The sequence below is a fragment of the Paenibacillus sp. FSL R5-0519 genome, from assembly GCF_037974275.1.
Lineage (GTDB): Bacteria > Bacillota > Bacilli > Paenibacillales > Paenibacillaceae > Paenibacillus.
This window is the reverse complement of sequence record NZ_CP150234.1, coordinates 2,997,159-3,227,844: the sequence shown is the minus strand read 5'-3', so window position 1 is coordinate 3,227,844 and position 230,686 is coordinate 2,997,159. Positions and strand designations below refer to the sequence as shown.

The 230,686-nt window shown below is 43.9% G+C and carries 182 protein-coding genes and 5 pseudogenes (2 of these 187 only partly in view); 144 read left to right on the top strand and 43 right to left on the bottom strand.

Translation table 11 applies throughout. The annotated features are described in order from the left end of the window. Nucleotides 1–704 carry the 5' portion of an AraC family transcriptional regulator gene (locus tag MKY73_RS14655; protein ID WP_339308383.1) on the bottom strand. Its footprint begins 124 nt before the window's first position, so 704 of the gene's 828 nt are visible here — the first part of the coding sequence; its start codon is at nucleotides 702–704; the stop codon falls past the left edge of the window. 161 nt (nucleotides 705–865) lie between these two features. Here MKY73_RS14655 and MKY73_RS14650 point away from each other — a divergent pair, with 161 nt between their 5' ends. Further along, nucleotides 866–1,579, top strand: coding sequence for a DUF421 domain-containing protein (locus MKY73_RS14650; RefSeq protein ID WP_339308381.1), 714 nt, complete (start codon nucleotides 866–868; stop codon nucleotides 1,577–1,579). Nucleotides 1,580–1,660: 81 nt separating this feature from the next. Here the strand turns inward: MKY73_RS14650 and MKY73_RS14645 are convergent, their stop codons facing one another. Next, nucleotides 1,661–3,022 (bottom strand): alkaline phosphatase, encoded by a 1,362-nt coding sequence (locus tag MKY73_RS14645; RefSeq protein WP_339308603.1) that lies wholly within the window; start codon nucleotides 3,020–3,022, stop codon nucleotides 1,661–1,663. A 363-nt stretch (nucleotides 3,023–3,385) separates the two neighbouring features. On the opposite strand from MKY73_RS14645, the gene MKY73_RS14640 reads away from it, so the two are divergent. From MKY73_RS14640 to MKY73_RS14610, 7 genes are all read left to right on the top strand, one after another. Beyond that, complete coding sequence (locus tag MKY73_RS14640) at nucleotides 3,386–5,200, top strand: family 43 glycosylhydrolase (protein ID WP_339308379.1); 1,815 nt, start codon at nucleotides 3,386–3,388, stop codon at nucleotides 5,198–5,200. 264 nt (nucleotides 5,201–5,464) lie between these two features. After that, a complete protein-coding gene (locus MKY73_RS14635) occupies nucleotides 5,465–5,791 on the top strand; it encodes a metalloregulator ArsR/SmtB family transcription factor (protein WP_339233570.1) in 327 nt (108 codons plus the stop codon). A gap of 75 nt (nucleotides 5,792–5,866) precedes the next feature. Beyond that, nucleotides 5,867–7,162 (top strand): arsenic transporter, encoded by a 1,296-nt coding sequence (locus MKY73_RS14630; RefSeq protein ID WP_339308377.1) that lies wholly within the window; start codon nucleotides 5,867–5,869, stop codon nucleotides 7,160–7,162. A 25-nt stretch (nucleotides 7,163–7,187) separates the two neighbouring features. Continuing rightward, nucleotides 7,188–7,607, top strand: coding sequence for an arsenate reductase (thioredoxin) (gene arsC / locus MKY73_RS14625; protein ID WP_339308375.1), 420 nt, complete (start codon nucleotides 7,188–7,190; stop codon nucleotides 7,605–7,607). A gap of 259 nt (nucleotides 7,608–7,866) precedes the next feature. Further along, nucleotides 7,867–8,685 (top strand): helix-turn-helix domain-containing protein, encoded by an 819-nt coding sequence (locus MKY73_RS14620; RefSeq protein WP_339308602.1) that lies wholly within the window; start codon nucleotides 7,867–7,869, stop codon nucleotides 8,683–8,685. Nucleotides 8,686–8,709: 24 nt separating this feature from the next. Further along, entirely contained in the window at nucleotides 8,710–9,882 is a 1,173-nt protein-coding gene (locus tag MKY73_RS14615; RefSeq protein ID WP_339308374.1) for an MFS transporter, read from the top strand. Nucleotides 9,883–10,018: 136 nt separating this feature from the next. Beyond that, nucleotides 10,019–10,987, top strand: a complete 969-nt coding sequence (locus MKY73_RS14610; RefSeq protein WP_339308373.1) for an ROK family protein — start codon at nucleotides 10,019–10,021, stop codon at nucleotides 10,985–10,987. A gap of 184 nt (nucleotides 10,988–11,171) precedes the next feature. Here the strand turns inward: MKY73_RS14610 and MKY73_RS14605 are convergent, their stop codons facing one another. After that, nucleotides 11,172–11,960: an AraC family transcriptional regulator gene (locus tag MKY73_RS14605; protein ID WP_339308372.1), complete on the bottom strand. Its 789-nt coding sequence runs from the start codon at nucleotides 11,958–11,960 to the stop codon at nucleotides 11,172–11,174. A 135-nt stretch (nucleotides 11,961–12,095) separates the two neighbouring features. Between MKY73_RS14605 and MKY73_RS14600 the strand changes: the two genes are divergently transcribed. Continuing rightward, nucleotides 12,096–13,517: a family 43 glycosylhydrolase gene (locus tag MKY73_RS14600; RefSeq protein WP_339308371.1), complete on the top strand. Its 1,422-nt coding sequence runs from the start codon at nucleotides 12,096–12,098 to the stop codon at nucleotides 13,515–13,517. A 96-nt stretch (nucleotides 13,518–13,613) separates the two neighbouring features. On the opposite strand, the gene MKY73_RS14595 is transcribed toward MKY73_RS14600, so the two are convergent. Continuing rightward, nucleotides 13,614–14,534, bottom strand: a complete 921-nt coding sequence (locus MKY73_RS14595; protein WP_339308369.1) for an AraC family transcriptional regulator — start codon at nucleotides 14,532–14,534, stop codon at nucleotides 13,614–13,616. Nucleotides 14,535–14,704: 170 nt separating this feature from the next. Between MKY73_RS14595 and MKY73_RS14590 the strand changes: the two genes are divergently transcribed. The 5 genes from MKY73_RS14590 (at nucleotide 14,705) to MKY73_RS14570 (ending at nucleotide 21,311) form a co-directional block, all read left to right on the top strand. After that, complete coding sequence (locus MKY73_RS14590) at nucleotides 14,705–15,580, top strand: fumarylacetoacetate hydrolase family protein (protein WP_339308367.1); 876 nt, start codon at nucleotides 14,705–14,707, stop codon at nucleotides 15,578–15,580. 20 nt (nucleotides 15,581–15,600) lie between these two features. Continuing rightward, on the top strand, nucleotides 15,601–17,067 hold the full coding sequence (gucD, locus tag MKY73_RS14585; RefSeq protein WP_339308366.1) for an alpha-ketoglutaric semialdehyde dehydrogenase GucD: 1,467 nt from the start codon (nucleotides 15,601–15,603) through the stop codon (nucleotides 17,065–17,067). A gap of 16 nt (nucleotides 17,068–17,083) precedes the next feature. Beyond that, a complete protein-coding gene (locus MKY73_RS14580; RefSeq protein WP_339308364.1) occupies nucleotides 17,084–19,060 on the top strand; it encodes a YjhG/YagF family D-xylonate dehydratase in 1,977 nt (658 codons plus the stop codon). A gap of 62 nt (nucleotides 19,061–19,122) precedes the next feature. Next, nucleotides 19,123–20,778: a glycoside hydrolase family 43 protein gene (locus MKY73_RS14575; protein WP_339308362.1), complete on the top strand. Its 1,656-nt coding sequence runs from the start codon at nucleotides 19,123–19,125 to the stop codon at nucleotides 20,776–20,778. 182 nt (nucleotides 20,779–20,960) lie between these two features. After that, nucleotides 20,961–21,311, top strand: a complete 351-nt coding sequence (locus MKY73_RS14570; protein ID WP_339308360.1) for an SH3 domain-containing protein — start codon at nucleotides 20,961–20,963, stop codon at nucleotides 21,309–21,311. A gap of 255 nt (nucleotides 21,312–21,566) precedes the next feature. Here MKY73_RS14570 and MKY73_RS14565 read toward each other — a convergent pair whose 3' ends face one another. After that, nucleotides 21,567–22,181 (bottom strand): TetR/AcrR family transcriptional regulator, encoded by a 615-nt coding sequence (locus MKY73_RS14565; RefSeq protein ID WP_339308358.1) that lies wholly within the window; start codon nucleotides 22,179–22,181, stop codon nucleotides 21,567–21,569. A 176-nt stretch (nucleotides 22,182–22,357) separates the two neighbouring features. On the opposite strand from MKY73_RS14565, the gene MKY73_RS14560 reads away from it, so the two are divergent. Further along, the gene (locus MKY73_RS14560) at nucleotides 22,358–23,095 is read left to right on the top strand and encodes an SDR family NAD(P)-dependent oxidoreductase (protein ID WP_339308356.1); all 738 of its coding nucleotides are present in this window, start codon (nucleotides 22,358–22,360) and stop codon (nucleotides 23,093–23,095) included. Nucleotides 23,096–23,297: 202 nt separating this feature from the next. Here MKY73_RS14560 and MKY73_RS14555 read toward each other — a convergent pair whose 3' ends face one another. After that, nucleotides 23,298–24,170 carry an AraC family transcriptional regulator gene (locus tag MKY73_RS14555; RefSeq protein WP_339308354.1) on the bottom strand — a complete coding sequence of 291 codons (873 nt, stop codon included), beginning with the start codon at nucleotides 24,168–24,170 and terminating at the stop codon, nucleotides 23,298–23,300. Between the two features lie 208 nt (nucleotides 24,171–24,378). On the opposite strand from MKY73_RS14555, the gene MKY73_RS14550 reads away from it, so the two are divergent. From MKY73_RS14550 to MKY73_RS14510, 9 genes are all read left to right on the top strand, one after another. Next, nucleotides 24,379–30,765, top strand: a complete 6,387-nt coding sequence (locus MKY73_RS14550; RefSeq protein WP_339308352.1) for a GDSL-type esterase/lipase family protein — start codon at nucleotides 24,379–24,381, stop codon at nucleotides 30,763–30,765. 156 nt (nucleotides 30,766–30,921) lie between these two features. Further along, nucleotides 30,922–31,419 carry an SMI1/KNR4 family protein gene (locus MKY73_RS14545; RefSeq protein WP_339308350.1) on the top strand — a complete coding sequence of 166 codons (498 nt, stop codon included), beginning with the start codon at nucleotides 30,922–30,924 and terminating at the stop codon, nucleotides 31,417–31,419. 180 nt (nucleotides 31,420–31,599) lie between these two features. Further along, the gene (locus tag MKY73_RS14540) at nucleotides 31,600–33,312 is read left to right on the top strand and encodes a histidine kinase (RefSeq protein WP_339308348.1); all 1,713 of its coding nucleotides are present in this window, start codon (nucleotides 31,600–31,602) and stop codon (nucleotides 33,310–33,312) included. Beyond that, nucleotides 33,309–34,715, top strand: a complete 1,407-nt coding sequence (locus MKY73_RS14535) for a response regulator (RefSeq protein ID WP_339308346.1) — start codon at nucleotides 33,309–33,311, stop codon at nucleotides 34,713–34,715. Before MKY73_RS14540 ends, MKY73_RS14535 begins: the two co-directional genes overlap by 4 nt. A gap of 252 nt (nucleotides 34,716–34,967) precedes the next feature. After that, complete coding sequence (locus tag MKY73_RS14530) at nucleotides 34,968–36,704, top strand: sugar ABC transporter substrate-binding protein (RefSeq protein ID WP_339308344.1); 1,737 nt, start codon at nucleotides 34,968–34,970, stop codon at nucleotides 36,702–36,704. A gap of 61 nt (nucleotides 36,705–36,765) precedes the next feature. Beyond that, nucleotides 36,766–37,680: an ABC transporter permease subunit gene (locus MKY73_RS14525; RefSeq protein ID WP_339308343.1), complete on the top strand. Its 915-nt coding sequence runs from the start codon at nucleotides 36,766–36,768 to the stop codon at nucleotides 37,678–37,680. Nucleotides 37,681–37,756: 76 nt separating this feature from the next. Then, the gene (locus tag MKY73_RS14520) at nucleotides 37,757–38,587 is read left to right on the top strand and encodes a carbohydrate ABC transporter permease (RefSeq protein ID WP_339261438.1); all 831 of its coding nucleotides are present in this window, start codon (nucleotides 37,757–37,759) and stop codon (nucleotides 38,585–38,587) included. Nucleotides 38,588–38,608: 21 nt separating this feature from the next. Then, nucleotides 38,609–40,237: an alpha-glucosidase gene (locus tag MKY73_RS14515; RefSeq protein ID WP_339308341.1), complete on the top strand. Its 1,629-nt coding sequence runs from the start codon at nucleotides 38,609–38,611 to the stop codon at nucleotides 40,235–40,237. 59 nt (nucleotides 40,238–40,296) lie between these two features. Next, complete coding sequence (locus MKY73_RS14510; protein ID WP_339308338.1) at nucleotides 40,297–41,964, top strand: alpha-glucosidase; 1,668 nt, start codon at nucleotides 40,297–40,299, stop codon at nucleotides 41,962–41,964. Nucleotides 41,965–42,107: 143 nt separating this feature from the next. Here the strand turns inward: MKY73_RS14510 and MKY73_RS14505 are convergent, their stop codons facing one another. Continuing rightward, nucleotides 42,108–42,389: a GNAT family N-acetyltransferase gene (locus tag MKY73_RS14505; RefSeq protein ID WP_339308336.1), complete on the bottom strand. Its 282-nt coding sequence runs from the start codon at nucleotides 42,387–42,389 to the stop codon at nucleotides 42,108–42,110. Further along, on the bottom strand, nucleotides 42,382–42,633 hold the full coding sequence (locus tag MKY73_RS14500; RefSeq protein WP_339308334.1) for a (4Fe-4S)-binding protein: 252 nt from the start codon (nucleotides 42,631–42,633) through the stop codon (nucleotides 42,382–42,384). Before MKY73_RS14500 ends, MKY73_RS14505 begins: the two co-directional genes overlap by 8 nt. 390 nt (nucleotides 42,634–43,023) lie before the next feature. Between MKY73_RS14500 and MKY73_RS14495 the strand changes: the two genes are divergently transcribed. Then, nucleotides 43,024–44,763 carry an ATP-binding cassette domain-containing protein gene (locus MKY73_RS14495; RefSeq protein ID WP_339308600.1) on the top strand — a complete coding sequence of 580 codons (1,740 nt, stop codon included), beginning with the start codon at nucleotides 43,024–43,026 and terminating at the stop codon, nucleotides 44,761–44,763. A 67-nt stretch (nucleotides 44,764–44,830) separates the two neighbouring features. Here MKY73_RS14495 and MKY73_RS14490 read toward each other — a convergent pair whose 3' ends face one another. Together MKY73_RS14490 and MKY73_RS14485 are read right to left on the bottom strand one after the other, a co-directional pair. Then, the gene (locus tag MKY73_RS14490) at nucleotides 44,831–45,205 is read right to left on the bottom strand and encodes a collagen-like protein (protein ID WP_339308332.1); all 375 of its coding nucleotides are present in this window, start codon (nucleotides 45,203–45,205) and stop codon (nucleotides 44,831–44,833) included. Between the two features lie 129 nt (nucleotides 45,206–45,334). Then, nucleotides 45,335–46,216, bottom strand: a complete 882-nt coding sequence (locus tag MKY73_RS14485; RefSeq protein ID WP_339308331.1) for an alpha/beta hydrolase — start codon at nucleotides 46,214–46,216, stop codon at nucleotides 45,335–45,337. 102 nt (nucleotides 46,217–46,318) lie between these two features. Between MKY73_RS14485 and MKY73_RS14480 the strand changes: the two genes are divergently transcribed. The 14 genes from MKY73_RS14480 (at nucleotide 46,319) to MKY73_RS14415 (ending at nucleotide 55,747) form a co-directional block, all read left to right on the top strand. Then, nucleotides 46,319–47,233 (top strand): LysR family transcriptional regulator, encoded by a 915-nt coding sequence (locus tag MKY73_RS14480; RefSeq protein WP_339308329.1) that lies wholly within the window; start codon nucleotides 46,319–46,321, stop codon nucleotides 47,231–47,233. A 152-nt stretch (nucleotides 47,234–47,385) separates the two neighbouring features. Then, the gene (locus tag MKY73_RS14475) at nucleotides 47,386–48,237 is read left to right on the top strand and encodes a DegV family protein (RefSeq protein ID WP_339308327.1); all 852 of its coding nucleotides are present in this window, start codon (nucleotides 47,386–47,388) and stop codon (nucleotides 48,235–48,237) included. A 252-nt stretch (nucleotides 48,238–48,489) separates the two neighbouring features. After that, entirely contained in the window at nucleotides 48,490–49,101 is a 612-nt protein-coding gene (locus MKY73_RS14470) for a sulfurtransferase TusA family protein (RefSeq protein WP_339308325.1), read from the top strand. Between the two features lie 29 nt (nucleotides 49,102–49,130). Next, nucleotides 49,131–49,526 carry a DsrE/DsrF/DrsH-like family protein gene (locus MKY73_RS14465; protein WP_339233646.1) on the top strand — a complete coding sequence of 132 codons (396 nt, stop codon included), beginning with the start codon at nucleotides 49,131–49,133 and terminating at the stop codon, nucleotides 49,524–49,526. Between the two features lie 31 nt (nucleotides 49,527–49,557). Then, a complete protein-coding gene (locus MKY73_RS14460; protein WP_339308323.1) occupies nucleotides 49,558–50,694 on the top strand; it encodes an MBL fold metallo-hydrolase in 1,137 nt (378 codons plus the stop codon). 15 nt (nucleotides 50,695–50,709) lie between these two features. Further along, entirely contained in the window at nucleotides 50,710–50,937 is a 228-nt protein-coding gene (locus MKY73_RS14455) for a sulfurtransferase TusA family protein (protein WP_339233650.1), read from the top strand. Between the two features lie 99 nt (nucleotides 50,938–51,036). Then, nucleotides 51,037–51,831, top strand: a complete 795-nt coding sequence (locus tag MKY73_RS14450; protein ID WP_339308321.1) for a sulfite exporter TauE/SafE family protein — start codon at nucleotides 51,037–51,039, stop codon at nucleotides 51,829–51,831. A 64-nt stretch (nucleotides 51,832–51,895) separates the two neighbouring features. Continuing rightward, the gene (locus tag MKY73_RS14445) at nucleotides 51,896–52,369 is read left to right on the top strand and encodes a DsrE/DsrF/DrsH-like family protein (RefSeq protein WP_339233654.1); all 474 of its coding nucleotides are present in this window, start codon (nucleotides 51,896–51,898) and stop codon (nucleotides 52,367–52,369) included. A 71-nt stretch (nucleotides 52,370–52,440) separates the two neighbouring features. Beyond that, a complete protein-coding gene (locus MKY73_RS14440) occupies nucleotides 52,441–52,710 on the top strand; it encodes a metal-sensitive transcriptional regulator (RefSeq protein ID WP_339233656.1) in 270 nt (89 codons plus the stop codon). A gap of 199 nt (nucleotides 52,711–52,909) precedes the next feature. Then, a complete protein-coding gene (locus tag MKY73_RS14435) occupies nucleotides 52,910–53,230 on the top strand; it encodes a rhodanese-like domain-containing protein (RefSeq protein ID WP_339308320.1) in 321 nt (106 codons plus the stop codon). A 49-nt stretch (nucleotides 53,231–53,279) separates the two neighbouring features. Next, nucleotides 53,280–53,678: a rhodanese-like domain-containing protein gene (locus tag MKY73_RS14430; RefSeq protein WP_339308319.1), complete on the top strand. Its 399-nt coding sequence runs from the start codon at nucleotides 53,280–53,282 to the stop codon at nucleotides 53,676–53,678. Further along, nucleotides 53,656–54,048 (top strand): rhodanese-like domain-containing protein, encoded by a 393-nt coding sequence (locus MKY73_RS14425; protein ID WP_339308317.1) that lies wholly within the window; start codon nucleotides 53,656–53,658, stop codon nucleotides 54,046–54,048. The genes MKY73_RS14430 and MKY73_RS14425 overlap by 23 nt, the downstream gene beginning before the upstream one ends. A 158-nt stretch (nucleotides 54,049–54,206) precedes the next feature. Next, nucleotides 54,207–54,827 carry a DUF2239 family protein gene (locus MKY73_RS14420; RefSeq protein WP_339233664.1) on the top strand — a complete coding sequence of 207 codons (621 nt, stop codon included), beginning with the start codon at nucleotides 54,207–54,209 and terminating at the stop codon, nucleotides 54,825–54,827. Between the two features lie 20 nt (nucleotides 54,828–54,847). Then, nucleotides 54,848–55,747, top strand: a complete 900-nt coding sequence (locus MKY73_RS14415) for an alpha/beta hydrolase (RefSeq protein WP_339308316.1) — start codon at nucleotides 54,848–54,850, stop codon at nucleotides 55,745–55,747. Nucleotides 55,748–55,812: 65 nt separating this feature from the next. Here the strand turns inward: MKY73_RS14415 and MKY73_RS14410 are convergent, their stop codons facing one another. Both MKY73_RS14410 and MKY73_RS14405 read right to left on the bottom strand, forming a co-directional pair. Continuing rightward, on the bottom strand, nucleotides 55,813–56,154 hold the full coding sequence (locus tag MKY73_RS14410) for a nuclear transport factor 2 family protein (RefSeq protein ID WP_339308314.1): 342 nt from the start codon (nucleotides 56,152–56,154) through the stop codon (nucleotides 55,813–55,815). 26 nt (nucleotides 56,155–56,180) lie between these two features. Beyond that, the gene (locus MKY73_RS14405; RefSeq protein WP_339308312.1) at nucleotides 56,181–56,975 is read right to left on the bottom strand and encodes an SDR family oxidoreductase; all 795 of its coding nucleotides are present in this window, start codon (nucleotides 56,973–56,975) and stop codon (nucleotides 56,181–56,183) included. A gap of 167 nt (nucleotides 56,976–57,142) precedes the next feature. On the opposite strand from MKY73_RS14405, the gene MKY73_RS14400 reads away from it, so the two are divergent. The 3 genes and pseudogenes from MKY73_RS14400 to MKY73_RS14390 all read left to right on the top strand — a co-directional run bounded on the left by MKY73_RS14400 (nucleotide 57,143) and on the right by MKY73_RS14390 (nucleotide 59,151). Continuing rightward, nucleotides 57,143–58,024, top strand: a complete 882-nt coding sequence (locus MKY73_RS14400) for a LysR family transcriptional regulator (protein ID WP_339308310.1) — start codon at nucleotides 57,143–57,145, stop codon at nucleotides 58,022–58,024. 211 nt (nucleotides 58,025–58,235) lie between these two features. Continuing rightward, a pseudogene (locus MKY73_RS14395) lies at nucleotides 58,236–58,700 on the top strand (pentapeptide repeat-containing protein); the annotation flags it as partial. 289 nt (nucleotides 58,701–58,989) lie between these two features. Further along, nucleotides 58,990–59,151: a hypothetical protein gene (locus MKY73_RS14390; protein ID WP_339233675.1), complete on the top strand. Its 162-nt coding sequence runs from the start codon at nucleotides 58,990–58,992 to the stop codon at nucleotides 59,149–59,151. 170 nt (nucleotides 59,152–59,321) lie between these two features. On the opposite strand, the gene MKY73_RS14385 is transcribed toward MKY73_RS14390, so the two are convergent. Continuing rightward, complete coding sequence (locus tag MKY73_RS14385; RefSeq protein ID WP_339233677.1) at nucleotides 59,322–60,878, bottom strand: BCCT family transporter; 1,557 nt, start codon at nucleotides 60,876–60,878, stop codon at nucleotides 59,322–59,324. Nucleotides 60,879–61,065: 187 nt separating this feature from the next. On the opposite strand from MKY73_RS14385, the gene MKY73_RS14380 reads away from it, so the two are divergent. The 6 genes from MKY73_RS14380 to MKY73_RS14355 all read left to right on the top strand — a co-directional run bounded on the left by MKY73_RS14380 (nucleotide 61,066) and on the right by MKY73_RS14355 (nucleotide 67,029). Then, the gene (locus MKY73_RS14380) at nucleotides 61,066–61,695 is read left to right on the top strand and encodes a histidine phosphatase family protein (RefSeq protein ID WP_339308308.1); all 630 of its coding nucleotides are present in this window, start codon (nucleotides 61,066–61,068) and stop codon (nucleotides 61,693–61,695) included. A gap of 243 nt (nucleotides 61,696–61,938) precedes the next feature. Next, the gene (locus MKY73_RS14375; protein ID WP_339255343.1) at nucleotides 61,939–62,097 is read left to right on the top strand and encodes a hypothetical protein; all 159 of its coding nucleotides are present in this window, start codon (nucleotides 61,939–61,941) and stop codon (nucleotides 62,095–62,097) included. Then, a complete protein-coding gene (locus MKY73_RS14370; RefSeq protein ID WP_339308306.1) occupies nucleotides 62,057–62,839 on the top strand; it encodes an ABC transporter ATP-binding protein in 783 nt (260 codons plus the stop codon). Before MKY73_RS14375 ends, MKY73_RS14370 begins: the two co-directional genes overlap by 41 nt. Then, complete coding sequence (locus tag MKY73_RS14365; RefSeq protein WP_339308304.1) at nucleotides 62,823–64,451, top strand: hypothetical protein; 1,629 nt, start codon at nucleotides 62,823–62,825, stop codon at nucleotides 64,449–64,451. Before MKY73_RS14370 ends, MKY73_RS14365 begins: the two co-directional genes overlap by 17 nt. Before the next feature lie 154 nt (nucleotides 64,452–64,605). Beyond that, the gene (locus tag MKY73_RS14360; RefSeq protein WP_339233681.1) at nucleotides 64,606–65,010 is read left to right on the top strand and encodes a VOC family protein; all 405 of its coding nucleotides are present in this window, start codon (nucleotides 64,606–64,608) and stop codon (nucleotides 65,008–65,010) included. A gap of 87 nt (nucleotides 65,011–65,097) precedes the next feature. Next, on the top strand, nucleotides 65,098–67,029 hold the full coding sequence (locus MKY73_RS14355) for a fructose-1,6-bisphosphatase (protein WP_339255349.1): 1,932 nt from the start codon (nucleotides 65,098–65,100) through the stop codon (nucleotides 67,027–67,029). Between the two features lie 321 nt (nucleotides 67,030–67,350). On the opposite strand, the gene MKY73_RS14350 is transcribed toward MKY73_RS14355, so the two are convergent. Beyond that, nucleotides 67,351–67,752: a TetR/AcrR family transcriptional regulator gene (locus MKY73_RS14350; protein WP_339308302.1), complete on the bottom strand. Its 402-nt coding sequence runs from the start codon at nucleotides 67,750–67,752 to the stop codon at nucleotides 67,351–67,353. A gap of 147 nt (nucleotides 67,753–67,899) precedes the next feature. Between MKY73_RS14350 and MKY73_RS14345 the strand changes: the two genes are divergently transcribed. Next, nucleotides 67,900–68,817: a 2-dehydropantoate 2-reductase N-terminal domain-containing protein gene (locus MKY73_RS14345; RefSeq protein WP_339308300.1), complete on the top strand. Its 918-nt coding sequence runs from the start codon at nucleotides 67,900–67,902 to the stop codon at nucleotides 68,815–68,817. Between the two features lie 173 nt (nucleotides 68,818–68,990). Here MKY73_RS14345 and MKY73_RS14340 read toward each other — a convergent pair whose 3' ends face one another. Then, nucleotides 68,991–70,556, bottom strand: coding sequence for an FAD-dependent monooxygenase (locus MKY73_RS14340; protein WP_339308298.1), 1,566 nt, complete (start codon nucleotides 70,554–70,556; stop codon nucleotides 68,991–68,993). Between the two features lie 128 nt (nucleotides 70,557–70,684). On the opposite strand from MKY73_RS14340, the gene MKY73_RS14335 reads away from it, so the two are divergent. Continuing rightward, entirely contained in the window at nucleotides 70,685–71,356 is a 672-nt protein-coding gene (locus MKY73_RS14335; protein WP_339308296.1) for a TetR/AcrR family transcriptional regulator, read from the top strand. A 243-nt stretch (nucleotides 71,357–71,599) separates the two neighbouring features. Here the strand turns inward: MKY73_RS14335 and MKY73_RS14330 are convergent, their stop codons facing one another. Next, nucleotides 71,600–72,463 (bottom strand): cupredoxin domain-containing protein, encoded by an 864-nt coding sequence (locus MKY73_RS14330; RefSeq protein WP_339308294.1) that lies wholly within the window; start codon nucleotides 72,461–72,463, stop codon nucleotides 71,600–71,602. A 289-nt stretch (nucleotides 72,464–72,752) separates the two neighbouring features. Between MKY73_RS14330 and MKY73_RS14325 the strand changes: the two genes are divergently transcribed. The 17 genes and pseudogenes from MKY73_RS14325 (at nucleotide 72,753) to MKY73_RS14245 (ending at nucleotide 101,255) form a co-directional block, all read left to right on the top strand. After that, nucleotides 72,753–73,715, top strand: a complete 963-nt coding sequence (locus tag MKY73_RS14325) for an ABC transporter permease subunit (protein WP_339308292.1) — start codon at nucleotides 72,753–72,755, stop codon at nucleotides 73,713–73,715. Nucleotides 73,716–73,746: 31 nt separating this feature from the next. Beyond that, nucleotides 73,747–74,631: a carbohydrate ABC transporter permease gene (locus MKY73_RS14320; RefSeq protein ID WP_339308290.1), complete on the top strand. Its 885-nt coding sequence runs from the start codon at nucleotides 73,747–73,749 to the stop codon at nucleotides 74,629–74,631. A gap of 110 nt (nucleotides 74,632–74,741) precedes the next feature. Continuing rightward, complete coding sequence (locus MKY73_RS14315; protein WP_339308288.1) at nucleotides 74,742–76,340, top strand: extracellular solute-binding protein; 1,599 nt, start codon at nucleotides 74,742–74,744, stop codon at nucleotides 76,338–76,340. Nucleotides 76,341–76,538: 198 nt separating this feature from the next. Further along, nucleotides 76,539–78,326 carry a sensor histidine kinase gene (locus MKY73_RS14310; RefSeq protein ID WP_339308286.1) on the top strand — a complete coding sequence of 596 codons (1,788 nt, stop codon included), beginning with the start codon at nucleotides 76,539–76,541 and terminating at the stop codon, nucleotides 78,324–78,326. Beyond that, nucleotides 78,298–79,905, top strand: coding sequence for a response regulator (locus MKY73_RS14305; RefSeq protein WP_339308285.1), 1,608 nt, complete (start codon nucleotides 78,298–78,300; stop codon nucleotides 79,903–79,905). The genes MKY73_RS14310 and MKY73_RS14305 overlap by 29 nt, the downstream gene beginning before the upstream one ends. After that, a complete protein-coding gene (locus tag MKY73_RS14300) occupies nucleotides 79,898–81,241 on the top strand; it encodes an ABC transporter substrate-binding protein (RefSeq protein ID WP_339308283.1) in 1,344 nt (447 codons plus the stop codon). The genes MKY73_RS14305 and MKY73_RS14300 overlap by 8 nt, the downstream gene beginning before the upstream one ends. A 220-nt stretch (nucleotides 81,242–81,461) precedes the next feature. Beyond that, nucleotides 81,462–82,919, top strand: a complete 1,458-nt coding sequence (locus MKY73_RS14295) for a glycosyl hydrolase family 28 protein (RefSeq protein ID WP_339308281.1) — start codon at nucleotides 81,462–81,464, stop codon at nucleotides 82,917–82,919. Between the two features lie 181 nt (nucleotides 82,920–83,100). Next, a complete protein-coding gene (locus tag MKY73_RS14290; RefSeq protein WP_339308279.1) occupies nucleotides 83,101–86,475 on the top strand; it encodes a hypothetical protein in 3,375 nt (1,124 codons plus the stop codon). After that, nucleotides 86,472–87,311: an alpha/beta hydrolase gene (locus tag MKY73_RS14285; protein WP_339308277.1), complete on the top strand. Its 840-nt coding sequence runs from the start codon at nucleotides 86,472–86,474 to the stop codon at nucleotides 87,309–87,311. The genes MKY73_RS14290 and MKY73_RS14285 overlap by 4 nt, the downstream gene beginning before the upstream one ends. Next, nucleotides 87,280–88,866, top strand: coding sequence for a glycoside hydrolase family 43 protein (locus MKY73_RS14280; RefSeq protein ID WP_339308274.1), 1,587 nt, complete (start codon nucleotides 87,280–87,282; stop codon nucleotides 88,864–88,866). The genes MKY73_RS14285 and MKY73_RS14280 overlap by 32 nt, the downstream gene beginning before the upstream one ends. Nucleotides 88,867–88,931: 65 nt before the next feature. After that, nucleotides 88,932–90,089 carry a glycoside hydrolase family 88 protein gene (locus MKY73_RS14275; protein WP_339308272.1) on the top strand — a complete coding sequence of 386 codons (1,158 nt, stop codon included), beginning with the start codon at nucleotides 88,932–88,934 and terminating at the stop codon, nucleotides 90,087–90,089. Nucleotides 90,090–90,530: 441 nt separating this feature from the next. Continuing rightward, the gene (locus MKY73_RS14270; protein ID WP_339308270.1) at nucleotides 90,531–97,946 is read left to right on the top strand and encodes an S-layer homology domain-containing protein; all 7,416 of its coding nucleotides are present in this window, start codon (nucleotides 90,531–90,533) and stop codon (nucleotides 97,944–97,946) included. A gap of 35 nt (nucleotides 97,947–97,981) precedes the next feature. After that, complete coding sequence (locus tag MKY73_RS14265) at nucleotides 97,982–98,503, top strand: glycoside hydrolase family 95 protein (protein ID WP_339308268.1); 522 nt, start codon at nucleotides 97,982–97,984, stop codon at nucleotides 98,501–98,503. Nucleotides 98,504–98,505: 2 nt separating this feature from the next. Continuing rightward, a complete protein-coding gene (locus MKY73_RS14260; protein WP_339308266.1) occupies nucleotides 98,506–98,937 on the top strand; it encodes a hypothetical protein in 432 nt (143 codons plus the stop codon). Between the two features lie 528 nt (nucleotides 98,938–99,465). Then, a complete protein-coding gene (locus tag MKY73_RS14255) occupies nucleotides 99,466–100,029 on the top strand; it encodes a GNAT family N-acetyltransferase (RefSeq protein ID WP_339308264.1) in 564 nt (187 codons plus the stop codon). 165 nt (nucleotides 100,030–100,194) lie between these two features. Beyond that, entirely contained in the window at nucleotides 100,195–100,356 is a 162-nt protein-coding gene (locus MKY73_RS14250) for a hypothetical protein (protein ID WP_339308262.1), read from the top strand. A gap of 136 nt (nucleotides 100,357–100,492) precedes the next feature. After that, nucleotides 100,493–101,255: pseudogene (locus MKY73_RS14245) on the top strand (chromosome condensation regulator). On the opposite strand, the pseudogene MKY73_RS14240 reads toward MKY73_RS14245, so the two are convergent. Both MKY73_RS14240 and MKY73_RS14235 read right to left on the bottom strand, forming a co-directional pair. Further along, nucleotides 101,238–102,400, bottom strand: a pseudogene (locus MKY73_RS14240) (BCCT family transporter); the annotation flags it as partial. The pseudogenes MKY73_RS14245 and MKY73_RS14240 overlap by 18 nt on opposite strands. 678 nt (nucleotides 102,401–103,078) lie before the next feature. After that, entirely contained in the window at nucleotides 103,079–103,825 is a 747-nt protein-coding gene (locus MKY73_RS14235) for a MerR family transcriptional regulator (RefSeq protein ID WP_339308260.1), read from the bottom strand. A 215-nt stretch (nucleotides 103,826–104,040) separates the two neighbouring features. Here MKY73_RS14235 and MKY73_RS14230 point away from each other — a divergent pair, with 215 nt between their 5' ends. From MKY73_RS14230 to MKY73_RS14210, 5 genes and pseudogenes are all read left to right on the top strand, one after another. Continuing rightward, nucleotides 104,041–105,717, top strand: coding sequence for a CotH kinase family protein (locus MKY73_RS14230; RefSeq protein ID WP_339308258.1), 1,677 nt, complete (start codon nucleotides 104,041–104,043; stop codon nucleotides 105,715–105,717). Between the two features lie 265 nt (nucleotides 105,718–105,982). Next, nucleotides 105,983–107,449 carry a spore germination protein gene (locus tag MKY73_RS14225; RefSeq protein ID WP_339308256.1) on the top strand — a complete coding sequence of 489 codons (1,467 nt, stop codon included), beginning with the start codon at nucleotides 105,983–105,985 and terminating at the stop codon, nucleotides 107,447–107,449. Further along, nucleotides 107,446–108,567, top strand: a complete 1,122-nt coding sequence (locus tag MKY73_RS14220; RefSeq protein WP_339308254.1) for a GerAB/ArcD/ProY family transporter — start codon at nucleotides 107,446–107,448, stop codon at nucleotides 108,565–108,567. Before MKY73_RS14225 ends, MKY73_RS14220 begins: the two co-directional genes overlap by 4 nt. Beyond that, nucleotides 108,564–109,652 (top strand): Ger(x)C family spore germination protein, encoded by a 1,089-nt coding sequence (locus MKY73_RS14215; RefSeq protein WP_339308252.1) that lies wholly within the window; start codon nucleotides 108,564–108,566, stop codon nucleotides 109,650–109,652. The genes MKY73_RS14220 and MKY73_RS14215 overlap by 4 nt, the downstream gene beginning before the upstream one ends. A 160-nt stretch (nucleotides 109,653–109,812) precedes the next feature. After that, nucleotides 109,813–110,892: pseudogene (locus tag MKY73_RS14210) on the top strand (fructose-bisphosphatase class III); the annotation flags it as partial. A gap of 251 nt (nucleotides 110,893–111,143) precedes the next feature. Here MKY73_RS14210 and MKY73_RS14205 read toward each other — a convergent pair. Next, entirely contained in the window at nucleotides 111,144–112,094 is a 951-nt protein-coding gene (locus tag MKY73_RS14205) for an NAD(P)-dependent oxidoreductase (RefSeq protein ID WP_339308251.1), read from the bottom strand. A gap of 102 nt (nucleotides 112,095–112,196) precedes the next feature. On the opposite strand from MKY73_RS14205, the gene MKY73_RS14200 reads away from it, so the two are divergent. The 4 genes from MKY73_RS14200 to MKY73_RS14185 all read left to right on the top strand — a co-directional run bounded on the left by MKY73_RS14200 (nucleotide 112,197) and on the right by MKY73_RS14185 (nucleotide 115,730). After that, the gene (locus MKY73_RS14200; protein WP_339308249.1) at nucleotides 112,197–112,757 is read left to right on the top strand and encodes an XRE family transcriptional regulator; all 561 of its coding nucleotides are present in this window, start codon (nucleotides 112,197–112,199) and stop codon (nucleotides 112,755–112,757) included. A 171-nt stretch (nucleotides 112,758–112,928) separates the two neighbouring features. Beyond that, nucleotides 112,929–114,161, top strand: coding sequence for an MFS transporter (locus MKY73_RS14195; protein WP_339308247.1), 1,233 nt, complete (start codon nucleotides 112,929–112,931; stop codon nucleotides 114,159–114,161). Nucleotides 114,162–114,166: 5 nt separating this feature from the next. Then, nucleotides 114,167–114,598, top strand: coding sequence for a universal stress protein (locus MKY73_RS14190; protein ID WP_339308245.1), 432 nt, complete (start codon nucleotides 114,167–114,169; stop codon nucleotides 114,596–114,598). A 190-nt stretch (nucleotides 114,599–114,788) separates the two neighbouring features. Beyond that, the gene (locus tag MKY73_RS14185; protein ID WP_339308243.1) at nucleotides 114,789–115,730 is read left to right on the top strand and encodes a VanZ family protein; all 942 of its coding nucleotides are present in this window, start codon (nucleotides 114,789–114,791) and stop codon (nucleotides 115,728–115,730) included. Between the two features lie 145 nt (nucleotides 115,731–115,875). On the opposite strand, the gene MKY73_RS14180 is transcribed toward MKY73_RS14185, so the two are convergent. Beyond that, nucleotides 115,876–116,133 (bottom strand): GlsB/YeaQ/YmgE family stress response membrane protein, encoded by a 258-nt coding sequence (locus MKY73_RS14180; protein WP_339308241.1) that lies wholly within the window; start codon nucleotides 116,131–116,133, stop codon nucleotides 115,876–115,878. A 157-nt stretch (nucleotides 116,134–116,290) separates the two neighbouring features. On the opposite strand from MKY73_RS14180, the gene MKY73_RS14175 reads away from it, so the two are divergent. The 3 genes from MKY73_RS14175 to MKY73_RS14165 all read left to right on the top strand — a co-directional run bounded on the left by MKY73_RS14175 (nucleotide 116,291) and on the right by MKY73_RS14165 (nucleotide 119,253). After that, nucleotides 116,291–116,998: a response regulator transcription factor gene (locus MKY73_RS14175; RefSeq protein WP_339308239.1), complete on the top strand. Its 708-nt coding sequence runs from the start codon at nucleotides 116,291–116,293 to the stop codon at nucleotides 116,996–116,998. Between the two features lie 71 nt (nucleotides 116,999–117,069). Beyond that, nucleotides 117,070–118,422, top strand: a complete 1,353-nt coding sequence (locus MKY73_RS14170; protein WP_339308237.1) for a HAMP domain-containing sensor histidine kinase — start codon at nucleotides 117,070–117,072, stop codon at nucleotides 118,420–118,422. 126 nt (nucleotides 118,423–118,548) lie between these two features. Further along, on the top strand, nucleotides 118,549–119,253 hold the full coding sequence (locus MKY73_RS14165; RefSeq protein WP_339308235.1) for a hypothetical protein: 705 nt from the start codon (nucleotides 118,549–118,551) through the stop codon (nucleotides 119,251–119,253). Nucleotides 119,254–119,322: 69 nt separating this feature from the next. On the opposite strand, the gene MKY73_RS14160 is transcribed toward MKY73_RS14165, so the two are convergent. The 3 genes from MKY73_RS14160 to MKY73_RS14150 are packed head-to-tail and all read right to left on the bottom strand — an operon-like array spanning nucleotide 119,323 to nucleotide 122,261. Beyond that, nucleotides 119,323–120,639, bottom strand: a complete 1,317-nt coding sequence (locus MKY73_RS14160; protein WP_339308234.1) for a HAMP domain-containing sensor histidine kinase — start codon at nucleotides 120,637–120,639, stop codon at nucleotides 119,323–119,325. Beyond that, complete coding sequence (locus MKY73_RS14155) at nucleotides 120,614–121,312, bottom strand: response regulator transcription factor (protein ID WP_339308232.1); 699 nt, start codon at nucleotides 121,310–121,312, stop codon at nucleotides 120,614–120,616. Before MKY73_RS14155 ends, MKY73_RS14160 begins: the two co-directional genes overlap by 26 nt. Next, complete coding sequence (locus tag MKY73_RS14150) at nucleotides 121,299–122,261, bottom strand: phosphatidylinositol-specific phospholipase C/glycerophosphodiester phosphodiesterase family protein (protein WP_339308230.1); 963 nt, start codon at nucleotides 122,259–122,261, stop codon at nucleotides 121,299–121,301. The genes MKY73_RS14155 and MKY73_RS14150 overlap by 14 nt, the downstream gene beginning before the upstream one ends. A gap of 136 nt (nucleotides 122,262–122,397) precedes the next feature. Here MKY73_RS14150 and MKY73_RS14145 point away from each other — a divergent pair, with 136 nt between their 5' ends. The 10 genes from MKY73_RS14145 (at nucleotide 122,398) to MKY73_RS14100 (ending at nucleotide 133,897) form a co-directional block, all read left to right on the top strand. Continuing rightward, nucleotides 122,398–122,676, top strand: coding sequence for a hypothetical protein (locus MKY73_RS14145; RefSeq protein WP_339308228.1), 279 nt, complete (start codon nucleotides 122,398–122,400; stop codon nucleotides 122,674–122,676). A gap of 299 nt (nucleotides 122,677–122,975) precedes the next feature. Continuing rightward, a complete protein-coding gene (locus tag MKY73_RS14140) occupies nucleotides 122,976–124,061 on the top strand; it encodes an L-dopachrome tautomerase-related protein (RefSeq protein ID WP_339308226.1) in 1,086 nt (361 codons plus the stop codon). Between the two features lie 128 nt (nucleotides 124,062–124,189). Continuing rightward, complete coding sequence (locus MKY73_RS14135) at nucleotides 124,190–124,765, top strand: TetR/AcrR family transcriptional regulator (RefSeq protein WP_339308224.1); 576 nt, start codon at nucleotides 124,190–124,192, stop codon at nucleotides 124,763–124,765. A 359-nt stretch (nucleotides 124,766–125,124) separates the two neighbouring features. Continuing rightward, a complete protein-coding gene (locus MKY73_RS14130; RefSeq protein ID WP_339308222.1) occupies nucleotides 125,125–125,976 on the top strand; it encodes an SDR family oxidoreductase in 852 nt (283 codons plus the stop codon). A gap of 67 nt (nucleotides 125,977–126,043) precedes the next feature. After that, nucleotides 126,044–126,367, top strand: a complete 324-nt coding sequence (locus MKY73_RS14125) for a putative quinol monooxygenase (protein WP_339308221.1) — start codon at nucleotides 126,044–126,046, stop codon at nucleotides 126,365–126,367. A 25-nt stretch (nucleotides 126,368–126,392) separates the two neighbouring features. Continuing rightward, nucleotides 126,393–126,725 (top strand): chaperone CsaA, encoded by a 333-nt coding sequence (gene csaA / locus MKY73_RS14120; RefSeq protein WP_339308219.1) that lies wholly within the window; start codon nucleotides 126,393–126,395, stop codon nucleotides 126,723–126,725. Nucleotides 126,726–127,402: 677 nt separating this feature from the next. Then, a complete protein-coding gene (locus MKY73_RS14115; RefSeq protein ID WP_339308217.1) occupies nucleotides 127,403–130,069 on the top strand; it encodes an endo-1,4-beta-xylanase in 2,667 nt (888 codons plus the stop codon). 342 nt (nucleotides 130,070–130,411) lie between these two features. Further along, complete coding sequence (locus MKY73_RS14110) at nucleotides 130,412–131,269, top strand: ABC transporter permease subunit (RefSeq protein ID WP_339308598.1); 858 nt, start codon at nucleotides 130,412–130,414, stop codon at nucleotides 131,267–131,269. A gap of 17 nt (nucleotides 131,270–131,286) precedes the next feature. Further along, the gene (locus tag MKY73_RS14105; RefSeq protein WP_339308215.1) at nucleotides 131,287–132,165 is read left to right on the top strand and encodes a carbohydrate ABC transporter permease; all 879 of its coding nucleotides are present in this window, start codon (nucleotides 131,287–131,289) and stop codon (nucleotides 132,163–132,165) included. A 46-nt stretch (nucleotides 132,166–132,211) separates the two neighbouring features. Next, nucleotides 132,212–133,897 carry an extracellular solute-binding protein gene (locus MKY73_RS14100; protein WP_339308213.1) on the top strand — a complete coding sequence of 562 codons (1,686 nt, stop codon included), beginning with the start codon at nucleotides 132,212–132,214 and terminating at the stop codon, nucleotides 133,895–133,897. Nucleotides 133,898–134,016: 119 nt separating this feature from the next. On the opposite strand, the gene MKY73_RS14095 is transcribed toward MKY73_RS14100, so the two are convergent. The 6 genes from MKY73_RS14095 to lpdA form a co-directional block, all read right to left on the bottom strand. Further along, nucleotides 134,017–135,654, bottom strand: coding sequence for a response regulator (locus MKY73_RS14095; protein ID WP_339308211.1), 1,638 nt, complete (start codon nucleotides 135,652–135,654; stop codon nucleotides 134,017–134,019). After that, entirely contained in the window at nucleotides 135,632–137,362 is a 1,731-nt protein-coding gene (locus MKY73_RS14090; RefSeq protein WP_339308209.1) for a histidine kinase, read from the bottom strand. Before MKY73_RS14090 ends, MKY73_RS14095 begins: the two co-directional genes overlap by 23 nt. Before the next feature lie 46 nt (nucleotides 137,363–137,408). Next, nucleotides 137,409–137,966: a GNAT family protein gene (locus MKY73_RS14085; protein WP_339308207.1), complete on the bottom strand. Its 558-nt coding sequence runs from the start codon at nucleotides 137,964–137,966 to the stop codon at nucleotides 137,409–137,411. Between the two features lie 128 nt (nucleotides 137,967–138,094). After that, a complete protein-coding gene (locus MKY73_RS14080; RefSeq protein ID WP_339308205.1) occupies nucleotides 138,095–139,243 on the bottom strand; it encodes an ABC transporter permease in 1,149 nt (382 codons plus the stop codon). Continuing rightward, nucleotides 139,227–139,649, bottom strand: coding sequence for an HlyD family efflux transporter periplasmic adaptor subunit (locus tag MKY73_RS14075; protein WP_339308204.1), 423 nt, complete (start codon nucleotides 139,647–139,649; stop codon nucleotides 139,227–139,229). The genes MKY73_RS14080 and MKY73_RS14075 overlap by 17 nt, the downstream gene beginning before the upstream one ends. A 71-nt stretch (nucleotides 139,650–139,720) precedes the next feature. Then, entirely contained in the window at nucleotides 139,721–141,121 is a 1,401-nt protein-coding gene (gene lpdA, locus MKY73_RS14070) for a dihydrolipoyl dehydrogenase (protein ID WP_339308202.1), read from the bottom strand. Between the two features lie 200 nt (nucleotides 141,122–141,321). Between lpdA and MKY73_RS14065 the strand changes: the two genes are divergently transcribed. The 8 genes from MKY73_RS14065 to MKY73_RS14030 all read left to right on the top strand — a co-directional run bounded on the left by MKY73_RS14065 (nucleotide 141,322) and on the right by MKY73_RS14030 (nucleotide 147,417). After that, complete coding sequence (locus tag MKY73_RS14065; protein WP_339308200.1) at nucleotides 141,322–141,903, top strand: TetR/AcrR family transcriptional regulator; 582 nt, start codon at nucleotides 141,322–141,324, stop codon at nucleotides 141,901–141,903. A gap of 41 nt (nucleotides 141,904–141,944) precedes the next feature. Next, nucleotides 141,945–142,313 carry a DUF4180 domain-containing protein gene (locus tag MKY73_RS14060; protein WP_339308198.1) on the top strand — a complete coding sequence of 123 codons (369 nt, stop codon included), beginning with the start codon at nucleotides 141,945–141,947 and terminating at the stop codon, nucleotides 142,311–142,313. Nucleotides 142,314–142,349: 36 nt separating this feature from the next. Beyond that, nucleotides 142,350–142,790, top strand: coding sequence for an acetyltransferase (locus MKY73_RS14055; RefSeq protein ID WP_339308196.1), 441 nt, complete (start codon nucleotides 142,350–142,352; stop codon nucleotides 142,788–142,790). A gap of 210 nt (nucleotides 142,791–143,000) precedes the next feature. Beyond that, nucleotides 143,001–144,218: a DNA polymerase IV gene (locus MKY73_RS14050; RefSeq protein ID WP_339308596.1), complete on the top strand. Its 1,218-nt coding sequence runs from the start codon at nucleotides 143,001–143,003 to the stop codon at nucleotides 144,216–144,218. Beyond that, nucleotides 144,215–144,583: a YolD-like family protein gene (locus MKY73_RS14045; protein ID WP_339255430.1), complete on the top strand. Its 369-nt coding sequence runs from the start codon at nucleotides 144,215–144,217 to the stop codon at nucleotides 144,581–144,583. The genes MKY73_RS14050 and MKY73_RS14045 overlap by 4 nt, the downstream gene beginning before the upstream one ends. Next, nucleotides 144,567–144,935 (top strand): hypothetical protein, encoded by a 369-nt coding sequence (locus tag MKY73_RS14040; RefSeq protein ID WP_339233825.1) that lies wholly within the window; start codon nucleotides 144,567–144,569, stop codon nucleotides 144,933–144,935. The genes MKY73_RS14045 and MKY73_RS14040 overlap by 17 nt, the downstream gene beginning before the upstream one ends. Nucleotides 144,936–145,457: 522 nt before the next feature. Continuing rightward, complete coding sequence (locus MKY73_RS14035; protein WP_339308194.1) at nucleotides 145,458–146,252, top strand: SDR family oxidoreductase; 795 nt, start codon at nucleotides 145,458–145,460, stop codon at nucleotides 146,250–146,252. 190 nt (nucleotides 146,253–146,442) lie between these two features. Beyond that, nucleotides 146,443–147,417, top strand: a complete 975-nt coding sequence (locus tag MKY73_RS14030; RefSeq protein WP_339308192.1) for a phosphotransferase — start codon at nucleotides 146,443–146,445, stop codon at nucleotides 147,415–147,417. Nucleotides 147,418–147,587: 170 nt separating this feature from the next. Here MKY73_RS14030 and MKY73_RS14025 read toward each other — a convergent pair whose 3' ends face one another. After that, complete coding sequence (locus MKY73_RS14025; RefSeq protein WP_074095306.1) at nucleotides 147,588–147,845, bottom strand: GlsB/YeaQ/YmgE family stress response membrane protein; 258 nt, start codon at nucleotides 147,843–147,845, stop codon at nucleotides 147,588–147,590. 194 nt (nucleotides 147,846–148,039) lie between these two features. Here MKY73_RS14025 and MKY73_RS14020 point away from each other — a divergent pair, with 194 nt between their 5' ends. The 8 genes from MKY73_RS14020 to MKY73_RS13985 all read left to right on the top strand — a co-directional run bounded on the left by MKY73_RS14020 (nucleotide 148,040) and on the right by MKY73_RS13985 (nucleotide 160,310). After that, a complete protein-coding gene (locus MKY73_RS14020) occupies nucleotides 148,040–149,698 on the top strand; it encodes an extracellular solute-binding protein (RefSeq protein ID WP_339308190.1) in 1,659 nt (552 codons plus the stop codon). A gap of 75 nt (nucleotides 149,699–149,773) precedes the next feature. Beyond that, a complete protein-coding gene (locus tag MKY73_RS14015; RefSeq protein WP_339308188.1) occupies nucleotides 149,774–151,612 on the top strand; it encodes a histidine kinase in 1,839 nt (612 codons plus the stop codon). Nucleotides 151,613–151,615: 3 nt separating this feature from the next. Beyond that, the gene (locus MKY73_RS14010; protein ID WP_339308186.1) at nucleotides 151,616–153,157 is read left to right on the top strand and encodes a response regulator; all 1,542 of its coding nucleotides are present in this window, start codon (nucleotides 151,616–151,618) and stop codon (nucleotides 153,155–153,157) included. A 151-nt stretch (nucleotides 153,158–153,308) separates the two neighbouring features. Beyond that, nucleotides 153,309–155,357, top strand: coding sequence for a glycoside hydrolase family 16 protein (locus MKY73_RS14005; protein ID WP_339308184.1), 2,049 nt, complete (start codon nucleotides 153,309–153,311; stop codon nucleotides 155,355–155,357). A gap of 306 nt (nucleotides 155,358–155,663) precedes the next feature. After that, a complete protein-coding gene (locus tag MKY73_RS14000) occupies nucleotides 155,664–156,668 on the top strand; it encodes an ABC transporter substrate-binding protein (RefSeq protein ID WP_339308182.1) in 1,005 nt (334 codons plus the stop codon). Nucleotides 156,669–156,776: 108 nt separating this feature from the next. Further along, nucleotides 156,777–158,375 carry an AraC family transcriptional regulator gene (locus MKY73_RS13995; RefSeq protein ID WP_339308180.1) on the top strand — a complete coding sequence of 533 codons (1,599 nt, stop codon included), beginning with the start codon at nucleotides 156,777–156,779 and terminating at the stop codon, nucleotides 158,373–158,375. 156 nt (nucleotides 158,376–158,531) lie between these two features. Continuing rightward, the gene (locus tag MKY73_RS13990) at nucleotides 158,532–159,569 is read left to right on the top strand and encodes an NAD(P)/FAD-dependent oxidoreductase (protein WP_339308178.1); all 1,038 of its coding nucleotides are present in this window, start codon (nucleotides 158,532–158,534) and stop codon (nucleotides 159,567–159,569) included. A 378-nt stretch (nucleotides 159,570–159,947) separates the two neighbouring features. After that, on the top strand, nucleotides 159,948–160,310 hold the full coding sequence (locus MKY73_RS13985; protein WP_339308176.1) for a VOC family protein: 363 nt from the start codon (nucleotides 159,948–159,950) through the stop codon (nucleotides 160,308–160,310). Between the two features lie 54 nt (nucleotides 160,311–160,364). Here MKY73_RS13985 and MKY73_RS13980 read toward each other — a convergent pair whose 3' ends face one another. After that, on the bottom strand, nucleotides 160,365–160,799 hold the full coding sequence (locus MKY73_RS13980) for an Rrf2 family transcriptional regulator (RefSeq protein ID WP_339308174.1): 435 nt from the start codon (nucleotides 160,797–160,799) through the stop codon (nucleotides 160,365–160,367). A gap of 344 nt (nucleotides 160,800–161,143) precedes the next feature. Between MKY73_RS13980 and MKY73_RS13975 the strand changes: the two genes are divergently transcribed. From MKY73_RS13975 to MKY73_RS13960, 4 genes are all read left to right on the top strand, one after another. Beyond that, nucleotides 161,144–161,641 (top strand): MarR family transcriptional regulator, encoded by a 498-nt coding sequence (locus MKY73_RS13975; RefSeq protein WP_339308173.1) that lies wholly within the window; start codon nucleotides 161,144–161,146, stop codon nucleotides 161,639–161,641. 5 nt (nucleotides 161,642–161,646) lie between these two features. Beyond that, nucleotides 161,647–162,222, top strand: coding sequence for a nitroreductase (locus MKY73_RS13970; RefSeq protein WP_339308171.1), 576 nt, complete (start codon nucleotides 161,647–161,649; stop codon nucleotides 162,220–162,222). 19 nt (nucleotides 162,223–162,241) lie between these two features. Further along, nucleotides 162,242–162,736: a nitroreductase family protein gene (locus tag MKY73_RS13965; RefSeq protein WP_339308169.1), complete on the top strand. Its 495-nt coding sequence runs from the start codon at nucleotides 162,242–162,244 to the stop codon at nucleotides 162,734–162,736. A 194-nt stretch (nucleotides 162,737–162,930) separates the two neighbouring features. Next, entirely contained in the window at nucleotides 162,931–163,395 is a 465-nt protein-coding gene (locus MKY73_RS13960) for a hypothetical protein (RefSeq protein ID WP_339308167.1), read from the top strand. Nucleotides 163,396–163,501: 106 nt separating this feature from the next. Here the strand turns inward: MKY73_RS13960 and MKY73_RS13955 are convergent, their stop codons facing one another. After that, on the bottom strand, nucleotides 163,502–163,813 hold the full coding sequence (locus MKY73_RS13955; protein WP_339308165.1) for a hypothetical protein: 312 nt from the start codon (nucleotides 163,811–163,813) through the stop codon (nucleotides 163,502–163,504). Here MKY73_RS13955 and MKY73_RS13950 point away from each other — a divergent pair. The 4 genes from MKY73_RS13950 (at nucleotide 163,803) to MKY73_RS13935 (ending at nucleotide 169,597) form a co-directional block, all read left to right on the top strand. Next, complete coding sequence (locus MKY73_RS13950) at nucleotides 163,803–164,165, top strand: hypothetical protein (protein WP_339308163.1); 363 nt, start codon at nucleotides 163,803–163,805, stop codon at nucleotides 164,163–164,165. The genes MKY73_RS13955 and MKY73_RS13950 overlap by 11 nt on opposite strands. A gap of 362 nt (nucleotides 164,166–164,527) precedes the next feature. Beyond that, the gene (locus MKY73_RS13945) at nucleotides 164,528–166,903 is read left to right on the top strand and encodes a glycoside hydrolase family 95 protein (RefSeq protein ID WP_339308161.1); all 2,376 of its coding nucleotides are present in this window, start codon (nucleotides 164,528–164,530) and stop codon (nucleotides 166,901–166,903) included. A gap of 506 nt (nucleotides 166,904–167,409) precedes the next feature. Continuing rightward, nucleotides 167,410–168,600 (top strand): glycine C-acetyltransferase, encoded by a 1,191-nt coding sequence (locus MKY73_RS13940; RefSeq protein ID WP_339308160.1) that lies wholly within the window; start codon nucleotides 167,410–167,412, stop codon nucleotides 168,598–168,600. A gap of 37 nt (nucleotides 168,601–168,637) precedes the next feature. Next, nucleotides 168,638–169,597 (top strand): NAD-dependent epimerase/dehydratase family protein, encoded by a 960-nt coding sequence (locus MKY73_RS13935; protein ID WP_339308158.1) that lies wholly within the window; start codon nucleotides 168,638–168,640, stop codon nucleotides 169,595–169,597. Nucleotides 169,598–169,701: 104 nt separating this feature from the next. Here the strand turns inward: MKY73_RS13935 and MKY73_RS13930 are convergent, their stop codons facing one another. Then, nucleotides 169,702–170,298 carry a TetR/AcrR family transcriptional regulator gene (locus MKY73_RS13930; RefSeq protein ID WP_339308156.1) on the bottom strand — a complete coding sequence of 199 codons (597 nt, stop codon included), beginning with the start codon at nucleotides 170,296–170,298 and terminating at the stop codon, nucleotides 169,702–169,704. A 197-nt stretch (nucleotides 170,299–170,495) separates the two neighbouring features. Here MKY73_RS13930 and MKY73_RS13925 point away from each other — a divergent pair, with 197 nt between their 5' ends. The 6 genes from MKY73_RS13925 to MKY73_RS13900 all read left to right on the top strand — a co-directional run bounded on the left by MKY73_RS13925 (nucleotide 170,496) and on the right by MKY73_RS13900 (nucleotide 176,448). Then, a complete protein-coding gene (locus MKY73_RS13925; protein ID WP_339308154.1) occupies nucleotides 170,496–171,155 on the top strand; it encodes an SDR family oxidoreductase in 660 nt (219 codons plus the stop codon). A 38-nt stretch (nucleotides 171,156–171,193) separates the two neighbouring features. Beyond that, nucleotides 171,194–171,838, top strand: coding sequence for an NAD(P)H-binding protein (locus tag MKY73_RS13920; protein ID WP_339308152.1), 645 nt, complete (start codon nucleotides 171,194–171,196; stop codon nucleotides 171,836–171,838). Nucleotides 171,839–171,962: 124 nt separating this feature from the next. Next, nucleotides 171,963–172,523: a DsbA family oxidoreductase gene (locus MKY73_RS13915; RefSeq protein ID WP_339308594.1), complete on the top strand. Its 561-nt coding sequence runs from the start codon at nucleotides 171,963–171,965 to the stop codon at nucleotides 172,521–172,523. A 238-nt stretch (nucleotides 172,524–172,761) separates the two neighbouring features. Next, the gene (locus MKY73_RS13910) at nucleotides 172,762–173,427 is read left to right on the top strand and encodes a GntR family transcriptional regulator (RefSeq protein WP_339308150.1); all 666 of its coding nucleotides are present in this window, start codon (nucleotides 172,762–172,764) and stop codon (nucleotides 173,425–173,427) included. Between the two features lie 17 nt (nucleotides 173,428–173,444). Further along, nucleotides 173,445–175,136 (top strand): dihydroxy-acid dehydratase, encoded by a 1,692-nt coding sequence (gene ilvD / locus MKY73_RS13905; RefSeq protein WP_339308148.1) that lies wholly within the window; start codon nucleotides 173,445–173,447, stop codon nucleotides 175,134–175,136. 316 nt (nucleotides 175,137–175,452) lie between these two features. Beyond that, nucleotides 175,453–176,448, top strand: coding sequence for a glycoside hydrolase family 43 protein (locus MKY73_RS13900; protein WP_339308146.1), 996 nt, complete (start codon nucleotides 175,453–175,455; stop codon nucleotides 176,446–176,448). 421 nt (nucleotides 176,449–176,869) lie between these two features. Here MKY73_RS13900 and MKY73_RS13895 read toward each other — a convergent pair whose 3' ends face one another. The 4 genes from MKY73_RS13895 to MKY73_RS13880 all read right to left on the bottom strand — a co-directional run bounded on the left by MKY73_RS13895 (nucleotide 176,870) and on the right by MKY73_RS13880 (nucleotide 179,548). After that, nucleotides 176,870–177,340, bottom strand: a complete 471-nt coding sequence (locus MKY73_RS13895; protein WP_339308145.1) for a DinB family protein — start codon at nucleotides 177,338–177,340, stop codon at nucleotides 176,870–176,872. 31 nt (nucleotides 177,341–177,371) lie between these two features. After that, complete coding sequence (locus tag MKY73_RS13890) at nucleotides 177,372–177,953, bottom strand: TetR/AcrR family transcriptional regulator (RefSeq protein WP_339308144.1); 582 nt, start codon at nucleotides 177,951–177,953, stop codon at nucleotides 177,372–177,374. Beyond that, complete coding sequence (locus MKY73_RS13885; RefSeq protein WP_339308142.1) at nucleotides 177,950–178,411, bottom strand: nuclear transport factor 2 family protein; 462 nt, start codon at nucleotides 178,409–178,411, stop codon at nucleotides 177,950–177,952. Before MKY73_RS13885 ends, MKY73_RS13890 begins: the two co-directional genes overlap by 4 nt. Nucleotides 178,412–178,711: 300 nt before the next feature. Beyond that, a complete protein-coding gene (locus MKY73_RS13880) occupies nucleotides 178,712–179,548 on the bottom strand; it encodes an alpha/beta hydrolase (RefSeq protein ID WP_339308140.1) in 837 nt (278 codons plus the stop codon). Between the two features lie 328 nt (nucleotides 179,549–179,876). Between MKY73_RS13880 and MKY73_RS13875 the strand changes: the two are divergent. Continuing rightward, nucleotides 179,877–179,981 (top strand): annotated as a pseudogene (locus tag MKY73_RS13875) (2-oxoglutarate dehydrogenase E1); the annotation flags it as partial. Between the two features lie 284 nt (nucleotides 179,982–180,265). Here MKY73_RS13875 and MKY73_RS13870 read toward each other — a convergent pair. Next, entirely contained in the window at nucleotides 180,266–180,490 is a 225-nt protein-coding gene (locus MKY73_RS13870) for a helix-turn-helix domain-containing protein (protein WP_339308138.1), read from the bottom strand. 551 nt (nucleotides 180,491–181,041) lie between these two features. Next, nucleotides 181,042–181,584 carry a hypothetical protein gene (locus MKY73_RS13865; protein ID WP_339308137.1) on the bottom strand — a complete coding sequence of 181 codons (543 nt, stop codon included), beginning with the start codon at nucleotides 181,582–181,584 and terminating at the stop codon, nucleotides 181,042–181,044. 147 nt (nucleotides 181,585–181,731) lie between these two features. On the opposite strand from MKY73_RS13865, the gene MKY73_RS13860 reads away from it, so the two are divergent. Both MKY73_RS13860 and MKY73_RS13855 read left to right on the top strand, forming a co-directional pair. Then, the gene (locus MKY73_RS13860; RefSeq protein WP_339308135.1) at nucleotides 181,732–182,676 is read left to right on the top strand and encodes a metallophosphoesterase; all 945 of its coding nucleotides are present in this window, start codon (nucleotides 181,732–181,734) and stop codon (nucleotides 182,674–182,676) included. Nucleotides 182,677–182,791: 115 nt separating this feature from the next. After that, the gene (locus MKY73_RS13855; protein WP_339308133.1) at nucleotides 182,792–183,055 is read left to right on the top strand and encodes a hypothetical protein; all 264 of its coding nucleotides are present in this window, start codon (nucleotides 182,792–182,794) and stop codon (nucleotides 183,053–183,055) included. A gap of 527 nt (nucleotides 183,056–183,582) precedes the next feature. Here MKY73_RS13855 and MKY73_RS13850 read toward each other — a convergent pair. After that, nucleotides 183,583–184,485, bottom strand: coding sequence for an AraC family transcriptional regulator (locus MKY73_RS13850; protein ID WP_339308131.1), 903 nt, complete (start codon nucleotides 184,483–184,485; stop codon nucleotides 183,583–183,585). A 198-nt stretch (nucleotides 184,486–184,683) separates the two neighbouring features. On the opposite strand from MKY73_RS13850, the gene MKY73_RS13845 reads away from it, so the two are divergent. Both MKY73_RS13845 and MKY73_RS13840 read left to right on the top strand, forming a co-directional pair. Next, nucleotides 184,684–185,523, top strand: a complete 840-nt coding sequence (locus MKY73_RS13845; RefSeq protein ID WP_339308129.1) for an SDR family NAD(P)-dependent oxidoreductase — start codon at nucleotides 184,684–184,686, stop codon at nucleotides 185,521–185,523. Nucleotides 185,524–187,908: 2,385 nt separating this feature from the next. Next, on the top strand, nucleotides 187,909–190,374 hold the full coding sequence (locus tag MKY73_RS13840; protein ID WP_339308127.1) for a glycoside hydrolase family 2 TIM barrel-domain containing protein: 2,466 nt from the start codon (nucleotides 187,909–187,911) through the stop codon (nucleotides 190,372–190,374). A 37-nt stretch (nucleotides 190,375–190,411) separates the two neighbouring features. Here the strand turns inward: MKY73_RS13840 and MKY73_RS13835 are convergent, their stop codons facing one another. Further along, nucleotides 190,412–191,251 carry a helix-turn-helix domain-containing protein gene (locus MKY73_RS13835; protein ID WP_339308125.1) on the bottom strand — a complete coding sequence of 280 codons (840 nt, stop codon included), beginning with the start codon at nucleotides 191,249–191,251 and terminating at the stop codon, nucleotides 190,412–190,414. Nucleotides 191,252–191,346: 95 nt separating this feature from the next. On the opposite strand from MKY73_RS13835, the gene MKY73_RS13830 reads away from it, so the two are divergent. From MKY73_RS13830 to MKY73_RS13805, 6 genes are all read left to right on the top strand, one after another. Beyond that, nucleotides 191,347–193,752 (top strand): glycoside hydrolase family 95 protein, encoded by a 2,406-nt coding sequence (locus MKY73_RS13830; protein ID WP_339308124.1) that lies wholly within the window; start codon nucleotides 191,347–191,349, stop codon nucleotides 193,750–193,752. A gap of 1,278 nt (nucleotides 193,753–195,030) precedes the next feature. Further along, entirely contained in the window at nucleotides 195,031–195,636 is a 606-nt protein-coding gene (locus MKY73_RS13825) for an N-acetyltransferase (RefSeq protein ID WP_339308122.1), read from the top strand. Between the two features lie 35 nt (nucleotides 195,637–195,671). Next, on the top strand, nucleotides 195,672–196,133 hold the full coding sequence (locus MKY73_RS13820) for a TetR/AcrR family transcriptional regulator (protein WP_339308120.1): 462 nt from the start codon (nucleotides 195,672–195,674) through the stop codon (nucleotides 196,131–196,133). Nucleotides 196,134–196,512: 379 nt separating this feature from the next. After that, entirely contained in the window at nucleotides 196,513–197,268 is a 756-nt protein-coding gene (locus MKY73_RS13815) for a DEAD/DEAH box helicase family protein (protein ID WP_339308118.1), read from the top strand. Nucleotides 197,269–197,349: 81 nt separating this feature from the next. Then, a complete protein-coding gene (locus MKY73_RS13810; protein ID WP_339308117.1) occupies nucleotides 197,350–198,051 on the top strand; it encodes a helicase C-terminal domain-containing protein in 702 nt (233 codons plus the stop codon). Between the two features lie 424 nt (nucleotides 198,052–198,475). Further along, complete coding sequence (locus MKY73_RS13805) at nucleotides 198,476–199,339, top strand: hypothetical protein (RefSeq protein ID WP_339308116.1); 864 nt, start codon at nucleotides 198,476–198,478, stop codon at nucleotides 199,337–199,339. Between the two features lie 837 nt (nucleotides 199,340–200,176). Here MKY73_RS13805 and MKY73_RS13800 read toward each other — a convergent pair. Beyond that, nucleotides 200,177–200,968 (bottom strand): carbohydrate-binding protein, encoded by a 792-nt coding sequence (locus tag MKY73_RS13800; protein ID WP_339308115.1) that lies wholly within the window; start codon nucleotides 200,966–200,968, stop codon nucleotides 200,177–200,179. A 300-nt stretch (nucleotides 200,969–201,268) separates the two neighbouring features. Here MKY73_RS13800 and MKY73_RS13795 point away from each other — a divergent pair, with 300 nt between their 5' ends. From MKY73_RS13795 to MKY73_RS13785, 3 genes are all read left to right on the top strand, one after another. Further along, nucleotides 201,269–206,617, top strand: a complete 5,349-nt coding sequence (locus tag MKY73_RS13795) for a carbohydrate-binding protein (protein WP_339308114.1) — start codon at nucleotides 201,269–201,271, stop codon at nucleotides 206,615–206,617. A 71-nt stretch (nucleotides 206,618–206,688) separates the two neighbouring features. Further along, nucleotides 206,689–207,735, top strand: a complete 1,047-nt coding sequence (locus MKY73_RS13790) for an S-layer homology domain-containing protein (RefSeq protein ID WP_339308112.1) — start codon at nucleotides 206,689–206,691, stop codon at nucleotides 207,733–207,735. 72 nt (nucleotides 207,736–207,807) lie between these two features. Further along, nucleotides 207,808–209,784 carry an alginate lyase family protein gene (locus MKY73_RS13785; RefSeq protein WP_339308111.1) on the top strand — a complete coding sequence of 659 codons (1,977 nt, stop codon included), beginning with the start codon at nucleotides 207,808–207,810 and terminating at the stop codon, nucleotides 209,782–209,784. Between the two features lie 197 nt (nucleotides 209,785–209,981). On the opposite strand, the gene MKY73_RS13780 is transcribed toward MKY73_RS13785, so the two are convergent. After that, on the bottom strand, nucleotides 209,982–210,857 hold the full coding sequence (locus MKY73_RS13780) for an AraC family transcriptional regulator (RefSeq protein WP_339308110.1): 876 nt from the start codon (nucleotides 210,855–210,857) through the stop codon (nucleotides 209,982–209,984). Between the two features lie 179 nt (nucleotides 210,858–211,036). Between MKY73_RS13780 and MKY73_RS13775 the strand changes: the two genes are divergently transcribed. From MKY73_RS13775 to MKY73_RS13725, 11 genes are all read left to right on the top strand, one after another. Beyond that, on the top strand, nucleotides 211,037–212,194 hold the full coding sequence (locus MKY73_RS13775) for a glycoside hydrolase family 88 protein (RefSeq protein ID WP_339308109.1): 1,158 nt from the start codon (nucleotides 211,037–211,039) through the stop codon (nucleotides 212,192–212,194). A 188-nt stretch (nucleotides 212,195–212,382) separates the two neighbouring features. Beyond that, entirely contained in the window at nucleotides 212,383–213,339 is a 957-nt protein-coding gene (locus tag MKY73_RS13770) for an ABC transporter permease subunit (protein ID WP_339308107.1), read from the top strand. Nucleotides 213,340–213,349: 10 nt separating this feature from the next. Then, nucleotides 213,350–214,213 carry a carbohydrate ABC transporter permease gene (locus tag MKY73_RS13765; protein WP_339308105.1) on the top strand — a complete coding sequence of 288 codons (864 nt, stop codon included), beginning with the start codon at nucleotides 213,350–213,352 and terminating at the stop codon, nucleotides 214,211–214,213. Between the two features lie 73 nt (nucleotides 214,214–214,286). Continuing rightward, nucleotides 214,287–215,843, top strand: a complete 1,557-nt coding sequence (locus tag MKY73_RS13760) for an extracellular solute-binding protein (protein ID WP_339308103.1) — start codon at nucleotides 214,287–214,289, stop codon at nucleotides 215,841–215,843. Nucleotides 215,844–215,956: 113 nt separating this feature from the next. Beyond that, nucleotides 215,957–217,717 carry a histidine kinase gene (locus tag MKY73_RS13755; protein WP_339308101.1) on the top strand — a complete coding sequence of 587 codons (1,761 nt, stop codon included), beginning with the start codon at nucleotides 215,957–215,959 and terminating at the stop codon, nucleotides 217,715–217,717. 1 nt (nucleotide 217,718) lies between these two features. Next, nucleotides 217,719–219,323: a response regulator gene (locus MKY73_RS13750; protein WP_339308099.1), complete on the top strand. Its 1,605-nt coding sequence runs from the start codon at nucleotides 217,719–217,721 to the stop codon at nucleotides 219,321–219,323. Nucleotides 219,324–219,611: 288 nt separating this feature from the next. Next, nucleotides 219,612–222,656: a glycoside hydrolase family 2 TIM barrel-domain containing protein gene (locus tag MKY73_RS13745; protein ID WP_339308097.1), complete on the top strand. Its 3,045-nt coding sequence runs from the start codon at nucleotides 219,612–219,614 to the stop codon at nucleotides 222,654–222,656. Between the two features lie 37 nt (nucleotides 222,657–222,693). Next, a complete protein-coding gene (locus tag MKY73_RS13740) occupies nucleotides 222,694–225,042 on the top strand; it encodes a glycoside hydrolase family 95 protein (RefSeq protein WP_339308095.1) in 2,349 nt (782 codons plus the stop codon). Nucleotides 225,043–225,102: 60 nt separating this feature from the next. After that, nucleotides 225,103–226,671: a hypothetical protein gene (locus MKY73_RS13735; protein ID WP_339308093.1), complete on the top strand. Its 1,569-nt coding sequence runs from the start codon at nucleotides 225,103–225,105 to the stop codon at nucleotides 226,669–226,671. A 33-nt stretch (nucleotides 226,672–226,704) separates the two neighbouring features. Next, a complete protein-coding gene (locus MKY73_RS13730; RefSeq protein ID WP_339308092.1) occupies nucleotides 226,705–230,625 on the top strand; it encodes a heparinase II/III family protein in 3,921 nt (1,306 codons plus the stop codon). After that, nucleotides 230,573–230,686: the 5' end (the start) of a glycoside hydrolase 43 family protein gene (locus MKY73_RS13725; RefSeq protein ID WP_339308091.1), read on the top strand. 1,884 nt of this gene lie beyond the right edge of the window; 114 of the gene's 1,998 nt are visible here — the first part of the coding sequence; the start codon lies at nucleotides 230,573–230,575; the stop codon falls past the right edge of the window. Before MKY73_RS13730 ends, MKY73_RS13725 begins: the two co-directional genes overlap by 53 nt.

The window sequence follows — 230,686 nt, the reverse complement described above, 5'->3', positions numbered from 1 at the left end:
TTCATTAAGTGTTCCTTGGCTTTCTGGATTCGCAGTTGGATCAGATATTGATAAGGGCTCATTCCAGTCGTCATACGAAATAAATAATTAAGCCGCTGTGAGCTTAAGCCTGCATATTCCGACAGATCAGCCAAGCCGATTGAGGCATCATGAAAATGCTCCTCCATGAATCGAATCAAGGGTGTCAGTCGCGAGGATTGTTGGGAATAAGAGCGTTGGTTATCCACTTGTCCATAACGTTTCAGATCCATCAGAAATCGATACACAAACATGGAACTGTCCATTCCGCTGAATTCAGACTGCCGCCTCGCCAATCGGCTGGTCGTGTTATGAATTCTCGATAGCCTGGAATCGCCTTCCCAACGAATGACCTTGGATGTTGCCAATCCCAAGGAAGAGATGATCGTTGTGGCTAAATCACCACTAAATGTGATGTACCAAGTAGACCAGGGATGTGACGATGTGTAATAACGGTGCGGAACATGAGGTGGCAATAGAATTCCCTGATTAGGCCCGAGTGTCATCGTGTTTCCCACACATTCAAATTGCCCTTCACCGCCTGTCGTATGCAGCCAGTGATAACAATGATAGCCGGCAGGTCTATCAAATTCTTCTTGCCATTCGTTATAACCGGTTTGTTCCAAATAGATCGGCAGTGTACGGTCCAGATTCGTGACAAGCATCTGCTTCATGTAATGCTTCATGGTTTATCAACCGCTTTCAATTTTTATATCATTTTTTCTAATTATAACGGATCATGTTGTTTTGTTTCATTAGTTATACATAAGACAACATATTTAAGAATGATTGGGTGAATACTCAGAAGAGTTCCATAATGAACTAAACGAACGAAAGGGTGCTTGTATTGTACGAACATCTTATCATCTTCATCAGAAGTATCTTTGCCTTTATGCTTCTATTGGGAATTGCTCGCATTCTGGGAAAACAAACGCTGTCTGATATGAACTTCCATGAATTTGTCACCGCAGTCATTATGGGAGCCATAGCTGCCAATCTAGCTTTTAACGAGAAAATAGAAGTCACACATCTGATTATTTCTCTAATTGTTTTTACCGGAACCTCTTATCTGTTATCTAAATTAAATCTGAAAAGCAGAAAAATCCGCCTACTGGCAGAAGGTTCACCTACCGTATTGATTGAAGGTGGCAAAATCCTTGAAAATAATCTCGCCAAGAATAAACTGACATTGGATTCCTTAAACCAAATGCTAAGACAGAAAGACATTTTCAATATGGAGGAAGTAGAATACGCCTTACTCGAAGTGAATGGACAAGTTTCAGTTATGAAAAAAAACAAATATAGAACGGCTACGGTTGAGGATGTTCAAAGGAAGGTAGAGTCCAAACCTGAACGCATGCCTGTGGAGTTAATTATGGACGGAACGATGTTAAGCAAGAATCTAGAACTAAATGGCATATCAGATAAGCAATTAATGCAACAGCTTGAATCGAAAAGCAAGAACATAAACGATGTATTTTATGCTGTAAAAGGAAGTGACGGCAGGATCTATATCGATTATTATGAGGATCAAATCAAGCATCCCATTGATGTCGAGTGACACCATCAGAAATAAAAAAATTCCCTTCTCTTCAGATGAAAGAAGAGAAGGGATGATCACAACTACCAAATTGTTTTCAAATTATTGGTGCTTGCTGAGAATATCAAATATGATCTTGGCATTATCTGTGTTGTCGATCAAACCGGCGAAGCGATGACTTGCCGGGCCGTAGGCATATACAGGAACATCCTCCCCTGTGTGTCCACCTGTGGTCCAGCCCGTAAACGAACGGCTATTAATAATGGCTTCAATGGCATTATCAATCTTCGTTACATCTGCACTTTTGGCTGCTTCTTTCACCGATTCAATCTCTTCCGCTTTCAACTCGAGTTTCAGATAACTTTTCAGTGTTTCTTCAACTGAAGCACCTTTTGCAATTTGTGCTGCCATGAAGTCTGGAGTCCGCAGTGCAGCTTTGATCGGGTCTACGAAGAAGTTGTATTCTCCGTCTTTTCCAAGTGTAAGTCCGCCCGTGGAGTGGTCCGCAGTAGCTACGACAAGGGTTTCACCATCTTTTTTGGCAAAATCAATAGCTGCCTGAAATGCTGCTGCGAAATCTTCCATTTCACTCATCGCGCCAACGATATCATTATCATGTCCTGCCCAGTCGATCTGGCTGCCTTCAACCATCAGGAAGAACCCTTTGTCGTTCGAACTGAGGCGATCAATCGCTGTATTGGTCATCTCAGCCAATGATGGCGTTGCAGCAGTACGATCGATCATCTTGTCCAATCCTCCATCGGCAAACAGTCCAAGAACTTGTTGATTCTTATCAGCGAGGAGAGAGGAACGATCCGTCACATAGCTGAATCCGGCTTTCTGGAACTCCTTCGTCAGGTCACGACCCTCGCGTACAAAATTGGATTTCCCTCCACCCAGAAGTACATCCACCTTATGCTTGCCATTAATCAACTCATCATAATAATCGTCCGCAATGGCATCCATATTTTTTCGACTGATATCATGGGCACCAAATGCAGCTGGTGTGGCATGAGTGATCTCCGACGTAGCCACGAGTCCGGTGGACTTACCGTTTTCTTTGGCCTGCTCAAGTACGGTTTTGACTTCCTTCTGCTCAGGGTCAACCGCAATGGCCGCATTGTATGTTTTAACACCCGCCGACATGGCCGTTGCTGCGGAAGCGGAATCCGTCACATTTTGTTTATCATCATCCGGATAGGTCATTTGTACCCCAACCAGATAAGGGTCAAATACGGTTTTATCCATGCCCTTCGTTGAAGGATCATCCTTCATATAACGGTAGGCCGAAGTATAAGAGGTCCCCATGCCATCCCCAATGAGGAAGATGATGTTCTTGATTTGTTTTTTCTCCACACTTACAGCTTGAACGGCACTTGCTTGTCCGGCAGACATGAGAGTAGAAGCCGATACAGCCAGAGTCAGCGCTACCGCTGGTATTACTTTTTTGGATAATTTCACAATGATTCCTCCTCATCATATCTCGAAAACAAAAATGAATGCATGAATCTATATTCATTTGTTCATCATTAAAAAGGTTAGCATTCATTTGTAAATGAACACCAAGAATTTTGTATACCTGAGGTAAAATAAACAAAATAAAGCGATGGGATAATTCTTTGCATGAGGGGCTAGTCAAATTAGTCGAACTCCCATTCAGGACAATAGGGTTCCGACGAAGGATTCACATGATCTGCAACAGACGAGATTATAAAAATATACTCATACCCCTATTTTTGAAGTATGATACAACATAAGTAGAACGCTTTCATTTTTCTGTTTAAAGTAAATCATTTAAATTCAATCTCATTTCAGGAGGCTTTTCCATTGACCACATCATCTTCAAATTATAATGGGTATCTATTTGTACATTTTATTGGCGAACAACCAGATGGAGAGCAGGTTTATTTCTCCTATAGCGAGGATGGTCTTCACTGGAAGGATCTTAATGGCGGATCACCTGTGCTGTTTTCTGACCTTGGAGAAAAAGGGGTACGGGACCCGTTTCTGATTCGTTCAGTCAAGGAAAATAAATTCTATCTGATTGCTACAGATCTGCGCATCGCAAGCGGCAAAGGATGGTCTCATGCCGTTAATGCCGGGAGCCGGGACGTAATTATATGGGAATCCAGCAATCTCGTGAATTGGTCATCCCCATGGAACGTTACACTGGGTGTTGAGGGGGCTGGATGTGTCTGGGCACCCGAAGCGGTGTATGATGAAACAACAGATGAGTTTCTCGTATTTTGGGCTTCTGCAACGCAAGAGCCTCAGGAGCAAGAACGAAAGCAAAAAATATACAGCGCTCGCACAAAAGACTTTCGTACGTTCTCCGCATCGGAAAAATACATTGAGCGGGATAATCATATTATTGATACAACGATTCTTCCTTCGGGTGGTTGTTACTATCGATACTCCAAGGATGAAACAACCAAAAACATACGGGTAGAAAAAGGAGACTCTCTCGACAAAGAAGCGTTTGTTCCGCTGCAAGCCCCGATTCTGGAGGCTGTGGCAGGTGTGGAGGGACCTCAGATATTTAAATTCAATGACCGGGAAGAATGGTGCCTGATTGTTGATCGATTTGCTGAAGGCAAGGCTTATCTTCCTCTGCTGACTACAGACCTGGGAAGCGGAGAGTTCCGAATCGTTCCTGATGATGATTTTGATATGGGAACGAATCAAAAGCGTCATGGAAGTGTCCTGCCCATCACAACTGAGGAGTGCAGCCGGCTTTTGGCTGCTTTCGGGGATGGTCATCAGGTGCTTCCTGGACAATATGCCGATCCAGATGTCGCACAGTTTGAGGATCGTTACTATATGTATCCGACAACAGATGGCTTCGAGGGGTGGTCGGGAACACAGTTCAAGGTGTTTTCTTCTTCAGATCTGAAGCATTGGCAAGACGAAGGTGTGATCCTTGATCTGGGGACAGAGGATGTCACCTGGGCAACCGGTAATGCCTGGGCACCAGCCATTGCAACCCGCAACGGAAAGTTCTATTTTTATTTCTGTGGCAAAATGCTGAATGGGGAGAGTGCTATCGGCGTTGCTGTAGCGGATACACCGATTGGGCCATTCCTGGCCGAGTCGCAGCCTTTGATCACAATGCAGCAGTTAAGACGTCTGGGTATCACCATGGGGCAAGCTATCGACCCTTCTATCTATACTGAAACGGATGGAAAATCGTATTTGCTATTCGGCAATGGACATGCTGCCATTGTGGAGCTTGGTGACGACATGACAAGTGTCTTAGAGGACACCATGAGCAATCTCTCAGGGCTCCATGATTTTCGTGAGGCGGTAACGGTGTTGAAGCGGGGCGGACTATACCACTTTACGTGGTCCTGTGATGATACGGGCAGTGAGAACTATCATGTGAATTACGGTACGTCAGAGCAATTATACGGTCCAATTACCTATCAATACCCGATTCTGAGCAAAAATGTGGAGAAAGGCATGCTGGGCACAGGTCATCACTGTATATTTAATGAGCCCGAAACTGATCAGTACCGGATAGCCTATCACCGTTTTGTCACGCCACTCTCCAGATTTTCCTCTGGAAAGGGTTATCACCGTGAAATATGTATTGATCTGCTTCCTTTCGGCAAGGACGGATTGATTCAGCCTGTTATACTCTAACATAAGACATTCATTTGAATCGTTATTTCATAATTGATCCAATATAAACGCCTGTCAAAAACTCGCTTTTAGCAGTATTGACAGGCGTTTTTGACAATCATATCAATAAATCATATTTTGGAGGACATATACAGGAGTTGACAGAGCTCGAACTGAGTTACGCGCCTTATTTTTCATGTCAAAGATCCCATGAATATGTTGACTTCAAATTTTTAATATTATAATATAAGCATGCACTTATGTTTAACGGAAGGAGGAAGTGACATGGATTCCATTCAAAATGCAGCAGAAAAGATTAAATTGTTGGGCGATAAAACACGTCTTACGATCCTTACACTCCTCAAAGAACGTGAATGGTGTGTGTGTGAATTTGTAGAGATTTTAGACATGTCACAACCTGGAATTAGTCAGCATTTACGCAAGCTGAAGGATCAAGGCTTGGTTAAGGAGAATAAGCGTGGCCAGTGGGTATACTACTCTTTAAATGTAGAGAATACACCTTATATTAAATCTGTCTTGGAACTGATGCCGGACACGGCAACGATTCTTAAGTCTTTGAATAAAGAGAACTTTACATCCGTATGTAATTAATTTTTAATCAATATATAAGTATATTGTTATATACAAATATAAATTCAGATGGAGGAACTGAAAGGGGGGAATATATTGTTTTCTACGCTGCTAGCGTGCATGATCTTTTTAATTACGCTAATCCTTGTCATCTGGCAGCCTAAGAACCTGTCCATTGGTTGGTCTGCTTGCGGCGGAGCAATTCTTGCTTTACTTGTAGGTGTGGTCGATCTTCATGACGTCTGGGATGTAACGCAAATCGTTTGGAATGCTACGCTTGCATTTGTCGCAATCATTCTGATTTCGTTAATTCTGGATCGTATCGGCTTTTTTGAATGGGCTGCCTTACATATGGCCAAAGCCGCTCATGGCAATGGTGTACGAATGTTTGTTTACGTCTCCATCCTGGGAGCAGTGGTTTCTGCTTTCTTTGCCAATGATGGAGGTGCACTGATTCTGACACCAATTGTTCTAGCCATGGTACGTGCACTGAATTTTGATGAAAAGAGAGTATTTCCATTTATTATCGCCAGCGGATTTATTGCGGATACGACTTCCTTGCCGCTGGTTGTGAGTAACCTGGTCAACATTGTGTCTGCCGATTTCTTTGGTATTACGTTTATGGAGTACGCAGGAAGAATGTTTGTTCCGAATCTGTTCTCACTGGTGGCGAGTATTGGTGTACTGTATCTCTTTTTCCGCAAGAGTATTCCCAAACGATTTGATGCGAGTGAATTGAAACCTCCGGTAACTGCCATTAAGGATATGAAGATGTTTCGGTTGTCGTGGGTGGTATTAGCGGTTCTTCTCATTGGATACTTTACCAGTGAATTTCTCGGAATCCCCGTATCCTTTGTGGCAGGTATTGTCGCGATATTCTTCCTGATCATGGCTTCCCGGAATTCTGCTGTACCGACTGCACTGGTTGTCAAAGAAGCACCTTGGGCCATCGTATTTTTCTCCATCGGCATGTATGTCGTGATTTATGGTCTACGTAATGTAGGCTTGATGGATCTGTTGGCCGTAGTCATTCAGGCTGTAGCAGATCAAGGATTGTTTGCTGCAACAATGGGTATGGGCTTTATCGCGGCAATTATTTCATCCCTGATGAACAATATGCCTACCGTGTTGATTGATGCACTTGCCATTGATGCAACGACAGCAACAGGGACTGTTCGAGAGGCACTTATCTATGCCAATATTATTGGCTCGGACTTAGGTCCCAAGATTACCCCGATTGGTTCACTCGCGACCCTGCTCTGGCTTCATGTACTTAGCACCAAAGGTGTCAAAATATCATGGGGCACTTACTTCAAGACAGGTATCATAATCACCATTCCGACTCTGACTATTACCCTAGTGGGTCTGTATCTGTGGTTAATCATTTTATAACTTTAAATAACGAGGAGAGATGAACATGAGTAAAAAAACACTGTACTTCCTATGCACCGGTAATTCCTGCCGGAGTCAAATGGCCGAAGGCTGGGCCAAGAAATATCTGAGTGAAGACTGGGACATCTATAGCGCAGGAATAGAGGCCCACGGTCTGAATCCAAAAGCGGTTAAAGCCATGAACGAAGTTGATCTGGATATTTCGACTCAAACCTCGGACATCATTGATTCAGAGTTGTTGAACAACGCTGATTTCGTAGTCACATTGTGTGGAGATGCCGCAGATAAATGTCCAATGACGCCTCCTCATGTGAAGCGGGAACACTGGGGATTTGATGATCCTGCCAAAGCGCAAGGTACAGATGAAGAGAAATGGTCCGTATTCCAAAGGGTCCGTGACCAGATCGGGGAACGTATTAAAGCATTTGCTGAAACCGGAAAATAATACAACCCTGCCTGAGCAGGATAATTGAATGAATACCGAGAGAATGCCACGATAAGTGGCATTTTTTTGTTCAAAAAAAATGAACGTTTCATTCAGAAACGGTTCTTTGACTTCCCCATAAGCCCAACATAGAGTGATGACAAGGATGATGGTTGATTTAGTTGATTTAACTATAAAAAAAAGAAGCATATTCCCCTTGACTTTCCCCTGCACGGGAAACTATATACTCGCATTATATTAATAGATTGGAGATGATATGTTGTTCAAAATCAGTGCATTTTCCAGGCTAAGTAGGGTTTCGTTAAAAACCCTGCGTTATTATGACCAGATTGGCATACTTAAACCGAGAAAGGTAGATCACGAAACGGGTTACCGTTACTATTCCGCAGATCAGCTTCTGGAACTCAACCGAATCCTCATTTATAAAGAATTGGGGTTTACGTTGCCACAAATCACACAATTGCTACAGGAACATATTACATTGGAGAATATTCAAGGCATGTTTCAACTGAAAAAAAGCGAAATTCAGCAGATTATCGATACAGAACAAGCCAAACTCGTCCGAATTGAGGAACGCTTGCAGCTTATGGAGGAAGAGGGGCACGTCGAAACTGGGCAAGAAATCCGAATCAAAGAGGAAAGTGCTCGGCAGTTTCTTTTTCAGACTGGGTACGGGGGGGATGAGGATATTCCGAGTTTATTTCGTCAGTTTGATCGCTCATTAACCAAAGAAATACGTCAAATGACCCAGGGGCCACAGGTTGTTTTGTGGAGAGAAATCCCTGGACAAGAGGAAAAGTTTGAATTGGAAATAGGTTATTTCTTAACTTGTGAGCTGCAATTACCTCCATATCCATTTCAACTCCGGACTCTTCCTGCTGAGCCCATGATGGCCACTATAGCTTATCGTTCCAATGCCATCTTTGCTTGCAAAGCCTGTGTTCATTTAGCTACATGGATTGAAAAGAATAACTATCAGATCAAGGAAAACGAAGCGGGTAGGGAACTATATTTACCCTTATCCCAAGAACAAGATGCACAATTCATAGAGATACAGATCCCAATACTAAATAGATAACTGAAGAAGACGGAGTGGAGTAAAGTGAAAAATAAATGGATCATATATATCTTGGCGTTAGTTGTTTTTCTGATCGGAACGCTTGAGTACATCATTACGGGAGTCATTGAAATGATCGCCTCAGACTTGAGCGTGTCTACTTCCCAAGTGGGGTTACTGGTGACTGTATTCGCTCTGTCAGCCGCCATTATTGCCCCGATTCTCATTGCAATTACAATAAATATGGATCGCAAGAAGTTACTGTTATCCACCCTCAGTGTGTTTATTGCCAGTAACGGACTCGTGCTTTTTAACCTTTCTTACGAAACTTTACTATGGGTACGAATGGTACAAGGGGCTAGCGGAGGCATCGCTACTGTAGTAGCGATGGCCGTAGCTACACGACTGGTTGAAAAAGAAAAGCGGGGCAATGCCATCGGCATCATTTTGATGGGGCTGAGCAGTTCGTTAGTGCTGGGTGTCCCATTGGGTACATTTTTTAGTGAAAGGTTTGGATGGAGAGTTCTATTTGTATTGATTGGATTGTTAATTGTTCTTCCATCACTTATTATCAACAAAAAGGTTCCGGTAATCAAAGAGGAAGAAAAGATCACCCTCAGAATGCAGCTCTCCACTTTAAAAAATCCACTCATTCTGACGGCCTTACTTATTACGTTATTGTATATCGGCGGCTATTCGACACTGTTCACGTATATTACGCCTTTCTTGCAAGCTTCATCCACTCTTACCATGACCGAGATCAGCGGTGTTCTGTTTCTCGCGGGAATTTGCAGCTTTGTCGGATCAAAAGTGGGCGGACAATTGGCAGATGCAAAGGGATCGAAGTTTACAATGTGTCTAGGCCTTCTGTTACAAGGGGTGACTCTTCTTTTGTTCGCTCTAGCTGGAGTTAATCTTGTGATGTTAATCTTGGTTTTAATGATTTTTATGTTAGCCACGTGGAGCATATCTCCCGCCCAGCAACTATATCTGGTTACACTGGCACCTTGTAATCCTGATATTGCCCTTAGCGTCAATACGTCGTTTATCCAATTTGGTTTTGCATTGGGATCCGGATTAGGCGGGATTGTGATCAGTCGTACATCAGTCCTGCACTTAAATTGGTTGGGTTTTGGAGCTGTAGGCATTGCTTTACTTCTTGTCATTATACTATTTAAGAACTTGAGAAGCAGGACGGGAACAACAGATCCATTGTAATTTCAGGATGGTAATTGTTGCTTCTAAAGTACTTGGCTTTGTTGAGATGCAATCATCATGGCAGAATAGAGCATAAGTCCATTAACAAATTGATGTTTGTTCATCAATATCAAATTAAATGAGAGCGGAGATTATTATGCGAGAATACATCATCGGAATTGACTTGGGTGGAACCAATATTAAGTCCTCCATTTTCACTCTGGAGTTTCAAAAAATTCACGAAAGAAGCGACCCTACAGAGGCGGTAAAAGGACCGTTCCATGTATTAAACCGAATTGTACACATTATCCAAGAAATGCTGTCTTCTGAGGGGATTGAGCCAGCTTCTATTCTGTGCATGGGTATGGGCATTCCTGGATTATTAGATCCGGAGCAGGGACTATCCATATTTTCACCTAATTTTCCAGACTGGGAAAACATTCATGTCGTGAACTATATGAAAAATCATTTTGAATTTCCTGTTTACATCGACAATGATGTTCGGGTAAATCTGTATGGTGAATGGCAGTTTGGCGCAGGCACAGACTATAAAAACCTGATACTGATAACGTTAGGCACAGGTCTGGGATCTGGTATTGTCAATGACGGAAAGGTTATTTACGGTACTACATCGAGTGCCGGTGAAATAGGTCATATGAATATGTACCGGGAGGGTCGGCCTTGTCGTTGTGGAAGCTCGGGCTGTCTGGGGAGATACGTGTCTGCGGTAGGAATCGTCAAAACCTTTACAGACAAGCTTGAGGAAGGGCGATCAAGTATGATTCTGGAATGGGTAGGAGAGGATTGGACGACAATGACTGCACGTATGATCTCGGAAGCATATGATCTTGGCGATTCACTTGCTATTGAAGTTATGCATGAGACCGGTAAGATTCTCGGATTTGGTCTTTCCAATGTAATCAATCTGTTCAATCCGGAAGTGATTATTATTGGTGGTGGAATGTCGGCAGCCGGTGATCGATTGCTGAATACGGTGCGTGACACTGTTGAGAAACATGCGTTAAAGCTTTCATCCCATGCATGTAAAATAGTGCAAGCGAAATTAGGAGGGCAAGCAGGAATGATCGGCGCGGCTGCATTTGCCAAAAACAAGATGTCATTATAAAGTATCTCGATATGATAATAGATCAATAATGCTTGAGAATATGTCATTGCAATATCCAGGCTAAAACCTTAACTTAAAATGACAGTAGAGAACGCTAACAAACTCGTTGACGTATACCTTTTGGATGGCTAAGAAGTTATGTGTAAATGCCCATTGGACAGAGCGAGAGAGTGAGATTTATCTCTCATTCTGTTATGTCAGCCGGGTTCTTTATGTCGTCGTTTATGAATCGCTTGGGTGATGCACCCGTCATTTGTTTGAATTGCCTGCAAAAATGCTCGACATTACGATACCCGCACCTGTCGGCGATCTCTGCAACCGTATATTGACGATGTCTGAGGTGCTCTTTAGCTAACCGAATTCGGCTATGAATTACATCTTCCATACACGACACCCCAAAGGAGTTCTTATATACAAGCTGTAAGTATCCCGGACTAATATTCATGATTTTGGCCATGGCAGCAACTGTCCATGGGTGACTCGGATTATTGTGAATCTCTGTTCGAAGCTTCATCAGAGGATAATGCTGCGGGCCAATACTCTCTTGAACGCAAGACTCCAACAGCTTGTTGAACAGCGTTCGTAGTAAATAATCTATCGTTGATTCTCGGTAGTTTTTCTGGAAAGAATGCTCAGCAACAAGTAATTGAAACAGCTTGTGACAAAATTCAGGATCATCTAATGGAAATGGTTCGCCCTTCGGTAGGGAAGTTTCGGTTACATACATCTCATCACTTTCGAAACGAATCCAATCATTCACATATTGCTCCGTACAAGAGCGATAATATATTTTCTGATGAGGTGGATAGAGAACGGCACAATGAGGTGGATAATCTATCAATTTCCCGCCCACCCAGAACTGTGCAGGAGTCTGAGTAACAACTAACAGCCAGCAATCATGTCCTTCTGGAATATCAAACACAAACGGATGGTTATGGGCAGCATCATATTCGACGTAAAAAATCGTATTCATTGTTCTTCACCTTTACCATGCAGGTTATGGAATAAATAGAAACACTTATGGAACATTGTAGTTGTTCTCTATTATACGAAAGTAATCGTAAGTGTAATAGATGGTCTATCAATTTATACAAGGAGTGTGCATTGAATGAATAAACAAGGTTTGAATCCATACCTACCATCCTGGGAATATATCCCCGACGGCGAGCCTTATGTATTCAATGATCGAGTGTATGTGTATGGTTCACATGACCGTTTTAACGGACATGCCTTCTGTCTGAACGATTATGTATGCTGGTCTGCACCCGTGAATAACCTTGGGGATTGGCGAAATGAAGGGGTAATCTACCAAAAAACTGATGACCCCCTTAATCCAAATGGTCATATGTGCCTGTATGCGCCAGATGTTACGCGGGGTCCCGACGGACGGTATTATCTGTATTATGTGTTGGATAAGGTACCCGTTGTTTCGGTGGCTGTATGTGATACACCTGCTGGCAAATATGAATTCTATGGGTATGTACAATATGCTGACGGCACTCGTCTCGGCGAAAGAGATGGGGATGAGCCGCAGTTCGATCCCGGCGTGATGACTGAAGGACCGCATACCTATCTGTATACCGGTTTTTGTGCACCTGGAGACCCATCAAGACATGGCGCGATGGCCACGATGTTAGGTTCAGATATGCTGACGATTGTGGAAGAACCCGTATTCGTAGCACCGAGCGAACCTTACAGTAAGGGCAGCGGTTATGAGGGCCATGAATTTTTTGAAGCGCCTTCCATCCGCAAGAGAGGGGATACCTACTACCTCGTATATTCCTCTATCGTTATGCATGAATTATGTTATGCCACCAGCCTGTTTCCAAATAGAGGATTTACATATCAGGGCGTCATCGTAAGCAACTGTGATCTCCATATCGACTCCTACAAACCTGCTGACAAACCCATGTATTATGGAGGCAATAACCATGGCAGCATTGTAGAGATCAACGGAGACTGGTATGTTTTCTATCACCGTCATACCAATGGTGACGCATTCAACCGCCAGGGCTGTATTGAGAAGATATCATTTGAAGAGGACGGCAGCATTCCTCAGGTGGAAATGACCTCCTGCGGCTCAAACGGTAGACCGTTGGAGGGAAGAGGCGAGTACCCTGCGTATCTTGCATGCAATCTTTTTACCCAAGAGGATCAAAGGTATACTGGCGGTTTCGGGGCAGGAGCCTGGCTTGACAGCCGATTTCCCAAGATCACCCAGGATGGAAGAGATGGTGATGAAGAGATCGGTTATATTGCCAACATGGTTGAATCCGCAACGGCAGGGTTTAAGTATTTTGATTGCAAAGGGATTCGCCAAATCTCGATCAAGGTGCGTGGATATTGTAACGGGGTATTTGAGGTCAAAACCGCATGGGACGGTCCTGCACTGGGTACAATACCGGTACATTTCACTAATCATTGGAAACCCTACACAGCCGAGATTAATATTCCGGATGGTATACAGGCGTTGTATTTTACATATCGGGGTTCGGGAAGTGCGAGCCTCGCTGCATTTATTTTAGCGTGAAAGTTGCATCAGAACATCGAATACCTGAGAAAGATAGAGCAGCTTCTGGACATCCAGCAGCTGCTTTTTGTTTTGGTTAGCTTCCTGCGGCTCAGATTAAGTATAGTCATCCGAATGTGTGGCTTCACTATTCTGCTGCGAATGACTGCGAAATTCACTTGGCGCGATGCCTGTCCACCGCTTGAACTGGCGGCTGAAATGCGCATTGGTCTTATACCCCAACATCATCGCAATATGGTCTATGTTCAGGTCGGTTTGTTTTAACAAGCGCTGTGCTTCGTTCAGAAGGGTTTCCGATAGAAACTTACGCGGAGCGATGCCGTATACCTGCCGAAATATACGATTAACCTGTGACGGGCTAATGCTCAGCGACTTGGCAATATCCTGAATCCAGGTTCGCTCGCTCTCCTGGATTTCCCCATGAAGATGGATATATCTCACCGATTCCTCAATGTGCTCAGCAATCTGATGGGCAATGGTTTCTTTTCTCGACAACGTAACGGATGCTTGCTGAGATAACTGTCCAACCAGGGAACCGAGCAGTTCGAACACAGCAGCATGCACCTTCATCTGTTTGGAAGAGGATAGCGAACTCGACAAATGCTCTGTGGCCAGATTATACAAGGTAGACAGGGAAGAGGACAGCCCCAGAGCCAAATTAGAATTTGCCGGATAATAGATGTCTTTGCAACGGTTGAGTTCTCTGCAAAAGGACGTATCCTGTACACTGAAATGCACGGAAAAGTATGTGAACCCCTCCGGTCCGGCACCCGTACAGGAATGCGTCATACCAGGGCGAATGAACAGAAGATCGCCTATAGTCTGACTGTATAACTCTCCGTTAACAACCATATTCATCTGGCCGTCCATCATCCAGTGCACTTCATACATTGAATGCTCATGAGATGGATACGTCCAGGTTGAATCGACTTTTCTTGCATGTAGCCCCAATAATTGAAAAGACATGCGAACATCAGGCAGACGACCTAAATACACGGCTTCCGAAAGCTTGGCCACAGCACCCAACCTCCTTATCCTTCTATATACCAACATCTCTAGATTTATCTTAACAGAAAAAAAATGCGTGAAAAGGGTAATTCGTTGGAGTGATTAGAACATCGTCACGAAACCTGGCTGGTGCTAAGGTAATATTATCAACCCAATAGGGAGAATGGGGGCAAGCTTGAATGCGAATTATTCGATTTCTGGACGGGCAACAAAAGTGGCTGGCAGCCGTTACGGATGATGAAAAAGCCTATCGTTTGCCGCAAGCCGATTTTATGACTTTGATCCATCAAGCAAAAGAACAAGGGATATCACCTATTCAACTTGTTGAAAGCGCTTTTAAACCATTAAACAAGCTGACGGATGATTGGACTACCTTGCACCTGATCACACCAGTGGATGCCCCGGAAGTATGGGCGGCAGGTGTTACGTATCAACGAAGCAGGGAAGCGAGAAATTATGAAGCGACGGATGGAAAAATGGATGCAACGACCTTTTACGATAAGGTATACGATGCGGAAAGACCCGAAATCTTCTTTAAATCCACGGCAGCGCGAACGGTAGGTCCGAATGATGCCGTCACGCTCCGAAGCGACTCCACGTGGCAGATCCCGGAGCCTGAGCTTGGATTGGTGCTTGCGGGTGACGGAAGTATTGTAGGATACATTGCCGGTAATGACATGAGCTGCCGTGATATTGAAGGGGAGAATCCGCTGTATCTGCCACAAGCCAAAATGTGGCGCAACTCCTGCTCCATCGGTCCGGCTATCCGATTGGCAGAAACGGTGCAGAATCCGTACGCATTCAGCATTGTCTGCGAAATTTATCGCGCAGGTAAACTGGTTGTTAAAAGCGAGGCAAACACAAGTGAATTAAACCGTAAGCTGGATGAATTGGTCTCTTTTTTAGCAAGGGACAATGATTTGTTTGACGGTACGGTTCTTTTGACAGGTACAAGTATCGTTCCCCCTAATGAATTCACACTTGAACCCGGAGACCGCATTGAAATATCCATTAGTGATATCGGGACACTCGTAAATTCTGTTATTTCAAACTAATCTATAAGGAGGATAAGGCTATGACCGCATTTCAAGTGGATCAGACGTACAACAATTATATTAATGGAGAATGGGTGAAGGCCACGTCTGGTGAGACCGAACCGAGCATCAATCCTGCGAATCGGAAGGAAGTTGTCGGCTATGTACCCACTTCCGGCGTAGAGGATTTGAACCGGGCTGTCGCAGCGGCGAAGGAAGCAGCAAAAAAATGGCGGAGATTATCGGGTGCAGAACGTGGCAACTATCTATTTCAGGCAGCAAATGTGCTGGAACGTCGGGCCGATGAAGTTGCAGAGGCGATGACCAGGGAAATGGGCAAAACACTTCCTGAAGCCAAGGGAGAGACGATGCGCGGTGTCGCGATCTTAAGGTATTACGCCGGAGAAGGCATGCGAAAAACAGGAGACGTTATCCCCTCGACAGACAGCGAAGCGCTGATGTTTACGACTCGTGTACCCCTTGGCGTAGTAGGAGTTATTGCCCCTTGGAATTTCCCTGTAGCCATTCCGATTTGGAAAATGGCTCCGGCCTTAATCTATGGCAATACAGTTGTGTTGAAGCCGGCTCAGGAAACTGCGGTCACTGCGGCTAAAGTCATGGAATGTTTTGAAGAGGCGGGCATCCCGGCAGGCGTTCTTAATCTGATCTGCGGCAGAGGCTCAGTGATCGGTTCAGCACTTGCCGAGCATCCTGATGTGGGCGGAATAACATTTACGGGTTCCAATGAAGTGGGGAAACGGGTTGGCGCTGCAGCGCTGGCGCGCGGGGCCAAATATCAACTTGAGATGGGTGGTAAAAACCCGATCATCATTGCAGCTGACGCTGACCTGGATTTGGCTGTCGAAGCCACCATCAGCGGTGGATTGAAATCAACAGGGCAAAAATGTACAGCTACCAGTAAGGTCATCATTGAACGAAACGTATACGATGCCTTTAAAGAAAAACTGCTCTCGCAAATCCAGGAAATTCGGCTGGGTGACGGCATGTCTGCTGGAAGCTGGATGGGTCCATGTGCGAGTGAAGGACAACTCAATACGGTGTTGAGTTATATCCAAAAAGGTCAGGATGAAGGTGCCGTTCTGCTTGCTGGCGGAAAAAGAGGAGACGGTCCCGGACTGGAAGAGGGATTCTATGTGCAACCGACCGTATTTGAAGGGGTCGAATCCCATATGTCCATTGCCCGGGAAGAAATCTTCGGTCCGGTTCTGGCCTTGATTGCAGTAGATTCCCTGGAGGAAGCGATTGAAGCGGCGAATGACAGCGACTACGGCTTAAGTGCTTCCATCTATACTCAGAACGTAGGGGCGATGCTGTCCTTCATCCGGGACATGGACGCAGGACTCGTCAGAATTAATGCAGAAACGGCCGGCGTAGAGCTGCAAGCTCCGTTCGGTGGAATGAAGATGTCAAGTTCACATTCCAGAGAACAGGGGCAAGCGGCTATCGAGTTTTTCACCGCCATCAAAACGGTCTTCGTGAAGTCATAAACTGTGGGAGGCTATCATGTACGAACAGATTACGTCGATTATGGGGGAGAAGGCATCCAACTGCTTTGATATCATAGCACATGCTCCAGGGGCTGCCGGACGTCTGCCTTTAACGGATGATTTACTACGAAATGCTCCAAGCGGCGACTTGTTCGGCATGTCCCAGAATGTTGGAATGGGATGGAAACCTGGGGAATTGAACGGAAAACAATTTCTGATCTTAAGTACACAAGGCGGCATTCGCAACGAGGATGGTAGTCCCACAGCTCTCGGTTACCATACGGGTCATTGGGAGGTCGGTCTACTGATGAAAGCTGCCGCAGAAGAACTGTCAAGCCGGGGAGGAATCCCGTTTGCCGGCTATGTCAGTGATCCGTGTGACGGCAGATCACAGGGAACGACCGGCATGTTCGACTCGCTTCCTTACCGGAACGATGCTGCCATGGTATTTCGCAGACTGATTCGCTCGCTGCCGACACGTAAAGGGGTGCTGGGTGTCGCTACTTGTGACAAAGGTCTACCGGCAATGATGCTCGCGCTTGCCGGTATGCCGCAATTGCCTGGTGTAATTGTTCCCGGTGGCGTCACGCTTCCACCTACCGATGGAGAGGACGCCGGTAAAATTCAGACCATCGGTGCACGATACGTCAGCGGGGAACTTTCGCTCGAAATGGCGTCGGATTTGGGATGCCGCGCGTGCGCTACACCGGGAGGAGGCTGCCAGTTTCTAGGTACCGCCGCAACAGCCCAGGTCGTAGCAGAGGCCATGGGCATGACAGTACCACATGCCGCGCTCGCACCTTCCGGGCAGCCCGTCTGGATTGAAATGGCGCGCCAATCGTCACGCGCACTCATCCATATGGAGTCTCAGGGAATGAGGATGGCAGAGATCGTCACGGATGCATCCATTCGCAATGCCATGACCGTGCATGCTGCGTTTGGGGGATCGACCAATCTGCTTCTTCACATACCGGCGATAGCCCATGCGGCTGGTTTAACCGTGCCTACGGTACAGGACTGGATACAGGTCAACAAGAATGTTCCAAGACTGGTTAGTGCCCTGCCTAACGGTCCGATCTTTTACCCGACCATTCGCGTCTTTCAGGCCGGAGGTGTACCAGAGGTTATGCTTCACCTCAGACAGCTTGGTCTGTTGGATGAGTCTGTACCAACGGTTACAGGTACGTCATTGGGGCAGGTGCTGGATTGGTGGGAATCGTCGGAACGCCGTCATCTCATGCGGAAGCAGTTGAAAGAGCAGGACGGCATCGATCCGGACAGTGTCATCATGAGTGTAGAACACGCCCAGCAGCTTGGCATCTCTTCGACCGTAACATTTCCAACCGGAAACATCGCTCCGGAAGGTTCTGTCATCAAATCCACCTCTATTGATCCTGCTGTGCTGGATGAGAATGGCGTGTACCGTCATCGTGGCAGAGCCAAGGTATTTACCACCGAACGCGAGGCGATCCGTGCGATTAAGACCGGAGGTATCTCGGCTGGGGATGTGGTCGTGCTTCTCGGACGAGGTCCATCCGGAACCGGAATGGAGGAGACGTACCAGCTAACCTCTGCGCTTAAGCATCTGTCTTTTGGCAAATACGTGTCACTGATTACGGATGCCCGGTTCTCCGGTGTTTCCACCGGTGCGTGTATTGGTCATGTTGGCCCCGAAGCGCTGGCAGGCGGACCAATTGGCAAGCTGCGGAACGGAGACCTGATTGACATCGTGGTGGATCGGAGCACGCTGGAGGGCAGCATTAACTTTGTCGGAGAAGGAGAAATCGAGGTTTCGCCGGAAGAAGGTGCTTTCATCCTGGCACAAAGGTCCTTCCATCCGGATATGCGGCCTGATGAAGCTTTACCGGACGATACAAAGCTCTGGGCTGCGCTGCAATCTGTCAGCGGCGGAACATGGAGAGGCAATGTATACGATGTAGAGCGAATTATAACTGCTCTGGAAGCCGGCAAAAAAACGCTGGGCTGGTACTGATTTCTACCTTTCGTGTATTTGCTGTTGTACAGATCATCACTTTCATACCGGAGGTTTCTTCCATGAACAGTATCAAGAAAATGATCACCAATCCCATCCTCCCCGGATTTCATCCAGATCCGTCCATATGCCGGGCGGGAAAAGATTATTATATCGCCACGTCCACCTTCGAATGGTTCCCCGGTGTACGCATACACCATTCGCGAGATCTGGTTCATTGGCGACCAATCGCTTCACCGCTGACTCGTGCAAGGCAGTTGAACATGGAGGGCAACATTAACTCCGGAGGTGTATGGGCACCATGTCTCAGTTATGACAACGGCGTGTTTTACCTGATCTACACCGATGTCAAAAGCCGGGTAGGCGCCTTTAAAGACACTCACAATTACCTTGTGACAGCAACCGATATTGAAGGGCCTTGGTCCGAACCGATATATCTCAACAGTAGCGGTTTTGATCCTTCCCTGTTTCATGATGGGGACGGACGGAAGTGGCTGGTCAATATGATATGGGATCACCGCAAGGGCAAAAACCGGTTTGCAGGCATCGTTCTGCAGGAGTATTCGGTTGGGGAGCAAAAGCTGGTCGGGCCAGCCAAGAACATTTTTGAAGGAACCGCTTTAGGATTAACCGAAGCACCTCATCTGTATAAACACAAGGACTATTATTATCTCATTACGGCTGAAGGGGGAACCGGTTATGAGCATGCGGTTACAGTAGCACGTTCCCGTACATTACAAGGCCCTTACGAGGTTGATCCTGCCAATCCGATCCTTACTTCATATGGCAGAACGGATTTGGCTCTGCAGAAGGCAGGCCACGGCAGTCTTGTTGAAACACATACCGGCGAATGGTACATGGCTCATCTGGTTGGACGACCTGTTCATCAAAAATATTGCATTCTTGGACGTGAGACCGCACTTCAGCCGTGTACGTGGAGCGAAGACGGCTGGCTGAGGCTTGCGAGCGGTAACCGGTATCCCGAGGTCCAGGTCATTGCACCGAAGATTACGGCACATCCGTTTGAACCGTTAGCTGAAATGGATCATTTTGATCAATCCGAGCTTCGGAATGACTGGAATACTCTTCGCATTCCACCCGACCCGACTTGGCTCAGCTTGTCGGAACGTCCCGGTTACTTGCGCTTGCACGGTATGGAGTCAATGAGTTCAACACATAGGCAAAGCATGATCGCGCGAAGATTGCAAACGTTTGAGTGTGAAGCCGAAACAGCTCTGGAATTTGCGCCGGATCATCCACAGCAGATGGCAGGATTGATTTTGTACTACGATACCAAGGACTATCTCTATTTACGTATAACTTATCATGAAGAAAAGGGGCTGTGCTTGGGAATTATTCAGTCCAAGTACGGGGTGTATGACGAACTGTTGGAGGATATTCCGCTAGAGTCGGTGAATACGCTTCGCTTAAAAGCAGTGGTTGATCATGATCGCGCCCGCTTTTACTATGCGTTAAATAAGAATTCATCCTGGAATCATGTAGGCGAGTGGGTTGATATCACACATCTGTGCGATGAATCTCCGGAGTATATTCGGTTTACGGGAACCTACATCGGACTTTGTGTGCAGGATCTCGGTGGAACTCGAAAACATGCCGATTTTGATTACTTTGTGTATAGAGAAGCAAAGCATGAAGTGAATGCATTAAGCCATATAGATTCTGCGGATGGTGTGTCTGGAGAGTTATCAAGAAATTAGAAGATTGTGTGATATTGCTCAAATGTTATAAGGTGGACTCGTGATAAAATATTTCTATTCGGATAAAGCAGCGCTCCCTTGTGAAGGGGGCGCTGCTTTATCAAATAGGGATAAATAACTACATAATAATATGATATTATGTTTGTCGGTAACAGGTCGAATATAATAGTTGGAGGCATATTATGAAATTATATAAAGTTGTTCAACCCCATAATTCAAACTATCCTGATCCCATCGTTTTAGCTAAAGGAGATACAGTCCTATATGGGAGAGAAGATACTGAATTCCCCAACTGGATTTTCTGTGAATCCGTGCATTCTAAAAAAAGCGGCTGGGTACCGAAGCAAATATTAAGCACTCCCAATGAAGAACAGATCGCGACTGCATTATCAGATTATTCAGCACACGAATTAACCGTAAAACCCGGTATCATCGTTACAAAAGAATTTGAACTAAATGAATGGAGTTTTGTTCATACCGCAGAGGGTGAAAAGGGCTGGTTACCAAATAAGGTATTGACTCCATCGGAATAATAATGGAAGGCATAGAGAAACTTACTCTAGATCATAAATGGGGATAATTCGCAGTTGTAATGGTCTAGTTCGTGATTAGGCATGCATTTACCTTGAGGATTTTATTCCTCTCGTGTAATGCATGCCCGTTTTTTATTTGTGCTGTAAATCCCTTGTGATTTTGCGTCCCGTTGGTGTCTGGGCGAGGCCCACGCCGGCTGTCCAAGCTGCGGAGGCACTACATATTCATATCAATGAACTAGCTCGTTCACGAGATCATGTATCAAACGTCTCACCCACATAATGAAACGAGTGAATATGCGTTTTGGTCAGTTCGATCACATTGTTGATAAAAACATCACGTGATTCATGATATCCGCTTAATATCCAATTGTTCAATAGTCCAAAAAAACCGTAGGCGGTATAGTACTTGAAGTAGTCCATGTTCACCGGGGAGTTATTGATGGTCTCAAAGACAAACTGTTCCTGATAGATTTTGAGTATAGTTTGGGGGAAACCTGTATGTAGACCGGGTAACGTGTCATCGTATTGAATCAGTTCGAAGAAGTCTCGGTTTTCATAGATATAATCCACGATTTGAAAAGATTCGGCATCCAGCTTGTTAGTTGAAACCTTTTGACCGTGCCAATAGGGCCTACCTACCGCCCCCCTTAATCCTTGAAGTGTTGTACTCAGTAATTCTTCAGCGAGAAGATATTTGTCCTGGTAGTGTAAATAAAACGTGCTGCGATTGTAACCCGCCTGATCAACGATATCCTTGACAGACACACCATGGAATCCTTTTTTCTTGATGAGCTGAATCAGAGCAGTTTTTAGGTGCTCCTTGGTTCGATTACGATGTTGAGCTGTCACAATAAGTTCATTATTCATTCAAAAAAACTCCTATAAATATAGACATATTTTTATGAAGTGTCTACGAGGTAGACACTTGGTCATATCTTAATGATTGGAATGTTACAATTTTAAGCATAGAATTAGTTTTGTAAACATCATATAGCACTATTTATATAGGCACTATTCAAAATATTATACTGGGGGATTTATTCATGGGCAAACTACAGGATAAAGTAGCAATTATTACAGGAGGAGCATCCGGAATCGGTGCAGCAACAGCTCGCCTGTTCGTTTCCGAGGGAGCCAAAGTGGTTTTGGTCGATCTGAATGAAGAAAAAGGCAAGGCGTTCGAACAGGAACTGAAAACGCTTAATACGGAAGCTCTCTTTATCAAAGCAAACATCACGAGTGAAGAAGAGGTTGCCGAGATGTTCAAACAAACCGTCCAAGCCTTCGGTCAAGTGGATATCGTATTCAACAATGCGGGAATCGGACGAGTTCATCCAACGCATGAGCTTGACTACGCCGAATGGCGTAATACGGTCAATGTTGATCTGGACGGCGTTTTCTTGGTTGCGCGGGAATCAATTCGCGAGATGCTGAAAATTGGCGGCGGCACAATCGTCAACACGGCATCCATGTATGGATGGGTTGGTTCTCCTGGTTCAGCGGCTTACAATGCAGCTAAAGGTGGCGTTGTGAATCTGACTCGTTCCCTCGCGCTGGAGTATGCTGAGCAGAATATTCGGGTGAACTCCCTTTGCCCAGGCTTCATCGATACACCGATTATCCCGGAAGAGAGCAAACAAGCACTTGCTGCATTAACACCGATGAAACGTCTGGGTCAGGCAGAAGAGATGGCGAAAGCTGTTCTGTTCCTGGCTAGCGACGATTCTTCATACATGACAGGTAATAGCCTGATCATAGATGGAGGATACACTGCGCAATAAGGGCAGCAGTTGTCACGAGACAAAAGTTCGGTTCCATTAAAAGTCGCTTTTATAGCGGCTTTTTTTATTTTATCAGTTACCGTGCCGTACAAGTTCACAGTCAAGCAAAAGGACATGTTCCAAATGCCAAATGTATACTTCTGTGGGAAGACAAAGATTGAACGTTGAAGAGCTTGACGGTTGACGAGCACACAGCAGTTAGCTATTCATAATAGATGGCCTCATAAGGAAACTCCAACTTATTCAAGCGATATTCTTTGGGTGACATGGACATATATTGCCGAAACACTTTGCCGAAATAGCTTGGGCTCTCAAAGCCGCATTGTTGACCAATTTGGGAAATCGGAAGTTCCGTTGTGCGGAGAAGTCTAACCGCCACCTCAATGCGTCTGTCTTTGAGATAGGCGAGCGGTGATGTTTTCTCCGATCTCTGAAATAACCTGCACAAGTAGTGTTTATTGATATCGCAATGGCTTGCGAGCAGATCCAGCGTCAATGGGGAAGCATAATTCTCCCGGATGAACTTTTTACATTTCTCAATCGTTGTTATGGAAAGGGCACCAATATCCCTCTCCGCATCCCGACTCGTCTGTACCAAGATTAGCAACCAACGATAGATTTGCATAGACAAACGATACTTGTCGGTGACTTTCTCCTGATGAATCAAATGGATGATTTGCCATAACTCTTGAATCAAGGGAGAATCTGCGTTTCGTCGAATGACATGTCCCTCATTATCATGAATCATATCCCAAATTCGGTTGGCTTCATCCCCGCGAATGTTAATCCATATAAATTCCCATGGTTCGTTGTTCTCTTGTTTATAGTAATAGCAATGTTCTCCGGAGATTTTAACAAGCAGGGCATGTCCCTTGGGTAAAGGAATCGTTTGATTATCAATATCCAGATAACCCTGACCATTAAGTGTGTATTGAAAAACAACGTGTCCCGGGTCAGGTCTATCATCACTGGGACAACGATATTCCTCGCTCGAAACGATCTGCCATCCAATAGAGTCCAGTGTCATGATTGATGTATCGTCATTACGAAAAGCGTAAGATACCGTATGAACCATACGTGAATCTCCTTCCTGAAAAAGTCAATTATTTTATATAATACGTCACATTTTTTAGATTGTCTGTCTTTTTTAAGACCTGTAAGATAAATGTAAGCGGTAACATAAAGAGGAGGTGGCTGTAAATTGTATTCATATGACAACAAGCAGGGCAGGATCGAACTGATGATTCTAAAAACGAATTTTTAGATAAGGAGGCGTTAATCGAATGATCCGAAGAACTGTTTCCATCCAGAAATCGATGTTTGTATCTTTTTTAGCACTCCTTATGGTTATTTCTCTGGCTGTTCCTCCAGCACCGATGCGTGCAGAGTCTTCTTCAAACAACATGCCGGGTCGCCAAGCAGAATACCTGAACCGGGGGTTGGTTGCGGTTCTTGTAGACAACGGTATTTTTCTGAGCTGGAGGTATTTAAACAACGACCCAGATGATATCGCTTTCAATATATATAAAAACGGAACCAAAGTGAATACGTCGCCCATAAGCGACGTGACAAACTATGTCGACACCACGGGTTTCGACAGCTCGCAATATCAGATTTCCACTGTTGTTTCAGGTAAGGAGCAGATGCAGCCGGAGGTTGTATCGGTCTGGCATAACAATTATCTGCCTATTCCGCTGGAGAAACCGGCCGACGGACGGACCAAGGACGGCGGAACCTACAGCTATTATGCAGGTGATGCTTCGGTAGCTGACTTGGACGGGGATGGCGAATATGAAATTGTCTTCTTGTGGAGTCCGAGTAACTCCAAGGACAATTCGCAGGCCGGTTATACGGGCAACGTCTATATCGATGCCATCAAACTGGATGGCACGAAGCTGTGGCGAATTGACCTGGGCGTAAACATCCGTGCCGGAGCGCACTACACACAGTTAATGGTGTATGACCTGGATGGCAACGGAAAGGCCGAGGTTGTTGTTAAGACAGCGGACGGCACGAAGGACGGCCAAGGCACAGTTATTGGTGACGGGACGAAGGATTATCGTAATGAGGGCGGATACATACTGTCAGGGCCGGAATATCTCACGCTGTTTGACGGTGAGACTGGCGCAGCCGTATCCACGGTGAATTATGATCCGCCAAGAGGCAACGTAAGTGATTGGGGGGACGGGTATGGCAACCGTGTAGACCGTTTTCTTGGCGCGATTGGTTATCTGGACGGTACGAAACCAAGCGTCGTGATGAGCCGGGGTTACTATACCCGCACTGTGCTTGTTGCTTATGATTATGTTGGTGGAGAACTCGTCAAACGCTGGGCGTTCGACACCAACGAAGCAGGATCACAATATCAAGCACAGGGCAACCACAATCTGAGTGTACTGGATGCAGACCATGACGGCAAGGACGAGATTATGTTTGGCGCCCTAGCTATAGACGATGACGGCAGCTTGATGTACAGCACCGGACTTGGACACGGTGATGCCATGCACGCCGGTCAGCTTGACCCGAATCGGGATGGCTATCAGGTCGTCAGTGTTCACGAGCATTCAGATGCGGCGTATGGACTGGAGATGCGCGATGCGTCCACAGGTGAAATCCTCTGGGGTGAGAAAACAGGTTTTGACACCGGTCGCGGGATGTCGGCGGACATCGATCCGAACTATCCGGGCTACGAATCATGGGCCACGACCGTTACCAACGGGCAAAGTGTGCCTGTAACCAATACCTACTCTGCTGCAGGAGATGCGATCTACACGGTGGACGAAGGGCCCAAAACTGCCAACTTCGCCATCTGGTGGGACGGAGATCTTCAGCGGGAGCTGTTTGACCATCAGTGGGATAATAGTACTGCCAAAGGAATTCCACTCATTTACAAATGGGATTACGAAAATAAAAAGCTGAATGAAATCTTCCGGGCAACCGGTACGTTAACAAACAATCATACCAAAGGTAATCCGGCGCTTCAGGCGGACATTCTGGGCGACTGGCGTGAAGAAATTCTGCTGCGGAGCGAAGATAGCTCGGAATATCGTCTCTACACAACGACCATTCCTTCGGACTATCGCATCCCTACGCTGATGCAGGACCCTGTGTATCGACTTGGCGTAGCATGGCAAAATGTATCTTACAATCAGCCGCCTCACACCGGCTTTTATCTCGGAGCAGAAGCTACAGCATTCCCGAAAGCCGATCTGGCGCTGACCCGCGAAGCAGAAATGCCTCAGCAGGTTTACCGTTTTGATTTTGGTACAGAAACAGCGTCAGGAAGTACGGCTATACAGGACACATTATATACACAAGAGAATGGATACGGCTTCAAGGATGCAAGCGGGGTTACCGTAGGTACAAACGAGGTTTCGGTTGTGACAGGTACGACATTTGCTATTGACCTGCCAAATGCCAACTATAAGGTGACGTTGCGATTGGGCAGTGATGCGCATAACTCCAACGTGGGGGTCAAATCCGAATTCGTTCAGAAGCTCACCGTAACAAATGTGACAGCGGGAGCACCGCTCGAGTATTCCTATGATGTTGCATTGGTGGATGGACAGCTCGATTTCTTGTTCACTGGTACAGCCATAGACATCCAGGATATCCTGATCGAAAAATATCCAGAGAAAGTGGCCGGTGCGGCAACAACGATCTATATGGCCGGTGATTCAACCATGCAAACGTACAGTGAAATGCAGGCTCCTCAAGAAGGATGGGGCCAGCAATTCGGACGTTATTTCTCTAACGGTGCAGTTATCGTGAACGATGCGATCGGTGGCCGAAGCAGCAAATCATTTATGGTAGATGGTCGTCTGGATACGATCCTGCAACGAATCAAGCCTGGGGATTTCTTCTTCATTTCCTTTGGTCATAATGACGCCAGTGCAGGGATACCGGATCGGTATGCTTCACCGGAGGACTATAAGATCTACTTGGCTCGTTATATAAACGGTGCTAAACAGCGCGGTGCTACACCGGTATTGCTCACACCGGTTGGACGCCGGGATTTCAATACGGTGACTCAGGAATTCAATGTCAGCTTCCCGGCATATGTGCAGGCAGCGAAAGAAGTGGCGGAGGAACTTGACGTGCCGCTGATTGATCTTAGCAAGTTAAGTATTGCGTACTACGACAAAATTGGTAATACAGCTACAGAAAAAGTATTCCTATATGCTAATCCGGGTGAATATCCAAAATACCCGAATGGAATCAACGATAATACTCATTTTAGCAGTTATGGTGCACAGAAAATTGCCGGTCTCGTTGCTGGTGCGGTCAAAGACATGGAGCTGAGTATCTCATCGCTGGTCATTGACCCTGATATTTCCGAACCCGAACCAGAGCCGGAAACCCAGCTTTATGAGGAGGATTTTGAAGGCGACTCTTCGGGCTACCAGTATGCGATGGTCAATGCCACGGGTATTGCAGGAACCATGGCGGGAACGGTGGTTGAACAGTCCGGGAATAAGGTACTGTCTGTCACAGGGTCTGGATCAGGCAATCGGGCCAAGGTGTTCCGTCTGTTTGATGCCGTAAACGGCGATCAGGTAAAGGTAAACTTTGACTGGCAATCCGGTAATGTGAGTGCCTATCCGTCAGAAGGTCACCTCACGGTCCAGGATTCCAACGAAAATGCCCTGTTCACACTGTACACCAAAACCGGAAGTACCAAAATTCATTATTATATCGGTGCATATAATCCGGACTACGGCACAGGAGATACAGCTATACCCGAAGGGGGAACGGCTACCGAGATTTCCAAGAACCAGTGGGTCACTGTGGATGCAACCGTTAATTTTGCAAAGAAAACGTTGGATCTCACATTAACAGATGTGGCGAATCCGACCGTTACACAAACGATTAAAGATATCCCTATGAGTTCCATCGCATATGCCGACAACGTCAGAGCGATTCGATTCCTCGGAACAAGAAAAGGCGGTGGAGGCACGTTGAACTGGACTACCCAGATCGACAACGTGCGGATTGAAGGCACGCAGCTTCCTTCGGAGGGTGGCGATCAGACGGCATTAATCGCTCTGTACGATGAGATTAAAGCACTGGATCTGTCGGATTATACAGATGCATCAAAGGCTGTGGTGAACCGGGCTTTGACAGCAGTGGAAGCGATATTTAATACGGAAGCCACTCAGGCTCAAGTTGACCATGCGTTTAACATGTTAACTGTGGCAAAGGATTCATTGACAAGTGAACCAAGCGAAGAGATAAGTGAATACCGATTTGATTTTGGTTCCGGCGGTGCTGCCGAAGGATACATCAAGGTAGATGCCAAGAGAGCGTACATCGAAGGCAACGGTTACGGTTTTGCCGATACTGCACTGACCAAAGATGAGAACCGGGAGACCGGGGATGCGCTCAAAGAGGATTTCACACGAGTAAATGGCACCTCTTTCCTGGCGGAATTGGAGCCGGCCAATTATCGGGTAACGATGACCATCGGGGATGCAGAGGAATCAACTAGCGCAAATGTTGTTGTGGAGCAAATGACCAAGTTGCCACTCACAACCGTTGCCAAGGGCGAATTCAAAGAAATTACGTACGATATCGCTCTGATTGATGGGGTATTTAACTTCAACTTCACCGGAAATGCACCGAAGATCAATGCGCTGAAGCTGGAGCGTCTGCCAGATCACAGCGAAAGCGATAAACCTGTTATATATTTGGCGAGCGATTCAACTGTGGCTAATTACGCGGAGAGCTACCGTCCGCAAGCAGGTTGGGGCGAAACGTTGGGTGAATATTTTGATGCAAATGAAGTCAGCATTGATAACCGGGCAGTTGGAGGTTTGAGCAGCAAAACCTTCCTGGTCGGCGGATATCTGAACGATATTCTGCTCGACATTCACGAAGGCGATTATCTGTTCATGCAGTGGTCTCATAACGATTCCACACCTTCACGTCCGGAGCGATATCTTACGCCCGAGCAGTTTAAGGTATATCTGAAAGAATACATTAACGGTGCACTCCAGAGAGGTGCTATTCCGGTTCTGGTCACACCAGTGAATCGTCGTGATTTTACCGGAGAAGTGCTGAACAAAAGCTTCCCGGAATACGTACAGGCGATGAAAGAAACGGCGCAGGAAACGGAAACCCTCATCATCGATCTGAATCAGGCTAGTTGGGAGCATTTTCAGGAACTTGGCACTGAAGGAACCAAATCGATATTCATGTGGGTAGGTACAACCGAAGACAACACACATTTGCAGATGAACGGTGCAATCAAGGTGTCTGAACTCGTGGCACGCCTTGTCAAAGATTTAAATATCCCTTTATCTGATTCTGTCACGCTGGAAGGGGAATCACCGGAGCAGCAAGCCCCACATACTGCGGCAACTGTGGAAGGAGAATCGCAGAACGACTGGTATACTTCTCCTGTACAAGTGACCTTTACAACAACCGATGAAGACTCCGAAATCGAAGGGACCTATTATCAAATCAATGGTGGCGAAACGGTGAGTGGCACGCAGTTGACCCTAGCTGAAGAAGGTACACATACGATCACCTACTGGAGCGTCGATGTTGACGGTAACAAAGAGAGCAAACAATTGTTGTCCATATCCATTGATCTCGTACCACCAACCATTGAAATTCATGGTCAAACCGAGTACACCATTGATCAGCACGTGGAAATTGGCTATATCGCTTCTGATACGGCATCCGGTGTGGCTGAACCGGAGGGTGTGCTTCTGGACACTCCGGCGTATACACTGGAACCCGGCCTAAATCAGGTTACGGCAACCGTCTCCGATGTGGCTGGGTGGGAACAGACGGTAGAATATCGTTTTGCGGTTATTGCTACATTCGACAGCCTGATCAATCTGACCAATGCCTTTGCTGATGAATCGACTGATGCGAATGCCAACGTTCTTGCTGATCAGCTCTCAAACACGTTACAGCTGGCCAAACAGGCGGCAAACAATCGTGAAGGAGCTAAAGCGCGTCAACTGCTCGCATCCTACGGTACTGACGTTCAAGCAGCTAGAGGAACTATATTTACAGATGAGCAGGCAAGTGTGCTGATGAAGTGGGAGGAATGGCTCCATCAGGCAACGCCACTCGCAAACGGGGCCCCTGGCACTCCAGTGTTATCTGATAATAATGGTTATGACACGGGGCTCAAAGACGGGGATTATACCGTCACGATGAATCTGTGGTGGGGAAATAACGGCAATCAGTTCAAGCTGTATGAGAATGGTGAACTGATTAAGGACATTTCACTGGGGGATCAATCCCCCTCCGCCCAATCCGTTCAAGTTGATATTACCGGCAAGAAAAATGGTACCTATATCTATACCGGGGAATTAATCAATGCACTCGGTACGACCATGAGTGTTCCGCTGACAGTTGTCGTCACGGACGCTTCCCCGGGGCAAGCCGTTCTGTCGCATGACAATTGGGACGGTGACGGCAACTATAATGTCACCATGAATCTATGGTGGGGAACCAACGCAACTGAATACGAACTTTACGAAAATGGTGTATCGATTGACACACAATCGCTGCAATCACATTCACCTGGTGCTCAGTCTGCGGCTACCGCAATCTCTGGAAGGGCACCTGGAATCTATGAATATGAAGCTGTGCTTCGTAATCCTTCAGGGGAAACCAGATCAACCAAATTAAATGTGACGGTGCGCGAGTAGCTGAGAGGTTTGAGGCATTCCATTATCCACAATGAAATAAAGTAGGTTAGGTATATAAAAAAAGTGCTATTCCTCATCCATTCGAGGAGTAGCACTTTCTACTTATTTTGCGATAAAATTGTAAAGAGAGTCCATTTTGAGGGAAGAAGGTGCACTTTGAGCAGCAAAATCCATGAATTTATGATTTGGGCTGAGTCAAACGGTTGGACCATAACTCAGAAATCGAATTGTCATTTAGATTTAGATGTTAGTTTCATAACTAGATACAAAGTTATTCCTGAAGAATATTTAGATTTTTTACATGTTATGGAACAATGCATTACACCTGATGAAAAGACATGGTTCCTTTGTGAGAGTGAATACAAAAATAGCTCAGATGCTGATTTTCAATGGAATGAATTTGAACTGCTCAGCTTGGAAGCAGCAAACGAAGACGATCAATGGAGATCAGAAATAACGACATGGTGGAATCATTATCTACCAATCATGATTTCTGTTAACAGTGTTTATTCCTTCTATGCTATTGACTTATCCAATGAAATAGGAGCGATCGTATATGGAGAAGAACCAGAATTTGAAGAAATTAAAAAAGTGGCTAATCATCTGAATGAGTTTATGGAACTCATTATGTCGAAATCGATAGCACTTTATTGAGCAAATTTCGATCTCTTTTAGAGAACTTCATTTATTAATCTCTTAGATCTTACCATCCACTATGAAAGCGTTTGACTTATTTGAATATCAATCTATAATGATGAAAGGAAATTGGACTTGGAGCAAGCTTCCATACACAGGAAGCTTGCTGTTTCATTTTCAGAAGGAGAATAGGACCCCATGACTCTTAAAAAAAGAATATTTTTACTGTTCTTTCTCAGTGCGTTTATCCCTTTCATCAGCATATTTGCAATCTCTTATTATACTATTGACTCCATCTTCGCCAATAAAATTGATGATGGCATCCGTAGCAATTTACAGCAGGTCACGTCCTCATTGGAGAATTCAATCACCAATATGAATCACGTTACCCAGCAATTGTCCTACAGGGGAACTTTGGGCAAAAGCATGGATGAATTCTTGAATCCGTCCTCTGATATCTTTCAATTGATTGAGGCCAGGGACGAATTAAAGAGCGAGTTAAGTGTAGTCACATTTACCAATCCCAACATCGGACTGACGCTATATTACTTTGATAAAGAAGGTACAACGCAGTTTAGCAACTTTCCAATCAAGGATCGTTTATCTTTTGACTCTTTACCTGTGCTCTTCCAAACCTATGGCATTAAATACTATGGCCCTCATATCAGTATGAACCGATTCGATGACCAACTCGTTCTGTCCGCTATGCGAAAAGTACAACTCTCCACAAGGGACGATGTGTACATTTACGTGGAGTCCGGCTTTCGGCTTACACAGGATATCTTGGGTTACAATCAATACAACGGCGCATTATCTCACCTCATCCTGGATGGTACAGGAAACATTGTGTACAGTGAGATACCGGAGGCCATGAAGGTCGGCGAGAATTTCTCCAGCTTAACAGCCGATCCTGCGAAGGACGGAATATCCCGAGGGTATCACTGGTTCAAGGAGGATTCCTCACAGAAGTGGAGTGTCGTATCGATCATTTCGCAGGCTCAATATCAACAGGAGAAAAACCAGTGGTTGCTTCAAATTTTGCTGGTCGCTTTATTTTTCCTCGGCTTTACCGTGTTTCTCGCTTGGCTCCTGTGGAAGATGGTATACAAACCACTCGGGCTGTTCCATTCGGAAATCGATGGGATGTCCAAGAATCCTCAAACGACCGGGAGCCGAGCTCGTACTCAGATTCCCGAATTTGATTTTCTGCTCGGTGAATTTTCGAATATGCAGCATCAGATTGGTGACCTCTTCAAGGAAGTTCAGCAGAAAGAGAAGATTCGTGCAGACCTGGAAGTGGAAAAACTGCTCTATCAGATCAACCCGCACTTTCTGATGAATACACTGGATACGGTGCACTGGTTGGCCGTCATGAATGGTCAAGGGGAGATCGACAAGCTGGTGCAATCATTGAACAAGCTGCTTTATTACAATTTGGGCAAATTAGGGCAAGTATCCACGATGGAAGAGGAGATTGATGCGTTAAGACAATATCTGATCTTGCAGCAAATTCGCTATGACTTTGAATTTGACGTCCGCATTACTGCAGATGAACAAGTGCTTCAAATTCCTGTGCCCCGCTTTATTCTGCAACCGCTGGTTGAAAATTCGTTATATCATGGATTGAGTGACGAAGGTTTTATTCAGATTGAAGTGACATGCACTGCAACGCTGAACATTATGATACAAGATAATGGTGCAGGCATGACTGAAGAAACCATTCATAATCTGCTAAACAATCGTGTAGCTGAACAACAAAAAGTAGGGATGGGCATCGGGCTCAATTACGTTCACCGCATGTTGAAGGCACAGTACGGGGACCAAGCACAACTGGTGATCGAGAGTGAATTGGGGACAGGGACAAGCATCCTGCTCGTACTGCCTATTAAAGGAGAAGATATCTCGGCATGATTAAGGTATTAATTGTAGATGATGATAAGTTGGTACGCAAAGGCATTAGCTCTGCGATGCCATGGAACGAGTTCAGCATGGAGGTTGTAGGAGAGGCAAGTAACGGGGCGAAAGCACTGGATTTCCTGAAAACCCAACCGGTCGATCTGATGCTGACCGATCTTGCGATGCCCGTTATGTCAGGGATTGAACTGATGCGAGCTGCGAGGCAGCTTTATCCGGAACTTCATATCGTTGTGTTAACCCTGCATCAGGATTTCGATTATATCCAGGAAGCACTTAGACTCGGAGCCATTGACTATATAGCCAAAGTCCAGCTGGAGAAAGAACAATTCGAGCATGTTTTGCAACGGATACATACCCGAATCAACGGGTTGACGAACACGATCAGAAAGATGCCTTCGCAGAATGAAATCAACGTCCATTATCAACATGTGTATGCACTGGTTTCACAGGATCGCAAATCAGAGCCTAAGTGGCCAATGGAGATAACTGCACATGAATATGAGATTAGGTGGGAGGTTGAGCGTAATAGCTGCATGTGGGCTGTTCGTCCATCGGAAGAGGATCAACTCTTTCATCAATTGAAAGAATTGTTGCATCATGATGCCCATAGTACGTTGTTGGTTTTGTCTGATGTACAAGAGCGCACATGGTCACAGATCAAAAACTGGATTATGAATTATACAGATACGTCATTTTTCTATGCGTACAACCCCAATAACCAAGTCATTACCGTTTCGATGAATGAGGACAACACAAGTTTAAAAGAACCGCATGATGAAGATATCGATCGAATTAAGCAAAGTTGGTTCCAGACACCATGGACCCACAACGACAGTTACTACAATCAACTCATTGACCAGTTTATATCATTACGATTACATAAAGGTCAGTTGATGGGATTGCTGTACTCGATCGTTATGGAATGGAACCACCTTTTTGCCCAAACTACGCTTGGAAGAATCGCCATGATTCATTCTTTTGAGTCCTGGTACGAGGTTGAAGCATGGATCAAGCAGACAGCTGCAAGCATTCAAAAAGCAGATGCCCAGACTTCCTATTCGCAGGAAATCATCGATGCCGTTAAGAAAGCAGTGAGGATCATGCAAAATGATATGGAGCAGGCCTATACAGCTTCAGGTCTGTCGCAACAACTCAACATCAGCCGAAGTTATTTCAGTCAATGTTTCAAAGATCTGATGGGTAGAACCTTTAATGAGTACTCCCGATATATCCGGGTAGAGAAGTCCAAAGAGTATTTGCTCAATACAAATAATACGATTTTCTGGATTGCGGAGCGAGTGGGATATACGGATGAAAAGTATTTCAGCCGCATTTTCCGCGAACTGACAGGTCTTCTGCCAAGCGAATATCGGCAGCTGGGTAGAGGAAATAAATAGCCGACAGCCTCCTGTTTTAGGAGCTGCCGGCTTTTGTTTTTGATTAAAAGTAAGGGTGGTTAGACGAATGTAGATCCGTAAGTAGGGTAAATGCTCACAAGTTAACCATACTTCATAATGCGGACTGAAAAATTGTAATCATATCTCTATCCAAACGGACGTGTATTCCCTATCACGATGGGACTTCACTCCATTTTATAATGAAAGCGCAAACACAAATATTAAACATCAGAAAAAGGGGAATCGAACTAGATGAGAACAAAATGGTCCATGAAAAGCAATCGGTTGACAAAACGTCTGGCCGTGCTGTCCATGTCTGCCTTAATGGTTGCTGCCTTGGCGGCATGTGGAGACTCTTCCACTCCTCCTACTGCAGAAGAAGCAGGCAAATATGAGGTAACGCCGGGAGATTCGTTCAGTGCCTATAAAGACGAAATTACCGTTACCATAGGACGGGTAACCACAGCCAACCCGAAACTGCCAGCCGGTGATACCTATGAGAATAACGCGTATACTCGGCTGGTCAAAGACACGTTTAACGCTCAGATTTCAGATCAATTTGAAGCCAATGGCGAAGATTATAGCCGTCAGGTTTCGCTCGCCATCGCATCTGGGGAATTGCCAGACATGATGCGTGTTGATTCCAAAGATGAATTAAAAGAGCTGGTGGATAATGATCTGATTGAGGATCTGACAACCATATATGATCAATATGCTACGGATAATATCAAGCAGATATACGATTCCTATGATGGCCGTGCATTAGAAAATGCGACGATTGACGGACGTTTGATGGGACTTCCGGCGACTTCTCTGGATTCTGCACCCACGATGGTTTGGGTTCGTCAGGATTGGTTGGATCTGCTCGGGATTCAACTTGATGCAGACGGAGACGGTGCCATCTCGCTCGATGAAGTAGAGAAAACGGCACAGGAATTCCTGGAAAGAGACCCTGGCCAATCCGGAAACCCGGTAGGTATCCCCTTTGTGAACACGATGAATACAACAGATTACAATGGCTCTGCATATACGATGCTGGGTGTGGCCTCAACTGAAGGAGCCTTCCCACAATATTGGATGAATGGTGAAGACGGCAAAATCGTGTATGGTTCCACGACAGAAGCAACGAAGAAGATGCTCGGTATCATGGCGGATTGGTTCAAGAATGGGATCATTGACCCGCAATTTGGAACCCGCACGTTTGACGATATTACCGCACTCTACGCCAATGGCCAAAGCGGTATTGCTTTTGGACCGTGGCATATCCCTGACTGGGGACTGATCAGTGCGAAACAGATGGATAAAAATGCGAAATTCTCGGCTTATACGCTGGAGGACGCAAATGGCAAAGTTAACGTGGCGCATGCCAATCCATCCAATCAGTTCATCGTGGTGAGAAAGGGATATGAACACCCTGAACTGGCCGTTAAGATTCTTAACCTGTTCTACGATAAACTGGCCAATGATAAAGATGCCGCTACAACCATGCCGGAAGCTGCCAAGTACCAGGAGACCGGGGTAGACGGATCTACAAGACCTTTTAATATCGAAGTCAACTCGGCTACATCGCTGCTGGATGATTACTCTGACGTTGTTCGTGGGATCAAAGGTGAGATTGGTTTGGATGAGGTTCGCACAACCGAATCGAAAAACAATATCGGCAGCATCAAAACTTATTTGAGCGACATGGATACGGATGATGTGACTGCTTGGTCCAAATATCATTCACGGATCAACGGTGTTGGACTAATCGACAAATTGACACAGGAAAAGAAATTCGAATGGATGACACCTGCTTTCTCTGGAACCACAGCAAGCATGAAACAGACGTGGGCCAATCTGACGAAGCTCGAACAGGAATCGTTTATCAAAATTATAACGGGTTCAGAACCTTTGGATTACTTCGATACATTCGTGAATAACTGGAAAAAACAAGGCGGTGATCAAGTCATTCAGGAAATTGAGGACGAGATCGCATCCAAACAATAACATCTATGAACAGTAGCGGGGCTGCGATACGCAGCCTTTCTTCAACGAAAGGGGTTCATTCATGAAACAGGGAAATATGAAAGCGAGAGGCCGGCTTGGCCCAGGAGCCATGTACCATATGATGATGCTGCCAGGCATTTTGTTTTTGCTGGTATTCAGCTATGTTCCAATGGTCGGCATCATTACGGCTTTTCAGGACTATATACCAGCCAAAGGCATGTTTGGCTCTGAATTTGTAGGGCTGAAACATTTTACTTATATGTTCAAGCTGCCGGATATCGCGCAAGTCGTCAGCAATACATTGGTGATAGCGGTTGGCAAGATTTTGCTGGGAACGATGATGGCCATCATTTTTTCCGTGTTGTTAAATGAAATTCGTGTCAAATACGTTAAAAAATCGGTGCAGACGATCGTTTATCTACCCCACTTTCTATCCTGGGTTGTACTGGCATCGGTCGTTGTCAACATGTTCAGTTTGGATGGCATTGTGAATCAAATGCTCGCGTTCTTTGGCCTAGAAAATATTAATTTTCTTGGCAGCAACACCTGGTTCCAGCCACTGATTATCGGTACAGATGTATGGAAAGAGTTTGGTTACAGTTCCATCGTCTATTTGGCTGCGATCACGTCGATTGATCCCGGTCTGTATGAAGCGGCAGGTATGGATGGAGCCAGTTGGTGGAGAAAAGTATGGCATATCACCTTACCAGGCATGCTGCCTATTATTCTGCTCATGGGCGTAATGAGCCTGACCAACATTTTGAGCGCCGGTTTCGATCAAGTTTATAATCTGTATAATCCGGTTGTCTATGAGTCGGGCGATATTCTGGACACCTATGTCTATCGAATTGGTCTCGTAGGGCGACAGTATAGCTTCGGTACGGCTGTTGGCTTGTTTAAGTCCGTAATCGGTATTGTTTTGCTGATGTCTGCCAACCAGTTGGCTAAAAAATATACGGATCGAAAAATATTCTAAGGAGGCCAAACCTGTGTCCTATTCAGCAAGCTTCAAAGAACGAACTGGCCGGTTTGTCATCTATGCCATTGTGATTATGCTGGCATTGATCTGCCTTCTTCCGTTATGGAATATCGTTGCCATATCATTCAGCAGTAGCGAGGCGGTATCTGCCAATGCAGTAGGTCTCGTTCCGGTCAATTTTACAACAGCAGCGTATACCAAAATTATCGATGATGCTCAGTTTTGGCGTTCCTTTGGCATATCTGTTCTACGTGTCGCACTTGCCCTTGTGCTTAATATGATTCTGATTATTTTGATGGCTTATCCGTTATCCAAATCGAAGCGGGAATTCAAAGGCAGAAACATTTATATGAATATCATGATTTTTGCCATGTTGTTCAGTGGAGGTATGATTCCGACTTACCTGCTGATCAAAAACCTGGATATGCTAAATACGATATGGGCACTTGTTCTGCCAGGCGCTGTTCCGATTTTCAGTGTCATCCTCGTGATGAACTTCTTCTCTGCTGTACCTAAAGCGCTTGAAGAAGCAGCGTTCATTGATGGGGCCAATCCGCTTCAAGTCTTGTTCAAAGTGTATGTTCCCGTGTCCATTCCAGCGCTGGCGACAGTTGCCTTGTTCAGTATTGTGGGGACATGGAATGACTTCTTCAGCGGTCTGATCTATATGACCAAAGTCAGCAATTATCCGCTAATGACCTATATTCAATCCCTTAACGTGAATATTGCCGATTTGCTTCAAGCCGGTACGAATTCCAGCGAGCTCAGCAACCTGACTGAAATTTCTAACAAAAACCTGAACGCAGCCAAAATCGTTGTCGCTGTTATCCCGCTGTTGCTGATTTATCCGTTACTGCAAAAATACTTTGTGACGGGCATTGTCGTCGGATCGGTCAAAGAATAACGTTAAGGAGGTTCAATGAACATGGAAAATAAAAAATGGTGGAAAGAAACCGTTGTGTATCAAATATATCCGCGGAGCTTTCAAGATAGTAACGGAGATGGCATCGGCGACTTGAAGGGCATTGTATCCCGATTGAATTATTTGCAGGAACTCGGCATTGGTGCGATCTGGTTATCACCTGTGTGCAAGTCCCCTCAGGATGATTACGGTTATGATATTTCAGATTATCAGGATATCGATCCGATGTTTGGGTCTTTGGAAGATATGGAAACGTTAATTCTTGAAGCGAAGAAACGAGATATTCGGATAATCATGGATCTGGTATTGAACCATACATCGGATGAACACCCCTGGTTTCAAGAGGCCAAAAAAGGCAAAGACAATCCATACCATGACTACTACGTCTGGAGAGATGGTGTTGAAGGAACCCCTCCGAACGACTTGGGGTCCACCTTCGGTGGTTCAGCTTGGGAATGGGTGCCTGAGATCGGGCAATATTATTTACATCTATTTTCCGTCAAACAGCCAGATCTCAACTGGGAAAACCCGAAAGTCCGGCAGGAGATATACAACATGATCAATTGGTGGATCGACAAGGGTGTTGGTGGTTTCAGACTTGACGTTATCGACTTAATTGGCAAAGAACCGGATGCAAAGATTACGGGCAACGGACCAAATCTGCATAAATATATCAGGGAACTAAGCAAGGAGACGTTCCAAAACGCGGAAGACCTTCTGACCGTAGGTGAGACATGGGGCGCCACTCCGGAAATCGCCAAACTGTACAGCAACCCGGACGGCAGCGAGTTTTCAATGGTATTCCAATTTGAACACATCAGTCTGGATGAACAAGAAGGCAAAGGAAAGTGGGCTCTTAAACCTTTGGATGTGTTGGAATTGAAAAAAGTGCTGTCCAAATGGCAGACGGAGCTAGGGGGCGAAGCCTGGAACAGTTTGTTCTGGAACAACCACGATCTGCCCCGAATTGTCTCTCGTTGGGGGAACGATGGCGAATTCAGAATCGAATCGGCTAAAATGTTGGCTACCCTTCTTCATGGCATGCAGGGCACGCCTTATATTTATCAGGGTGAAGAATTGGGTATGACGAATGTACAATATGCGATTGAGGATTATCGAGATATTGAATTGTTGAACTTTTATAAGGAAAGAATGGGGAAAGGTTATCCTGAAAGCAGCGTGATGGAGTCGATCTACGCCAAGGGTCGCGATAACGCACGAACACCTATGCAGTGGGATACTTCTGATAACTCAGGTTTTACACGAGGGGAACCTTGGATTAAGGTAAATCCGAATTATAAGCATATCCATGCCGAGCAAAGTTTGAATAACCCCGAATCCATATTCCATTATTACCGGAAGTTGATTCAACTTAGAAAAGACCATGAAGTCATTGTATATGGTGATTATGAGCTGATCTTTCCAGAAAACCCAGACGTGTTTGCCTATACCCGCACGTTGAATGGTACTACGATTCTGGTGGTGTGCAATTTCCAGGGGGATACAACCGAACTTTCGCTTCAGGAGCATTTAACAAAGTCCAATCAGCTTTTGATATCCAATTATACAGGTGAGCTCTCCGAGAGCATATTACGTCCATATGAAGCAAGAATGTACCTTATTCATAATTAAAGCATACTACGTAATATGTTATATAATTGTCAGTTCTCAAGAAAGAAGGATTATATTCAATGAAAAGAGTATGGTGGAAAGAAGCAGTAGCCTATCAAATCTATCCGAGAAGTTTTATGGATTCCAACGGAGATGGTGTTGGTGACATTCAGGGGATCATATCCAAGCTGGATTATATCCAAGATCTCGGTATTGATCTGATCTGGATCTGCCCAATGTATAAGTCACCCAACGATGATAATGGTTATGATATCAGTGATTATTGTTCCATTATGGATGAATTCGGCACGATGGCAGACTTTGACCAATTACTGCATGAAGTGCATCACCGCGGCATGAAACTTATTATGGACTTGGTGATTAATCATACAAGTGACGAACACCCGTGGTTTATTGAATCCAGAGCTTCGCTGGATAACCCCAAACGAGACTGGTACATCTGGAGAGATGGGAAGAACGGAGAGGAACCGAATAACTGGGAGAGCATCTTTGGCGGTTCTGCCTGGGAATATGATGAAGTCTCCGGACAGCACTATCTCCATCTGTTCTCCAAAAAACAACCGGATTTGAATTGGGCGAATAAAGATGTTCGTAAATCCATATATGAAATGATGAATTGGTGGCTGGATAAAGGGATTGATGGGTTCCGTGTGGATGCCATTAGCCATATTCACAAGGAAGAGGGCCTCTTGGACATGCCTGTTAAAGAAGGCTTCAAATACATCTCTTCTTTTGAAAAACATATGAATGTGAAGGGAATCCAGAGTTATCTGCAAGAAATGAAAGAGAATACATTGTCCAGATATGACGTCGTGGCTGTTGGGGAAGCGAACGGAGTAAGGGTCGAAGACCAGGAAGATCTGCTGGATTGGATCTGTGAAGTCAGAGGGAAATTTAATATGGTTTTCCAATTCGAACATCTAGACCTTTGGAAAAACAGTACGGACAGAGAACTGGATATCCCCAAATTGAAAAACGTCTTGACCAAGTGGCAGAAATCCCTGGAAAACGTCGGTTGGAATGCTTTGTTTATTGAAAATCATGATCAGCCCCGCAAAGTTTCATCTTGGGGAAATGACAGTGCGTATTGGTATGAAAGTGCCACTGCGCTTGGTGCCATGTACTTCTTCATGCAAGGCACACCTTTCATATATCAAGGGCAAGAAATAGGCATGACCAACGTGGCTTACCCTTCCATAGAAGATTATAACGACATCGCCGATCGGAATATGTATCAGATCAAAAGTGAAGAGGGGATGTCTCACGAAGAGATCATGAACATCATCTGGGCTTCAAGTCGTGATAATTCCAGAACGCCGATGCAGTGGTCTTCGTCCAAAGAGGCCGGGTTTACCACCGGTACGCCATGGTTAAAAGTGAATGATAACTACGTCAATATTAATGTAGAGAAACAACTTCAGGAACCACGTTCCATCCTTCACTTTTATAAACGAATGATTCAGCTGCGAAAAAAACACGATACGTTGACTTACGGTATCTATGAACTTCTTATGCCGGATCATCCGAGTGTATATGCATATACACGTACACTGGCAGACCAACAGGTGCTGGTTGTCATCAATCTAACCGAACATATCGTGGAGCTTGAGGAAGATGAGCTTGGCCTCAACTTCTCGGAGATCTGGCTTACCAACTATGAGAGTGGCATGCTGCCACTGGTGTTGCGACCGTTCGAAACAATCGTTGGTTTAAGCGATAACGTATAAGCAGGAAACGTAAAAAAGCGTCTATATCATGTTCTGAATGATATAGACGCTTTTTAATTGTTGTGTGGCGGGAGTATCGGAATTCGCCAATAATTAACCATTACACTGGTTAGCCACATGAAATTCAGCGCAGAAAGTTAGTTTTATTGATGGAGAACATCCGCATATTCAGAGATACGTTCGAAACGTCCCTTGGCAAAAGGGCATAAAGGTAAAATCTTAATACCGTTTTCCCGCACATATTCAACCATAGCTTTGATAAGTTCATCCCCAAGCCCTTGTCCCCGGTATGCATTTTCAACCAATGTGTGATCAATAATGTATAGTTCTGGACTTGAAATTACATACGTCATTACCGCAGCAATGTCGCCGTTATCATGAATAAGAAATCTCTTATTGGCAACTTCATGTTCTACATTATGCATGTTCATCCTCTTTCTTTGTTGAGTCTTCATCGTTCAAAAGCTTGTACGTCAATGCTCCGCTTGGACACGTGTCGATATGACGGGCAATGGCCTCCGAAGTCTCACCATCAGGATCAACCCAAGGACGCTTGCTCAAATCAAACACAGCAGGGAGGCCCATTACGCATATACCGGAATGAATGCAGACATCCGAATTAAACATGACCTCGATATCCTTACCGTAGTATACCTTTTGTTTACTCATAATTACTCACATCTTTCACGGTTGAGTTTTGTTTACATATCTATAGTTCAGTCTTACCTGGCAAGCAGTATTCTGCCTGCCTTTCGATGTCCGAATTATAAATGAGGAATCCTTAATTAGTCAACGTGACAAAACTCCTATTACGTTGGTGGATTTGATTTAGTGACCTCAATCTGAAATTGATCGGAATAGGATTTGAGGTTGCCAGCAAGGCCAGCGAGCTGCCCGGAGATGTTCGACAGTTCACTCGCCGATCGCTGCCCCTGTATTAAAGCCTGTAAGTGCTACAAATGGATTGTGCTTGGTGGTAAACAGTGTTACTCTAAAAGTCTGTGTTCGACAAATTATTTAATGATGATCACCAATTTAGGTATAAAGAAAGGTAACATGATGATAAAAGTTGATAACCTGTCCTTCTCATTCCCGCAAAAGGAACTATATCAAGATATTTCATTTACGCTTGAAGAGGCACAACATTGTGCTTTCATAGGAACAAGTGGCAGTGGGAAAAGTACACTGATCGATATATTGATGGATCCGGAAAGATATTTGTTCGATGGCAAGTTAGAGATAGACCCCGATTGCAAAATCGGGTATGTGAGTCAGTTCTCGCAAGTAGATAACACGAAAGAAATGACCGTTTTTGAATATATCGGAGAAGAATTCATCAAGATACAAGATGAAATCACAGCCCTTTATGCGGAAATGGCAACGACATCGGATATGGATTCGCTGATGGATAAAGTTCAATTGGCTTTGGATGCCTTCCAGGCCATGGACGGGGATAATTTCGAAAACACCATTAATAAACAGCTAAATCTGGCTAACCTCATGAAGCTAAAAGACCTTGATGTATCCGAATTAAGCGGCGGGGAATTCAAACTTATTCAAGTGATGAAGGAAATGCTGAATCGTCCAGACTTAATGATCATGGACGAACCCGATGTATTTTTAGACTTTGAAAACTTGAATGCACTTAAAAAATTGATTAATACCCACAAAGGTATGCTGCTCGTTGTTACGCACAATCGCTATTTATTGAATCATTGTTTCAATAAAATAATACACCTTGAAAACACGGAGATCCAAGAGTTTGATGGGCGATACATCGACTATAACTTCTCGCTGCTTCAGACGAAGATCGAGTTACAAGAAATTGCAGTTGCTGAAGCTGAAGAAATTGAGAGATACGATCACATCATCGACAATCTTAGAGAGATCGCCACTTATAATTCGGAAGCCTCGAGAGGCAGAGCGTTAAAAGCCAGAGTCAGGTTTCAAGAGCGCTTGGAAGCACGTCGAATTAAAGAACCCTTTGTCGATATCAAGCAGCCGAATATCCGTTTTGATATTGATAAGGAAATGCAAGATACCGTTGTTGTTAACGTCAATAACTATAGCGTTTCCTTTGACGAGTTGCTTTTGGACCATGTGAACTTTGAGATCAAATCGACAGATAAAGTAGCCCTGATCGGTCCAAACGGTACCGGAAAAACGACCTTACTCCGTGAAATCTTCCAAAACAATCAGGATTCTATTGAAATAAATGCTGATGCTACAGTGGCTTATTTATCTCAGTTTCAAGGTGAAATGCTTAAGGATTCGAATACCATACTAAATGACTTTATTGATGCCGGTTTTCAAACGTATGATGAGATTAGATCGCATCTTGTGCACTATGGCTTCGAAGGAGAAATCCTTGATCAGAAGATAGAGTCTTTATCTGGTGGTGAAAAAAACATGCTCCAATTGGCTAAAGTTGCTGCCAGTCAAGCGAGCGTATTGCTTCTTGACGAACCGACAAGCCATTTGGACATCTATAGCCAAATCGCATTGGAGAAAGCTATTGAGGACTACAAAGGTGCGATTCTCATGATTTCTCACGACTTCTATTCGGTTGTAAATGGTATGGATTATGTTTTGATTATCGAGGACAAGACGATTACTAAAATGAGTATTCAAGAATTTAGAGAGATGATATATACGAGTCATTTTAATGAAGACTATCTTGAAACGGAACAAAAGAAAAAGTCTGTTGAACTGAAAATCGAAATGGCTCTAAAAGATACTAACTTTGAACTTGCAAAAAGTCTGGTAGATGAGCTGGAAAAGCTGATTAAGTTGCTTTAGACAGCTAATTAGTTCATAAATTAAATCCCCCTGTATGCGGATTAATCCGTATACAGGGGGATTTCTTCTAGAAACAGCTAAACGAGCTGATTCGCTGCAGATCAATGCCGGTGTATAGCCAGAAGAAGCCATTCCAGCGGAACCCAGCCACCGAATTTCTACCTACAAATACCGGGTACATCCAGAAGCCGGGACCACGATCCGGCCAAATATATGTGTAACGAAACAGACAGCCAGATATGGCTCTTGGATCAACTGCAAATAACGATGCGGGTTGCTGTGGAATGAATGATGGTGGCGGCCCGGTAGGTGCTTGCACGCCTTGTGGTCCACCGCCTCCACCACCGGGGAACGATGGCGGACCAGGCATTCCACCGGGTCCTCCTGGTCCCCCAGGTCCACCAAACCCTCCGCCAGGTCCAAAAGGAGGTAAAAATGTCATATCACATCACTCCTGTTCATTAGTCTAATGTATTGTATGTAGGCAATTGAGCAGGGGAATGGGTGGGAGCCTATAGAAGGCCGCTAATTATAATGAAACGATCACAGCCGAAATGCTATTCCAGCAGTTCTAACTTTTAATAATATCTATAATTTGTTTTAGCGCCTTTTTGGCTTCAGGGATGGGGAATACCGGGAATACGTGATTCATTTTTGGATACTCGATATAATTGATATCTACAGATTGCCGGGCAGCTTTTTCTTTGAATTTACGTGCATCCGGAAGGAAAAATTCATGGGTCCCGATAAACAGGGAGATTTTACCCAGGTCTTTGATCTCACCATGAAGCGGGCTGACCAAGTAGTGAGAGAGTGGCAGTTCACCTGCATATAATTTACCAGCTTCAACAAGCATGTCCCAGTTTAGCATTGGCTCATCATCAATCATTGTAATGACTTCGGGACTGCTCAATGTAATGTCAAGCCATGGAGATAACAGAATGATATCCTTGGGCTGAGGTAACCCTTGTTCTGCCAAATATTGCGCAAAGGCCAGCGTAAGGCCACCGCCCGCAGAATCACCCATAATGGTGATATTTTGCGGTTTGGTTATTTTCAAGATATGCTGATAGATGCTCAACACACATGCAATTGCATCCATACACGGATAGTTTGGCGCTTTTGGATACACTGATGCATATACCGTACAATTTAATTGCTCCGTCAATTGATTCAGGAAATGCCAGTGCCATGTCAGTGGCTGCTCAACGAATCCTCCGCCAGGCAAATATAGAACAATCCGTTCATCAGATTGAGTGTTGGATTTCAAAATATAAGTATCTACGGGGAGGCTCTGATCCTTGGTAATGTTGTATTTGTGCTTAAGCTTCACAGGGACTTCATAGGGAACGCTATTACTCTTTCTACGTTCTTCCATAAATTCATGTACATTCATTTTTCTTTTCGTCATTTTGAGCAACAATTCTACAAGAAAACTTCGAATACTACGCATACTATCGACCTCCTTAGACAAATCATACTTGATTATAATTATAAAATATATTTAATAATATTTTAGTATCATAAACAATTAATTAAGGATAGGAAGAATGAGATGAATATTTCCCAGCTTCAATATCTAATATCTGCTGCACAATTCGGTTCATTTACCAAGGCAGCAAGTGTACATCATCTAACCGTGCCAACAATTAGCCAATCCATCAAACAGCTTGAAGAAGAGATGGATACCATCATTTTTCACCGCACCAAAAAGGGCGTTTCTCCGACAACAGAAGGGGAGTTGATCCTGAAACATGCAGCAGCTATTCTAAAAAATATAGACAGTATGCACCAAGAATTGCTCATGTTAAAGGAAGATCATATGGAGAGCATTACGATTGCAACCATTCCCGGTTTTGTTCCGCAAGTCGTTCAGGCAACGTTAGAGCTAATGCAAAGTTATCCAACGCTTAAGGTGCAGATGATTGAAGGAGATACTCAGACCGTCATGAAGCAAGTACAGGAAGGTTACGCGAACATGGGTTTATTATCCTACAGTAAAAGTCAACAAAATTCTACGTTTGAATGGGTCCCGATTGTAGAGGGCAGTGCTGTAATCATTATGAATACAAGCTCACCACTGCGTTATTTCAAAATGATATCTCCAGAAACCTTGGAGAACGAAGTGTTTGTTCTATATAAAGATGAACATATCGAAAATATTGCCCATGATCTGATGTCTGCAAGTGCTGGCAATCGAATATCTCTAATTACGAATAATACTGATGCGTTGGGTCAGATGGTTGTTAAGGGCAATGCAATTACAATTGCTCCCGATTTTATCGTTAATGCTTTGGCCTCCACCTATAAGGAACAATTGGTCACGGTTCCAATCCAACAGCTCGGCTCCGATAACAAACCCATACTGGGTAGAATTACAAAAGCGAATGAGCCAATCCCTATAATGGTTGAAGAATTTACAGCCAGACTTACGGATCTGGGTAATCATATTAGTCCCCAGATGAATTGAAGGACATACGGAGATATCGGCATCAACTTTTCTGTGCTTCTCACAGGAAAGTTGACTCACACCATAAAGTGATATACTTTTATATCAAATGATAATTTAAGTTTTTATATTTTCACAAAATACGAAGAGATTGGACGGATGCAGCTATGGTAATGCCTTCGAACATTAAATTAATGGTGGATAGCACTTCAGATTTATCAAAGGAACTGCTCGATCAGTACGATATCAGCGTTGTACCTTTATATGTCGTTATGGGCGCTCAATCGTACAAAGATAATATAGATATCATGACTGGAGAATTGTATCGTCGCTCAGATGAAGAGGGCATCATTCCCAAAACAGCTGCGCCATCTCCAGCCGATTTCATTCATTATTTTGAAAAATCACTCAAAGAAGGCAAACAAATCTTATATATCAGCATGTCATCCAAGGTGTCTTCCACTAACCAGAATGCACATATTGCAGCATCCGAGCTACCGCATGGGCAGGTTCATATCGTGGATTCCATGCATCTGTCTGCAAGCTATGCCATGCTGGTGGTACGTGCGGCAAGGGCACTTGAAGAGGGTTGTTCGCTTGAACATGTGATCAAGGATATTGAGAATGTACGAGAGAAGGTTAATATTGAGGTATTCGTGGACCGTCTGGATTATCTGTATAAGGGTGGACGGGTGAGCAGTTTACAGCATTTGATCGGGAATGTCCTTAAAGTCCGTCCTGTGCTGAATATTATTCAGGGAGAAGTGCGCTCTATTCGGAAGTATCGCGGGAAAATGGGAAAGGCTCTGGACGGAGTTGTACAAAAAATTGTTAGCCGTAAAGATGAGATTTGTCCAAACGTACTTATTATTGCTCAAACCTTTGCAGAGAAAATGACGGATAAACTGTATGCATCTCTGATGCAAACGAATCACTTTAAAGATATTATTCTTATTGAGGGCGGGTGTGTTATTGGCTCGCACACAGGTCCTGGTTCAATTGCTGTCAGTTATATCGATTTGTAAAACTCCATGTGACAGCTTTTTTCAAAATATCGGAGTAGAGAGTAGCCAACCACCTAAGTGGTTGGTTTTTTATATATTCAGAACCTTTATTCCAGAATTTAAGTGATATCTCCTATCTAGTGAAGTGTTGACAAAAACATATGATCTTTGTATTATACCTATAGGGGTATACGTATTAGAGTTAATCTCCTGTTTATAACTGAGTGCAGAGCCACTTCTAAAGAAAAACATATCATTCTTTGCTCTGTTCTAATGCTTGTCTTATTCATAATCATATTGGAGGAGGTTGTTACAGTGTCCGAAATTAAAGTAGATCAAACCATTGATTGCAAGGGGCTTGCGTGTCCTATGCCAATCGTAAGAACGAAAAAGGCTATCGATCAACTTGATGCTGGTCAAGTTATTGAAATACAAGCTACAGATAAGGGTTCTCTCGCGGACATCCAAGGCTGGGCCAAAAATACAGGTCATCATTATCTGGGAACACTAGAGGATAATGACGTTCTTAAACATTATGTTCGCAAAGCGAGTGCGACCGAAGCCAAAGAAGAGAAGAAACATCCATATGTCATTTCAACTGATGAATTGCAGAAAAAACTTGCAGATCATGAGAAGGTGACTGTACTGGATGTACGTGAACCTGCTGAATATGCATTTAATCGAATTGCGGGAGCCATTTCTATTCCGCTTGGTGAACTCGAGAACCGAATCCAGGAGCTTAATCAGGAAGATGATATTTATGTTGTATGCCGAACCGGCAACCGTAGTGATCTGGCTTGTCAATTTCTTACCGAAAAAGGATTCAAAAAAGTAAATAATGTAGAGCCAGGCATGACTGGCTGGACAGGGCCAACAGAAAAATAAATAACAATTAAAAATCGGAGGTAATAACAATGAGTACAAAAGTGGCTATTATTGCAAGCAATGGTGGGATGTTCGATGCATACAAAGTGTTTAATATTGCTACCGCTTCAGCAGCAACTGAAGCAGAGGTTGCCATTTTCTTCACATTTGAAGGATTAAACTTGATTCATAAGCAAGCCCATCACCAGCTGCCTCTCCCGGCAGGAGCTGAACATATTGCTGAAGGCTTTACAAATGCAAATGTTCCATCTATTCCGCAGCTCGTAGAAATGGCTCAGGAGTTGGGAGTCAAGATTATAGCTTGTCAAATGACGATGGATGTAATGAACCTGACCAAAGAAGACTTTATCGATGGGATTGAAGTCGGCGGAGCAGTCACTTTTCTAGATTTTGCGAAGGATGCCAATGTTACATTGTCGTTCTAATGAGCTTGCAGGATGAAAGGGGAAACTAGCAATGGAATTAAGAACAATGACGGCAAAGGAACTAACTACTATTGTCTTGGCTAAAGAAGAGATATTTATCCTTGATGTTCGGAATGAAACAGATTTCAACGATTGGAAGATTGAAGGATACGGTGTAGATATCGTGAACATTCCTTATTTTGATCTGTTAGACGGCGTTGATGATGCACTCGACAAGATTCCTGATGGGAAAAAATTGCTTGTTGTATGCGCAAAGGAAGGATCTTCCAAATTTGTGGCAGAACAAATTGTTGAAGCCGGCAGAAGCAACGTCTATTACCTTGAAGGCGGCATGAAATCATGGAGTGAACATCTGGAACCCGTCAAAGTTGGCGAATTGAAGGATGGAGGTGCATTGTATCAGTTCGTAAGAGTTGGGAAAGGCTGTTTGTCTTATATGGTTATTTCGGGGGGAGAAGCCGCAGTGATTGACACCCTGCGGATGACGGAAGTATTTGAACAGTTCGCAAGAGAGCAAGGAGTACAAATTAAACACACACTGGATACACACCTGCATGCCGATCACATTTCAGGCGGACGAAAATTAGCTGAGCATACGGGTGCCACTTATTGGCTGCCTCCAAAAGATGCAACGGAAGTTACTTTTAATTATGAGAGACTTGAAGAAGGGCGTGACATCACGGTCGGCAGCACAACGATCCAAATTCAGCCCATTTACTCTCCCGGACACACCATTGGAAGCACATCCTTTATTATAGATAACCAATATCTGTTGACCGGCGATATCCTGTTCATTGAATCGATTGGTCGTCCTGATCTGGCGGGTCTTGCAGAGGATTGGGTAGGTGATCTTCGTGAAACACTTTATACACGATATAAAGAACTTTCTTCAGAGCTTATCGTCCTGCCTGCACACTTTGGAAAAGTAACGGAGCTCGGGGAAGGCGGCCGGGTTATGGCGAAACTCTCTGATTTGTATCAAAAAAATCCGGGCCTTAACATTGGTGATGAGCAAGATTTCCGTCGCACGGTGACCAAGAATCTTCCACCTCAACCGAATGCGTATCAGGAGATCCGGCAGACAAACATGGGTAAAATTACACCCGATGAAGATAAACAACGTGAGATGGAAATTGGTCCCAACCGCTGTGCCGTGCATGACAATTAAAAGGAGGAACATGAGATGAAAACAGATATGACTGTGGATACGAAAGGATTGGCATGTCCTATGCCGATTGTTAAAGCAAAGAAAGCACTGGATAGTCTGGAAGCCGGACAGATCATGGAAGTCCTGTCTACGGATAAAGGTTCCCTTAATGATTTTCAGGCTTGGGTGAAGCAAACGAAACATGAATTGATTTCTCATGAGGAAAAGGATGGAGTGTATACATTTTACGTTCGAAAAATCTAAATTACTACAATAAGCGAACACGCAGTAGGAAGCAGGGCAAATGTTCACGTTGTTTAAAACTGGCTTAATTCAGATTAAGCCAGGGAAAGGAGGAGAACTATGGATTTCCTCATGTTGATCATTATGATCACTCTTGGCTTAATCGGGTCTTTTTTCTCAGGGTTGTTAGGGATCGGTGGGGCCATTATTAACTATCCGCTATTGCTGTATGTACCTCCACTATTCGGGGCAGCTCATTTCACAGCTCATGAAGTTTCTTCAATTAGCATGTTCCAGGTTTTCTTTGCTTCGCTTGCAGGCGTTCTGGCATTTCAGAAAAACAGCAAAGGAAAGCTGGAGCCACCCGTCATTCATAAGGGACTCGTTGTTTATATGGGAAGCGGGATTCTGGCAGGAAGCCTGATCGGAGGATATATATCGGGATTGCTTCAAGGAGATGTTATTAACCTGATCTACGGCATTCTTGCTTTGTTGGCAGTTATACTGATGCTGATTCCTCGCAGGGGCTCGGATAATATACAAGATCATCTTCAATTTAATAAAATCATCGCGGTTGTGTCAGCGTTTATCGTGGGTATTGTCTCGGGAATTGTCGGTGCGGGCGGGGCGTTCATTCTCATTCCCATCATGCTCACCATTCTTAAAATACCGACACGTACGACCATCGCTTCTTCACTTGCCATCGTCTTTATCTCAGCCATCGGCGGGGTAATTGGAAAGCTTACTGGCGGACATATTCCTTTATGGCCAACTTTATTTACAGTCGTAGGAAGTTTGATCGGTGCTCCTCTAGGATCCAAAATCAGTTCCAAAATCAATGTCAAGGTGCTTCAATATGGACTCGTTGTATTGATTGCGCTGACAGCCGTGAAAGTCTGGTCAACAATTCTTTAAAGGAGCGAAACATGTTCTCAAGATATTGTAATTTATGTATTCAAGAAAGCGGGGATTAAGATTAATGGCAGATAAATCAACGATCGTCTTATTCAGCGGGGAGCTGGATAAAGCAATCGCGGCGTTCATTATTGCAAATGGAGCAGCGGCATATGATCACGAAGTAACGATATTTTTCACGTTCTGGGGGCTGAATGCTCTTCGGAAAGACGAGGTTATCCAGACCAAAAAAGGTTTTCTGGAAAAGGCCTTTGGATGGATGATGCCACGAGGAGCCAACAAACTTGGTCTTTCCAAAATGAATTTTGGCGGTTTGGGTCCGCAAATGATTAAACATGTTATGAAAAAACACAACGCCTTATCCCTGCCTCAATTGATGGAATTGGCACAAGAACAAGGAGTGAAGCTGGTTGCTTGTACCATGACCATGGATCTTCTAGGTTTAAAACAGGAAGAGTTACTGGATGGTTTGCAATATGCAGGTGTTGCTGCTTATCTAGGTGATGCATCGAACGGAAAGGTGAACTTATTTATTTAAAGGTGTAAGCTAACCTTTTTTGCTCTATAATATACCTATACTGGTATGCTATAAAGGAGAGTAGATTGGATATGGAATATCATTATTCAGATAGCTTAAAAACACGTTTGCGCAAAATTGAAGGACAGGTCCGTGGTGTGCTTCGTCTAATGGAAGAAGATAAACCTTGTAAAGAGGTTGTTGCTCAGTTGTCTGCTGTCCGTAATGCTTCTGACCGGGCTCTAGCACAAATTGTGGCAGATAATCTCCAACAATGTATTAAGGCTGAACAAGAAGCTGGCAATAATGATACGAGTAAGTTAGTGAAGGAAGCGGTGGAGCTTCTTGTGAAAAGCCGATAGGCAAGGTACAAGAATCAGAATTAAAATGGAGAGTCTGGCTAGACTTGAGAAAGTTCTAGTCTGTTGTCATAATACCTATAGGGGTATATGTTTAAAATGATAATAGACGGCACATGGATACATTCAGTATATGTTCGGTTTGAAGATAAATAAAAGCATCGTGAAAATCATATTTTTTTTATTAAAGGAGCGGATGTAGATGGCATTTCAAATTCCAAAAGTAATCACCCCTCAAGAGGTATCATCGCAGTTGAAACAAGGGGAGCAGCTATACCTGCTGGATGTTCGGGAGGATGCTGAGTGGGAAGAAGGACATGTCCAGGGGGCAAAACATATTCCGCTAGGCCAGTTGATGGAACGAGTTGAGGAGCTGCCAGTCTCACAAGAGATCATTGTGATCTGCCGAAGCGGGAACCGCAGCGGCTTGGCCTGTGAACTTTTACATGAGAAAGGGCTCCAGATTGTGAATATGACAGGTGGTCTTAGCAACTGGACAGATTACGATCAATTGGTTAGATAAGACCTGTTCACTGCAGGAATGAAAGCACGTGGAAGAAAGGATGTCATGAATGACACTGGTGTATATTGCAGCTACAGTTGGTATCCTATGGCTAATCATTCAGCTGTGGCCGGTCTCCTCCCTAACCTATGTGAACAGCAAGGAATGGGACCCGTCACAGAAACGGTGGTCTAACGTCAGAATGCTGGATATCAGAGACTCAAGCGAGTACTGGCAAGATCATATCCCGGGTTCAATTAATATATCCATTGGCCGATTGTCTGCAGTCTGGATGAAGGAGCTGTCACCCGATCAGGAGGTCATGATCTTTTCACGGAATTGGCTATCCCGCCAAAAAGCAGCCCGCATACTGGCACGCCGTGGATTCAGACAGTTGTATGCAGTGAAGGGTTGTTATTTTGCCATGAATAGAAAGGGAGAGTCCAGTGAACACAAACACTGTTATTAATATCGCCATTTTGCTTCTGATTGTATGGTTCCTCTATACTCGACTGAAGCCGGTCACCGGCCTGACCAACCTAAAACCGGATGAATTCCGGCAGGCCATCAAAACAAACCCTCCAGGCATGGTGGTGGATGTGCGCGAGCCTGCTGAATATAAAAGAGGGTATATCCCGGGAGCAATCAACATCCCCTTGTCGCAACTGCAGCAGCGACTAAGCGAGATTCCACAGGACAAGCGTGTTTTTCTATACTGCCAGAGTGGCATGCGCAGCAAGAGTGCAGCCAAAATATTAAGCAAGCAAGGCTACGCTCAGATCTCTAATCTTCAAGGCGGCGTAAGTGCATGGAGAGAAAAATTGATTTCCAAAAAATAAATTCCACACCTATATGCTGTATAACAGCAGTCCATCCATCGGGCTGCTGTTTTTTGACGTTTTTCAAAACAAATAATTAAACCCGGGTAATATTGACTTTATATTTTTACCCGGGTAATATAAAAGAGTCAAGGTAAGATCAGAGAAGGAGGAGTCATATGCAAGCTTCATCACACCCAATTAGCTACACCGCTTTTGTGGATCGAGCCTGCTTCGCGAAGGGCTCATTACAACATGTTGTTGGCATTGCCAAAGATAATCTGGAGGACAGTCAACTTGCACAAATCCTTATTTTCCATGATGGGACAGGTAAACCGGTTGACGTTGATTTTCGCGGGAGCACAGTTGAAGTGCTTGACCGATTACACGGCGAGGGTATGGAAGGGCCTACTTCGGATACAACAGAAAAAGAAAATGAACAGCCTGCTCGCAAGGTTGGTCGTCCCAAGCTGGGCGTAGTATCTGGGGAAGTTACGCTGCTTCCCAGGCAATGGGAATGGTTGAAAGCTCAACCCGGAGGCGCTTCTGTCACATTGAGGAAACTGATTGATGAAGCCCGCCGTGTGGGTGAGAGTGAAAGTAAAGTTCGTGCCGCTCAAGAAGCGACGTATCATTTCATGACTGCAATGGCAGGCGACTTTGACCAGTATGAAGAGGCTCTGAGAGCACTGTATGCCGGCAATGAAGCTCTTTTTTACGAATGGATTGATGACTGGACGCCAGATATCAGAGACTATGTTAAGGATTTGGCCAAAGGTGCGTTCATGCAACAAATATAAATTTGAAGGAGAATATTTTAATGAATAGATTAAACGTTAATGGTATTGATCTGGCTTATGACAGTTATGGCGATGAAAAGCATGAAACCATTCTCTTGATCGCCGGGCTGGGAACACAAATGATCCGATGGACGGCCCCCTTTTGTGAAATGCTGGCAGCCAGAGGATACAGGGTAATTCGTTTTGACAATAGAGACACCGGGTTATCTACTCATTTTAGTCAGCACGATCCTCTGGATTTTGAAACACTCGCCAGAACGCTTATGTCAGGACAACGCCCCCATATACCTTACACGCTTGAGGATATGTCTGATGATACGATTGGATTGTTAGATGCACTGGACATCGCGAAAGCACATATTGTTGGACGTTCCATGGGTGGTATGATAGCCCAACTCACTGCCAGCCGTTATCCCGAGAGAGTGATCTCGCTGACTTCAATCATGTCCACTACAGGCAATCCAGAACTTCCGCAGACTTCACCAGAGGTCATGGCGTTAATGACTCGCCCAGCTCCGAACCCGAGAGAGGATGAGGCAGGATATCTGGCTCAAAGTACGGCTTTTGCCAGACAGATTGCAGGTACGGGTTATGCGTTTAACGAGGAAGAGTATCATTCCATTATTCGTGAAGAACTGCGGCGAGCGTATGATCCGGGCAGTATCGGAAGACAAATTGCAGCTATTGCCGTATCCGGAGACCGGCGTCCGCAACTTGCAAAAATAGATGTGCCCACGTTAGTCATCCATGGAGCGGAAGACTCCATGTTTGTGCCAGCATGCGGAGAAGACACGGCGAAAGCCATCCCGGACTCCGAATATATGGTACTTGAAGGCATGGGACATGATTTGCCGGAACAGCTGTTTGGATCGGTCATTGACGGAATTGTTCGAACAACTCAGCGTAACAAACCGAATTGAAATGATGAATCATAGACATCCAAAGTGGCCTTAGAAAACAATTTCTAAGGCCTTTGTGTTTATCTTTAGATAATAGATAATCTGACGATTTTATCGTCAACAAGTACAAAATGATAATTCAATAATAGTGGATCGGGCAGACCAGTCTTGTCGTAGGTACCATCGAGCTTGCATGTTAGCACAATTTCATCACCTATTTTTTTTGCTTTTGTTGGCTTTAAGGTTACATTCGCCGCGAAATGGTTTTGATCACTCCATTCCCGAATCGCCTGTTTACCATCTCGCTTTTTTCCTTCATCTAATACAACGGCATTTTCTGAAAAACAATCTACAAATACTGCTGGGTCTGGTTTATTAGATGCATGAATGTATTTGCTAATTACAAACGGTAAATGATTGAGATCCATATTGTTCCTCCTCTTATTAAATCGCTTTAGACGGTAGGGATAGTTCCCCCATCAATGACATATTCACTACCTGTAATAGATGCTGCTCGGTCTGATACCAGAAATGCGGCCAGCTCAGCGACTTCTTCAGGAAACCCTGGCCGTCCAATGGGAATACCTCCGAGTGAAGTCATGAGTTGTTCGAGAGCACTTTCTCGACTTCCAGTTTCCGCTGCGATTCGATCAATTAATGCGTCAGCCGCTTCTGTCTGGATAAACCCTGGAGACAATGTATTTATGCGAATTCCTTGAGGGGAAAATTCATTTGATAGTCCCTTGCTATAATTAGCCAGCGCGGCTTTTGCAGATGCATAAGCCAGTGTAGTTTCATATAAAGGCAAACGTCTTTGGATAGAAGTGAAATGAAGAATAACACCTGAATTATTTTCTAACATAAGTGGAATTAAGCCACGATCAAGTCGAACTGCTGCGAGTAAATTCCAATTTAATGCATGAAGCCAATCTTCATCATTCAATACAAGTGCGCCTCCAGGTGGTGTGGTTGATCCACCTACGCAATGGACAATAATATCGATGCCTCCAAGTTGTTCTTTTACTGCTGTAATTATTTGATCTGTACCTTCAGGTGTGGCGACATCTGCTTGAACAAATTTCACTGAATTGGGCAAGTCAGTGGATACTGAACGGGCAGTAGTAAGGACTGTGGCTCCGGCGTTTGCAAGTCTTTTTACAACAGCTTGTCCCATTCCCTTTGTTCCTCCAGTTACCAACACCTTTTTGCCTTTAAATTCAGATAGAGAGTACTCAAATTCTTTATGCATAATTATTCCTCCTAGTAATGATATTCAATGATTAAAAATTGCTTTGTCTCTTAACATTGTGTTATGAGAGAGGAGCTAGAACTAATACTACACTTGCCACTTTCATAACGTCCAATTTATTATAATAATGAAAATGATGAATAATATTAATATAGGAGGTTGTCCTAATGGAACTTACACAATTAGAATACTTTATGACCGTTGCACGGCTTGAACATATGACATTAGCCTCCAAAAAACTCGGTATTACTCAGCCAGCGTTAAGTCATGCAATTGCCAAGCTTGAAAATGAAATAGGAGCTCCATTATTTGAGCGTAATGGACGCAATATAAAGCTGAACCGAAACGGTACCATGTTCTCTAAATGGATTGGTAGAGCCCTACAAAATATTGATAATGGGCTCAGGGAAATCGAAGAGTGGTCCAATCCTGATACGGGTGTAATTACGTTGTCTTATCTAAACATTCTCGGTGTTGAATTGATTCCTAACCTAATCCGGAGTTATCAATTGAAGTACCCTAAAGTTCGGTTCGAATTGACACAAGGAAACTTAGGGGATATCGATGAACATCTAGAACAAGGATTTTCGGATGTTATGATTACATCGAGGGAATCTACTTTGGACAATCATCACTGGAAAACGGTTCAAAATGTTCCTTTATATATCGTTGTTCCCTCCCAACACCGTTATGCAAATTGTAATGCTCTTAGTTTGGCAGAGCTATCTGGCGAGCCGTTTATTGGATTGAAAAACAACTGCGGATTAAAAGAAACGATTATGTCCCGTTTCCAACATACCGGTTTTGTTCTTGCTTCGGCTTATGAAGCGGAGGACCTGATCACTGTAGCCGGTTTTATCAAATCAGGTCTGGGTGTATCAGTATTGCCAAAGACATTGGGGTTAATGTTAGATGAATTGGTCTGGATCCCTATCCTTGATGAAGGATGGTACTGGGAAATCGGGTTGAAGTGGAGAGAAGATCATCATATTTCTCCAGCAGCCAATAGGTTTATTGCATTTGTTGAAACTTTACATCCAAAAGAATGACCGCCAAAATTTACGATTGAAGAAGTCATGGCAATATGCAAGAACATCTATCGATTAAAGTCGCTTTTTAAGCAACTTTTTTATATTATGGGTACAAGATCATGGTCAATTAACTAGAAGTTATCCAAACGGGTCCGCAAGGGATTTTTTTTCTAGCACGGAAGATTATTTCAAAGAAATGATAGGGTGATAGGGATGATGCGAATTTTCCTCCTGCGATCTGAGAGGCATGACATTGGAGAATGCAACGTTTATCGACTGTACTTTTTTTAAATGCCGATTTAATGACCGGATTCTACAAGCGGCGAATATCGTCAATTGTTCCTTTACCGGCAAGCTGGTGGATATTACGTTTGAAGGGGATGGCACACAAAAGTTAATCGCCAATTTTGAAAACTGCATCCTTGACGGAGTTCGTTTTGTAGGCTGTGACCTAACCCAATGTATTCCGCCAAAATCAAAAAACCATGTGTATGTTGAACAGGTATCCTCACGTGTGAAAAAGGCTATGAAGAAGATAGACGATGACCCCAACCTATCTGACGATGATCGGAAAGTACTCGTCCGCAATCTGCGCAAGCTTGAGCATATGGAACAATATATTTTTAACACGGCGCATATGAAGAAAATATATGGTGATGTATTTGTTGGACGTTTTTTCAGCAGTCTGGAATAATGCGTAAACAACTCGGCCGCGGAAAAATGTCAAAGGACACGAACATATTTTCATTAAATCGCTATTTCAACGGCTTATTTTTTTGTACAAGTTTATGTTGTATCTCCAACTAAATCTTTTACAATCATTGTCAGTAAGCTATAATAAAATAATCGATGGGAATACCCAATATAAAAGTGAAATAATGTAATTGGTTGAGACCATGTATAAGTAGAAATTGATTACGGGATCGGCACGGCACATTGTGTTGAGTGACGTGAATCCATATAAAAAAATCGGAGGTATTGTTATGATCAAGAAGAAACTTTGCACAGCCGTTAGCGCAGCTTTAATCGTTTCTATGCTGGCTACTGGCGGAATCGTCGTTTTCCAAGGTAAAACAACATTAGAGGTAGCGAAGTCAGCAGGAGATAAAAAGGTTGAAGTGATTAAAGCTATCCAAAGCACCTGATGCGAAAGTCAACAGGAATCAAAAAACTTCAAATGTTACATAAAAAAACCAAAGTTCCGATCGGAACTTTGGTTTTTTTATGTACTTGCGTGTAATAGAAGGAGACGCTTGTACTACATTCTTGAGGAACAAAAGACAGGGACACTTTCTAACGAGATCAACAAGATACATTACGTGCCCGGAACTTCAGGCTGCAAGTTTTCTTGTTCCTCCAGCAGTCGTTTCAGCTTCTGGCGCTGCCGTTTTTCCTTCTGACGTCGCTCTTTGTCCTCAGCCTGCAGTGCCTTGAGCAGGGAGAAACACATCCCGATAAGGACTACAGCGAACGGCAGTGCAGACACGATGGAGGCCGTCTGGAGGCCGTTCAATCCCCCACTAATCAGCAACACTACCGCAATAGCGGACTGCATGATTCCCCAAGTTAATTTCACTCTTGTACTTGGGTTTAACTTGCCATCTGAAGACAGCATGCCTAACACAAAGGTAGCCGAATCAGCCGACGTAATAAAGAAGGTCATGATGAGGAGTGTAGCGATGAATGCTACGATCGAGCCCAAAGGCAACTGCTCCAACATAAGGAACAGGGCGGTTGTCGCATCTTCCTTGACGGCTTCCGCCAGATGAGCGGCATTGAACAATTCCATGTGAAGTCCGGTTCCGCCGAAGACTGAGAACCATATAAATCCGAAAAGGCTTGGAATAACCATGACGTAAATTACAAATTCCTTTATGGTTCTGCCTCTGGATACTCTTGCGATAAAAGTGCCGACAAAAGGAGCCCATGCGATCCACCAAGCCCAGTAAAATAACGTCCATGCTCCAATCCAGGTTTCTCTTGAGAACGGCGTCAATCTCAAACTCATGTTAATAATATTCTGCATATAACTGCCCAAGGTTGTCGTGAATGTGTCAAATATGAAAGAGGTCGGTCCAGTTGCTAATACAAACACCATCAATAGCACAGCTATAACGAGGTTGGTGTTGCTTAGAATCTTAATCCCTTTATCCAGACCGGAGGTTGCCGAGATTAGAAACAGTACGGTTACAATTGAGATAATGACAATCTGGGACAACGTCGAGTTAGGAATACCGAATAAGTAATTCAGTCCCCCACCAATCTGAAGTGCACCCAATCCAAGAGAGGTTGCAACACCAAAGATGGTGGCAATAACAGCCAGAATATCAATGATCTTGCCAAGCCAGCCAGCCGCAAGACGCTCACCGATCAGAGGAATAAAGGTAGAACTGATCAACCCTTTATAACCTTTCCGGAACTGGAAGTAAGCGAGCGCCAAACCGATAACGGTATAAATCGCCCAAGGATGAAGCCCCCAGTGAAAGAAGGAATAACGCATGGAAAGTCTTGCTGCCTGCGCAGTTCCGGCTTCTGCTCCTTCCGGTGCAGATAAATAGTGGGACAGGGGCTCGGCAACTCCCCAGAAAACCAGTCCGATTCCCATACCAGCGCTAAACAGCATGGACAGCCAGGATATCGTAGAATATTCCGGTTCATCATCGTCATCCCCCAGCCTGATCCCGCCAAATCGGCTGAATGCCAGATAAAAAGCAAAGATCAGGAAGAACAGTGTCGCTAACAAATAAAACCAGCCAAAATTCTGAATAGAGAAGTTGTAGGCAACGTTTGCTGCATCCGCCAGCTGATCAGGAGCGACGCCCCCCCATATTGCAAACAGTGCAACGATGATAATTGTGATGGTAAATACCATGATGAGACCTCCATTATGTAATCTTCATCCAAATTTTCCTTAGTATGTGCTAGTCTGGCTAGTTATCATTCTAAAAGCCAGATGTTGATAACATAAAACAATTCGACGTGTATTGAAACAGGTGAGGAAATGTTGAATAAAAAATGATAAGAAGGGGGAGAGTAGGGAGAAAAAAGGGGGGGAATCCATGTACCGTTTAACCGTTCTAGCCATTAGTCTGTTTCTGTTCTTTGGAGCATATCATACTGCCGAAGCATCAGAAATATCCACATCTTCTCTCATTAGTGATCTACAAAAAGGGGGTTACATCCTTTATGTCCGACATGGAGATGCAACAGTTGGAGTAGATCAACCAGATTTTAGTCTGACAGATTGCTCCACACAGAGGAATTTAAGTGCGCTTGGAAAGGAACAGGCAGAAAAGTATGGTCATGCTATTCGGAAACTAAATATCCCCGTCCATTTCCCCGTGGAAGCAAGTCCCCTTTGTCGAACTCTCCAAACTGCTCAGATTGCTTTTGGTGCACAAAATGTAAAAGAAAATACATTTTGGTTAAACATATATAAACTCAGTCAAAATCTGGACACAGAAAATATAAACAGTACAATTCAAGCATTTACAAATGAAGTGGAGCAAACCTCTCCAACGAATTCGAACAGGCTTATTGTAGCTCACTCTTTTCCTAGCGGTCTGGGATTAGGAGAACTCTCGAGTATGGAGACAGTCATTATTAAACCACTGGGAGACCATAAAGGGTATCAAGTTGTTGGAAAATTGAAATTAGAAGATGTTTTACAGCAAGCTGGAATGTCTTAGATGTCCAGGGACAAGAAGAACATATGCTCATTCAAGTCGCTATTTTGGCGGCTTTTTTATCGTCTCCTGACGGAAAAATAAGAATCTAGAAATTAATAAAATCATATACTTTATATAAAGTGGTTCAAAGAGAGGGATTCTACGTTCAAAATAGAATACATTTATGAGGGATTGTCTATTTTACCAATATTGGCTATATCGATCAAGAAAGACGATTCTCAAAATAATGAGAGGACTGATTATATGAAAACGACACAACTTTTAAATATGTTTGCAAACGAGAACAGTAACTTTGTTGTATCTATGAATGAAGATTCAGGTAAACGACTAACTAATTATGGTGAATGTGAGGAGAAAATAAATGAAATTGGTACTTCAGAATGTAAGGAAGAGTTTTGGTGATCAACACGTATTAAACGATCTCAGTTTTCAATTTGAAAAAGGAAAGATATATGGCCTTTTGGGACGAAATGGTGCTGGAAAAACAACATTATTTAATTGTTTAGGTGGCGAGATACAGGCAGATGGTGGCACTATAAAAGTCGTAGACGAATCCACATCACGTAACATCGAGATAGATGATGTTGGATATGTATATTCCATGCCATTGTTACCGGAATTTCTAACGGGATATGAGTTTGTACGTTTTTTCATTGATGTTAATTTTGAAGTGATTGAAGGTCGAGGAGACGATATTGACACTCTCTTTGATATGATGCATATGACACAGGAAGACCGGCATAAACTCATTAAGCACTACTCACATGGAATGAAAAACAAAGTGCAAATGATGTTATTTTTACTCACTAAACCAACAGTAATCTTGCTGGACGAACCTCTCACTTCCTTTGATGTCATCGTTGCGAGCGAGATGAAACAATTGCTGCATAATATGAAAAAGGATCATGTACTCATTTTCTCAACTCATATATTACAATTGGCAACCGATCTATGTGATGAATTAATTATTCTAAATGATGGCAGTTTGACGCAGATTTCGCCCGATATCCTCACCCAGCCCGATTTTGAAGAGAAGGTCATTACATTATTGCGAAATGAAAGCGAGATTGCTCCTACAGAAAAAGAACGGAAACAGATGGAAAATAGAGTTGAGAAGGAGAATGCCGATGCAGGAAATGTTTAGTACGATTTCTCGCATGCGGCAGCTGCAGATTATTACTCTCGTAAACCGCCTCATATATTTCATGCAGAGGATACCCGTTGTAGGCCGTCTAATTAGTGAACAAACCTATGCTGCTTTTCGGACGAAACGTATCATTGGCGCGATCGCAGTGATTTTGATGTTTGTCGCTGGTCTGTTAGAAAGTTTATTCTATATCGGGGGCATGCTTGCATTGCCCATATTCTTATGGACAGAGGGATATAACACGACAGAGCGGTTTGCACTTCTTCTTCACATGTATTTTTGCATTAGTGGAGTCATGGCCGGGATGACGAGTGCAAAAGTTTTGGAATCAAACAAGATGAAGTATACTGCTGTTCGACTTATGCGAATTGTGCCTACCAAATTTATGCGAGCTGGGCTGTTTTACCGATATACTACATTCTTTCTGTATCAAGGGATTGCCTTTTCTTTGGTTACATGGTTCTTTGATTTTTCAATATCTCATGCACTTCTGATCGTTGGAGTTATGACGATTTGGCGCGTAATGAGCGAAGTTATACATTTGGCCGTTTTTCGATGGAAAGGGACTATTCTTATACAGAAAACATGGATTATGGGCGTGGTCATGATACTCACACTAACTGCTGCGTACCTTCCATTGACGTCACTGAGCATTCCTCTTGGGGGAGCGGTGATATTGAATCAACGGTGGCTTGTGACACTCATATTGTTATCGGGGACTGTGGCTGGTTATGTCTTACTCAAACATACCGATTACACAGCAGCATTACGCGCAGTTACGAACCAAGCTGATCCTTTGTTAAATACGGAAATCATGATGGCTAATCTTCAACAGAAAATGGTTCAGTCAAAAGATCATGAGCATAGCAGCGATTCCTCGGCTAACCTGCATGATCGCGTGCAAACTTCATTGGATAAAAGGGGATACGAGCAAATTCACAACCTCCTGGTTACTCGGCATGATCATCTCGTCCAATTGCCTTTTCGAAGACGTTTAACAGCTATTATGATCATCGGATTATTACTATCTTTCTTGGCACTCATTTTCAGAGATCATGTCTCTCTAAACGCGGTGGAACGATTTACGCCTATACTCATTATGGCTATGCTAAGCCTGACAATAGGTCGAGAGGTTTGTAAGGGGCTATTTTACCATTGTGATATGCAGCTTATGCGCTACTCCTTTTATCGCAAGCATGCGAAGCAACATTTTCGTCTAAGATTTAGAAGTTTATTATTCTTAAATCTAAAATTAGGTGCGTGTCTAGCAGCCGTACTAAGTGTCTCTATACTTGTTTTGTCTGAAGGAAAGGATATAAGTACATTGCTTGCCATCTGGCTTATGACGATGACACTGTCCATATTTTTCTCAGTACATCATCTATTGGTATATTATGTATTCCAACCCTATACAACGGAGTTGGACACCAATAGTCCTCTTTTTACATTAGTGAACAGTCTTATTTCATTAGGCTTTGTTATAACGATGTTTTTAGGTCCAACTCTGTGGGTGCTCACTGTTGTCTTAATTGTATTGACTGTAGGCTATCTGTTCAGTGCGGTACCTGTCGTATCCAAATATGCTCAAAATAACTTTAGAGTGAAGTGAAAGAAAGCCCCAATCATTTTAAAACGCTACTGACATAACGTTGTCAGTAGCGTTTTTTTATCATTGGATATGTAAAAGTAAAAGATATGGATAAGTAACATGTCTGTTTTACAAAAAAATAGGACACAGTTAGATTTAGAAAGGATGATATATTGTGAATTTTTCTTCTGTACGCATCATTACTGACGATGTGGATCGTCTCGTTGAGTTCTACGAAAAAGTCTTGGAGGTTACGGCAGAACGACCTGCACCGGTATTTGCCGAACTCGTTGTGCCATCATGTACCCTTGCAATAGGACATACCCAGACGGCACAGTTATTCGGTACGGATGCTGTACTGAGCGCTCATAACCGTACTGTCATTATTGAGTTTCGAGTCGATGATGTGGAAGCCGAATATGAGCGCTTAAAGTCATTTGTCGATCATTGGGTAAAAGAACCGACCATGATGCCGTGGGGAAACCGTTCCATGCTGTTCCGCGATCCCGATGGTAACCTACTTAACCTTTTTGAGCCCGTGACCGAGGATGCGATTAAACGGTTTAAAGATAGACATTAACGTACGGTTTCAATGAAATTTGTTCATCTACGACGAATTGGAGTATGATTGGGGAAGACATTACTTCTTTGGAGGGGGACATCTGTTTTGGATGAGCAGTTTCTAGATTTATTGGCCGAAAAATATGATACGGAAGAAAAGATCGTAACCGAGATCATCAACCTTGAAGCGATCTCCAATCTCCCGAAGGGAACCGAGCATTTTGTCAGTGATTTGCATGGGGAGTTCCAGGCATTTCAACATGTACTAAGAAACGGTTCGGGTACCGTCAGAGAGAAAATCAAAGAATTATTCCGGGAATCTTGGACAGATCAAGAAATCAATGATTTTGCCGCTTTGGTTTATTATCCTGAAGAAAAAATACAGCTGGTCATAGGTGAACTGAGCAATAAACAGGCTCTGAACCAGTGGTACAGACGAACGATTGAACACATGCTTAAGCTTATCTCTTATGCCTCTTCCAAGTATACGCGCTCGAAATTGCGTAAAGCTCTGCCGGAGCAGTATGTATATATTGTAGAAGAGCTTCTATATAAGACGGACTCGACCAACAATAAGGACCCTTATTACGAGGAAATATATCGACAAATTATATCCTTGGGACAGGCGGACAAGCTCATCATCGGCCTTGCTTATACGACCCAACGCCTGGTAGTTGACCATCTTCATGTGGTAGGAGATATCTACGACCGGGGACCGGACCCTGATAAAATTATGGACACGCTAATCAACTACCATTCTGTAGACATTCAGTGGGGGAACCATGATGTCCTCTGGATCGGTGCTTATGCGGGTTCTCTGGTCTGCCTTGCGAATATTATCCGGATCTGTGCCAGGTACGATAATCTGGACATCATTGAAGATGTGTACGGAATTAATCTACGCCCACTGCTAAATCTGGCGGAGAAATATTACGAAGACAATCTGCCCTTTAGACCTAAACTTCAAGCTGGTCATAACGTATCGGAGCAGGAAATTCTGCAGATCACCAAAATTCACCAGGCCATTGCCATGATCCAGTTTAAACTCGAAATCCCGATTATTAAGAGACGCCCCTACTTCAATATGTCTGAAAGACTTTTGCTGGAGAAGATTGATTACGACAACAATGAAATTAATATCTGCGGAAAAACGTACACATTGGAAAACACCTGTTTTAGCACCGTAAATCCGCAGCAGCCTGAGCAATTGTTGGAAGAAGAACGTCAGGTAATGGAAAAGCTCCTGTTCTCCGTTCAACATTCCGAAAAGCTGGCCAGACATATGAACTTTCTGATGAAGAAGGGTAGTCTTTATTTAAAATACAACGGGAATTTGTTAATCCACGGCTGTATTCCTTTGGATGAAGAAGGAAATATGGAAGAAATGCAGATTGAAGACAAGACATATGCGGGTCGTCAATTGCTTGATGTTTTTGAAGATTATCTACGCTACGCCTTCGCGCATCCGGAGGAGACAGAAGATCTGGCGACGGATATGGTATGGTACATCTGGACAGGGGAGTGTTCCTCGCTCTTTGGAAAGAGAGAAATGACTACGTTTGAACGGTATTTTATCCAGGATAAAGAAGCACATAAGGAGAACAAGAATCCCTACTACCATTTACGTGAGAATGAAGAGGTGTGCCGGAAAATCCTGCAGGAGTTTGATTTGAATCCGGATCATGGACATGTCATTAACGGCCACACGCCAGTCAAAGAAATTCGTGGAGAGAGCCCTGTTAAAGCAAACGGTAAAATGATCGTGATTGACGGCGGTTTTTCCAAAGCCTATCAATCCACAACGGGCATTGCCGGATATACGTTGCTGTTTAATTCCTTTGGCATGCAGCTCGTCGCCCATCAGAAATTTAATTCAAAAGAAGATGTGTTATGCAACGGAACGGACGTATTGTCTGTAAAAAGACTGGTGGATAAGGAACTGGAACGAAAACTGGTGAAGGAAACCAATGTTGGAGAGAAGCTACTGCAGAAAATCTCAAATTTGAAGGACCTTCTGGAATATCACTATATGAATTAAAACGTTTGCTAAAAACATCCGGATTAAATGTTGAAGTGTAATTAAACACAGACGCTCGTACAGGCAGGGAAGTATATACCCGGCCTGTACGAGTTTTTCTTTTTTTAAAGGGAGCGATGTGACAGAAGGCAGGAGCCTATGAGATGCCACCGCCACAGGAATCAATTATCCCTTATTATTGATCAAGATGGGTTATTCCTCTTGAGTATAGGTTCTGCACTAAATTGAGAAATTCTTCTGATGATAAATCCTTTTCACGCTGGAGCCAAAGACGAAATAAAGCAAGGGAAGTTGTCAGGTAAAACTCAATTAAGTATGGCGTTAAAGCATGTTTTGCGGAATGTTTGATACGAATTGATCCATAGCGACTTCATTTTTTAAGCGCTTTAAAAAGTGAAAACTCCCGTAATCACCCAAAAGAGCATTCAGAACCAGGAGATGTTCTCTTTTGTCCATACAATGGAGCGATTCTTGGACCGTATGCATTGATAGCTCTTTATTTGCCAATTCTTTTTTTATGTCATTCAACAGATCATTTTCAACAGCGTCTAACAATGCGTAAATGTCCGTAAAGTATTGATAAAAGGTGCTGCGGTTATATCCTGAGTTATTTGCAATTTCCTGAACCGAAATTTTTTCGATCGGCTTTTGACTATATAGCCCACAGAAAACTTCTATAAACTTTTGTCTTGTTTTCTCCGTTATTTGAGGTTGCTTTTTCATGTTTTCCTCCTGTTATGGAATACGAGTATTATCCGACAAATATTAAAAAACTGCTGGTTGATCAAGGCATAATGAAGATTTATAATCGCATCATACAACATGCTGTCTGATAATCAAAAGGAAATATTATTACCTAGGGGGTGGATCATGTCAACCACACAAGAAAGAATTTTAATTTTTGGTGCAGGTGTTATCGGGAGCATGTACGCAATTAAGTTTATTGAAGCAGGATTTGATGTCACCGTGTTTGCACATTCGAATAGATATAAATCATTGAGAAAAAATGGCCTGCAATATGTAGAAAAAGGGGCCGTTAGATCGATTGAAGTGAATGTCATTGATACACTCGAACATGACGATGTATATGATTTTATTTTCGTTACCGTTCGTTATGATCGATCCGAATCAGCGTTGTTCGCGCTAAAAGATAATCAAAGCAAAAATATAATTACGATGACTAGTAACTCCATTGGATTTTCCTCGTGGCTGGATATCGTAGGAGATAGACTTTTACCAGCTTTTCCAGGCTTCGGAGGACAGATTAAAGATGAAGTATTACATGCTCGATTTTTACCAAGGTTTATAGCTGCAACTGTATTTGGAGAAATTAATGGTGTGGTGACAGAGCGTATAGAGAACCTTGCAAAATTATTTAAGACAGCCAAGCTTCCCTACGTTATTAAAAAGGATATGCAATCGTATCTCATCACACATTCCGTATCAGACATTGCCATGTTGAGCTTTTTGCATTCTGAACATAAGATCATTGATCTCAAAACAGCCAGCACCAGAACGACGGCACACCGAATAACAGTCACTTTGAAAACGTATCTAAGGGCAATACAACAAGCTGGCGTTTCACTCGATCCGCCCATTTTTAAAATGGTGCTTAAATTTCCGAACTTATTGTTGGATCTATTTTTTATGACATGGCTGCGAACTAAAATGGTTAGGGATATGATGTTGCCGGATTATGCAAATAATGCGAACAATGAGATTTTACAATTGAACAATGATTTGAGGAGATTTTTAAGTCAAAATGATATTACATCGAGAACGAACTAGATGGATAACCCAAAAAATGTGAAATGAAGCGATCATTTGTATCTCTCAGTTACCCTCGGTCCGTCATATTTCTTGAGCCGCTACATCATGTTGAAAACGTTTAACAGCATTTTTTGATCGGAATATGTTCTTGTCCCAAAGAGAAGACAAGACCCATATTCCGATTGTGAAAATCAGTTTGCGCGATAGATGGAATCCAAGTAATTCGAAATCACTGTGGGTTCATCCATGGATGTACGCAATGCGATGTAACCGTCGGGACGAATCAATATGAGTTCTTCACTTGCTACATCGTAAATTCGATAGGCATTGCCTGCTGTGTCTGTTATGCCTTCCGCTCCCAAGACGTTGGATGGCAAGATATAATGCACATGCAGTTCGTCGTTAGTGAAGATATTCAGTGAAGGATGGATGCCATTTGCAAAAACCAAGAGCGTCCAGTGTGGGCCACGCAACAGGTCGAAGATGCTTCCTGTAAACCCGGTGCCTTGCAGGCCAGTAGCATTAGGAGCACGATCGCCAGGATATAAACAGGTAGCATGTGTAAGAGCAGACGGTCGGCTTAGAGAACTTGACCGATAGGATATGAGAAGCCCGGTCGTCAGATCGTCGGATATATTGCTCAAAGTTTGGGACAATCCACCGCCTTCAGTCGCCGTTCCTATGACCACGCCCATCTTCTTCGTGCTGTCTTCCAGCACCGCTTGAGCTACAGGGCGACGTTCCTCATCGTACGTGTCGAGTAAAGCGGTGTCCGCTCCACGTAGCACAGCAGCCAACTTCCAGCCGAGGTTGTACGCATCCTGCATTCCCGTATTCATGCCTTGACCGCCGGCAGGCGAATGAACATGAGCAGCATCGCCGGCAAGGAATATCCGGTCATTGCGGTAACGTTCAACCATCCGAATGTTGACCCGGTAGATGGAGAGCCAGGAAGCATCCGTGAACTGAACATGTTCTGCCCCGGCCCTGCGGTCAAACATGGCTTGATATGATTCCAGCGACGGCTGCTCTGGCTCTTCAATGTCTTCCGGAATTGTAGCCTGCAGCTGCCAAATATCGGATTTTGGTAGAGGTGTCACTCCGACCATGCCCTCTGGAGATGTCCAGATATGGATATGGTCACGATCCAACCCTTCCAAGCGTACATCGCCTAGATACCAGCGCTCATGATCATGTGTTTTCCCAACCAGCGGCAAATGAATAAACTTGCGGATATTGCTTTTTCCCCCGTCAGCGCCGACGACATAACGAGCGCGAATGTGTTCTTCTCCCTGTGGTGAATTCACGGTTACCGTTACACCATCCACATCCTGAACCAGACCCACAGCTTCCATGCCTAATTCAACTTGACCGCCAAGCTCTGCATACCGATCACGCAGTGCTTTTTCCACATCAAATTGAGCAATCCAGACCGGATCACGATAGGGCGTTTCCAGTTCGGCGCTGGCTGCCACAGTAATTGTCGGCTTTTCCACACTTCGGCCATCTGCGGTATAATAACGAACAGGCAAATCTGCAACACCAGTGTCAGTGATGTAGTGAACCGCGTCCAAATCATCGACGACTTCAAGAGAACGAGGCTGGATTGCTTTCGCGCGAGAAGCAACGTTATATACGGAGCTTCGTTCAATAATCCGATGGGCAACGTTTCGACGGGCTAGATCGCAGGCAAGTGTAAGTCCAGTAGGACCAGCCCCGACAATGAGAACATCAACAACAGACCGCTTGATATTCATGGTTGAAACCTCCTTGTTCATTGATTTAATGTGTTACATTTGCTATACTACACCGTGCAGTGTAGTTTGTAAACAAAGCTTTAACTCTAATTCATTTCAGACGTAAACCTGTGGGAGGCAAAATAAAAATGGACATGACGGAAAATAAGAAAATCCGCAAAGGCTCTGCTGACAAACGAGCCAAAATTATAGTGGCAGCACGAGACCTGTTTCTTTCAGATGGATTTGATCGGTCCAGCGTCGATGCGGTCGCAGCCAAAGCTGGGGTCTCCAAACGGACAGTGTATGATTATTATGGCGACAAGCAGAACCTGCTGCTTGCTGTTGTGGATGAATCCAGTTTGGCCGTTCTGGAGATGATTGAGCAAGGGATTGCAGACCATCTCTTGGAATTCGAGGATCTGCAGCAGGCACTCATCTTATTCTGCGAACAGATTGTAGCTTCCGCGAACGGTTCGGCCGACTACAAGGCATTGATCCGGTTGGTCATGGTGGAAGAAGCCAACCTGCCGGACTCGTTTCTTGAAAAGCTGGACAAGGCAACAGAAGAGGGCATTATGAGGAAATTTACAGAGTTTGCTCAAAAGGGATTAATTGATGTGCCAGATCCTAAAATGGCTACCAAACACTTCGCTGCATTAACAATTCTATTGGTATTCAATCAACCTAGAAGAACAGGGAGTATGGATGCGGAACAAACCAGACGTATCATTGCAGAGGGCGTGCGTGTTTTTCTTAGCGCTTATGCACCACGTACCACTCAAATCGATAATCACAATCTTATCGAGAAAAAATTATAAAGTCGATATTATCCCTTTAGATAGATACGGTAAAAAAATGGACAAAAAAGAAACGTTTAGGAAGCCGTGCTTCATTCAGATTAGGGCTTCCAGTATACGTCTCAGGCGAACAATTCTTGATTAGAAACATTCGGCGTGAACCCATGATAATTTGAAAGAAACGCGGGTTACTGATGTCTAGTAGCCCGCGTTTCTTTCAATTCCCGTTCATCTTCTATCTCGATCGGACGATAGAATATCGAATTATACGACCGTAATTGTTCCGTAATACATATACATGCCGCAATTAAAATGATATGTTCCCGGTTTCAGATCTTTAAGCGTAACTACGTTATCGCCCTTTTCAAGGTAGATATCAAACCTGTCCTCTGCAGATTGCACACTTCGTATGCAAGTATAGCCCGTATGTTTGACAAAATTCAGTTGAGTAGGGACGCCAGCTTTGACTACAATATTAGGTTGACTGAATCCGTCTGAAGCAACATCCACTGAAATCATGTGAACATCGCCTTTTTTCTGTACAGTATGTTGTTCAATATGTTCTGAGGAAGCGGCAGAAACTCGATGATCTTGAAACTGATCAAACAACAATAGCCCGACAGAAACGGTTCCTAAAGCAACTGTCACAATACCTGCAATAAAGACAGCACTGATACCACTACTACCGGATGAGGCTGGTTGATCGTTTTTGATCTGATTTGCTTTGAATAACTGGACAACAACACAGAAAACGAAAATAAATAAAACATCCACAAACAAGGTCATCAGATAAGAAAAACCAACCATAGACCCTAGCATGGCACCCATCATTCCACCCATAATGCCAGCCAGCATGCCTTCCAGCGAAGCAAGGACACTGATTGGTTTTCCGGTGAAATAACCGGCTCCCAGGCCAAACAATATCGCGATGATCGAGGAGACCTGCAAATCCCGGTTAAACACGATCCCCAGTTGAAACCCCAGTGCAAGACTGGACATCATGCCTGTACTCATAGCAATCATCATGCCTGACATACCTGCAAGGCTCTCTTTCTTTTGATGTGTTTTCAATAGAAGGTAACCGGATAAGAGAACAGTCATGATGATACTGATAATGGAAAGCCACATGAGGAAACCTCCGATATATAAAATTTTATATAAATGACACTACACATTGTAGTGTAAAAAGCATTTTGTTGATAGTCTGATTCCAAAATATTCAGTAATTATTCATAATTATAGCGTTAAAAGAACATGTTCTGAGGTAGATAGAATCTGGATTACTTTTGATCCAAAAAAACATACATATTGCTCATGAAAATCTGCATTTATCAAAGTTTAACCCAATGCTATATTTAATTTGCTTACGGAGGAACGCAAAAATAGAGAAAGAGAACTCGATAGGAGGTTGTCATCAATGAAAAGTCACGTTGCTCTTCGAACCAGTAAGTTCGAACGAGAAAAAAAGACAGGTTTTCTGGCTGAGATGAAAAAAAACTACTTGTTGTACTTGCTGGCTTTGCCCGGAATGGCTGTCATTTTTATTTTTTCCTATCTGCCGATGGGCGGAATCGTTATTGCCTTCCAGGATTTTAATCCGATTAAAGGGATCACCGGAAGTGAATTTGTAGGTTTGAAAAATTTCAGTTTTTTCCTTGAATCCACAGATACATTAAAGGTGATTGCCAACACACTGTTTTTGAATACGTTGTTTATTCTCTGTGGAACATTGGGATCAGTCGCAATTGCCATTATGTTTTCTGAACTAACGGGAAAGGTGTTCAAACGAGTTACACAGACGTTGGTTACACTGCCGAATTTCTTATCATGGACAGTCATTGCCATGTTCTCGGTTTCGATGCTCTCTACGGACACAGGCATGATTAACCAGATGCTTGGTTTATTCGGGGCAGAGCCCATTTCTTTCTATAATGAACCGGGGCACTGGCCTTGGATCCTGGTCATTATGAAAATCTGGCAGGGAGCCGGTTTCGGTTCCATTGTATATTTGGCTACCATTACGGGAATTAATCCGGATGTATATGAATCCGCTTCCATAGATGGAGCAAGCCGCTGGCACAAAATTCGATTTATCACATTACCTTTGCTGAAACCAACGATCATCTTAATGTTGCTATTAGCGATGGGGGGCATATTTTATGGTGATTTCGGAATGATCTATGCACTGGTCGGTCGAAACGTAGCTTTATACCCGACGACAGACGTCATAGATACCTATGTATACCGTGCTCTGATGGACTTGGGTGATATGAGTATGGCTGCTGCTGTTGGTTTTTTCCAATCATTGATTGGCTTCATACTCGTTGTTATCGTAAATAGCTTGGCTAAGAAGTTCAGTCCAGAGTCCGCACTTTTCTAATCTAACCGAAGTAAAAGGCAGGTGAAGTGATATGGTAATTAAAGAAAACTGGCAGGACCGATCTGTAAAAATCGTTTTTCATGTGCTGTTGATAATATTCGCAATCTTTTGTCTATTCCCGTTCATCTCGGTGATCAGCAGCTCTCTATCAACCGAATCCAGCATTCTCAAATATGGTTATTCTCTCTGGCCGCGTGAATTTTCACTGGAAGCCTACAAACTAATCTTTAAAGATGCCACAATCTATAGATCTTATGGTGTCACGATTTTTGTCACAGTGGTAGGGACGGCACTTGCTATGCTTGTTACTTGTGCACTAGCTTATCCTTTGTCCTTACGTCATCTCAAGTACCGAAACACCATCAATTTTTATGTCTATTTCACCATGTTGTTTCACGGTGGTCTGGTAGCAAACTATCTGCTCATCAGCAAATATCTGGACATGAAAGACACGATCTGGGTGCTGATCATCCCGGCACTGGTTAGTCCATGGAACATGTTTCTGATGCGTAACTTCTTTAGATCCATTGATGAATCGCTTGCAGAGTCAGCCAAAATTGATGGAGCTAACGATATCTACATCCTGTTCCGCATCATTTTGCCTATCTCCATGCCGGCCATAGCTACCGTCGGATTATTCTACGCATTGGCCTTTTGGAACAAGTGGTTTGAAGCCATGTTATATATCTCGAAAGAGGATCTATGGCCACTGCAATATTTAATTATGCGGATTATGAGCAATACCCAATTTGCCTCAGAGCTGTCTGCCAAAGTTTCCTTACCTAATTATGTCGTGCCCACCCTGACCACTCGTCTGGCAACTACCGTAGTAACGATTGGTCCGATTATTTTCTTGTACCCGTTTCTGCAAAAGTACTTCGTAAAAGGATTAATGGTAGGCGCAGTCAAAGGATAATTCATCCAATGCATACTGTACCTTTCATTCATAAAGAAATGGAATATCTTCTGGCATGCTGTCAATGAAGATATTCATCAGACAAACATTATAAGGGAGGTTCATGTATCATGAAAAAAATGTCCAAAATTCTCGCACCCCTTGTTGTCACCGCATTATTGGGCGGATTGCTGAGCGCCTGTTCTTCTTCATCCGGAAGTACAGATAGTGCGAGCCCTTCATCAACAGATCCTGTTACCTTAAAGGTGATGCTGTTCGGAGATAAGCCCGTAGATATGGACAAAGTACTGGCAGAATTCAGCAATCGAAGTAAAGACACACTGAATACCACGCTTGATATCGAATTCAATCCGGCAGCTGACCATAAACAAAAAACCAAGCTAAAGCTGGCAGCCGGTGAAGCAGTAGACTTAATGTTTGACGCGCCATGGATGAATCTGAACCAAAATATTTCACAGGGATTTTACCAGGAACTGGATCAATATTTTAATAATGATGAATACCCAGGCTTGAAAAAAGCATTTTCACAAGAGTTTCTCGATGCAAATAAAGTGAATGGTCATATCTACGCAATCCCTATCACAAATATGTTCTATGATTCCGAAGTGATTTACATTCGGAAGGATCTGAGAGAAAAATATGGATTGGCTCCGATCCAGTCTTACGATGAACTTAAAACTTATCTTGATAAGGTGAAGGAAAATGAACCTGAGATGATTCCGTTTGCTTTGATGGGAGATCGCGGATTCTTTAAAATGTTTGGGAATGAAGAACCTCAAACCCAGGTTCGTACTGAACCTTATGCGATCTCGGGGACAGGTACAACATTTAATCTGATTTTATCCGAGGATCAAAAGACAGTACTTGGAGCCACAACACTTGGTGATCCGGAAGAGGAGTACGCCAAATATCCTGCACCTTTCAACAACTCGGACTACTTCTACGGAAATAATGATACAAAAGTTGAATGGAACCGTTATGTACAGAAGGATGTCCTGAATGAAAAAGATCCTGGTGCTTTGTTTACCAGCGGCAAATCAGCTGCTAATGAAGGAACCATCAACGGTTATGCCAGCATGAGAGACCGACTGAAAACAGCAGTACCTGAAGCTGAACTGGAGTTCTTCGTTTATAACTCAAAAATCCGTAACTTGGAAAAGGGAGCTATCGGGACTGAATACAAAGCATGGAACGATCTCGTTATACCTGCAACCTCTAAAAACGCAGATCGAACGATGAAATTTTTGGATTGGTTATTTGCAAATCAGGAGAACCATGACTTGTTTGAGCTCGGTATAGAAGGTACGCATTGGAGTACATCAGGTGAAAAAGAATATAAATCAACTGATAATACACAGAATTATGCATTTCCCGGCTATGAGTTGACCTGGAATCCAACGCTGTCCCGGATCAGTGCCGATAACTCTGAAGATGCCATGAAACTTATCACCTATCAAACGCAAAACGATACCTATTATAAACTGCCGCTTTCTGGTTTTGTGTTCAATACTGAACCTGTCAAGACAGAAATCGCTAAAATCCAGCCAAAAGCAGCTACTCTTGACCCAATTATTAAAAACGGACTTGATGCCAACTGGCGTGAAAGTGCTGCTGGCATGAACAAAGAGCTGCGTAATCTCGGTTTGGAGAAAATTCGTGAGGAACTGGTGAAGCAGGCTCAAGCATTTCTGGATCAGAGTCAAAGCTAATAACTTCACTTCCTGTTGATCTACACTGCAATGAACACCCGTGCCACGAGGCGGGTGTTCTCTGTATATTTTGAAATGATTGCCCTGTAAATAGGCCATGTGCTCACCCTGTGAACCTTCAAACAGAAAAATCTTTCATGCCATGTTATTTCGGTTTATGATTGAACCAAAACCATTGTCATAGCGGGAGCGAGCATCATGAAAATTCGACCTAATTTCACGCACAGTCTGTTTTTCAAATTTTCCGTAGCATTTTTGATTGCAGGACTGCTTCCGATTTTTGTGCTAACCTTACTCTCTCTCTATCAGTTTACGGGGCAAATTGAGAGGCACACAGTTAATAACATTCAACAAATGATGGTTTACATGCGTAACAACGTGAATGATATGTTCAAAAGGTATGATGATATTACCAATCTAATGTACACCAAGGCACAACCAGATCGTATTTTTTCCAATGAATCATCCGACCTGTATGCAGATGGACTGAACTCGCCTGTTATGGATGATTTCATCAAAACCGTTCTCTTCAGCGATCCCAATATCCAAAATGTGTTGTTTGTACGTGCAAGCGAAGAAACGCTCTACCAGCAATCCCGGGGAAGCAAGCAAATGGATCCTTTTGTGACTTACCCGCCAATTGAGTGGGATTACACGATTACAATGAATTCCAAAAAGCTTTCTGTGTTTCCGTATCACATGGAGACTTATTATAATTCACAGGATTTGGTTATGACTTTTGCAAGGAATTGGATTGATATCTCGAGAGGTGTGCAAACCCCGCCTCGAAGTTACGGAACGTTGTTTCTGGATATCGATGTTAGTGTGTTTGACGCTTTGCTTCAACAATCGAGACTTGGCAAAAAAGATGAGATCTTCATTGTGAATGAGAACGATATTATTTTATATTCGAATCATCGGGACCGTATAGGTTCACGCTTTGATGAATTCAGGCTAAAATCACGCGGGGATATGATTATCTTTAGTGAGCCGCTTCCATATATTCAGGGTAAAGTTGTCGGTTTAATGTCGAAAGAAGACATTTATTCCCCGATTACCCGGACCAAAAACAGTGTCTGGATAGCTGCTTTTGCAAGTTTTGCTGCACTCTTCTTAATGGGATTAATATTTTCAAGGATGTTCACCAAACCCATTTTGCAGTTAATACGTCAGATGATCAAAGTGGAGTCAGGCAATCTGGACATTGAACTGAAAACGAGCCGACAGGATGAGATGGGCAGGCTGGCAAATGGGTTTATTCGAATGGTAGAACGACTCAAAGATCACATAAATACGGCGTATGTCAATGAAATTAAACGAAAACAGACGGAACTGAATGCTCTGAAAAGCCAGATCAGACCACACTATTTATATAACACACTAGAAGTCATTCGTATGAGTGCTGTAGCTAATGGAGATCGAAAGGTAGCTGATATGATTCATGCACTTTCTGACCAACTACAATATGTCATTGATTACGGGGATGAGTCGGTAACTTTAGGCCAGGAACTGGAGCATCTTCAGCACTATTTTCATTTAATTGAAGTTCGCTTTGACCATCGTATTTCTTTACAAATCGACCTGCAGTCACGTGAGTTGACCTCAGCCCGCGTGCTTAAGCTTATCCTTCAGCCTATCGTTGAAAATGCTGTTCATCATGGTATCCGCCCCAAGGGAGGGAAAGGCCGTGTCCTAATTACAATTGAACAATTGGAACAAAGCAATCTGATTATAACGATATATGATGATGGAACAGGGATGGAACAAGAACAATTAGAGTGCTTACGAAAGCATCTGAATCATCAGGACTCACAACTCGGAAAGAGCATTGGACTAAAAAATGTACACGAACGCATTAAGGCAGCGTATGGGAACGAATATGGACTAGATCTGGAGAGCAGACCTCACATTGGAACTTCGGTGCGAATTCTGCTCCCTCTGAACCTGGAGGTGCAACATGAAAACAATTCGCATGATTCTGGCTGACGATGAACCGGTGATCCTAAGAGGTTTGAAAATGCTCATTGACTGGCAGGAGCTCGGGATTGAAATTGTAGGTGAGGCTTACGATGGAAATGAACTGATTGAATTGATTGATCGCTGTAATCCTGAACTGATTGTGAGTGACATTTGCATGCCAGGCCAATCCGGCATAGATGTAATAAAGCATGTTCAGACATCACGCCGAGCACCGAAGGTTGTCTTTATAAGTGCTCATAAAGAGTTTGAATATGCTCAGGAAGCATTAAAGTATGGAGCCTTGGATTACTTGGTTAAGCCAGTGAACACGCAACAGTTGGAACTGGTGATTGAAAAGGCAATATCTCTAATTCGGGCAGAAACAGAAGAGGAACGGAAACGTGAGAAACTTCAGCACCTTGAGCGTGATAATGAGGACAGAACGTTTGAAGAATTACTGGAGCGTTTGACTGATGGTGATCATCACGCCATTCAAATCCTTCAAAACTCCCTAACGCTGGAAGATGGAATGCTTGCAACAATATGTGCGTGTGACTACAGCAGGAGTGTACAAGATCAACTGAGGTGGCAGAAAAGAGAACGGAAGTTGATCGATTTTGCCATAACCAATGTCATGCGTGAGAGCTTGAGAACCATCCCACTAAGCTTATTCTTCCGCAAAGGAGAGATGTTTTGTTATCTCATACTAAGTGAAGATCGCAGATTACCGGTTCAAGTGTCAACAACGGTTCGGGATCAGATAAAAAGTTATCTGAAACTGGATATGACCATCGGAGTGGGAGGTGCCGTGAGTTCTCTTCAGGAAACGTTCTTTTCCTTCAATCAAGCTTTGGAAGCCTTAGACTGGGCATACTTTCTAGGCCCCGGACATGTTAACTCATACACTCTCTCTTCAGATACCTCTGCTGCGCAGTTGCATGTAGAGGAGTTGAAATCCCGATTTTTCGAACAACTCATTCAGGCCGTCGATGCTGAAGCTTTACATGAGCCTTTGTCCGAACTGCTGCTAGCGATCAAGCAAGCTGCAACAGGCAATAAACATGCTGCGGTGTCAGGGGTATATGACATGTTGATTTCCCTGCGTCAGTATTTGCAAGCATTAGATGTATCTCTGGAGTTTCTTAATGAGGACTTCAAAATGCTGCTTCAACGACTTAACGAATATAATACCTTTCAGGAAGTTGAGTCTTTTCTGACTGAATTTATAGCGGATATTTATTCTACGGTGAAGAACAATCTTGGCAATAAGGAGCACGTGCAGATCAAACGGGTAAAAGATTATATTGAAACTCATTATGCCGAGAACATTACACTGGATTCGATAGCGGCACTTATATTTATGAACCCTTCTTATTTCAGCACTTTCTTCAAAAAACATACTGGCCAGAATTATAAACAATATTTAACCGAGATTCGAATGAAGCATGCTCGACGGATGTTACTTTACTCCGATCTGATGGTGTATGAAATTGCAGAAAGGGTAGGATATAATAGTGCTCGGCTGTTCAGCGACATGTTTCGAAAATACTATGGTCAGATTCCACAGGAATTCAGAAATTCGAAGGGAACAACGATACATGGCTAATTCAACTCAACCTCATCCACCGTACCTTCGAGCGTTTAAACTTATCTATTTGAAGAAGATCAGCCTTGTATTGATGCTACTCGTTATTACAGGTTGCGAGATGATTCCAAAGGACTCTTTCGCTTCATCTGTTACTGAGATTGAACCGGTTCACATCAATATCACTTACGCTATGGGAGACGGGGCACACCATAAAGGAATTCAAACCATTATTAATGATTTTAAAAAATCCCATCTCAATGTACAAATCACTGTACTTGAACATACGCAGCAAGCCAAAGGGTATGGTGATGAGCTGTCCTTGCTGGATGCAATGGGCCAGTTTCCAGATCTCATGGAAATGAGGGATACCCAGCTGTTTGCCGATGCTGGCTTATTAGCAGAGTTGCCGAAGAGCATAGTCGGATTGTTTGACAACATTCCCTCCGTCGATGGAACCATCTATACGGCACCGCTCAAAGCGGAAGTACCTCAAGGTATTGTATACAATAAAAAAATGTTTAGAGACTGGGGACTGAATGAACCTGCCACATATCAGGAATTTCTTGAACTTTGTAAGGTAATTCGAAACAAAGGTGTGTATCCATTGGTGGTCGGAGGCAAGGATTTATGGCATATGGGTTTCTGGACCAATCAGTTGATGTTGAATAATATCTATGCTAAAGACCAGAAATGGAACCGTAAACGAACCGCAGGTCAGGTTAGCTGGACGGATGCTGGTCCGAAACGCGTCTTACAGGATTTAAAAATGTTGTGGGATAACGACTATGTCGTTTCCGGATTCATGAACATTGCGGATCACCAGACCATTGATTATATGGTTAGTGGCAAAGCGGTGATGATGATGTCGGGGCCGTGGATGTTTAACCAATTGAAACAGGCCGATCCGGAGTTCGAGATAGGTTTCTTTCCAGTCCCTGATCGCCAGGGACATATTTATATTTTGGGACTTCCCCAGCCATCAGGTTGGGCCATGTCATCGCAGGCTGCTGTTGATTCAAATAAAGCGAAGGTCATTGAACAGTTTTTGCATTTTTTCTATAGCAATGAAGAGTACCCAAAGTATTTACAGGCTGTGAGTGGTACTCCGGCGACCAGAGAGCATGAACCTTTTGAATCTACATCACTTATGCTGAAGGTGCAACGATGGCTTAGCAATCCAAACATGGTGAAGTTGCGGGGAATGGAACATTACTGGGGAAAAGACGAGATTCCTCCTGGTTTCCGTAACGCATTCTTTCAGGTTATACAAGAGATGATCGCAGGAAATATTTCAACGGATGAAGCCTTAACCAGAGCAGACCAAATATGGGATCAATTAAAAGTACGTCCGTAAGTCTCTTTAAACAACAGTTACCATTAAGGTAATACAACAACACTCATAAAATTCAAGTTATGGTTCCCCTGTAAAAGTAGGTATTTGAACACTTACTTTCACAGGGGATTTTTGATTGAAAAGCTAAAAAACTATACATATGACGCCAAAAAAAGCATCATTTCAGCCATGCGCCAACGGGATACAATGGAAAGAGACTTGGGAAGCAAGGGGGCAGAATATGAATCAATTGACGGTTTATCCGCAGCCTGAGGGTGCCAGAGAATGCCGAGATTTCAAGGTACAAGTGCGTCAGGCAGATGAGGAATGGAAAGAACTTTTTAGCTATGAGGCGAAGGTAGATATGCATCAGGTCCGATCCGCTTCAATGGCTTATTTCGATATGTCAGGAACCGTTGAAGTTCGAATAGAATGTCTGAATACCATTCCGAAACAGGTTGTTATTCGTCCGTTGTCTCAGGCCATCCCTTTTACTGTGGAAGCAGGGTGCATACAATTTACGCTCAACCAACCCTGCAAGTTGTCTATCGAAGTGAATGGCGATCGTTTTGGCAATCTGCATCTGTTTGCCAATCCGCTGGAAGTATCACCACCTCAACCTCATGATGCTGGCGTTCATCTCATTCAACCTGCCATTCACCGGAGTGAAGATATCTACCAGATGACCGGCACCCCAGATGGGGGAGATGGACAACATCCACACATCCTGTATTTCGCACCCGGCATGCACTATATAGAAGAAACGTTAATTCGCATTCCCTCCAATGTTACGGTTTATGTTGCAGGTGGTGCTGTAATTATGGGTTCATTGGTCTGCGATAAAGTGGAGAACGTTACTATTCGTGGTCGAGGAATCATCGATCTGTCTGAATTTCATCGATACTCGGCTTTTCGGGGGATTCGTATCCTGTTTAGTGCCAACGTTTCAGTAGAAGGCCTTATCGTACTTGATCCGCCTCATTACAGCATATACATTGGCCAGTCGAAAGACGTGCATATATCTAACTTTAAAGCATTCAGTACCCGGGGCTGGTGTGATGGTATTGACATGATGGCAAGTTCAGATATTGAAATTCAGGATGTATTTCTGCGTACCTCAGACGATTGCATTGCCGTTTATGGTTCCAGATGGAAATATTGTGGAGATACACGAAGAGTCACGGTTCGAAATTCGATTCTTTGGGCAGACGTTGCACATCCGCTAATGATGGGTACACATGGCAATCATCACTGCAACGGGGATGTTATTGAGGATATCCTTTTTGAAAATATAGATATTCTTGAGCATCATGAACTTCAGGAGAACTACTGGGGAGCTATGGCCATTAATGCCGGTGATAAAAATATAATACGCCACGTCACGTATGAGAACATCCGCGTGGAGGAATTTGAACGTGGACAACTGGTCGATATTCGAGTAATCAAAAATCAGGATTACAATCCAGAGCCTGGACACACCATAGAAAACATTTTGTTCCGTAATATTACGTACTTCGGACGCAATACCCATCCTAATCGTATTTACGGATACGATGACTATCGAACAGTCAAAAATGTAGTCTTTGAAAACTTGCACATTCATGATGAACTAGTGTGCAAGCCCGAACAAGGGAATTTTATGATCAATCCATTCACACAGAATATCACTTTCACGATAAGCAATCAGAGCATGGAATGAGGGGAAGATAATGCATACCAGCGAGAGCAATATAAATCTTTTAACATGGGATCGCGAGTGTTCGTGTAAGGTTGAGCCAGCTTATGCATCTGGGGAGTCACTGATTTTGACGCAGGGTGAAACCATAACTTTTTGTTTTCCCGGAGTGAACCTGAATAATCATTGGACCCGGAAAGGCTTCTTGAGTCAGAACCAATACAGTGTTGATCTGCGAGATTGGTACGGTCTTGAACTGGAAGCTGAATTGCCACTTAGGGAACCGATGGATCTTACACTCGAAGTCGGATTGTTGCGTGACAAAGGCGTTTTGCCAGAAGAAATCGAGTATGTTCGTTATCGATGCAATCGGATTAGCTCAGCATCCGGAGCCAGCAAAATGATTGTTCCATTTGACCAATTTGATGACATGAAGGTATTGGCTGGAAAATGGAAATTCGTTCGTTCCGTACGCTTAACAGCAGAGTTTCCGGATCAACACAACATACCTCAGCGAAAAGCATTTATGTCGATTCGCCGATTGGAGATAAAGCGTAGTCTTGGAATTCATGTTCAAACTTCTGTGAGGTCACGGTCAGCAGAAGCCGAGCAAGTAGCAAGCTACACGCTCGAACTAACCAATTATACGCAAGAAATTCAATCTATAACATTGAACCAGACACGTTACGGGTGGGAAACCATGAAGGTGTCTGTTCAACCCGAGACTGTTTTATTGGAACCAAGTGACTCCTGTAAAGTGACCATCCAGGTGGAGGTATCCAAACGTGTCCCACCAGGCGGATATGAAGTACAAAAGCTGGCGATTGTTCCAGGAGGCCGGGGAGATTTGACAGAACACATAGAACTAATTACGCTGCGAACACTTCCGCACCCCTACATCAAACTGGTGGAGCAGGAATGGACAAATGTGGAAACCAAGGTGCAAGAGAATTCATGGGCAAGCGATCTGCTTGATATGTATGTGGAGCGTGCACAGCAATGGATATTGCCACCTCCAGGAACCGGAGAATTTCTGTATGAGAGTTATCACGCCCATGAGGCTGAAAACGCTATTATTGCCTGGAAACTCACTGGAAGACAAGATTTCGCAGAAAAACTGGTTTCATTCCTCCGTGGGGTTACTGACCCAGACTATGGGTATCCTCGAACACGAAAAGCGTGTCACCAGGAGCTTGTGCACGAAGGTGAATTTTTCAAACATGTAGCGGTGGTGTATGATCTGCTTTTTGATTCCGGCTTGCTAAGTTCAACCGATCATCAAAATGTAGAATATACCTTTCGGTTATTTATGGATTTGATTGATTGGGCACTAAGCGTCGGAGGAATATCCAACTGGACTCTTGCAGAGATGATTGGGGCGCTTTACTGCAGTCAGGCCTTGCAAGATATGGAGCGGATGAACCGTTTTCTATACGGCAACGGCGGATACATCGATCATCTGTCGAAAGGAACACTGGATGACGGCTGGTGGTATGAGTGCTCGGTCGGTTATAACCTGATGGCTGCTGGGCTCTTCTCGGAAATTACGCAAAGCTGTCGCCCGTGGGGCATCAACCTTGCTGAAATGTGGGTTCCTGCGCAATACCACAGTCAGATAACACCCGGAAAAAAACCGGATATTGATGGACTGAGTGTGGATATATGGGGACCATCACAATTGAACTATCGTTCCATAACACAGCTCTGGGACAGCCTTCTGCCCTTTGCTGATTACCGCGGTGTTCTTTTTGGCATTAATGATTCGGCGGAGACGAAACTGCCGGGCATCTCGCCGAGAGGTTACATGGATGCTCGATATGATCTGGCGTATTATTTGTTTCGCAAGCCCGAGTATGCAGATATTCTGCTGAACTGTGAGCTTGCGGACCGGGATTTATTATATGCCGTTCCGGAACTTACACCCAGTACGTCTAAACCTTATCTTCGTTCTGCACATGCAGACAATTCCGGTATAGCCATCCTTCGCTCACAGACCGAAGGCCGGGAAGCCAGGGAACAGATTCAAGCTGTAGTCAAGTATGGCTCTCACGGAGGAGCTCACGGACATTACGACAGGGTCAGCCTGCTATCTGTCATGCGCTACGGGCGCAGCTTCTACAATCCGGAGAACATATGGTATAACTATCACACGTTTATGTACAAATTCTATGTGCAGACCTCGATAACTCACAATATGGTTGTAGTAGACCGGAAGCAGCAAGATCCCAATGAGGGCAAGCTCACCCTGTTTCACAGTGGCACACTTTTTCAGGCTTGTATTGTCGAAAATGAAGCAAAGTGGTCTTATCCCCCCTATGGTGGCTGGCGAGTAGACGGAGACACGACATTCGAGGAGAGAGCCTGGAACGAAGGGCGATATGTTCCAATACCGGAAAACGCGCCTGCATATTCTAAACGTACCGATTTTACAGAACCTATATTTCAGCGGCGATTGACTGTCGTTACCGATGACTACGTTGTGCTGTTTGATTACGTCTCGGGAGAAACGGAACATGATTATGAAAATCTTTTCCATTGTAAAGGTCTGACCTCCCTTGAAGCAGCAGAAGGGTTAAAGCTTATCGCTCAAACGGAACAACTTGATGCTGACCCGCTGGGTAGTGCCCAGTTTATTACGGAATGTGAGTGGTATGAGGCAGCTAGTCCTGTCAAAGCACAATTCAAAACCGGATTCGGTCCCGAATACGATCATCGGGGAAATCGGACATACCATAATGAGGATGGCCCGCTGAATATTAATCATTACTCACTCTGGCCACCACAGATCAATCTTATTATAGGCAATGATCCAGAGTATTGGGAAGTGGACAAAAGATTGTTTTATCAGATTCGCGGAGACGGCCGAGTCTTGACTCAAGGCCAATTCGGAGCTTGGTTGTTAGGGCGTGACGATCTGGACGTGTCTGTGGAAGGCATTCAAATGCTAGAACTTGCCGTAAACGTGGAAGAAGGAATTGGAGAACATGGGATAAGCAAAACCTTCGAAAAAACAGTTTTCTGGGGAGACCCATATATTATAAACCAAGATGGCAAGCGGTTTTATCTGTCTGACTTGCCATTGATACGTGAAAATACGGACAACGGTCATGGAATTGGCGTGGACTATTACGGAGGCCCGGTCAAGATCAGAGCGAAATCGTTCCCGCAAGCATTGCCTGCAGAGCCATTGCTAAAGGATCAAGAGGGTTTGATCCGTGTTGATCTGACAGGTCTTCAGGCAGTTCGTCTGGTCACTTCCATCGGTGGGGATTATCCGCTGGGAGATGAGTCCTCCAGACGTAAATTGCTGAATTCTCGGGTCCGAGGCAGAGCTGCACGATTTGTAAGTGTTATTGAACCCTATGAAAATGAAGCTATGATTCTTTCCGCTACAGCCCAATCTGCAGACGAAATCCAGGTGAGATTGGCAGACGGCAGAATTCAATACATTCGCGTTCAAGACATGCAGCAACGCGGGCAGGCTTCTGACCTGAAGGTAGAGATTATCGAAACCGATATGGAAGGTAAATTTCTTCGAAAAGAACATACAGGTTTGCTCGGAAATGAGGTTATAGAATGAAGCAAACGAATTTGCTTTTGGGCTGTCTAGAAGTTGAGCCGGGGATTAGTCTGAAATACCAATATCATATTCAGGAAGCAGCTCACGAGACATTGGTATTTATTCATGCACACTCGGCCGACCAACGCATGTGGGAACCGCAGATTAATCATTTTACATCCCGTTATTCGGTGCTTACCTATGATCTGAGAGGTTATGGTGAAAGTTCCTTACCTTTCGAGGGAAAACACTTCCTTCACGCGGCTGACCTGCGGGTGCTTTTAGATCAACTGCATATTGATACCGCTCACATAATCGGTCTATCCTTGGGATCATTTGTAACACTCGATTTTTGGTCAATGTACCCAGATCGTGTGCGGTCCGTGACTGTAGCAAGCGGCGCCATCCCGGATCCCAAACCTGATGATCCACCGCCGCGAGTGATCGACCTGCCTCGCTTCAAGCAGGAATGGTTTGCACGCTTGCAGGAAGGTTGCGGGGAAGACCGCAATGGGTATCAGGACAGACTATGGACGATGATTGCAGACTGGACAGGGTGGCAACGCACACACGATGAACCGGATTGCATTTTGGGTGAAGGTGTTCTGAACAAACTGGGTGCAATCCAAAATCCAGGTCCCGTATGCATTATCAATGGGGGAAAAGATTTCAAGGGAGCTCATCACTCTGCGAATCGGCTCCTGCAATGCATGCCACATGCGGTTACTGTTTTCTTGTCTGAAGCAGGCCACTTTTCTAACATGGAGACACCCGACGAGTTCAATGTTGCATTGGGGATATTTCTGAATAAGGGAGGATCTCACCATGATTCAAAATCCGATCTTGCACGGCTTTAACCCGGATGCTTCTATTATCCGTACAGGAGACGACTATTATATTGCTACTTCCACTTTCGAGTGGTATCCTGGCGTACTGATTTATCATTCCCAGGATCTGATCCACTGGCAACCTGTAGCCAGACCGCTTGACCGTCCTGACTTGCTTGATCTGAAAGGCATTCCAAGTTCAGGAGGCGTATGGGCACCTTCGCTGAGTTATGACAATGGACTGTATTATCTGTGTTATACCAATGTAGTCGGGCGCCGCGGTGTATTCAAGGATCTTCATAACTATGTTGTCACTGCTCCGGCCATTGAGGGCCCTTGGTCAGAGCCTATTCATTTAAATTCAAGCGGATTTGACCACTTTCTCTTTCACGATACGGATGGGCGCAAATGGTTATTCAATATGCAATGGGACTTCCGTAAAAACCACAATCGATTTTCCGGCATCATCATGCAGGAATTCGATCTGAAGCAACGTAAGCTAGTCGGTCCTATCAAGCAGGTAACACAAGGAACAGCTCTCGGGGTAACTGAAGGTCCAATGGTATATCAAAAAAACGGCTATTATTACCTCCTTGTAGCAGAGGGGGGAACCGGAATAAATCATGCGGCTACTTTGCTGCGTTCCCGAACGATCGACGGTCCATATGAAGTTGATCCAGAATACCCTTTCATGACTTCGGCGGAGTTACCCAATTATCCACTTCAAAAAGCAGGACACGGGAGCCTCGTTGAAACCCAGCATGGGGAATGGTATATGGCGCATATAAGCAGCCGTCCGCTTCAGGATGGGAGCCGGCTTAGCCCCTTGGGACGTGAAACCTCTCTGCAACGAGTCATCTGGACCGAAGATGACTGGCTCCGCCTGGCAGATGGAGGACGTCTTCCAAGCTTGAGCGTAGAGCCGCCAAAGCTGGCGCCCTATCCATTTCCGGCAGAGCCTGAGAGAGAAGATTTTAATACAGAACAACTCTCTATCCATTGGAATTCATTACGTATTCCGGTAGAGAAATCGTGGTTATCTCTTTCGGAGCGTCCAGGGTACCTTCGTCTGTATGGCCAGGAATCGCTTTATTCCTGGCATCGTCAGAGCTTGTTAGCAAGGCGTTTGCAGAGCTTGGAATGTGAGATATCGATCTGCGTTGAATTTGAGCCGGAATCCTTCACACAAATGGCCGGATTGGTGTTGTTTTACGACGAAACAGATCATTTTTATCTGCGAATTTCACATGACGAGCATCATGGAAAACATGCAGCAGTCATCATGAATCAAGGAGGTATATATGACGAATCTGAGGATATTGCCGTCATTAATGGTTGGGTGCGCTGTTATCTAAAAGCCGTTATCTGTCAAGAAAAGATCCAATTTTACTATTCTCCTGATGGCGAGCGTTGGAACGTCATTGGGCCTGAATTATACAGTGGTGTACTTGCAGATGAATACATGAACAAATTATCTTTTACGGGTGCCTTCGCAGGTGTCTGCGTGCAGGATTTGCAGGGAACGAATCGCCATGCGGATTTTGATTATTTTGAGTACAGAATATTTGAGAAGGACTTGATCTGAAAGAGATCAGTTCCAATAACTCCTTATATGGACAAACAAATTTGAGAGAGAAGGCAGGGAGACACATGCTGGTGCTAGATCAAACCCACGCTTGGATAGACCAAGCCGTTCAGAACATTACGGATAAGATGCACTGGGTCAGCGACAAATCAAAGCTCAAGATTCCATATACAACGTTGCAAGGTGAACATGATGACCGGGCAACCAATAACCCGAGTGGTGATGAAGCAGATGGTATTAACTGGTGGACTAACGGCTTTTGGGGCGGTATGCTCTGGCAAATGTATCATCTGACAGGAGAGGAAAAATACAGAGACTATGCCAATCTTGCTGAGGATAAGCTGGATCAAAGTTTTGAGAAATTTTATGGATTGCATCATGATGTTGGTTTTATGTGGTTGCCAACGAGTGTGGCCAATTACCTGTTAACCCGGAATCCCGATTCACGCAAAAGAGCGCTGCATGCAGCCCATCTGCTTGCTGGCCGTTATAACCCTGTGGGCCAATTTATTCGTGCCTGGAATGATATACCCGATACAGATACACGCGGCTGGGCAATCATTGACTGTATGTTTAATATTCCTTTGTTATACTGGGCAACGGAGGAGACAGGTGATCCCCGTTTCAGACATATTGCAGAACGCCATGCAGATACGGTTATGCAAAGCTTTGTGCGGCCGGATGGCTCCGTTCATCACATTGTCGAATTCGATCCGTATCTTGGCGGCGTAGTTCAAACTTACGGGGGACAGGGATATGAGAATGGCTCTTCCTGGACACGAGGTCAAGCTTGGGGATTGTATGGTTTCATGATGAGTTATCGTCATACAGGAAAGGATGAATATCTCCAGACGGCCAAGCGGATTGCACATTATTTCATTGCCAATATAGGTGAGAGCGGTATTATTCCTGTAGACTTCAGGCAGCCAGAAGAACCAAAATACGAGGACTCCACAGCTTCTGCAATTGCAGCTTGTGGACTTATCGAGCTGGCCAAAGCGGTAGGAGAATGCGAAAAGAATCTCTATCTGAATTCCGCTCTAAAATTGTTGCGCACTTTGTTTGAAGAGCGAACAGACTGGAGCAAAGATTGTGATTGCATATTACAAAATGGATCTGCAGCTTATCACAGTGCTACGCATCATCAGTCCATTATTTATGGCGATTATTATTTTATTGAAGCCATTTTGAAGCTGAAAGGGAAGGATCTATATTTTTGGTGAATAAAATCCCTACTCCAGTCGGCTATCCTTCATAAATTATACATCTAACTTCAAATTATTGAGAAACCCGGTCTTTTAAAGATACGGGTTTCTTTACTTAAACAGCTAACCAATTTACTTCATCAGTATCTTCTGCTGCCTTGCCTATTAATGAGATTTCTATCCAAAATAAACCACATATTCCGCTAAAAAAAGTGGCATGTTCAGTTCAGAATAAGGCTACTACAATAAAAAGGAACATTAATATTGTTTTATATCATGAGGTGGTTATGATCATGGAACCTTAAAGGAGGGATAACACCAATCCAAAAATTTAGATTATTCTTACCGAGAGTGGTTACTACTTGGAGTAAAGAGTTTTGAAAGCGCATACGGAAATAGTTCATGTATTTTTCTTGATAGGAATCGTAAACCATTCCCTTGCAGAAAGGGATGAAACTTATGAAATTTAAGTTATGTTCACTACTTATCGCAGTGGTCGTTGTCTCTCAGCTAAGTTGGATTAAAACTGAGACGGCTCTGGCGGAAACCAGCTCCATTTTTACGGACTATCTACCGGAGATAACGCAAATTACAGATGATGCCGGTTTTACCCATCCAGGCGTTGGTCTCACCAAAGAGCTTCTTGAGAATGTACGAACAAAGGTAAGGGCGGGTGCGCAGCCCTGGACGTACTACTTTAACTCGATGCTGCTGGATTCTCCAGAAGCTTCCAAAGCGATTACATCCAGTAATAGCAGTGACGGTAAAACACCGTCTGCAGATTATTTTAATAGCCAAGGGATTCAATCGCGATTCATTGCCGATGGGCTAAAGGCGTATACCCAGGCATTTATGTATTTCATGACCGGCGATGAAGTATACCGCACCAATGCCATGATGATTATCCGTATATGGGAACAGATGGACCCTGCCAAATACGAATACTATACGGATGCGCATATTCACTCCGGGGTTCCGTTAAACCGGATGGTTATGGCAGCTGAGATCTTAAGATACACGAGTACCCAAACGCCGTCTCTGGCATGGACAGACCAAGATACAACGAAGTTTACGAATAACTTGATTATTCCAATTACAGAAACCTTGCTGCACAATCAAAACCACTTTATGAACCAGCACAATTATCCGATACTCGGAGCCATGTCCGGTTACATTTTTACAGGCAATAAAGATCGATACAACGAGGCCGTAGAATGGTTTACCGTCAATCGTACCGCTAATGACCAAGGATTCAACGGATCACTGAAGGCTTTGTTTCGACTAGTTGAAGAGGAACAAAAACCCGGTATCAAAGTCGGGGAAGGAACAGCTATTACGCAACCTTATGTCCAGCACATGGAGATGGGCAGAGACCAGGCACATGGCGGCGGCGATCTCACCAATGCAGCGATGATCAGCCGCTTAATCCATGCTCAAGGCACGAAAATAGACCCTACAACCGGTACACCGTCTACTGCGAGTGATGCTGTTGATGTCATGGAGTTTCTGAATAATCGAATATTAAGAGCAGCGGACTATTTCTGGCATTACATGCTCGGTTATGATACCGTTTGGACGCCGCAAGCCTATGCCATAACCGGTGGCGATCCGGATCAGGTTGGAATGGGCGGAACTATTCGAGATACGTACAACGTCATTTCGAACGCATATAAAGGAAGATTTGCAACAGCCAACTTCTGGGATCTTTATTCGTATTACACTTATGTAAAAAATGAAGATTTATCCAAACTTGCACCCTATTATAACGAAGCTTTCTCCAAAAAACTCCCAGCAAGTTCAAACGGATGGCGCAATGCGGATGCAGGGAATGATTTCTGGCTCTATTTGCCCGAGGAAGCCGAAGCCGATGCGGCTAAGTTCATCCCTCAAGATAACTCAGCCGGAACGATCTACGAGGTTGAGGATCGTTACACGAACTTAACCAAATTGGACGACAATAAACCTGCTACTAAAGATAACGATAATGAGGATGCCATTCAAGATATCAGTAATATCGACAACGCTGCAGTGAAAACAATGACGGAAGGCAACACGTCATTTATTCGGATGCAGGCAAAAGAGAAAGGTACGAAGATCGTTTATTTAAGTTCAATGCTGTATACGGATGCAACCTATGGATTAAAAATACGAACCAATGGCGTGGCTACTCTAAACTCTATGGGGCAAACCCTATCCCTCCCAGATACCAAAGGGGAATGGACATATTTCCCTGTAAAAGGAGCACCTGGCGACTCCTACGAAATAACCATATATGGAGCATCCAATATTAATGTAGATATTGATCATATCAATTCTGCGGCTTTGCCAGTACCTGCATTTCATGCGGGAAACGGAGACTTGAAGCTTTATACTTATGTAGGTGCATCCGTTAACATCGATTTTTCTGTAACGGACTCTAGTACCTCCGATACGATCGTTTATGGGCTACAGAACAATCCCGCTGGTTCAGCAATCGATACCAAAATGGGCGCATTTTCTTGGAAACCGGATGAGAGCGGAAATTTCTCGTTTGTTGTTACTGCGACTAACGGCCAAGTAATGACAACAAAGAGAGTTAACATTGTTGTATTAAGCGACCGTGCTACGGCCATTGAAGCCATTACAGAGACCTACGATTTGAATCAAACTTATGAGAAACAATCGCTTGCACAATATCAAACCGTATATCAGAACACCGTTAATCAGATTGGGTCCGCTTCCGATCAAGATTTCGATCAATTGCTTCAGCAACTGCGAACTGCAACCGAAAATCTTAAGCTGATGACACCATTGACACCGCTTGGCAGCATGTACTGGACAAAAGTAGCACAGTGGAGTTCTTGGGGGAAAGATGCAGCCGGTTTGGACATCGCGGATGATGGCGGAGGTTCATATCAACTGGCGCTCGGGTCACCGCCGCACCTATACCATATTATTGATTTCGGTCCTGATTATAAGATTTCGGCTTCTCGTTTCGGATTTAAAGCTAGTATTTTTGCAGACCGCATCGCAAACTCCACGGTATATGCTTCAAACGACAGAATCAACTGGGTTCGTATCACCCCTGGCGTTGCAGCGTATACACAGGAATACAACACCATTGATGTATCTTCTGAATATCAACAGGAGAAATATCGTTATATAAAACTGGAAATGGTACAACCTCTTCCTGACGTTTTGTATGGCGTCGTTCGAAATTTCCTGGAACCGAGAGGATTCACCATTTACGGAACCCGTTATGATATCGACAACAAAATCCAGTCTGTATCATTAAGCGCTGATCAGGAGATCAATGGAAAGGTTGAATTGGGCGAAAAAGTAAACGTATCCATCACAGCAAAGGAAGCTATTAAAAATGTGAAGGTGATGATTCAAGGAATTGAAGCCACAATTCGAACCACAGACCAGGTTAACTGGACTGCTGAAGCCATAATGAACCAAAGTGTACCGACAGGTTCAGTTCAAATAACAGTCGATTATGACCAAACGGATGGAACGAATGGAGATACGATTTATGAAACGACAGATGGAACAACATTGTTCCTTGTCGATGGATCCAAGTTTATTCCTGTCTCCGAACTTTCAAAAGTAACAGCCTCCGCAAAACAATGGCCAGGCAGTGGCTTATCAGAAACCGAGGTAGGTTATCTGTTGTTTGACGGAAACATATCTACGTTTGGAGATTTAAATACGCAGTCCGGTTCTTATTACACCATTGATTTTGGAACTGGTGCAACCGTGAAGCTGGATGAAGTTCTGCTTATGCCAAGAGATGCTTTTCCCGCAAGATTAAATGGAATGATTGTACAAGGTTCCAACGATAATAACCATTGGACCCCCTTGACAAAGCCTGTTTCGGGCACAATCGCCGGCAAGTGGTACAAAATGGATAAAGATCAAATTATCGATCAACAAGCGTATCGATATTTGAGACTGTACAATAGCTCTGCATGGAGCGGGAATATTTCAGAAGTCGAATTCTATGGAGATTTTGACTATGATTCGACCTATCTTGAATCGAAAGTGTTAGCTCCAGATGGATACACAAAAGGCAGTTACTATGTATATGAACAAGAAATAGCACGAATCAGGAAAGCTATCGCGGAACCTGGAGCAAACAAGTCCATTCTGCTGCAGGAATTGTTGCAGGCTGGAAAGCAACTCGTTTCGAAGAACACGATTGTGGGAGAGAAAATTGCCGTATCAGAGCCGATGGTTACGGCCTCCACGGTTCCATGGCCTGATAAAAGCGCTGGGACAGCCCAGCAAAATGGTTGGCGTGCCTTCGATGGCAATCTGAGCACGGCAACGGACACGATTAGCAATCCTTCCTGGATCCATATCGATTTAGGAGAAGATAACGCTCAATCACTAGGTATTTTCAAATTTTATCCGAGAAACGGCAATATAAGCAGAATCAACGGTGCAATCCTTCAAGGTTCCAACGATGGCAAGAATTATGTTAACTTGTACACGATAAGCGGAATCAGTAAGTTGGATTGGTATTCTGGGGTCATCAATGACAATACGGCATTCCGGTATCTAAGATATTATGCGACAAGTGGTAATGCCAATGTCGCTGAGCTTGAGTTTTATACTAAGGCAATTGACAAAACACTGCTTCAATACGTTTTAAATCAACTAAATGCACTTCAACTCGAGAATTATACCGAGAAAAGCGTCGAGAGGGTTATAGCAGCCAAGTCTGCTGCAGAAGCCTTAACAACAACATCAGATGTTACCCAAGTCCGTGTTGACGAGGCTGCTGTAGAACTTCAAACGGCCATTGAACAATTAGTTTATGGGGATAATGTTCCCTTGCTGAAGCCGATCGGAAACCAGGTGGTTGAAGCAGATACTACATTAACCATTGTGATTCAAACGTCCAACGATATCGACGATACTGTATTTACCGCTGAACCACTACCGGAGGGCGCAACGTTCGATTCCGTCACAAGGACTTTTTCTTGGACGCCTTCCCAGACCCAGGGCGGCAATTACAATGTAACCTTTAAAGCAGAAGTTAATGGAAAATCAACCAGTCAGACCATCCAGATCACGGTAAAGGGTCTGCCTACCATTGGGGAAGGGGAGATTCAGCAGTTGACTGCTTTGCAGCCGGGTACCTATCAAGTAACTTCAACAGAACCATCCGGCTCAAAACTAAGTTATCTTGCAGCCAATTTACCTGAGGGAGCTTCAATTCAGGCAGAGACCGGTCTCTTTAGCTGGACACCTCGTCAAGCGGATTACGGAAGTCATTTCATTACCTTTTATGTAAGCAACGGGACGTTCACTTCCGAACAGACCGTTCAATTCAATGTGGGTCTACATGTTCTTCAACCATCAACGTATACCAAAGGCAGCTATTACCTGTACCACAACGAAGTAGAGAGAATTCAAACCGAGATGGATAAGTCGAATGCTAACAGAGAGCAATTAGTTAACCAACTAGCTCAAGCGGAGAATTCTTTGGTGTTAACAAGTACACTTCAGGCAGAGAAGTTCATCGTTGAACCACAGATGGTAACGGCTTCTACAGTACCTTGGCCAAATGCAAGCGCAGGAACCGAAGAGGACAATGGGTGGCGAGCTTTTGACGACAATTTGAGCACCGCAACCGACACCATTTCCAATCCTGCCTGGATTTTAGTTGATTTTGGAGAGGGCACCGCCAATACCATTGGCAGCTTTAAATATTATCCAAGAAGTGGTGATGCAACGCAGATCAGCCGTATGAACGGAGCCATTCTTCAAGGCTCTAATGACGGTACAATATTCACGGATTTATATACAATCGATGGAGTTAGCGCCGCGCAGTGGTATGTGACTCCGATTGGCAACGATACGTCTTTTAGATACCTGAGGTTTTATTCACCAAACGGCTTTGCAAACGTAGCCGAGCTGGCATTTTATCCAAAACCACTTGATGAAACCTTACTCGAATTGCAATTGGAAAAAGCGAAAAGTCTCGATGAGGACAAATATAAGCCTGAAGACTTTGAAGTGCTCCAAGCTGTGATAACCCTCGTGGAGACATTGAAAGAAGACACTGGCCGTACACAGCAGCAGATCGATTCGATGTCCGATCAGTTAGGGGCGGCGATACAGGCATTGGTTCAAGAAGCAACAATCCAAAATATTGACTCTGTTGAGGTCATGACTTCAGTCGGCATTGCTCCCACGCTGCCTTCAACCGTCAATGCCGTTTACAGTGATCAAACGCAAAAAAATGTTTCTGTCACATGGGATGAAGTGAATTCGGATCAGTATAATACCGTTGGCATTTTTAACGTGACAGGTACCGTTCATGGAACATCGCTAAAAGCAATGGCTACAGTGAAAGTGTTGGATAAAGGTGCGCCTTCCCCACCACATAGTCTACATGCAACATCCATTTCAGCTAATTCCCTGTTACTGAATTGGACTGCTCCTAGTGATGATATCGAATTAACAGGCTACGAGGTATTCAAAAATGGCCAGTTAGAGGCCGCTGTCTCCGGCAAGACCAATAGCTATCTGTTTACGGGTCTTTCCGCTGATACGCCATATACTTTCAAGGTAGTCGCTATTGACGAAGCCGGGAGCCGTACTGCAAGTTCAGACTACGAAGTGAGAACAAGTAAAGTGGAGAGTAACTATACGAATCCTCCCCTCGAAAATAGCAATACCAATACGGAGAGCACACCATCGGCGCCAAAAACCGAGTATGAGATTGCGGGCTCTCAACTAAAAGTAAAGGGGATCGTGAAGGAAGGCATGCTGCAAGCATCTCTGGATGTCGGGGCAGTAATCAAATCAATAGATCGTTCTTCTCAGGATCGTTCCGACAGGCTTGATATTGTATTAAATGCAGATGATGAAGTGAATGCCATTTCGGTTGAGTTTCCAACGGATGCATGGCTTAAAGCGATTGAATCCGGCATTAACACGATTACCTTTCAATCAGAGCTGGCAACACTGTCTTTTCCAACCGATGCCATTGAGGAACTCAAGCAGGGAGAAAATTTGACGTTATCTGTCGATAAGGTTGACTTGAGTAAGTTGTCTGATTTTTTGTCTTCTGCACTCGAGAACATGCCAGTCAGAGATTTTAACCTGTCGTTAAATAATCAGCGCATTAATACATTTAAAACAGGAAGAGAAGTTCAAGTTCGCATACCGTATCTTTCTGCTGTAGACACCTCAAACAAAACACTTGTTGCTGCCTACATCAACGATAAGCAGGATCTTGAAGTTCTTAAACAGTCAAAGTATGACCCGAAAACAAGTGAAATGGTATTCAACGTTGAGCATTTCAGCAAATATGCGGTCGTAGCAAAGAGTTCAACTTTTGAAGATATCCAAACGTTTCTTTGGGCCAGGAGAGGTATTCTTGAACTTGCTGCACGCGGAATTGTCAATGGCACGGATAACGAACATTTTAATCCTCAAAAAGAGGTTACCCGGGCAGAGTATTTGAAAATACTTGTAGAAGCCTTTGATCTCGTCGAAGGAGAGCATATCAGTACATTCACGGATGTACAAGCGGACAAATGGTACTCCGATGCGATCGCTACGGCTCAAGCGTTGAATTTGGTAACAGGTTATCCTGATGGCACTTTTGGGTTAAACCAGGCGATCTCTCGGGAAGAAATGGCCGTGATGACATCACGAATCCTGAAGCAAGCCGGTGCAGCTTTACCAAACGGAAATTCGGAAAAGGCATTTTCAGATGCTTCTCAAATCTCCGGTTTCGCTATGGATGCCGTTCAGGCGATGAACACAGCAGGCTGGATGAAAGGTGATACTTCGGGCAGGTTTCTCCCAAAAGAGCAGGCCAACCGGGCGGAAACTGCTGTACTGATATCCAGAATCCTGGGTCTTGATTCCTGAATCATATCATCTTCTTAAAACAGGAGGCTTATTTAATGCGTCTTTACTATAATAAACCCGCCAGAGCGTGGACTGAAGCGTTACCAATCGGGAATGGCCGGTTAGGGGCCATGATTTTCGGCGACGCAGAAAAGGAACTTCTTCAGCTGAATGAAGATACACTATGGTCTGGCTTTCCCAGGAACGGTAACAACCCTGAAGCGAAGGAGATACTTCCTGCATTACGGGACTTGCTAAGAGAAGGGGAGTTTCTGGAAGCTGATCGGATCAGCCGTTCCATGTTGGGTAGTTATTCGCAGTCTTATTTGCCGTTTGGCAACCTGCAACTGCAATTCGAACATGGAAAAATAGATGGGAATTACACACGCAGTCTGAATCTGCAAAACGGCGACGTACAGATAGAATATCGCATCGGCAATGTTCACTATAAGCGTCAGATCTTCGCGTCACATCCGGATCAGGCCATTGTCATCAGGCTAACTGCGAGCCAACCGGGCATGCTGAACCTGCACGCCTCGCTAAGCAGTCCGCTTCGGAGCGCATTTTCGGAGCCGTAATCTTGGAGCAATGGTGGCTTGTCACACTCATATCGTTATCTGGGACTGTTGCCGGATATATTTTATTAAAACATACGGATTTCACAGCAGCCGTACGCGCAGTAACGAACCAAGCTGATCCATTGTTGAATAGGGAAATCATGATGGCTAATATCCAACAACAAATGATGCAGGCAACAGATAATGATGCTGCGCAATATACCTCTTCCAACCTACATGCTCGCAGGCAAACTTCATTAGGTGAACAGGGATACGAACAAATGCATAACCTCCTGCTTAGCAGGTACCGACATCTCACCCAGGTGCCGTTCCGCAGACGTTTAGCGGCTATTGTAATCATCGGAATAGTACTATCTTTCTCGGCATTCATTAGATCATGTCTCTCTAAACGCAGTGGAACGATATTCACCTATACTTATCATGGCTATGCTTAGTCTGACAATCGGAAGAGAGGTATGCAAGGGGATATTTCTCCATTGTGATATGCAGCTTATGCGCTATTCATTTTATCGAAAGCATGCGAAGCAATATTTTCGTTTGAGGTTTAGGAGTTTGTTAGTCTTGAATCTAAAATTAGGTGTGTGTTTAGCAACTGCACTAAGTGCGCCTTTACTTGTTTTGTCAGAAGGACGCGATATACGTACATTGCTTCTCATCTGGGTTATGACGATGGCACTGTCTGTATTTTTCTCTGTACATCATCTATTGGTATATTATGTGTTCCAGCCCTACACAACATCGTTGGACACCAACAATCCTCCTTTCACATTCGTGAACAGTCTAATTTCATTAGGCTTTGTTATGGCAATGTTTGTTGGCCCTGCACTGTGGGTACTTACCATTGTCTTAATCGTGTTGACTTTAGGATATCTGTTCAGTGCTGTACCTCCTGTAAGCAAGTACGCCCCAAACACTTTTAGAGTCCAATAATAAAATGAGAGGCAGCATGTGGGGGTGAAAAAGTGCTGGAATTAGAGTTTACGACGATAGACGCGTGGGATGAAGTATTGTGGGCGCGGATGGAGCGGATCTATCATGAAGCTTTTCCAAGCGGAGCCAAGACAAAAGCAATTCTTCGCAGTATGCTGGATCGGCGCATTGGTTATTTACACACAGGTGTGCATCATGGAGAAGTGGTCGCGATGGCTGTTACTGGACTGGTGGGGAAGGGGACAGACCGCATCCTGATTATCGATTACCTTGCGGTTGAACAGACGCTGCGCGGGTCGGGTATCGGAACATGGATGCTGAAGCAACTCAGAGATTGGGCATTAAGGGAACATGGGATCAAAGGCATCATCATCGAGGCGGAGTCAGGGACAACAAAGGCCCATCATGAACGTATTCAGTTTTGGCAACACAACGGGTTTGTTCTAACCTCCTATGTTCATCAGTATCGAATGGTACCTGAACCGTATCAGGCGATGATGTTGCCACTGGATGGAAGCACGCGGGTGTCGGATGAGGGTGAGAAACTTTTTCGTTATATCGAAGACTTTCATAAGGTTGCTTACCGAAAAAGTTAGTCTCTCAGCAAAAAGCCTTTTACAATCATTGTCAATACGCTATACTACAATCACCAGGTGGATTAACCCACAAAAAAGTGAAATATTGTAATTCGCCCGTGAAGCTGAATCATAACTGATATTGGTTTACGAAAACAATATCATGAACTATGGGAGGTCTATTTTATGCTCAAGAAGAAAATTTCCAAGTCTCTCAGCGCAACTTTAATCGTTTCTATGCTGGCTTCTGGCGTGATCGTTGCTATCCAAGGCAGTACCACGACAGAGGTAGCAAAGACAGCAGGGGATAAAAAGGTTGAAGTTATTAAAGGTATTGAAAACAACTGAGTGATTGTAAGATGAATCATGTATCTCAAAAAACGCTCAGAAAACTCTCAAATGTTACAAGAAAAACAGCATAATGATGAACCTCAGAATGGCTATCTCATCTGAGGTTTTTTTATTATTGCTATGGAGGAAAGATATGGACTACGATTCTCGGAAGAAAACGTTGTTGGATACGAGACGGCTCCGTAACGGTACCATAGCGGCGGGTCGTCGCCATACCGTTGCTCTCCAATCCGACGGAACAGTGACAGCCGTGGGTGATAATAAATGCGGGCAATGTGAGGTAAGTGATTGGTCCCATATAGTCGCAGTTGGAGTGGGTAATGTTCATATGGCTACGAACACCGGTAATGCCCACACAGCTGGTCTTCGATCGGATGGTACAGTAACAGCTATAGGTTGGAATAAGCATGATCAATGCAATGTAAGCCAGTGGCGCGATATAGTAACCATTTCGGCAGGTTGGTGCCGTACGGTTGGAGTTAAATCAGATGGCACGGTGGTTGCAGTGGGCCGAAATAATGAAGGGGAATGCAACGTAAGCAGTTGGCATGATATTGTAGCGGTCACGACGGGTGACTGGCACACAGTCGGTTTGAAATTAGACGGTACAGTGACAGCTGTCGGTAACAATAAGTATAACCAATGTAGCGTAAACGACTGGAGCAATATAATGGCTGTTTCGGCGGGGTGTCTTCATACGGTTGGACTTAAAACAGATGGAACGGTAGCGGCTGTGGGTAGAAATATCGAAGGGGAATGCAACGTAAGCGGCTGGTCCGACATTGTAGCCGTCGCAGCCGGGAGTTATCATACGGTTGGTCTTAAGTCTGACGGTACAATGGTTGCTGCGGGTTCCCAATAAACATCACCAATGCGATGTCCAGCATAAGGAATAGGGCGGTTGTCGTATCTGCCTGGACAGCCTCCGCCAGATGGGAGCCATTGAACAATTCCATATAAATTCCTGTACCACCAAAGACGGAGAACCAGACAAATCCGAAAAGGCTCGGAATAAGCAAGACGTAAATTACAAATTCCTTAATGGTTCTACCTTTGGATACCCTGGCGATAAAAGTACCGACAAAGGGAGCCCACGCGATCCACCATGCCCAGTAAAATAATGTCCATGCCCCAATCCAGGTTTCTTTTGAGAATGGTGTCAATCTCAAACTCATATTAATGATGTTTTGCATGTAACTGCCCAAGGTTGTTGTAAATGTGTCAAAGATAAACGTAGTCGGACCAGTCACCAATACAAACAGCATTAATAGCACAGCGATAACAAGGTTGGTGTTACTTAAAATCTTAATCCCTCTATCCAGACCGAAAGTGGCTGAGATTAAAAATAGTACGGTCACAACGGTGATAATGATTACTTGGACTATTGTCGAGTTAGGGATACCGAATAAGTGATTCAGCCCGCCACCGATCTGAAGTGCACCCAATCCAAGTGATGTCGCAACACCGAAAATGGTGGAGATGACCGCCAGAATATCAATGGCCTTACCGAGCCACCCTTCAGCAAGCCGCTCACCGATTAAAGGTATGAAGGTGGAACTAATCAATCCTTTATAACCTTTCCGGAACTGGAAGTAAGCAAGAGCCAGGCCGATGACGGTATAGATCGCCCAAGGATGCAGTCCCCAGTGGAAAAAGGAATAACGGATTGAAAGTCTTGCTGCCTGGGTTGTTCCTGGTTCTGCTCCCTCCGGCGCAGATAAATAGTGGGACAACGGCTCAGCAACTCCCCAGAAAACCAGTCCAATACCCATACCAGCACTAAACAGCATGGACAGCCAAGAGACTGTAGAATATTCGGGTTCATCACATCATCGTCCCCGAGTCTGATATTACCAAATCGGCTGAACGCCAGATAAAAAGCAAAGATCAGGAAGAACAATGTAGCTAACAGATAAAACCAGCCAAAATTCTAAATAGAGAAATTGTAGGCAACGTTTGCCACATCTGCCAGCTGATCGGGAGCGACAGCACCCCAAATTGCAAATAGTGCTACGATGATAATTGTGATTGTAAATACCATGAAGAGACCTCCATTATGTAAGCTTCATCCAACTTTTCCTTAGTATGTACTCGTGTAACTTGTAATATTTCGGAAAGCCGCTGTTGATTAAATAAAACAAATCCCGATGCCTAGATTATAAATAGCATGAGCAATCATGGAAGCAATTAAGGAATTCGTATAATAAAACAACAGGGCAAGTATTAATCCATTAATAAATACTAATCCGTAGGCTAAATATACCTTCTTATATTGTGGTATGTGAATAAGCCAAAACAAAAACGTGCTCATGCAGATCACCATTCCATCTACATAATGGTTATAACCTAGAAATAATCCTATTAGTACTCCCCCAAAGAAAAACTCTTCAAAAAACTCCCCGCTAGTGAACTGACGGCAATACCACTTGTAGTTTTCATGATATGAAGAATTAATTCTCCACCTTTCGATTGAGGAAGCTTTGTTTTTGTTTTTATATTAAGAGCAATAGAAACAAATGCCACAATCGCACCCAAGATGAAACCGAGTAGGGTCACATCAAGAAAAGACATCTCATTGGGAAGAAACAATGAACGGATAAGGGGATTATTTTACCCCACTTAAAAATTGCAATAAGCGCTAAACCTAAAAATGAGAACGGCATTAAGCCCAATATCATTTGAAGCAATAATCTATTATGCTGTCGAGCACTTAATTCACTCATACTTGTTCCCCGTTTTCTTCGCACTGGTTTTGATATAACACTTGAATCGCTTCCCCGATAAATTCGATCATACCAACAGGCAACAAAGCTTTAAAGACCTCCAATTGTTTGACCATGCCCAAATCAGACTCAGTCAACCCTTGAATAGATTCAGGAACCATGGCTAACAGTTCTGTTAATTCTCGTTGTACTTCTGGACTATCGGGACAAAGTTCACGATGAATTGTCGTTTGAAAAAAAGATAATAATCTCCTGTTTAATAGATCCAATGTGATTTGTTGATGTTTATTTATGGGCATGATTTTTCCTACCGTGTCTAGAGAGAAATGCTGTTCTAGAATCGTCCTTTGATCTTCCTCTAGACGTATAGTATTCATGAGCAACATCAGATCTTCGTTATTGATATCACCCGTTTCATTCATTACCTTCTTCATTCGTCTCATCATGTCCAGGGAAAGGTTTATTTTATTTCTGTGATTGAGAAGAACAGCTTCTCGCATTTCTAACATGTCTCTAAAAGAATATTCCGTCTCTTCTAGCATTTGTTTGATTTCATTTAATGACCAGCCCATGCTCTTGAGCAATTGTATATTATAAAACTTCTTGATTTCCTCTCTAACGTAAACTTTCTGATTAAGATCATTTTTATTTTTGGGTACAAGGAGTCCGATTTTCTCATAATACCTAAGAGTCCTTACCGTTGTATTCACCATGCTAGCGAAATTCCCCACTGTAAATTCCACCTTATCACCTCCAGCTATATTACTGTTTTAGACTTATAGTCACCATGCTTTTATTATAAGCTGTGACGTAACGTCCTGCTCAATACCCATTTTTGATTGTATGGAAGTGCCGCAGTCTGAAATCTGCGATGTATCTCATTCAGATTCATTTAAGGAGTGCTATCTATGATGTTTACATACAACAACAACTACAATAATAATGAGGTGTGATAGCAATGAGTATATACAAATGGACTAAATTTATGGGGGTGGCGGTACTATGTACTGCAATGTTGACAGCATGTAGCTCGACGAATCAAGGAAATGTGGACTCAGAAAGCAATACCACTGAAACGGAACAAACAAATACGGATAATCAGAGTAAAACGGAAACAGCAGCATATGCCGATCAAATCAACAAGTCGGAGGTTATGTCCATTTCAATTGATGTGGATGAAGAGGCCTGGAAAGAAATGCTGGATAATGCAAGCGAGGAGCAGTACATCTCAGCAAACATTACCATTAACGGAACGACAATTGAGAACGTCGGAATCCGTCCAAAGGGCAACTCCAGCCTTCGGCAGGTCGCTAGTGATGATACAACGGATCGATATAGTTTCAAAATCAAGTTTGATGAATATGTTAAGGATCAGACGTGGATGGGATTGGACAAACTCGTCGTTAACAACATGATTAGTGACAGTAGCTATATGAAGGAATATTTAAGTTATGACATTATGAGTTACATTGGCGTGGACGCACCTCTATTTGCATTTTCCAATATTAGTGTCAATGGAGAGACTTGGGGCTTATACCTGGCTGTTGAGGATATAGACAGCGGATATCTCGCTCGTGCCAAGAATGATGAGGGTGAACTGTACAAGCCAAACAATGATGACAACATGGGAGCAGGAGGTATGGGAGGCCCAGATGGCAATCCTTTTGCTCAAGGATATGGAGGAGATATGCAGGCTCCCAAAGAAGGTATGGCGCCACCGGATGGAGCAAGCCCTCCGGATATGAATGGCGGAACAGGGGAAGAGAGGACCAATACACAAGCCGAAGCTGGCGGGAGAGGCAACCGTGGTCCAGGTGGTATGGACGGAAGCGGCAATGGTGTTTCGTTGATGTACACCGATGATGAAACGTCCAGCTACTCTGCCATTTTCGACAATGCTGAGACCAAAACAACCGAGGAAGATCATCAGCGTGTCATCGAAGCACTCAAAAACCTGAGCACAGGCACCGATCTGGAGAAATATGTGGATGTGGACGAAGTACTGAGGTATTTTGCGGCCCACACGGTGGTTGTTAATATGGACAGTTACACGTCCAACATGGGACATAACTATTATCTGTATGAGAACGACGGTCAGATCAGCATGTTGCCTTGGGATTACAACATGGCCTTCGGTGGATTCCAAGCGGGTACTGCATCCGATGTCGTAAATCTGGCGATTGATACGCCTCTATCAGGGGTCAGCCTGGAGGAACGCCCCATTTTGGGCAAACTCCTTGAAGTGCCTGAGTATAAGGCCAAGTATCATGAATATTTACAGGAGATCGTAGATGGATACTTCGCAGACGGAAAGTTTGAAGAAAAAGTACAAAGTCTGAACGACATGATTGCGGAATATGTGAAGCAGGACCCTACGGCCTTTGTTACGTATGATAAGTACGAGACAGCTGTTACAGAATTGACCAAACTCGGGACGCTGCGTGCGGAAAGTATACAAGGGCAATTGGACGGAGATATCCCTTCCACGACCGAGAAACAAAAAGAAAACGCTGATTCACTGATTGATGCTTCTTCCATCGATCTGTCCAAACTGGGTGAGAATAATGCTCGAGGAGGCATGGGCGGTGGCGGTCGTAGAGCTGTAGAAGGGGATCAGTCTCAGGATGCAAAATAAGAAGAATTTCAGTAAAGCGAGCCAATAATGAACGTTAGTTCAGCATCATATAAGACATTGAGGCTTATGAATAATGCTTCATTTAAACTAACCAATGCGTACCGACATGTTGTCGGGCGCGTTGGTTTTTTGTTCATTTTCCCCACATTAATTCTCTACCAAGCTTCCGATCCAGGACCAGTCGTATGATTTTTCGATTACAGGACAACATACTAACCATATGATCATATTAATTAATTAGAATAAAGGAGGAGAAGAGCAGACCATGGCTGAAAAGCACGAACCTCAGATGGAAAATCCTCAGATGTCCATGTCCATATGGCTTGATGAATTGAAACAGAAATTAAACCATATGGATGATGCCGAAATCCTTGAGCACAGAATGGGCACCGGATCTTCAGTTTATCTCTTATACATAAACACGTTAATTGATTCAGAGCGTTTAAACGAGGTCATTATTCAGCCGCTTCATCGATCTACTGACGATACGGTTTCTTCAGGCATCATTAATTCCGAGTTTTCGGAAATTATATCGATTGAAGATGCGGAGCAAAAAATAATGCAAGGATTTATTCTTCTCTACGATTCCGTCAACGATCAATGGCTAGGCGTTCAATTGGAAAATCCTCTTGGCCGGGCAGTTGAACCTTCCCAAACAGAAACGGTCATATATGGAGCGAAAGACAGTTTCAGTGAGCAAATCGATAAAAACATCACAATGTTGCGCAGACGTTTGCCTATAACGACATTAAAAACAGAAAGCTTTACGATCGGATCACTAAGTAAAACGAAGGTTGTGTTAATGTACATAGACGGAATCATTAATCCGGAATTTGTTTCCATTGCAAGAAAGAAAATTGAAAGTGTGGATTTCGATCAGTTTTTAGATTCCGCACAGCTTGCAGCTTTTATTGAAGATCATAACCATACGGTCTTTCCGCAATTTCTGCAAACGGATCGCCCGGATGCCTGCGCCTATGCCTTAGGTGAGGGTAAGCTGACTTTATTGGTCTCCAATTCACCATTTGCTTTAATTTGTCCCATTACATTATTTCATCTGTTCCAATCACCCGAAGACTATTTCCTGCGTTGGCCGGTCGCCAGTTTCTTGCGTTTAATGAGGTATGGAAGTTTTATTATTTCTTTGACGATGATTCCTTTTTATGTAGCGTTAACGACATTTCATTACCAAATGGTTCCGCTGCCGATTCTCTTCGTATTATTGGAATCGAGAAGCAAATTGCCTTTTACTCCGTTTGTGGAAGGACTTTTCATGATCGTAACGCTGGAAATCATCAAAGAAGCCAGTTTGCGAATGCCGACCAAAACGAGTCAAACTTTAGGGGTTATCGGCGGTATTGTCATAGGACAAGCGGCTGTGGAAGCAGGCTTTGCAAGTAAAGTATTAATTGTTCTGATGGGTATATCCGCTATTGCTTTCTTTTTGGTCCCCAACTATCAAATGACCAAATCCATGGTTCTGTTGCAAGTATTTCTTCTTATCCTTGCATCGGTTCTTGGATTGCCAGGAATCGTGGTTGGATTGATCGGAATTCTTGCGCATCTCCATGCATTAACGTCACTAGGTCAACCTTATCTGGCACCGCTTTCTCCTTTTTACGGGAAGGATTGGATTGACCTCTTTATTCGCGGTCCCTTGATTTGGATGAAAACGCGTCCGAGTAATCTAAAACCATTACAGAAATGGCGACAGGAGAAGATGAAGAAATGAAAACTCTATCCTTATTCAAACAAACCTCCACCCTTGGCAGCATCCATTTCCTTTTGTTGGTTAATCGTACGCAAATGCATTATTTTGTTCTAATCATGCCCGTTTATTTGATCCATTCCTATATGGTTTGGGGAATAATCGCCTTGGGGCTGCTGTCTCAACTTAATTTGATGATGCTGTCCAGATGGTTTGCTTCCAGTTATGCAGCCAAAGGCTATCAAGGATTTGTACAGCTTTTTGGAAAACGGATAGTTCACATTTTCGCAATACTTGGTTTTTTGATAATCCTGTTGAAAATTTCAATCATCACTCTGGGTTACGCTGAAATGCTCCATAGTTTTATTTATCCATCAATGAATAAAACGTGGCTGATCCTCGTTATTCTATCGATCAGTTTATTTGTGGCTTCACATGGCATGGAAAAAACATTGCGTTTTGTCGTAATCGCCTTTCTATGCGGGGCGTGGATCTTAATCATGTTTGTTCCTTTTTTCTTTTCGTCGATTTCAAATTACCGCGATTTGTATCCTCTAATTCCCACCGAATGGTCAGGGCAATCATGGCAGGGTTTGCTGTTTCTATGGTCGGCATTTTCCGGTCCAGTGTATTTGGCCTTTATGGTTCCATGGTTAAGCTCCAACACAAAAATAACCAAATATCTTGTCATGGGCAACATGCTGACGATTTTGGAATATTCATTATTGTTCATAGCTTCCGTATTGTTTTACGGTTCCAACTTCTTAAGCAGGATCAACTTTCCGGTTGCATATATGGGAAGCTATCTTCAAACGAGCGCTTTAGAACGAATCGAGTACATTCTAATCTCTTTCCATATGTTTAATTATGTATTTGACATTTCAATTCTTTTGTTATGTTTTTATGGAGCTACAAGAGTTTTCATGAAAAAAATGAATTCAAGTACAACGCTGACCGGATTATTGTCGAGTTGGTTCGTCATTTTGATAAGTATCATCATCATGGATCGATGGTTATGGCAAACGGTTCCGGGTCAAACGATGTTACTGAACCTTCAAATCTGGATGGGCGCTTTGATTTATTTGCTTGTTCCTACGATCCTTTTCACTGTGGTTAAACGAAAGGAGAGTATGCAGGCATGATACCCTACAAGTACTATGGTTTATTGGCGATTGTAAGCCTTATGTGCATAACCGGCTGCTCTGCTCCATATGTAGAAAACAATCTGATCGAAGAGATTGCTCCTGTAGTTTTCTGGTCGGTTGACAAGGGGACGGAGGGAAAGTTTAAAATCAGCACTTTAGTACCCCCACTCATCAAAGAAGAAAAACGATTTCTATCCAAGGAAGTGGATCTGATAAAGCAGGGAGGCAAGGAGTTTAATTTAATTTATTATCGGGAACTGAAACAGGGACAGCTGCGAATATTATTAATCAATGAGAAACTGGCAAAAGAAGAAGGTATTGAAAAGCTGATCAATACGATATTGGTAGATCCCGATATTTCAATGCGTGTCTATTTGGTGATTGTTAGAGGTGATTTTGATGAATACATAAAAAATCAATTGACGAAGCAAGAAAACCAAGATTATTTCCTTTATCGGATGTTAAAACATTACGAGAAGCATAACCAAGGTGAGATGAGCATTGTCAATATTCATCAATTTATGAAGAAGTTATATTCTCCGCTTAAGGATCCAATTCTGCCCGTTTTTCATGCGGATAAGAACAATTTCAATTACGTTGGAACAGCCTTGTTCCGAAATGACAAAGAAGCAATGGTCACTCAAGACATAAACGATGAGATTTTTCAACTTCTGGATAACGATCATTTCTTAAAAGTCTTGGCCATTCCAAAGTTATCGATCAGTTTAGGACGAATTCGATCCAAAATTCACATGAAGCTATCGAGTGACTATTCATCCTTGACTTTACATGCGGGACTGAAAGGAAGAATTGAGGAATATCAGGGAGAAAAGAATATTCAAAACCAGGAACAATTGGAACATTTAATTCATGAGATTGAGGTATACCTTGAGGAACAAACATCAGTATTATTAAAAAGCATGCAACGGTTGAAAGTAGATCCCTTAGAAGTCGGATCACATTCTCTTAAGCCGTTTTCCAAAGAACTAACGGAAGAGCAATGGTTGAAATATTGGGAGAATATGAAAATTAATATTAACTTCGACATTAAAATACAGACTTTGAATAACGTTGATCGATAAGTCATACATTCAAAACGCATCAATTTTAAATTTGTTCATAGTTGATGAACTGGAGTATGATTAGGGAGGACAATGCTGATAGTCACCATATAAGTTAATGTCCCTTGGAAACTTACTTAGTATCAATATCACATAACTTCTTTGAAGGGGGACATCTGTTTTGGATGAGCAGTTTCTAGATTTATTGGCCCAAAAATATGATACGGAAGAAAAAATCATTACAGAGATTATCAACCTTGAGGCGATCTCCAATCTCCCGAAGGGAACCGAGCATTTTGTGAGTGATTTGCATGGGGAGTTCCATGCTTTTCAGCATGTACTCCGAAACGGTTCAGGTACCGTCAAAGAGAAAATTAAAGAATTATTCCGGGAGGTATGGTCGGAGCAGGAAATCAATGATTTTGCAGCGTTGGTTTATTATCCGGAAGATAAAATACAACTGGTTATAGGCGAACTGAGCAATAAAGATGCTTTGAACCAGTGGTATAGACAAACGATTGAACACATGCTTAAGCTTATTGCTTACGCCTCTTCCAAGTACACGCGCTCGAAATTGCGTAAAGCTCTGCCGGAACAATATGTATATATTGTAGAGGAGCTTCTATACAAGACGTATTCGACCAACAATAAGGATCCTTATTATGAGGAAATATATCGGCAGATTATATCCTTGGGCCAAGCGGACAAGCTCATTATTGGTCTTGCTTATACGACCCAGCACCTGGTGGTTGACCATCTTCATGTGGTTGGAGATATCTATGACAGGGGACCGGACCCCAATAAAATCATGGATACACTAATCAACTACCATTCTGTAGACATTCAGTGGGGGAACCATGATGTCCTCTGGATCGGTGCCTACGCGGGTTCTCTGGTCTGCCTTGCAAATATTATCCGGATCTGCGCCAGATACGACAAAAATGAAATCAACATTTGCGGAAAAACGTACCAACTGGAAAACACCTGTTTTACCACCGTAAATCCGCAGAAACCTGAAGAATTGCTAGAGGAAGAACGCCAGGTGATGGAGAAACTGCTGTTCTCCGTTCAGCATTCCGAAAAGCTGGCCAGACATATGAATTTCCTCATGAAAAAGGGGAGCCTTTATTTAAAATACAACGGGAATTTGTTAATTCACGGCTGTATTCCTTTAGATGAAGAAGGAAATATGGAAGAAATGCAGATTGAAGACAAGACATATGCGGGCCGTCAATTGCTTGATGTTTTTGAAGATTATTTAAGCAACAGTTGTTGTTAACGGTTAAGGACGTTCATAATTACGTTACACGATGGATAGAGCCGGAGGAACTTAAGCAGTTAAAAGTAATTTTAGAAAAACTGTACATGAATGTGCAAGAGGATTAACCGAATTGAAATGATAGAATTTAAAGCCCCTAAAAACATGCTATAGCATATATTTTTGGGGGCTTTAAGCGATTCCGCTTTCCTGCAATTTGCAAAGCAGGTACAGTGAAAATGAACAGGCGAATGTTAGGTGAGTAACTGATTGAGCCCGCTTTCGGGCTCTTCACCATTTTCTACACGCTTTATATTGCTTATAAAGAAATCATATCTTATTTTATGAAATTTCCGACCATCAGGCATGCCTGCTGTATGGGGAGTAAGTATCACATTAGCCAGATTCCGAAGCTCACTGTCCATAGGAAGTGGTTCAGATTCAAACACATCCAGGCATGCGCCTGAAATATCCCTGTTTTTCAATGAATCAATCAAGTCTCTTTCGTTGACAATCCCGCCGCGGGCTGTATTGATAAACAGAGTTGTGCTCTTCATTTTTTTGAATGCCGCTTTGTTGATGAGCTGCTTGGTTTGCTGATTCAAGGGAATATGTACACTGACGATGTCCGATGTGCTTATAAGCGTATCAAAATCCACCATTTTCACCGAGTCGTCAGATTGTACAACAGCTTTTCTTGCATAAGCCTGCACATTCATATCAAAAACCCTGCAAAACGCAGCTACTTTTTTTCCGATCGCGCCCAAACCGATAATCCCAATCGTTTTACCCTTTAACTCACTCCCGGTATAGTCCAATTGATTTTCATCCATCTTATTTTTCATGAAGTTATCAAGAAAAGGTATGTTTTTATAATAAGACAATATCAATGCGAGAACATGCTCGGCTACTGCCTGTGCATTCACTCCGGCAGCATTGGCCACCCAAATACCTCGCTCTGTACAGGCAGGGATATCGACATTATCAAACCCGGCACCCGTCTGTACCAATTTTAATTTTTTGGCGTTCGCAAGCAGGCTGTGATCCACTTTAATATGTTCAGGGATGAGTACCTGGCAATCTTCAATATGATGCAGCATTTCTTGTCCGGGCGGGACAATGACCACGTTCCAGTCTTGCGGAAAATACGTTGTAATATTTGATTTTGCAGTTTCGTTAAAATGACCAACGATGAGAATTTTCATATCTATACCACCTTTCACAATCTATCCCATGCTAATCGTATGGAAAAGATTCTAGAATAACAATATACTAACTATAACAGTTTAGTTGAGGTGAGTTATGAAATGGACGACGTGAATGAATCAAAACAAATGGTACTACTAATGGGCAGTGCCTTGAAAAAGTACAGAAAAGAAAACAATATGAGCTTAGATGACTTAGCGGAATTAACGGGCGTAAGCAAACTTACTCTGGGCAAAATCGAACGTGGCGAAACAAATCCCACTTTGGCGATGATATGGAAAATTTCAAAAGGCATATCTTTACCGCTATTGGCTTTGTTCCAAACAGAAGACCCTGTTAGTGTGTATCGAGCAGGCGAAGGGCTGCGATTTTCTAATGACAAAAAAAACTGGATCATTGAACCCGTCTTTAAAAGCAACGGTATTGAAATGTGTCGGGCTTACTTGCAGCCCCATAGCTCGTATCACCCTGAAGGTCATCATGTGAATACCACTGAAATTGCAACAGTAATGACGGGTTCCATTGAAATTCAAGTGAATGAAGAGATGTACACATTGAATCAATATGATACGATCAGTTTTCGTGCAGATTGTCCTCACTCGTATACCAATCATACGAATAGCGAAACCGTGCTCCATATCTCCTTAAAGTATGGTTTCTAAAAATCAAAAGTGCTCCTTATCATACAACTTCGAATTCCATGACGGGAATTTGAGTTGTATTTTTTTCTCCACAATTTAAGTATATCATAAAATACTTATTGTAAATATTAATATATTATAATATACTTTCGTTGTCCGCGCGGATATGAATTCAAAAAGGAGAATGGAAGAATGCCGAACAAACAAAATAAAAAAGCCGCAGCATCCTCTATAGGATTTATGATTCTCGGCATTATTGTTATTGCAGCCAATTTACGTACTCCCTTAACCTCAGTTGGTCCTTTAGTGAGCCTTATCAGGGATGACGTTCATATTTCCAATACATTAGCAGGCCTGATCACAACGGTACCCTTGCTTGCCTTTGCTTTATTATCGCCTCTAGTACCCAAATTAGGACGAAGATATGGGGTTGAACGTATCATATGGATTGCCCTCATGTTGCTGACTGTTGGTATTGTAATACGATCTTTATCTGGTGCAGTTAATCTGTTTATTGGGACAGCAGTTCTTGGATTCGCAATTGCCGTTTGTAATGTATTATTGCCCAGTATCATCAAACGGGATTTCCCAAATAAAATTGGCTCCATGACAGGAGTTTACTCCATTTCAATGAATTTATCTGGGGCAATCGCTTCGGGAATCAGTGTACCGCTGGCCATAAACGGAGGGCTAAAATGGCAGGGAGCACTGGCAGTATGGGGGATACTAAGCTTTGTATCAATCCTCTGTTGGTTACCTCAATTAAGAAATCGAACCAAACAAACAGCCACGACGAGTCATCAAATGGCTAGCAACCATGTGAATGTATGGCGTTCCCGGCTGGCCTGGCAAGTAACCATGTTTATGGGGATACAGTCCATGGTTTTCTATGTGTTGATTGCCTGGTTGCCTGAAATTTTAAAGCAGCAAGGAATTGAGTCCAACCAATCTGGATGGTACCTCTCGATCATGCAGTTAGCTATGCTCCCATTTACCTTTATCGTCCCCGTTATTGCGGGGCGCATGTCTAGCCAACGTTCATTAGTAGTCATCACAACCATTTTGCTAATGACGGGCACGCTCGGACTTCTTTACGGCAGTTCCAATATCATTCTGTTGTGGATCATCATACTCGGAATTGGTGGAGGTTTCGCCTTTAGTTTGGCTATGATGTTTTTCGGATTACGTACCGAAAATGCGCACCAAGCAGCGGAGCTGTCTGGCATGGCGCAATCGATCGGATATCTTCTTGCCGCAATGGGTCCTGCTCTTATAGGATATCTGCATGATGCAACAAATAGCTGGAACCTGCCACTTTTCATTCTTCTAGGGGCTTCGATCTTACTTTTTTTAGTGGGTATAGGAGCTGCAAACAACCGCTTTGTGGGTAGTCAAAATAGTTACGAAATGTCACGGAAAGGATGATAACTATGTTTGACAAAATTATGGTCGCCATTGATAAAGGTGAAATAACGAACAAACTCCTTGATGCAACCGCTGAAATAGCACAAAATAAACAAGCTCAAGTTACCTTGGTTCATGTTAGCCAGAGTTATGTGCCGATCGGCATGACGTTTCTACCAGAGAATTTTCTGGAAGACATAATGAACGAACTGGAGAAAGCGAGCTTGGAACAGCTGCATCAAGCCAAATCTAAATTAAAGTCTGCTGGAATTAACCCGGAAACTATTCATCTTAAGGGAGATCCTGGGCATGAACTATTGAATTATGCAAGGGATACGGAGCAGCAACTTATTATTATCGGGAACCGTGGGCTAAGAGGCATAAAAGAAATGATGCTTGGAAGTGTCAGTCACAAGGTTTCACAGCTAGCAAGTTGCCCAGTCCTCATTGTACATTAACTCCTCTATACAGCGGCATTTCAGGATAATGTGTCCTACAAATGCCGCTGTTTTTCTATCCTTTAGTTGCCGAAAATGATAAAGGATCAGCGGTTCCATAACACTAATAAGCAGCTTAATTATAATATGTGGTAAAATAGACGGGGCAATAAGCCTAGATAAGAACATGCATCTGGCAAAGGAGTTAACCATGATCAAACAACGTAAAATCATTTTAACCTTAACCATATTCTATACATTGTTTATTCTTTATTTTATGTTCCTCGCCTTCGGTAGAAGAGATGCTTCAGAGACAACGACTGGCTATACCTTTCTTTTCTCCCCAGATAGTTTTTTTAAACTGCCGGCTCTATCTGAACTCCTGCATCCCAGTCTCATGACTTTAGTTGATTTTGGTAACATTGCCGCCTTTATCCCTTTTGGTATCCTGATGCCATGGTTGTACAGGATTACCTTTGCCCGGTTCTTTACCTTATTTGTTATAGCGATTCTTGTGCTGGAAACCATTCAGGCCCTTACCTTACTTGGTAGTTTCGATATAAACGATGCCATTCAGAATACGATAGGAGCAACCATTGGTTATGGGGCGTACAAACTTGGTTTCCGCTCCCGGAACCTTTGGCGCAATCTGGCGAGAACGGCTATTTCCGGTATGATTCTTTTATTAGTCGTATGGGGATTATTCGGAGCGTTAGATAACGCAGCAACTAAAGTAGAAGGCCCTTTTGTGGCAATCAACGAATGGATGGACAGTTCGGGGAATTCATCATCTGCAGACAAACCGGACAGCATCAAAATAAGCGATCAGAATGTAAAGATTCTCTATAATATGTACGGCGCTGAAGACGGAGATCCTAGAACGTTTACATACAAGTCTGAGGGAGAGACGATTTTCTCTTTTTATTACGGAATCCCTGAACCAACAGATTATTCAGGAAAAATTCGTGTTACTCTCAATGGAAACGAGATAATGACCGGCTCTGGAGAAGATCAGCGGAGTGATCCTGAACTATTCCCGTTGATATTCAAGATTCCTCTCGAACCGGGAAGCGAACTGAAGATTACCATCGAAGGGAACGAAAAAGTATGGGATGTAGGCTATAAACGGATGCAATATTTTTGGAGCAGATAAAAGTTTGATCTTCCATGCCTTTTTAGGCTTGAAAGAATGGATAAAGCAGTACAAAAAAAAGGACCGTAAGTGTTCATCTTTCATCGATGAATGCTTTCGGTCCTTTTATCTAATAAACGTCGGGATCGGTTTCCGCCTCTCTTGTTTAACGTCTTCGGAAGGCTCCGCCACGTGCGAGAGCGAAGAAGATGAGCAGGGCAATAATGGAGCCAACGATGGCTGGAATAATGTGAAATCCGCCAATCACCGGTCCCCTTGGTCCCAGCAATTCCGTTCCTAACCAGGAACCAATAAAACCCACAATAATGTTCCCAAGTACACCGCCCGGTACGTCCCGCCCAATCAAGTTGCCGCTTAACCAACCAATAAGTCCACCAACAATGAGTACCCAGAGCAGATCCATGGATTGTTCTCCTTTCTTCGGGTTTATTACAAGTTATGTTGGGTTCGTTGGAATATACCTCATCTCGCAGTTGGTGGAGGAATCTAAAGCGCCTGTGCTAAGATGGGTTAATAATTGATTATAGCTGGTGAAAACAAGGCTAGATAGGGGTGTACAGTTGAAGAAAATCCTAGTCATTGATGATGAAATCGCAATTCGAGATTTAATTGAGCTGGTGCTAAGGCGAGAAAACTACGATGTGCAGACCGCAGAGGACGGCAAAACGGGCTTGCAGCTACTCGACTCTTTTCAACCCGATATAGTGGTACTTGATCTGATGCTGCCAGATTGCTCCGGATATGACTTGTGCAAGGAAATTACCGGAAAACGCGCCATTCCTGTGATCATGCTCTCAGCCAAAAATGAGGTAATCGACAAGGTGCTTGGACTAGAACTAGGCGCGGAAGATTATATGACCAAACCCTTTGATAATCGTGAATTGCTCGCTCGCATCAAGGTGATTCTGAGAAGAAACGAGAGTAGGGAGGGCACAAGTGAAGGGACAGAAGTGCAATCGAAACGGATCATTCATGAAGAGCTGACTTTTGACCTAGAGAGCCGAAGAGTGCTGAAAAACGATGTAGCTGTGTCTTTAACGGCCAAAGAGTTTAAAATTCTGGAAACGCTACTCAAAAGACCGGACAAAATCTTTACCCGGGATGAACTGCTACAGATCGGATGGGGATATGACTTCATGGGGGACAGTCGCAGTGTGGATATGACCATCATGCGATTACGGAAAAAGCTGGAGGATAATGCGGACGAACCGAAATACATCAGGACAATCTATGGATTTGGCTATCAGCTTGGAGGTGGCGAGGCCTGAAGTATGCAACCCGGCTACTGCTGAATTATTTATTTTTCTCCGTGCTTTCTTTTGGCATCATCATATTTGCGGTGAACAAAGCCATTGATTACTATAGCTTCATTACGATTGAGAAACAGATGATGGAGAAGGCGGATCTGTCCGAGCTGTCCTTCCGAGAGGTGTTAGCCCAGCATAGGTCATCCTCAGGAGAGCCGCAGACGGAGGAAATCGTCAGACTTGCTCTGGAAAAGCTGAAAGCTTCAGGTAAGGAAGTACGTATCTATGACAGCTCCAAGCAATTGCTGGGCTTGGCTGTGGATGGCATCATTATTAATGATGGCAAACCGCTTATTTTCGACCAAAATATTGAGAAAGCCCTGAGCGGCAGTTATGCCTACACCGTAACGAAAGATCATCTGCTTTATTTTGCAACTCCCATTCAGAATCAATTTTACGAAAATGCTTATGTGTATGAGTTCGTGGACGACATTTCGTACTTTTATGCAATTATGGATCAAATCCGTTATATCCTGTTTGCGGGTGCAGGCGGTTTCATTGTGCTGATTACGTTAGCCAGTCTGTGGATTGCACGCAACACAACCAAGCCGATTAAGGTGCTGCTTGGCGCTGCGCAAAGCTTCTCTAGACAGGAGTTTCGGAGAGTTCAACTGAACCGGAAGGATGAGCTGGGCATGCTGGCAGAAGGGCTGGATTCCATGGGGCGACAGCTTCATGATTACATTCAGTACCAGAAACAATTTGTCTCCAACGTATCTCACGAGTTAAAAACACCCTTGGCAGCCATTCGTGGGTTCTCTCAATACTTGGTTGAAGGTGAGACTGAGAACAAGGAGCTGCAGAAAATCTATGCTCATCTGTTGCAGGAATCGGATCGACTCACCCGCTTGATTAATGAACTGTTATTATTATCCCGATTCGATAAGGCGGGTTCTAATGATTTGGAAGCAAAGAAGACGGAAATGAACGAACTGATTCAGCAAGTTGCAATGAATATGGGAGCCAAGGCTAAGGATAGAGGGATCGAGATCAGAGTTAGTCAGGCGGAGCAAGAACCGGAAGATGACGGTACGACAAGAGTGCAAGCCAACGTGAATCCAATGCTGATGTCCCATGCCATCGCCAATCTTGTGGACAATGCCATCAAATATTCAGGCAGTCCATCGCTGATCGAATTGAAGTTGGAACATACGACAAGCGAGGTCGTTATACGGATACGTGATCAAGGCATAGGCATCGCGGGCGATGAGCTGGAGCGAGTGCAGGAACGCTTTTACCGAGCGAAAAATGCAAGTACAGCAAATGGGTCGGGTCTTGGACTTTCCATTTGCAAAGAGATTGTAGAGCGGTTTAATGGATATATCGACATTGAAAGTCAACTGGGAAAAGGGACAACCGTTACAATTGTTTTACCTCGTGCGTAGCCCTGCATTTCAAACCCAAGCCTAAAGAGGTAACGTTACAAGATTGGTACATTTCTGTTATAAGACTAACAAATCTTTTATTTATAATCACTTCATAAGAACAAATCACACATTTATGGAGGGATCATGATGAAATTAACAAAGAAAGCTGCAAGTTTTATCGTACTAGGTGCATTACTAACGGCGGCATTAACGGGCTGTCAATCCAGTGATGCTACATCTCCAGCAACCGGACAGAACACAGCAAACGAACAGAACACAGGCGAAGATACGACAAATGCTAATACGCCTGCTTCCGAAAGTACTGAAGAAAAGGGAACTGAAGCTATTAAGGAAGGTTCGATGGAGAAGGAAGGTAATGTGGTACTGAAGGAGCTTGCTTTTGTCTATAATGAGCATACCATTGCGATTTCGGATACAGCGAATGAAGAACAGATGGAACAGATGCTGGGCAAACCGGATAACCTGAAATCTCATACGTACACTGCCGACGATGGAACCAACATGGATACGTTAATCGGTTTTACCGAAAAAGTGTACACGTATCCTGGTCTGGAGATTAAAACAATCAGTATACCAGAGGGGAAACAAGACTCCATCTTTCATATTGAAATCACAGATCCCAAGTACACCACAGTTCGAAACATTAAAGCAGGAGACAGTCTGGACACACTCAAAAACGCTTACCCTGAGGGGAAACTCGTTGGTGATGGAGCTCCAGATGAGGAGGATGACTTCCGTTATGAGCCATCCAATTATGTGGATGTGATGTCATTCCATATCAAGGATGCCAAGGTCGAGAGCATTCAGATCTACAGTCTTCTGGACTAGAATAAAATGAAAAAGTTAACCCTCAACCATCCTGTAAAGGAGCATTGAGGGTTAACTTCGTTTTGGCCTTTAGATTAAGCGCTGCTTGGGCAAATGCAGAATAACGTTGAATTGATCGCCGTGAATTTCGATGTTAATCTCCCCGCCGTGCAGCTCAACGATGCTTTTCACAATGGACAGCCCCAAGCCGGAGCCTTCAGTCTGACGGGATTCATCTGCTCTTTTGAAACGTTCGAACAACTCTTCCGCAGCAAAATCAATCTCATACGCAGCCGTATTTTGAATTTTGAATAGTACCTGATCATTAGACTCGTCCAGATAAATATAGATTCTGGTTCCTGGAAGCGAATATTTCTGCGCGTTGCCAATCAAATTTTCGAATACACGCCAAATTTTATTGCCGTCCAAATGGGCATGGATGGGGAATTTTGCAATCCTCTCCCGAATCTCAGGCGACGTTTGTCCCATACTGGTGTTGGACTCGGCAATCGCCTGTGTCAACAAGGTTGAGACATCGACGTACTCCATATCCAGCTCTACTGTACCGCTGGCCATCTTGGAGATTTCGAACAGGTCTTCAATCAACAGCTTCATCCGTAGCGCCTTCCGGTCCAGGATTTCAATATAGGCTCGGTTGCTCTCCGTAGACAGATCTTCTTTTTTTAATAAATCAACATAGTTGATAATGGAAGTGAGCGGGGTCTTCAAATCATGTGATACGTTGGTAATCAGCTCTGTTTTTAACCGTTCGCTCTTCATTTGATTCTCCAGCGCACTTTGATACCCGGCTTTCATATTGTTAATATAGCCAGCAAGCTTGGATAGGTCATCCTTGCCGGTAACCTGAATCGTATTCTGAATATTGCCTTCGGCAATTTCTTTGCTCCCGTTGATGATGGCGATGAAGCGACCAAGCTTGGAAAGGATATACGGTACCAGGAACAGCACATACAGCAATACATAAAGTAAGGGTGAGCCCTGTTGATATATGCTGTAATATGTGGCTGCCTGCCAAATACATATTCTGGCTATAGCGGTTAGCAAAAACATCATGATGAGGCCAAACGTTAGTCTCCAGTTTTGCAAACTGGCTTTAAGACCGGTTCTCCAGCTATGAAAGTAATCCATCAGCAGACTGCCATGCCAGAAGGAACGCCTACCACGGGGTGCCTTAAAATAAAGAAACAATCTACTTGCCAGTAAGCAAAGAATAATAAAGGCAAGCAGGGCCTGGATGTAACTTGAAGTTGAGTAGCCAATACTCAACCCCGTGTATGAATACGAGTTAATGAGTAAGAGGATCCATAAGATCGCGGCGACAATGATGACAATAAGGTCGATGGGAACCTTCCGATCGGCTTTATTTTTTCTCGATTTTGTATCCAATTCCCCATACCACCTTTAAATATTTTGGGTCTTTAGGATTGATTTCAATTTTTTCACGGATGTTTCTCACATGTACGGCAACCGTATTCTCTGAAGTGAAGATCAGTTCATTCCACACGCGCTCATATATCTCTTCGATCGAGAAGACTCTGCCCTTGTTCTCCATCAGCAACTCCAAAATTTTGTATTCCTTCGGGGTTAGTCTGACATCCTCACCATCTATCTCAACAGTCTTCGAGCTTTTGTTCAGCACGAGTCCTCTTACTTGAATGAGCTCATCCCCGTTTGACTGGAAGGAACCCAAATTCGTAAAGCGGCGCAGCTGAGATCGGACTCTGGCGATTAACTCAAGAGGATTGAACGGCTTCGTAATATAGTCATCAGCCCCAACGTTGAGTCCCAAAATCTTGTCGCTATCTTCTGACTTGGCGGAAAGCATAATGATCGGTATATTTTTATTTTCACGAATTTTAAATGTTGTTTTAATTCCATCGAGCTGTGGCATCATGTTGTCCATAATAATAAGATGAATGGTTTCTTGTTCAAGAATCTCCAGCGCCTCCAATCCGTTAGAGGCAGTGAATACATCCACATCTTCGCTTTTCAAATAGATAACGAGCGCTTCTAGAATTTCCGGTTCATCGTCTACAACAAGAATGTTATTGATAGCCATTATGTCTCACCTTCATCACGATATTTCTTATACTTGCTAATCCGGAACTCATGTATCCCGAAAATTTAACATGGCCGGGGGGAGCGTCTGCAAGCATCAGCTCCTCTGGTGATTCTTCTTGATCCGTGTAAAATCCATGCACCCCAAACCTGGACAGCATCTGCATAACCGGTCTGCTGTTGACGGTGTGAACATAACTTTTTACCCCCAACTTATTCAGTGCTGGAACTAAATTTGGGTTGAGATACACCCGGTATACAGGCATGGCAACCGCAGTCAGTTGTTTGTCCCTTACGAATTCTACAATACTTTCAGCGGAGGCGCCAGTTTTGTAAAGTGAATATATTTTGTTTGGAAAGGGGTGGATTCCCATAACCGTGTCATACATTTCCGGGCTGAAGATTTCAGGTATAACCCGGTTGAGCAGTACAGGATCCGTACGTCGAACCTCATTAACTAGATGCACAAACTGCTGATGAATTTGCGCTTTGCTGCCTGCTTTCGTGTCCACAATTAAGTCAAAATCAGGATATTGCTGCATCAGCTGCAGGATGTCCGGCAGGGTAAGAGGGTGGAATCTGCCCATAATAAGCGAGTTTGCAAACTGAAACTTGGTTACGTTTCGTCCGCGATGAGCGGCCAAGTCCGGCTGTAGCTTCTGCGACCAATCATGTCTGGCTACAAGCTTCCCGTCCGTCGTCTGCACAAGATCAACCTCGAACAAACGATACCCTCGATTGTAATTGGTTATAAATGCCTCATAAGAATTGGTGTAGCTGGCACCGTCAACTCCACCAAATGCATGTGCAATAAGCCTGTTTTCCTGCCAGCCGCTGGTACCAGCTATAGAGTCCGGTTGATTCTGACCTGTCCTAACAAGCCCCCAGTTGCACCAGATCATTCCTGCCATAATGACTATGAGTAAGCTTAACATCATCGTTTTCTTCATTCGTTCTGCTCCTTCGTTAACCCGATGTAAGTCATACTACAGGACGCAAATGAAGAAGGAGTGGTATAAAAACGAAGGAATTTATGAAGTTTGTATACATTTTTAAATGATCTTAAAATAGGGAGGAGGACTCACCGTGCCCAATAAAAACAGAATTGATCTAGCCACCGAAAATGCAAGAAAACCGGCAGAAGGTGCACTTGATTCGAGTCAAAATGCACTGGAGCAGCATGCATCTAACGCGGTTTCTGAAGTGCAGACGGCTTTAAATCAGGCAATAAGCTCGCTAAATGAATCTAATGCAACAGATTCAGAAGCGTTGGAGATTGTAAGGCAGCAATTGACCCGAGCAGATGAATTTTTAGATCAAGCGCAAACTTCAGCAAACGCATTACGCCTGCCAGACCAACAATAAAATGGTTCTGGTGCTGACAATCTTAGAAGGGATTTTCTTTGTCCTCCTTTTCTCCGATACCTAATGCATGGGAATTACCTGCGTTGACGATCGGAGGAAGCATTTTTCCTTAGAACACATAGAGTCACTGTTGTAACATGCTTCGGCTTACGCCGAAGTTTTTTTGTTTTTAGATGTCTCAAACATTTTCAAAATTTAAGTAGAAAAAGAATAAACCAGGGCCAGGCATTAGAAAAAGTCTTGAACATAATTATAGGTAGTATCTATCCAACTATGTTGAGGAGGACATCATACAGCCTATGTTACCTATGGAAGAATATTTTGGTAAATTAGAACTCGTTCATTCCTTTTACGGAGCTATGCCTACAGGTGTTAGTGTTTCCGAAACCGGGCGTATCTTTGTTTGCTTTCCGAAATGGGGAGATGACGTTAAATTTACCGTAGCGGAAATTGTTGAGGGTCAGTTGCTGCCCTATCCTAACTTAGAAACGAACTTGAGTAACCCATCGAATAACGCTATGTCTTTCATCAGTGTGCAAAGTGTTGTTACGGATGGAAGAGGAACCCTGTGGGTACTGGATACGGCTGCACCTAATTTTTCTGAGCCAATTATAGGAGGGGCAAAATTAGTCGCGGTAGATTTAGAAACAAATACAATAAGAAAAGTATATATATTTGCAGATGATGTTGTCTTACCAACAACATATCTGAATGATGTCCGATTTGACTTTCGTGTAGGTAACGCAGGTTACGCATATATAACAGATTCTTCTTCCAATGGTCCAGGCGCTATTATCGTCGTGAATCTAGAAAACGGCAATGCGTATAGACGGTTGCATGGAGCAAGCTCAACCTCACCAGACCCGTATTTTGTACCGAAAGTGGAAGGTAAAATTTTGATGAATCGAAACGCGGATGGTTCGACATCTCCCTTTCGCTTGGCCTCTGATGGGATAGCCATTTCCCCTGATGGGAAAATGCTATTCTATTGTCCATTAACCAGTCGCCAACTATACTCGATCTCAACCGAATCGTTAAGAGACAGAACGATACCGGATTTCAAATTAAATGATCTTGTGCAGTATTGGGGAGAAAAGGGAGCATCGGATGGGATGATCACGGACGCAATAGGAAACGTGTATGCTGGAGATTATGAGAATGATAGCATTCGCAAGATATTGCCGAATGGAATTATGGAAACCATCGCCCATGATCCCCGAATTTTATGGCCAGATACGTTTTCTATTGGTCCGGATCAATACTTATATGTAATTGTAAATCAATTACATAGGCAGGCAAGATTTCATTATGGAAAAGATCTGCGACAAAAACCGTATAGTTTACTCCGTATGAAAATTGATGAATTACCTGCACCTAGCTTTTGATCAATAGATTCGATTAAAACTTAAAGAGGCAGAGTTTCACCCTGTTGTGATTTCAAAAGGGATTCATAGTCTCAGAAGTACATCATGCGTCATGGACATATATATATAGCACTGCTATAATAGAATTTATGAGCACATATGACAAAATATTAGCAGCTGCTCTTAAGGTACTGGAAGAAGAGGGCGGAGCCCAATTTTCGACGCGAGCTGTCACTTCGATCGCGCAGGTTACGGCTCCTACACTCTACCACCATTTCGGTAATGCCGATGGACTCCTGAGTGCAGCTATAGTGGAAGCGTTCAAACAGTTATTCGAAAGCAAAATTGCCGCAGTGGAGTCCCCTATTCCAGAGATGGCGCTTCGTCAGGGGTGGGATGACTATGTCCGCTTCGCGGCAGCCCGTCCTCGGATATATGCGGCAATGATGGGGCGGCTGCTTGAGGGCGCCCATATCGAGGCGGCAGATCAGTCGCACCAAGCACTGGTGCAAAATGTTCAAAGAGTTGCTGCCGCAGGAAAACTGGCTGTTTCAGCCGAAACTGCGGCAGATCTGGTCTGGGCTTCTGCCAATACGGCCTCATGGCTGTATGTGACGTCCCAAATTCGCAAGGCACCCCCACCCCAGCCCGACATCGTTGATCTCATTCGAGAAAGCGTGATGCAGATTATCTTGATCCCAATGCCGGATTCTGCTTCAAAATGAGGGATCGATGAAAGAGCTTGGAGACTCCAGACAAAGCCCCTATGTGGGCTTTGTTTTGTTTCATGGTAAAGATGAAGAACCACAAATGGTAGCACATAAGAGAGATCGCCTATCCAAGCAGGATGGCGATCTTTTTCATTTTCAGAGGGTGTCGATGAGCTCATTCCTCACGCTACGGTATATCGTGAACGTCAAAGTATATCACGCTGTGCCCGTCATTAATGATGTCAGATCGCAGGAGGATTACAACATGAAAAATATATAGCACCGCTATAGACATCTCTATATAGCGGTGCTATAATGACCGTATAACAGTGCTATACAGTGATTCATAACTTATCAAACTCGGGAGGTTTACAATGCGATATAAAACTCAAGAAATGGTTGTCGTCACAGGTACTTCAAGTGGAATCGGCAGGGCTACCGCGGAGCAGCTTGCCGCTGAAGGATTCCACGTTTTAGCTGGGGTTCGCCGTCAGGAAGATGCCGACAAAATCAAACAAAAAAATATCGAACCGGTCATTCTCGATATTACTGCTATCGACACACTAAGGGCGCTGGCCGAACGAGTGGAGCAAGATCCGCTTGGTCGCCCGTTGCGCGCCGTGGTCAACAATGCTGGCATTGCCGTTAATGCACCTCTTGAGATGGTTCCGCTGGATGAATTACGCCGTCAGATCGAAGTCAGCGTGATTGGGCAAGTTGCGGTTATTCAGGCGCTTACTCCCGCCTTGCTGAAGAGCGGCGGACGCGTAGTGAATATCGGATCCGTTGGCGGCAAAATTTCAATGCCCGGTTTCGGAATTTATTCAGCTGCAAAATACGCGATGGAAGCGATCAATGACAGCCTCCGCAGAGAGATGTCCTCGTTCGGACTCAAAGTTATCATGATTACTCCGGGTGGTGTCAGCACCAGCCTGTCGGAGAAAGGGGTTACGACAGCCAATCGGCTGTCCAAGTTGATGACGCCCGATCAGCACAGACGACATGACCGCCTTTTTGACGCCGTGAAGGCGCAGGCTGAATCGTGGGCAACGAGCGGTATTCCTCCTGAGAAAGTGGCAGAAGTGGTTTCACGAGCCATCCACGCAAGTAATCCGCGCACCCGCTATACGGCTGGCCGAGATTCGGCACTGCTGACCCGACTTGTTCGTATTCTCCCGGATAAACTTCTCGACCGGATGCTCCGCAGCCAGATGAAGCTGCAGTAACGTGAGTATGACTGATGTCACAACAACCGTTTGAACATGCATTATTGATAACATAGGAGGAATCAACATGAACGATACCAATAACCGTTACGTTACTGTACTCTGGGAGGCGAGAGCCAAGGCAGGGAGAGAAGCCGAGATGAAGGCGTTTATGACTGCAGCTGTCACCCCGTCACGGAACGACCAGGGTAACATTGACTATGAGGCTCACGAGGTAGAAGGCCAGCCTGGTACATTCATCATCTACGAGCGCTGGGAAAACCGGGATGCTCTCGATCGACACCTGAACGCCCCGCGGATGCAAGAACTGGTGCCTCAGCTCTTAGAACTGATGGAGGGATCCATTGAGAAAGGGATTCGAATCCTGAAACCGTTTCGTCCAGCGCATTAAACTAGAACATTGGGGAGGTCAAACATTGGCAACGATCGATGATTTTACAGCACTAGATATTCGTGTGGGAACGATTAAGGAAGCGGAGTTTTTTGAAGAAGCAAAGATCCCTGCGATTAAGCTTAAGATTGATTTTGGACCGGAGATCGGGATGAAATCCTCAAGTGCACAAATAACGAAGCGTTACAAGGCTGAGGACATTATAGGAAGACAAATTGTAGGAATCATCAATTTTCCTCCTCGGCGCATTGCTGGATTCAAATCGGAGGTATTAGTTTTGGGCGGAGTCCCGGAAAAAGGAGATGTTATTCTGTTAACGCCGGATACTGAAATCCCTAACGGTACTCCTATTGCATAAGTTATACACCATCTAACAGATCGGAGGTGCAGTTTTTTTGCCAAAAAATTAATATGGACTCACTCCATTCCTTTAATCTTTGGAGTAATCATGAATTCGTTTATGAAGCAGAAATAAGGTTAGCACTTACGGAGTTCACACATTATAAATAAGATATTATTTTTCCAAAAAGGAAACCATTTTACCATATATTTAGGATCATTTGCTCTACTCTAAGGCAGATATGTACATCAAATCAGGGTATCTGAAACAAGATAAGGTATTTGGGCATAAAACGATCACATGGTTTGCGGAGATTGAAGCAGGAGGCGCTACTGCGGTTGCAGCAATGAAGGAACACAAAGAGTGAATTAGAGGTCAGAATATCGCACTTGTGTTAAGCGGTGGCAATATAAATGGGGATGTTCTCCTGAACATTTTGTCCAAATATTAATCTTCTAACTGCATGAGTGATCATCTTATTCGTTCATATATAACCGTTGATCTACAATGATCAACGGTTCTTCGCATTCTGATGCAGAATCGTTTATTACGCTCTACATACCAGATGATAAGATTTTGTTATCTTTATTAGATATTTGTTATATGTAAGCGATAACAAAAGAAATATAATCCACTTATCTGGATGTTTGTTAAATCATCTAGAAATTGGATAAAAAAACGAAAAGGAGGATCACATGAAACAATTACGTCAATGGAACATTGGATTTTTAGTTTTACTGCTCGTTTTAACTACCCTTCCATTTTCAAATGTTTCACACGCAGCCAATGAAGTCACAGGTACCGAAGCAGGACAGTTCAGCACCAATTTTGAAGATGGTACACTTCAGGGATGGACCGCGCGGATTGGTACGGAAAACCTCACAGTAACAGAAAAGGAAGCACATGAAGGGAAGTCAAGCATGTTGGTTACCAATCGTGAACGCTCCTATCATGGACCCATGTTCTCGATGAAAGAGCTGCTTCAGCGTAATCAATTATATGTAATTTCTGCATATGTCAAGCTTACACAAGAGCCAGCCACCGATCAAACGTTACAGCTCACCACATATAAAAAAACGAATGCCGAAAGCTGGAATGCGATCGGCAGCGTGGAGATTGCCAAAGATCAATGGAATACTTGGCATAAGGTCACTGGAACATTCCAGTACAGCGATGATCCTGCTGAACTGAATCTATTCATTGAAACACCTTACATCTCTGAGGATAGCGTAGATACGTTATCGTTCTATGTGGATGATGTATCCTTTGTCCCATCCGAGCAACCGAAGATTGAAGAAGATATTTTATCTCTGAAAGATTTGTATGCAGATGATTTCCCCATTGGCGCAGCGGCATATCGCTGGCAATTGGATGGCGCATATGGACAACTGCTCTCGAAACACTTTAACAGCCTGACAGCAACCTATGAAATGAAACCAAAATACATGTCCCCATCCGAAGGCGTATATGAATTCGAGGCGGCCGATCAATATGTGAAGTTCGCCGAGGAACATGATATGGGTGTACGCGGACATGCGCTGCTGTGGCATATTGATGCTGCGGAATGGATGCTGAAAGATGCTCAGGGTAGACCTGCAAGCCGGGAGTTATTACTTGCCCGGATTCAGGATTACGTCGAAACCGTCATGACCCGGTATAAAGGAAAAATTGATGCCTGGGATGTGGTAAATGAGGCGATTGCTGATAGTAATGGGGATGCCAATGGTTTGCGTAAAAGTCCTTTTTATGAACTCATCGGACCGGATTATATTGAGAAAACCTATGAATTCGCTCGTGCAGCCGATCCGGACGCCAAACTATATTATAACGAATACTTCACAGAAGTCCCTGAGAAAAGAGAGCATATGGTTCAGTTGGTCAAACGACTGAAAGAAAAGGGACTGATCGATGGCGTGGGTTTGCAATCCCACTATAATCTGGCTTCCCCGCCCGTAGAGGAAATCGAGAAAACCATCAACCTGTTCGCTGGACTTGGACTGGATATTCAGATCACGGAACTGGATGTGGATAGCGGAATCCCGTTTGGTGAAGAGATGCCCGTTGAAGTTGCTGTACAACAGGCTTATCGCTACAAGGAATTAATGGATCTGTATCAAAAACACAAAGATCAGATCTCTTCCGTAACCCTGTGGGGACTTCAGGATGAGAAGTCTTACAACAACCAGGCGATGTTGTTTGATTCAGAACTGAAAGCCAAAAAAGCTTACTGGGGACTTGTGGATGCGTCCAGCTTGCCTGTTTTGACACAGAGAGCCATCTCGCTTTCGGGTAAACCCGATAACAAAAAAAAGCTTCATGACCCACTATGGAATAAAGCCGTATCTACATCATTGAAGGGAGAATCATCCGGTACAGCCAGCTTCCGTACCTTATGGGACCCCAAAAACCTCTATCTTCTGGTCGATGTACAAGATTCGAAAGTCGATGAGAATGACCGTGTAGACATCTTTGTTGATTTTAATAATGGCAAGACCTCCTCCTACGAAGAAGATGACCGACATATTGTGATTAAACGTAAAGGCAAATATCAGGGTAAGGATGTACGTTCTTCTCGTGTCAGAGAAACGAAAGGCGGGTATCAGGTAGAATTGTCCATTCCTTGGAGTCATGTAAAGGTGGGGTCTGGCTCTGAAATCGGCTTCGACATTCGTGTGACGGACGGCAGTGCAGGTGTAGAGCAACCGAATCAAGCACTGTATTGGAACGACCGCACACAATCTCAGGACATAGATACCAGCAAATACGGCGTGATTCAACTTGACCCTATGCCAAAATCTGTAGAAGCAATGCAAGCTCAAGTTCAGATTGACGGGATTAAAGAGGCGGTGTGGAATAAGGCCGTTCCTTTTGAAGTAAAACGGTTGAATAAGGAGGCAGGCGCTGAGGCTGTGGCTCGTGCGCTGTGGTCAGGTGAGTATCTGTATCTGCTAATCGATGTTACAGACCCAAACATCATTACGGATAGTATTAACCCATGGGATCAGGATTCGGTTGAGATTTTCCTGGACGAAAATCACCAGCGCACACCGTATTTCCAATATGATGACGCCCAATTCAGAGTCAGCGCAGACAACGTGGGGACCTTCGCAGGCAGCGCCTCGCCTGGACGGTTCACAAGTGCTGTGAAGAAAACCAAAAAAGGATATCTGGTCGAAGCCAGAATCAAGTTACAGTCCCTGACGCCCAAAGCAGGAGATGTGATCGGTTTCGAGCTTCAAATTAATGATAACCAGGGGGAGGGCAAGCAAAACGTAGCGAAGTGGAATGATAAAACCAATGAAAGCTGGAGAAATACGTCCCAGTATGGCATTCTCTCTTTTGCAGGAAAAGACAAACATTAAATCTTCGTTAGGTATCACTGTAAAGTCAGAACCCTCGTACTTGTGGAGAGAACACTCCATAGGTATGGGGGTTCTTTTCGTGCACAAGACAAGTCATATTAACAATTTGTTATCGAAGCTATGGTTTTATCATGTTGACTTGGAGGGAGCCACTCTATACTTAAACCTACAGAGATCATACAGAACCTTGGCTGATGTCTCTGAAACCAATAGAGAAAGAGGGGGAGCACACGAATGAGTAATGCAAAAGCCAATACACCGCCCCAAGCCGATGTGATTCGTCCGAGTCCCCGGCGTAACAAACGCAACAAAGGCTCCAGGCGAACGCTGGCACTGGATCTGATGTTATTGCCAGCAGTTATCCTCACGTTCATATTTGCGTACATACCGATGGGTGGATTGGTCATTGCTTTTCAGGATTACAAGCCCTGGCTCGGGTTTGCCAAGTCTTCCTGGATCGGATTGGAGCATTTCCAATTCCTGTTCAGTATGCCGGAGAATGTGCAGGTGATCTGGAACACCCTGATTATTGCGGGGTTGAAACTGATTGGAGGTCTGATTGCACCGCTGATCTTTGCCTTACTCCTTAATGAAGTACGAAAGGAAGCCTTCAAGAAGAGTATACAAACGTTCGTTTATCTGCCGCACTTTCTGTCATGGGTCATACTAGGCGGAATATTGCTGGACATGCTTGCAACAAAAGGTATGATCAATCAGTTTCTTGGGGCGGTTTTTGGTCTTGAACCAATCTTTTTCCTTGGAGATGGTACATGGTTCAGAATCGTCGTTGTTACAAGTGATATCTGGAAGGAATTCGGGTTCGGTGCCATTATCTTTCTTGCCTCGCTCGCAGGCATTAATCCAGCACTGTACGAGGCAGCCGAAGTGGATGGAGCAAGTCGCTGGCAGCAAACCTGGTCCATTACGATTCCGGCTCTCATTCCCATCATGATTGTGGTAGGAACGTTGTCCCTTGGGAATATCCTGAACGGAGGATTCGATCAGATTTTCAATCTGTATAACCCGCTCGTTTACGATAAGGGTGATATCATCGACACCTTTGTTTATCGGGTAGGTCTCATCGATGGCAAGTTTGGATTCTCGGCTGCAGTCGGACTTTTCAAATCGGTAGTCGGATTCGTGTTGATCGTAATCGCATACCGTGCAGCTTATAAATTTGCGAACTACCGTATTTTCTAGAAAGGAGACCTCACCGCATGTATCATAAAACCAAGCCTTACAAAGTATTCACCGTGTTTAACTATACGTTCTTAATTCTATTATCACTACTCTGTATAATCCCGTTGATTCACATTCTCGCGGTCTCCTTCAGCGGTAAAGCAGCTGCCAATGCGAATCTGGTTGGACTCTTTCCAGTGGAATTTACGCTTGATGCTTATGAGAAAACATTGGCCAATGAGAACTTCCTTCGTTCCCTATGGATTGCTGTACAACGAACTGTGCTGGGTACAATCCTGAGTATGGTTATTGTCACGCTGGCGGCCTACCCTTTATCCCGGGAGAATCGCAGCTTCAAACGGCGCAACATCTACACCTGGTATTTTGTATTTACGATGCTGTTCAGCGGAGGATTAATTCCATTCTACATTCTTATCCAGAAACTCAATTTACTTAACACCATGTGGGTGCTTATTCTTCCTGGAGCGGTATCTGTCTGGAATATGATTCTTTTATTGAATTTCTTCCGCAACGTTCCCAAAGAGCTGGAGGAGGCTGCCTTCATCGATGGGGCGGGTTACTTTCGAACATTGGTCTCTGTCTTTTTGCCTGTGTCGATGCCAGCCATCGCTACACTATCCCTGTTCTCCATGGTAGGGCACTGGAACGCCTGGTTCGATGGGTTGATTTTCCTGACGGATCACGAAAAGTATCCATTAGCCACCTTCCTCCAAACGATTATCGTACAGCAAGACTTTAGTAAAGTTTCCGTGCGGCCCGAAGATCTGGAGAATATCTCACAACGGACGATCAAGGCGGCTCAGATTTTCATTGGCATGGCACCGATTTTGGTTGTGTACCCCTTACTGCAACGCTTTTTTGTTAAAGGGATTGTACTTGGTGCTGTTAAAGAGTAAGAGAAATTCAGACTTAACCAAATTAGAATGATATGGGGGAGACAACATGTTTAAAACATGGCAAAAACCGCTTCGCATATTGATGGCTGCTACAATGTTATCTGGTGTGCTCGCAGCGTGCAGCAATGAATCGTCATCAGAGAAAACGCCTAGCGACAGTAATGAATTTTATTCCGCTCCATTTGAAAATGGTAAATATGTTGAACCGGTTACCATCTCGACTGTATTTCCGATCACCAGCAGCTTGAAGTTCAAAAATGGGGAAAACATTGAAAATAACGTTCATACGAAGTGGGCTCACGATACACTGGGGATCGATATTAAATACTTATGGACGGTGAGTGAACAAAATAATGCGTACCAGACCAAACTTCGTCTAATGTTAACTTCGGGTCAGAAAATGCCGGATATTATCTCTTTCCGTGGTGACTCTACGCTCATCAGTGATTTGATCGAATCGGGTCAATTCACGGATGCGGGGGAATTATTTGATACATATGCCTCCGATGTTTACAAAAAAGCGATGGCGGAAGATCCAAACGTATGGAACCCGTATGTCCGTGATGGTAAACGAATGGCTATTCCCATTCTGGAGAACGCTTACAATAATGACCCCGTCATGTACATTCGCGAAGATTGGCTCAAGAAATTAAACTTGAAAGCACCAACCACCTTAGCTGAGTTGGAGACGGTCATGGATGCCTTCGTCAATCAGGATCCGGATGGCAACGGCAAGAAGGATACCATTGCTTTGTCTGTAGGTTTCAAGAATGACCTGAACACCTGGATGTCGGAATCCGGCTGGATCTTTGGCATGTTTGGAGCGATGCCGAATCAGTGGAACAAAGCTGCAGACGGTTCACTTGCCTACGGCTCCATCCAGCCAGAGATGAAGCCCGCACTGACGAAAATGAAAGAATGGATGGAAAAAGGATACATTGATAAGGAAGCGGGGCTCTATGATGAGCCAAAAGCAACGGAGGCATTCACTGCGGGCAAGTCCGGTATAATCGTTGGCCCGTACTGGATGACAGGCTGGCCGCTCCCGGATCTGCAGAAAAACGTGCCTGATGCCGAGTATAAAGCCTATCCGCTTCCGGCCGGCCCTGACGGGAAGATGGGACGACATGGAACCCCTATTAGTACAGGAGCCGTCCTGATCAATAAGGATATGGAACATAAAGATGCATTCTTTGTATATCAGAACTATTTGTTTGATAACTGGGCTAACCCGGACAGCACAACGTTCGTGCACGGATTTGCTAAAGGTTATGATTATGACATCGCTCCAGACGGAACCGTCTATAAAGAATTGCAAAGCGACAAAATTCCTGGTGGCTGGATTGATGCGATCCGTTATACGTTGACTTTTGACGGCGCAATTATCCCTAACCTGATGATGAATACCCTGGCAGAACTTGCAGGAGGTAAAGAACCAACCACCCAGTATGAGAAAAACCTAGCAGACCGCATCCCTGAGCAGATTAAGGCCGCCAAGATTGTCATAGACCAGAAAGATATTGTCATGCCTGAGATGTTCACGGGTGTACCGACGAAAACACAGGTTTCCCGAGGCGATATGCTAAGCAAGCTGGAAAAGGAAGTGTTGAATAAAATCATTTACGGCCAAGCACCTGTTGATGATTTTGATGCATTCGTGCAACAGTACATGTCTTCTGGTGGGGAACAGATCACGGAAGAAGTAAACGCATGGTATGACACGATAAAATAAAAAAAACGAACCGCTCTCCATGTAATCGGGCTTTAATAGCCAGTGTGCGTGAAGGGCGGTTTTTTACAGTGTTCTACGCTTGCTTTGTTTTACGCTTACTTTCTTCATGATACTTCGATTTACTGCTCCCGGTAATCCTGAGGCGTCATACCAAATTTATCGCGAAACACCTTGATGAAATATTGGGAGTTGGCGTAGCCCAGTTTATCCGAAATCTCGTAAACCTTATCCTGCGAATGGTTAAGCAGGTAGAGGGCCAGTTCCATTTTGACACTTAAAATGTACTCACTCAAGCTGATGCCTTGAAATTGCTTGAACAGCTTGGAGACGTAAACCGGATGCAAGCATACATGATCTGCAATCGATTGAAGGCTGAGGCAGTGCAGATTGGCGGAAACAAACGTCTTGATCTGATGAATGACGTCATGCTGTTCATCTAGAGACTGTTCTTCCAGCTTCATGCGCAGTCGATCAAGCATGTTCTCAGCCCAGTCTGTAAGCTGGGATACAGACCGAAAAGGCCCACGCGGAACCCGTTCGTTTCCGACCAGATCGGACAACAGCGCATGATTTTTGTGGGCAATGTAATGAAAGGCCGATAACAATATAATCTGAATCTCGTCCAGATGTTCTTCGGTTTGTTCAGGCAGCGTACCATACCCTGCCTCAATTCGGTGCAGACGTTCTTTGAATACTTTCCATTGTCCTGTTTCAAGCAAATGATTGAAGGTTGGTGGTTCATATAAAATATGCAAGGAACGAATGGATAAGGGACGATAGCTTTCCTGAAGGGAAAGGAAGTACCCTGTACCGTTACCTACCTGCTTTTTGAGAGCGGATAGGGCTTGCTCATACATGTCACGGATATCATGCTGGAGTGTACCCTTTTGGCTCAGGATGACGGAAATGCCACCTTTCAGATATTCATTGACGTTATGATGCAGCTGCAGGGAAAGATGGGTGAGACCCTGATTTTGCTTCATGGGCTGCTCGCTGCGATTCGATTCTGGTGAAGCATCAACGTTGGCACCAGGTCCAGCAGGCTTTAACAAGAAAACCAGATAATCATAACGATCTCGACAATGCCAGGTATGAGAAGCGGTATTGAATAACTCACATGCGATGTTGGTCACGGCGTATTCAAACAATTGCAGGCTGCTCGTCGTATGTCTGGTGAAATGTTCTTCCAGCCGTACCAGAACGAGTTGAACTTCACCTTCGGCATGGAAGGGCAGATGATAGTGTTGCAACTTGTCATTCAGGGCATCTTCAGCATAACGATTACCTTCAATCAACTGATTCAGTAGCCTGTCCTTCAACGAAGGCAGATGCTCGCGAAACGAGTTCATCGCCTGTTCATAGGACAAGGCTCTGCGGATTTGCTCCTCAATGGAAAGTACCGTTTTTTCCAGACATGCCGCCAGTTTTTCGACATCAAGTGGTTTTAATAAATACTCAACAACTCCATGTTTCGTCGCTTGTTTGGCATACTCAAATTCGGCATAACCGGTAAGCAAAATACAGGGCAGGTTGGGTCTAGCAGCCTTGATCTGCCGAATCAGCTCAAGTCCGTTCATCACCGGCATTGAAATATCGGTAATCACGATATCTACGGTCTGTCCATCCAGAATGGATAAGGCCTGCATTCCCGAATATGCTTTGTGAATACGCTCAATCCGATATTCATCCCATGGAAATGAGATCTCAAGATCATCAATCACATAGGATTCATCGTCAACCAATAGAATCTGATGCATCTGCAATATCCTCCTTATGTATCGTAATCATGCACAGTGTACCTTCATATAAGCCGGATTGAATGGACAAGCCCGATCGTTTGCCATATGTGAGCCGGATTCGCTGATTGACATTTCGAACTCCCGTTCCGATCTGTTCCTCTGGGCGGGTTAGTTCATCCATATGTTTGCAGATCAGTGACAGCCGCTCTTCCGGCATGCCTACACCATTATCAGCAACGATGATACGGATGACCTCTTGGTCCTGCTCCGCGCGAATCGTCATTTGCCCGGAACCCATGGAGGGTTCAATCCCATGTTTGACCCCATTTTCAACGAGTGGCTGTAAAATCATACGAGGGATCCGTACCGAGAGAAGCTCTTTGGGTACATCGATATCAAAAGTAATCGTTTTTTTTCGCATATGAATAATCGACATGTAATGATTCACAAAACGAAGCTCTTCACCCAGCGTCGAATCCATATCTTCAATACGATGAATATAACGGCAGTAGGAGGCCAGCTCCAAGGTCATGGCTGTGACTGACTCATAATCCTTTACACTCGATTTGCTCTGAATATAGTTGAGACAGTTGTATAGGAAATGGGGATTGATCTGAGCCTGATACTGCTTGAGTCTGGCCTCTTTGACAGAAAGCTCTCCAAGAAGGACCTGCTCAATCAAGGTCTGCGTATTCTCAGCCATTCGGTTGAATGATCGACCCAGGATTTTGAATTCCAGAATCTGAGTTTCGTCGACACGGCTGGAGAAATCTCCCCGGTCAAACCGGTCGATCGCTTTACGCAACCGAATAATGGGTTGTTGAATCTGATTACGCAGAGCCAAGATGTACAGAAGCGAAAGAAGCAGCAGGGCTACAAGTGCCAGCACAAACAACGTATTGTTACGTGAAATCGATTGCTGAAGCTGATTGGTTGGATGATAATCGATAAAGTACAAATCCAGAATACTTGCTTTCATATACGTGATAAAGTAATTCCTGTCCTGAAAGGCGATTTCAAAGAAACCACTGTCCTTTCTGAGCTGTGGAACAACCTGAGCATCCGCCTGGGCAAGTTGAAGGGAGCCTGAACCGCGAATGGCTGTTTGAAAATGGGAATCATACAGCATCGGTGTTCCGGATGTATAATCAGACATCATTTTCTGCAATACGTCTAATGAGATCCGGATCTCGATATACATCGGCCCTCGATGTCCCTTGGTGAGATGTGAATAATAACCTGTACCATCCTTGTTCATATGTAATATCCATTGATTGAGCGGATCTTGAGACATGGAGAATGATCGAAATGAAAACTGGGGATCAGAAGATACCGTATCCTTTTGATCCGGATAATACAAAATAATGGTATTGTTCCATGAGGTGGAAGCACTGTTTAAAGCCAGCTTCTCAATGAGCTCCAGCTTGGCCTTGTATTTAGCAAAATCATTTCCGTAATGCAAAACATATGTATAACCTCTGACGGATTGATCCTCTGATAATGTTAGCGCATTCATTAATACCTGCTCAAATTGATTCGATAGCTGGGAGGACATGAATCGCACTTCGCCCAATTTATTCTTTTCTAACTCTCGTTGAATATCTTCGACATTTAATCGATAGATCCACCAGAAGATCAGTACGATCAGTACAAACATCAAAATGAGACCGAGTGCCAGCTTTCGAAAAATAGAGCCGTTCTCTTTGGCATACTTTTCCTTCAACATGTTATTTCCTCCTGTAGAAAAAGAACGATCCTCTCTAGCTATATTGTTATTTGTTCAACCACTCCGATTGCAACATTGCATATTGAAACTCATCTATCCAGAAACCTTTGGACATGTAATTTTCGAGCAGGTGTCCTTCACGTCTCATGCCCAATCGCTCTAACACTTGAATTGATTTGGTGTTCCTTACATCGGCAAAAGCGATGATCTTATGTTTATTTAGAGTGCCAAATACATAGTCCATCAGGGCACAAAGTGCCTCATTCATGTATCCTTTTCCTTGAAATTCAGGTGCAAGAGTGAATCCGAGCTCGACAATCCGAAGTTCATCTGCACGTGTATGAATGGCACAATCGCCGATTAGTTGATCCGACTCCGTTAGGGCAATGGCGTATTGATACCAGCTCCCGGGCTGGTTAGGAGAATGTACGATTTGTTTGCTGACAAATGCTTCAGCATCTTGGAGCGTATAGTTTTCCCAGGATTGAAAACGGGCAACATCTGGATTAGCCCGGTACTGATAGAACGAATGCACATCCTGCAAATCGAACTTTCGAATAACGAGACGCTCGGACACGCAATATACCTCGTTTGATTTCTTCATATCATATACCTCACTTATTCTGTGTAATGTTCTCTTGCTGGTGCTGGTGGCTTCATTTCTCTGGTATTGATTCTAACATAAATCGCCGCAGCCTATCACGCTCACAGGCTTACGGCGATTGTCCATTCTTAAACTGCTTTTGCTTCAAGTGTTGACGTTGTCACCTGTGATTCTCTTCGCAGGAATAATCCTATACCTAATGAAGCCAAACCGATAATCAGTATACAGGCTCCTAGCTCTACACCATAAAAAGTCAACTCACCGTGTCTAAAGGCCATTCCACGAATCATACGATTGAGCCAATTCATAGGCAGAGCCCATGCTGTAACCTGAAAAAATGTTGGAAATGCAAGTGGCGTCAGTTGAATACCTGTTACTAGAAATGATGGATATAGGATCAAGCTCATTCTCACACCAACCCTGGACACGTTTTGAACAGAATAACCAAGTAACATCGCGAGCAGACATAATGCCATCGAATACAGCAATAAAGGAATGATAAAGACATACGGTGCCGCTTCAAATCGCATATGTCCCACTTGTTTTAACATCCCATAACTGAGCAGAGAAGAGCAGGTGCTTAATATCACATAGGGCAAGACACGAATCCAGAGCTGGAAGGGGGAATTCCCCTCAGATATAAGCTTACCCTCTTGCCGAAGACGGGGAGCGATCGCGCCAGCCGCACCCGTCGTGAGCATCAGTATGATGATATTTACAAATCCAATCACCATGGTACCGATATAACTTGAATTTGGATTATATAACATGCGCTGCACTTGAGATAGCGGGGACACCAGAGCTTTTGCTGATTCGATGTCAATGCCGGTTTGAGTAATACGTGATACGGCAAGCGTCATATTTTCGGTTGTTATTATTTCTTGAATTGCAGGCCGAATACCACTCAGGCTGGAAGGCATCGTGTTGTCCATCCATATCCCGATACTTGAGGGCAATCCTTTGTCTTTACGTTGCTCTAATCCATCCGGCAAGAAAATGACTGCCACTGCCTTCTCGTTCGCCAGGAGCGTATCCGGAGAGAGGCGATTGGCAAACACATTCGTGACTTTCATATATTGAGAAACATTGATTTCTTCAATGAGTTGCCTTGAATAGGAAGAGTGATCCTCATCCACAACGACAACCGGTGTTTCGCTCAACTGATTCTGGGAGAACATAAGTCCAAAAAATACAGCGGCAATGAGAGGGGCAGCAAAAATAATAATGATCCACTTACTCCCGCGTATGTGCTTCCATTCATCAGCCAGTGATTTCATCAAGCTGCACCTCCGCAGTCATCCCCGGAAGCAAATCTGTACTTGTTGGAATAGAAATCCGGATCAGAAACATACTTAGATCTGATTGCCCCTTTTCCCGCGTCATGCGCAGATTGGCGAATTGAGGGGAGGGGGATATCGACGTAACCACCCCTTCCTTTACAAGAAGATTCTCCAGATATGGAAAACGAACGTTTACCTTTTGATCTGCCTGAATCTGGTTAATCTGCGATTCCGGAATATACAGATCAACATAAAACCCTTCGGAGTTAGGTTCCGTATTCAATATTCCCTGCTTTTTACTTTCAGCCTGACTCACGGCGTCTGTCCCATTTGCGATCAACAAACCGCCGGCCAAAATAATGATCAAAGTTATGACGATATACAAACTCCATTTAGACTTCAAGATGATCTCTCCCTAATCTTATTACTCTCTATTATGATAAGAGTTGGTTCACACACATTTTCCAAGCGTAATCAAACGACCTCCGGTTTCCTTTGTTCCATTCTCTGATGGGCCTGATCTGCGGCCTCCATGATGATTTCGCCCAGGGTTGGATGCGGATGAATGGTCATGGCTACATCTTCTACTGTTGCTCCCATCTCAATCGCAAGGGAAAGCTCAGATATAAGAGTAGATGCTTCAGCCCCGACAATCTGTGCACCCAATACAAGGCCAGACTCCGCGTGAGCAACGATTTTGACAAATCCTTCGGTTTCCTTCAGAGCCAGTGCACGGCCGTTAATGGAGAATACAGATTTACCAACGACAACAGGAATTGATTTTTGCTTACACGCCGTTTCGCTAAGACCAACGCTCGTAATCTCCGGGTGAGAGAACACAACGAGCGGAATAGCTTTGTAGTCGATGACAGAGGGTTTGCCTGCGATCGCTTCTGCTGCAATTTTTGCTTCATAGGAAGCTTTATGAGCCAAAGCAGGACCTTGAACAATATCTCCAATGGCATAAATATGCGGGATGGATGTTCTGCACTGTTCGTCAATCTCGATCAAGCCTTGTGGAGTAGGGGACAGACCTATATGTTCAAGACCCAAGGCTCCATCTGTGTTCGGTTTTCTGCCTACCGTAATTAATGCATAGTCAGCTTGAACAACATGGTGTTCATGCTGACGCATATAGTGGAGATCGATGTGACTCGTATATTGATCTGCTCCTATAACCTTAGCTTCGGTTAAGATCGTTATCCCGTCCTTTTTCAGTTGACGAACGACAGGTGCAACAAGCTCTGCTTCGAATCCGGGCAAAATCTGTTCACCGCCCTCAAGTATCGTAACGTTAGTTCCAAATCTCGCAAACATCTGACCCAGTTCCACGCCAATATAACCGCCGCCAACCACAACGAGACTCTTTGGAATGTCGGGCAGCGATAGCGCCTCAGTGGAAGAGAGAATTCGTCCACCGTAAGGAAGAGAGTTTATTTCAATCGGACGGGAACCGGTTGCCAGGATGAGATGCTTAAAGCCTATTCGACGTGCATTCTGTTCAGCGTGATATATTTCAGCGGTATGTGCATCAATCAAGCTTGCTTCTCCTTCGATAACAGTCACACCCGCCGTTTTGAGTAAAAACCGAACCCCTCCAGACTGCTTATCCACCACAGCTTGCTTGAACACCTGAGCCTCCTGATAAGAAGAAGCTCCGTCAACAGCTCCCCATTGTCTGCGCATATGAAGACGCTCCGCTTCAGCAATGAGCGCTTTGGAAGGAATACAGCCTACATGCGTACAGACACCTCCGATCTGTTGGCGCTCTACAATGGCTGTTTTCATGCCTAGTTGTGACGAACGTAAAGCAGCCACATAACCGCCAGGCCCTGATCCAATGACCAGCGTATCTACGACTTCTAATGAATTCATGATTGGTACCTCCAAATTTAAAATATGATGATCGTAATATATTATAGTCATCATATTTTAAGGGAGTCAATACTCCATTTGCAGTCACTCAACCTTTGCTGAAGATACGGATAGTATGAATTGACATTAAATAATATGATAACTATAATATTTTAAAACACACTCACAGATACAGACTTATATAAGGGGGAGAAGTAGGGATGCCTTATCCAAAAGGGCACAAGCTCAAAGTTCGGAACCATATTATTACCAGTGCGGCCAAAGCATTTCGAACCCATGGCGTGCGGAATATTAGTCTTCCACATATTATGAAAGGTGCTGGACTGACACATGGGGGATTTTACTCCCATTTTGAAAATAAAGATCAGCTTGTGATGGAGACCTGTCATTTCGCCATTAGTGATACCATTGCAATGCTGCAGAGCATTGCAGACAAAAACAAAAACGAAGATCAGACGCCGATTGAAGCCGTCATTGATTTTTATTTAAGTTCCCTGCATCGAGATCAGACGGAAGTCGGTTGTATCTTACCCGCTTTATCGGGAGAGATATCCCAATTATCGGAGGATATTCGACAAGCTTACACGCAGGAGTTGCAACGTTTTATCGCGTTTATTACAACTATAGCTGGGATCAATACAACTGATGGTTATGCATTGGTTAGCAGTATGGTGGGTACCGTTGCACTGGCACGGGCAGTTAGTGATGCGAAGTTCAGTGATGATCTGTTACAGGCAGGTCGTGTGCAGGCCAAACAAATGGTAAAGGTTGGCTCCAGGTAACAACGACATTGATGAAACAGAGGAATGAGGGAGAAGAAGACATGAATATCAGAAAAATAAACGAAAATGGAGTATCTATTGCTTACGTTACAAGTGATGAACAATTAATTACCGATGTTCAATCCGCTATCGATCTTATGGCTACGGTTCGATATGAGGCCGATTGTCACCGTATTATAGTTAACAAATCTGCTGTCAGTGAAGTGTTTTTTGATCTGAAAACACGGCTGGCAGGTGAAGTGTTGCAAAAATTCATCAATTACCATACCAAAATTGCGATCATCGGTGATTTTTCCGGTTATACCAGCAAAAGTCTTCGAGATTTTATCTATGAAAGCAACATGGGGAACGATATATTCTTCGTAACAGAGGAAGAACTGGCTATTGAAAAGCTAAGCAAGAAACAGTGATCCAAGTTAACTAAAGAAGAGACTGGAGAGATTTAGATGCATATCGTGCCATACCGGGAACAAGATCAGGAACGACTGATTCAGATTTGGGAGAGAGCTGTTCGAGCAACACATACATTTTTGGAGGAACAACACATTCAATTCTATCGGGATGTGGTAAGCAAAGTATTACAGGAACGGCAAGTCGAAGTGTGGGAAACTCTAGATAAAGAACATCAGCCTGTCGGTTTTATCGGGTTGCAAGATAACTTTATTGAGATGTTATTCGTCGATCCAAGTCAGCATGGACAGGGAGTTGGTCGTCTGCTGATCGAACATACCATCAAGATCAAAGGACGCCACCTAAAGGTGGATGTCAACGAACAGAATCCTGGAGCTGCACAATTCTATAGCAAAATGGGGTTTGTACAGATCGGACGCTCCGAATTCGATGGTTCTGGTAATCCGTTCCCGCTGTTGCATCTGGAAATTTCATAAAGGATAAGAATGTTCCCATTGAAGTCGCTAATTTAGCGACTTTTTTTTGCGGGTGTAACCTAGTATGATCTGAATCCTTCACTTGGTCCTATGCCAAATATAAATATTTACCTCTTGCATAAAGAACACATGTTCGGTTTATAATATATACAAACATACGTTCTTAAATGTACAGGAGTGATTTCAGTGTGGACTAAGCAGCGAACCATCATGCTCATTGATATGCAGAGTTTTTATGCTTCAGTCGAAAAGGCAAAAATGCCCCAATACAAAAATAGACCTCTCGCCGTTGCAGGCGATCCAGCAAGACGTTCTGGCATTATTCTTGCCGCTTGTCCATTAGCCAAAGCTAAGGGGGTATCTACCGCAGAACCACTCTGGCAGTCTCTTCAGAAGTGCCCTGAACTGATCATTGTCAGACCTCACATGCAAGAATATATTGAAGTTTCCACCCAAATTATGTCCATTATTGAGGAATTCACCGATCTGGTTGAGCCATACAGTATAGACGAATTATTTGCTGATGTTACAGGGTCTATGCATTTATTTGGTAATGATCCAATCGATCTGGCCAAACAAATTCAAGACAAAATCTATAACGAAACAGGGGTTTACGCCAGAGCGGGCATTGGCGAGAACAAAATTATCAGTAAATTATGCTGCGATATGATTGCCAAAAAAGCGGAGGGCGGCATTTTTCACTTAAAGAAAGAGGAGTTACATCTTCACATTGGAGATAAACCCATCCGCGATATGTGGGGGATTGGCTCAAGAATGGAAAAACATCTGTGGAAGATGGGCATCCGAACCATTAAAGACCTGGCGAATACGCCTCTCTCCAAATTAAGAAGCAAATGGGGTGTTAATGGAGAAGTCATCTGGAGGGTTGCCAATGGACTCGACAATTCGCCGGTAACGGTCAACACACACAATACACAAAAGGATATCGGAAACGGAATGACCCTGCCCAGAGATTTCACAGAAGCATGGGAGATTGAAGTGGTTATTCTCGATATCTGTACAGAAGTGTGCAGAAGAGCCCGTAAAAAGGGGCTGATGGGTAGTGTCATATCTGTGAGTGTATCGGGAGCAGATTTTGATCACCCAACGGGTTTTCACAGGCAGGTTAAACTGTCTGATCCTACAAACATAACCGTTGATGTGTGCAAAATAGCCAAACGCATATTCCATCAACATTGGGATGGGCAACCTGTGCGTCGTGTAGGCGTTTCCCTGTCTCAATTATCCAACGCGGATACATATCAACTATCTTTCTTCAATGATCAAGAGCAGAAACGAGCCATTGATCAGGTGATGGACAACATCAAGGATCGATATGGCGACATTGCCATTCTTCGAGCGAGCTCCATTACGGCTGCGGGCCAAGCGATCGATCGAGCATCTAAAATTGGGGGGCATTACAAATGAGCAAAAAACTGGAGGCCAATGGATTATGGGAATCGAGCCGCATGATGCTTCCACAACATAAAGAACGAATTATACAGCATCGTACTCAAATTCATGTTCAAGCGAAACCTCTGATTCATGAAGATGAGTGGGAGATTATTGCTCAACATATAGATATGTCCCTCAACTATACGTTGCAAGCCACCTTTGAAGTATTTCATGAGTCAGGCAATCGGTATATACACGGGATCGTCACTTCAGTCAGTGCCTTTGGAAAAAAAATAAAAATTGAAATGGATAATGGATTTGAATGGGTCGATTTTGATCAACTGGTCACTGTAAAGTTTGAAGAAGGAGGAGGTGTGTACGGTGAGACAAACTTCTGAGGAACTTGCACTCGTCAAGAGGCTGGTAGAGCTTCCGTATCTTTTAGGTGCTCTGGAGGTAGATAAGCATAAAATATACGCTTCAAACTTTAAGATGAAATCGGTGTATATTGATTACCTGGACGGTACCCAAAAGAAAATTGCTTTAGAGATGTACAAGTCAAAACAAAGTTTAAAGGAACATCATATAAAAATCATTGAAGAGGAGAGATCCGAACTGAGTTTAACAGTAAATTATTCGGTAAGAGGTTACCTTCACAAAATGACTCTATTGTGGAGCAAAGTGAAAGTGGATGTGACCTTAATGCTTACTGAACATATGAGCGTTGATATTACTGATATGCCAAGATAAACATAGAGTTAGAGCAGAATACGGTATATAACGGCATAGGGTGGATATAATACAGCTATAACCATTGTTTTCTTCTCCCGATTTGGGTAAACCGACCTTTGAAATTGAAGGGTCGGTATTTTTTGTCTCAAATTTTGTGATTGGCATATTAACCATATAAAATGAGAGAAATCAGGTTAGTTCAATAAGAATTGCGTTTTTTGGCACCTAACCTGTATTTATCTTGACAGTAATTGAGTCTGACTCGTAATATTTGAAGTGGAGATGTAGGAAAGGGGACTCGCTGGACAATGTGGACTTCCTTGTAATGATTATCTAAACTGGATCGCTCGACTTGGTGTTTTGGTTATAACCACACGCCTCGTTTGTGATGCCGATCTGCAATCATTCAAGGGACGCGAGGAACCGTTTGATCAAACCCGGGCGCGGATACTTGATGTATCCGTTTTTTTGTTTTACCCAGGAATTCCATCTCCAACGAAAAATGGATTTCTCCCTCCCTTATTAAACGGAGGAAATAAAATGAGCAAACTATATGGAAAAACGGCTATCGTGACAGGCACAAGCCGCCCTGGTGGGATCGGAACCGCCGTCTGCCGCACGTTGGCGCAAGAAGGCGCTAATGTGTTCTATACCCATCTGTACGATTACGATAAGACAGAGAATCCGGGAGATGCCGACAAGAACTGGCCGGATCTCTTCGCTGAAGAACTTCGCTCGTATGGCATTAAGGCAGCGCATATGGAGGTCGATCTTACCGATCCTGCTTCTCCGGCGCGAGTGCTTGATGCTTGCCGGTCGGCTGTCGGGCTGCCGACCATTCTCGTCAACAACGCTACGTACAGCGTATCAGCTGATTTCCGTCAATTGAATGCATCACTGATCGATGCACACTGCGCTATGAACATTCGAGGCACGTTCATGCTATCGGCCGAATTTGCGCGTATGCTGGAGGATGAACTGGCTGGCCGGCAGGTCCTTTGCGGTGGCCGGATCATCAACCTTACATCCGGTCAGGGTAAGGGGCCGATGCCTGGCAATCTCGCTTATGCCGCAACAAAAGGCGCTGTCTCCACCTTTACCGAATGTCTGTCTGCTGAGCTGGCTCCGTTTCACATTACTGTGAATGCGGTTGATCCCGGTCCTACTGATACGGGTTGGATGTCAGAAGAAGTGAAAAAAGCCTTGCTACCGGGATTTCCGATGGGCAGGATCGGTCTTCCTGAAGATGTATCCCGCCTGATTGCTTTTCTGGCAAGCGATGACTCCCAATGGATCACCGGACAAATCATCCATTCTCGAGGTGGGTTTAATTAGGCAGACGGTTCATTAACTCAAGGGAAACAACAGTTCCATAAAACCAAATAAGGCCGCCGATCAACAGAATCGGCGGCTTTATTCAATTACTGAGCAGTAAAGTTTAGTTATAATCAATTTTTATCACCAGAAAATAAAGTCTACTTGGTAGAATTGTGGAGTAAAAATCACATTAACTGGAGTGGATACTATGCTTTCTGAGGAAGATTATGCGAAGGTAGCGAAAGAAGCTTTACTTCAATACCCAATCATTTGGGAAAAACTTGTGTATCTCGGAAAGAATGATAATGTTACATTTCAAGTTCAGACCAACGATGATAATCAAAAGTATCTTATCAAAATCCATATCTCAACGATTTCCATTCATCCAAAAGGGAATGTTGCATCAGAGCTTATTTGGCTTGAAGCTTTGGTTAAAGATACAAATCTCGTCGTACCTGCCCCTGTCAGAAATTTTCAAGGTAATCTGGTAACAGAAATATCAACGGATCTTAGCGAAAATACAATCATGGTGACGATTCATCATTGGATTCATGGAAGTGTGCTTAGAAGAGAGCCAACAAGTAATGAAACTGAAAATTTGGCTCTCTTAATGGCGGCTCTCCATAAACATTCTATGCAGTGGAATCCACCTGAAGGCTTTAATAGACCAATATACAATTCTGATCATTTATATTCATCACTTGATCAATTAAAACAGTTAGTAAATTTGGAGCTTATCTCAAGTGAGGTATTTGTTTATGTGGAAGAGTCAGCCCATAAAATAGCAAATGTGATACAAAATCATAAACATTTGCCAAGTAACTGGGGAATTATTCATTCTGACCTTCATGAGAGTAACTATGTTTTTTATGAGGATACTCCTCGACCCATAGATTTTTCCAATTGTGGCTATGGCTTTTATTTATTTGATATGGCTGAAACATTTATGCACCTTTCATCTGAGAATAGGAAAGTATTTATTTCAACGTATAGCAAAGTACATCAACTACAAGAGAATTATTTCGAGTTATTAGAAGCATTTTTTATATGGTCAATAATTAGAACTTTTGCATTCCACTCTCTAAATTCAAATGAACAACCATCCTTAGCGGAAAATTTTCCATCAGTTATTCAGAACTATTTTAAGAAATATCTTAAAGGAGAAGATTTTTTATTGAACTGAGAAGATATTTCTCAAGTCAGCTATAACGATGGAAGGATTATCATTGATGTTGGCCCGAATCGGTAATCATTCTAAGATTATCGGTTCGGGCCTTTTTGATGAAAGTCGCTGATGTCGCAGCATCTCTGATCAGGATTATCCAATATACAACAGGTTTACGTCTCCGCCTGTTAACGTCTTCGGAACGCTCCACCACGGGCCAGAGCATAGAAAATCAAGAGAGCAATGATTGAGCCAACGATCGCGGGTATGATATGAAATCCACCCACCACCGGCCCCCTCGGTCCCAACAGTTCATACCCTAACCAAGATCCCACAAAACCAGCAATGATATTCCCGAGTACGCCTCCCGGCACGTCCCGTCCAATCAGATTTCCACTTAACCAGCCAATTAACCCACCGACAATAAGTATCCAGATTAGATACACGCATTGGTCTCCCTTCCATTGAATTATTACAAGTTATGTTTCGTTAGAGGGAATGTTGCGGATGATCCGAGAATCGATCATGAAATTATTTCCATTTTAATCCAATGATAGTAAAATCGATTGTACCACCACTAGGTATGAATGCTGGTGCAGATAGGGATTGAAGATGACCAGTACAGAAAGGAGGCAGTTAGGTGTTCTTATTTCGAATTCCTTTTATTATAGCCTTGTTGATGATGTGTCTGATGTCAAGCTTGGCTGCTTGTTCTGAGCCAGAGCAAGCGGAAGATAAGGGTGTTACGACAAAGGCTGACTTCACAGAGCAGAGCCAGCATTTTAATCTGAATGTGCAAGAACCGTCATGGAAGCTGGATACCACCCCCGTCAATCTAAAGTGGTTCGTTGGAGCCGAATGGTATGGGCACACATGGGGTGAGAGCCTAACTTCCAAATATGTCACCGAAAAAACAGGGGTTCATATCGAATTTGAAGTACCCACTGTTGAACCAAGCGAGATGTTATCACGGATGTTGACGACCGGTAGTCTGCCGGATCTGATAACCATCGGCTCCTGGGAGAGTGCCGTTAACAAACTCCGGGAGAGTAATCTCATCTATGCCCTGGATGAGCTCGCCAACCAGTATGATCCTTACTTTTTCAAGGTAGCAGATGATGGTGCTCTACAATGGTATCGACAGGAAGACGGCCACACCTATGTCATTCCCAATGATGCTTACAGTCCCGAACAGATGCGTTCAACCGGCTTGACGGGAGCAAACCAAACCTTTCTCGTACGTAAAGATCTGTATGAGTCAATGGGCAAACCGGACCTTAGCACACCGAAAGGTTTTCTGGATGCACTGCACTTGCTGAAGAATCAATATTCGGTTTATAAAGGCCAACTAATCAGTCCGTTTTGGGCACAGGGAAATGCATCCTATGGAATGACCGAATACTTGCAAAATTTGCTTGCGATCCCCCATGAACAGAACGGAAAGGTATACGACCGAATGACAGATCCCGATTATATCGAGTGGCTGAAAACATTTCGTACTGCATACGAGCAGGGTTTGATTAATGTTGATTTTCTGGTCGACTCCAGTGCACAGGTGCAGGAAAAAACCAGCCATGCCCAATATTTTATGATGATTCGGGAATGGACAGACATATCGGACCTCAATTCGAAATTGGAAGTCCTTACGAATCAAAATTCAACCTATATTGCTGTAGATGGACCCCGGAACAGCAGGGGAGAATCCGCCAAACTGTTCCCTGGCAGCATGGATGGCTGGATGGTTACGATGATTAGCAAATCCACGAAAAACCCTGAACGAGCCATCCGTTTTTTGACCTATCTGGCCAGCGAAGAAGGCCAAAGAGATTTATTTTTGGGCAAAGAAGGTGAAACTTGGACGATGGAGAACGGCAAACCGCAGCTGACGGCGGCAATGGTCCAGTTGTATGACACAGATCGGGAGCGGCTGGAAAAGGAATATGGCATTATGGATACCTACTGGATGCTTCGAAACCCTGCTTTCGTCAACCCGTGGAGACCAGAACATACTCCGTCCATTAAGCAAATGGAGGCGTTCGCTAACCAACACGCCGATCTGGACAGCGGCATCTATAAGGGACTCGATCCTGTGGGTGATTCCGATATAGCGTTAGCCTGGTCACGTATTTCGCAGAATTGGGAAGAGGTGCTGCCAGAACTGATTACAGCGAAGGATGAAGCTGCTTTTGACAGAATTTTCGAGAATTTTCTGATCCGTCGTGTGAACTATGGCTTTAACCAGGTGATGGAATATCGCCAGGCTGAACTGGAACTGCGGAAAGCCAAGATCGGCAGATAACCATTCCCTAATAAAAATCTAAAATCTCAGCTAACTAGCAATATGTGGTATAACCAAGGTGGTGAATACATCCGAATGAAATACTTACTGACGAGATTGAGGAAGCTTTATCGCAATGCCCGTATATCCCAAAAGCTGTTTCTGGCATTTAGTCTGATGATTGCCATACCTGTTATTTTGATATCCTTTGTGTATATCCGCATGCAAGAAAACCAGCTATATAAGGACGCTATGGCAACGGGCAACAGTCACGTTTCATGGCTGAATGAACAATTGCGCAGAAGAATGGACATGATTGAGACCGTTTCCAATACAGCCCTCACTCAAAAGTCATTTGTGGATTTTATTCATTCCAATATGATTGTGGATGGACTGCGACTGGTAAAGTTTAAACAAAACCAGTATGAGCAAATGCTCAATATCATTCAAAGCAATGCGATGATCAGTGAGCTTAGCTTTTACGTCGATAACCCAAACTTGTACGAAATCTGGCCTGAAATTTATCATTACAAGAAATTTTCACCTCAGGATTATTGGGTAAAGCTTCGGGATGAAGGTGGTGCGGGTTACCGCTTATTTTCATTTAGGGATGGTGAACACACATTATCCTACTATCGTCTGGTTCGCCTTCAAGGGCAGGAACAAAAACGCCCCAGTATTATGGAAGTGCGCGTCCCGCACAGCATGTTTTTCAGCGATCTGCTCCAGGAGAGCAAGGGGGACTTCTTTTCAGTGTTGATGAACGCAAGTGATCCTCCCCAGTATGTTTACAATCCCCAGCATGAGTTTTCTGAGAGGTACGGGCAGGGGCTGAAGGAGATCCTTGGGAATATTCATCGCCAGTTGGATATATCGCCGCAGGAAAGCCCGCTTCAGGTTAAGGTAGGAAATGAAAGCTATTATGCATTGTATCGATACATCGCTCCATTGAACACTTATGTGGTCGATATTGCTTCTCATCAGACATTGATGAAAGGGCCGCGCAGTTGGTACGCATTTGTGGTAATGATTACTTTATGTGTATTGCTGCTGATGATGTTACTCGTATCCCAAACGACGCGGCGTATTTTCCGGCGGTTGGACAGTGTACTGGTATCCATGCGTCAGGTTCGGAAAGGCGAGCTGGATGCCATGATAGATACAGGCCTTGATGAGAACGAAAGAGGAGATGAAATCGATGAGGTGGCGGTGAATTATAATAAAATGTTACATGAAGTCAAACGCCTGATGACACAGGTCGTGGATAAGCAGTTAATTGCCAAAAACGCACAGTTACACTCTCTGCATTCGCAGATCAATTCCCATTTTTTATATAATGCGCTGGAATCCATTCGAATGGTGGCAGAGGTACAGCGGCAACCTGCTATAGCCAATTCATTGGTGTCGCTCGGCTCCCAGCTACGTTACAGCATGCAGTGGCGCAGCGATACTGTTGCATTTCGTGACGAGCTTGCCAACATCCAAAGTTATATTGAATTTATCAACTTCATGGAAGGCGGCAATATCATTATGACGGCAGATCTTCCGCAGGAGATCCTTCGCTACGCCATTCCCAAGATGTGTATGCAGCCCATTGTTGAAAATGCGGTTCATCACGGAGCACCTTCAGGCGGTAGCGTATCTATAGAAATTACGTTTTCTGTGGAGAATGACTGTCTGCTATTCATTAACATAAAAGATGACGGAGAAGGGTTAGAGCCTGCGATGTTACACCGTCTTCAGGCAGTACTGCGAAGCGAATCGGATACGCCGATGGTTACCCGCAGGAGCGGACTTGGTTTGGAAAACGTGAATAAGCGGTTGCAGCTTCATTATGGCAAGAATTGCGGTCTTTGGATTGATAGTGTGCAAGGCGAATATACCTGTGTAACGATACGCTTGCCTTGGGAAAATGAAAATCTTGGAGGGTGGTAGAGCATGATGAATATCCTGATTGTGGACGATCAAAAACACATTCGTGACGGGCTGCAGGCCATGCTGCATCAATTTCCTCTGAAGCTGAACAACATATACTGTGCCGCGAGCGGGATGGAGGCGCTGTGCCTATTGCGGCAGCATTGCATTCACATCGTTATTACCGATATCAGGATGCCGGATATGGATGGGTTGGCACTCATGGCTCAAAGCAAAGAGGAATCCATGGATGTGGAATACCTCATTATCAGCGGTTATAGTGATTTTACATATGCTCAAAAAGCGATCGGACTTGGGGCAAAGGGCTACTTGCTAAAACCTTTGAAACGAGAGGATCTGCACAATTCCCTGGAGCATATATGGCAAGAGATCGAGACACGGCAGGCACTTACGCATAATATGCAGCATGTATCCCGTCTCGCCCAAGAGACCGAGAGTAAAGAATTAAGAATGTTTATGCAAGGTGCGTTAAGTGATGATACATGGATTCTTCAGATTGAGGAACAAAATGATGTATTATGGCGTAATTATCGCCTAGCCCTGCTGAAGGAAGAAGTTGGCATTAAGCAGCCCGGAGCCAGCAGCGTCCATAGCATGGAAGCCATTGCTTATCGTGTGTTTGGCAGACAAGGTTGTATTTGCCTGCAACATCGCCCATACCTGATCCTTGCGGTGGATGCGTCCATAGATCCAAATGTTCTGCCTGCAGCACTCAAGGAAGGAAAGATCGATGCCATAACAGCCATGACTAACCCGATTCAGGGGTTAAAAGAACTACCACACAGCTATACCCAAGTGCTTGAGCTCTATCGCCACAGTTACCTGTTTCCTGATCAGTATAGTATCTTCCCAGCACATATTGAGCATATGGAGCAGCAGTGGCAACTTCCCTATGAAGACTTATATGAACTCTTCCAGTCAATCGGAACAGATAACAGTGGAATAATGACTCAGGGTATTTCTGCACTATTTCACAAAAAGGTATTGCAGCGCTATCCTATTCGCTATACCCAGCAGCTCTGCGCCGCCACCATTCAAATGATGGAGGAATACGAACGAGTTATCCGCCCTTATATGGGGGAAGAAGCGCTGGACCTTGAATCATTGCGTAATCTCTTTGATTATCCAGGGATGCGTGATTATCTACAAGCACTGCAACAGCAGCTGCTTCGGCTGAATCAGTTCTATTATGACTATAAATGCAGCTATCGCCATTCGAATGATCTTAATGAAGCCATTCGTTTTATACACGAGAGTTACCATAAACCGCTGGATCTTGCGATGGTATCCAATCATGTATCGCTTAATTATGCTTATTTTTCAAATCTGTTTAAGAAGAATATGGGTAAAGGTTTTGCTGAATACCTACGGGATGTACGTCTGGATAAAGCGCGGCGGCTTCTCGCCGAAACTGATCATAAAATTGTTGAGGTGGCTGCTATGGTTGGATATGAAAGCTATAAAAGCTTTACACGTGCGTTCCGACATGTGATGCAGATCCAACCCACTGAGTACCGACAGATGATGCGGCAGAAGGCAGATTGAATCAAAAGCCAAAAAAATGGGATACCACAAAAACAATTGTACCTTTTCAGCAAATTAACCTATTCGTAGAATAAAGATATCCCTTATGTAAGCGATTACCTTAATACGTATGGATTGGGAGAAGCTATTATTCTATTAAAGGAGGGCAATTATGAATCCATCTCACTTTAGGGAGAAACGGTTTATGAAAAAGGTACTCGGTATGTTGCTTGTGGTTGTGATGCTGGCTAGTATTGGCATACTTCCGGCTTCAAAGGTTCAGGCAGCGGGAACTACCGTAACCTCAATGGAGTACTTCTCACCAGCAGACGGGCCTGTTATTTCAAAATCAGGTGTTGGCAAGGCCAGCTACGGATTTGTTATGCCTAAGTTCAATGGTGGCTCCGCGACATGGAATGATGTTTACAGTGATGTAGGCGTTAATGTGAAAGTGGGCAACAACTGGGTTGATATCGACCAGGCAGGCGGATATATCTATAACCAAAACTGGGGGCACTGGAGCGATGGCGGCTTCAATGGCTATTGGTTCACCCTCTCCGCAACAACCGAGATTCAGCTGTACTCCAAAGCGAATGGTGTGAAGCTGGAGTATCAGCTTGTATTCCAAAACATCAACAAAACAACCATCACAGCGATGAATGCGACACAAGGTCCACAGATCACAGCGAGCTTCACAGGCGGTGCGGGCTTTACATATCCAACGTTCAACAATAATCCTGCGGTCACTTATGAAGCTGTTGCGGATGATTTGAAGGTATATGTCAAACCTGTTAACAGCAGCACCTGGATCGATATTGACAATAACGCAGCCAGCGGCTGGATTTACGATCAAAATTTTGGCCAATTCACGGATGGCGGCGGTGGGTATTGGTTTAACGTAACGGAGTCGATCAATGTCAAATTGGAATCAAAGACTTCTTCGGCTAATCTTGTTTATACCATTACGTTTAATGAACCTACAAGAAATTCATATGTCATTACGCCATACGAAGGAACAACCTTCACAGCAGATGCAAATGGTTCCATCGGGGTTCCGCTTCCGAAAATTGATGGGGGAGCGCCCATCGCCAAGGAACTCGGTAATTTTGTATATCAAATTAACATCAATGGGCAATGGGTTGATTTGAGTAACTCCAGCCAGAGCAAATTTGCATACTCCGGTAATGGGTACAACAATATGTCTGATGCCAACCAGTGGGGATACTGGGCCGATTACGTTTATGGCCTGTGGTTCCAGCCGATCCAGGAAAATATGCAGATTCGTATCGGCTATCCACTGAACGGTCAGGCGGGCGGAAGTATTGGCAACAACTTCGTCAACTATACCTTTATCGGCAATCCCAATGCTCCGCGTCCGGATATATCTGACCAAGAGGATATCTCTATCGGAACGCCAACCAACCCGGCTATCGCGGGCATGAACCTCATCTGGCAGGATGAGTTTAACGGAACTACGCTGGATACAAGTAAATGGAACTATGAAACAGGATATTATCTCAACAACGATCCCGGTACATGGGGGTGGGGTAATGCAGAGCTGCAGCACTACACGAACAGCACCCAAAATGTATATGTACAGGACGGAAAGCTGAATATCAAAGCTATGAACGACAGCAAGTCTTTCCCGCAAGACCCGAATCGATATGCACAGTATTCTTCAGGAAAGATCAACACCAAGGATAAACTGTCATTGAAGTACGGCAGAGTCGATTTCCGTGCCAAACTTCCTACAGGTGATGGTGTATGGCCTGCACTGTGGATGCTTCCACAAGACTCGGTATATGGTACTTGGGCTGCATCAGGTGAAATTGATGTGATGGAAGCGAGAGGCCGTCTGCCTGGATCCGTAAGTGGTACCATTCACTTTGGTGGACAATGGCCCGCGAACCAGTATTCGGGCGGCGATTATCACTTCCCGGCAGGGCAAACTTTTGCCAATGATTATCATGTATACTCGGTAGTCTGGGAAGAGGACAACATTAAATGGTATGTTGACGGCAAGTTTTACTATAAAGTCACTAACGAGCAGTGGTATTCCGCAGCCGCACCGAATAATCCGAATGCACCTTTCGATGAGCCGTTCTACCTCATTATGAACCTGGCAATCGGCGGAAACTTTGACGGTGGCCGCACTCCGAACGCATCTGATATCCCGGCGACGATGCAAGTGGATTATGTACGTGTGTATAAAGAACAGTAATAAAACAGCAATTTCCACAATGAACAAGCCGTTGATCTGATGATGATCAACGGCTTGTTTTGTTCCATCGAATTTTCAGTTCAATTTTCTATTTCAACTATGGTTGAACAATTTTAGGATTAGTTGATCTTGTATCTGAATAGTGAAATGATGAGTTTGTATAAAGCCGATTTTATAGAATGTATATTGAGCATGCAATCCGATATGAGGTAAAATCTACTCAAGCAAATGATAATGATAATGATTATCATTATAAATGAATTATTTTTGCTACAATACATAAAACTTACGGGAGTGAAGGCAGACATGGCAAGATCAGTATTTATGAAAATTAGGTGGATATCGCTTATAACGGCAGCCATGATTACGGTGACAGGTTGCGCATCGGCAAGCGAACAAGGTGCAGCTACTGTGCCTACCGATCAAGCTGGGCAGGCAACCGCAGCGACCAGCGAAGCTCCATCTCAGACGGGGACACGCGTTGTAACCGATGGCTTCGGAGAGGTAGAGATTCCGACCAATCCGAAGCGAGTCTCAGCTCTTTATCGTGAAGATTATTTGGTTGCGCTTGGCGTAACGCCTATTGTGCAATATTATAACCCGATGTGGGGCAAGCAGGATTATTTGAACCTGGATGCACCGTTATTCGACGTGACCGGAAATATTGAGGCTTTGCTTGTGGCCGAGCCAGATTTAATCATCGGAGCCGGAGAGGTCGATGCTGAACAATACGAGCTTTACTCCAAGGTTGCTCCGACGTTTCGCTTGCCGGACGATGTTCTTGCGGATTCGCGCAAAACATTGACCTTAATTGCTGATTTGCTTGGTCTCAGCGAGAAGGCTGAGCAGGTTATTGCCGATTACGATGCTCGCATTGCCGATGTAAAAGCAAAGTTAAACTCAGCGATCGGCAATGAGAAGATTGTTGTTCTGCGGATGAACGTCGCGGACAAATCGATTAATATTTTCGGCATCCATAACACGTTTGTCGGAGAAATCTTGTATAAGGAACTTGGGCTGAAGGCACCCGCGTTCGCCGAGGCGATGACGGAGGGCAACATCGTCTTGTCGAATGAGGTTATTCCGGAACTTGACGCGGACCATATTATTTTGCTGCCGTCCAACGGAACGTGGGAGGAAGAGAGTAACGCAAAAGCGCTTGAAGAAATGAAGGCTAATTCGTTATGGCAGACCGTTCCTGCATTTAAGAACGGCCATGTATATCCCGTTGAAAGATCGTATTGGCAGACGGGAGCCATTACAGCCAACGGGCTGAAGATGGATGATTTACTTCGATTACTTGCTCCATAACGGAGCAGGGAAGAGCCACTTTTCAACGAAGGTTGAAGGGCGGCTCTTTTTAATTTAAACTATATACAATGAGAATGAATATCAATTGAAAGGCGATGGATAGTAAGAATGGATATTGAAGAGGGCAAACAAGCGTGGACGGCTCCTTTAGTTCAATATGTGCTGCAATCGATCCGCTTCTTTGTAGTGGGCGAACAAGTAGAGACGAGTGACTGGGGCGAAGACGGAGATCGAAAGCGAAACGACAAAGAAGGTTTTGAACTCTTCTTTATCATGAATGGAACCGGTCAGGGAAAATGCTATTTACAGGGTGTTGGCAGACCTTTCTCTATTAATCAACAGCTCATAAACTGCAGCTATTACCGAGTGTGCTTCACAACCATCGGCAATGATGAAGCTTCAAGCTTGCTGCCTGACAAGCAAGAGCTTGCCTGCACTCCCTTCGCGAAGGTGATGGAACTGATTGATGAGTTATATGGACTTAGCGAAGCGACAGGCGAGCTCGAGCTGTTTCAACGATATGTTAAATTCCAAGAGCTGCTGCTCTTTCTATTCCGCCAAAATGCACCTGCAACTGAAGATAAAGGAACGGATATCAATCTTCACGGGGTAGAGCGCAGTATACGGCACATCCATGAATATTACCGTGAGCTTCTGACGGTCGAGGAGCTGGCTTCCATTGCAGGCATTGATCGCTGGAAGTATACTCGTCTGTTCAAAGAGGTTACAGGTCAAGTACCGCTTCAGTATTTGAATGAAGTACGGATTAGTCAAGCCAAGAAGTGGCTGGCATGCGCCGATGACAGGCTGCTCGATATTGCGCTCAATGCAGGATTCAACAATGAATATTATTTCAGTCGTCGTTTCAAACAGACGGTAGGCATCTCGCCCGGACAATACCGCCGAAGCCGCAAGGGAGAGCTTAGAGTAGTAGCGCCGTATTTGGAGGATTTTCTCGTTGCGCTGGGTATGCAGCCGATCGCTCAATATCGACATGAGAAATGGGGAAAACAAGACTATCTGGGTTTAAACCACATTCCGACGTTCGACGAGAACAACGGCAATTTTGACGAGCTTACCTATTATAATCCCGATCTGATCTTGCTTGTAGATCGTTACGAGCAACAACAATATTCTCAGTGCCGACGCATATCCAACACATGCATCCTGCGAGAGCAGACCACGAATTGGCGTACGCTGCTGCGTACCGTCGCCGATTATTTTGGCCGGATGGAGTTGGCCGACGATGCGATTGCAAATTATGCTTTCAAAGCACGGAACGCAAGCCACACGCTGAATCAGCTTATGAAAGGTGAAACAGTCGCCTTTTTGCGTATCTCGGCGGACCAGATCATCCAATATACGGAAGAAGGGCAAGGCTTTGTTTCAACGGTACTCTATGGTGACGTTGGCTTGCGCTCCCATTCCGCAGTAGGTATAACCTCAAAATCGAATAGGCCGGGTATGTTCACTCTCTCTGTAGAGGAACTGAGTGCGTTAACCGCAGACCATCTGTTCATTACTTTTGATAAGTGGCATAGCCAAGAAGAAGGGAAGGAACGGGCACTGCTGGAGCAGCCAGAGTGGCGCGATCTTCCCGCTGTAAGAAACAACCGCGTATATGAGGTAGATTTTCTAACTTGGATGAATAACGGTATTATTTCTAACGGCAAAAAAATAGATGATATCCTGCGATCGTTAGCATAAGTTTGTTTCCCTCTCAACCAAAGGCTCAGCACTCTCCGTTTTGTATAAAGCAACCGTCGGTTTTGTCCATTGTTATTGTCACGTTGCCGAAGCTACAATGATAATGATTATCATAAGTGCGGACATATACATAAGCCGGCAGGGGGAGGACTTCAATTGAATGAGCAGCTTGAATTATACGATGTGACAATTATCGGCGGTGGTCCTGCGGGAATGTATACTGCTTTTTATAGTGGAATGCGTGATTTAAAGACGAAGTTAATAGAAGCGAAAGACGAGCTGGGAGGGCGGATGCTCATTTATCCCGAGAAAATGATCTGGGATGTTGGCGGATTTACCCCAATCCTATGCGAAAAGTTAATCGCCCAATTATCGGAGCAGGCAAGAACGTTCGACCCAACGATTGTATTCGGCCAGCACATTGTCGGATTGGAGAAACAAGCGGATTCGACCTACATTCTGGAGGCGGCAACAGGGGAGAAACACTGGACACGCACAGTCATTCTGGCGATTGGTCGCGGTATTCTGCGAATGGCGAAGCTGGAGCTGGAAGGGGCTGAGCGCTATGAAGTGTCCAATCTGCACTATACGGTACAGGAACTGGAGCCTTTTAGAGGAAAACGAGTGCTTATTTCGGGAGGGGGAAATTCCGCTGTCGATTGGGCGAACGAGCTGGTGTCCATCGCTGCTCAGGTGACGGTCATACATCGACGGGATCACTTTGGCGGACACGAAAAAAACGTTGTTCGAATGAAGGAGTCCTCCGCCGATGTGCTTACGCCATATGAAGTTACGCAATTATATAGCGGCAATGGACAGGCAATTGAACGGGTAACGATTGCCCATATCGAATCAGGAGAAACGCACGAGCTAGAAGTTGACGAGGTCATCGTCAACCACGGACTGAAATCCGATTTTACAGGGATCAAGGATTGGGGGCTGGATATGGACGACTGGAACATATTCGTCAGCCCAAAACTTGAGACCAACTTGCCGGGCATTTTCGGGGCTGGCGACTTTGCCAATTACGACAGCAAGCTTAACCTGATTGCAGGGGCATTCACGGATGCTGCCTTAGCTCTTAACAGCGCCAAACGGTATCTAGATCCCGAAGCGCCAAGAATGGCTTATGTATCATCACATAACGAGAGGTTTAAAGAGCGGAATAAAGCGCTTGGCGTAGCTAATGAATAGCGGGGGCTGCAAACCATATACGAACAGAGACTGGATAACCGAAACGGGCCATGGAGGACCAAACAGAAACAAACGTATAAACACCGCACCCAACATACTCTCTCGTGTTGGCATTAGATTAATGATCATAATATGTACGTAAGTCTAAACAAAGTCGCTATTTTAGCGGCTTTGTTTTATTTTATCGGAACAAGTTCTTGTGACGAGCCAAAGACCAAAACTTGTTCCCCATTACCGGTTGGATGAATATTTTTTCTTCCAGTGTGCGTTCATGTACCTGAATGACACTGAAAGATTGACAAAGTCAACATGTTTATATATAACTAAATTAGTTATAACCATTATGGTTATATTCAAAAATCAAAATTGGAGGTTAACATGAAAATCACAGATCATTTTATACCCGTTTTTACCGAGCAACTGGAGTTAACCGTTAAATATTATGAATCTCTAGCAAATCGATCTATGGATCGTACGTGGAATATTCCCGAGGCTGGCTTATCTTTAGCCACAGTATATCCCTACGTCATTGTATCTGGAAGTCCAGAGGCGCTGGAACCTGCCAGATCACTCCGGGCAGTGGTGTATGTCGATTCCATGGACGAATTGAAGGTAGAATTAACAAAACAAAATACACTTATCGTTAGAGATCAGCATGGTCCTATTGGTCCAAGCGTTTTTGTTCAACATCCAGATGGTAGTTTTATTGAATATGTTGAGCCTGAGCAAGCTTCTGTCTGAATTCGTGCAACATCGAAACATACAAAATAAAGCTACTCCATTAGAGGAGCAGCTTTATTTTGTATTTTCCTTTATCCGTAGTTGCTCCACAATTTGAGCTAGGGTAACAGAAGCAAGTTCATGCTCCATAGCCTTCTGTGCATTAGAGAATTGGGGTAATAGGATGGATTCAATGTTCATTCCTACAGAACAATTGGGGTCAGTATCCTTGTGGATTTTGAAAAGCTGGTTTCCGTCCACCGATTCGACTGCTTGGAAGATATCCAGTAGCGTTAATCTTTCAGGAGATATCAGAAGAGAGGCCCCCGCAACTCCTGGTTTTGTATCAATATATCCTGCTTTTTTGAGCTGAGCCATAATCCTTCTAATGACTACAGGGTTACTATTGATGCTACGGGCAATTCGATCGCCTGTACTATATAGGGGGTCCAACGAGATCATGGAAAGAATATGGACGGCCATCGAAAAGCGACTACTTATTTGTTTCAATCTACTCACCTTCTTTGCTGAATAGTATAGTTTCTTTCAAAGAACAGGTCAATCGACGGCCATACCGGAAAACAGAGAAAATCCTTGAATTAGAACCATAATAAAACCATTCAGGTTCTGCAAATACGCAGCTTCCGTGCCTTCAGGCGCGTCGGCTTTAATGAACGGGCAGTTATCTGTCCTAGATTGTAAAGTGATATTGTAATGCCAGAGGAATACAGTTGATAAACATTATCATTCATGATATATTGTTCACAAGTAAACAAAATATAATTAAAATATCTAAAACACTTTATTATTAAAGAAATATTTTTGTTTACATGTAAATAAGGAGCGATCACAAGATGACTTCAAAAGATCGAACAAAACAATTGCTTCATGACCAATTTATCCGTTTCTTACATGTATATGAGAACCACAAGAATACAGAAATTGAGCATTTCCTAAGTGTCGCCCAGCGAGAAAGCATCGAGAACATTCCTCAGCATTTGACCGCGGTTCATATGATCGATTGCATAGGCAAGTATGAGCCTATTAACAACACAGGTATTGCTGAGGCGATGAATTTATCCAAAGCAAGTATCACCAAAATTGGCAACAAACTGCTGGAAGAAGGATTCGTCAAACGCACAAAAATGAATGACAACAAGAAGGAGAGTTATTTCCGGTTGTCACCGCAAGGCAAAAAAATATTTGAACTGCATGAACGTCTGCATGTACATGAGGCTGAGCGCTTCTATCGTACGCTCGACAAATATTCGGAAACAGAGCTAAAAGTCATTCATCAATTTCTTCAAGACAGTAGCATCAATATTGAATCCAGATCAAACGAAGGAGAGTGAAGCATTTGAGTCTGGCGGAATTGATCAGGGAGCGCAGAAGCATTCGTAAATGTAACTCTACGCCGGTGGACCAGGAGTTAGTTGTTGAATTACTACGTAAGGCTAATCGGCTTCAACCATTTGGTGAGGCTGGCTCGTGGCGTGTGGTATATGCCGGAACTCCAGAAGCGCGCAAACGGTTGGTGGACTGCATGCTCGAACAGATGTCGCAGAGCAAACTCGGCAAACTGATTCCCGGGAAACTTCTGGATGTGTTCAAAAAGAGAGTTACCGATATTCCTGCACACGTCATTGTTATGTCGACTATTGGGCCGGATCAACTGACCAATGACCGCAATTATGCGGCTGCCTGCGGGATGATGCAGAGCTTCCAACTAATGGGTTGGGAACATGGGTTAGGAATGTTATGGGATACAGAGTCCATGATTCAGCATGAAGGATTTTTCAGAGGAATTGGCATGCGTGAGGATGAAAGATTCGTTGGCATTCTTCATATAGGGTATTTCGACAAAGTGCCGAGAAGTCGGAAAAGAACACCAGCCGAGCAGAAGTGGACCGTATTAAGAGGTCAATCTACATAGAAGAGGGAGGATGTAAAAAATGAAATTGTCAGATCTGGAAGGAGACATGGGCGGTCCGAGTGAGTTTTTGGATCGACCGGTATCGCAGGACCTAATTCTTGAGTTGCTCAATCATGCCGTATGGGCGCCAAATGATGGACTCCGAGAGCCGTGGCGATTTATCTTTGTTGATAACCCGTATGGGGACATCCTGCAGGGTTTGCAAGAGCAGGCCCCCGCGTATCTTCTAGTCTTGGTGAAAACAGAGGCTGATCAACATAAGCGGGAAGAGGATTTTGCAGCGGTCTGCTGCCTCATTCAGAATTTCCGCTTGTTGGCTCATGAGCAGAGTCTGGGTGTTCGCTGTACATTGCATGACTGGATGTACGACCCAAGCCGTACTGAAGTGTTTGGTGTACTGAGTAACGAGCGTATTGCTGCAGTTCTAGAATTGGGATACGGTGCAAATCAGTGGAAAGGAACTACTGATTTGCCTGAGACTCAACTTCATTTTGAACTTCTCCACCCGCTATGAACTGCACCTCCAATTGTCAGAAAGTTTCCAACAATCGAGATACAGCTCACCGAGCGCGTGGTTGTAATTTTCCTTCTTTTCCTAATGGAAGGTAATAAATTTTTGCTTATGTTTCTATGGAAGAACAGTAAAACGATATCATCCACGAAAGCTGTGTTGTCCCCGGTTCCCGAAGTTGCCACAAACCGGATTTGATGTTTTCCCGGCTTGATGAGCTGAAAGGAGTTCGTGGTGAACTCAGCATAAGCACCGCTTGTCGGTATAAAAGAACCGAGCAACTGATCATCCATGTAGACATCAAAGGACTGTTGTCCCCCAAAACTGCTCCGCTTCGCAGACTGAAATTGAATGGCGTAGTGGCCTGCTGGGAAAATCAGCGATTGGCTGAACTCGCCCTGCTTGCCATTCAGGGTCTGCAAGTATGCAGCTTGCGTGCCTTCCGGTGCGTCGGAAGCACCGAACACACTGCCATTGCGAATGCGGCCTGCATTGTTTTTGAAGCTCCAGCCGTCACCGCTTGCCACCGCTACGCCGTTCTGGGACGTGATGGTCGGACTTTCGAATCCACCATGTTGCAGAGCAGCATGGTCATGAACGGCAACCTTTTCTATGGAAATCTGATCAATAAACGTTGCACCTGTGACTGTTGCGGAAAATAGGATCGTATGCGATCCAGGTTCAACGGTAAACCAATCCGTGGTGAAGGATTCATGCTGCTGCCACTTCGCAATATCCCCGCCTGATCATTAAAGCTCCATCCAGCAGTTATGCCCTCACCGTGCCCGACGGATCAGTAACCACAGGTGACTCAAAGCTCGAATTGGTGATATAAGGGTCTTCCGGAGTCTGTGGCAACGTAATTCGTACATCATCGATAAAAGCCGTATTGTCACCTTCCGTCGTTGTGGCTACAAACTTGATCGTGTGTTTCCCCCCAGCCGTCTCAAAGGCCCCTGTTCGGAAAGTTTGGAAGTTGCCGGATTCAGGCCGATACGAGCCAATAACCTGATCATCGAAATAGATGTCAAAGGACTGTGTGCCGCCAAAGCTGGTGCGTTTGGCCGCCTTGAACGACATTTGGTATGTTCCCGGCTTGAAATGGATCGATTGGCTTATCGTGGGGGCAGCAGTAGCCTGGAATAGACCGTTGTTATGCTGCACGCCGGAGCGGCTGTCGAACACCTATCCGTTGGTCATGGGTCCCGGTCTGGCCGATGTGGTAGCCGGTTTTTCAAAGCCAGCGTTGAAGAACGTGACCACAGGAAGCTCATCCGGTATTTCGGGGTTAACAAAGCATCGCTTGTCTACGCCCGGAATCGGATCGCCCAGCATGGCACTTGAACAGGCAACGCCGTTTTCGATCATGCACAGCTTATACCCGTCCGGAGCGCTGCTGATTTGTCCAATTGAACCACACGGATTGGATTGACAAGGTATCAGAAATATTAGTGGTCGGATCGAGGATGAAATTGCTCAAACCTTTAATGACGAGCAGAAGCAAATCTTAAAGAAATTGCTAATCAAAATTAATGAAAGCATATATGGAAAAGGAAATATATAGATAGTTTCTCATCTTGCAGTGATGTCCAGATTCTGAACGCCAAGTCCACTCGTAGGTTGGTTTTCAAGTCGAATAAATAATTGTCTACCACAGAGACAGGAAAGTTATCCTACCTTGAAGAAACAGTTTATGTAAGCGTATGCAGCGAGGTTAACCTTGTCGATAACACGTTTACGGATGTTCCAAATAGAACTGGCTAGCTAATGAGAGAATTTTAAGGGAGAGTGCACATGAAACTTCAATATGACAAACCTGCAAATGTATGGACGGAAGGGCTTCCCATAGGTAATGGCCGTCTTGGCGGCATGATCTTTGGTGGGGTGGAGCAGGAGAAAATCAGCTTGAATGAGGACACCCTGTGGTCCGGTTATCCGAAGAACGGCAACAATCCTGAGGCAAAGGATGCTCTGCCAAAGGTCCGCGCGCTGTTACAGGAGGAACGTTATACGGAAGCAGACACGCTGACCAGAGAGATGATGGGCCCGTACACCCAATCGTACCTGCCCTTCGGAGATTTACTCCTGCGTTTTGAACACGGGGATATCTACCATTCCTACAAGCGGACGCTGGATGTAGAAAATGCAGTGCACAGCCTTGAATATCAGATTGGCCATGTGATTTATACCCGCGAAATGTTTGCGTCGCATCCGGATCAGGTACTTGTGCTGCGGCTGGCTGCTAGTGTGGAAGGTGCACTGAATGTACATGCGTCACTGGATAGCCCGCTTCGGCATGTGACTAGTGCTAGGGGAGAACGTTTGGTTCTGGAAGGAACAGCCCCGGAGCATGTAGATCCGAGCTATTTTGCAAGCGATGAGCCGATTCGATACGGTGACCCTGAACATAACAAGGCAATGGTATTTGAAGGACAGCTAGCGGTGAAGACAGAGGATGGACAGGTAACGGTGGATGGCAATGGAATTCATGTATTGAGTGCGACAACGGCAACCTTTTATTTCAGCGCAGCTACAAGTTTTAACGGTATGGATGCCATTCCGGGAGTCGAGGGAAAAGATGCTTCCTTCACTGCAAGTTCATTTCTGGATGGGGCGGTAGCCAAGCCATATGACAGCATACTTGACTCGCATATTGAAGATTACCGTAGGTTGTTTGATCGGGTGAAGCTCCAGCTTGGGAATTCACTTGCTCCGGAGGAGATGTCGACCGAACAACGGATTACTACCTATGGAGCAGAGGACCCGGGGCTTGTGGAACTGCTCTTTCACTATGGGCGCTACTTGCTGATCTCAAGCTCCCGTCCGGGAACACAAGCCGCGAATCTTCAGGGTATATGGAATGCAGTAACTCGCCCTCCCTGGAGCAGCAATTATACGTTGAACATCAACACGGAGATGAACTATTGGCCTGCTGAAATATGCAATCTGGCGGAATGCCATGAGCCCTTACTGGACTTGATCAGCAATCTGGCGAAGAAGGGCGTTGAAACAGCACAGGTCAATTATGGAACTCGCGGGTGGACCGCGCATCATAACACGGATATCTGGGGACAGACGGCGCCGGTGGGCAATTATGGTGACGGTGATCCAAGCTGGGCCTTCTGGCCGATGGGAGGTGTTTGGCTGACTCAGCATTTATGGGAGCATTATACCTTTAGCGGAGACGAGATGTATTTGCGTACTTCCGCTTATCCTGTGTTGAAGGAGGCAGCCCTGTTCGCACTGGACTGGCTGATTGACGATGGTAGCGGTCGTCTTGTGACTGCACCTTCGACTTCGCCGGAGCATAAATTCAGAACAACGCAAGGTGTAGCAGCGGTCAGTCCGGGTTCAACCATGGATATCTCATTGATCTGGGAATTGTTCACCAACTGTATTGAAGCCTCGAAGATTCTTGGAACAGACCCGGATTTCAGGAATGAACTGGTGAGCATCCGTGAACGTTTACTACCACTGCAAATCGGCAAATACGGCCAATTGCAGGAGTGGTCGAAGGACTTTGAGGATGAGGATATCTATCATCGGCATACCTCACATCTCGTAGGGGTTTATCCGGGTCGACAGCTTTCGGACGAGGAGACACCAGAGTTGTTTGGTGCCGCCAGAACCTCGCTTGAGCGACGGGGAGACGAAAGCACAGGTTGGAGCCTGGGATGGCGTGTTGCGCTTTGGAGTCGTTTCAGGGAAGGGAATCGTTCCCTGCGTCTGCTATCCAACATGCTACGCCTGGTCAGAGATGGAGCGTCGGAACAATACAACCATGGAGGGGTTTATCCGAATCTTCTGGGAGCACATCCTCCGTTTCAGATCGACGGCAACTTCGCCGCCTCTGCCGGGATAGCCGAGATGCTGCTGCAATCTCACCGTCCTTATATGGAACTGCTTCCCGCACTGCCGGATGCTTGGCAGCAAGGCAGCGTTTCCGGTCTGCGTGCCCGAGGCGGATTTGAGGTTAGTATCCGGTGGGACAACGGACAACTTGCAGAAGCGTATATCACTTCACACCTGGGCCGGGACTGCGTGCTTAAAGGTGAAGTTCCAGTTGTGGTAACACTTGACGGCAACGTGATTGAAACGGAGGGCACCGATTTAAATCACATAAGCTTCCCTACATCTGCAGGACGTACTTACAAGGTTAAGTTAAGTTAAATCGCGTTATGTATCGGAAGATTGTTGCATGGAAAATGCCCTATTCGGTCTTTATAATGAGGGCAGACTTGGGCAGGAGAGACAAAACCATTAGATAAGTACCTTCTTGAGTGTCTACGTACACACGATAGTTACTTTTTGCTACAAATTAATGAAATGCCTGTCACACATCGTCAGAATGGTCTTATATCTGAAGATGTGGCTAGATGGCTTCAACTGTAACTAATTTCAACGGACTATCATTAGATAGTTCGTTTTCTTTTTGTTGAAAAAGGGAGGAGTCTACAGTATTGCAACTCCACTCAAGAAGTTGATTTAGGATCTAGGGATGAAAGAATAATCACTATGTTTATTTGCGTATTTTTTTGATTTTTGTCCTCCACATGTGTACAAAGAATAAAAATGATGCTACATTTAAATTAGCAAAACCCCATTTACAACAAGGTTTTTTCGCATAATGACATGTCTCCTGTACAAGGACAAACGTATATTAAGGAGGGAATCGAATGTCAAGTCAAACATTGGGCCAATTTTTAAGTTCGAACATCGAAGATTTAAAGAATAAAGGTCTGTATAACTCCATCGATACACTGCAGGGTGCAAATGGTCCTGTTATTCGTATTGACGGGAAGTCCCTAATCAATTTGTCTTCTAATAACTATCTGGGCTTGGCAACCGATGACCGACTGATTGATGCTTCAGTTAAGGCGGCGCAGACATACGGGGCAGGAGCAGGGGCTGTAAGAACAATTAATGGTACGATGGATCTTCATATTGAGCTGGAAGAAAAACTGGCCCATTTCAAAAAAACGGAAGCCGTTATCGTGTATCAATCGGGATTCAACTGTAATATGGCTGCTATATCTGCAGTGATGGACCAACATGATGCGATTTTATCCGATGAGCTGAACCACGCTTCCATTATTGATGGCTGCCGCCTGTCGAGAGCCAAGGTAATTCGCTTTAAGCATTCGGATATGAATGATTTAAGACGGTTGGCGAAAGAGGCCAAGGAATCCGGTCAGTACCATAAAATTATGGTCATCACCGACGGGGTTTTCTCCATGGATGGCGATATAGCAAAGCTGCCCGAAATTGTGAAAATAGCAGAAGAATTCGATCTGATTACTTATGTAGATGATGCCCACGGTTCGGGCGTTCTCGGAGAAGGTGCAGGAACCGTGAAGCATTTTGGATTGTCCGACCGTATTGACTTCCAAATTGGTACTCTCTCCAAGGCGATCGGCGTTGTCGGCGGTTATGTCGCGGGTAAAAAGCAATTGATCGAATGGTTGAAGCTGAGAAGCCGTCCGTTTCTGTTCTCCACATCGCTACCTCCGGCTGCAATCGCTTCCTGTAGCGCTTCGATCGACATTTTGATGAATGACAAAGAACTGATTGAGAAGCTTTGGGAGAACGGCAATCATTTGAAAAATGGCTTGAGCCGGCTTGGATATGATGTAGGCCAAAGCGAAACTCCGATCACACCTTGTATCATTGGGGATGAAGTAACCACCCAACAGTTCAGCAAACGGCTCTATGAAGAAGGCGTTTACGCCAAGGCAATCGTATTTCCTACGGTCCCGAAAGGAACTGGAAGAATACGCAACATGCCGACAGCTGCACATACCAAGGAGATGCTGGGCCAGGTGATCTCTGTTTATGAGCAAGTTGGCAAGGAAATGAAGCTGATTTAGCTGCATTCGCGGGAGTATATTTCGGGAGGAATGTCTTATGAACAAGATCTTGGTGACCGGAGCATTGGGCCAAATCGGTTCTGAGTTAGTTGTTAAATTACGTGAGATTTATGGTGCGGATTACGTCGTTGCTACCGATCTCAGGTCATCAGCCCACGAAATTACCCGATCCGGACCTTTCGAGCTGCTGGACGTGACGAATGATAAGGCGATGTTCGAAATCGCCAAGCGGTACGAAGTGGATACCATCATGCATTTGGCTGCGCTGCTGTCGGCTACCGCAGAGGAGAAACCCCTGCTTGCCTGGAATTTGAATATGGGCGGATTGATGAATGCACTTGAAGTATCCAGAGAGCTCGGCTGCCAACTGTTCACGCCAAGCTCCATTGGATCTTTTGGCCCTACGACTCCGAAATACAATACCCCGCAGGATACAATCCAGCGGCCCAATACGATGTACGGCGTGAACAAAGTGTCCGGCGAACTGCTTTGTGATTATTATTTTCACAAGTACGGTCTGGATACCAGGGGGCTGCGATTCCCAGGATTGATATCTTATATGACGCCTCCCGGCGGAGGAACGACGGATTATGCGGTGGAAATTTATTACGCAGCCGTGACGGCTGGCCGGTATACAGCTTATATCGCCAAGGGAACAGACATGGACATGATGTATATGCCGGATGCCCTAAACGCGATCATCGATTTAATGGAAGCGGATTCATCCCGGTTGAAGCACCGAAACTCTTTTAATGTCACCGCAATGAGCGTGGATCCGGAGGCGATCGCCGCAGCAATTCGGGAGGAGTTTCCTGGCTTTATCCTAGATTATGACGTTGATCCGAAGAGACAGGCGATAGCCGATGGCTGGCCGCATTCCATTGATGCGACAGCAGCAAAAACAGAATGGGGATTTCATGCCCGCTACGACTTGAAGGCCATGACGAAGGATATGTTATCACAGCTAAGCGAGAGACAAATGCTTCGCAAAGCTTAATGTTATCAATATTATTTTTTAAAAGTGTAATCACAGAAAAGGAGCCATCATTCGAGGGGCTCCTTTTCTGTGCTATCTACCCAGCTACTGTTCGCAAGCATTTATCACTCATCATCTATTGGAATACCTGCGGCTTTTAAGTGTCCATGAGTGAGAATTTTTCCGAATTGAGAAGCGAGTTCACTTGGAGTATAAGAAAAATCATTTTTAACCCACCATATTACAATGCCCATAAAAGTAGATGCGATATATTGAAGTATTAATTCCTTTGAAATCTTCAGGGGAATATCATCCAGGCCATCTTCCACTGTATTTTTTATAATCTCCTCCATTTTTGATTGAAAACCATAAATTCTGTTCTCATCAAGTAACAATGCTTTGTAAAAGGGGATATTACCCTTAATTTGCTCCAGTATGGTTTGCATCAGTTGTTCAAGCATAGAGCCACTTATAGGAGATTTGCTGCTCGAACAAAGATTGAGTGTACTCTTTAATTCTTCTAATAATTCGTCCATAGATACATTTAACAAATCGGGTTTGTTCTGATAATGAAGGTAAAAGGTATTTCGGTTAATCATCGCCTTATCGGCTATATCTTGGATCGTAATTCCTTCGTAGCCCTTTTCATTAAGAAGTTCTATAAATGCCTTTTTTATCGAATGTTTAGAGCGAAGGATACGTAAATCGATTTTTTTGCTCATTATTGCTCATTCCCTTAACTTTTTTTGTTAGATATACGACATTTAAGTTGAAACTGTATTTTATCTCTCAAAATCAAAATTATTAAACATTGAATGCTGACCTTTTATTTATCATAATAAACAAAAGATAAATATACAACACATTGACCATTATTTATCTGGTTGATAATTAACTTTAATTAAAGGAGAGATTTTAGATGAAAACGATAGCGATTGTTGGAGCTGGAGCAGGTTTAGGGATGTCCATTGCAAAGAAATTCGGACAAAATGGATTCCGCGTAGCGCTTATTGCACGAAATGAAGAAAAGTTGAACCAACTAGTTATTGAATTAGAACAATTGGGAATCGAAGCTGCTTCATTTCAAGCGGACATATTAAATAAAGAACAAATTGAGATGGCATTTGCTGCTATTAAAGAGAAATACGGATTTATTGATGTTCTTGAATACAGTCCAACGCCGAGCTTTGACTCAGTAGCGCCAACGCTAGATGTAACTGAAGAAAATGCATTATACCAATTTCAATATAATGTTTTAGGTGCTTTATCAAGTGTTAAACAAGTGCTTCCGGATATGTTGGATAAGCAAAGCGGTGCTCTGTTATTTACAACGGGAGGTGCTTCAGTACACCCGGTACCGATGATGGGGAATGTCGGCATTGCAATTTCAGGACTTCGTAATTATATCTTTAATTTGAACAGCGAACTAACTGACAAAGGAGTTTATGCAGGTCACCTTTCGATCGGAATTTGGATGCAGCCGAATTCAGGAGTTCAAGATAAAATCGCTGATATTTGGTACGACATGTACACCAGAAGAGACAGAGTAGAAGAGTTTATAACTGAAGATAAAGTCTAAGCTGAATAATTTATATTAGAGGAGACACAAGAAAGAATATGAATATCACTGTTTTTGGTGCAACTGGTGCAATTGGACAGCTTGTGACTCAACTAGCATTAGATCACGGAGATTTCGTTAAAGCATACGTTAGAACCCCCAAAAAAATCAGCCTCAAACATCCAAATTTGAGTCTTGTCCAAGGGGAACTTTCGAATAGCTCAACCATCGAGAAAGCCGTAGCCGAATCCGATGTCGTAATCAGCACATTGGGGCCAGCCTCCGATATGTCACGAAAGCTTAAAGGCACGCCGATTGCTGACGGACACGAACTGATAATTAAGGCTATGAAGAAACATAACAAAAAAAGGTTCATTACACTTGCAACGCCAGCTTTGCAATCAGATGACGATAAGAAAAACATGTCCACGATACTTCCAGGTGTATTAGCCAAAATACTCCTTCCAAACGGATATGCAGAAATGAAGAAAATGGAAGGAATAATTAAACAATCGAATCTGGATTGGACAGTCGTTCGAATTATTAACCCCAATGTTAAATACACAGGACAATCTTATGACTATTCATTTGGAGATCAATCGGCTAAAATATCTGTTTCCAGAGAAAATGTTGCCAAATTCATGTACTCTGCTGCTCGTGACAACCAATTGATTAGAAAAATGCCTATTATTTATAACAAATAAACTCAATAAAAATGAAGTATTCACCGATTAAGGTGGTTAGTGAGGGAGAATTCAAAATGAAAATCGAGATATGGTCGGATTATGTTTGTCCATTTTGTTATATTGGTAAACGAGAGAGTCTGCACTGGAGCAGTTCGCTCATCCAAATGAAGTGGTCATTGAATATAGAAGCTTTGAACTTAATCCGCAAACATCCATGTACTCAGGCAAAAGTATGCATCAAATACTTTCTGAGAAACATGGTATGAGTATCGAGCAAGCGAAAAAGGCACATGCTGAACTTGAACAACAAGCAGCAATGATGGGTCTCGTGTATAATATCGACCAAATACAGCCCACCAATACGTTTGATGCGCATCGTTTAACCCAATATGCCAAAGCTGTGGGTAAAGATCAGGAATTAGCAGAGAAGTTGTTCTATTCTTATTATACGGACGCCAAGCTAATTAGCGATTATGATACATTAGCAGATATTGCAGAATCAGTTGGAATGAACCGAGATGAGTCCATGGCAGTTCTCCATGACCGCTCCAATTATGCTAGCGAAGTGCGTTCAGATGAAGCTACAGCAAAACAATTAGGGATTACAGGAGCACCTTTCTTTGTCATTGATAGAAAATACGCGATATCCGGCGCCCAACCAACAGAGGTATTTTTAAAAGCTCTTAACCAAGCATCTCAATAAATAAAGCCAGGTAGTGGTAAGACAAAGATATTATGAAAGCATTATCGAGAGAACAATCACAATGTATTTTAGAACAGCGTGTAGATAGTCAGTTCAAGCGAAATAGGCAGAATCATAAACCGCCCAAACTCCTTATTGGAATTGGGCGGTTTTTCTTTTCGTCATCAAATAATATTTGCTTCTCAATCGTGTATGCGATATATTGCATATAAGATTAATTGTAATGAGGATGAAAACCATGCCAATTCCCAAAGGTTTTGCCTTACCCGCCCGTATGTCTGCAAAAGAAAGAGCGTTTTCTCAGATTCAGCGATGGATTATTGATGGAACACTGCAACCAGGTGAAAAGCTTATGGATGCGGAATTGGCTGAATCGCTTGGAGTCAGCCGGACACCGATTCGGGAGGCATTTCAGTTGCTCGAAGTTCAAGGCCTCGTGTCTATGCATCCAGGAAAAGAAACAAAAGTAACGAATATTGAGAAAAACGATATTTTCAAGATGTACTCAACGATGGCTGCTCTTCAGGCTTTAGCTGCTGAAATCACCGCCCAAATTATTGTTTCAGAACAGATCGAGAAACTAAGATCCATAAATTTGGAATTTGCTAGTTCCATTAAAAATGGACAAGTTTATCAGGCTATGGAGGTGGATGAGCAATTTCATAACTATATTGTGGAGCTCTCAGATAATCCTTATGTAGCCACATTTAATGCCTCTCTACAGATTCACATTAGGCGATTTAAATATGTCTTTTTAAAACAACCTATCACGGCTACACTAGCTTCATTGGAAGAGCATGATTTGATTATTAAAGCTTTTGAAGGCAAAAATAGCGATGATGCTCACATACTAATGAAACAAAATTTTATTCGACCGATGCAGGAACTGTACGAAATACTTTGAAATGAGGAATAAAAAAAATGGAGAATAAAAAAGATCTTCGTATTCGAAGCAAGGTAATCAGTGAAGGTGCTAACCGGGTACCGAACAGAGCCATGCTGCGTGCAGTTGGTTTTCAGGATGATGATTTTAAAAAGCCAATGATTGGAATAGCGAGTACGTGGAGTGAGGTAACGCCATGTAATATGCACATCAATGATTTGGCGGTACAAGCTAAGCAGGGCGCACGTGATAACGGCGGTGCTCCACTGATTTTTAATACGATTACCGTTTCGGATGGAATTTCGATGGGGCACGGCGGGATGTTGTTCTCACTACCAAGTCGGGAAGCTATCGCTGATTCGATTGAAATTGTGACCGGAGCCGAGCGTTTTGACGGTGTTGTTGCGATCGGTGGTTGTGACAAGAATACGCCTGCATGTCTGATGGCTATTGGACGCATGAACATTCCTTCCGTTTATGTATATGGGGGAACCATTCAACCAGGTAATCTCGATGGCAAAAAAGTGGATATCGTTTCCGCTTTTGAAGCCGTTGGCCAATATCAAGATGGCAAAATAACAGATGAACAGTTGCATAAGGTCGAATGCAGTGTTTGCCCAGGTCCAGGCGCTTGCGGAGGTATGTATACCGCTAATACGATGGCAGCCGCTGCAGAAGCAATGGGGATGTGTTTACCTGGTTCTTCTTCGACATCAGCGATTTCAGCGGATAAAGCAAAGGAATGCGAAGCAGCTGGTAGACAGGTCATCTCACTGCTTGAACAAGAGATTTATCCAAGAGACATTATGACGAAGAAAGCATTTGAGAATGCGATCACTGTTGTTATGGCTCTGGGGGGATCAACTAACGCATTTCTCCATCTGCTAGCTATTGCGCACTCGGTAGAAGTCGATTTAACTTTGGATGATTTTGAGCGCATTCGCCTGCGTGTTCCTCATTTGGCGGATCTGAAGCCAAGTGGTCAATATGTAATGCAGGATTTGAACGATATCGGTGGCGTTTCAGGGGTAATGAAGCTATTGCTTGCTGAGGGATTACTTCATGGGGATTGCCTCACGGTAACAGGCAAAACGTTGGCGGAGAATTTAGCTGAAGCTGCTCCACTTCCGAATGATCAAGAGATTATACGTCCGCTCGATAATCCGCTGAAGCCAGATGGACCATTAGTTGTGCTTCGCGGAAACCTCGCTCCTGAAGGCGCTGTTGCCAAAATGTCAGGTATGAAGATACAACAGTTCTCTGGCCCGACTAAGGTGTATGATAGCGAAGATGAGGCGACAGTAGCGATTATGAATGATGAAATTAAAGAAGGTGATGTCGTGGTCATACGTTACTGTGGTCCGAAGGGTGGACCAGGTATGCCAGAGATGCTTTCCGTAACAGCACTCATCGTAGGCAAAGGACTCGGTGGGAAAGTTGCTCTCATTACAGATGGTCGATTCTCGGGTGGCTCGCATGGATTTGTAGTCGGCCATGTATCACCTGAAGCACAGGTAGGTGGACCGATCGCTTTGCTCCAAAATGGGGATATGATCACCATTAACAGTGACATCCAGGAGATGAAGGTTGAGGTGTCAGAAGAAGAGTTAGCCGCTCGAGCGGAAGCGTGGGTACAACCTCCACTGAAAGTAAAATCTGGTGTACTGGGTAAATATGCCAAATTAGTTTCATCTGCTTCCAAAGGGGCAGTAACCGATTCGATGGATTAAACCAAATATAATCGATAAATTTTAATGATTGCTTTTTCAAAGTCGCTCCGCTATGCGGGGCGACTTTTTGTTGCTATCTATCACATGAACGATATATAGATATTGCGATTGAAAAAAGAGTTAATTTCTATGTGGGAATTGTATATTTTATCGGGGGAAGACCTTTAGTATGTGTATAGGAAAAAACTAGCGGGGAGTGTAGAATTACATCATATATTGTAAGCGCTTGCTTTAATTGCCGAGAGAGGGTACGATGCATTCAATGAATTAACTCAACCCCGTAATTCTATTATTCCAATACCAAAGGAGATGCCTTATGAATCAACAACAACTACCTAAGCCTCACCAGCCGCTCGTAACCCACATCTTCACCGCTGACCCGTCCGCCCATGTCTACGAGGGCAAAATCTACATCTATCCTTCCCATGACCTCGATCATGATGAGCCGAGCAACGATAACGGCGACCAGTATAAAATGGAAGACTACCATGTTCTCTCAATGGACAACTTCGATTCCCCGGTGGTCGATCACGGTGAAGCGCTGCATCTGAGAGATATTCCATGGGCCTCCAAGCAGCTCTGGGCACCGGACGCCGCTTACAAGAACAATACCTATTACCTGTTCTTCCCGGCACGGGACCATGACGGCATCTTCCGTCTGGGTGTGGCAACATCAGAGTCTCCGGCAGGCCCGTTCACGCCGCAGCCGAATTATATGGAAGGCAGCTTCAGTATCGATCCGGCCGTATTGTTGGATGACGACAATCAGTCATACATCTATTTCGGCGGACTCTGGGGTGGCCAGCTGGAGAAGTGGCAGACTGGCAGCTTTGTGCCAGATGCAGAAGGACCGGCTCCTGACCAGCCGGCGCTTGGACCGCAAGTTGCCGTGCTTAGCGACGACATGCTGTCCTTCCAGGGCAAGCCTGCTGAGATATCAATTGTCGATGAAGACGGGAATCCGATTCTGGCGGGGGATGAGGACCGGAGATATTTTGAAGGACCATGGGTGCATAAATATAACGGATATTACTACCTGTCCTACTCTACAGGCACCACACATAAGCTCGTATATGCGATCGGCAAGAATCCGATGGGACCATTCACGTTCAAGGGCGAGATTCTGTCTCCGGTTATCGGCTGGACAACCCACCACTCCATTGTGCAAGTTGAAGACAAGTGGTATTTGTTCTATCACGACAGCTCCCTGTCGGAAGGCGTCAACCACAAGCGGTGCGTTAAATATTCCGAGCTGAAATACAACGAAGACGGAACGATTCAGAAGATCAATCCTTATCCGGACGGTGAGTAAGCTGGCCGGTTAGCAGAAACAGATACAATTACAAGATAAGGCATAACATGAGGCAGCTCCTGACGGGGCTGCTTTTTTTGATAGGAGGATCAATTGTGTCACTCAAACGTAATTCTTAACTCCTGCTGAAACTTTCCTCTATATGCGTGTAATGCCTACAGTCCTTCGAATTTACAGCTCAACTCAATCTTTTGTAGTACGGACCTTATCTGCTGTAACTATGCTGTGTATCATCACCAAAATTTGAGTTAAACGGCAAATATCCGAGCTATCGCTGTTTGAGTACATAACGGGTATCACATTGGGGTTTGGTGGGTACATTTCATTGTATACTATCTTTTTGCACTTCATAAAAAACCGACCTTATTCCGATTTAAGTAGAATATAAGGTCGGTTTGTTTGTTTTAATGAAGGGACACTATTAACTGTCAATTATGCTCTTGATATTTTTAATTGTTGCAAAGTGCATGGCTTCATGGTAAATCAGAAAACTCAGTAATTGTTCTACATTTGTAAAGGTAAGTCCTGTAGAAGACTTGTAATGGGGATTGATTTCTTCTTTCAATTTGCCTGAAAGGATCGTTTCAACCCTTTCAATTTGTTCATTTAACAAGTCGATTAGCTGTGCCATCGTTGGAGGCTCTATATTCCAGTCAGACGGTTTAGTTCCTGGATCAAACAACTTGCTAAAATGAGCAGGATATTTGGTTTCTTCCCCAGTAAGTTGGAACGCGAACTTCTCATGTATAACATACATATGGCCTAGATTCCATTTTATATTGTTTTTCAAACCTGTTGGAATGATTTCCGAGGCAGAGTCATCTATATCCTTCACATAACCAACTGCCTGACGGCGAACAAATCCCAATTGATCAGCGACAAAATTGCTCATGATATGGACCTCCTATTTAAACAATTTTGTGTCAGTTAGCAGAGTTGCTTTTGGAAACATGAGTTGAGACTCGTTGTGACAGATTTGCCAACGTACGTTCAAAAAAGGATTCATCATTAAGAGCTCTACTCAGAATTAATCCCCCTTGAATACTGGCAATGGTTTCCTCTGAAATTTGGTCAGCAGTCTCTTTAGAGATACCTGTTTGAACTAGTGCCGCGCTGAAGGCTTCAATCCATCTTATAAAATATTGCCGAATGACAGCAGCGAATCGATCTCTTGTTTCGTCCAAAGCGAATGCACCAATAAGGCATATACGCTGACCGGATTGAAAATAAGTATCGACCTCTTGCCACATATGATCAATGGCTGCCCGGGGTTCATTCTTTTCGAGCGGTTCAAAAATATTCTTGATAAACCATTGATCAATATGTGCAAGAATTTCAGCAGCCATCTCATCTTTTCCACCTGGAAAGAAATAATACAAGCTTCCTTTAGATAGACGCGTACGGGCTGTAATTTTACTCAAAGATGCGCCCTCATAACCTAATTCACGAAATACCTCAGCAACGAGAGGGATGACATCCGCTTTTTCAAAAACAGTACGAGTCATAGATTTAACTCACTTAGGCTTGGGTGATCAGCGGGGCGCGTGCCGAGAGGCCAATGAAATTTACGTTCCTCTTCCTTAATCGGCATGTCATTAATCGAAGCAAATCTGCGCTGCATCAAGCCGTCCTCAGCAAATTCCCAATTCTCGTTTCCATACGATCTGAACCAATGGCCACGATCATCACGCCATTCATATGCAAATCTAACGGCAATACGGTTATCCGTAAATGACCAAAGTTCCTTGATCAGGCGGTATTCCAGTTCTTTGGCCCATTTCCGAGTTAGTAAAGATACAATTTCTTGGCGGCCTGTTATAAATTCGCTCCGATTTCTCCAATAACAATCCTTAGTATACACAAGTGAGACGCGCTGAGGATCTCGGCTATTCCAGCTGTCTTCAGCCATACGCGTTTTTTGGATTGCTGTCTCAAGAGTGAATGGGGGAGTTAAATTATTCATTAGATTTCCTCGCTTCCTAAACTGTTTGTATCAGTATAAACCGATCGGTTTATAAATGCAAGTTTACATCCGAAATTCAATACAAATTTCGAATCGGTTCAGATTCATAATGTACCAAGTAGCCATCAATCTTATGCTTTAGTGGCTCATTTTGGTGTATTATCAATGATCACGAGAGTGTGCATTCTTCATATGCATATCCTATGAAATAATGAACAAGCAGGACGTTCTCCTCTATAGGAGGCGTTCTGCTTGTTCTTTCATTTTGTTCTTTTAGCTAAGTGATCAGTCGAATTAAATTTAATCTTGCAAAAATTCGATCAATGCTGCATTAAATTGTTCAGAATGGGTCGCATTGAAACCGTGTGGTCCACCTTCAACAACGACCAGACGGCTGCCAGGGATGGATTCATGAGTACGTTGTCCGCTCACCTCCAAAGGCACGATGGCATCGGAATCACCATGGATAACCAGTGTAGGAATGTTGAACTTCTCCAGATCCTGACGGAAATCCGTAAGGGCAAAGGCAGCAATACAATCCAATGTGCCTTTAGGTGAAGCCAGAGCTGCAATATCACGGTTATAGATACGGAATGGTTCGCTCACAAGATCTGTGCGGTCTCCAGCAGCGAAAAAGTTGCTTGTAAAACCATCCAGGAATGCTAGCCGATCGGCTTTTACCCCGTTTTGGAACTCTGCAATCGTTGCATCATCCAATCCACCTTCAGGATTGTCTTCGGTTATATAGAGATAGGGAGGAACCGCTCCCGCAAATACGGCTCTAGAAACGCGTTCTGTCCCGTAGGTTCCCACATAACGTGCAACTTCGCCGCCACCCATGGAGAATCCGACTAATGTGGCATCACGCAGATCAAGGTGAAGTATCAATTTATGCAAATCCGAAGCAAATGAATCATAGTCATAACCATCCCAAGGTTGAGAAGACTGACCGAATCCACGACGGTCATATGTGATAACACGGTAGCCTGCTTCAATTAGGGCAGGAACTTGCTTCTCCCAGGATCGCCCACTCAAAGGCCAGCCATGAATCAGAATAATTGGTTTTCCCGCACCATGATCTTCATAATAGAGTTCAATTGCTTGTTCATTCTCAGCGCCTACATTCACTTTTGCCATGGAAAATACCTCCATTAGTTGTTATATTTTTGTTTATACACAAGCTATTTGGATCAGACATACGAAAGGGGACTTGTTCATGAATCGCCTCACTCTCTATACCGTTTGTTTTATTATAAACCGATCGGTTTATGATTGCAAGTTCATATTTTAGTGTGGGTACTCAGTTGATCTCTCAACTTATCAGATAACTTTAGCTGACATGTTTCAGGAATTAGTTTTTTTCCGATCGAAGGTAAAGATTTAGCATCATGCGGGTATGGAAAGTCCCGAGAATGTTTGGGGATAATAACGCATTATGAACAGAAATGGAATGGAGCGTAGGGGAATGAAAGTATTATCTATGATTCAACCATGGGCGACTCTGCTTGTCCAGGGCGAGACTCTCTATGAAACAAGATCCTGGAAGACCCGGTATCGCGGTCCATTGGCCTTCTGGGGTTCACCTTGTGATTGTTAACCCCGGTGTGTGGCGGGGAAAAGCACATTAATATAAGACTTTTTGAGGATAATTCGACTGAAAGATAACTTGTTTGCGCATTTTTGTTCAATCTGAATAATGGTTGCTCATTCGAAATTGACCCAGCCTTTTTCAACCGGGCCAATTCGCGGGAGCTCTGACCGGTTACCAGGAATTGAGTCTCCTAGGTATACCCTAGACCTTTTTTTAAATTTTTCTCTCCGGAGACATTAAATGCCTAAACATAAGTCCCAGCTTTAAGAGCAACAGATGATCGGTATTTTCATATCCAGATTCAGCAGTCCCGAAATTTTCTCCAGCCTGTACAGTACTGTGTTGCGATAGATATATAACTCACGTGCAGTTTCATTCACTTGACCGTTGTTGGCGAAATAGGCTTCAAGTGTGTGCATCATCTCGCTGGTGTATTCCTCTTCTTTGTCCAGTAGAGGACGGAATGAATAAGAGCAATACCTGACCATGACCTCCTGTGGAATATGCTTGAAGAGATAGTGCGGCTATCGGATGGTAAACCAGAAACAGGTGAAAGGTCTGGGTGTATGCCGCCCAGGCTTTTATTATGGTTTTAGCCAGTTGAGTGCGCAAAACGCGCGAAACAAAAACCACCTGCTATGCGGGTGGGGGGATTGAGGGATTGAGGTTTTGACCACTAAGACCATTCCGATACAAACCCGCTCTAGGCGAGTTTTTTCATTTTAAAGGGTCAAGTTCATGTCCTTGGTCAGGTACATGAACTTGACCCTTATTGCCATGGCCGCTGAATGAAAGACTTCTATTAATTATATGATTTATAACATACCGCTCTATCAAAATTGAGCGGTTTTTCTTTGTACAAATATCCATCTGGCAGCGTGAAAAAAGATTATATACCTATGTTTATTGAACAGCGTTGTCTACTAAAACCATGGAGAGCATTCTATGCATGAAACAAGCCTTATGTCTGAAATTATTCAGGCCGCTCAGAACACAGCAAAGGACCAAGCTATACACAAAGTAACATCAATTGAATTAATTATTTCAATTTTGCAGTTGGGAGAGGAGACACTCTCGCTTTTTCTACATACGTAACGCCGGTATACTTTTTCAGTTCGAGCTTTAAACTAGGAGAGTCGCTGTTTGGATTTCTGACCAGCCAGTGGTATATCCATACTTCTTTTGGAGGCTTGTTTCCATCTTTGATCGGGCACAGCAATCTGCCGTTCTTCACTTCCCGTCCTGCCGGGAATGTGGTTGATTTGGGTACCCGGAATTTAACAGCTACGCAAGATCCCGCTTTTATAGCAGGTGAAGAAGGGGAACTGCTGCAGCGCCCTCTCTGATCGCTAGTCATAAAAGGCGTTTTACGGATCTCAATCGGTGTCACGGTAATAAGTTGGCGAAAAAGGTGACCGGATTTCCTATTGATATTGTAATGCAGTATAGTAACCGGGCCATTATACGTTTGCGAATTCAAACTTTTAGGAGAAACGAGAACGCCGTCATGTACTGTAGCCGGTGCACCCATCGTAGTGAAATAAAGGATGCCGACGCAATCTCCAGCTTTGATTATACTCAAATATATCACTCCTTGATCGTTGATCCTGTATTCTATGAATTCGATCAAGAAAAGTCTTGTGTGATTGCCGGCGACATAGGCTAATGCCGTTTCACTACTGTCATCTGCCCCATAAAATTAGATGTATCTACAGGGAAGGGTGACCAAATGAAATCCAAAACCCAGACAGCTCATGTCAAAAGAACCACTACAAGTCAGAGAACACTGTTCCAGACATCCAAAGCTCGATTATTGGCAAAGGTGAAAAAACTGAAAGACAATGAATACACTTTTATCGGCATGGGAGACGGTTGGGCTGGGAACGGCCAATCCAGCAATGCAATATTTACTTCGGCCTTATCCACTATCTCCAAATTGAAGAGAAAACCTCTATTTATTCTGCATAACGGAGATGCCGTATTCACGGGAACAGACCAAGAATTCAAGACAGGCGGGACATATTCGGGTGTACCGGTAAAAAGCTTGCTGCAGATGATTCAGGATCCGAACAGAGGTGTACCTGATATCCCCTTTTTTATCGTCCCCGGCAACCATGAACATACGGGCATCAACGGACCACTTACCAATTTCAGAAAATATATCGGACCAACACATTTCGGAATCCATCTCCCCAAAATTAAAACTACGATCATTGGCCTGAATAACTCACAAGAGCTTAACTCCAATGGGAGTGGTCAGTCAGTCTACGGTTTTGCACCAGGAGAACTGGCTTTTCTGAGAGAGCAGCTAAAAAAGGCACAGAAAAATACAGTTGTGACCATGCACGTTCCCCCTAGAATCGGGAAATGGGCAAATCCCCGTTATTTTCAAGATCCCACATCGACGTTCGGGAACACCCGAGGACAACTGACCCGGTTCCTATCCAGCGTTCGCGGCAAGGTCTCTCAGGTTCTTGTTGGCCATGTGCATGCATTAGATCAACTTTCCTATCAAGGCACGAGGTATCAACTGTCTGGGGGAGCCGGGGCACCACTTGTCAAAAAGGGATTTCTCAAGGGCGCACCAACCCCAATCTTCCATTTTATCGAGTTTACCGTTAGAAATGGTGTTATTGTTAAACGTCGCGTCATTCCAGTAGGCGAGACTGCATAAGTCACATAAGTCAATTTTATTTCTTTCATCTACTTAGGAATCTACCTACACTTCTGAGAGTCTTAGTGAATAGATTATTAACGTGTCCTATAGATTTCAGAAATGAGGGATTTCGATGAAGGGAACTAAACCAGGTAGAGTCGAAAATCAGGTATACTCCAGCCGAGTCTTGCGGTCAGAGTTTGACCGGAACTGGCGGACAGTAATTTCTAAGAGTGGTTATGTCATCTATATAGCTACTGCCAATCAAGCTAAAGTTGAAGTGCTGCTCAGTGGAAATATTACCAAGCGTCTGATGTTTAATAAAGGAGGGCGTGTTATCGTCGGAGGCGGGGGAACCAGTCATTACAGCAAGCCTCACCGTGCGATTACGTTGTAATTAAATTGTACAGAGAGAAGGTGCCGATGCTATGTCGGCGCCTTCTAGACTCCCTTTGGGTCTAGTTTTAGGCCTGCTCGAGAAATTGAATCAGCAGAGAGAACACTCGCCCGTCGATGCCGTGCTGGATTACATCCATACGCATTACTCTTAAAAGATTGCTGTGCAGGAACTAACGGATTTGCGCCCATCTCAACCATATATGAATAAACGGTTTCAGGAAAGGTGCGGAAATACAGCGATGGATTACCTGATTGCCTATCAGTTAAAGATTTCGCGTGACCTTCTAATCCATACCGATTAGATGGATATCTAAGTGTTGAAGTGAGTCTCTTTTAAGCGATTTACAGACTTATAGGATGGATTATGATCAAGAGAGCAGTAGTCCGGAAGGCAATCCCCTACCATCATACTCGGCTGTAAGTCGGGCTAATCTCGAATTGTATTGGAATTGAAATTGTAAATGCCGTCGTCCCTATTATGTAAGACTTGATGCATTTGGTAGGAGGATAGTCACGTAAAAGGTCTTATTTGCTGAAACGCTTGATATCACTTACCGGAGATAAGCCGAACAGGCGTGCATATTCCCGGCTGAATTGGGAATGGCTCTCATAACCTACCTCAAAAGCGATATCTGCAACGTGGGTAGATTCGGTTAACAGGAGACGGCGTGCTTCTTGTAATCGGATTTGCTTCTGATACTGTATTGGAGTCATGGCAGTCACTTCTTTGAAGTGACGATATAACGATGAGTAGCTCATGTTCGCCTGCTCAGCTAATTCTTCGATGCGCAGCGGATGATTGTAATCCCTTTTGATCCGCTCGACCACCTCTGCAATGGATGCGTAATTGCTTCCAGCCATAGCAATCTGCTTGAACACATCCCCTTGATCATCGCTAAGGAGTCTGTAAATAATCTCACGTATGAAGAGAGGTGCAAGTGCCGGAATATCCCTCGGCGTGTCTAACAGGCCTACTAGTCTCGCGGCGGCATCGAGAAGAGCATTATTCATTTTTCCTACATATATCCCTCTGTGGTATCTATTGGTGCTGTCAGGAAGTAATTCAGTCTCCTTCATGATCTGAAAGATTTGGCAGGCCTCTAAATCGAGACGAATGGCTAAGTAGGGAGATTCAGGAGAGGGCTGAGTAGCCCGGCCGGTAATGGGTACATCCAGGGACACCGCGAGGTAATCGGATACCCCGTATCGGTAGCACTCATCGGCGAGCATGATAACCTTCTCGCCTTGTACAACAATGCATAGCGAAGGTTTTTGAATTCTGCATATTGGAACCTCAGAGCGGGAATCGCGAACCAGATGCAACGAGGGGATTGGAGTAGCGTGGTCGCCATCTGTACCTGTAAACTTCTCAACGAGTTGCGCAAGCTCCAATTGTTTATAGTATGTTTTTTGAGCGTCATCTAACATGTGAATCCCCCCCACAACAACTGTGTTCCATTATAAATTTTTGAACTGTGTTTGTGAAGAGGGGTGAGAATAATAGGCAAAAACGTGCGAGTAATAGTCTAACGGAATAAAGCCTGACAGGAGCATAATAAAGTTGTTCCAACAGACCGGCGGCAACCGCCGATAGCACAATTATGATTATCCATTGGAGGGAGAAATATGACACATGATAAAGTATGGTACGTGACCGGGGCTTCGAAAGGTCTGGGATTGTCCTTAGTGAGAAAATTGATTGAGTTCAGATATAGAGTCGCTGCAACTTCCCGTAATATAGAAGATTTAAAGCAAGCTGTTGGTGAGGTGCCAGAGGGACAATTCCTGCCGTTGGCGGTTGATCTGACCCAAGCTGATTCGATTAAGGCATCCGTGAACAAAACGTATGAATATTTCGGGCAAATAGATGTGGTCGTTAACAATGCAGGCTATGGCATTGGTGGTGCGATTGAGGAGCTGTCGGAGAAGGAAATCATGGCTAATTTTGAAGTCAACGTATTTGGTCCGATCAATGTCATTCAAAGTGTACTGCCCTATATGCGTAAGCAGCGATCAGGACACATTTTCAATATCGCGTCTATCGCTGGCTTCGCTCCGCATATGGGCTGGAGCGTGTATGCAGCGACAAAGTTCTCGCTTATGGGGTTGACGGAGGTGCTTGCCCAGGATGTGCAATCTCTGGGGATCAAAGTAACGGTAGTAGCACCCGGAAGCTTCAGAACGGAGTTCAACAAGCCGAATTCTCTGGTTCTGTCTGCCAATAAAATTGAGGATTACAGCGAGCTCCATGCTGGGCACAACCAGTTCATAGCGCAAGATGGGAAGCAACTTGGTGATCCTGAAAAAGCGGCAGAGGTGTTCATTGATCTGGCGGAATTGCCAAACCCTCCGGCTCAATTGTTCATGGGTAGTGATGCGTACCGTAGAGCTTCCGAGAAGTTGGTTCAGTTGCGCGAAGAACTGGAAGCGAACAAGGACGTCAGCTTCCGAACTAATTTTGAATAAGCTGGACCACTATCCTGTGAAAAAAGTAAAAGAGACCTGTGTTCTAAATTTAGCTTATGATTTGGTTGAAGTTATCTTTTGGGATATCCTCCCAAAAGGTAGAATCGATTGGTGATCCATCTTATTCAGAACTAAAGCAAAAAATACTGATGCATTCTTATCTTAAACCTATCAAATATTATCAACCTGCCATTAGGGCAGGTTCTTTCATTTAGTTATACAAATAGAATTTAGACTCGACGATAGGACCGATTGAAGGTAAGGACTAGTTCATCGTTGAAACGGTTAAGATTTATCTGTTTAATTAAGCTAACGGGTAGCTTAGCGTAACAACGGTATATAAAATAACCTTAACTACTTAAAAGTAAATATGAGGCTGTCCAGGGACAAGAGCATTGTTCCATTTAAAATCGCTATTATAGCGGTGTTTTTGTTTAAGAAACCAAGTTCTTGTCCCAAGTTAAGGACAAAAACTTGGTTCCTTTGCCGAAAAGGAGAAGAACATTGTGTCATTGCGGATTAGACTGTTATCTAAATATTATTATGACAGAGATAGTTGGTGGGATAATGTAAAGAGATATAATCAGGCTGACAACCCAACTTACAGTATTAAGCGGCATCCGTAAAAACACTATTGTAAATACCTAATGTAAAAATAGTAGAATTATTTTAAATATTGTTTGCGAAACTGTAACGGTGAAGTACCAAATTCTTCCTTAAAGCAAGCAGAGAAATAGGGGGAATGTCGAAAGCCTACTTTTTCGGAGATACGTTCGATAGACTAGTCGTGGCTAACCAGGATTTAAAATATGTAATACTATTTCGCAACGAACATTTCGAGTTAATCATTATGTAGTAACTGCCAAATATGATATCAGTGGTATGGTTGACGATCAGGAAGCGGGGCTCTGCCATTTTGGACAAACTTACTGTACGATTGGTATATATCAACGACAAGGAGCTTGGATTTTGAAGTATAACCATTCAGTGAGATAGAATGGGGGGCCGGCTATACCTTCATCCTTCATATGGTTAAGGTCGGTGCGGAACCTGCAGGGTGAAAACTGTTATGAATACAGCCTTTCTTGTGGCTTAGTATAAATTCTCTAAATTAATGTTTAATGTAGTAGTGAATGGGTAAATTTATACTCTAGATAGCCAGTATAATCTGATTAAAGATAGATTAAGGTTTGCAAAAAGGCTAATCAGTTGTATTGGGAGAGGTCGTCCATTTACTTGTTTATTTAGGGGGAATATTGATTGAACACTTTTTTAAAGGCTCTGCATACTTATAAATCTGCATTTTCCGTACATTTAGTCAGCGGGGAGTATTACGTAGGTCAATATATACAAACGTCAGATCCAAATATTATTGTAATAAAAACCTCGGATGGGTATGAGAAAATTAAACTTTGGACGATAAAACGTTTTCAACTTTTGGACAATTAAAAATGATCTAAACTGGATTTGGTGGGATAGTTTAGATCTCTGGAAATGTAGATGGACATGGACATATTCCCATTGATAGTCGCTATTTTAGCGGCTTTTTTTGTTTTATCGGTACAAATTCTTGTCCTTAGCTTGGGATACGAACTTGTACCGATTGCCGGAATGGACAAGAACATAGTCTGATTATCGATTAGATAATCATCTAAATGAAAAAAGCTTTTTAAGTAGCGTAAAACAGGGCAGTTTTCAATCCATCTTATAAGATATTGCCGAATTACAGCAGCGAATCAATCTATTTATATACTGTTTGTATTATTATAAACGTCAACATCTCCATGAATATGTCGTAATGCATAAGAATAGAAGAAACAAGTAATGATACTGTGATTTTAACAACCGGTTTTAAATTGCTGTCCCATAAAGGACTGATCAATCCGGGTGCTTTTTCACAATATGCGGAAAGGGAAATCCGTAAGGACTAAAACTCGATGCTCCTCTAAAATTCAGGGCTTTCCAGGATATATACCGCTCAATAAAAAGGTATCTCTAATGTTCGCACAGATTCAGAAACCGCTGTAGCATCATAGTTGGGGAGCATTTGCACAGTAAAATCAGAACAAGGGACTTCGTCATACTGAAGTTTAGCCTACTGACATTTGAAATCTTCTGGTTTTGAAAAAAGATTTTCTGAGGTCACATTACTTTACGAGAACAATGGCCTAAACCGATTTTCCTCACTGGGCTGCGGGTAGGTCCGATGCTGGTAGATCAAATGGGAATGATGAAAACGAATATCAGGGAATACATTATTAAAACGTAATATAGTATTACTCATTGTTACATTGTTATATTTAATATAGATGTTTTTTGATTTACAATCATAATATAGTTACTATGATTTGCTCATTTCCACAAATAGTTTGTTGCTGAAATCGAATGATTCAATCTACAGGGAGGGACACAAATTTGCGAAGCACAAATAGGTTAAAGAAAAATATTAATAGTTTTTGGAAGTTCTCATACGGCGATTGTTTAGATGGCAAGGAGTCAAACTTTGATGATTCGGGGTGGTATGACATCGGTATCCCACACTCCTTTGGTATTCCCTACTTTATGGAAAATGAATTCTATGTCGGATATGGTTGTTATCGCAAAAAAATTTATATCGAATCCGAATGGATAGGGAAAACGATACTGCTTGAATTTCAAGCTGCCTTTCAGGATGCTCACATTTATATAAATGGAGAGCTTGTCGGTAATCATCAAGGCGGATATACAGCCTTTGCAGTAGATATCTCATCCAAGGTTAAAGAAGGCAATAATTTGGTTTTTGTCCGATTAAATAATCTGTGGAATCCACGTCTGGCTCCGAGAGCTGGTGAGCATGTGTTTAATGGGGGATTGTATCGTGATGTCAGTCTGATCGTGACTGACCGGATACACATTGCTTGGTATGGTACAACTGTGACTACGCCAGAAGTATCCACCGAACGTGCTACATTGTTGGTGCAAACGGAAGTGACAAATAACGATTGCAACCCTACACAGTATAGACTTGTATCTTCAGTGGAGTTTAATGGAGAGTATGTGATTCAAGTCATTTCTGATGGAAAACTTAAGCCAGGAGAAAGCACGGTTGTTAATCAATCCGAACAAATAGATTACCCTTATCTATGGCATCCGGATACCCCTTATATGTATACGTTGAGAAGCCAAATCTATATCAACAATGAGTTGAGGGATGAAGAGACGACTAGCTTCGGTATTCGTTGGTTCGACTTTGATGCAAAACATGGCTTTTTCCTGAATGGTGAACAGTATAATATTACCGGAGCCAACGTACATCAGGACCATGCAGGATGGGGCGATGCAGTTACACGAGCCGGAATGCGCCGTGATGTTAATATGATCAAGGAATGTGGCATGAATTTTATTCGTGGTTCCCATTATCCACATCATCCTTACTTTGCGGAGGAATGTGATAAGCAAGGGGTGCTGTTTTGGTCCGAATTATGCTATTGGGGAGTCGGTGGACCTAATATTGAAGGCTACTGGACAGCGAGTGCATATCCCGTATATGAGGAAGACAAAGCCGAATTTGAGCAGAGTTGTCTGACAACACTTCAAGAAATGATTCGATGTAATAGAAATCATCCTAGTATCATTGCTTGGAGTATGAGTAATGAACCTTTTTTCAGTGAAGAATCGGTGATGGAAGAAGCCAAGGCATTGACCGTTCGGTTGGTAGAAGAAAGCCGTCGCCTTGATCCAAGTCGTCCTGTAGCAGTAGGGGGAGCACAGAGACAAGGCTTTGACGTTCTTGGTGATATAGCAGGATATAACGGTGACGGCGCTTCTTTATTTGTAGATCCAGGTTTCCCCAGCTTTGTATCCGAATATGGCAGCACCGTGGCGCAGCGTCCTGGAAAATACTCCTCTGGATATACAGATGGCGTCGAGAATAATCCAGCTTGGCGCTCAGGTAAAGCACTTTGGTGCGGATTTCATCATGGTAGCTTTATATCAGATATGGGATATATGGGCATGATTGACTATTTTCGTCTGCCTTTACGTGCATGGTATTGGTACCGAAAGGACCTACTAGGGATTGATGCTCCACCTGAAGCTGAACAAGGCGTACCTCACTCACTTAAACTGACGAGTGACAAGACTAGGTTTCTTACAGACGGTACCGATGATATCTATCTCATTGTTGAGCTATGCGATGCAAATGGGAAACGTATCAGTAATACCTGTAACGTAACTCTCGAAGTCATTGAAGGCGGCGCTCTTTTTCCTACAGGGAGAGAGATCGTTCTGACCCCTGAAAACGGCAGTTTTCTGGATGGAGCAGGGGCAATCGAACTGCGTTCCTACTACGCCGGAAGTATCAAAGTTAAGGCTACTGCAGAGAATGTACAACCAGCTATCCTTGAATTCGAAGCTGAAGGGGACGTTCCATGGCTTGGACAGCAGAGAAACATCCAACAAGGACCGCCTGAGCGAGCAGAGATCCCAACCGAAAGGGAAGAAACGGATATTGCGAGAAGCCGTCCTGTCTTTTGTAGCAGCTTCGCATCAGAACATCCTGGTATGAATGTTACAGATGGTAAACAAGAAACATTTTGGGGTGCCAGAGTGCTGGACTCAGAGCAGTGGATTATGGTGGATCTAGAAGGCAGCAAAGCAACAAAGCGAGCTACCATCCATTTTGCAAAGCAGATTTTCCATCCAATCAAGGTTTCTACATCTCAAAGCGGAACAGAATTTGAAGCATTATCTTTTGTTAAGCTGCATGATAACCAGACAATTGAACTTTCATTATTAAGAAGCACACGTTATTTGAAAATAGAATTTCCTGAGCTTCCTATGGAAGTTCAACATGTTGAAATCTATGACTGAATAAGAATTTTTACTGATAATAAGATCAGTTCGTATTTCAACGTTTTTTCAAGTGAACCTCTCGAAATTTTGTCGGAGTTAGACCTTCTGCTTGCATGAAAATTTTATTAAAGTAACTGATGCTTGTATAGCCAGAACTAATAGCGACTTCTTTTACAGCCATATCCAGGCTGGATAATAGAAGTTGCTTGCTATACTGGATACGACATTTAGTAATGTATGATAACGGTGTCATTCGAGTTACTCTTTTGAAAAGACTGCAAAAATAATTAGGAGTTAAATCCACTTTCAATGCCCACTCCTCTAATTCAAACGGACGGGTTGCCATTTGTTGCATCAACGGAAGCAGCTTAATGATTTTATCGGTATTCTGATTTCCTCTTTTTGTTGTAAAGGCAATCGCACTGCTTACGAATTCAACAATGATGGAATAGGTAAGGGCGGATAATTTTGGAGGACGCATAAATTTATGCTGCTGCATCTCTTTTATTAACTCCAGATAGGCTTGCTCGAGCATATTGGAATTATTGATACACCAAACAGAGGACTCGTGAAATCCGCGTTCAAGCATAAACTCTAATAGCCCGCTACCATTAAATTGAATCCAGTATATATCCCATGGTTCTGTACTCGAAGTGTAATACCTCATCTGCTGATGAGGATAATGGAGGAAAGCATCTCCTTTTTTCAAAGTATACAAGGTATCTTCAATCTCAATGAAGCCTTTGCCTTCAACAATAAAATGCAAGCTGAAGTCTCTTGTTCCTTCGGAGCGCAGAACATTGTGATTATCAGGCTGTGTATATTTTCCCAACGAATGCGGGAAGCAGAAAAAATTAAACTCTTCAAAAGAAGGTAGAAAATATTGACGGTACATTAGATCAGTCCTTTCATAGATTAAAGGCAACTGCTAGACGTACGTTAAACTAAAGTATATTTAACATATTATTTCACATGGAGGTAACTAACAATATGAAATTACAGTTTGACACACCAGCAGCATATTGGGTGGAGTCGTTACCTGTTGGTAACGGCAAGTTAGGAGCAATGGTATTTGGAGGCATTGAGAAAGAACGTATAGCGTTAAATGAAGATACGCTCTGGTCTGGATTTCCCAGAGATTGGAATAATTCTGTAGCAAAAGAGATTCTTCCAGAAGTTCGAAAATTGATTTTTGAAGAGCGCTACGTAGAAGCTGATCAGCTTAGCAAGCAAATGATGGGACCCTTCACTCAATCTTATTTGCCTTTCGGAGATCTTCATATTACGATGGATCATGGACAATTAAGTAGCCAGGGTACCTATAAGCGAGATTTGGATTTATTAACCGGGATTGCTTCTGTTAAATACTCCATTGGAAAAATTGATTATACACGAGAAGTGTTTGCCTCATATCCCGATCAGATGATTGTGGTGCGTCTGACAGCCAGCCAGCCAGGTGCTCTTGAATTCAGGGCCACACTCAATAGCCCACTGCGCACATCAACAAAAGCAGACGACCACAGCTATGCTATTTTCGGAAACGCCCCTGAGTACGTTGCTCCTAACTATCATGATGTTGAAAAACCGATACGTTATGGAGAAGAAGGTAGTTCTCTGGGACTTAAATTTTTTGGCAAAATCGTAGTGCCACATACTGACGGAGTTGTAAACATCACTACAACAGGTTTGCAAGTGACAAAAGCTTCAGAAGCAGTATTATATTTTTTGGCGGCAACAAGTTTCGACCCTGAGTCCAGCAAGGGCAACATCTTACGTGATCCTGAAGAGTTAACCAACTCCGCTATCCAGCGTATTGAAAAAGAGTCTTACGAGGATATACGTCATCGACACATAGAAGATTATAAGGGGATATTTAATAGAGTGGAATTGAAATTGGGTAGCAGTTTTGCGCCTGAGCATATGCCAACGGATCAGCGCATTGAGACATACGGAAGCAAGGACCCGGGCTTAGTCGAACTGTTATTCAACTATGGTCGATACCTTCTCATATCCAGTTCGCGACCTGGAACACGTCCAGCCAACTTACAGGGGATATGGAACGAAGATACTCGGGCTCCATGGAGTAGCAACTATACGCTGAATATTAATGCGGAGATGAATTACTGGCCAGCAGAAACCTGTAATATGGCAGAACTTCATAAACCATTAATTGATTTTGTTAGCCAACTTGCAGAGAACGGTAAAGAAACGGCTCAAACCAATTATGGGGCACAAGGGTGGGTAGCTCATCATAACTCAGATATTTGGGGACAGACTGCTCCAGTAGGGGATTATGGAATAGGTGACCCGGTGTGGGCAATTTGGCCTATGGGTGGCGTTTGGCTGACTCAGCATCTTTGGGAGCACTATTCGTTTAGTCTAGATCAAGCCTATCTAAATGATACAGCCTATCCATTGATGAAAGGGGCAGCACTGTTTTGTCTGGATTGGCTCATCGAGAATGATGAAGGTTATCTTATCACTTCACCATCAACCACGCCAGAAATGAAGTTTATTGTGAATGGTCAGCGGTGTGCAGTAAGTGAAGCTTCAACGATGGATCTCTGTCTAATTTCAGAATTGTTTGATAACTGTATTCGTTCTGCTGAAATATTAGGCTGTGATGAGGAGTTTACCGCGATTCTTCGGGCAAAGAAAAGGAAGATTTTCCCATTACAAATAGATGGGCAGGGGCGTCTTCAGGAATGGAGTCTTGACTTCGTAGAAGATGATATCCATCATCGACATGTGTCACACCTTATCGGTGTATACCCAGGTAAACTGATTACCGAGAACTCCTCGCCAGACATGTTCAAGGCGGCAAGAAAGTCACTTGAAATTCGTGGAGACGGTGGAACCGGATGGAGTCTCGGATGGAAAATAGGTCTATGGGCCAGATTCAAAGAAGGCGATCGTGCTGAACAACTCATATCGAATCTTCTTCGGCTCGTCAAGTCTAATGAACCCATTAATCATGAACAGGGTGGTGTATATGCAAACCTGTTCGACGCACATCCTCCTTTTCAAATTGATGGCAACTTCGCAGCTACAGCCGGGATCGCTGAGATGCTGCTACAATCTCATCAAGAATATATTGAATTTCTGCCTGCATTACCAACAAGCTGGCAGGAAGGTCAAGTCAAAGGACTCCGGGCTAGAGGCGGATTTGAGATTGATATTGATTGGGTTAATGGAAGTTGGACAAAAGCTACAATAATCTCACATGCAGGGCAGATATTTAAGATTAAAAGTGATATCAGCGTCGAAGTCCGTCAGGGTTCAACAGTGATTGCAGCGCTCTTGAACAGCGAAGGTTATCTTTGTTTTTCAACAGAACAGGGAATGATCTACTCACTTCTTACAGAAACGTGTGACAAGAGCAAAACACCTTGCTGATAGGACAGTCATAGTTCGCTCAGTTTAATTATGCTAAGTTCGTTAGTGCTCATAGTAGATTCTCTTTGTGTGAATGTGAAGTGCACCCCTTAGAATAGATATTGGAAAAACCCCTGGTTTAGCCGATGAAATTCTAGGTGGTGCATTTTTTATGGCGATTAATGGACAAAAGTTTAAAACGTATCGGCAGAATTAAAAAAAGAATTTATCCGTGTGCATACAGTTGAAAGTTTAACTTACAGGTAGATTAATTAACATCTGGGGATTCATGATCCAGGACGAATTAAACGATGCCTTCGAAAATATGGGGGACAAGGTGAGTTCGGACAGACGGAACAACGAGTTCGCCGAAAAGTATACTAGGATTTAGAACGCTATGTCTAACACTTGAAACATGAGAATGAATTGCTAAAAAAGTGCTTGGTATCTTGAAGGAGAAAGAAAACAAGAGAGATTTAAGGTTATAAATCAGAGTCTGGTCGAGGGAATTGTTATGACAATGATTCTATAGAGAGTTTCTTCTCGCATCTCAAAATGGATAGACTCTAATCATATCATATACGAATGGTTACCGAAGCACAAAAGCAAAACAGAAAAGTTTTCCATAATTTGTTCTCTCAGGTATAGGATACAGAACTTATCTTTATCCTATACCTGAGAGAACACTGGCAATGATGCCAACTCCTGTGTCGGATTGGTGCTTACCTTTTATTACAAACTTATTGAGTCTTTATTTCACCTTTAATGGACTAACTTGACTGAATACATAAAAATGAGTATATTACTCATTAATTGATAGTTTAATTTATCATTAAAAATCATTATGTATCATTTCATAAGATTTTTATTTCTTATTATCCATTATTCGGAAGATCGAGACGTGAATGCTGATTCGGAGCATCTTGGGTAACACAACATTTTCTAAAGAAGTAGATACAAATTTTTTTGGAAAATACTTAGTATAAAGGAAGGAATTGTTTTTTTTGTCCATTAGGTTTATTGAAGCACTCACACAAAATTAGCAGGCAGCAGCGGATATACCGGAATTGACATCCATGAACAAGACCTATTAGTAAACATTCATCTAAATATTCTGGTGAAAAGAGGAATTCGAATTCATGAGGTTTTTAGACAATTACAGGAAAATGTAAAAAGAGAGTCTTACTGGTATTGACATTGGTGCCATCCATGTCAAGGTCGAGGGAATAGCGTTTTCCTAACTGTATGGAAACCGGCAGAAGAAGTTATAAACTAATCATAACTGGGAGAATAGATCATATGACAAACATATCTATAGGTAAAGCCAGTCCACACTCACTTAACGGAGCCAAATTGAATCTCATGGCCGTGGGAAACGTTTCCCACACTATTGCTGGTTCTAAGAATCCAATCATAATAGAGCATACCTTCAGAAAGTTGTGGCAGTTCAAGAACAACCGATTTAGCCATGAATATGCTTATGAGGCCAAGTTAGATGATAAGACACTAGGAATCATTACATGTTTGCCCATTCCCACACTAGAGAAGTTGGTTTCATCTACAACACAGCAGGTGCTATCTCTTCGAAAGTTAGGTTTAATTTTCTATAATCTATTGCACCCTATAGCACTATATTCAACAATAACGTTGAAAGAAGGTTTCGAAGGAGAGTATCATATCGCTTCACTTGCATCTATGCCGGAGAGCAGGGGAATGGGAGTCGGATCACAACTCATTCACTATGCGGAGCAACAGGCAATCCAACAAGGATACAAAGTAGTATCACTGACAGTAAAAAAAGAAAATAAACTTGCGGCCAAGCTCTACAGCCGACTCGGCTACGAGATTACTTCAGAAGAGGAAAAACCTGCATTCTCATTGTACAGAATGGTCAAGAAAATATAGGTTGGACAACTATTCACCATTCCATGAGGTGTAAAATGAAAAGAAGTATGAGCCCCATGAAAAAAAACAGATTGAATACGATTCTAGATGTAGTCACAAGGCTTCTTATCGATAAACCCAACGCATCTATGAATGAGATTGCTGATTCAGCTGACATCGGTGTAGTCACATTACATCGATATGTAGAAACCCGCGAAAAATTAATGGTACATCTAGCGATTCGTGCAATTGAGGTCGTAGGTGCAACAATTCATGAGAACTCCTTGACCGAAAATAATGCTGACCGTTATTTCCCTAAATTAATTGAAGCTCTTATACCGCTTGGGGACAAAATTTATTTTTTGGGGAAAGATGCATCAGTGTATAGTAACCCGTATGTTAAAGAAGCAGATCAAAAACTCAGAGAACCTGTACTGGATACAGTCTTGATTCTTCAAGAAAAGGGGGGGTTGCGGTCCAAGGACAAGAACATGGTCCCATTTAAGTCGCTATTTTAGCGGCTTTTTTATTTTATCGGTACAAGTTCTTGTCCTCGGCTCGGGACAAGAACTTGTACCGATTGCCGGAATGGACAAGAACATAGTTCAATTACCGATTAGATGAATATATAAACAAAAACAGATGCAGTTAAAAATTGAATGAGCAGCATATAAAGGAGGGTTTTCACATTTCATATGAACAGAAGACTCCAGAAGAATAATTCTCGGGCAGATAATCAAACGCGCAGTATTGAGCCGGATCCGTTAAACCAACTATTTATAATACCTGATTGTAGAATAATAAGAATAAGCATTTCTAATTGAGGGTTTTTTAAATAATTATTATATAATTACTTGAAGAGATCTTCAAAATTTCAACACAGAAAGAAGGTTTTTGATGCGGTATAAAACAGTAGTGTCAACCATAGGACGTGGTAATAAGTTGAGTCGTTGTACAGACAGCAAAGGTAATAAATTTAGCCTAGAAAAAATAATGGATAGCTGGAGAGTGTCTTACCAGGAGAAAGTTTCGCGAAAGGAAGGTGAGATTGGCTTACGTGTACCTCAATTTGGAGCTTTATCGGCAATTCGTGCACATTGGGCAATATCGAACTCTCCAGCTACAATTGTGTTGCCTACTGGTACAGGAAAGTCTGAAACGATGTATGCAACAATTATTTCTGAAAGAATTACTTCAACATTAATCATTGTGCCTTCTAATCTCTTGAGAGAACAAATTTATGAAGGAGCGAGTCATTTTGGCATACTTCCAAAATTAAATATGATTTCTGATGAGTCTATTCATCCAACTACTTTTCTTTATAAATCAAAAGTTGAAGCTACAGATGAGGAAACATTGATTGCTGCGCTAGAGGATGCAAATATAGTCGTTTCTACTCCGAGTATGATAAAGAATATGCCTTCATCTGTTTGGGGGAAATTTGTTCAAAAACTAGAAGTTGTGATCTTTGATGAAGCACATCATCTTGCATCTCCGGATTGGGGAACTGTAAAAGAAAAGGTTTTAGGAAAGAGAATTTTACAATTTACAGCAACCCCTTTTAGAAACGATGGAAAAAAAGTTGATGGTAAGATAATATTCAATTACGGATTGGGAATGGCTCAAAAAGCTGGATATTTCAAGCCAATCTAGTTTCATCCAATTCAAGAATTTGATGAACAAAAGTCTGATGAAGAGATTGCCAAAATTGCAATCAAACAATTAAATGAAGATTTGGAAAAAGGATTTGAGCATGTACTACTTGCGCGAGCGAAAAGCCGTAAACGTGCTGATGAGTTATATGAAAAAGTTTACTCCCAATACGAAGAGTACCATCCAGTTGTAATTCATACTGTCATTCCTTCTGCACAGAGAAATAAATACTTAAAAGAAGTTAAAGAAGGTATTGCAAAAATTGTGGTTTGTGTAGACATGTTTGGTGAAGGTATAGATATCCCAACATTGAAGATTGCAGCACTCCATGATAAATATAAGTCACTTCCAATTACCCTTCAATTTATTGGACGATTTGCTCGAACAAGTGGTAATAATTTAGGAAATGCAAAGCTCATAACAAATGTGGCAATGGATGATTTAAAGGACTCGATAGAAGAGTTGTACAGTCAAGATTCTGATTGGAATTCTCTCCTCAATATACATTCACATCAAGCTATTGATAAAGAAATTGAACTTAGTGAGTTTATTGGAAAGTTTGAAAAAGGTCATGTTACGGATATAGATATATCACAACTTAAGATGAAAATAAGTACCCGAATGTTTAGGAGCACATCGGAAAGAACTTTTTTAGATGCATGGAAATTGGTCCTAGATCCAGATAGAACTACATCCATGGTAAATGAAGAAGATTCTGTTTACATTTTCATTGAGGAAATTGAAACAAAAGTAGTTTGGTCTGATCAAAAGGATATATTGTAGTATGATTATGATTTTTTTGTTTTGTTTTTGGATAAGGAGAATGGAATCATACATATAAACGAAACTGATACCGGAAAAGGTAATCGACTCGTTGAAAGTTTGTTCTCACAAGCAACGGCAATTAAGGGGATTCAGTTTATCGAAGCTTGAATGAGATTAATAGGTTAATGATTGGTACTTTAGGATTGAAACAACAACCAAGTGAAAGGATTAGCTTTAGAATGTTTGCGGGTACCGAGATACAAATAGTATTCTAGATAATTCACTCACTTTAGAAGTGATAAAGGACTTTCCAGAAGGTGTTCCTTATAAAATACTACTACCAGAAACGATTGAAACGTCTAATACTTACACGAAACAGTTGTATATTACTAAAGAAGAAAAGGCATACCCCTTCTATCAATCGGAAATAAGCAGCCCCAGTTTGGTTGATGGAAATCTTCAATTTGAATTCTTAATAAATGAAAGAAAATTTGCATTTGAACAAATTATTAATGATTCCTCTTATAGCTTTAAGCAAATTGAAGGTGAAAAACTTATGGTGAAATTAGGTAAGAGATCAGTTCAAATGATTGATTTCTTCTATGAGTATTCCCCGGAAATATCTTTTATTCAGCATGATGGAACTGTAGTTGTAGTTCAGGAGAATCTAAAAACAGTGATTAAACCAAAAAGTGGTATTAAGTTATCTTCAGATGTTTTTATTGCTGTTAACTGGCCTGATCTTGGAGTCAATATTAAATCGGAATCACAAGGGAGAGGAAGAAAGATTGATTCTATACAATACGCTACTATACATCATATTGTAGATCAAAGTTCAGACATAATTTTTGACGATGATGGATCAGGGGAAATTGCTGATATTGTTTCTGTTAAAATTGATATGAAGCATAAAAAAATTAGATTTCATCTTTATCATTGTAAGTATTCACATGGAGAGCATCCCGGTTCTCGTGTCTCAGATCTGTATGAAGTTTGCGGCCAAGCTGAAAAATCAATTATGTGGAATGATAATGTATTAGAAATAATACAAAGAATGATTGAAAGGGAAAATTCGAGACAGAAAAACTATGGTGAAACACGATTCGAAAAAGGGACCTTACAGACTTTAAATATGTTAAAAAAGATGGTGAGAGCTGGTTATGAAACAGAATTTGAAATTTCTATTGTCCAACCAGGGGTATCAATATTAGAGATCACAAACTCTATGAAACAAATTATATTAGCAACAGATACTTATTTAAAAGATACGTTTGGTTTACGTTTGACATGCTTTTTTAGTAATTAGTTGGATATTTTGGGCCTAGAACGACATAAAAAAAGAGCGTGCAACTGTAAGAGTTGTATGCTTAGCTTATATTTATGGGATTAGAACTGTGTAATGTATGCAACTAATGTCGAGGGACAAGAACATTGCGTCATTGCTGATTAGATTATTATCTGAATATTATGATGACCGAACTAATGTGGCCGGATAAAGCTCAATTCGTTCGTTGAAGACAACATCTCCGTTCAATATCTGAGTAGAGTGGGAGATCTAGCGGTTTCATCCCGTCGAATTCGAACTGGGCTTTGAAGCAGTCCTTATGCTGAATCAGGAACTTCATATTGATCTGCCGGAAGAAGAAGCAGGAAATATCGCCTTTCATTTGGTAATGCCCAAACACATGAGCAAAACATGGAGCGCACAATGCAATCCGTCAAAATGTTAAAAGATATTTTTAATCTCATTCAATACAGTTTTGATATGCAGTTGAACAAAAATTCTATCCACTATGTGAGACTAGTTACGCACTTACAATTTTTCATCCAGCGTTTACATGAAGGACGCCTGGGCAATTCGTAAAAGATTTTATATTTTAACACATGGTTAAGGAGCATCCGCTTGAATACAAATGTGCGGAGATGATCAAAACCTACGTGCAAAGCATGCTGGACATTTCCATATCAAACGAGGAATTATTGTATTTAATCATTCATATCGCTCGAATTGTGCAGGAAAACATGGTGAAGATGGATCCTTATGAAACAAAGTTTATTGATTTATAATTTACAATTATTACACATAGACCCCCTCGTAAAACTCTGTTTACTGCAGCTCAACGGGGGGTTCTCTTCTAATTTTTTAAACTTCTCGCCCATATGCCTCAAGTTGTGTAAGTGCCGGAAATAATGCAGGATCCTCCGACTGAAGTAATTCGCTCAGTTTCACCCATTCCACTTGCCTTGGCTCTAATAGAATTTCCTGTGATTTTCCAGATTTCTCAAGAGATGCAGTCTTAGAACTACCATCTGAAAAAGATAAGGTAACCTGCTTCCAGTAATTATCATGGGGGAAGTCGGCTCTCAGGTACAACACGATTTTGTCGATTTCAACAAGTCGTCCAAAATGAAGGATGAATTCTGCATCTAATCGTTGGTTAATTCCCCATGATTCGAATGGCCACTCTCCATGGGAATAGGTTACTGTATTGCCGTTAATGGCATTACGCGCAGCAAACACGGCCTCACCACGCGTCTCGACATTAGCCGAAGCATGAGGATATAACGTTGAGTTGGTATGATGATCATGCGAATTCGCGGCCAGGTTTTTGTAGGAGCGTATCTCCTCAGTGGATGCAACCCGGACAGTTAGCAAATGAAGTTGACCTGTGAATGACTTGGGAGAGTATGAGGTTTTCTTTTCATTAAAAGGGATGCGTAGACGGTACTCTAGCCCGGACAGATATACAAAATCCGGATTAAAAGCATCATCCAGCTGAATGTACAAATAGACATTTTCCCTAGAGCTTCTCAGAACAATAGAATCCCCGGGTTGATAGGGTTGATCGTATACCAGATGAGTGTGGTTGGTATCGGTATGTTCGGCAAGGATCGTTCCATCCTCACGCTGTACTTCAATCGTTAAATGAATCATAAATACACCTCAATTTGAAAGATTAGAATGACGTTTGCTGTAGGGTTGTAAACTGCTTACAATCCATATTTTTTCAAAATTGTAGCACTCGTCTCAAGAACTCACAAGAGAAATTTTCCAGGCTATCGTAGAACATGAAAAAAATAGAATTTGCCTACTTTTATCATCGGAATTTGGGTTCACTTCTGGTCGATTTTTCTATACGCTTCATGAAGAAAAACAATCCAAGGGAAGGAGATATTGATTTTTGGAAACGTTTTCTTATGAACTTGACATTTTAGCGAACCAGGAGGCTATGAAATGAAGAAGTGCTGCAACCTTATGAAATGGATGGTCATTCGTGTGTTGGTAGTAAGCCTCAGTGTGGTTATAGCATCTGTCCCTGGCAAGGTGGCCGCAGATGATTCGGTGATTCATTCCCAACCTGCAATTTTGGAGACGATTAGCCCGGAAGGGTTCGTTCATCCTTCTGTGGGTTTCACTGGAAATGCACTGAAGCTGATGCAGGAGAAGGTTGCCATTGGCGCAGAGCCATGGGCGAGCGCTCTCGAGGAATTCAGGACTAGTCCTAGTGGATCACTTGATTATGATATTCGGAACCAAAGCAAACTTGATAAAACAAAACCGGCATATACAAAGATCGATAATGATGCCAAAGCCAAGGAAGCTAAGGTAGATGCGGAAGCTGCATTTACGGATGCCGTGATCTGGGCAGCGACAGGTGATGTTCGTTACCGTGAAAAAGCGATGACTATTGTTCGTCTGTGGTCTCAGATTGATCCGGCTAATCCGAAAGGATTTACAGATTCGCACATTAGTATCGGTGATGCCATGGCGAATATGGTGAGAGCTGCCGAATTGCTTCGTTATACGGCAGGCAGTGGGGAATGGGCGTGGACGGATGAGGACACGACGAATTTTACGCAGAATTATCTGATGGCCTTTTACGATGGTAACTTCTATCATAACAACGGCCGCTGGATGAACCAGCATGGTATTATCTCCCAGGCCTATATGATGGCGGCTGTTTTCTCTGATAATCAGCAATGGTACCAAGAGGCTGTGGAGTGGGCTACCGCTAACAAAACGGCTACGTTCAAAGGGCAATCCGGTGATATTTTTCATCAGATTCGTTATGTCACGCAAAATGAACGAACGGGTGCACCGGTTGAACCTCATGTACAACTTGTGGAAATGTTCCGCGACATGGGCCATGCTTCGGGGAATACAGCAACCTTATCCATGATTGCCTACATGGCTGAAATTCAGGGGACCAAGGTCAATCCGGACCCAGCTTCACCAACGTTTGGAGAAGTAACGGATGCAGCGAATGGTGTGGGGTTGTTTGAATTCCTCGATAATCGGATATTGGCGGGAGCCAATGTACTGGCTAAATATAACCTGGGTTACGATATCCTGTACACCCCGGTAAATATCAGCAATGCTGTGGTTGGTGATCCGGCAGGCAATTACGTAGATACCGTAAGTGATAACGGCAGAGGATTGGGCTACGCGTCCGAGGTCACATACGGATACTATATGCATCACAAGGCTCAAACACTGGACCCAAGCGATGAACGGATTAAATATCTGGCAGAATCCATTGAAAAGCAAGGTGGATTACAAGCGTTCCCATCCTATGTTCTATTACAAGGGACAGAGAATCTGGCAACAGGTGAGGTGGTTGGTCCACCTAAGCCACTAAGCAATCCGCCATATACGGAAGTGAAAGCGGCTTATGACCGTCTACAAGCGTTCGATTATATTGGCAGGAGCGCAACAACCAGCACGAGCACGTTCCAGGATCTGGATGGCATGCGTTCGGTGCTGTATGACGTTCGTTATGAAAATCAGTACACCTGGTATGATCTCGATTTGGATGACAGCTACAAAGAGATTACGATTCGAGCTGCAAGCAATTCAAGTGTGGGCACCAAGGTGGACGTGATTCTGCTGGATGGAGTAGACGGAATTGATCGCACTAATGTTACGACAGCCGATCTTGCCAAAGGTGAAGTGTTAACCACATTACAGGTTCCGAACACGGGATGGTGGACTAATTATGCAACCGTCTCAGGCAAACTTAGCAAGCCTCTGTCAGGCAAGCATCTAATCGCATTCAAATATTATGGCAGTGCAAATTGGCTGTCCTATCAGATTGCGTTTGACTGGTTTGCATTCTCGGATAGCTATGCAGGAAATGAACATGCTGCGCTATCAGGTGTTCTCTCTGCAGGAGCTACAGAGACTTCGGACGGTGTGAAGCTGAATGACGGAGGGGAGATCTCATTCAGCAAAATGAATTTTGATAGCGGTAATAACAGCATTGAATTACAGGCCAAAACAACGGATGCGACGGGCCAACTGCTGTTATACAGCGGTGAAACACTGGTATCAACCTACAAGTTGCCAAATACGAGCAATGTCATGGTGAAATTCACCTCTGAAGTTGCAGCAGCAGACTTGGCCAAGATCAAGGGCATTCATGATATTACCCTAAAATACAAAGGCAGCTCACCGATTACACTCAAGTCATACCGGAACATCGAGCGCAACCGCTTGGCTTACATAGATACATCCGGCAGTCAAGCCAATTCTATCGCTGATCAGGCCATTTCGATTTCAGGTGCATTTGAAGTAGGCAAAGAAGGCAGTCGCTCTTATATTCAGACCAAGAATGGAAGCCTCGTTTATTTGAGCAAGGCGGCACTTCAAGTGGATCGTACCAAAGACAGCATCGTTTCCTTCACGGTCAGGACCAATGGGGAGGCCACATTGCAGCTGCAAAGAGATTCATCGACTGCCCCCTTTGCTACGATTCGAGTACCGGATACAAACGATGAGTGGCTTCGAGTAAGCACGAACATATCAGATCAACATGTGAAACCGAATGACTACCCAACCTATGTGAAAAGTCTTTTTGTGTCCATTATGACGAATATGGAAGATACGGAAGTCATGCTGGAGAGCTACACGCTTGATCCTGCGGACACTCCGCCTGTCATCAAGCTGACAAGTGAACAAGGATTCGAGCTTACAAGTGTAGCGGCTTACGAGAATGGCGCTGATATGAATTTGAAGGTATCCGTTGAAGATCCAGACTCAGTGAATGTATCTTTATCAACGGAGCATCAGGCTTATATTGATAGTAATGGACTAAATGGCAAGGCAGGCGGGACGTTAATTGTTAAACCGGCCGGACTTGCGCCAGGTGAATATGTTTTCCATATCTATGCAGAAGATGATACATCCAATTATGTCGATAAGGAAGTGAAGCTGACCATATACCCTGAGGAAGAGAATAAGGCCCCTGAAGGACTAACCGCAACGTTAACCGGGCCGAATTCCGTTCTGCTGAACTGGCAGGAGGTCAAAGGAGCAACCTACTACAGTGTCTATCGCAAGCAAGGGTCAGAAGGAACGTTTACCAAATGGAAAGAAACCACTTCCACTGAATTGACCGATGCTGATCTGAAATCCGGTACTGTATACGCTTACCAGGTTGCTGGCGGCGGAAATGCAGGAGAAACGGCGAAAAGTGAAGCTGTGAGTATAACCACCCTTTCTGTCATTCAAGTTACGGAGTCGATGGTCAAGGCTTCATCCAAGCAATGGGATGCAAGCGACTCAACAGGAATCGGGACTCCTGAGAGTAATGGATGGCGTGCGTTCGATGGCAATACAGAAACGGCACCTGATGCTTTGACCAACCCAAGCTGGATTCTGATTGATTTAGGTCAAAACAATGCACCGATCCTGAGCGGTGTGAAATTTTATCCGCGCAGTACACATCTTAATCGGATGAAGGATGCTGTCATTCAAGGGTCGAATGATGGTACAACATTTGAAAATCTGTACACTGTCGGAACCATCTCTACTGCCAAATGGTACTTTGCAGGAATTACGAACGATAAGGGATATCGATATCTTCGGTATTACACACCTAAGGGCAATGCCAATGTGGCAGAACTTGAATTGTACAAAAAAGTAGTACACGTAGATGAGCATAACCAAGCCCCCATGTTTGCCGATTTGGCTCCAGTGACGGTGACGGCAGGGCAAGAGGTGAAGCAGACGCTTATCGCTACGGACCCGGAAGGGGATTCCATCACGTATGCGGGTATAGATCTGCCAGCAGGAGCGAAGCTGGATACAGCTACGGGTGAATTCAGCTGGACGCCAGAAGTAGTAGGGAGCTATGTGCTCCACTTCAAAGCGAGTGATGCCAAAGGTGCAGCAACAGCTGCTATCTGGACCATCATTGTAAAAGAAATAGCAGAACCGCAGCCAGAAACAGAAAATTCGTCTACGCTACGCGGACCCTTAACAGCTGCGCCGGGGCAATCAGTGGACTTGAACATCGGTGTACATGGCGTCACGGATGGTTTCACAACGGCACAATTGACCGTAACTTACGATACGTACAAGTTGCAATTCCCCACAACCGAGGATGAACAAGGACATATTACTCTGGGTGATGAAGCAGTGACTTCTTTAGAAGAAGGCTTTCAAATCATTGGAACAGGGGTGAGACCGGAATCCGGTGAGATTCTCCTTATTGTGGCTAACACGAACCAGAATCAAATTACCAATTCTGGGGATCTTATCGCTCTGCATGGGCAAGTCAAGGCAGATGCGACCACTGGGCAAGCACAAGTCAGCTTAAGTGATTTCGAAGCTTCCGCAGACGGAAATTCTAACATGCTGGATACCTCGACAGCGTCAATCGCTATTCAGATTCAAGTCGATAAGACACAGCTGACGGCTGCAATCCAGTCCGCACAATCCCTGCATGACACGGCAGTGGAAGGAAGCGATACAGGACAGTATCCGATTGGGTCCAAAGCAGTGCTCCTCACAGCCATCGAACATGCAAGTACGGTAGCAGCGAATGAGGCGTCAACCCAAGCAGAAGTAGATGCCACAGTTGTAGAACTGAATCAAGCGGTAGAATTATTCACAAAGCTTGTCATTGGTGTAAGCAAAGCTGAATTGCAACAGACGATCCTGCAAGCACAGCAATTGTCCGCAGCGGCTGTTGTAGGATCTTCACAGGGGCAATACCCACTGGAGGCTAAACAAGTATTTGATGCCGCAATTCAAAGTGCAATGACCGTTCGCGACAATAGTGGAACCAGTCAGGCGGAAGTGAACACAGCAGTCAATGCTTTGCAAGCGGCGATTACAACATTCCGAAAAAGTGTTCATACGGCAACGCCTCAACCTATAGACCATACTGCGTTGACAGGACAGATCCAGTTTGTTCAAGGCAAACTGGCTAAAGCTGTCGCAGGAACCAAGATTGGTCAATACCCTCAGCAAGCTATAACGAAACTACAGACCATTCTCAATGCGGCAATAGAGGTGAAAAACAATAACTCATCAACACAAGCGAATGTGGATGCAGCGGTGGCCCAGCTTCAATCGGCAGTAAATACATTTGCATCCCAATTGATCACCCTTGTATCAGGTCAGACACAAGTAAGCATCAAGGACTTGTCGCTGATTGCGAAGTATTATGGTACCAAATCGACGGATGCAGGCTGGAGCGATATTGAGAAAGCGGACCTGTTCGACGGAGGTGAAATCACCATTCGTGAGTTGGCTGCTGTTGCTCAAATGATTGTTGGTGACTGGCTGGAAAAATAAAACTTGAATGAGCATAGGAGGGCACTCTGGTGCCTTCCTTCTGATTATTCATGGGACAGGGAGGGCCTCCATTGAGATTGAAGGCGAGCGTTAAGAAAATGAAAATGAGAAAGGTCTGGACAAGTCTATTGGTGCTACTGATGACCTGTGCAACGAGCGTGAATGCAGCCACAGAAGCAGAGCAGTCAAAGCGTGCAAGCTTTGAGTTAAAGACGATGTCTGTCAACAACAAGCTGGTTGAAATTTCGGTCATCGGACATGATCTTGAGGATCTGTACGCTTATGAAATGAATCTGCAGTTTGATGCGAATACGCTTCGTTTCTCCAAAGCAAGCACAGGAAATGTTGGATTTACGGTCGTGTCGAAAGTGGAGGGGAACAATCTCCAGATTGCGCATACCAAAGTAGGCAACGTGAAAGGCGATAGCGGGGATCAATTGTTGACGAGCCTACAGTTTAGCGTGCAACGTGCCGGTAAAAGCACGATTACACTTCAGAATCTCAAGCTCGTGGATTCAAAACTGATTATGTCTAACATGACACCTGCATTACAGGAGACCATACAGACGGAATCAGGGACTATCTTTAGTGATATAAAGGGGCATTGGGCAAAGGATTCCATTCTAAAGGCGGTAGCAGCCGGATTTATCGACGGCTATACGGATGGCACGTTCCGTCCCAAGCAGGAGGTCACTCGTGCCGAGTTTGCTGTTATGTTTAGCAGAGCGCTTAAGCTTGACGTGAATGATTTGCATGCAGCATTTGCCGATGCGAACCAGATCCCGACTTGGGCTTCCTCTCATGTGCAAGCAGCAGTGCAGAAGCAACTTATTACCGGTTATGCTGATCACACGTTCCGACCAAACGCGAAAATGATTCGTGCCGAGATGGCGTCGATTGCTGTTCGCGCACTTGGTAAGGAAGGCCATGATGTGACTAACGTGAATGAATTTGCTGATACAGCCGATATTTCTGTTTGGGCGAAGCCTTTCATTTATGAGGCTGTAAAATTAAACATTATGCAGGGTATAGGAAATAATCATTTTTCGCCAAAAACGAATGTGACCCGCGCAGAGGCAGTTACCGTGATTTTGAATGTGTTGGGTAACAAAAATTAATTCAACCATAAATTTTAAGATCGATTACATTTTATTTTGGTTTCCACTCACAACTATTAAAGGAGTGATTTTATGTCACAACGATCTACCAAAGCAACGTTCATGAGTATCATGCTAGTCATCATCATGCTTCTAATCCCCGCATATGGTTTAGTTTTACCGAAAACGGCAGAAGCGGCTACATTTGCTCATCCCGGGATTATGCACAATGCTGAGGATCTCACCCGAATGATTGCCAATCAGAACACCGAACCCTGGAAATCAGCATTAGCTAATTTCAAAACAGATAGCAAAGCCTCCTCAACTTATCCCAAACAAGGGCCTTTTAGTGTGGTTTGCAGGAACGATTCGACACTTTCCACATGCACGAATGCCAACAACGGAAACAGTGCTTTGGAGAATGACGCGCGAGCTGCATATTATAACGCGCTTCTGTGGAATGTGACTGGAACACAAGCGTATGCCAACAAAGCCATTGAGATTTTGAATGCCTGGTCAAGCACATTGACTACCATTGCTGGAACCGATGCACAGCTTGCTGCGGGAGATAATGGCATTTTCCTGGCTAATGCAGGCGAATTGTTACGCTATAGCAACTCTGGCTGGGCTTCGGCGAATATTACACAACTGGAAACGATGCTGACCAACGTTTTTTATCCTCACATTCAATCACCTGGAGATGCCAATTGGGGTGGATCAGCGATGAAATCCATGATTTCCATCGCTATTTTCTCGAACAATCAAACCATGTTTGATTCTGCAATATCCAATTTCAGAACGAATTCTTGTGCTTCGGTTACACGAAACGTAATGTCTACGGGACAAATTTCTGAATCCGGTCGGGATCAGATCCATGCACTCGGCGGACTTGGTAACTTGACAGTAGTCGCAGAAATCGCATGGAAACAGGGTGTGGATTTGTTTGGAGATGGAGATAATCGACTCTTAGCTGGTTCGGAGTATTGGTCTAATTATAATCTGGGTAATGAACCAATGTCATGGGATTCAACATACGGACGTTGTACCATGGGACCTTGGAGTGGCATTAATGGAACGGGAAGAAGTGCTTCCATTGGATGGGCTCAAAATGAAATAATATATGCTCACTATGTAACGCGTAAAGGATTGACCGCACCGTATACAACCAGTTATATGAATGGCATGCCGGCGACAAATACCGATAGCGCGCTGCTCACATTTGCATACAGACTGGGCACCATTACCGATCCAACGAAACCATCAGCACCATTGGGGTTAACAGTCAAGCCGTTGTCAGATAAAGTCGTTAATCTAAGCTGGTCGCCTTCAACCGATAATGTTGCTGTGAGTGGTTACAAAATATACAGGAATGGGACCATTGTGGGGTATTCACCAACTACGGACTATACCGATGCAGGGCTGACTGCTTCCACAGCTTATAATTATCAGGTAAGCGCATATGATGCAAAATCGAACACATCTACAACAAGCAGTACGGTGACTGCCACAACACTGTCCTCTGCCACTGCGCAAATTCCGTTCTCTTCACAGGACATTGGCAGTGTAGGCGTTGCGGGAAGTTATAGCTACAGCGGCGGAACATATACAGTCAAAGCTTCGGGAAGTGATATATGGGATTACGCGGATCAATTCCGATTTGCTTATGTGCCGTTAAAAGGGGATCACACGATTACCGCTCGCGTTGCCAGCCTGTCGAATACACATTCGTCTGCCAAAGCAGGGGTTATGGTTCGGGAATCTCTGTTTGAGGATGCCAGCAATGTGTATGCCGCTATGAAACCAGGACTCGCCGTATTCCAAAATCGGACGGCACCAGGTGCAGTAACGAAATCTACAACATCCGCAACGGTAACTGCACCATATTGGGTCAGAGCGACCAGATCTGGGAACAATGTTACAACATATATTTCTGCAAATGGCACGACATGGACGCAGACAGGTTCGTCATTAATTTCTGCTGCGAGCACAGCCTATGTAGGTCTTGCTGTGACATCTCATGCGAACACGACGCTTACAACGGCTACATTTGATAATGTAAGTATCCAGTAGAGACATTTTATGATATGGTCTGGTTCGGATCACTTAATATTGATGTCATCATCGTAAAAAATAGAACGAGCCAAACACTCTTTATCCGTATTATATTTCAAATAAGAAACAAGAAACCTCCAGATTCCACTTTATTAGTGGGGTTTGGAGGTTTTTTCATGACAAATGTTTTGGAGGCTAACTTATCTTAGATCACATTATAATGCATTCTTTTTCTGATTTATCTTGTACTTCAAAGGTGTGACTTGATACGTTTTTTTGAAACACGAGATAAAATGTGAAACATTCTGGAAGCCAACGCGATGGCTTATTACTTCCACGGGCAGGGTTGTCGTTTCAAGCATATGAGCGGCTACTTTAATTCGTTTCGCAGTAAGGTACTCGCTCAAATTACTCCCAGTTTCTTTTTTGAAAAGGCGGGATACATAGGATCTTGTAAAATGCAGTTGATCTGCCAGCTTGTTGAGTATGTTAGATTCCATATAATGTTCGTCCAGCCACTGCATAATCAGTTCGGAATGTTCTTTCTTACGACGTGTAAGCGTGGACTCCAATTGATTTTCAGGGAAGATCCTTGCCACAGCACTAAGAAACTGAAGAATAAATACGGTAATTTCCTCTTGAGTGTCACCTTGTTCCATATGAGCAATTTGTCCATAATCCTCCATACAGTAGTTAAAGAGGTTCATATCTCTGCTGAAGTCAAATGCGCGCTCAATCTCACTGGAATAGCACAAACGATCAAACCATTCTCTGCGACGTGGATATTCTTTCAAATATTGATTCATAAGCGAATGGTTTATATGTATCACTGCACGTTCGTAGGGACATTCATGAGTTACTTTAGCAAAGACTTTGTGTATTTCGAAAGGTTGAAATACAAAGAGCATACCTTTCTTGATTGGATACGTCTTGTTATTCATCACCACAGTGCCATTGCCTTCAAATACAATCAAGAACTCGCAGCACTGGTGCCAATGATAAAAACTGCTGTTTGATTGACTCGTTCGATGACGATCTGTCCACACCACAGGTTTTCCATGAAACGGGACTGATTCAAAACCGACTTCCATGAAAATCACTCCACACCATTTTTACTAGATTGTAGCATTGCTTTATCTTTTGTCAAAAGTGCAACAGAACGGTATTTTCATTAAACACAGCAAAACTATTGCGGGTTTTAGCATGATACACTGATGCTGTTCCAACTAAATGATGAATAAGAATCCATAACAGGAAAGCGGGAACTGGCATGTTAAATACAGAAGAGCAACGAGTCTGGCTACAAGATATTGAGCAACGGATCATTCAAAAATTAGACTGGGTGAGTGACAAATCCAAAAATAAAATTCCATACACAACCGTTCATGGTGTACATGATGACCGATCTGTTGAAAATCCGAGTGGTACACATGCAGACGGCATTAACTGGTGGACCAATGGTTTCTGGGGTGGAATGATGTGGCAGATGTATCACAACACGGGTCAGGAGAAGTACAAAGCTATTGCAAATATCTCAGAAGACAAGCTCGATGCGGGCTTGCAGCAGTATTATGGTTTGCATCATGATGTGGGATTTATGTGGCTGCCAACCAGTGTCGCAAACTATAAACTGACCCAGAATCCTGAATCTCGCAAACGGGCGCTTCACGCTGCCAACTTGTTGGCAGGACGCTACAACCCGATGGGAGAGTTTATTCGCGCATGGAACGATATCAGTGGAGAAGACACTCGAGGATGGGCCATTATTGACTGTATGTTTAACATCCCCTTACTCTATTGGGCAGCGGAAGAAACCGGAGATCCCCGATTTATGCAGATTGCCCTAAAGCATGCGGATACGGTCATGAAGACATTCGTACGTCCTGATGGTTCCGTCAATCATATTGTAGAGTTCGATCCGTTTACAGGAGATGTTGTAAAATCATATGGTGGGCAAGGCTATGGTGAGGGCTCTTCCTGGACGAGAGGTCAGACGTGGGGATTATACGGTTTTATGATGAGTTATATTCATACAGGCAAAGCAGAATATCTTAATACAGCGAAGCGCATTGCACATTATTTTATCGCTAACATTCCTGACAACGGAATTATTCCGATTGACTTTAGACAACCGAAGGAGCCAGCATATGAAGATTCAACGGCTGCAGCAATTGCAGCCTGCGGACTTATCGAGATTTCCAAGGCAGTCGAACTTCATGAGAAGGATCTCTATCTGAAACCTGCACTAAAATTGTTGAAAACGTTGGACGAGGACAGAGCAGACTGGACCGAAGATTGCGATTGTATTCTCAAAAATGGATCGGCAGCGTATCATGCCAAAGAGCATCATCAATCCATTATTTATGGAGATTATTACTTTATCGAAGCCATTTATAAGTTAAAAGGAACCGACTTGTATTTCTGGTGAACTTTGGAGGACTTGCTTATATAGCTTGTCCTCTTTTTATGTTTGATTTTTTATTACAAAACAAAGTTGTTTTTCCGTACTAAGGGCGTTGGATTTTACCTCTTAGGTTATTTGTGTTCCATGTTAAGATGGGTTCACAACCAACAAACAAGCATATACACAAGGATCTGGAGGAGGCCTTAGACAAAGTGACGACAAACACAAAAGTTCAACCGTACACTGCCAAGAGCATGAAGAGAACAACTACATTTTGGGCTTTGATCAAAAGAGACTGGTTCCTTTACCTGCTGCTGGTTCCCTTTTTATTATGGTATGTCATGTTTGCATTCAAGCCGATGTATGGCATACAGATTGCATTTAAGGACTACAGCATATTCAGAGGCATTCAAGGGAGCGAATGGGTAGGTCTTCAACACTTTCAGGATTTTCTGCAAAGTGAGTATTTCTACAGGGTGTTAAAGAATACGTTAATCATCAGCTTGTACGCGTTATTATTTGTATTTCCTGCACCGATCATCTTCGCTCTACTTCTGAATGAAGTGAAGAGTTCCAAATTCAAAAAAGTTGTGCAAACGTTTACTTATATGCCTCACTTCATATCAGTTGTTATCGTTGCGGGTATCGTTACGAACTTCCTGGCTCCCGGCAACGGAATAATCAATCTGATTATTGCGAAGTTTGGCGGTGATAAAATATACTTCCTGGCTGATGCCAGTTTCTTCCGAACTATCCTGAACTCCATGAGCATATGGCAGGGTACCGGGTTTGCGGCCATCATATATATCGCAGCGTTATCGGGTGTCAATTCGGAACTGTATGAAGCCGCAGTTATTGACGGAGCAAGCAAATGGAAGCGTACACTTCACGTCACGATCCCGGGAATTCTGCCTACGATCATGATCATGCTCATTCTACAGATCGGTAGCTTGCTGGAAGTGGGCTATGAAGCTATCATACTTCTCTACCAGCCAGTGACATATGCAACTGCGGATGTGATTAGTACCTATGTCTATCGTGAAGGTATCGTAAACGGAAGGTATGATATGGCAGCAGCTGTTGGACTGTTTAACTCGGTTGTTGGATTTATTCTAATCATCGCTGCAAATAAACTAAGCAAGAAATATACAGAATCTGGACTATGGTAGGTGATGGCTTATGATGGAGAGTCGTGGAGAAAAGATATTCTATGTATTCAATTATATTATTCTGGGGTTGTTCGCCTGTCTGACCCTGTATCCGTTCTTATATGTTCTGTCTGCGTCAATAAGTTCCCCGCAGGCAGTGGTGACAGGGGAGGTGCTTCTGTTTCCAAAAGGAATTACATGGGAAGCGTATACTTCCGTGCTGGGTGAGAAAGGGATTTGGACCGGTTACGGCAATACGATTTTCTATACCGTTGTTGGTACGTTGACAAGCATGATTTTGACAATCTGTGGTGCATACCCACTGGCGAAGAAAAGGCTGAAAGGTCGGACAACGATTAACCTGATCATTTCGTTTACGCTCATTTTCAACGCTGGCATGATTCCGATGTACCTGAACTTCCAAAGCCTCGGTTTGCTGGATAACCGCTTTGGTATTATTATCGGGTTTGCAATCAGTACATTTAACTTCGTTATTCTGCGTACGTTCTTCCAATCACTTCCGGAGGAGATTGAAGAGGCTGCACGCATTGATGGTGCGGGAGATATCGGCGTGATGATGCGTATTGTCATTCCCCTTTCAAAAGCACCGCTGGCTACAATTGGATTGTTCTATGCCGTAGCCAGATGGAATGGTTACTTCTGGTCGATGATCATGTTGAGGGATGAGAGCAAGTTTCCATTACAGGTTCTGCTGAACAGACTCGTCGTACAGATGAAACCGTCTGAGAACATGATGAACGATGTATCCTTTACAACAGGAGAAACCGTCATTTATGCTACAATCGTGGTTGCTATTATTCCAATTATTGCGGTGTATCCATTTATTCAGAAATATTTTGTTAAGGGTGTCATGATTGGTTCGTTAAAAGGATAAGGATTATCCGAATGTTGTCCCATCCGACTACATTTTGATATAGAAGTTTCACTATCACAGAGGGGGCATTTGTGTGAAAAGAAAAACATCATTATTAATGGCATCTCTATTGTTAAGCGCATCCGTACTCGGAGCGTGTAGTTCAGACAATACCGCGAACAACACGCAAACTCCATCCCAAGGTTCACCAAGCCAAGAATCAGCTAATCTGAGCATCTTCTATTTTGATGATGCGGGTGTAGTCAAGATGGACTCTCCTGTTCTGAAAAAAGCGGCTGAACTCACCGGAGTAACCTTGAACAATGTGGCTTCGGCTGGTGGGGAAGAGAAGCAGGCCTATAACCTGATGCTCGCTTCCGGAACACTGCCGGATATCGTTAGTTATTACACGGCTGACTTGAATTCCATTGGAGCCGAGGGTGCATTGGAACCACTGAATGATTATATCGATAAACTGGCGCCTAACTTCAAGAAGTTCCTGGATGAACATGAAGAAGTAAGAAAAACGATCACCGCTGCTGATGGAAATATATATGCTATTCCTTTTGTCGCTGATGGTAGCGCTTCCACTGGTTGGTTTATCCGCCAGGATTGGCTGGACAAGTTGAATCTGGAAACGCCAAAAACGGTAGACGAATATTACGAAGTATTGAAAGCTTTCCGTGATCAGGACCCGAACGGAAATGGCAAAAAGGATGAAGTACCTTTCATGCAGCGCGACAATATAGTCGGTGCGTATAGCTTGTTACCCCTATGGGATGCTTATCATTCTTTCTATATTAAAGATGGAAAAATTGTATTCGGCCCCTATGAGGATCAATTCAAGACCGGGATTGAGAATATTGCCAAATGGTACAAAGAAGGTTTGATTGATAAAGAGATCTATACCCGTACCAAGGCTCGTGAAGTATTGCTAGGTAATAACACGGCTGGTTCCACACACGACTGGTTTGCAAGTACATCTAATTTTAATCAGTCTCTGAGTAAAGATGTACCGGATCTAAACTTTATCCCATTTGCTCCACCTGCAAGTACATCTGGCAAAGTCTATGAGGTCGGCAAACGTGCACAACTTAGCGGATTTGGCTGGGGTGTTACGTCGCAAAGCAAGCATATTGAAGATGCGGTGAAATACTTTGATTTCTGGTGGAGTGAAGAAGGACGCCGATTGTTCAACTTCGGGATTGAGGGCGAGTCTTACACCATGGTTGATGGCAAACCAAAATTCACAGAGGAAGTGTTAAGCCAACCGGCGGTTAACGGATATCTGGTTGAAGCCTTTGGCGCACAGCTGCCGAAGATGGGGGCATGGCAGGACTTCTCATACGAGGAACAGTGGACCAATGAAATTGCATTAAAAGGTATTAAAGAATACCAGGAGAACAACCTGATCTCCGATGATTATGTACTGCCAACATTGAACTTCACGAAAGATGAACAGAAACGTTTGGATGCGTTGAAAGGGCAGATTGATACGTATTTTGCAGAGAAAGCACAGACCTGGGTTATGGGTGGTGAAAGTGTGGAGAGAGGATTCGCTGCTTACCAGGCTCAACTGAAAAATCTCGGTATTGAAGAATATATCCAAATCTACAATGATGCGTACGCTCGTTACTTAAGTATTCAATAGTGGTGTAGCGGTGCAGCAGAGCAATAGGGAAGCCAATTGGCTTCTCTATTGCTATATATTCTTATTCGGCAAGTGCGTTATACTATGAATTATTGATTAGCGGGAGAATGCATATGAAAAAATGGCTACATTCCACTACATTTCGAAAGCGTATTCAATTATCGTTGATTTTGTTTACGATGATCGCTGTGGTTGTCTGCGGAGGAACATCCTATTTTATTGCCTCCCGAATATTAGAGAACAAATCGTATTCACTGAATCAGGGCATTATCGATAAATCAGCGCAATCCCTGGAAGAAAAGCTGCGCAAAATACGACTTGCCGTACTGACCTTTATGTCCAGCGATCAGTTTAATCAGCTGCTCAAGAAAACCGCTAAGGTAGATGAACTCAGCTATTATGATCATTTTAAGTTGAACCAATCGTTACAAACGCCGATTTTTCAGATGAAGCTCATTGAGCCTGGCATAACGTCCATTTTGATTAACACACCTGTTGGTGAGTACTTTTCCAATCCGGATAATCGAACCGGGAGAATCCCGTTCTCTGAGAGCAACGTATATCCTTTTCTGGACAAGGTTCATCTCCCAGGATGGGTGGAGTCACACCCGGATGATCTATTTGGAACCGGGCAGAACGTGCTGAGTTTGATGTTTGTACCTATTGTGCAGAATGCGCCCGCAGACACACATATTGTGGTGGATGTGAGTGAGAGTGCTTTGAAGGAGTACTTGCTCAAAAACAGTGGAGACGCTATCCCCGTTGTGTTTACGGAGAATGGCAGACTGGCGTTTGAGGCCGATCCCCTCTCCAGTCAACTTGCGGCCGACGCGGATTTCAGAAGCCGTTTGAAGGGCAATAAAGGGCATTTTGAGTATACAGTCAACCATATTCGTTATCTGGTAAATTACTCTACGGTGGCCTTCCCGGATAACTGGTTGATTGTGCACCTTACAGAACGAAATGTGCTTTTGAAAGACGTACGTTTAATTCAACTCGTCACGGTCAGTGTCATCGTCATTTTCGGTCTGTTAGCACTGCTGATTTCGGGGAAATTAACAAGTTTGCTGCTACGTCCATTAAATCAGCTACAATCCGTCATGAAGAAGGTCGAGCATAATGATTGGTCTGTTCGATTCCAAGGGGAATACAAGGATGAATTCACTCATGTTGGCTTCAGGTTTAATAGCATGCTGGATCAGATTGAAATCCTCACAAGGGAACGGATGGATGCACAGCATGCCGAACGAATCGCTGAGATGAAAGTATTGCAGGCACAGATGAATCCGCACTTTTTGTACAACACGTTAAATACCATATTGTGGAAATCTCACTCCAACAAACAAGAGGAAGTTCGCGAGATGATTATGTCCTTGTCCGTATTGTTCCGCGTAGGGCTGAACAATGGGGAAGAACTCACAACGGTAGCCAAGGAACTGGAACACGTAACCCAGTATTTGAAAATTCAAAAGCTTTGTTATGCGAGTCTGTTTGAATATAAGATTGAATGCGAAGAGGAGATCAAACCACTTCCAACGCTTAAACTGCTCCTGCAACCGTTAGTAGAAAACAGCATCCTGCATGGTTTCAAAGACTATCGCAATGAGGGGCAGATTCATATACGGATTACAGTAGTCGATGGATTCCTGCAGATGAAGGTGAGTGATAATGGTCAAGGATTCGATACTCTTGAGCATGATGTTAATGATCCTCATTTTGATGTGTCTGCGTGTGAAGGTTTTGCGCTTAGAAACATAGGTAAGCGGCTTTCCTTGTACTATGGAAACAGAGCAGAATTCAATGTCAACAGTACACCATTCCAACAAACAAACATCGAAATTCTCATTCCGCTTGAAATCGAGGGGGCATCTTAAGATGAAGCAAACATTTTCAATGGTCGTAGTCGATGATATTCCTGCTGTCGTTGATGGTATAGCACATGACTTGCCCTGGGGAGATCATGCGATCGAAGTGGTAGGTACCGCGTATGATGGTCTGGATGGATTGAAGCTTATTCAGGAGAAACAACCAGATATCATCGTTACAGACATACGCATGCCGAAGCTGAGTGGAATCGAAATGATCGAACAGGCGAAGCATTCAGGTGCCAAGCTTATTTTCATCAGTGGATATTCAGACTTTAGCTACGCACAGCAGGTTCTTAATCTTGGCGGGTTTGATTATATTTTGAAGCCTTTTACACCCGATGAGCTATTGGAGACCATATGCAGAGCCAAGGCACAGCTGGAAAAAGAAAAAGAGAGTCGTCATCATCTCATGGATGTGGAACGGAAATTACGGGAGAGCATGCCCTTGCTAAGGCAGGAGTACCTGAATCTGCTGGTGCGATATTCTTCCCATCCGGAAACGGTGAAGGAGAAGTGGAATTTTCTCAACGTCAACATGAATGACCATTATTTCACAGTATTTACCGTGGAGATGGATAATTATTATACGAATAAGGCAGGAGTAAGCGAGGTTGAATTACAGCGATTCTCATTACAGAATATTTTGGAGGAAACGATTCGTACATACACTGAAGCCGTTGTATTCAGGGACGATATTAACCGGTTCGTGTGTATTGTGAACGATCGTCCGGACGCAGAGAATGATGAAATGCTCAAGATTGCTGAAGCTTGTCGAGAAAATGTGGAAAGATACACGCGGTACTCGATATCCATTGGTGTCGGCACCAAGGTGGAGCATATCCACCAACTGCCCATAACGTACCAACAGGCCATGTATGCCTTATCATATAATTTTTACACTGGCGGTAACAGTGTATTTGCCTATCCAAGTTATGCTGACAATCATGCGACCTATGTGAAGTTTTCATCCGAAAAAGAGCGTGAACTGGTCTATTTGCTTCGTTCAGGGGCTACCAGCAAAATCAATGAAGTGCTGGACGGCATCTTTAGTGAATGGAAAGATAGTCAGGCTATGCCTACACCCGATAAAGTCAAAGTGTTCTGGATTGAGTTGATGGTCAACGTTCGTAATGCTATTAACGAAGATCTGGAGCTGGAAGAACCACATTTCTTCGATCGCAAGATTCATAAGCTGACGTATGATACGGACTCAATAACCGAGTTACAGTCCATCGTGGCCGAGATCTGTCATATGTATTGTGAGAACATAGGCAAGAAGCAGAAAGAGACGGCACATGTGGTCATTAATGAGTCCATCGCCTACATTCGAGATCACCTGCACCTGAATGAATCTGTAGCCGATTATGCCAAACAGGTACATCTAAGCACGAGCTATTACTCCAATTTGTTCAAAAAAGTAACCAACCAATCGGTATTGCAATTTGTGGTGCAAGAACGAATCGAAAAGGCCAAAATTTTGATTTTACAGGGAATAACGCTTCAGGAAGTTGCCATGGAGGTGGGATATGATGAACGATCCTATTTCAGCGACGTTTTTAAGAAAAAAGTAGGCATGACACCTTCCGAGTTCAAGAAACAATATCAAAATTAATCATTGGCGTTCGTACATTTCGTCAATCAGAGCAGAGGGCTAAGGAGAAAATCCTGAACCTCTGCTTTTTGGAATTCAGTTGTTTTTTGGTACCATTGCAAGCGGATTTTGGCTTCTCTTGTCACTGAAAAATAGTTAGGATACACATAGATAAGCATTTTGCATTAAATCCAGGGAGAGTCTGTCAATCAGAAAAAGTATGATTACGTTTGTTGCAAGCGCTTTACTTTATAGCCGGAATGTGAATTCAATAGTGATTCCATATAACATATCGAGAGGAATGTTGACATGCTGAATGTTAAAAAACACTGGGAAGATCCGTCCACCCTTCATGTAAATCGAGAGGACGCAAGAGCCTACTATATTCCTTATCAAGATGATGTGACTGCCAAGACACGTAAGAGAGGTAGATCCCCTTATTTTCAAACACTAAACGGTCAATGGAAATTTCAATATCATGCTAGTGTGGCACAAGTGCATGAAGCTTTTTATCAGGAGGGTCATGATATTAACCAGTGGGACGATCTAACCGTACCTTCCTGTTGGCAAGTCAATGGATATGATCAGCTTCATTATATTAACTACAACTACCCGATTTCATGTGATCCGCCATTCGTACCCGATGATAATCCTGCGGGCTTGTATGTAAGGGATTTCGAGGTGCCATCGGAATGGGATGCCAAAGAAAGGTATGTTGTATTTGAAGGTGTGAATTCCTGTTTCTATCTGTGGGTCAACGGTCAATATGTTGGATACAGTCAAGGCAGCCGAATACCAGCAGAATTTAATCTGTCGACATATCTTCAGCCTGGATCCAATCGCATGGCTTTGATGGTACTCAAGTGGTGTGATGGAACCTACATTGAAGATCAGGATATGTGGCGATATTCAGGAATATATCGGGATGTGTATCTGTTGGCACGGGACAAAACACATATTCGCGATGCATTTCATAAACAGCAATTTGCGGCAGGGGGCAATCAGGTCACGCTGGTGTCAGAGATTGAAACCACAGGCCGTTTGAACGTGAAGGCTGAACTTAAAGATGCCACAGGCAAGCTGGTTGCAGCAGCCGAGGGTGTAATTGAAGACAAAGGTTCGTTGAAACTGGATGTGGATCAACCCCGGATGTGGAGTGCAGAAAATCCGTTCCTGTACGATTTATATGTTACAGCAGGGGATGAAGTACTGCTCTCTTCTGTAGGTTTTCGAACGGTAGATGTAAATAAAGGCGTATTCCGGATCAATGGCAAGGCAGTCAAGCTGAAAGGAGTAAATCGTCATGATTCCCACCCGGAGTTGGGACAGACCATTCCATTGGAAGCGATGATCGAAGATATCAAATTGATGAAGCAATATAATGTCAATACGATTCGGACAGCTCACTATCCCAATGACCCACGTTTTCTGGAGTTGTGCAATGAGTTCGGCATGTATGTCATTAATGAAGCAGATCTGGAATGCCATGGCATCGGGCAAGCAGGTAATTTCAAGGATGGCTGTCACCATCAACTATCTGGCGATCCGGCTTGGAAGGAAGCGTTCCTTGAACGGGCGGTTCGCATGGTAGAACGTGACAAAAACCAGGCCTCAATCATCATGTGGTCGCTGGGTAATGAATCAGGCTATCACGTTAACCACATCGCTATGGCTGAATGGATTCGAAGCCGAGATGAGTCCAGACTGGTCCATTATGAAGGAACAGCACCACAAGCCGGAGGACATCTCAATACGGAATCACTTGATATCGAGAGCAAGATGTACTTTACCTACGATGAAGTACGCAATTATGTCGAGGATAACAATAACCATAAGCCGTTGTTCCTCTGTGAATACAGCCACGCCATGGGCAACAGTTGCGGGGATCTAGGGGACTATTGGGATCTCATCTATGCACATCCGCAGCTTATGGGGGGATGTATCTGGGAATGGACGGATCATGGAATTGCAACCAAAACAGCGGATGGTGAACCTTATTATGCTTATGGCGGAGATTTTGGAGATTCTCCAAATGACGGGAATTTTTGCATCGACGGGCTGGTCACACCTGATCGAAAGCCACACTCGAGTCTGATTGAGCTGAAGCAAATCCATGCACCGATTCGTGTAGAAGCTTTCGATCTGTCGCAAGGATTGTTCAATGTGATCAACCGTTATGATTTTGTAGACCTGTCCCATATTGGACTACATTGGAAAATCACATCGAATGGAGTCACTGAACAGCAAGGGCAGATCTGGCAACTTGAAGCAGAAGCCGGAAGTGAACAGCATATTTCTCTTCCATATGACTTTACTGCATTGAACTGTCAGACGGCGGAGCTGACCCTGTCCTTCTGGAACAATCAGGAGACCACATGGGCGAGTATGGGGTATGAAGTTGCTTTTGCCCAGTTCGTCATTCATGAAGCTCAATCCTTAGCCCGAATTCAAGAGGAGATTACAGCGAGCCCCATAGCATATCGCCAGATTCAGGCAGAAGAGGTTCAAGGAGCTTTGGTAATAACAGGTCAAGGATATCGTTATGTGTTTAGTCTGGATAAGGGAGCTTTTGCAAGCATTACACGGGAAGGGCTGGAGATGCTTGCGAGTCCACTTCGTTTCCACATTTGGCGTGCACCGATTGATAACGATACTTATATGCTGGGCAAATGGCGTGAAGAAGGGTATGACCGTGCCAAAACGAAAATATATGGAACGACATGGGAGCATACGGAAGACGGTGTGTCCCTGAACGTCCAATTCTCGATCGGTGCATCGGACAGGTATCCGATTGTGCGAGGTGAAGCGGTCTGGATTGTGCATCATAACGGTGTAATCCAATTGCAAACCCAGGTGAATGTACGTGAGAATTTCCCTTATCTGCCGCGGTTCGGGTTGGAATGGATCATGCCTGCCGGGAATGAGGAAGTTGAATATTACGGGTATGGCCCACATGAGAGCTATCTGGATAAACATCGAAGTGCACGCAAAGGCAGATATCTCACTTGCGTAGATGATCTTTTCCAGGATGATTATGTGATGCCACAGGAGAATGGTTCTCGTTATGGAACAGAATGGGCGATGGTTACGAATATGCTCGGCATGGGTATGAAATTCGCTTCTTCCCGTCCGTTCTCGTTCAATGCATCACACTATACACCGGAAGATCTGGCGCCTGCTTCCCATACGTATGATCTAAAACCGAGACAGGAAACGGTCGTTCAACTGGATTATAAAATGAGTGGCTTGGGTTCGTCGTCCGTTGGGCCGCAATTGCTGGAAGCTTATCGACTGGATGACAAAGCATTCACCTTCGAACTGTGGCTGAAACCGATCTTCAAAGAGGACGAATAGGCGTGATGGATACAGCATTTGGAAAGGAGCTGGAAACATGAGCGTAGTCAAGAACGCTGCTAATCATAATGGGTCTGCGATATGGTTCGACGAGCCAGCGAAAGAATGGAACGAGTGTCTGCCCATTGGTAACGGTACTTTGGGAGGCATGGTCTACGGCGGTATAACTCAGGAAGTTATTCAATTGAATGAGGACAGCTTATGGTATGGCGGTCCTACGGACCGGAACAACACTGATGCTTCTGCAAACCTGGGACGTATTCGGGAGTTACTTATGGAGGGGCACCTTCAGGAAGCTGAACGTCTTGCATTACTTTCTTTGTCGGGAGTTCCTGAATCCCAGCGTCATTATTTGCCTTTGGGTGATCTGAACTTAACTTTTCGATCCGCATTGCCGGGAGAGGCTATTACAACCGAGTCCTACCGCCGTGAGCTGAACCTGGATGAAGGGCATGTCGCGGTAAGTTATACGCAGAACGGAATAACACATCGGCGGGAGATATTTGCTAGTTATCCTGACCATGCAATTTTTATTCATCTGACAGCTGATCAGCCAGGAAGCATCGATGTGGATGTACAATTGTCGGGCGGTGTACGCAAACGTCATATGGATGGAATAATTCGCTTAAGCGACAATCGCATGGCGATGCATGGGAGTACTGGCGGGGGCGGAGTCAACTATGCGGCAGCCTTACAGGTACGTTCCGTTGGAGGCTCCGTACAGATGATTGGGGAAACCGCGGTGGTGGATAGCGCAGATGAGGTCATCATTTCACTCACTGCGGCAACCTCATTCCGGTACGACCAACCGCTAGAGGAATGTGATACGCGTCTGCAACAACTTGCAGAATATACACTGGATACGCTGAAAAAACGGCACAGGACCGACTATCAGGCATTATACCAGCGAATGTCACTCCAACTAGGTCCGGTAAATAAGGAATTGCAACATTTTCCAGCCAATATACGCCTTGAACGAGTTCAGGCTGGAGAAACGGATCATGGATTAATTGAACTATATTTTCAATTCGGTAGGTATCTCCTCGTTTCGAGCAGTCGGCCTGGATCTTTGCCCGCCAACTTGCAGGGCATATGGAACGAACATCTTACGCCGCCATGGGATAGTAAATATACGATCAATATCAATACCCAGATGAACTATTGGCCAGCCGAATGTTGCAACCTGTCTGAATGCCATGAACCTCTGTTTGAGCTGATTGAACGGATGCGAGAGCCTGGGCGACACACAGCTAAAGTTATGTATGGATGTGAGGGGTTTGTCGCACATCATAATACGGATATCTGGGCAGACACCGCTCCACAGGATACGTATATGCCAGCTACACATTGGCCGATGGGCGCGGCCTGGCTGTGTCTTCATATGTGGGAGCATTATCTATACAGTGCCGATTTGCCATTTCTGGGACGAGCGTATGAAACGATGAAGGAGTCTGCTGTCTTTTTCCTCGACTATCTGATTGAACTTCCAGACGGGAGACTGGTGACGAGTCCGTCTGTTTCTCCAGAAAATACGTATATGTTGCCCAGTGGTGAAAAAGGTACGTTATGCTTCGGCCCAGCCATGGACAGCCAAATTCTGCATGAGTTATTTACAGGCTGTATCGAGGCATCAATTCAATTGAACAAGGATCAGGAGTTTCGAAATCAACTGATTTCGGCACGAGATCGCCTTCCAGGGATCGAGATTGGGAAGCATGGACAGATCATGGAATGGCTGGAGGATCACGAGGAAGCGGAACCGGGACATCGTCATATGTCCCATCTGTTCGCCCTGTATCCTGGTAATCGTATTACACCAGCGAATACACCAGAGCTAAGTCATGCTGCACGAGTAACACTAGAACGTCGATTGGAGAACGGAGGAGGTCACACAGGATGGAGCCGGGCATGGTTGATTAATTTCTGGGCCCGGCTGCTTGATGGAGAACAAGTCTATCAAAACCTGATATCTCTGTTACAACACTCTACGCTACCGAATCTGTTGGATAATCATCCACCATTCCAGATTGATGGTAACTTTGGTGCTACAGCGGGCATCGCGGAGGCATTACTGCAAAGTCACACCGGAACATTGTCGATTCTCCCGGCGCTGCCTCCTGCATGGTCCGAGGGAAAAGTAACAGGCCTTAAGGCACGCGGAGGCTATACAGTGGATATTGAATGGTTTGCAGACGGGCGGCTCGTTGCCCGTATTACCGCCACACAGACCGGGATGTGTTGCATTCAGGCAAAGCAGATAAACCAGATCATACAGCAGGGAGCTGAGGCTAACCTGTCAGAGAGTATAAGCACAAACGGTGAGCCGAAAACGTTGGAACTGGAAGCAGGTCATATCTATGAGGTATTCGCCAGATACCATATCTGATTACACAGGTCAATACACTTGATTACATTACAAACATGAATGGATGATGGAGGGGTATGAATGAATATTAATTTTCAAGGAGAATCCAAACCATTAAATCATATATGGTCTGCATGTGTGGGGGCAGGCAGAGCCAATGAAGGACTGCGTGCAGACTGGCAGAGTCACTTGTCCAAGGCAGTAGAACATGGAGGATTCCGATACTTGCGATTCCATGGTTTGCTTCACGATGATATGCATGTATACAAAATCGTTGATGGACAGGAAGTGTTTAATTTCCAGTATGTTGACGCATTGTTTGATGCGATGCTGGATCGGGGAATTCGTCCTTTTGTTGAATTTGGCTTTATGCCAAGTGATCTAGCGTCTACTGAAAGAACTCAGTTTTGGTGGAAAGGCAATATTGCACCTCCGAATGATTATGATAAATGGGCGAATCTAATCTCGAAGCTGGTGGAGCACTGGGTTGTTCGATATGGTCTGGAGGAAGTGAAGAATTGGTACTTTGAGGTCTGGAACGAGCCGAACCTGAGTGCATTCTGGGATGGAACTAAGGAGCAATATTTCAGGTTGTATGAAATATCTGTTGCGGCAATTAAAGCTATAGATGACCGTCTTCGTGTCGGTGGACCGGCTACTAGCAACTTTGTACCGGATACGCGGTTTGATGGCGAATTAGAAGATATCTCGTCCCATCTAACACTGGTAACGGACGATCTGGATTCGCTGGAATGGAAAGGGGTCTGGATCGAGGATTTCCTTGCTTACTGCGAGCAAAAGAAACTGCCGGTTGATTTCATCTCCACTCATCCATACCCTACGGACTTTGCGCTGGATGGACATGGCGAGTTTCAGGGAAGATCTAGACATGCCGGTTCTACCAAAGAGGATATTGAATGGATTAAACGTGTGATTGCGAGCAGTGCCTATCCCGATGTGGAAATTCATCTTACCGAATGGAGCAGCAGTCCTTCTTCCCGGGATTGCAGTCACGACTATTTGCCTGCAGCTGCGTATGTGGTCAAGACGAATCTCGACGTGTCTGACCTGATTGACTCGCTGTCCTATTGGGTGTTCACAGATGTATTTGAAGAGGTTGGCGCAGGACCGGCGGCTTTTCATGGGGGATTCGGCATGCTGAGTCTGCAAGGTGTACCGAAACCGACCTTCCATGCGTATTCCTTTCTGAATCAACTTGGACAGCATGAACTCGCACGGAGTGAAGGTTCGATAATTACTCGTACAGATAACGGAGAACTTCGCGGGTTGTTTTACAATTATCCCGAAGACTATAAGGGGACGGTACCTATGTCCGTTTATCCGGATCAAACGGTAGCACAGACAGCACAATCACTTGGTAGCAGCAGAACGTTCAATCTGGTTGTAGAGCAGGTTGCGCCAGGTACCAAATTTGTATTAAGAACTGTAGATCGTGAGCACGGTGTAGCTGTGCAGTTGTGGAACGAGATGGGCAGTCCCAATTCCCCGAGCAGGGAGCAAACTCAGAAATTGATTGCCTACGCAAATCAACTGAACAAACGGGAATTCATTGCGGACAGCGCGGGTCGATTAACACTCCATTTCAATATTGGCGCTTGGGCGATCGCCTTATTGTCCGAAAAGGTGTAGCGGCGAATATGTTCAAGGAAAGGGAATAGTATCATGGTGAAAACAAAGGAAACTGGCGCCGTTCTGACATTAGCCAAACGTTGGGTGGAGCGCGCAGTAGTAGGAACTGAACCGGGGCAATACAGTGAGCACGATTGGAAGGTTATTGTTGCGCTCCTGGAAGCAGAAGAACACGCGCAGCGAGACAAGTCGTCGACCCGGCATCTACTAGATGGAATGGACCAATTCCTGAGCCGGGTACATTGTTCTAACCGGATCATTAATGAAGAGAAGAACCTGCTTGATTATTCAACATATCGACGAGAGCTTACCCGTCTTGTATTCAAAGCCCGGGCGATATTACTCATAGACTCAGATCAATATACGGAAGGCGCAAAGGTAGCCCTGCTGGATCAGATCGAGAGGGCAGAAGCCGCGTTGAAAGGAACGTACACAGCACCATTTGTTCGCAATCGTGCTTTTGTGAATCCCCGAGCGGATGAAGATATCCAGGCAGTGACAGAGCATTGCACAATGGCACCCAGCTACAGCATGGGCACATACGGGCTTGGACCTGCACTTGAATGGTACACCTATCAACACATCATGACAGACTGTTATCAGACGGAGAAGGTATATGCTTATTCCATCGGATGTGTACAGGAAAGTAATCCAGAGCTGGCCCTGGGTGACAGTCCAACCGTAGAACTTAATTCCGGCAGCATGGCGTATTTATCTTTTAGGCTGCCACCCTCAGGTCAACGCAGACTTCGCCATGCTCGTATACGGCTAGTTAATCAATTCACTGATGGGAAACGTGCAGATCTATATGCTGTAGACCATTCCAGTCACCATCTCGTGAAGCTGGAGCATCTGACGTATCGCCAGATGGAGGCTCAACCTGAGATGATGCCTGGTACAGATCATTATCTTCGTTCGTTCCAGCTTGGCTTCGCTGAAGGGTTCAGCTATGCCGATCTGTCCGAGTATGTCATTCGTTCCATCGAGGATGGTGAACATGTGCAGCTGGCAATGACCCTTGCAAAAGGCGAACTGCCTTGCGGATTCTACACCTGCAACCACTCGGAGGAGCAGAAGAGACCTCTCATCGAGCTATTTTGGGATGAGGTGCAGCCGGAGGCATGGCAGCAAAAAGCAACCGAATTGTGTCAGCGAGCGAAGCAAATCCTGAAGGACGAACATCCGGGTAACGCACTGGGACAGGTTAACCCTGGAGCCTATCGGCAATTAGAGCAGGAATTAGCCAATATGGAATGTATAGTCCGTACATCGTTAGAGCGGAAAATCGTAACAGAGTCCGGCAGAGCACTGGTACGACTTCTTAATGCTATGCGTGATCTTCGGCATAGCCGGGTATTACGCAGTGATATGCCCGGAGCATGGAATTTGTTTTTTACTGACCAGGGACTAGAAGACCTTCGCACAAAAATTGCACAAAATGAGGAGCTTTCGCGGGAATTCCAGAAGGTCAGGGAATGGTCTGAACGCAGAAGTCTGTCCGATCTGCAATCGTATATATCCGTGATACAGGAGCAACCGGACTGGCATTTGCTGAATGATCAATTCGGTTTGTGGACCCGCTCGCGGCTACTAACCTTTACCCCGCCAGAAAACGCAGTGTCTGCATCCCTTATCTTTCTACTGCCTTCAGAAGAGAATGAAGAGCATGGCAAACTCGGTCATGTCTGGATTGACAGTGTAGGCATTATCCCTGCACATGATACCAATCTGGAAATTGAAAATAGCGGGTTTGATGAAGGAAAACAACTTCCAAATCATTGGACGCCAGCGACAATCAGAGGAAAGCCCTTACTGCGCTGGGAAGATCGCAAGGAATATGTGCAGGAAGGTTCTCACTCCATATATCTGGAGAACCCGACGTCGGGAGACGAGGGGGCCTGGGTGTATGAGAAGGATATCCCGCTACAAGGGGGAGTCAGCCATACAATTACGTACTTTGCGAAGGTCGAAGGGAAATTTAAGCAAGGTGTTCATGCTGTACTCACGTTCAAGGATGCCTTCGGCAGAGAAGTAGGCTCTTTCCAAGGTATACACAATAAGAAGTCACTGCCAGGAAATCCAGAGCTTCAACTCACGGTATCTTTCCAGGCGGATGCACTGATGTATGTTTGGACGGGCGATCGGAGTTATGCTGAAAAGGTGAAGCTCCAGATATTATGGCTGCTAAATGATTATTGTCAGGGTGTGGAATCGTGGCTTGTTCATAATGTGCGTCCTGATGGACTGGATGCATATGGTGCGGTACAAATCGGACGTGTCACTACCCTGATTGCTACTTCTTACTCACTAATTCGGGAGGCCTATGTATTCTCTCAGAATGAATATAACCGGATGATGGCACAGCTGGATTATCTGATCCGTGATCTGATGGATCTGCGTGATCGAACGGAGCTTGGGGCTTATCGCGCACAGCAAGGAACAAGCAACTGGCAGACGGATATGGCGGCAGGCGCAGCTATGCTGGCGATGGCATTCCCGCAAATGCCACATGCGAGACAATGGTTGGATAATAGTCAATTAATTCTGAAAGGTCAGCTGGACTATCACATTAACGAAGACGGCTCCTGGCCGGAGTCGATCCGTTATCTGTTCGCTGTTATCCAGCGCTATGGTACATTCGCCAAGACACTTCGTCACATGACGGGAGAAAATTGGTTTCAGGGTACGCGCTTCAGCAGCACATTCCAGTATGCATTGTCGGTACAAACACCTCCCTATACGTTTTTTGACAACAAAATTAGTACGCCCAACTTCGGAGATCACACCCTGGATAACGGAGCGGGCTTCGCCGTTCTGGGACTGTACGTGGATGAGATTGTCTCTTCTGATCCTGAACTGGGAGCAAAGGTGTATGAGACATGGATTCGAGCTGGAAAACCGTTATGCGGATTTGGCGTGGAATCAAATATGCTGGAAAACTTTTTCATGCCATCCCATATCGACACCTTGGCTTCTGATTCAAAAACTCTGAGTTTGGCTTCACAACGTTTCGAAGATATCGGCTTATATGTGTTTCGTCAGAACTTTGATCGCCCGAATGAACGTTACCTGTCTGTGATCTCAAGCCGAACACCTGTGGGTCATGGACATCATGATCAGGGTTCCTTTATATGGTATGTCGACGGAATACCACTGGTGGTTGATCCGGGGGTAGAAAGTTATTTTGACAGTACATTTGCATGGTATAAAGGCTCCTCCTCTCATAGCGTAGTCCAGTTCTGTCATAAGGGGCAATACGTCGATATGCCGCGGGTGAGCGAAGTCCAGCATTTATGTACTACTGATCTGTTAGATGAGATCACGATACGTATTCAGAGTCCGACAGATACAGGTAGCCATACTCGTCATATCGCATATGTGAAAAATGGACTGGATGTGCTGATTCTGTGGGATGTGATCCGGGATGCGGCAGAAGGAACAAGAATGAATCTGCCTCTAGCCGCTGCATCAACGGTCATTGAAGACCGCCGTGCCTTATCAACCGGCCATTATGGTATTGACGTGGAGACAACCAGCCTGCTTCCGCAGCGAGTTAACCTAATCCAAGAGTGGGGAAGAAGCTGTGCCCTTGCACCACCTGTAGAAGGAAAATCACAGTTAAACTATCTGAGAGTAAAGGCTGGTCGAAATGAGCCACTATTGACAGTGCTTTACCCTCATCCAACAGGTAGCGAAGGCCTGCGTATTAATCCGATACCTTGCTCGGAAGAGCATATATCAGCTTACCAGATCATGAATATGAATCGTGTTGAGGCCATGCTGGTTGTCAATACGAGTGACGAACGTGTAACAACCGAACTGAGATACGAGCACACGTTGATGGATACACGTAGCGAGGAGATCATCCCGGGCATCCAGCGTCAGATCAGGTTGTCGCTGGATGGAGGACAACTGCGCGTATTCGTCCCATTTCAAGATACAGATCAAATCTAATGACAACTCATACAGGAGGGAGAGCGGTTGGAAAACCTGCCATCAGACTTATATGCGCAAA

Coding starts and splice junctions, on each gene's coding strand:
- MKY73_RS14635 (WP_339233570.1), top strand. CDS start 5,465: ATGGATTCCATTCAAAATGCAGCAGAAAAGATTAAATTGTTGGGCGAT.
- arsC (WP_339308375.1), top strand. CDS start 7,188: ATGAGTAAAAAAACACTGTACTTCCTATGCACCGGTAATTCCTGCCGG.
- MKY73_RS14610 (WP_339308373.1), top strand. CDS start 10,019: ATGCGAGAATACATCATCGGAATTGACTTGGGTGGAACCAATATTAAG.
- MKY73_RS14605 (WP_339308372.1), bottom strand. CDS start 11,960: ATGAATACGATTTTTTACGTCGAATATGATGCTGCCCATAACCATCCG.
- MKY73_RS14600 (WP_339308371.1), top strand. CDS start 12,096: ATGAATAAACAAGGTTTGAATCCATACCTACCATCCTGGGAATATATC.
- MKY73_RS14590 (WP_339308367.1), top strand. CDS start 14,705: ATGCGAATTATTCGATTTCTGGACGGGCAACAAAAGTGGCTGGCAGCC.
- gucD (WP_339308366.1), top strand. CDS start 15,601: ATGACCGCATTTCAAGTGGATCAGACGTACAACAATTATATTAATGGA.
- MKY73_RS14580 (WP_339308364.1), top strand. CDS start 17,084: ATGTACGAACAGATTACGTCGATTATGGGGGAGAAGGCATCCAACTGC.
- MKY73_RS14575 (WP_339308362.1), top strand. CDS start 19,123: ATGAACAGTATCAAGAAAATGATCACCAATCCCATCCTCCCCGGATTT.
- MKY73_RS14570 (WP_339308360.1), top strand. CDS start 20,961: ATGAAATTATATAAAGTTGTTCAACCCCATAATTCAAACTATCCTGAT.
- MKY73_RS14565 (WP_339308358.1), bottom strand. CDS start 22,181: ATGAATAATGAACTTATTGTGACAGCTCAACATCGTAATCGAACCAAG.
- MKY73_RS14560 (WP_339308356.1), top strand. CDS start 22,358: ATGGGCAAACTACAGGATAAAGTAGCAATTATTACAGGAGGAGCATCC.
- MKY73_RS14555 (WP_339308354.1), bottom strand. CDS start 24,170: ATGGTTCATACGGTATCTTACGCTTTTCGTAATGACGATACATCAATC.
- MKY73_RS14550 (WP_339308352.1), top strand. CDS start 24,379: ATGATCCGAAGAACTGTTTCCATCCAGAAATCGATGTTTGTATCTTTT.
- MKY73_RS14540 (WP_339308348.1), top strand. CDS start 31,600: ATGACTCTTAAAAAAAGAATATTTTTACTGTTCTTTCTCAGTGCGTTT.
- MKY73_RS14535 (WP_339308346.1), top strand. CDS start 33,309: ATGATTAAGGTATTAATTGTAGATGATGATAAGTTGGTACGCAAAGGC.
- MKY73_RS14530 (WP_339308344.1), top strand. CDS start 34,968: ATGAGAACAAAATGGTCCATGAAAAGCAATCGGTTGACAAAACGTCTG.
- MKY73_RS14525 (WP_339308343.1), top strand. CDS start 36,766: ATGAAACAGGGAAATATGAAAGCGAGAGGCCGGCTTGGCCCAGGAGCC.
- MKY73_RS14520 (WP_339261438.1), top strand. CDS start 37,757: ATGCTGGCATTGATCTGCCTTCTTCCGTTATGGAATATCGTTGCCATA.
- MKY73_RS14515 (WP_339308341.1), top strand. CDS start 38,609: ATGGAAAATAAAAAATGGTGGAAAGAAACCGTTGTGTATCAAATATAT.
- MKY73_RS14510 (WP_339308338.1), top strand. CDS start 40,297: ATGAAAAGAGTATGGTGGAAAGAAGCAGTAGCCTATCAAATCTATCCG.
- MKY73_RS14505 (WP_339308336.1), bottom strand. CDS start 42,389: ATGCATAATGTAGAACATGAAGTTGCCAATAAGAGATTTCTTATTCAT.
- MKY73_RS14500 (WP_339308334.1), bottom strand. CDS start 42,633: ATGAGTAAACAAAAGGTATACTACGGTAAGGATATCGAGGTCATGTTT.
- MKY73_RS14495 (WP_339308600.1), top strand. CDS start 43,024: ATGATAAAAGTTGATAACCTGTCCTTCTCATTCCCGCAAAAGGAACTA.
- MKY73_RS14490 (WP_339308332.1), bottom strand. CDS start 45,205: ATGACATTTTTACCTCCTTTTGGACCTGGCGGAGGGTTTGGTGGACCT.
- MKY73_RS14485 (WP_339308331.1), bottom strand. CDS start 46,216: ATGCGTAGTATTCGAAGTTTTCTTGTAGAATTGTTGCTCAAAATGACG.
- MKY73_RS14480 (WP_339308329.1), top strand. CDS start 46,319: ATGAATATTTCCCAGCTTCAATATCTAATATCTGCTGCACAATTCGGT.
- MKY73_RS14475 (WP_339308327.1), top strand. CDS start 47,386: ATGCCTTCGAACATTAAATTAATGGTGGATAGCACTTCAGATTTATCA.
- MKY73_RS14470 (WP_339308325.1), top strand. CDS start 48,490: ATGCTTGTCTTATTCATAATCATATTGGAGGAGGTTGTTACAGTGTCC.
- MKY73_RS14465 (WP_339233646.1), top strand. CDS start 49,131: ATGAGTACAAAAGTGGCTATTATTGCAAGCAATGGTGGGATGTTCGAT.
- MKY73_RS14460 (WP_339308323.1), top strand. CDS start 49,558: ATGGAATTAAGAACAATGACGGCAAAGGAACTAACTACTATTGTCTTG.
- MKY73_RS14455 (WP_339233650.1), top strand. CDS start 50,710: ATGAAAACAGATATGACTGTGGATACGAAAGGATTGGCATGTCCTATG.
- MKY73_RS14450 (WP_339308321.1), top strand. CDS start 51,037: ATGGATTTCCTCATGTTGATCATTATGATCACTCTTGGCTTAATCGGG.
- MKY73_RS14445 (WP_339233654.1), top strand. CDS start 51,896: ATGGCAGATAAATCAACGATCGTCTTATTCAGCGGGGAGCTGGATAAA.
- MKY73_RS14440 (WP_339233656.1), top strand. CDS start 52,441: ATGGAATATCATTATTCAGATAGCTTAAAAACACGTTTGCGCAAAATT.
- MKY73_RS14435 (WP_339308320.1), top strand. CDS start 52,910: ATGGCATTTCAAATTCCAAAAGTAATCACCCCTCAAGAGGTATCATCG.
- MKY73_RS14430 (WP_339308319.1), top strand. CDS start 53,280: ATGACACTGGTGTATATTGCAGCTACAGTTGGTATCCTATGGCTAATC.
- MKY73_RS14420 (WP_339233664.1), top strand. CDS start 54,207: ATGCAAGCTTCATCACACCCAATTAGCTACACCGCTTTTGTGGATCGA.
- MKY73_RS14415 (WP_339308316.1), top strand. CDS start 54,848: ATGAATAGATTAAACGTTAATGGTATTGATCTGGCTTATGACAGTTAT.
- MKY73_RS14410 (WP_339308314.1), bottom strand. CDS start 56,154: ATGGATCTCAATCATTTACCGTTTGTAATTAGCAAATACATTCATGCA.
- MKY73_RS14405 (WP_339308312.1), bottom strand. CDS start 56,975: ATGCATAAAGAATTTGAGTACTCTCTATCTGAATTTAAAGGCAAAAAG.
- MKY73_RS14400 (WP_339308310.1), top strand. CDS start 57,143: ATGGAACTTACACAATTAGAATACTTTATGACCGTTGCACGGCTTGAA.
- MKY73_RS14390 (WP_339233675.1), top strand. CDS start 58,990: ATGATCAAGAAGAAACTTTGCACAGCCGTTAGCGCAGCTTTAATCGTT.
- MKY73_RS14385 (WP_339233677.1), bottom strand. CDS start 60,878: ATGGTATTTACCATCACAATTATCATCGTTGCACTGTTTGCAATATGG.
- MKY73_RS14380 (WP_339308308.1), top strand. CDS start 61,066: ATGTACCGTTTAACCGTTCTAGCCATTAGTCTGTTTCTGTTCTTTGGA.
- MKY73_RS14375 (WP_339255343.1), top strand. CDS start 61,939: ATGAAAACGACACAACTTTTAAATATGTTTGCAAACGAGAACAGTAAC.
- MKY73_RS14370 (WP_339308306.1), top strand. CDS start 62,057: ATGAAATTGGTACTTCAGAATGTAAGGAAGAGTTTTGGTGATCAACAC.
- MKY73_RS14365 (WP_339308304.1), top strand. CDS start 62,823: ATGCAGGAAATGTTTAGTACGATTTCTCGCATGCGGCAGCTGCAGATT.
- MKY73_RS14350 (WP_339308302.1), bottom strand. CDS start 67,752: ATGAAAAAGCAACCTCAAATAACGGAGAAAACAAGACAAAAGTTTATA.
- MKY73_RS14345 (WP_339308300.1), top strand. CDS start 67,900: ATGTCAACCACACAAGAAAGAATTTTAATTTTTGGTGCAGGTGTTATC.
- MKY73_RS14340 (WP_339308298.1), bottom strand. CDS start 70,556: ATGAATATCAAGCGGTCTGTTGTTGATGTTCTCATTGTCGGGGCTGGT.
- MKY73_RS14335 (WP_339308296.1), top strand. CDS start 70,685: ATGGACATGACGGAAAATAAGAAAATCCGCAAAGGCTCTGCTGACAAA.
- MKY73_RS14330 (WP_339308294.1), bottom strand. CDS start 72,463: ATGTGGCTTTCCATTATCAGTATCATCATGACTGTTCTCTTATCCGGT.
- MKY73_RS14325 (WP_339308292.1), top strand. CDS start 72,753: ATGAAAAGTCACGTTGCTCTTCGAACCAGTAAGTTCGAACGAGAAAAA.
- MKY73_RS14320 (WP_339308290.1), top strand. CDS start 73,747: ATGGTAATTAAAGAAAACTGGCAGGACCGATCTGTAAAAATCGTTTTT.
- MKY73_RS14315 (WP_339308288.1), top strand. CDS start 74,742: ATGAAAAAAATGTCCAAAATTCTCGCACCCCTTGTTGTCACCGCATTA.
- MKY73_RS14310 (WP_339308286.1), top strand. CDS start 76,539: ATGAAAATTCGACCTAATTTCACGCACAGTCTGTTTTTCAAATTTTCC.
- MKY73_RS14305 (WP_339308285.1), top strand. CDS start 78,298: ATGAAAACAATTCGCATGATTCTGGCTGACGATGAACCGGTGATCCTA.
- MKY73_RS14300 (WP_339308283.1), top strand. CDS start 79,898: ATGGCTAATTCAACTCAACCTCATCCACCGTACCTTCGAGCGTTTAAA.
- MKY73_RS14295 (WP_339308281.1), top strand. CDS start 81,462: ATGAATCAATTGACGGTTTATCCGCAGCCTGAGGGTGCCAGAGAATGC.
- MKY73_RS14285 (WP_339308277.1), top strand. CDS start 86,472: ATGAAGCAAACGAATTTGCTTTTGGGCTGTCTAGAAGTTGAGCCGGGG.
- MKY73_RS14280 (WP_339308274.1), top strand. CDS start 87,280: ATGATTCAAAATCCGATCTTGCACGGCTTTAACCCGGATGCTTCTATT.
- MKY73_RS14275 (WP_339308272.1), top strand. CDS start 88,932: ATGCTGGTGCTAGATCAAACCCACGCTTGGATAGACCAAGCCGTTCAG.
- MKY73_RS14270 (WP_339308270.1), top strand. CDS start 90,531: ATGAAATTTAAGTTATGTTCACTACTTATCGCAGTGGTCGTTGTCTCT.
- MKY73_RS14265 (WP_339308268.1), top strand. CDS start 97,982: ATGCGTCTTTACTATAATAAACCCGCCAGAGCGTGGACTGAAGCGTTA.
- MKY73_RS14250 (WP_339308262.1), top strand. CDS start 100,195: ATGCTCAAGAAGAAAATTTCCAAGTCTCTCAGCGCAACTTTAATCGTT.
- MKY73_RS14230 (WP_339308258.1), top strand. CDS start 104,041: ATGAGTATATACAAATGGACTAAATTTATGGGGGTGGCGGTACTATGT.
- MKY73_RS14225 (WP_339308256.1), top strand. CDS start 105,983: ATGGCTGAAAAGCACGAACCTCAGATGGAAAATCCTCAGATGTCCATG.
- MKY73_RS14220 (WP_339308254.1), top strand. CDS start 107,446: ATGAAAACTCTATCCTTATTCAAACAAACCTCCACCCTTGGCAGCATC.
- MKY73_RS14215 (WP_339308252.1), top strand. CDS start 108,564: ATGATACCCTACAAGTACTATGGTTTATTGGCGATTGTAAGCCTTATG.
- MKY73_RS14205 (WP_339308251.1), bottom strand. CDS start 112,094: ATGAAAATTCTCATCGTTGGTCATTTTAACGAAACTGCAAAATCAAAT.
- MKY73_RS14200 (WP_339308249.1), top strand. CDS start 112,197: ATGGACGACGTGAATGAATCAAAACAAATGGTACTACTAATGGGCAGT.
- MKY73_RS14195 (WP_339308247.1), top strand. CDS start 112,929: ATGCCGAACAAACAAAATAAAAAAGCCGCAGCATCCTCTATAGGATTT.
- MKY73_RS14190 (WP_339308245.1), top strand. CDS start 114,167: ATGTTTGACAAAATTATGGTCGCCATTGATAAAGGTGAAATAACGAAC.
- MKY73_RS14185 (WP_339308243.1), top strand. CDS start 114,789: ATGATCAAACAACGTAAAATCATTTTAACCTTAACCATATTCTATACA.
- MKY73_RS14180 (WP_339308241.1), bottom strand. CDS start 116,133: ATGGATCTGCTCTGGGTACTCATTGTTGGTGGACTTATTGGTTGGTTA.
- MKY73_RS14165 (WP_339308235.1), top strand. CDS start 118,549: ATGATGAAATTAACAAAGAAAGCTGCAAGTTTTATCGTACTAGGTGCA.
- MKY73_RS14155 (WP_339308232.1), bottom strand. CDS start 121,312: ATGGCTATCAATAACATTCTTGTTGTAGACGATGAACCGGAAATTCTA.
- MKY73_RS14150 (WP_339308230.1), bottom strand. CDS start 122,261: ATGAAGAAAACGATGATGTTAAGCTTACTCATAGTCATTATGGCAGGA.
- MKY73_RS14140 (WP_339308226.1), top strand. CDS start 122,976: ATGTTACCTATGGAAGAATATTTTGGTAAATTAGAACTCGTTCATTCC.
- MKY73_RS14135 (WP_339308224.1), top strand. CDS start 124,190: ATGAGCACATATGACAAAATATTAGCAGCTGCTCTTAAGGTACTGGAA.
- MKY73_RS14130 (WP_339308222.1), top strand. CDS start 125,125: ATGCGATATAAAACTCAAGAAATGGTTGTCGTCACAGGTACTTCAAGT.
- MKY73_RS14125 (WP_339308221.1), top strand. CDS start 126,044: ATGAACGATACCAATAACCGTTACGTTACTGTACTCTGGGAGGCGAGA.
- MKY73_RS14115 (WP_339308217.1), top strand. CDS start 127,403: ATGAAACAATTACGTCAATGGAACATTGGATTTTTAGTTTTACTGCTC.
- MKY73_RS14110 (WP_339308598.1), top strand. CDS start 130,412: ATGTTATTGCCAGCAGTTATCCTCACGTTCATATTTGCGTACATACCG.
- MKY73_RS14105 (WP_339308215.1), top strand. CDS start 131,287: ATGTATCATAAAACCAAGCCTTACAAAGTATTCACCGTGTTTAACTAT.
- MKY73_RS14100 (WP_339308213.1), top strand. CDS start 132,212: ATGTTTAAAACATGGCAAAAACCGCTTCGCATATTGATGGCTGCTACA.
- MKY73_RS14095 (WP_339308211.1), bottom strand. CDS start 135,654: ATGCATCAGATTCTATTGGTTGACGATGAATCCTATGTGATTGATGAT.
- MKY73_RS14090 (WP_339308209.1), bottom strand. CDS start 137,362: ATGTTGAAGGAAAAGTATGCCAAAGAGAACGGCTCTATTTTTCGAAAG.
- MKY73_RS14085 (WP_339308207.1), bottom strand. CDS start 137,966: ATGAAGAAATCAAACGAGGTATATTGCGTGTCCGAGCGTCTCGTTATT.
- MKY73_RS14080 (WP_339308205.1), bottom strand. CDS start 139,243: ATGAAATCACTGGCTGATGAATGGAAGCACATACGCGGGAGTAAGTGG.
- lpdA (WP_339308202.1), bottom strand. CDS start 141,121: ATGAATTCATTAGAAGTCGTAGATACGCTGGTCATTGGATCAGGGCCT.
- MKY73_RS14065 (WP_339308200.1), top strand. CDS start 141,322: ATGCCTTATCCAAAAGGGCACAAGCTCAAAGTTCGGAACCATATTATT.
- MKY73_RS14060 (WP_339308198.1), top strand. CDS start 141,945: ATGAATATCAGAAAAATAAACGAAAATGGAGTATCTATTGCTTACGTT.
- MKY73_RS14055 (WP_339308196.1), top strand. CDS start 142,350: ATGCATATCGTGCCATACCGGGAACAAGATCAGGAACGACTGATTCAG.
- MKY73_RS14050 (WP_339308596.1), top strand. CDS start 143,001: ATGCTCATTGATATGCAGAGTTTTTATGCTTCAGTCGAAAAGGCAAAA.
- MKY73_RS14045 (WP_339255430.1), top strand. CDS start 144,215: ATGAGCAAAAAACTGGAGGCCAATGGATTATGGGAATCGAGCCGCATG.
- MKY73_RS14035 (WP_339308194.1), top strand. CDS start 145,458: ATGAGCAAACTATATGGAAAAACGGCTATCGTGACAGGCACAAGCCGC.
- MKY73_RS14030 (WP_339308192.1), top strand. CDS start 146,443: ATGCTTTCTGAGGAAGATTATGCGAAGGTAGCGAAAGAAGCTTTACTT.
- MKY73_RS14015 (WP_339308188.1), top strand. CDS start 149,774: ATGAAATACTTACTGACGAGATTGAGGAAGCTTTATCGCAATGCCCGT.
- MKY73_RS14010 (WP_339308186.1), top strand. CDS start 151,616: ATGATGAATATCCTGATTGTGGACGATCAAAAACACATTCGTGACGGG.
- MKY73_RS14005 (WP_339308184.1), top strand. CDS start 153,309: ATGAATCCATCTCACTTTAGGGAGAAACGGTTTATGAAAAAGGTACTC.
- MKY73_RS14000 (WP_339308182.1), top strand. CDS start 155,664: ATGGCAAGATCAGTATTTATGAAAATTAGGTGGATATCGCTTATAACG.
- MKY73_RS13995 (WP_339308180.1), top strand. CDS start 156,777: ATGGATATTGAAGAGGGCAAACAAGCGTGGACGGCTCCTTTAGTTCAA.
- MKY73_RS13985 (WP_339308176.1), top strand. CDS start 159,948: ATGAAAATCACAGATCATTTTATACCCGTTTTTACCGAGCAACTGGAG.
- MKY73_RS13975 (WP_339308173.1), top strand. CDS start 161,144: ATGACTTCAAAAGATCGAACAAAACAATTGCTTCATGACCAATTTATC.
- MKY73_RS13965 (WP_339308169.1), top strand. CDS start 162,242: ATGAAATTGTCAGATCTGGAAGGAGACATGGGCGGTCCGAGTGAGTTT.
- MKY73_RS13960 (WP_339308167.1), top strand. CDS start 162,931: ATGTTTTCCCGGCTTGATGAGCTGAAAGGAGTTCGTGGTGAACTCAGC.
- MKY73_RS13955 (WP_339308165.1), bottom strand. CDS start 163,813: ATGTCGTTCAAGGCGGCCAAACGCACCAGCTTTGGCGGCACACAGTCC.
- MKY73_RS13945 (WP_339308161.1), top strand. CDS start 164,528: ATGAAACTTCAATATGACAAACCTGCAAATGTATGGACGGAAGGGCTT.
- MKY73_RS13940 (WP_339308160.1), top strand. CDS start 167,410: ATGTCAAGTCAAACATTGGGCCAATTTTTAAGTTCGAACATCGAAGAT.
- MKY73_RS13935 (WP_339308158.1), top strand. CDS start 168,638: ATGAACAAGATCTTGGTGACCGGAGCATTGGGCCAAATCGGTTCTGAG.
- MKY73_RS13930 (WP_339308156.1), bottom strand. CDS start 170,298: ATGAGCAAAAAAATCGATTTACGTATCCTTCGCTCTAAACATTCGATA.
- MKY73_RS13925 (WP_339308154.1), top strand. CDS start 170,496: ATGAAAACGATAGCGATTGTTGGAGCTGGAGCAGGTTTAGGGATGTCC.
- MKY73_RS13920 (WP_339308152.1), top strand. CDS start 171,194: ATGAATATCACTGTTTTTGGTGCAACTGGTGCAATTGGACAGCTTGTG.
- MKY73_RS13910 (WP_339308150.1), top strand. CDS start 172,762: ATGCCAATTCCCAAAGGTTTTGCCTTACCCGCCCGTATGTCTGCAAAA.
- ilvD (WP_339308148.1), top strand. CDS start 173,445: ATGGAGAATAAAAAAGATCTTCGTATTCGAAGCAAGGTAATCAGTGAA.
- MKY73_RS13900 (WP_339308146.1), top strand. CDS start 175,453: ATGAATCAACAACAACTACCTAAGCCTCACCAGCCGCTCGTAACCCAC.
- MKY73_RS13895 (WP_339308145.1), bottom strand. CDS start 177,340: ATGAGCAATTTTGTCGCTGATCAATTGGGATTTGTTCGCCGTCAGGCA.
- MKY73_RS13890 (WP_339308144.1), bottom strand. CDS start 177,953: ATGACTCGTACTGTTTTTGAAAAAGCGGATGTCATCCCTCTCGTTGCT.
- MKY73_RS13885 (WP_339308142.1), bottom strand. CDS start 178,411: ATGAATAATTTAACTCCCCCATTCACTCTTGAGACAGCAATCCAAAAA.
- MKY73_RS13880 (WP_339308140.1), bottom strand. CDS start 179,548: ATGGCAAAAGTGAATGTAGGCGCTGAGAATGAACAAGCAATTGAACTC.
- MKY73_RS13870 (WP_339308138.1), bottom strand. CDS start 180,490: ATGGTCAGGTATTGCTCTTATTCATTCCGTCCTCTACTGGACAAAGAA.
- MKY73_RS13860 (WP_339308135.1), top strand. CDS start 181,732: ATGAAATCCAAAACCCAGACAGCTCATGTCAAAAGAACCACTACAAGT.
- MKY73_RS13855 (WP_339308133.1), top strand. CDS start 182,792: ATGAAGGGAACTAAACCAGGTAGAGTCGAAAATCAGGTATACTCCAGC.
- MKY73_RS13850 (WP_339308131.1), bottom strand. CDS start 184,485: ATGTTAGATGACGCTCAAAAAACATACTATAAACAATTGGAGCTTGCG.
- MKY73_RS13845 (WP_339308129.1), top strand. CDS start 184,684: ATGACACATGATAAAGTATGGTACGTGACCGGGGCTTCGAAAGGTCTG.
- MKY73_RS13840 (WP_339308127.1), top strand. CDS start 187,909: ATGATTCAATCTACAGGGAGGGACACAAATTTGCGAAGCACAAATAGG.
- MKY73_RS13835 (WP_339308125.1), bottom strand. CDS start 191,251: ATGTACCGTCAATATTTTCTACCTTCTTTTGAAGAGTTTAATTTTTTC.
- MKY73_RS13830 (WP_339308124.1), top strand. CDS start 191,347: ATGAAATTACAGTTTGACACACCAGCAGCATATTGGGTGGAGTCGTTA.
- MKY73_RS13825 (WP_339308122.1), top strand. CDS start 195,031: ATGACAAACATATCTATAGGTAAAGCCAGTCCACACTCACTTAACGGA.
- MKY73_RS13820 (WP_339308120.1), top strand. CDS start 195,672: ATGAAAAGAAGTATGAGCCCCATGAAAAAAAACAGATTGAATACGATT.
- MKY73_RS13815 (WP_339308118.1), top strand. CDS start 196,513: ATGCGGTATAAAACAGTAGTGTCAACCATAGGACGTGGTAATAAGTTG.
- MKY73_RS13800 (WP_339308115.1), bottom strand. CDS start 200,968: ATGATTCATTTAACGATTGAAGTACAGCGTGAGGATGGAACGATCCTT.
- MKY73_RS13795 (WP_339308114.1), top strand. CDS start 201,269: ATGAAGAAGTGCTGCAACCTTATGAAATGGATGGTCATTCGTGTGTTG.
- MKY73_RS13785 (WP_339308111.1), top strand. CDS start 207,808: ATGTCACAACGATCTACCAAAGCAACGTTCATGAGTATCATGCTAGTC.
- MKY73_RS13780 (WP_339308110.1), bottom strand. CDS start 210,857: ATGGAAGTCGGTTTTGAATCAGTCCCGTTTCATGGAAAACCTGTGGTG.
- MKY73_RS13775 (WP_339308109.1), top strand. CDS start 211,037: ATGTTAAATACAGAAGAGCAACGAGTCTGGCTACAAGATATTGAGCAA.
- MKY73_RS13765 (WP_339308105.1), top strand. CDS start 213,350: ATGATGGAGAGTCGTGGAGAAAAGATATTCTATGTATTCAATTATATT.
- MKY73_RS13755 (WP_339308101.1), top strand. CDS start 215,957: ATGAAAAAATGGCTACATTCCACTACATTTCGAAAGCGTATTCAATTA.
- MKY73_RS13750 (WP_339308099.1), top strand. CDS start 217,719: ATGAAGCAAACATTTTCAATGGTCGTAGTCGATGATATTCCTGCTGTC.
- MKY73_RS13745 (WP_339308097.1), top strand. CDS start 219,612: ATGCTGAATGTTAAAAAACACTGGGAAGATCCGTCCACCCTTCATGTA.
- MKY73_RS13740 (WP_339308095.1), top strand. CDS start 222,694: ATGAGCGTAGTCAAGAACGCTGCTAATCATAATGGGTCTGCGATATGG.
- MKY73_RS13735 (WP_339308093.1), top strand. CDS start 225,103: ATGAATATTAATTTTCAAGGAGAATCCAAACCATTAAATCATATATGG.
- MKY73_RS13730 (WP_339308092.1), top strand. CDS start 226,705: ATGGTGAAAACAAAGGAAACTGGCGCCGTTCTGACATTAGCCAAACGT.